The organism is Echinicola soli, from assembly GCF_006575665.1.
In the GTDB taxonomy this organism is placed as follows: Bacteria; Bacteroidota; Bacteroidia; order Cytophagales; family Cyclobacteriaceae; genus Echinicola; species Echinicola soli.
Genome location: NZ_CP041253.1, coordinates 3,067,742 through 3,298,427 on the forward strand (window position 1 = coordinate 3,067,742; position 230,686 = coordinate 3,298,427).

At 43.4% G+C, this 230,686-nt stretch carries 165 protein-coding genes, 4 tRNA genes, 3 pseudogenes and 1 riboswitch (2 of these 173 cut by a window edge); of the genes and pseudogenes, 125 read left to right on the top strand and 47 right to left on the bottom strand.

The window, feature by feature from the left end:
• The 5 genes from FKX85_RS12225 to FKX85_RS21570 all read left to right on the top strand — a co-directional run.
• Positions 1-972, top strand: partial view of a SusC/RagA family TonB-linked outer membrane protein gene (locus FKX85_RS12225; protein WP_229239608.1) — the 3' end only. 2,175 nt of this gene lie to the left of the window's left edge; the window shows 972 of its 3,147 coding nt (coding positions 2,176-3,147); its start codon lies off the left edge, out of view; it ends in the stop codon at positions 970-972.
• Between the two features lie 13 nt (positions 973-985).
• A complete protein-coding gene (locus FKX85_RS12230) occupies positions 986-2,581 on the top strand; it encodes a RagB/SusD family nutrient uptake outer membrane protein (RefSeq protein ID WP_229239609.1) in 1,596 nt (531 codons plus the stop codon).
• Between the two features lie 368 nt (positions 2,582-2,949).
• The gene (locus tag FKX85_RS12235; RefSeq protein ID WP_210416849.1) at positions 2,950-3,276 is read left to right on the top strand and encodes a hypothetical protein; all 327 of its coding nucleotides are present in this window, start codon (positions 2,950-2,952) and stop codon (positions 3,274-3,276) included.
• Between the two features lie 458 nt (positions 3,277-3,734).
• Complete coding sequence (locus FKX85_RS21565) at positions 3,735-4,280, top strand: phospholipase D-like domain-containing protein (RefSeq protein WP_210416850.1); 546 nt, start codon at positions 3,735-3,737, stop codon at positions 4,278-4,280.
• Positions 4,240-4,584: a hypothetical protein gene (locus FKX85_RS21570; protein WP_210416851.1), complete on the top strand. Its 345-nt coding sequence runs from the start codon at positions 4,240-4,242 to the stop codon at positions 4,582-4,584. Before FKX85_RS21565 ends, FKX85_RS21570 begins: the two co-directional genes overlap by 41 nt.
• A 192-nt stretch (positions 4,585-4,776) precedes the next feature.
• Here the strand turns inward: FKX85_RS21570 and FKX85_RS12250 are convergent, their stop codons facing one another.
• Positions 4,777-5,085, bottom strand: coding sequence for a hypothetical protein (locus FKX85_RS12250; protein ID WP_141615003.1), 309 nt, complete (start codon positions 5,083-5,085; stop codon positions 4,777-4,779).
• A gap of 294 nt (positions 5,086-5,379) precedes the next feature.
• Between FKX85_RS12250 and istA (FKX85_RS12255) the strand changes: the two genes are divergently transcribed.
• A complete protein-coding gene (gene istA / locus FKX85_RS12255) occupies positions 5,380-6,939 on the top strand; it encodes an IS21 family transposase (RefSeq protein WP_229239610.1) in 1,560 nt (519 codons plus the stop codon).
• Positions 6,940-6,951: 12 nt separating this feature from the next.
• Positions 6,952-7,671: an IS21-like element helper ATPase IstB gene (gene istB, locus FKX85_RS12260; RefSeq protein WP_141613449.1), complete on the top strand. Its 720-nt coding sequence runs from the start codon at positions 6,952-6,954 to the stop codon at positions 7,669-7,671.
• 218 nt (positions 7,672-7,889) lie between these two features.
• Here istB (FKX85_RS12260) and FKX85_RS12265 read toward each other — a convergent pair whose 3' ends face one another.
• The 3 genes from FKX85_RS12265 to FKX85_RS12275 all read right to left on the bottom strand — a co-directional run bounded on the left by FKX85_RS12265 (position 7,890) and on the right by FKX85_RS12275 (position 12,038).
• On the bottom strand, positions 7,890-9,122 hold the full coding sequence (locus FKX85_RS12265) for an IS4 family transposase (protein WP_141614201.1): 1,233 nt from the start codon (positions 9,120-9,122) through the stop codon (positions 7,890-7,892).
• A gap of 508 nt (positions 9,123-9,630) precedes the next feature.
• Positions 9,631-9,704, bottom strand: a tRNA-Pro gene (locus tag FKX85_RS12270).
• A gap of 1,371 nt (positions 9,705-11,075) precedes the next feature.
• Positions 11,076-12,038, bottom strand: a complete 963-nt coding sequence (locus FKX85_RS12275; RefSeq protein ID WP_141615005.1) for an aldo/keto reductase — start codon at positions 12,036-12,038, stop codon at positions 11,076-11,078.
• A gap of 288 nt (positions 12,039-12,326) precedes the next feature.
• A riboswitch (cobalamin riboswitch) is annotated at positions 12,327-12,523 on the top strand.
• A 205-nt stretch (positions 12,524-12,728) separates the two neighbouring features.
• Between FKX85_RS12275 and metE the strand changes: the two genes are divergently transcribed.
• Genes metE through FKX85_RS12290 form a run of 3 tightly spaced genes read left to right on the top strand, consistent with a single transcriptional unit; the run spans position 12,729 to position 15,988 of the window.
• Positions 12,729-15,056, top strand: coding sequence for a 5-methyltetrahydropteroyltriglutamate--homocysteine S-methyltransferase (gene metE / locus FKX85_RS12280; protein WP_141615006.1), 2,328 nt, complete (start codon positions 12,729-12,731; stop codon positions 15,054-15,056).
• A 54-nt stretch (positions 15,057-15,110) separates the two neighbouring features.
• Positions 15,111-15,599, top strand: a complete 489-nt coding sequence (locus FKX85_RS12285; protein WP_141615007.1) for a PAS domain-containing protein — start codon at positions 15,111-15,113, stop codon at positions 15,597-15,599.
• Positions 15,596-15,988, top strand: coding sequence for an acyl-CoA thioesterase (locus tag FKX85_RS12290; RefSeq protein ID WP_141615008.1), 393 nt, complete (start codon positions 15,596-15,598; stop codon positions 15,986-15,988). Before FKX85_RS12285 ends, FKX85_RS12290 begins: the two co-directional genes overlap by 4 nt.
• Positions 15,989-16,139: 151 nt before the next feature.
• On the opposite strand, the gene FKX85_RS12295 is transcribed toward FKX85_RS12290, so the two are convergent.
• From FKX85_RS12295 to FKX85_RS12305, 3 genes are all read right to left on the bottom strand, one after another.
• Positions 16,140-17,549, bottom strand: coding sequence for an alkaline phosphatase PhoX (locus FKX85_RS12295; protein WP_141615009.1), 1,410 nt, complete (start codon positions 17,547-17,549; stop codon positions 16,140-16,142).
• 197 nt (positions 17,550-17,746) lie between these two features.
• Positions 17,747-18,544, bottom strand: a complete 798-nt coding sequence (locus tag FKX85_RS12300; RefSeq protein ID WP_229239611.1) for a hypothetical protein — start codon at positions 18,542-18,544, stop codon at positions 17,747-17,749.
• A gap of 876 nt (positions 18,545-19,420) precedes the next feature.
• Positions 19,421-20,791: an exonuclease domain-containing protein gene (locus tag FKX85_RS12305; protein WP_141615010.1), complete on the bottom strand. Its 1,371-nt coding sequence runs from the start codon at positions 20,789-20,791 to the stop codon at positions 19,421-19,423.
• 200 nt (positions 20,792-20,991) lie between these two features.
• Here FKX85_RS12305 and FKX85_RS12310 point away from each other — a divergent pair, with 200 nt between their 5' ends.
• Together FKX85_RS12310 and bioB are read left to right on the top strand one after the other, a co-directional pair.
• Positions 20,992-21,537, top strand: a complete 546-nt coding sequence (locus FKX85_RS12310; RefSeq protein ID WP_141615011.1) for a DinB family protein — start codon at positions 20,992-20,994, stop codon at positions 21,535-21,537.
• Between the two features lie 137 nt (positions 21,538-21,674).
• Entirely contained in the window at positions 21,675-22,652 is a 978-nt protein-coding gene (bioB, locus tag FKX85_RS12315; protein WP_141615012.1) for a biotin synthase BioB, read from the top strand.
• Between the two features lie 151 nt (positions 22,653-22,803).
• Here bioB and FKX85_RS12320 read toward each other — a convergent pair whose 3' ends face one another.
• On the bottom strand, positions 22,804-24,483 hold the full coding sequence (locus FKX85_RS12320) for an AMP-binding protein (protein ID WP_141616786.1): 1,680 nt from the start codon (positions 24,481-24,483) through the stop codon (positions 22,804-22,806).
• Between the two features lie 434 nt (positions 24,484-24,917).
• Between FKX85_RS12320 and FKX85_RS12325 the strand changes: the two genes are divergently transcribed.
• Positions 24,918-26,120, top strand: a complete 1,203-nt coding sequence (locus tag FKX85_RS12325; protein ID WP_141615013.1) for a hypothetical protein — start codon at positions 24,918-24,920, stop codon at positions 26,118-26,120.
• Positions 26,121-26,245: 125 nt separating this feature from the next.
• Here FKX85_RS12325 and FKX85_RS12330 read toward each other — a convergent pair whose 3' ends face one another.
• Complete coding sequence (locus FKX85_RS12330; RefSeq protein WP_141615014.1) at positions 26,246-26,764, bottom strand: acyl-CoA thioesterase; 519 nt, start codon at positions 26,762-26,764, stop codon at positions 26,246-26,248.
• Positions 26,765-26,820: 56 nt separating this feature from the next.
• A complete protein-coding gene (locus tag FKX85_RS12335) occupies positions 26,821-27,336 on the bottom strand; it encodes a DinB family protein (RefSeq protein ID WP_141615015.1) in 516 nt (171 codons plus the stop codon).
• Positions 27,337-27,405: 69 nt separating this feature from the next.
• Between FKX85_RS12335 and FKX85_RS12340 the strand changes: the two genes are divergently transcribed.
• The 10 genes from FKX85_RS12340 (at position 27,406) to FKX85_RS12385 (ending at position 40,687) form a co-directional block, all read left to right on the top strand.
• Positions 27,406-28,752 carry a M28 family metallopeptidase gene (locus tag FKX85_RS12340; protein WP_141615016.1) on the top strand — a complete coding sequence of 449 codons (1,347 nt, stop codon included), beginning with the start codon at positions 27,406-27,408 and terminating at the stop codon, positions 28,750-28,752.
• Positions 28,753-28,936: 184 nt separating this feature from the next.
• Positions 28,937-30,970, top strand: coding sequence for a M3 family metallopeptidase (locus FKX85_RS12345; RefSeq protein WP_141615017.1), 2,034 nt, complete (start codon positions 28,937-28,939; stop codon positions 30,968-30,970).
• A gap of 1,388 nt (positions 30,971-32,358) precedes the next feature.
• On the top strand, positions 32,359-33,243 hold the full coding sequence (locus tag FKX85_RS12350) for an AraC family transcriptional regulator (RefSeq protein ID WP_141615018.1): 885 nt from the start codon (positions 32,359-32,361) through the stop codon (positions 33,241-33,243).
• Between the two features lie 855 nt (positions 33,244-34,098).
• Complete coding sequence (locus FKX85_RS12355) at positions 34,099-34,674, top strand: DUF4136 domain-containing protein (protein ID WP_141615019.1); 576 nt, start codon at positions 34,099-34,101, stop codon at positions 34,672-34,674.
• Positions 34,675-34,900: 226 nt separating this feature from the next.
• Positions 34,901-36,058 carry a BamA/TamA family outer membrane protein gene (locus FKX85_RS12360; RefSeq protein WP_141615020.1) on the top strand — a complete coding sequence of 386 codons (1,158 nt, stop codon included), beginning with the start codon at positions 34,901-34,903 and terminating at the stop codon, positions 36,056-36,058.
• A 116-nt stretch (positions 36,059-36,174) separates the two neighbouring features.
• Positions 36,175-37,236, top strand: a complete 1,062-nt coding sequence (locus tag FKX85_RS12365; RefSeq protein ID WP_141615021.1) for an HAD family hydrolase — start codon at positions 36,175-36,177, stop codon at positions 37,234-37,236.
• Positions 37,237-37,274: 38 nt separating this feature from the next.
• Complete coding sequence (locus FKX85_RS12370) at positions 37,275-38,090, top strand: hypothetical protein (protein WP_141615022.1); 816 nt, start codon at positions 37,275-37,277, stop codon at positions 38,088-38,090.
• Between the two features lie 233 nt (positions 38,091-38,323).
• Positions 38,324-38,956, top strand: a complete 633-nt coding sequence (locus tag FKX85_RS12375; protein WP_141615023.1) for a DUF4136 domain-containing protein — start codon at positions 38,324-38,326, stop codon at positions 38,954-38,956.
• A gap of 11 nt (positions 38,957-38,967) precedes the next feature.
• Positions 38,968-39,558: an outer membrane beta-barrel protein gene (locus FKX85_RS12380; protein WP_141615024.1), complete on the top strand. Its 591-nt coding sequence runs from the start codon at positions 38,968-38,970 to the stop codon at positions 39,556-39,558.
• A 325-nt stretch (positions 39,559-39,883) separates the two neighbouring features.
• Positions 39,884-40,687, top strand: a complete 804-nt coding sequence (locus FKX85_RS12385; protein ID WP_141615025.1) for a hypothetical protein — start codon at positions 39,884-39,886, stop codon at positions 40,685-40,687.
• Positions 40,688-40,787: 100 nt separating this feature from the next.
• On the opposite strand, the gene FKX85_RS12390 is transcribed toward FKX85_RS12385, so the two are convergent.
• Positions 40,788-41,282, bottom strand: coding sequence for an SRPBCC domain-containing protein (locus FKX85_RS12390; RefSeq protein ID WP_141615026.1), 495 nt, complete (start codon positions 41,280-41,282; stop codon positions 40,788-40,790).
• Positions 41,283-41,500: 218 nt separating this feature from the next.
• Between FKX85_RS12390 and FKX85_RS12395 the strand changes: the two genes are divergently transcribed.
• The 30 genes and pseudogenes from FKX85_RS12395 to FKX85_RS12540 all read left to right on the top strand — a co-directional run bounded on the left by FKX85_RS12395 (position 41,501) and on the right by FKX85_RS12540 (position 74,856).
• Complete coding sequence (locus FKX85_RS12395; protein ID WP_141615027.1) at positions 41,501-42,019, top strand: lipocalin family protein; 519 nt, start codon at positions 41,501-41,503, stop codon at positions 42,017-42,019.
• Positions 42,020-42,116: 97 nt separating this feature from the next.
• Positions 42,117-42,404 carry a SelT/SelW/SelH family protein gene (locus FKX85_RS12400; RefSeq protein ID WP_141615028.1) on the top strand — a complete coding sequence of 96 codons (288 nt, stop codon included), beginning with the start codon at positions 42,117-42,119 and terminating at the stop codon, positions 42,402-42,404.
• Positions 42,405-42,527: 123 nt separating this feature from the next.
• On the top strand, positions 42,528-43,070 hold the full coding sequence (locus FKX85_RS12405; RefSeq protein ID WP_141615029.1) for a sigma-70 family RNA polymerase sigma factor: 543 nt from the start codon (positions 42,528-42,530) through the stop codon (positions 43,068-43,070).
• A gap of 114 nt (positions 43,071-43,184) precedes the next feature.
• Complete coding sequence (locus FKX85_RS12410; protein ID WP_141615030.1) at positions 43,185-44,201, top strand: FecR family protein; 1,017 nt, start codon at positions 43,185-43,187, stop codon at positions 44,199-44,201.
• A 127-nt stretch (positions 44,202-44,328) separates the two neighbouring features.
• Positions 44,329-47,859 carry a SusC/RagA family TonB-linked outer membrane protein gene (locus tag FKX85_RS12415; protein WP_141615031.1) on the top strand — a complete coding sequence of 1,177 codons (3,531 nt, stop codon included), beginning with the start codon at positions 44,329-44,331 and terminating at the stop codon, positions 47,857-47,859.
• Between the two features lie 21 nt (positions 47,860-47,880).
• Complete coding sequence (locus tag FKX85_RS12420; protein ID WP_141615032.1) at positions 47,881-49,632, top strand: RagB/SusD family nutrient uptake outer membrane protein; 1,752 nt, start codon at positions 47,881-47,883, stop codon at positions 49,630-49,632.
• A gap of 103 nt (positions 49,633-49,735) precedes the next feature.
• Positions 49,736-50,896, top strand: coding sequence for an Sb-PDE family phosphodiesterase (locus tag FKX85_RS12425; protein ID WP_229239612.1), 1,161 nt, complete (start codon positions 49,736-49,738; stop codon positions 50,894-50,896).
• Between the two features lie 82 nt (positions 50,897-50,978).
• Positions 50,979-51,710, top strand: coding sequence for an endonuclease/exonuclease/phosphatase family protein (locus tag FKX85_RS12430; protein ID WP_229239613.1), 732 nt, complete (start codon positions 50,979-50,981; stop codon positions 51,708-51,710).
• Between the two features lie 422 nt (positions 51,711-52,132).
• Complete coding sequence (locus FKX85_RS12435) at positions 52,133-52,948, top strand: ABC transporter permease (RefSeq protein ID WP_141615034.1); 816 nt, start codon at positions 52,133-52,135, stop codon at positions 52,946-52,948.
• A 236-nt stretch (positions 52,949-53,184) separates the two neighbouring features.
• A pseudogene (gene cysC, locus FKX85_RS12440) lies at positions 53,185-53,807 on the top strand (adenylyl-sulfate kinase).
• Positions 53,808-53,809: 2 nt separating this feature from the next.
• Positions 53,810-54,691 (top strand): glycosyltransferase family 2 protein, encoded by an 882-nt coding sequence (locus FKX85_RS12445; protein WP_141615035.1) that lies wholly within the window; start codon positions 53,810-53,812, stop codon positions 54,689-54,691.
• 17 nt (positions 54,692-54,708) lie between these two features.
• The gene (locus tag FKX85_RS12450) at positions 54,709-55,980 is read left to right on the top strand and encodes an ABC transporter ATP-binding protein (protein WP_141615036.1); all 1,272 of its coding nucleotides are present in this window, start codon (positions 54,709-54,711) and stop codon (positions 55,978-55,980) included.
• Entirely contained in the window at positions 55,977-56,699 is a 723-nt protein-coding gene (locus FKX85_RS12455; RefSeq protein ID WP_141615037.1) for a hypothetical protein, read from the top strand. Before FKX85_RS12450 ends, FKX85_RS12455 begins: the two co-directional genes overlap by 4 nt.
• Entirely contained in the window at positions 56,696-57,724 is a 1,029-nt protein-coding gene (locus FKX85_RS12460) for a glycosyltransferase family 2 protein (RefSeq protein ID WP_141615038.1), read from the top strand. Before FKX85_RS12455 ends, FKX85_RS12460 begins: the two co-directional genes overlap by 4 nt.
• Complete coding sequence (locus FKX85_RS12465; RefSeq protein ID WP_141615039.1) at positions 57,721-58,548, top strand: alpha-1,2-fucosyltransferase; 828 nt, start codon at positions 57,721-57,723, stop codon at positions 58,546-58,548. The genes FKX85_RS12460 and FKX85_RS12465 overlap by 4 nt, the downstream gene beginning before the upstream one ends.
• Complete coding sequence (locus FKX85_RS12470) at positions 58,539-59,288, top strand: class I SAM-dependent methyltransferase (protein ID WP_141615040.1); 750 nt, start codon at positions 58,539-58,541, stop codon at positions 59,286-59,288. Before FKX85_RS12465 ends, FKX85_RS12470 begins: the two co-directional genes overlap by 10 nt.
• On the top strand, positions 59,269-60,282 hold the full coding sequence (locus FKX85_RS12475; protein WP_141615041.1) for a glycosyltransferase family 2 protein: 1,014 nt from the start codon (positions 59,269-59,271) through the stop codon (positions 60,280-60,282). Before FKX85_RS12470 ends, FKX85_RS12475 begins: the two co-directional genes overlap by 20 nt.
• Entirely contained in the window at positions 60,279-61,205 is a 927-nt protein-coding gene (locus FKX85_RS12480; protein ID WP_141615042.1) for an NAD-dependent epimerase/dehydratase family protein, read from the top strand. Before FKX85_RS12475 ends, FKX85_RS12480 begins: the two co-directional genes overlap by 4 nt.
• Complete coding sequence (locus FKX85_RS12485; protein ID WP_168196257.1) at positions 61,192-62,112, top strand: glycosyltransferase family 2 protein; 921 nt, start codon at positions 61,192-61,194, stop codon at positions 62,110-62,112. Before FKX85_RS12480 ends, FKX85_RS12485 begins: the two co-directional genes overlap by 14 nt.
• Positions 62,099-62,959: a glycosyltransferase family 2 protein gene (locus FKX85_RS12490; protein WP_141615044.1), complete on the top strand. Its 861-nt coding sequence runs from the start codon at positions 62,099-62,101 to the stop codon at positions 62,957-62,959. Before FKX85_RS12485 ends, FKX85_RS12490 begins: the two co-directional genes overlap by 14 nt.
• A 6-nt stretch (positions 62,960-62,965) precedes the next feature.
• Positions 62,966-63,622 carry a class I SAM-dependent methyltransferase gene (locus FKX85_RS12495; protein ID WP_141615045.1) on the top strand — a complete coding sequence of 219 codons (657 nt, stop codon included), beginning with the start codon at positions 62,966-62,968 and terminating at the stop codon, positions 63,620-63,622.
• Position 63,623: 1 nt separating this feature from the next.
• Complete coding sequence (locus tag FKX85_RS12500) at positions 63,624-64,436, top strand: glycosyltransferase family 2 protein (protein ID WP_141615046.1); 813 nt, start codon at positions 63,624-63,626, stop codon at positions 64,434-64,436.
• Positions 64,429-66,084 carry an asparagine synthase-related protein gene (locus FKX85_RS12505; RefSeq protein WP_141615047.1) on the top strand — a complete coding sequence of 552 codons (1,656 nt, stop codon included), beginning with the start codon at positions 64,429-64,431 and terminating at the stop codon, positions 66,082-66,084. The genes FKX85_RS12500 and FKX85_RS12505 overlap by 8 nt, the downstream gene beginning before the upstream one ends.
• A 50-nt stretch (positions 66,085-66,134) precedes the next feature.
• Positions 66,135-67,331 (top strand): glycosyltransferase family 4 protein, encoded by a 1,197-nt coding sequence (locus tag FKX85_RS12510; RefSeq protein WP_141615048.1) that lies wholly within the window; start codon positions 66,135-66,137, stop codon positions 67,329-67,331.
• A 746-nt stretch (positions 67,332-68,077) separates the two neighbouring features.
• Positions 68,078-68,446 carry an endonuclease domain-containing protein gene (locus tag FKX85_RS12515; RefSeq protein WP_141615049.1) on the top strand — a complete coding sequence of 123 codons (369 nt, stop codon included), beginning with the start codon at positions 68,078-68,080 and terminating at the stop codon, positions 68,444-68,446.
• Positions 68,447-69,089: 643 nt separating this feature from the next.
• A complete protein-coding gene (locus FKX85_RS12520; RefSeq protein WP_141615050.1) occupies positions 69,090-70,223 on the top strand; it encodes a glycosyltransferase family 4 protein in 1,134 nt (377 codons plus the stop codon).
• Positions 70,220-71,344, top strand: a complete 1,125-nt coding sequence (locus tag FKX85_RS12525; protein ID WP_141615051.1) for a glycosyltransferase — start codon at positions 70,220-70,222, stop codon at positions 71,342-71,344. Before FKX85_RS12520 ends, FKX85_RS12525 begins: the two co-directional genes overlap by 4 nt.
• 323 nt (positions 71,345-71,667) lie before the next feature.
• Positions 71,668-72,900, top strand: a complete 1,233-nt coding sequence (locus FKX85_RS12530) for a hypothetical protein (protein ID WP_141615052.1) — start codon at positions 71,668-71,670, stop codon at positions 72,898-72,900.
• Positions 72,901-72,911: 11 nt separating this feature from the next.
• On the top strand, positions 72,912-73,883 hold the full coding sequence (locus FKX85_RS12535; RefSeq protein WP_141615053.1) for a polysaccharide deacetylase family protein: 972 nt from the start codon (positions 72,912-72,914) through the stop codon (positions 73,881-73,883).
• 136 nt (positions 73,884-74,019) lie between these two features.
• Positions 74,020-74,856, top strand: coding sequence for an alpha/beta hydrolase (locus FKX85_RS12540; protein ID WP_141615054.1), 837 nt, complete (start codon positions 74,020-74,022; stop codon positions 74,854-74,856).
• 106 nt (positions 74,857-74,962) lie between these two features.
• On the opposite strand, the gene FKX85_RS12545 is transcribed toward FKX85_RS12540, so the two are convergent.
• The 6 genes from FKX85_RS12545 to FKX85_RS12570 all read right to left on the bottom strand — a co-directional run bounded on the left by FKX85_RS12545 (position 74,963) and on the right by FKX85_RS12570 (position 86,050).
• Entirely contained in the window at positions 74,963-75,856 is an 894-nt protein-coding gene (locus FKX85_RS12545) for a DUF6528 family protein (protein WP_141615055.1), read from the bottom strand.
• Between the two features lie 156 nt (positions 75,857-76,012).
• On the bottom strand, positions 76,013-77,491 hold the full coding sequence (locus FKX85_RS12550; RefSeq protein WP_141615056.1) for an arylsulfatase: 1,479 nt from the start codon (positions 77,489-77,491) through the stop codon (positions 76,013-76,015).
• Between the two features lie 947 nt (positions 77,492-78,438).
• Positions 78,439-79,722 carry a TolB-like translocation protein gene (locus tag FKX85_RS12555; protein ID WP_141615057.1) on the bottom strand — a complete coding sequence of 428 codons (1,284 nt, stop codon included), beginning with the start codon at positions 79,720-79,722 and terminating at the stop codon, positions 78,439-78,441.
• On the bottom strand, positions 79,719-81,293 hold the full coding sequence (locus FKX85_RS12560; protein ID WP_141615058.1) for a RagB/SusD family nutrient uptake outer membrane protein: 1,575 nt from the start codon (positions 81,291-81,293) through the stop codon (positions 79,719-79,721). Before FKX85_RS12560 ends, FKX85_RS12555 begins: the two co-directional genes overlap by 4 nt.
• 46 nt (positions 81,294-81,339) lie before the next feature.
• The gene (locus FKX85_RS12565; RefSeq protein ID WP_141615059.1) at positions 81,340-84,405 is read right to left on the bottom strand and encodes a SusC/RagA family TonB-linked outer membrane protein; all 3,066 of its coding nucleotides are present in this window, start codon (positions 84,403-84,405) and stop codon (positions 81,340-81,342) included.
• A 508-nt stretch (positions 84,406-84,913) separates the two neighbouring features.
• On the bottom strand, positions 84,914-86,050 hold the full coding sequence (locus FKX85_RS12570) for a hypothetical protein (protein ID WP_141615060.1): 1,137 nt from the start codon (positions 86,048-86,050) through the stop codon (positions 84,914-84,916).
• 104 nt (positions 86,051-86,154) lie between these two features.
• Here FKX85_RS12570 and FKX85_RS12575 point away from each other — a divergent pair, with 104 nt between their 5' ends.
• The 5 genes from FKX85_RS12575 to FKX85_RS12595 all read left to right on the top strand — a co-directional run bounded on the left by FKX85_RS12575 (position 86,155) and on the right by FKX85_RS12595 (position 94,250).
• Complete coding sequence (locus tag FKX85_RS12575) at positions 86,155-87,111, top strand: GNAT family N-acetyltransferase (RefSeq protein ID WP_168196259.1); 957 nt, start codon at positions 86,155-86,157, stop codon at positions 87,109-87,111.
• 397 nt (positions 87,112-87,508) lie between these two features.
• Complete coding sequence (locus tag FKX85_RS12580; protein ID WP_141615062.1) at positions 87,509-88,153, top strand: RNA polymerase sigma factor; 645 nt, start codon at positions 87,509-87,511, stop codon at positions 88,151-88,153.
• A gap of 37 nt (positions 88,154-88,190) precedes the next feature.
• A complete protein-coding gene (locus FKX85_RS12585) occupies positions 88,191-89,195 on the top strand; it encodes a FecR family protein (protein WP_141615063.1) in 1,005 nt (334 codons plus the stop codon).
• 154 nt (positions 89,196-89,349) lie between these two features.
• Entirely contained in the window at positions 89,350-92,820 is a 3,471-nt protein-coding gene (locus tag FKX85_RS12590; RefSeq protein WP_229239614.1) for a SusC/RagA family TonB-linked outer membrane protein, read from the top strand.
• Between the two features lie 20 nt (positions 92,821-92,840).
• Positions 92,841-94,250, top strand: coding sequence for a RagB/SusD family nutrient uptake outer membrane protein (locus FKX85_RS12595; RefSeq protein WP_141615064.1), 1,410 nt, complete (start codon positions 92,841-92,843; stop codon positions 94,248-94,250).
• A 340-nt stretch (positions 94,251-94,590) separates the two neighbouring features.
• Here the strand turns inward: FKX85_RS12595 and FKX85_RS21455 are convergent, their stop codons facing one another.
• Genes FKX85_RS21455 through FKX85_RS12600 form a run of 4 tightly spaced genes read right to left on the bottom strand, consistent with a single transcriptional unit; the run spans position 94,591 to position 96,206 of the window.
• Positions 94,591-94,761: a hypothetical protein gene (locus FKX85_RS21455; RefSeq protein WP_168196260.1), complete on the bottom strand. Its 171-nt coding sequence runs from the start codon at positions 94,759-94,761 to the stop codon at positions 94,591-94,593.
• The gene (locus FKX85_RS21905) at positions 94,721-94,849 is read right to left on the bottom strand and encodes a hypothetical protein (RefSeq protein WP_394344986.1); all 129 of its coding nucleotides are present in this window, start codon (positions 94,847-94,849) and stop codon (positions 94,721-94,723) included. The genes FKX85_RS21455 and FKX85_RS21905 overlap by 41 nt, the downstream gene beginning before the upstream one ends.
• A 20-nt stretch (positions 94,850-94,869) precedes the next feature.
• On the bottom strand, positions 94,870-95,037 hold the full coding sequence (locus FKX85_RS21460) for a DUF6922 domain-containing protein (protein WP_168196261.1): 168 nt from the start codon (positions 95,035-95,037) through the stop codon (positions 94,870-94,872).
• Positions 95,034-96,206, bottom strand: coding sequence for a redoxin domain-containing protein (locus tag FKX85_RS12600; RefSeq protein WP_141615065.1), 1,173 nt, complete (start codon positions 96,204-96,206; stop codon positions 95,034-95,036). Before FKX85_RS12600 ends, FKX85_RS21460 begins: the two co-directional genes overlap by 4 nt.
• Positions 96,207-96,480: 274 nt before the next feature.
• Between FKX85_RS12600 and FKX85_RS12605 the strand changes: the two genes are divergently transcribed.
• The 5 genes from FKX85_RS12605 to FKX85_RS12625 all read left to right on the top strand — a co-directional run bounded on the left by FKX85_RS12605 (position 96,481) and on the right by FKX85_RS12625 (position 100,867).
• Complete coding sequence (locus FKX85_RS12605; protein ID WP_141615066.1) at positions 96,481-97,176, top strand: response regulator transcription factor; 696 nt, start codon at positions 96,481-96,483, stop codon at positions 97,174-97,176.
• Positions 97,173-98,624: a sensor histidine kinase gene (locus FKX85_RS12610; RefSeq protein ID WP_141615067.1), complete on the top strand. Its 1,452-nt coding sequence runs from the start codon at positions 97,173-97,175 to the stop codon at positions 98,622-98,624. The genes FKX85_RS12605 and FKX85_RS12610 overlap by 4 nt, the downstream gene beginning before the upstream one ends.
• A 458-nt stretch (positions 98,625-99,082) precedes the next feature.
• Entirely contained in the window at positions 99,083-99,586 is a 504-nt protein-coding gene (locus FKX85_RS12615) for a hypothetical protein (protein ID WP_141615068.1), read from the top strand.
• Between the two features lie 13 nt (positions 99,587-99,599).
• Positions 99,600-100,067 carry a hypothetical protein gene (locus FKX85_RS12620; RefSeq protein ID WP_141615069.1) on the top strand — a complete coding sequence of 156 codons (468 nt, stop codon included), beginning with the start codon at positions 99,600-99,602 and terminating at the stop codon, positions 100,065-100,067.
• A 5-nt stretch (positions 100,068-100,072) separates the two neighbouring features.
• Entirely contained in the window at positions 100,073-100,867 is a 795-nt protein-coding gene (locus tag FKX85_RS12625; protein WP_141615070.1) for a YoaK family protein, read from the top strand.
• Positions 100,868-101,420: 553 nt separating this feature from the next.
• Here the strand turns inward: FKX85_RS12625 and FKX85_RS12630 are convergent.
• Positions 101,421-102,884, bottom strand: a complete 1,464-nt coding sequence (locus FKX85_RS12630; protein ID WP_141615071.1) for a potassium/proton antiporter — start codon at positions 102,882-102,884, stop codon at positions 101,421-101,423.
• 452 nt (positions 102,885-103,336) lie between these two features.
• Here FKX85_RS12630 and FKX85_RS12635 point away from each other — a divergent pair, with 452 nt between their 5' ends.
• Together FKX85_RS12635 and FKX85_RS12640 are read left to right on the top strand one after the other, a co-directional pair.
• Positions 103,337-103,783: a hypothetical protein gene (locus FKX85_RS12635; RefSeq protein ID WP_141615072.1), complete on the top strand. Its 447-nt coding sequence runs from the start codon at positions 103,337-103,339 to the stop codon at positions 103,781-103,783.
• Positions 103,784-104,397: 614 nt separating this feature from the next.
• Positions 104,398-106,224 (top strand): alkaline phosphatase, encoded by a 1,827-nt coding sequence (locus FKX85_RS12640; protein WP_141615073.1) that lies wholly within the window; start codon positions 104,398-104,400, stop codon positions 106,222-106,224.
• 19 nt (positions 106,225-106,243) lie between these two features.
• Here FKX85_RS12640 and FKX85_RS12645 read toward each other — a convergent pair whose 3' ends face one another.
• From FKX85_RS12645 to proC, 5 genes are all read right to left on the bottom strand, one after another.
• Positions 106,244-106,666, bottom strand: a complete 423-nt coding sequence (locus FKX85_RS12645; RefSeq protein ID WP_141615074.1) for a hypothetical protein — start codon at positions 106,664-106,666, stop codon at positions 106,244-106,246.
• A gap of 49 nt (positions 106,667-106,715) precedes the next feature.
• The gene (bla, locus tag FKX85_RS12650; protein WP_141615075.1) at positions 106,716-107,489 is read right to left on the bottom strand and encodes a subclass B1 metallo-beta-lactamase; all 774 of its coding nucleotides are present in this window, start codon (positions 107,487-107,489) and stop codon (positions 106,716-106,718) included.
• A gap of 132 nt (positions 107,490-107,621) precedes the next feature.
• Complete coding sequence (locus tag FKX85_RS12655) at positions 107,622-108,821, bottom strand: glutamate-5-semialdehyde dehydrogenase (RefSeq protein WP_141615076.1); 1,200 nt, start codon at positions 108,819-108,821, stop codon at positions 107,622-107,624.
• Between the two features lie 79 nt (positions 108,822-108,900).
• Entirely contained in the window at positions 108,901-109,689 is a 789-nt protein-coding gene (gene proB / locus FKX85_RS12660; protein WP_141615077.1) for a glutamate 5-kinase, read from the bottom strand.
• Positions 109,682-110,497 carry a pyrroline-5-carboxylate reductase gene (gene proC / locus FKX85_RS12665; protein WP_141615078.1) on the bottom strand — a complete coding sequence of 272 codons (816 nt, stop codon included), beginning with the start codon at positions 110,495-110,497 and terminating at the stop codon, positions 109,682-109,684. The genes proB and proC overlap by 8 nt, the downstream gene beginning before the upstream one ends.
• Before the next feature lie 517 nt (positions 110,498-111,014).
• Between proC and FKX85_RS12670 the strand changes: the two genes are divergently transcribed.
• Entirely contained in the window at positions 111,015-113,339 is a 2,325-nt protein-coding gene (locus FKX85_RS12670; protein ID WP_229239615.1) for a patatin-like phospholipase family protein, read from the top strand.
• A gap of 43 nt (positions 113,340-113,382) precedes the next feature.
• Here the strand turns inward: FKX85_RS12670 and FKX85_RS12675 are convergent, their stop codons facing one another.
• The 3 genes from FKX85_RS12675 to FKX85_RS12685 all read right to left on the bottom strand — a co-directional run bounded on the left by FKX85_RS12675 (position 113,383) and on the right by FKX85_RS12685 (position 116,369).
• Entirely contained in the window at positions 113,383-114,411 is a 1,029-nt protein-coding gene (locus FKX85_RS12675) for a hypothetical protein (protein ID WP_141615080.1), read from the bottom strand.
• A 229-nt stretch (positions 114,412-114,640) separates the two neighbouring features.
• On the bottom strand, positions 114,641-115,747 hold the full coding sequence (locus tag FKX85_RS12680) for a site-2 protease family protein (RefSeq protein ID WP_141615081.1): 1,107 nt from the start codon (positions 115,745-115,747) through the stop codon (positions 114,641-114,643).
• On the bottom strand, positions 115,737-116,369 hold the full coding sequence (locus FKX85_RS12685; protein ID WP_141615082.1) for an HAD family hydrolase: 633 nt from the start codon (positions 116,367-116,369) through the stop codon (positions 115,737-115,739). Before FKX85_RS12685 ends, FKX85_RS12680 begins: the two co-directional genes overlap by 11 nt.
• A 135-nt stretch (positions 116,370-116,504) precedes the next feature.
• Between FKX85_RS12685 and FKX85_RS12690 the strand changes: the two genes are divergently transcribed.
• The 15 genes and pseudogenes from FKX85_RS12690 (at position 116,505) to FKX85_RS12765 (ending at position 132,954) form a co-directional block, all read left to right on the top strand.
• Positions 116,505-116,578 (top strand) — tRNA-Ile (locus FKX85_RS12690).
• A gap of 33 nt (positions 116,579-116,611) precedes the next feature.
• Positions 116,612-116,686 (top strand) — tRNA-Val (locus tag FKX85_RS12695).
• A gap of 1,104 nt (positions 116,687-117,790) precedes the next feature.
• The gene (locus tag FKX85_RS12705) at positions 117,791-118,339 is read left to right on the top strand and encodes an RNA polymerase sigma-70 factor (RefSeq protein WP_141615083.1); all 549 of its coding nucleotides are present in this window, start codon (positions 117,791-117,793) and stop codon (positions 118,337-118,339) included.
• 102 nt (positions 118,340-118,441) lie between these two features.
• Entirely contained in the window at positions 118,442-119,581 is a 1,140-nt protein-coding gene (locus tag FKX85_RS12710) for a FecR domain-containing protein (protein ID WP_141615084.1), read from the top strand.
• 241 nt (positions 119,582-119,822) lie between these two features.
• The gene (locus tag FKX85_RS12715; RefSeq protein WP_210416854.1) at positions 119,823-123,188 is read left to right on the top strand and encodes a TonB-dependent receptor; all 3,366 of its coding nucleotides are present in this window, start codon (positions 119,823-119,825) and stop codon (positions 123,186-123,188) included.
• Between the two features lie 17 nt (positions 123,189-123,205).
• A complete protein-coding gene (locus tag FKX85_RS12720) occupies positions 123,206-125,038 on the top strand; it encodes a RagB/SusD family nutrient uptake outer membrane protein (RefSeq protein ID WP_141615086.1) in 1,833 nt (610 codons plus the stop codon).
• Between the two features lie 103 nt (positions 125,039-125,141).
• Positions 125,142-126,101 (top strand): BT_3987 domain-containing protein, encoded by a 960-nt coding sequence (locus tag FKX85_RS12725; protein WP_141615087.1) that lies wholly within the window; start codon positions 125,142-125,144, stop codon positions 126,099-126,101.
• A gap of 300 nt (positions 126,102-126,401) precedes the next feature.
• Positions 126,402-127,217, top strand: coding sequence for a glycoside hydrolase family 16 protein (locus FKX85_RS12730; protein ID WP_141615088.1), 816 nt, complete (start codon positions 126,402-126,404; stop codon positions 127,215-127,217).
• Positions 127,218-127,323: 106 nt separating this feature from the next.
• Positions 127,324-127,398: transfer RNA gene (locus FKX85_RS12735), tRNA-Val, on the top strand.
• A 311-nt stretch (positions 127,399-127,709) separates the two neighbouring features.
• Positions 127,710-127,907 (top strand): annotated as a pseudogene (locus FKX85_RS12740) (tyrosine-type recombinase/integrase); the annotation flags it as partial.
• 68 nt (positions 127,908-127,975) lie between these two features.
• Positions 127,976-128,701 carry a hypothetical protein gene (locus tag FKX85_RS12745; RefSeq protein ID WP_141615090.1) on the top strand — a complete coding sequence of 242 codons (726 nt, stop codon included), beginning with the start codon at positions 127,976-127,978 and terminating at the stop codon, positions 128,699-128,701.
• 373 nt (positions 128,702-129,074) lie between these two features.
• Positions 129,075-130,529: a hypothetical protein gene (locus FKX85_RS12750; RefSeq protein WP_141615091.1), complete on the top strand. Its 1,455-nt coding sequence runs from the start codon at positions 129,075-129,077 to the stop codon at positions 130,527-130,529.
• Between the two features lie 204 nt (positions 130,530-130,733).
• Positions 130,734-131,270: a ClbS/DfsB family four-helix bundle protein gene (locus FKX85_RS12755; protein WP_141615092.1), complete on the top strand. Its 537-nt coding sequence runs from the start codon at positions 130,734-130,736 to the stop codon at positions 131,268-131,270.
• A 365-nt stretch (positions 131,271-131,635) separates the two neighbouring features.
• On the top strand, positions 131,636-132,109 hold the full coding sequence (locus FKX85_RS12760; protein WP_141615093.1) for a hypothetical protein: 474 nt from the start codon (positions 131,636-131,638) through the stop codon (positions 132,107-132,109).
• 62 nt (positions 132,110-132,171) lie between these two features.
• On the top strand, positions 132,172-132,954 hold the full coding sequence (locus FKX85_RS12765) for an aminoglycoside 6-adenylyltransferase (RefSeq protein WP_141615094.1): 783 nt from the start codon (positions 132,172-132,174) through the stop codon (positions 132,952-132,954).
• Between the two features lie 290 nt (positions 132,955-133,244).
• On the opposite strand, the pseudogene FKX85_RS21960 reads toward FKX85_RS12765, so the two are convergent.
• A pseudogene (locus FKX85_RS21960) lies at positions 133,245-133,493 on the bottom strand (IS91 family transposase); the annotation flags it as partial.
• Positions 133,494-134,435: 942 nt separating this feature from the next.
• On the opposite strand from FKX85_RS21960, the gene tnpA reads away from it, so the two are divergent.
• The 23 genes from tnpA to FKX85_RS12880 all read left to right on the top strand — a co-directional run bounded on the left by tnpA (position 134,436) and on the right by FKX85_RS12880 (position 167,080).
• Positions 134,436-134,723 carry an IS66 family insertion sequence element accessory protein TnpA gene (gene tnpA, locus FKX85_RS12770; RefSeq protein ID WP_141615095.1) on the top strand — a complete coding sequence of 96 codons (288 nt, stop codon included), beginning with the start codon at positions 134,436-134,438 and terminating at the stop codon, positions 134,721-134,723.
• Positions 134,723-135,064 carry an IS66 family insertion sequence element accessory protein TnpB gene (gene tnpB, locus FKX85_RS12775; RefSeq protein WP_141613661.1) on the top strand — a complete coding sequence of 114 codons (342 nt, stop codon included), beginning with the start codon at positions 134,723-134,725 and terminating at the stop codon, positions 135,062-135,064. The genes tnpA and tnpB overlap by 1 nt, the downstream gene beginning before the upstream one ends.
• Before the next feature lie 168 nt (positions 135,065-135,232).
• Positions 135,233-136,783 carry an IS66 family transposase gene (gene tnpC, locus FKX85_RS12780; protein WP_141614247.1) on the top strand — a complete coding sequence of 517 codons (1,551 nt, stop codon included), beginning with the start codon at positions 135,233-135,235 and terminating at the stop codon, positions 136,781-136,783.
• A gap of 230 nt (positions 136,784-137,013) precedes the next feature.
• Positions 137,014-138,573: an IS21 family transposase gene (gene istA / locus FKX85_RS12785; protein WP_229239616.1), complete on the top strand. Its 1,560-nt coding sequence runs from the start codon at positions 137,014-137,016 to the stop codon at positions 138,571-138,573.
• A gap of 12 nt (positions 138,574-138,585) precedes the next feature.
• Positions 138,586-139,305, top strand: coding sequence for an IS21-like element helper ATPase IstB (gene istB / locus FKX85_RS12790; RefSeq protein WP_141615097.1), 720 nt, complete (start codon positions 138,586-138,588; stop codon positions 139,303-139,305).
• A 153-nt stretch (positions 139,306-139,458) separates the two neighbouring features.
• The gene (locus tag FKX85_RS12795; RefSeq protein ID WP_141615098.1) at positions 139,459-140,151 is read left to right on the top strand and encodes a response regulator transcription factor; all 693 of its coding nucleotides are present in this window, start codon (positions 139,459-139,461) and stop codon (positions 140,149-140,151) included.
• A gap of 1 nt (position 140,152) precedes the next feature.
• Entirely contained in the window at positions 140,153-141,517 is a 1,365-nt protein-coding gene (locus tag FKX85_RS12800) for a sensor histidine kinase (RefSeq protein ID WP_141615099.1), read from the top strand.
• A gap of 65 nt (positions 141,518-141,582) precedes the next feature.
• On the top strand, positions 141,583-142,917 hold the full coding sequence (locus FKX85_RS12805) for a TolC family protein (RefSeq protein ID WP_141615100.1): 1,335 nt from the start codon (positions 141,583-141,585) through the stop codon (positions 142,915-142,917).
• Between the two features lie 13 nt (positions 142,918-142,930).
• Positions 142,931-144,049: an efflux RND transporter periplasmic adaptor subunit gene (locus FKX85_RS12810; RefSeq protein ID WP_141615101.1), complete on the top strand. Its 1,119-nt coding sequence runs from the start codon at positions 142,931-142,933 to the stop codon at positions 144,047-144,049.
• Positions 144,050-144,054: 5 nt separating this feature from the next.
• Positions 144,055-147,168 (top strand): efflux RND transporter permease subunit, encoded by a 3,114-nt coding sequence (locus tag FKX85_RS12815; RefSeq protein ID WP_141615102.1) that lies wholly within the window; start codon positions 144,055-144,057, stop codon positions 147,166-147,168.
• Between the two features lie 7 nt (positions 147,169-147,175).
• Positions 147,176-148,189: a bile acid:sodium symporter family protein gene (locus FKX85_RS12820; RefSeq protein ID WP_141615103.1), complete on the top strand. Its 1,014-nt coding sequence runs from the start codon at positions 147,176-147,178 to the stop codon at positions 148,187-148,189.
• Between the two features lie 812 nt (positions 148,190-149,001).
• The gene (locus tag FKX85_RS12825; RefSeq protein WP_141615104.1) at positions 149,002-150,330 is read left to right on the top strand and encodes a serine hydrolase domain-containing protein; all 1,329 of its coding nucleotides are present in this window, start codon (positions 149,002-149,004) and stop codon (positions 150,328-150,330) included.
• A gap of 77 nt (positions 150,331-150,407) precedes the next feature.
• Positions 150,408-151,343, top strand: a complete 936-nt coding sequence (locus FKX85_RS12830; RefSeq protein ID WP_229239617.1) for a poly(ethylene terephthalate) hydrolase family protein — start codon at positions 150,408-150,410, stop codon at positions 151,341-151,343.
• Between the two features lie 137 nt (positions 151,344-151,480).
• Positions 151,481-153,457, top strand: a complete 1,977-nt coding sequence (locus FKX85_RS12835) for a glycoside hydrolase family 53 protein (RefSeq protein WP_141615105.1) — start codon at positions 151,481-151,483, stop codon at positions 153,455-153,457.
• Positions 153,458-153,775: 318 nt separating this feature from the next.
• On the top strand, positions 153,776-154,462 hold the full coding sequence (locus FKX85_RS12840; protein WP_141615106.1) for an RNA polymerase sigma factor: 687 nt from the start codon (positions 153,776-153,778) through the stop codon (positions 154,460-154,462).
• Positions 154,463-154,650: 188 nt separating this feature from the next.
• Entirely contained in the window at positions 154,651-155,694 is a 1,044-nt protein-coding gene (locus FKX85_RS12845) for a FecR family protein (protein WP_141615107.1), read from the top strand.
• Between the two features lie 57 nt (positions 155,695-155,751).
• Positions 155,752-159,219 (top strand): SusC/RagA family TonB-linked outer membrane protein, encoded by a 3,468-nt coding sequence (locus FKX85_RS12850; RefSeq protein ID WP_210416855.1) that lies wholly within the window; start codon positions 155,752-155,754, stop codon positions 159,217-159,219.
• A 12-nt stretch (positions 159,220-159,231) separates the two neighbouring features.
• Positions 159,232-161,145 (top strand): RagB/SusD family nutrient uptake outer membrane protein, encoded by a 1,914-nt coding sequence (locus FKX85_RS12855; protein WP_141615108.1) that lies wholly within the window; start codon positions 159,232-159,234, stop codon positions 161,143-161,145.
• 24 nt (positions 161,146-161,169) lie between these two features.
• Complete coding sequence (locus tag FKX85_RS12860; RefSeq protein ID WP_141615109.1) at positions 161,170-162,369, top strand: DUF5000 domain-containing lipoprotein; 1,200 nt, start codon at positions 161,170-161,172, stop codon at positions 162,367-162,369.
• 26 nt (positions 162,370-162,395) lie between these two features.
• Positions 162,396-163,589 (top strand): DUF4998 domain-containing protein, encoded by a 1,194-nt coding sequence (locus FKX85_RS12865; protein ID WP_141615110.1) that lies wholly within the window; start codon positions 162,396-162,398, stop codon positions 163,587-163,589.
• A gap of 43 nt (positions 163,590-163,632) precedes the next feature.
• Positions 163,633-164,088 carry a hypothetical protein gene (locus tag FKX85_RS12870; protein ID WP_141615111.1) on the top strand — a complete coding sequence of 152 codons (456 nt, stop codon included), beginning with the start codon at positions 163,633-163,635 and terminating at the stop codon, positions 164,086-164,088.
• Positions 164,089-164,640: 552 nt separating this feature from the next.
• Positions 164,641-165,510 (top strand): alpha/beta hydrolase, encoded by an 870-nt coding sequence (locus FKX85_RS12875; RefSeq protein ID WP_141615112.1) that lies wholly within the window; start codon positions 164,641-164,643, stop codon positions 165,508-165,510.
• Positions 165,511-165,514: 4 nt separating this feature from the next.
• Entirely contained in the window at positions 165,515-167,080 is a 1,566-nt protein-coding gene (locus FKX85_RS12880; RefSeq protein ID WP_141615113.1) for a carboxylesterase/lipase family protein, read from the top strand.
• Between the two features lie 132 nt (positions 167,081-167,212).
• Here FKX85_RS12880 and FKX85_RS12885 read toward each other — a convergent pair whose 3' ends face one another.
• The gene (locus FKX85_RS12885) at positions 167,213-168,850 is read right to left on the bottom strand and encodes a family 43 glycosylhydrolase (protein WP_141615114.1); all 1,638 of its coding nucleotides are present in this window, start codon (positions 168,848-168,850) and stop codon (positions 167,213-167,215) included.
• A gap of 2,510 nt (positions 168,851-171,360) precedes the next feature.
• Between FKX85_RS12885 and FKX85_RS12890 the strand changes: the two genes are divergently transcribed.
• A complete protein-coding gene (locus FKX85_RS12890; protein WP_141615115.1) occupies positions 171,361-172,893 on the top strand; it encodes a polysaccharide lyase in 1,533 nt (510 codons plus the stop codon).
• Positions 172,894-173,262: 369 nt separating this feature from the next.
• Here FKX85_RS12890 and FKX85_RS12895 read toward each other — a convergent pair whose 3' ends face one another.
• Positions 173,263-174,459, bottom strand: coding sequence for a GTP-binding protein (locus tag FKX85_RS12895; RefSeq protein WP_141615116.1), 1,197 nt, complete (start codon positions 174,457-174,459; stop codon positions 173,263-173,265).
• Between the two features lie 7 nt (positions 174,460-174,466).
• Positions 174,467-174,850: a MerC domain-containing protein gene (locus tag FKX85_RS12900; RefSeq protein ID WP_141615117.1), complete on the bottom strand. Its 384-nt coding sequence runs from the start codon at positions 174,848-174,850 to the stop codon at positions 174,467-174,469.
• A 334-nt stretch (positions 174,851-175,184) separates the two neighbouring features.
• On the opposite strand from FKX85_RS12900, the gene FKX85_RS12905 reads away from it, so the two are divergent.
• From FKX85_RS12905 to FKX85_RS12915, 3 genes are all read left to right on the top strand, one after another.
• Positions 175,185-176,660, top strand: a complete 1,476-nt coding sequence (locus FKX85_RS12905) for a sulfatase family protein (RefSeq protein WP_141615118.1) — start codon at positions 175,185-175,187, stop codon at positions 176,658-176,660.
• 244 nt (positions 176,661-176,904) lie between these two features.
• A complete protein-coding gene (locus tag FKX85_RS12910) occupies positions 176,905-179,025 on the top strand; it encodes a beta-L-arabinofuranosidase domain-containing protein (protein WP_141615119.1) in 2,121 nt (706 codons plus the stop codon).
• 222 nt (positions 179,026-179,247) lie between these two features.
• The gene (locus tag FKX85_RS12915) at positions 179,248-181,518 is read left to right on the top strand and encodes a glycoside hydrolase family 2 protein (RefSeq protein WP_141615120.1); all 2,271 of its coding nucleotides are present in this window, start codon (positions 179,248-179,250) and stop codon (positions 181,516-181,518) included.
• Positions 181,519-181,672: 154 nt separating this feature from the next.
• Here the strand turns inward: FKX85_RS12915 and FKX85_RS12920 are convergent, their stop codons facing one another.
• Complete coding sequence (locus FKX85_RS12920) at positions 181,673-184,450, bottom strand: alpha-L-rhamnosidase (RefSeq protein WP_141615121.1); 2,778 nt, start codon at positions 184,448-184,450, stop codon at positions 181,673-181,675.
• Between the two features lie 161 nt (positions 184,451-184,611).
• Entirely contained in the window at positions 184,612-186,702 is a 2,091-nt protein-coding gene (locus FKX85_RS12925; protein ID WP_141615122.1) for an amino acid carrier protein, read from the bottom strand.
• Between the two features lie 788 nt (positions 186,703-187,490).
• On the opposite strand from FKX85_RS12925, the gene FKX85_RS12930 reads away from it, so the two are divergent.
• From FKX85_RS12930 to FKX85_RS12970, 9 genes are all read left to right on the top strand, one after another.
• Positions 187,491-190,202 carry a DUF5695 domain-containing protein gene (locus FKX85_RS12930; RefSeq protein ID WP_141615123.1) on the top strand — a complete coding sequence of 904 codons (2,712 nt, stop codon included), beginning with the start codon at positions 187,491-187,493 and terminating at the stop codon, positions 190,200-190,202.
• Between the two features lie 960 nt (positions 190,203-191,162).
• Positions 191,163-192,185, top strand: coding sequence for a FecR family protein (locus FKX85_RS12935; protein WP_141615124.1), 1,023 nt, complete (start codon positions 191,163-191,165; stop codon positions 192,183-192,185).
• A gap of 153 nt (positions 192,186-192,338) precedes the next feature.
• Positions 192,339-195,767 carry a SusC/RagA family TonB-linked outer membrane protein gene (locus FKX85_RS12940; protein ID WP_229239618.1) on the top strand — a complete coding sequence of 1,143 codons (3,429 nt, stop codon included), beginning with the start codon at positions 192,339-192,341 and terminating at the stop codon, positions 195,765-195,767.
• Between the two features lie 11 nt (positions 195,768-195,778).
• Positions 195,779-197,836: a RagB/SusD family nutrient uptake outer membrane protein gene (locus FKX85_RS12945; RefSeq protein ID WP_141615125.1), complete on the top strand. Its 2,058-nt coding sequence runs from the start codon at positions 195,779-195,781 to the stop codon at positions 197,834-197,836.
• A 12-nt stretch (positions 197,837-197,848) separates the two neighbouring features.
• Positions 197,849-198,832, top strand: coding sequence for a DUF4973 domain-containing protein (locus FKX85_RS12950; protein WP_141615126.1), 984 nt, complete (start codon positions 197,849-197,851; stop codon positions 198,830-198,832).
• A gap of 73 nt (positions 198,833-198,905) precedes the next feature.
• On the top strand, positions 198,906-200,384 hold the full coding sequence (locus FKX85_RS12955; RefSeq protein WP_141615127.1) for an IPT/TIG domain-containing protein: 1,479 nt from the start codon (positions 198,906-198,908) through the stop codon (positions 200,382-200,384).
• A 69-nt stretch (positions 200,385-200,453) separates the two neighbouring features.
• Entirely contained in the window at positions 200,454-202,892 is a 2,439-nt protein-coding gene (locus FKX85_RS12960; protein WP_229239619.1) for a glutaminase family protein, read from the top strand.
• 281 nt (positions 202,893-203,173) lie between these two features.
• Positions 203,174-203,854 (top strand): basic secretory protein-like protein, encoded by a 681-nt coding sequence (locus FKX85_RS12965; RefSeq protein WP_141615129.1) that lies wholly within the window; start codon positions 203,174-203,176, stop codon positions 203,852-203,854.
• A 326-nt stretch (positions 203,855-204,180) separates the two neighbouring features.
• A complete protein-coding gene (locus FKX85_RS12970; RefSeq protein ID WP_141615130.1) occupies positions 204,181-205,344 on the top strand; it encodes a glycosyltransferase family 4 protein in 1,164 nt (387 codons plus the stop codon).
• 966 nt (positions 205,345-206,310) lie between these two features.
• On the opposite strand, the gene FKX85_RS12975 is transcribed toward FKX85_RS12970, so the two are convergent.
• Complete coding sequence (locus tag FKX85_RS12975) at positions 206,311-207,093, bottom strand: WecB/TagA/CpsF family glycosyltransferase (RefSeq protein WP_141615131.1); 783 nt, start codon at positions 207,091-207,093, stop codon at positions 206,311-206,313.
• Entirely contained in the window at positions 207,080-208,165 is a 1,086-nt protein-coding gene (locus FKX85_RS12980; RefSeq protein ID WP_141615132.1) for a glycosyltransferase, read from the bottom strand. Before FKX85_RS12980 ends, FKX85_RS12975 begins: the two co-directional genes overlap by 14 nt.
• Before the next feature lie 356 nt (positions 208,166-208,521).
• Between FKX85_RS12980 and FKX85_RS12985 the strand changes: the two genes are divergently transcribed.
• Positions 208,522-209,547 carry a thiol-activated cytolysin family protein gene (locus FKX85_RS12985; protein ID WP_168196262.1) on the top strand — a complete coding sequence of 342 codons (1,026 nt, stop codon included), beginning with the start codon at positions 208,522-208,524 and terminating at the stop codon, positions 209,545-209,547.
• A gap of 79 nt (positions 209,548-209,626) precedes the next feature.
• Here the strand turns inward: FKX85_RS12985 and FKX85_RS12990 are convergent, their stop codons facing one another.
• The 8 genes from FKX85_RS12990 to FKX85_RS13025 form a co-directional block, all read right to left on the bottom strand.
• Positions 209,627-210,139: a hypothetical protein gene (locus FKX85_RS12990; protein ID WP_141615134.1), complete on the bottom strand. Its 513-nt coding sequence runs from the start codon at positions 210,137-210,139 to the stop codon at positions 209,627-209,629.
• A gap of 390 nt (positions 210,140-210,529) precedes the next feature.
• Positions 210,530-211,318, bottom strand: a complete 789-nt coding sequence (locus FKX85_RS12995) for a glycosyltransferase domain-containing protein (protein ID WP_141615135.1) — start codon at positions 211,316-211,318, stop codon at positions 210,530-210,532.
• A 3-nt stretch (positions 211,319-211,321) separates the two neighbouring features.
• Positions 211,322-213,592, bottom strand: a complete 2,271-nt coding sequence (locus FKX85_RS13000) for a glycosyltransferase (RefSeq protein ID WP_141615136.1) — start codon at positions 213,590-213,592, stop codon at positions 211,322-211,324.
• A 34-nt stretch (positions 213,593-213,626) separates the two neighbouring features.
• Positions 213,627-215,174, bottom strand: a complete 1,548-nt coding sequence (locus FKX85_RS13005; protein WP_168196263.1) for a glycosyltransferase family 4 protein — start codon at positions 215,172-215,174, stop codon at positions 213,627-213,629.
• A 699-nt stretch (positions 215,175-215,873) separates the two neighbouring features.
• Positions 215,874-217,700 (bottom strand): ABC transporter ATP-binding protein, encoded by a 1,827-nt coding sequence (locus FKX85_RS13010; protein ID WP_141615138.1) that lies wholly within the window; start codon positions 217,698-217,700, stop codon positions 215,874-215,876.
• Between the two features lie 306 nt (positions 217,701-218,006).
• Positions 218,007-219,002, bottom strand: coding sequence for a glycosyltransferase family 2 protein (locus FKX85_RS13015; RefSeq protein ID WP_141615139.1), 996 nt, complete (start codon positions 219,000-219,002; stop codon positions 218,007-218,009).
• A 621-nt stretch (positions 219,003-219,623) separates the two neighbouring features.
• Entirely contained in the window at positions 219,624-220,190 is a 567-nt protein-coding gene (locus tag FKX85_RS13020) for an NADPH-dependent FMN reductase (RefSeq protein ID WP_141615140.1), read from the bottom strand.
• 106 nt (positions 220,191-220,296) lie between these two features.
• Positions 220,297-221,211 carry a LuxR C-terminal-related transcriptional regulator gene (locus FKX85_RS13025; protein WP_141615141.1) on the bottom strand — a complete coding sequence of 305 codons (915 nt, stop codon included), beginning with the start codon at positions 221,209-221,211 and terminating at the stop codon, positions 220,297-220,299.
• Between the two features lie 322 nt (positions 221,212-221,533).
• On the opposite strand from FKX85_RS13025, the gene FKX85_RS13030 reads away from it, so the two are divergent.
• The 6 genes from FKX85_RS13030 (at position 221,534) to FKX85_RS13055 (ending at position 228,722) form a co-directional block, all read left to right on the top strand.
• Positions 221,534-222,532 (top strand): family 43 glycosylhydrolase, encoded by a 999-nt coding sequence (locus tag FKX85_RS13030; protein ID WP_229239620.1) that lies wholly within the window; start codon positions 221,534-221,536, stop codon positions 222,530-222,532.
• A 629-nt stretch (positions 222,533-223,161) separates the two neighbouring features.
• On the top strand, positions 223,162-223,311 hold the full coding sequence (locus tag FKX85_RS13035; protein WP_210416856.1) for a hypothetical protein: 150 nt from the start codon (positions 223,162-223,164) through the stop codon (positions 223,309-223,311).
• A gap of 56 nt (positions 223,312-223,367) precedes the next feature.
• Positions 223,368-224,948 carry a family 43 glycosylhydrolase gene (locus FKX85_RS13040; RefSeq protein WP_141615143.1) on the top strand — a complete coding sequence of 527 codons (1,581 nt, stop codon included), beginning with the start codon at positions 223,368-223,370 and terminating at the stop codon, positions 224,946-224,948.
• 295 nt (positions 224,949-225,243) lie between these two features.
• A complete protein-coding gene (locus FKX85_RS13045; protein ID WP_141615144.1) occupies positions 225,244-226,257 on the top strand; it encodes a glycoside hydrolase family 43 protein in 1,014 nt (337 codons plus the stop codon).
• A 177-nt stretch (positions 226,258-226,434) separates the two neighbouring features.
• On the top strand, positions 226,435-227,601 hold the full coding sequence (locus FKX85_RS13050; protein ID WP_394345018.1) for a cellulase family glycosylhydrolase: 1,167 nt from the start codon (positions 226,435-226,437) through the stop codon (positions 227,599-227,601).
• Between the two features lie 35 nt (positions 227,602-227,636).
• On the top strand, positions 227,637-228,722 hold the full coding sequence (locus FKX85_RS13055) for a sialidase family protein (RefSeq protein ID WP_168196264.1): 1,086 nt from the start codon (positions 227,637-227,639) through the stop codon (positions 228,720-228,722).
• A 506-nt stretch (positions 228,723-229,228) separates the two neighbouring features.
• Here the strand turns inward: FKX85_RS13055 and FKX85_RS13060 are convergent.
• Complete coding sequence (locus FKX85_RS13060; RefSeq protein ID WP_229239621.1) at positions 229,229-229,804, bottom strand: hypothetical protein; 576 nt, start codon at positions 229,802-229,804, stop codon at positions 229,229-229,231.
• Between the two features lie 394 nt (positions 229,805-230,198).
• On the opposite strand from FKX85_RS13060, the gene FKX85_RS13065 reads away from it, so the two are divergent.
• On the top strand, positions 230,199-230,686 hold the 5' portion of the coding sequence (locus FKX85_RS13065) for an RNA polymerase sigma factor (RefSeq protein WP_141615147.1). The gene runs 109 nt beyond the window's last position; the window shows 488 of its 597 coding nt (coding positions 1-488); its start codon is at positions 230,199-230,201; its stop codon lies beyond the right edge, outside the window.

The window sequence follows — 230,686 nt, forward strand, 5'->3', positions numbered from 1 at the left end:
GATTTGGCCATGTTTGACAATCGCTTCAGGTTTACTGCCGAAGTATATAAGAAACATTCCTTTGACCTGATCTATTCTGAGTTTCCTGTACCACCGTTGACCGGATCGCATAGTCTGGAATCCGCTGTCAACATTGGGGAGGTGGAAAACAAAGGCTGGGAGCTGTCAGGATCATGGAGTGATAAGATTGGGGAACTGTCCTATACCGTTGGCGGAATATTGTTTGATAACAATAACAAAGTCCTCAAGGCAGGGTACAATGAATCCGATACGTTGATTTTTAAGGATAACAATGAAAAAATCTGGTACAGGGGAATTGCCTTGGACAATTATTACGGTTTTGAAAGCAACGGCTATTTTCAGAACCAGCAGGAGGTGGACGAAACATCTGCGAAACTTCCCAATACCCTGCCAGGCGATATCCGCTATGTCGACCAAAACGGGGACGGGGTCATCAACGACAAGGACCGTGTGGACCTGGGAGATCCTTTTCCGCACATGAACTATTCCATTACCTTGGACCTGCGTTTCAGGAGGTGGGATTTTAGCTTTTTGGGCCACGGAGTGGGGCGACGGACCGGCAGGCTTGGTGGCCAGGAAGGATTTCCAGTATATATGGATGGGGAAAACAACGACCTAGGTGCACCTCGACAATATTACATGGACAACAGGTGGACTCCAGAAACCCCAAACAGCCGATTCCCACGCATGTGGACCGGAACCACCCCAAATTCCGAGCTCAGTGATGTGTGGTTAGGGGATGCCTCCTTTTTTAGGATCAAGACCCTTCAATTGGGATATACATTCCCCCGAATTGCCAAAGGCGTTAAAAATATGCGCGTTTACCTCAATGCCCAGGATGCCTTTACCTTTACTAATTGGGAAGGGCTGGAGCCTGAAAGGAACGGTGGTACAGGCAATTACCCGAGAATGGCCAGTTATAGTTTGGGCGTAAAATTCACAATTCTCTAATCAAGACATGACCATGAAAAAAATAGTTTGCTTACTCGTTTTAATAATCACCTTTACAGGATGCGAAAGTTTTCTGGACAGGACGGATCCGACTGCTACTTCTTTCACAGAGTTCTTTAACGATGAAGATGACCTTAGGAGGGTTACCTACAGTAGTTTTTATGATGTTTTTACCCACCATAGCAATAGGAGAAGCCTGCTGTACATGCTGGACGGCCGCTCGGACAATGCCTATGCCCGAGATTTCAGCGATCACCATCAAGCGATCGCCAATGGTACCCTGAACGCCAGCAGTCTGGGGATAGAGTATTATTATTCGATTTATATGAAGCATGTAGGCCGGCTGAATACCTATATCGCCAGTATTGATGAGCCATATGTGGAGGATGAGGACATCAGGACCCGATATGAAAATATTTTGAAAGGTTTGCGGATGTGGCACTATCTACGGCTTACCTTCTATTGGGGAGATGTGCCCTTTATGCTCGAACCTGCAGATCTGGACGACGCCAGACAGCCGGCAATGCCCAAGGAGGAAATCCTTGAGACCATATTTCCGATGGCCGAGGAAATCGCCGATCAACTGCCCGTGGATGAATATACTTCCAACAAGTACATGTTCAACCAGATGTCTTTGAAAGCCGTGATCATGCGCTATGCGCTCTATCATGAACGTTTCGAATTGGCCGCCCGGTTGGCCAAGGAAATTATGGACAGTGGAAACTATAGCCTTCACCCAAATTATGGTGATCTCTTCCAGTATGATGCATCTTCCAACAACAGTGAATTTATTGTCCATTTGGACGAAGAAAGCCATAGTGGCAGCACAACCTATTCGTTTAGGGATCTGGGGCCTCATTTCCGCACTGGAAATGGCCAATCCTATTGTGTCCCATTGAAGTCATTGGTGGACAGCTACTGGACCTTGCAGGGCCGGCCTATCGAAAACTGTCCGCTTCACACCAAAGAAGAATATGAACTGGATCCTGCTCTAAACAGGGATCCGCGGTACCAAGCATCTATCATGGGACATGGTGATGAATTCTATGGAGAATCCATTGATATTTACAACCGCAATAATCCCATGTACTATGAGAATCAAAGGGCCAGTAAATCCGGATACTGGTTCAAAAAGTTTGTCTCCGAAAACGATGCTTTCAGAAACGGGAACATGGAATACGGTTTGCTCAGGTATGCAGAAGTACTTTTGACCTATGCAGAGGCAAGGATCATGATGGGTGATGTGGATGCGCTGGCCAAAGATTGCATCAATCAGGTCAGAGAAAGGGCTGGCCTGGACATGAGTGAAGCAGATGTGACCCTGCCAGCCTTCAGCAGCTATGGGCAAGAGGAATGGACCGGCCTGATCAGAAATGAAAGGAGAGTGGAATTTGCCGGGGAAGGTTTGAGATATGCAGATATCATTCGTTGGAGAATAGCCGAGGAAGTATTAAACCAACCTGCCCTGGGACATACCAGGGAAGAGAACGGCCAGATGACCAGTCTAAAGATTGAAGACAGGACCTTTGGCCCCCACCAATATAAATGGCCTTTTCCTGAAAGTAGTTTAAAGGTGAATCCTGGTCTTAAACAAAACGCAGGGTATTAATAGTATCCTTTTGGATTTAGATCCCAGCCATTTTTGCAATGGCTGGGATCATATTAAAGGTTACCCCAACAAAAAGGGTGGTCGGTGGATCATCGGAATGGAGTAGGCTATGGATAATGGAATCCAGGACCGTCAAACCGCTTTTTTGGTAACCATCAATGATATAATCAATCTTTTACACACCGGATAGGATAACCGTTTTCGGCATTGGCTACTAATTTGCCACGAGAAATTCCATTGTTGTCACCCCATATTGCCCTATAAATTTTCATTCCATCGATGGAATCGTTGAAGTTCGGTGACCCAAAAAAGGCTTCTTTGCTTTGTATTTCATTTGGCCATTGAAAAGTCAGATATCCTTCCTCTGTATGCATGGAAATAGAAGGCAAGAAAATGGACTTTTCCCTGCACTTCAGAAAATCCAATACCTCAGAGCCTTTGAAAAGGGCAGTGTCTATCCGGTGACCATGGAAAAGGGCGGCAAAGAAGAGATCATGTACGTTTCGGCCAATCCCAAGTTCAAATCGGTCAATGTCTATGATGTCGAAATGAAGATGGTCAAGACCAATGACCTTAAATTGGGCAAGGATCAGGGAAAGGAGGTAAAGCAGGACCAGCAGGAAGAAAAGCAACAGACTCCAAAGGTGAAGAACACCCTTAAGGAACCCAAAAAGGGGAAAGGGGCAAGGATGTAGGAATTTCGTGGTTTTTAAATGATAAGCACCTTCAAGATGATTGGAGGTGTTTTTCCTATTTCTGCAACCTTAGTTTTTGAAATTGGTAAAAATTACTATATTTGATTTGGCGATAGCCGTTTTTTGACAAATAACACTACTACACTTATGCAATCACACAATCCCCAAGATGCGGGCCATATATCACGTTTTTCGGATAAGATAATACTTGGCCATTCCAACTGTCAATTTAAGATGTATACCCATTACCATTGGGAAAATACCTTAATTAGGGTATTTTTTGATAATGCGGGATGATGTAATTTTGTGGATAAACAGACTATAGACGTAAGTAAACGTTTATAGCATTCAACAAACCGAAGTTGAAATAGACGTAATCGGACTACATTTATACAGGCGTTGCGAATAATGCTGATAAACAAATCTGAATTGAAAAACTTAACATAGGAAATAAAAAAATGAGTAAATTTTTAACAGGCAAAGAATTAGAAGATACCGTTTATGACATTATTTGGGAAACAGAAAATACATTAATGATTGTTTCCCCCTTTATCAAACTTGATGACTATTTCAAAAAACTATTTGACAAACATGAAAACAACCCAAGAATTCACCTGCTTTTAGTCTTTGGAAAAAACGAGAAATCGGTTAAAAAAAGTATGAGTAAAGCCGACTTTGACTATTTTAAAAAATTTCTTAATGTAAGTATTGTTTACGTTCCAAATTTACACGCAAAATATTATGGCAACGAGAAAAAAGGAATAATTACATCAATAAATCTTTATGATTATTCATTTAAAAACAATATTGAATTTGGTGTTTTTAGTCAACAAAGCCTTTTGGGTAGGTTCAAACAATCAGCAGACAATGATGCTTGGAATGAATGTATGGAAATTGCAGAAAACAATGAAGTAGTTTTTATTAAAAGACCTGTTTTTGAAAGTAAAAAAATCATAATTAGTCTTGGCAAAAGCTACATCAAATCCAATATTTTATTCAACTGAGAAGTTTTACGGTTTTACAAAAAACAGAAAGACTGACGAAAAAAGGTTATTGGATTTTCCTGAAGAATTGGAATTGAATTCAGCCAATACAGAACGACCTGAACGAGAAATTGAAGAAATCCAAACCCAAGGGTTTTGTATTAGGTCTGGCAAAAAAATAAAATTCAACCCAAAACAGCCAATGTCAAGAGAATCTTGGAAAATTTGGAATGAATATGGAAATGAGGATTTCCCTGAAAAGTATTGCCATAAAACAGGCAAACCATCGAATGGGAAAACATCAATGAAAAAACCAATTATGTAAAAAGACCACCCTAGTGGACGAAATTACAAGTAGATTGAAGATAGCTTTACCTGATCCTAGATTTGTATCTCTCTTTTAGCCTGTTGAGTAGCTGGATTGGCCGAAATGGAAGGGTTTTTGGACTTTATCTATCCTCCGTTTTTCCCTCCATCAACTTCCTTACATTTTCGTAATCATAAAACATAAGCCCGCCTATTTTGGTGAAAGGCAGGGTTCCGTTTCAATCTCACTCAAGAAGATATCTGCAGTCCTAAGCCATTCCTTTAAATACCGCTTCAGGTATTTTTCAGTAGTTCTATAATTCTTTAAGGAGCCATTTGAAAGGGTATTGGCATAGGCGACCTTGTGATAATCCACCAGCTTCATCAGGGTAAAATCTTCCTCCCCTCCAGTTAAGAAGTAATTTTTTAACTCGTCTATATGGAATCGCCTTTTTTTTGAAGAGAACTCATGATAAGCACCGAGTACATCGGCCCTCACTTCTTCTAAATAAAAAATCAAATCGGAATTGGATTTTCGTTGGGATTTGGGATACCTGGATATTCCGGAGCATGTTGACCCCATGATCCGGGAATGAACCGGAGGTTGAAAAGTAGCTTAAGCGGCTGTTTTCAACTGCCATTCCGGCGGATGCTGACCCCCTAAAGTAATATTTCAGCAATAATTCCGGAGCATATTGCCCCCTCTGTTGTCAGATTCCGGAGCATATTGCCCCCTCATAATGCTGGTTTTGGTTTTTTAGCGGATGATTTATATACCACTAACCGTGATCCAATGGCAGGAAAACCAAAACCAATGAGTCAGATAAAACAATTGATCATTCTCAACAAGCAGGGCAAAGGGATCAAGACCATTTCCCGAATGCTTGGCATGAGCAAGAATACCGTAAAAGCCTACCTGGTCAAGCTGGAAAAGCTGCTGGGGCAGACAGGTACGAGCCTAACCATAGATGATCTGCTCGCCCTTGAAGAGCCGGAGATCCATTCCCGTTTCCATCCTGGCAACCCTTCCTATAAGGATCCCCGGTACGATCATTTTAAAATGCGTCTTGAATATTTTCGTAAAGAGCTGAAGCGTACCGGGGTTACCAGGGCACTTTTGTGGGAGGAATACAGACAGTCCCATCCGGATGGTTACAGCTACTCACAGTTCTGCCACCACCTTGACCAGCATGACCTTGCCCGGTCAAAACCAACCATGGTACTTGACCATCCGCCCGGGGAAAAGCTTTATATTGATTTTGCCGGCAAGACGATTGACTACATAGACCGGGAAACTGGAGAGGTCATTTCCTGCCAGTTTTTTGTGGCCTGCCTGCCCTGTTCGGACTATGCTTTTGCCATGGCCGTGCCCAGCCAGCGTATAGCCGATTTTCTCCATGCCCTGGCCTGCTGCCTGGAACATTTGGGCGGGGTCCCTTCCCTGCTGGTCCCCGACAACCTGAAGTCGGCAGTGGACAAGGCCGACAAGTACGAACCGGATATCAACCGGGCACTGGAAGACTTTGCCAACCATTACGGTACGGCCGTCCTGCCTGCAAGGGCCCGAAAGCCCCAGGACAAGGCCCTGGTCGAGAACCAGGTCAACATGCTCTACTCCAGGGTATATGCCAAGCTGAGGAACATGCAGTTCTTTGATCTTTATGCGCTCAACCAGGCCATTAAAATCCGGATCAGGGCCCATAACCAGACACGGATGCAGCGCAGGCCCTACTGCCGGGAAGAAAAGTTTTTGGCCGATGAAAAAAACCTGTTGGGAAAACTTCCCGAGGACCGGTTTGAGCTACGCTACCATGCCCTGCTGACCGTGGCAAAAAACAACCATGTTTACCTGGCAAGGGACAAGCAATATTACAGTGTCCCGTATACCCTTATTGGCAAGAAAGTGAAGGTAGTCTACACCAGGTCCATGTTCTATGTCTACCATGAAGGCAAAAAGGTAGCCGTCCATGCCAGAAGCACCAAGGGCGGCTATTCTACCGTTGAAGACCATCTGTGTTCCCAGCACAGGCATTACAGGGACAGGAGCCCTGAATACTACAGGGAGCTTGCCCGTAAAAAATCGGAGGTCCTTTACCGGTATGTGTCCCTGCTGTTTGAGCAGAACCGGTATCCCGAGCAGCTTTACAGGACCTGTGACGGGCTGCTGGCCCTGAGCAGGAAGTCCGACCCGGACACCTTTGACAGGGCCTGCAAAATAGCCATGGACCACCAGGTCTATTCTTATGGGTTTATCAGGAACATCCTTGAAAACAACATGGCCCATGAACAGCCTGATACTACACAAAAAGCCCTGCCCAAACACGACAATGTCCGGGGCAAGGAATATTACGACCAACAGAAACTCCAATTTTAACACCTAATGAATATGAACCAGATCGAAGCACAAATGACCAGGCTTAAACTGCACGGTATGTCCAAAACATGGACAGCCCTGAAGGAAACCCGCAAAACCCAAAACCTCACGCTGACAGAAGGCCTTGAGATGATGCTCCAGGCCGAGGAGCAGGAAAGGGACAACAGGAGGTTCAGAAGGCTGGAGTCCAATGCCGGATTCAGGTATAAGGCCTCCCTGGAAGAACTCAAGCTTGATAAAACCAGGGGGTTGGACGATATGGTGCTGGCATCCCTGTCCACCGGAGACTACATCACCAAAGGGGAATCGGTGCTGATAACAGGGGCCACCGGCTGTGGTAAAAGTTACCTGGCATCCGCACTGGGACACCAGGCCTGTATCCAAGGGTTCAAGGCCGCCTATTTTAATACCCAGAAACTGATGCTCAAAACCAAGATGGTAAGGCTGGAAGGCACCGCTATCAAGTTCTTTGACAAGTTGGCAAAAGCCGACCTGCTCATCATGGATGATTTTGGGCTCACACATCTGGAAAAACAGCATCAGATGGACTTTATGGAGCTCATTGAGGACCGGCACGGGAAGAAATCCACCATCATCGCAAGCCAGTTGCCCATATCCAGCTGGTATGAGGTGATCGGTGAAGAAACGATAGCCGACGCCATTCTTGACAGATTGGTACACTCATCATACAGAATCGAACTTAAAGGTGATAGTCTAAGAAAAAAAATGTAAAATTGTCATACCATTGGATTCACATGACCAAACCAACTTTTAGAGGGGTCAATATCCCCGGAGAGGGGTCAGTATCATCCAGAATATCCAGGATACCCTTTTCTTTTATCCCAATCGGCCTCCTTTACATATTTTTTTACATTGTTGTCCGGTAAACCCGGATATTAGTTAAATTCAATTTTCAACTTCCTGATTATAAAGTGGTTATTTGGTTTTCGTCAGGGGCAAGCCCCCCTCATCTCAGGGAACAGTGTGTTTTGATTTTTCAAAATATCTTCTTGTATGATGGCTCTCCAGCTTCCTTCCGGATCCTCCAGGAACCTATACAAGCTGATATAATTCATTAATTGCTGTCTGACCAGGGATACCAAGTTGGAGAAAGCCCATTTCCTTTTGACCTGGCTTTTGATCAAGGTCAAAAGGAGATTGGCCAACATGGCCGACCATATCTGTATTTCTATGGCATTTTCATTGTCGCCCAAGAAGTACTTTAAAGGGAAGTTCTGCTTAAGCTGTTTGAATAATAGCTCTATCTGCCAGCGTCTTTTATAGATGAGTGCTATCTTCTCTGCTGCCATCTCAAAATTATTGGTAATCAACTCAAACAGGCGTTCACTTTTGCTGTCCCAATAGGCTATTCTCCTGGAACGGTGCTCCTGTTGCTTGTTCTTGCCATATCGTAAGATGATTTCTTCATCCTTGAGTACTCCGGAATCTGCCTGATCAGGAATATTAAACTCCTTTCGGGCCTGATAGACAGCATTGTCTTTTAACCTGGTCACATACCATATCCCGCTTTCGGTCAGGACCTCATATTTTCCATAATCCACATATCCCTTATCAAAAGTGATGATAGAGCCCCCGGGCAGGTTGAAAACCTCATCCAGGAAGGTATGGTCATGTCGGACAGCCGCACTGTAACGGACAAGATAAGGAACATGGTCACTCGCCCTGATGATGGTGTGCGCCTTAATACCTCCTTTCTTTTTGCCCGTTTTCGGGTTCCTGCCTACTCCCTTGAGAATATCCTTGAACAGACTAATGGTGGTAGAATCCATAATATAGAGCCTCTTCATATCAGCATCCTTCAACCGGCTGTCCGTTAAACTGTCACCATGCCTTTGGTACACACTCATGTATATATCGGCGAACACATCGCTCACACGTCGTTTGTTGGCTTCTGATAACGTACTCCGCCTTACCACATAGTTCAGACCCAAATGGGCCAATTTATGGGCATTGGCCAACAAACCGACAAGTGTCTCACGAATGGAATGATAGCCCTCAAATGCTACAAACAGCATTACTATCAAGTGGTTATAAGTCGTGAACTTCTTCACATAACGCTCCGCATTATGCCTGCGGGCTATCTCTCTTACCTCCCCCTTGTCAATGAACTTTATTAACTGATTGAATATCGGCTGTCCGCTAAAATTACTACTTTTGCCCATGGCTTAACTTTTTTGTGTCGTAACTCAAAAGTAGCCACAATGGGCTGGTTCAGCAATGGACTGGCCCTCTTTCATTTATTTTTTACCGGACACCAATGATTTTTTTAATGATATTTCCCTTTTAGATCCATTTAGGGATACCTTAGATAAACCTGAAACAATCCTGATTTTACTCTTTCCTTGCGAATGATGAAATGGATTCAGATAGTGTTCCTAACCTTCATAATGTTACGATTTGTAGTGTTTTGGGTAATTTTCACATTTGAATACCCATTTTGACGATCAAATCGAATCAAAAGGGTTCGAAATATATTCCTACAAATAACTTTTAAATAATTGATTAAAAGTTAATTAACTCAATTATAGGAAAAATCAGGTTAGCAAAAAATGTCACCTAATTACTCTCATAAACCTTGATTAACATTGGTTTATTTTGCATTGAAAAAAACAAAAAAGCCTGTAAACCATATGATTTACAGGCTTTTACAATCGAAAGGCTTCGAAAGAGTCGGAGTGGCGGGATTCGAACCCACGACCCCTTGCACCCCATGCAAGTACGCTACCGGGCTGCGCTACACTCCGATTATCTTTGGCCAGTTTAGAGAGCAAGGCCACGCTCTATCTATATCAACGAACCCACTACCTCTCCCGACCCCGTCGGGATACGCTACCGGGCTGCGCTACACTCCGATTATCTTTGGCCAGTTTAGGGAGCAAGGCCACGCTCTATCTATATCAACGAACCCACTACCTCTCCCGACCCCGTCGGGATACGCTACCGAGCTGCGCTACACTCCGATTATCTTTGGCCAGTTTAGAGAGCAAGGCCACGCTCTATCTATATCAACGAACCCCACAACCTCTCCCGACCCCAGTCGGGATACGCTACCGGGCTGCGCTACACTCCGATTATCTTTGGCCAGTTTAGAGAGCAAGGCCACGCTCTATCTATATCAACGAACCCCACAACCTCTCCCGACCCCAGTCGGGATACGCTACCGGGCTGCGCTACACTCCGATTATCTTTGGCCAGTTTAGAGAGCAAGGCCACGCTCTATCTATATCAACGAACCCCACAACCTCTCCCGACCCCAGTCGGGATACGCTACCGGGCTGCGCTACACTCCGATTATCTTTGGCCAGTTTAGAGAGCAAGGCCACGCTCTATCTATATCAACGAACCCCACAACCTCTCCCGACCCCAGTCGGGATACGCTACCGGGCTGCGCTACACTCCGATTATCTTTGGCCAGTTTAGAGAGCAAGGCCACGCTCTATCTATATCAACGAACCCCACAACCTCTCCCGACCCCAGTCGGGATACGCTACCGGGCTGCGCTACACTCCGATTATCTTTGGCCAGTTTAGAGAGCAAGGCCACGCTCTATCTATATCAACGAACCCACTACCTCTCCCGACCCCAGTCGGGATACGCTACCGGGCTGCGCTACACTCCGATTATCTTTGGCCAGTTTAGAGAGCAAGGCCACGCTCTATCTATATCAACGAACCCCACAACCTCTCCCGACCCCGTCGGGATACGCTACCGGGCTGCGCTACACTCCGATTATCTTTGGCCAGTTTAGAGAGCAAGGCCATGCTCTATCTATATCAACGAACCCACTACCTCTCCCGACCCCAGTCGGGATACGCTACCGGGCTGCGCTACACTCCGATTATCTTTGGCCAGTTTAGAGAGCAAGGCCACGCTCTATCTATATCAACGAACCCCACAACCTCTCCCGACCCCGTCGGGATACGCTACCGGGCTGCGCTACACTCCGATTATCTTTGGCCAGTTTTTAAGAGGATATCCTCACTCTAAATGTTTCATTTGCCCGAATTCTTCCGGTCTGGAATATGTCAGGATTACCATAAAAGCCGTTTTAGCGATTATGGTGGTGCAAAGAAAACAGAATTTTTAACTATATCAAAAAAATAGCAAAGGCTTTTCTAACTCCATTTGAGTTGTGATCGCTCGTGCCAGTAGTCTTCAGGTGCTACTGCCAGTTTGGAGAGGCTGTCCAGCTCGGCCTGGGTAAGCTGGAAAGTACTCGCTTTAAGGTTTGCTGTCAATTGTGGAATGGTGCTGGCTCCGCTTAGGACGTAGGCAGGGTTGATTTTGTCCATACAGAAGCGAAGCGCAATGGCATCGATGCCTACCTGGTATTTGTCTGCTAATCTTGAAAGGTAAGTGTAGGTTTTTTCGTAATAAGGATATGCATTGTTCGGAAATATTCTGCCATTGGCCATTGCTTCTTTTATGAGGATTTTTACGCCGTTTGTTTTGGCGTTTTGTAGGGTGGAGAATGTGGTTTGTTCGAGGATGTTAAAAGTCACCTGAAAAGTGTCGAATAATGGTGTGTCGTCGACAGCGATATTCATGGCCTGTTCCAGTACTTCCTGCTGCTCTGTGCCGCTGGAACTGAGCCCGATCAATACCCCAGTGGATCGCTTGATCGCAGCTAATTTCTCTAAGACATCCTCATCCTCATTCTCCAAGACGCCAGATGCTAATGTTGCCGAATGGATATGGTAAATCCCGAGAGCAGGACACAATTTCTGGGAATAACCCCACTGTTCCTCCAGTTTTTGCAAGCTGTGTTCCTTGATTTCATGCTTGCCTTCATAGCCCAGTTGCCAGTCAGCAGTATAGGTATAGCCCCATTTAGACCCGAACATCACATCTGGGTGATTTCGGCTTTGGTGCCATTCCAATAGAAACGATTCTCCCTTTCCGTAGGATGCCGCGGTATCAAAATACCTTACGCCAGATTTGTAGGCTTCATCCAGGACTTTTAGGCTGTGGTCGAAAAATGCCTCTTCAGACTTTTCTCGTTGATCTGATGGGTTGATATTGATGTATTCAGGTCTGCCAAGAGCGGCCATTCCTAGTCCGATTTGGGTAGAAGTCATTTAATAGAATTTAAACGGTGAAATTTCCAATTTACAAAAAATCATGTACCAAAACTAAGGTGAAATGGATTGTTGTAAATGAAGCAGTTTAGGGCGTTTGGAGTGGGCGATTTACAAAAAAACAGTAAGATTACAGCGATATTTAGCACTCCAGGTAATCTAAGAGATGCTGAAACTTTCTTTTGTATCACCAATAAAGTAAATGGTGTTTCTTCAAGTCATAAAATTATTTCTACACCAAATTCAATTCTTATCCCTATATTTGCAGCCAAAGTTCTTTTCATATTTACTTCAATAACCAATATAGGTCTCCGACTACGGTCGGAGATAATAGGGAACCGTGTGAAAATCACGGGCTGTCGCGCAACTGTAAGTGACCAAAATAATTCTTGCCCTTGGTTGTCCACTGTTCTGATCGTTTTCAGGATGGGAAGGACGGCAAGAATGTCATGAGCCAGGAGACCTGCCTGTATTGACCTATTCGCAACTTGTGGATAGGAGTGACAATGCTTTCGCGATTTGAAGCTGCTGTCAGGTACACACGCTTTTCCTTTCTTCTCCGGGATCATTGTGCCCAAGGGAAAAGTATGTCTATTTTTCAGTCTCTTCTTACCGTATCATTCCATAAGCATTGTGAAGTGTGGCGAAGGGCTTTTGACGAATTATTTATCACGTTAAAAGTTTTAAACGATGCTAACGCAAAATCTTGGCTACCCGCGAATTGGTAGCAAAAGACAATTGAAAAAAGCCTGTGAGGCTTACTGGGCGGGGAAGATCCCGCTAAATGACCTTCAGGAAACTGCTGCGGAAATCCGGGAAAACAACTGGAAACTACAACAGGAAGCCGGATTGGGCCTGATTCCTTCCAATGATTTCTCCTTTTATGATCAGGTATTGGACATGGCGTTCACGGTGGGAGCCATTCCCGAGCGCTATCATGAGATACTGACGGAACTGAAAAAGCCGGAGCTTGACCTGTATTTTGCAATGGCCAGGGGCTATCAAAAGGATGGACTTGATATCATTGCAATGGAAATGACCAAATGGTTTGATACCAATTATCACTACATTGTTCCTGAATTTACCAAAGGCCAACAGTTTAAGCTGTTTTCTACCAAGGTGCTGGACGAATTCAAAGAGGCCAAGCGCCTAGGCATCCTTACCAAACCAGTATTGATAGGGCCCGTTTCCTTTTTGCTTTTGGGCAAGGAAAAAGAAGAGGGCTTCCACCGCCTTGATCTGCTGAAGCAACTGTTGCCGGTGTATATCGATGTGTTGAAAAAACTGGAAGCCGTGCATGCTGATTGGGTGCAGATTGACGAGCCTTTTTTGGCAATGGACCTTGATGGTGCAGAGCAGTCAGCGATAAAGTGGGCTTATCAAGAAATAAAAAAAGCAGTTCCCGGGCTAAAAATACTCTTGACTACCTATTTTGGTGCACTTGATGATAACTTGGAGTTGGCTGCCGGACTGCCGGTTTGTGGTCTTCACGTGGACTTGGTGAGGAATCCTGATCAGTTGGAAGCGGTATTGGAGAAAGTACCTTCTAATATGAGCCTATCCCTTGGTGTGGTAGATGGGAGAAATATCTGGAAAAATGATTATCAGGCTTCTTTGGAGCTGATCAGGAAGGCTCGACACAAGAAGGAAGATGATCGCCTAATGATCAGCCCGAGCTGTTCATTGCTCCACAGCCCCTGTGACCTGGACGAAGAAACCAAGGAGGAATCGCTAAGTGCTGAACTTAAAAATTGGCTGGCTTTTGCCCGTCAAAAAGTAAATGAGATCGCTGTATTAAGAGCAATTGCCCTCGATGATGGCGTAGCTCGGCACAATGCATTGTTGGAGGAAAATAAGACAGCATTACGCAGCAAGGCAACGTCCATCCAGATACATAAACCCAATATCCAAAAAGCCGTGGCCAGACTTAGTCCTGAGCATGGCCGACGGAAAAGTGCTTTCCCAAGCCGCAAAGCACTACAGTGTGAACAACTTGATTTGCCACATTTTGCCACTACCACCATTGGTTCTTTTCCCCAGACCAGGGAAGTGCGCCAATGGCGCTCTCAATTGAAAAAGGGGATATTGACTGAAAATCAATATAACGCCAATATCAAAGAGGCTACCGAAAAAGCAATCCGTTGGCAGGAAGAAGTGGGCTTGGACGTTTTGGTCCATGGAGAGTTTGAGCGCAACGATATGGTGGAGTATTTTGGTGAAAAACTAGAAGGCTTCGCATTTACCCAGAATGGATGGGTGCAGAGTTATGGTTCGCGGTGCGTAAAACCCCCAATCATCTATGGTGACGTGTCACGACCAGAGCCAATGACATTATTTTGGACAAAATTTGCCCAATCAATGACAGATAAGCCCGTAAAAGGGATGCTTACAGGGCCGGTTACCATTTTGCAATGGTCTTTTGTTCGAAATGACCAACCCAGAAAAGTTACCTGCCAGCAAATTGCCTTGGCAATTCGCGAAGAAGTGAAGGATTTGGAAAAAGCGGGGATTCACATCATCCAAATTGACGAGCCCGCTTTACGGGAAGGGCTTCCTCTTCGACATGCGGATTGGGACAGCTACCTGCAATGGGCTGTGGAATGTTTCCGGATTTCTGCATCGGCAGTGGAAGATTCTACACAAATCCATACCCATATGTGCTATTCTGAATTTAATGATATTATCGAACATATTGCTGCCATGGATGCGGATGTGATTACCATCGAATGTTCTCGTTCACAGATGGAATTGCTGGATGCCTTTGCACAGTTTAACTATCCCAATGACATTGGACCAGGCGTGTATGATATCCATTCTCCAAGGGTGCCTTCCACAGCAGAGATGGTAACGTTGATAGAGAAGGCCACAGCGGTGGTGCCTTATCAGCAGTTATGGGTAAATCCAGACTGTGGCCTTAAGACCAGAGGATGGGATGAAACCGAGGAAGCACTGAAGCGAATGGTGGATGCTGCCAAAAAACTGAGGGCAGAGATTGCTACAGATGTGACCATATCATAAACAATTCATTAATCCGGACAGTTTTATCATTGTCCGGATTAATTTGTCCTTCATATGAAACATTCCAAAAAGCAACCTTTACCGTTTAGGGCTCCCTTGAGAAGCTGGGATATTTATGCAAGTAGTTTTTTACTGGATAAAAGTCCGGAAAAGGAAGTCAACGATCATCGAGTATTGGCTTACTACAAGAGGAAATTTGGCTGGAAGTCATTCCCTGACCTTAAAGCACACGCCTATCAAGCCATTGTCTTGACTGAACTAAGCAAAAAGATTCTATGGGTAAATGCTGGTTTTAGGAAGATGACAGGCTATGCAGCACATTATGCTATTGGTAAAGACCCTAAGTTTTTACAAGGGCCTTTAACCTCTGTATTGGCCAGAAAGCAAATTAGGGAAAAACTAAAGGAAGAAAAGCCCTTCAAGGCCAGGCTTCTAAACTACAAAAAGGACCAAACTACCTATATTTGTGCCATTCATGTGTTTCCTTTGCAAGACAATAAGGGAAATACAACACATCTATTGGCGCTTGAAAAAGAAGAATGAACATACTGGAAGAGAAAATAAAAAAAGCAGAAACAAGGATTTTTAAGGCTGTATTCCCCAATACGGTAAACCATTATGATACACTTTTTGGTGGCACCGCCATGCATATGATGGATGAAGTGGCCTTTATCGCAGCCACAAGATTTAGCCGTCAGCGCATGGTGACCGTAAGCAGTGACAAAATAGATTTTACGGTACCCATTCCAGCCGGGACGATTGTCGAACTAGTGGGACATATTGTGCATATTGGCAATACGAGCCTGAAGGTGCAGGTGGACATTTTTATCGAGCAGATGTATGAAGAGGGGAGGGAAAAGGCCATCAGTGGTACATTTACCCTTGTGGCCATTGATGATCAAAAAAAGCCAACAAAAATCCTTAAAAATTGAAAGAGCCATCCCCTAGAAGGAAATGGCTCAGCAGGTAAAGTAAACCCTTAAGGTTAATTTTGACCTGATTTATAACATATCCGGTCCTCAACGCCTTGCAGTGACGGTTTATAAACTCAGGTTAATATATTGGCTAATACCTGTTTCGGGTTTAAGCTCGTTGCCCCCAAGGGCCAGTGATGGCGAGGGTTAGGCCTGCTCCTTGGATATTGACGAAATAGGTGGATCCGTCAGGGGAAAATACTCCTCCGGCAAATTCCGTCCTGTAACCCACGTTTTCAGCAAGTTTATAATATTCTCCCTTTGGTGTGATGCCCACGACAAAGGGATGCTTATCGTCTTCGCATAGTAATAAATCTCCCCAAGGAGCGATGGCTACATTATCGCAGCTTTTAAGGATTTCCTTGTCATTTGGCTCTGCGAAGAGTTCCAGGGTGCCAGGAGAAGTGCTTTCATTGGCTTTGCCTTCACTGACACCAGGGGTATAGCGGAATACCTGTCCTGCGGCAATTTCACCACCATTGGTACAGGCAAAATAGAGCTCACCATCACCAAACCAGATGCCTTCACCTCTAGCAAAACAAGCAGCTCCCTGCTCAAATCCCCGATGTCTCAAATCATCTTCAGGAGCATCTATGTCTTCCAGATCAATCCAGGTAACCTTATAGGGTTGGTTTTTTTTGAATTTTGGGGTGTCCAAGTCACTCCAGTTTCTGGTATCACGGCTTTTTTCTCCAGTGATGGCGAGTGCTTGCAGTTTTCCGCCGTTGTAAAGCTTGCCTGGTTCGTTGGGTATAAATCGGTAAAATAGCCCATCACCCCGGTCTTCTGTGAGGTAAACGATGCTGGTCTTGGGATCCACAGCCACGGCTTCGTGGTTAAAACGCCCCATTTCTTTGATGGGAATGGCTTTGTTCAGCTTTTTGTCGGCAGCAGCATTGACTTCAAAAACATAGCCGTGATTAAGGTCCAACCTTCCATCATACGAACCTGTCTTCACCGTCGATTCTTCACAGGTCAACCAGCTGTTCCAAGGGGTGATCCCTCCAGCACAGTTTCTGATCGTACCTGCCAAGCTTAGGAATTCATCCTCTACTTCCCCTGTTTGGGGATTATAGACCAAGGTGGTGGTGCCTCCAAGGCCGGGCAGCTGTCCTTTTCCGGTTTCATAGAGCAGGTCAGCAGATACATTTTTAAAGCGCTCATTCTTTTTGCCAAATGCCCCTTTTTCCAAATCATCAGGGCTGATCTCATGGTTTCTGACGATGAGTACCTTGCCGTTCTCACCTTTAAATGTTCCCATGCCATCGGGGCTGCCTGGGGTAAGTAGTCCATCGCTCATCTCGAGCCCCATTTTGGAGATGATCTTGTACGAAAATCCTTTGGGCAGGTTTAGGATGCCTTCAGGGTCGGGAAGGAGAGCACCATATCCAGCTTTTGCATTTATGGTATTGGCCAGGGCATTGGGCTGTACAAACTGGTATAAGCCCATAAAGCCAACAGTGGCAATGCCGGATTTTTTTAAAAAGCTCCTTCTTGATGTTTTTGATAATTGTCTCATATACTTGTTTTAAAATTTCAATGTAAGGCTTTCCTTTGATCGGGGTATTAAGGGTGTGTTGTCTTATAGTTACCCTTTTTAACATACTTGACAAACCTGCTGAGTATTACATTAAATACTACATCTGTCGTTTTTAGGCTATAAAAAAAAACCTGACTTTTGGGAAGTCAGGTTTTGCTTTTTTGCTGGAAGTTAAATTATCGAATGGCTTTGATCAATGTCGCCATGTAGACCCATTTCTGATCCCTTGAGCTGAGCCCTTCTTCCATGGCTACCAATTGCTCTTCGGTGGCTTCCATGTCCTCGTATTCCATGGAGTTGAAGAATTGCATGTAGTTGTTGTAGAAATTGAGCGTCATGTGGGTGTATTCGGCCTCGCTGCCCATGGGGACGGCTGTGCGAAGGAATTTCCAGCTGCCCATCATATCTGCTTCTACTTTCTTCTGGTGAAATGGCTGGTACAGGTCTTCTTCGACATGCTCATACTCGTTAAACTGACCTTCTGTGGCTTTCATAAGGTCAAATGAAGCGAGCACTCCCGGTTTCATATCGAAGTTATCCTCTGTTTGTGCCACTACGGTCATATAGGCCCGCATGGCCAGGTCGCGGTTATCTTTGACCTTTTCGACCTCCTTGGCAATTTCCATTTCATTCATGTCACCCGAATAGGCCCGTTTGGCATAGTTGAGAAAATTGTCATCTGTCATGCCGTTCATCATTTTTACAGGGTCATCATAGTAGGTGATGGTGACATACTGGAATCCGCCTTGATCCGGTCCAGATTGCAGTGACCATAAGTCCCAGCCTTGAATATCGCCTTGTTTGACAGCTTGCTCATGGATTTTCTCTAAAAAATTCTTGTTCTCTGAATAGTCAACCATTTGGCTTGAAGATACCTTGATGAATTCAATCACCAGGTACTGGTGGCTTTCCTGTGCTTCTGCACCCCGGTACATGAATACGAAAACCAGAACGAAATAAAACAACTTTTTCATATTGAAGATATTTTGGGTTCACAAAATAATTTCTTTAATCTCTTACTATTAAGATAATCATTTATTTGGTGTTTGAGAAAAATGTCAACTTTTTTTGTGTTAAAATTTTATTAGGAAGTGTTTGGTGTTGGAAATATTCTGATTTGTTAAAATTTATTCGGGTTTGTTACGTTATTTAAAATAAACCTTTCATAAAAAGCACGATGTGGCAAGTCATTTTTGCGGATCAAGCCATATTTCTAGGGAAGGGGTAAGGTTTTCATTCGTTTGGTATGTCGCCACGAAGTCGTCAAGACACGAAGTGTTTTGTAGGAGGGACCCAAATTTCGTGCATAACAAACGGCTCTATATGGAGTACTGTAGGTAAATATGCAGGGCAGTATTTTGGATCGAGCAAAATTTATGAAGGCAGCTGAAATTCACAATACTTTTAAGAATGCCCTATGCCTGCTGAGTTTGGAATTATGCCCTACCTGTATAAAATGGGTTTTAGCGTGAATTTATGGGCATTGACCAGGTGATTTCAGCTAAACAAAACAGTAATCATTTTATTCGGCTATTTACCATGGGCGTTGCCCATGTCTATGAATGTGACGCTCTATCTGGTGCTAGACAGGCTTTTCGGGGCTTGGTCAGTGTCCACTTTGCATTTACAAATCCCCCTAAAATCTGCCCAATCAGCGTTGCCCGCGTTCCATATAAAACAGCTTCAGCCCTAACTGACGCTTAGAGAGGTATGTCCAGCGCCCAAACTTTTCCGTTTGATCCATTTTTACCCGGATCTCATGTTTGGACGGTGAGGGATGTATAAGGGATCATGGTCCAGGAAGAAAGGAGGCGGTGGTGCTGGCAAGATGATTTCTAGTAGTAGGGGAGTTAGGTGAGTACTTTCACTTTTTTTATCAGGTTTTTGCTGAGATATTGGCTGAGAATAGATGAGGTGTCTCCTACGGGTTTTACTAATTCCAAATGCTCGACGACCTCTTCATCCGTCTCAAATTCGGTATCACTGTCTATAAAACCGTAGGCTTTTAATACGCCTTCTTCAAAATAGATGGCTGCTTGTTCATGTGGATAGCGTCCCTTTTCCCGGATAAGCAGCCGGCTTTTTTCAGGGTTGATTTCCTCTAGCCACTCTTGGATTCGAAGGTTGTAGTGTGTAGGAGACTCTTTTCCGCAGCAAGCGCCTAGACAGACACCAGCTTGATGGTCAAAACACGCCGAAGCTGATTTTTGTACCCCGCAAAGTTTAGCACAAAGCTGGTGCTTTTCTATTTTTTCCAGTAGGTATGACCATGCATCATGATGGGTATGGAAGGCCAGTAGCGGTTTGGCAAATCGGTTGATCTTGGCTACCTGAAAACGTTCGTAGCCAGCTCCATCTTGGTACCTGTAAATCCCCCAAGGAGAGGCTTTTGCTTTTTGGGCACGGTTATATTTTGGCCAATGCCGCTTTATTTCGAGCGCTTCCACAAGAAGGGCCAGGAATTCGCTTCCGGTCAACTGGAAACTAACATCATGAATCGCTGTTTTCATGCCCTGTTTACCTTTGCCAGCCCCAGAAAAATGTCCCTTGAAGCGGCTTCGGATATTGAGCGCTTTGCCCACGTAAATCACCTTTCCGTTGGCATCGTGGAAGTAATAGACACCAATACGCTCGGGCAGGGACAGAAATTGCTCTTTGGTGATATTTGGGGGTAAAAAAGCCTCTCCCGAATTCCTCTTTAGCAGCTGCTCCATGATGCCTTCCTGGTCTGCATGGACCAGTTTGGAGAAAAGTTCCGCAGTGGCCTCTGCATCGCCGAAGGCACGGTGGCGGGATTTGATCTCAATGTTTTTATGTTCGCATATGCTGCCGAGACTATAGGACCTCAGTCCTGGGAAAATTCTCCTGCTTAGCCTCACCGTGCACAACTTGGGACGGTCAAATGGTTTGCCGATACGTTCAAATTCAGATCGGATAAATTGATAGTCAAAATTGACATTATGTGCTACGAAAATTTTATCCTCCAAAAAGGCGTATAATTCTTCCGCAATGTCTTCAAAATAAGGAGCTCCTTCCACCATAGACTGGTCGATGCCTGTCAAGCCTGTGATGTAACCCGGGATTTCACAATTAGGATTGACCAAGGTTTGGAAAGAGTCAAGGACCTGGGTGCCATCGTGGGCTACTGCGGCCACTTCTGTGATACGGTGTCTTTTTCCATATCCTCCAGTCGTCTCGATATCTACAATTGCGTATTTCATTTATATTGGTGAAGAAATATGGCGTTGGACAAAGTGTAGCCGAATCGGCCATTTTGCTCCAAATGGTCTTTTTTCCGGTACCTTAAATTTACGGTTCAATTTTAATGAATTGTCAATCATTATAACGAATTTTGACTGTAAATGTCCCAAAATATTAACTGGGCTTGAGCCGAAAGGTTTTTTTAGTCCCTTTTACCAAGATGACAAATAAAATAGATTACTGGCAAAAAAGCCTGGCGACCACTACGCAGGATTTTCAAAGTGCTTTCCAGCACCTTGATAAGGAACAACTTTACAACAAACCCAATGCTGATACCTGGAGCATTGCTGAAAACATCCAGCATCTTATGGTGATCAACAGGAGTTATTTTCCAATTTTCGAGCAGATTGTGGAGGGAAGGTACCAAAAGCCATTTATTGGGAACATCGGGTTTTTAAACAAAGCGATTGGGAATATGATTCTCAAATCAGTAGCACCTGATAATGCAAAAAAAATAAAAACCATTCCGATTTGGAAGCCTGAAAAACTTGAAACACATGAACAAGAAGACTTGCTCCAGGTGTTTGAAGCGCATCAGAAAGAGCTTTCGGACTGGTTCACACGACTAAAACCAGCATTGGAAAAGCAGCAAGTCATCCATTCGCCAGCAAACAGGTTGATCGCCTATCCACTGGAGATGGCATTGGATATCATCACCACCCACGAGAGACGGCATCTAAAACAAGCAAAGCGGGTTTTGGAGTAAACGGCAGCTGAAGGGAAATGGCTGTCCATCAGCCGGGTAGGTCAGATTGCTGTGTTTAAACTATGGAAAAATACGGTATCCTTGCTAAATTATTATAATTTTAACGCTTATTAAGCTTTCAATCAAATCATAATTTGATGACTGAAATTAGAAACAACTGGACAAGAGAAGAAATCAAGGAGATCTTTGATACCCCTATCATGGAGCTCATGTATAAAGCAGCCACTGTACACCGGGAATTTCATGATCCACAGGAAGTACAAGTCTGCACCTTACTTTCTGTAAAAACAGGCGGTTGCCCTGAGGATTGTGCCTATTGCCCCCAAGCTGCACGATACCATACCAATGTAAAAGTGCATAAGCTTCTTGATGTAGAGGAGGTAATCAATAGGGCCGCAGATGCAAAAGCAGCTGGAAGTACCCGTTTTTGCATGGGAGCAGCATGGCGCGAAGTGCGTGACAACAGGGACTTTGATAAGGTGCTGGACATGGTGAAAGGGGTGAATAATATGGGAATGGAAGTATGCTGTACCCTGGGCATGCTATCAGAAGAGCAGGCCAAAAAGCTGAAGGATGCAGGGCTGTATGCTTATAACCATAACCTGGACACCAGTGAGGATCACTACAATGAGATCATCACCACTAGAAATTACGATGATAGACTGGATACTTTGGACAATGTTCGGAAAGCTGACATTTCTGTGTGTTCCGGAGGGATTATTGGCCTTGGTGAAAACCTCGATGACCGAGTAGGGATGCTGCACACGCTGGCGACGCTTCCGTCACATCCTGAATCTGTCCCTGTCAATGCACTGGTTCCGGTGGAAGGAACACCGTTGGAAAAGCAAGAACGGGTTTCTGTTTGGGAAATGGTCAGAATGATTGCCACTGCCAGAATTATCATGCCAAAATCCATGGTGAGATTGTCTGCGGGGCGCGTAAGGATGAATACCGAGGAGCAGGCACTTTGCTTTATGGCTGGGGCCAATTCTATCTTTGCAGGTGAAAAACTGCTGACTACTCCGAATCCGGAAGAAGATATGGATAAAAAACTCTTCCAGACGCTAAACCTCAAGCCAAGACAGGCTTTTAAGGATCAGGAAGTAAGTGTTTGATAAAAAAATATGTAGGTGTCCCTTTGGGATAAATTGTCATTTCGACGATAGGAAAAATCTCACACTCTTTTAATTTCACTTAAAGGTGTATTTGGGATTCTTCCTTTCGTCAGAATGAAGGTCAATTTGACTTATGAGATAGTGATTTTTTTTAGGCGGATTTTTTAATGTGGTCTTCTTTAATGATCCGCCGTAAAATCTTGCCCACATTTGACTTGGGCAATTCGTCGACAAAATAGATTTCCTTAGGGACCTTATAATTGGTCAGGCTTTCCCGGCAGTGTTTGATGATTTCTTCAGAAGTCACCGAGGGATCATTGGCGACCACGTATGCAATGACTTTTTCGGTGGAGTGTTCGTCTGGCATTCCGATAACTCCGACTTCCGTGACTTTATCATGGGTGGCGATAGCGTCTTCTACCTCATTGGGATAGACGTTGAAACCGGATACCAAGATCATTTCCTTTTTACGGTCGACAATTTTAATAAATCCATCATCGGTTATGACGCCGATGTCCCCGGTTTTGAGCCAATCACCGAGCATGACATCTTCGGTTTCTTTTGGTCTGTTCCAATAGCCCTTCATCACTTGGGGACCTTTGATACAGAGTTCCCCTTTTTCACCGTTGGCCAGTTCATTTCCATCGTCATCCACTACTTTCACATCCGTATTGGGAAGAGGAAGGCCGATGGTGCCAATACGTTGTGTTCCGTCGATGGGGTTGCAGCAGGCTACTGGGGAGGTCTCGGTGAGTCCATAACCTTCTGCCAAGGGCGTTCCGGTGACGGTTGCCCATTTTTCAGCTACATATTTCTGGACAGCCATGCCACCGCCAACTGATATTTTCAGGTAACTAAAATCCAGGTTTCGAAAGGATTCTTGGTTCAGAAGGCCATTGAATAGCGTGTTTACTCCAGTGATCACACTGAATTTGTGCTTACGAAGGTCTTTGCAGAAGGCTTTCATGTCCCTGGGATTGGTGATCAGCAGGTTGTGCGCTCCGATCTTGAGCATTGCCAGGCAGTTTACCGTCAGGGCAAAGATATGGTACATCGGAAGTGCTGTGATGACCAGCTCTTCACCTTCTATCAGCTTAGGTTTCATCCAGGCAGAAATCTGCTGCATATTGGCGATGATGTTTCCATGGGTGAGCTCGGCACCTTTGGAGACGCCCGTAGTGCCGCCGGTATATTGAAGGTAGGCCGTGTCATCCAGGCTGAGGGCGACGGGTTTCAGGTTATGGTGGCTGCCTATGTCCAGGGCATCATTGAATTTAATAACATGGGGCAGGTTATAAGCGGGTACCATCTTTTTGATGTATTTGACCACAAGGTTTACGATGCCCCCTTTTAGGCCACCCAAGAGGTCGCCGATTTCAGTGAGAATGATGTGCTTTACATCCAGCCTGGGGAGTATTTCCTCAAGGTTGCTGGCAAAGTTGGCCACGATGACCACCGCTGAAATGCCAGCATCCTTAAACTGGTGTTCCATTTCATGGGGAGTGTAGAGTGGGTTGGTATTGACGACTACCAATCCAGCCCTCAATGCGCCAAACATGGCTATTGGGTATTGTAGCAAGTTGGGCATCTGGATGGCTATTCGGTCTCCCTTTTTGAGCTTAAGCTCATTTTGAAGATAAGATGCAAAGTCCTTGGATAGCTGATCGACTTCTTGGAAACTGATTTTTTTGCCCATGCATTCATAGGCTACGGCATTTCCATATTTCTGCACGCACTCTTCAAATAATCCCGCTACACTGGAGTAGGCTTTTACATCTACTTCCTGTGGGACTGATTTGGGATAAAAATTAAACCAAGGGAAATCTTTCATCATTATCTATTTTGGGTTCTTCTTGATCGTTTGCCTTTCTGCCTTTAATTTATGATTAATATAGTCCATTTCAACATTTTTTAAAAAGACTTTCACTGTTCTGAAATTCCCCATGGAAATCTGCTTAGTAAAAATATCATTTACCGTCTTCTGGGACAATGAAATGGCAAATTAAAATGTACATTTCCTTAAATGTGACATGGCAAGGAGGAAACAGTTCTGTGGGCTGGCAGGGAAGGTGATTTAAAAATAATTGTTATCTGTTGTGGTTCAGTGTTTTGAGGAGGTTTGGTGAAAATCTTCCTTTGTACAATAAAATTTTTATATCTTTTTCATCTTTAGTATTATTTTTGAGAACAATTAATTTATGCAATTCACCATAATCCTTCCAACTATGGCACAAAATTGGTTTGCTGGGAAGAAAATAGCGATTTATGAAACGTAATATTTACCTATTGACAATTGTGATCCTGCTTAGCGGGGTCAAAGCCTTTGGTCAGACAGACAGTATGAAGGTGTCCTTGGAGCAATCTCTTAAACAAAGTCTCCTTAAAAGTATCGAGGTGAAGACCGATTCCCTGGATGATCAGCTTGGAACTAAGCTCACTGATCTGGACGAACGCATTCAGCTGCTCGACAAATCACTGAGCCAAACGAGCAGTGAAGCACAGAAAATCGAAAAGCTGATCGAGCGTGTAAAACTTATTGAGGATTTTCAGCAGGCAGAAAAAGATGCTGAGCTGAACATCTATCAAGGGAATTACCAGTCGGCGATCATTAATTTGGTGTCCATGGAACGGGAGCTACGGCCATTGATCCTCTTCAGTGCAGCGAGAAATTTTTTTCAGACCCTAAATGCCATTGGCAATCCCACCCAGTATCCAGGTTTCAATAATTGGTACAATGGTTTTAAAACTTATGTAGAAGAAAACAAGAAAGAAAATCCATCGCTCTCAGTTGTGTCCAACTTGGTAAGTCTTACAGGAGATTTATCGGCAGGTACGCCCATCTTCGGGACGTTTAGCCAAGCATTGTTTATGGGGATGTCCAATTATATCGACAATTTGGGTAAAAGGGACAAAAAACTGAAAGAGCAAAGTCAGCAGATGTTTGAACTAGTGGCCGAGCTAGGGGCCTACACCAATGATAAAAACCTGATTGAGACCGAATGGGAAGCCATAGATACTGAACTCGAGGAATTGAAGGAATTATATGCCCAGAATTTGGACAAAAACCTAAAAATCCTAGGTATCGATAAGAAGGAATTTGAGCGAAGTTACAGCAATGAAAATGACGCCAACCAGCGTTATGAATACCTGAACGAACTTACCAATATCATCGCCAAAAGGGTGAAGACAGAAAGGGAAGTAAATGCTAAAAATTGGAAGAATACCTTCTATAATGAAATGGCAGAAATCCAATCGCTAAAAATACGCTTTGGAGGAATAACTTTCCGCATCAGTGAAAATATCAGTAAATACAACGGGCTGATCGAAAAATATAAAGAAGCCAAGCACATCGGTCCCAGGATGAATGATTTGGAAACCAAACTGAATAATCTAAAAAGTGCCTTTGATACGGCATTTAACCCATTGGAATATATCAATGCCGCCAATAAAATGTATAAGGTGGATTGATAAAATGGGTTTTTATGGGTTGAATGTTCAAGGTGGTAATGTGAGCATTTTTGAACCTGAATTTTGGTAAGATATAAATTGTACAAAAATCCAAGGGGCGAGGAAATTTCCTCGCCCCTTGGATTTTACTCCTCAGCTTTCAAGCGTTGTTTGAGCAATTTTACACGCTCTACAATGGAATGTTCACGGATGTCAAAATTATCAGAAGTGGCTTTTAGGAAATCGTTGATCGCGCCTTTATGAGGCCGGATCTTGCCATCTTCCAGTCCGACATATTTTAAAGTGCTCCACAGGACATTCTTCAATTCTTTTTTGCTGTCATCGGTCATATAATACTCTACGACCACGGTATTTTCATCATGCCATAAAATACGGCTCATAATACGAACCCATTCACCTACCATGGCAGGTTTTACATATGAAATATTGTGGTTATACACGACCCATGCCGCCTGGTACTTTTTGATCATATCGAACATTTCGACACCATAAAGCTTCGGCACTTGATCCTCACGGGCATTGAAATAGTAGTCAAAATATTTGGCATTGTTCAGGTGTCTCAATGGGTCACAATCCTGAAAACGAACCAATGAGCGGTTTTCAGTCTCTTTGGGATAGTGTTTATCTGGGTTATATTCAAACATAATGTGTCTAGGGAAAATAGTTAAAGTTTTTTCGTGCTTCCTGTGGTGCTTTTCACTCAGTATCGTTCACGCAAAATCTGCATGTGGTGCCTAAAATGGCCTGGAATAATATGCAAGAAAGAACGGACGCTCATGACATAGTCATTGGCAGTGCCTGTGTAGGTGTAGGCTTCTTCTGGCAGAGACCTGAAGAAGCTGCGAATGACGTATCGTGTCAGTTCAAATTCCTCCAAAAGTTCGGCAAGGGGCCTGTCATTGAACTTGGCGGCTTTTACATAGGCTTCCTGATCCATGCCGGGCAGCTCTTGTTCATCTTTCCTGGCGATGCACAGTGCCCTGAACAGCATGACCTTTTCAGTGTCATTGATATGGCCAATGAGCTCTTTTAGGCTCCATTTTCCATCTTCATAACTTTTGGTGGCATCATCATCTGAAATTCCTTCAAAATATTTCCTCAATTCCTCTACCTGGGAAAGCAATAGTTCCTCTACATTTTCTCCACGGACTTTTGAGACATAGGTATCATAGAACGGCCCATACTCGTCCACTTCTGGAATTAGTTTTTCGTTCATATAATTATTTTTTTATTTCAGCATCAATAGTATAAATTTAAGGTAAACTAACACTTTAGCCCCCATATCATGAAGAAAATTTTATTGGTATTCACTTTTCTCCTTCCTTTTTCGACCATTGCACAGCTGCAAAGTATTCATCGTAACACGGAAATCGAGGCCATGGTTCAGGAAATTTCCCCAGTCCAGTTGGAAGAATATATCCAAGGACTGGTGAGTTTTGGTACGCGGCACTCCCAAAGTGAGGATGAAGAAGGCAGGGGCATTGAAGCCGCCAGGAAATATGTGCTGTCACAGTTTAAATCGTTCGAAGCTGCTTCAGAGGGGAGGCTCAGTTCAGAGATAGATTATTTTATCGTAGAAGCAGATGGGAGGAGGATTCCGGAGGATGTACGCATGGGCAATGTCATAGCCACACTAAAAGGAACAGATCCAAATGACGACCGGGTGTTTATTGTCAGCGGTCATCTGGACAGCCGTGTTTCGGATGTGATGAATGCAGAAAGTGATGCCCCCGGTGCCAATGACGATGGCTCAGGAGTGGCAGCACTTATGGAAATGGCCCGCATCATGAGCAAAAGGTCTTTTCCGGCCACTATTGTTTTCGTGGCAGTTTCTGGTGAAGAGCAAGGACTCAAAGGTGCCGCACATCTGGCCAAGAAAGCCAAAGAGGAAAATTGGAACTTGGCGGCAATGATCAATAATGATATGATCGGTAACAGTGCTTCCAGCGGCACCAAGTTGCGGGACAATACACGAGTAAGGGTGTTTAGTGAAGGTGTTCCGCTCTATGAAACCGACGAAATGGCAAAACTCCGCCAATACACCAATGGTGAAAATGACAGCAAATCCAGGCAATTTGCCCGCTATATAAAGGAAGTGGGAGAGCGCTATGTGGATCAGCTGGAAGTGAAGTTGGTGTATCGTAATGATCGCTTTTTGCGTGGAGGGGATCATACACCTTTTTCGAGAGAAGGCTTTACAGCAGTGAGGATTTGTGAATACAATGAAAATTATACCCAGCAGCACCAAGACCTTCGCACTGAGGATGGTGTGGAATATGGGGATTTACCTGAGCATATTGATTATGAATATTTAAGAAAAAATACAGGTGTAAACCTGGCCGTATTGGCGAGTCTGGCCTCAGCACCTTCGGTACCGCTGGAAGTGGGGATCGACGTAAGCCAGCTGACCAATAGCACTACGCTCAGATGGCAAGCACCTCATAACGGTGAGGCAAAAGGATATTATGTCTTGATGAGAGAGACCAGTTCTCCCGTTTGGGAAAAGAAGTTTTTTACTGAGAATACTTCACTGACGCTTCCCTACAGTAAGGACAACTATTTCTTTGCAGTACAAGCTGTCGGGGAGGACCTGGTCGAAAGTAGAGCGGTATTCCCAATGCCGGTACGTTGACAGTGGAGGTGTAAAAGTAGGGCTTGCCTGTCCCAAGCAGGTTCTCAGCTAAATTGGGCCATTTATTAAAAGCGAATTCCTTGATCAGCCTCCGTCTTTCCCTTGTATCTCTAAGGGAGAATCTTAACTTTACCCCTGCATTTCCGTAAATGCCCAGGATACTATAAAAACACGAAGAAAACATATGAATCCATTATTGGAAAAATTCAATACGCCATTTGATACGGCACCTTTTGATAAAATCAAGAGTGAGGACTTTTTGCCGGCCATCGAAGAGGCGATTAGGCAGGCCAAAGCAGAGATAGAGGAGATAAAAGCTGCCGATAAGCCCGGTTTTGCCACTGTCATTGAGGCATTGGACCGTTCAGGGGAGCGGCTGGATATTGTTTCCAGTATTTTCTTTAATCTCAACGCTGCGGAAACCAACGATGAAATCCAAAAACTAGCGAGGGAAATTTCACCCATGCTCACAGCTTATTCCAATGATATCCTCCTGGATCAAGAGCTTTTTGCATTGGTAAATGATGTCTATCTGCAGAAAGAAGCACTTGGGTTGGATGAAGAGCAGGAGACATTACTGGATAAAACCTACAAGTCATTCGTCCGGAATGGAGCCAATTTGTCCGAAGAGGACAAGCTAACGCTAAGGGAAATCGATAGGGAGCTGTCCCAGAAGAGCCTTGCCTTTGGTGAAAACGTTTTAGCAGAGACCAATAAGTACGAATTAGTAGTAGAAAATGAGCCGGATCTTTCTGGTTTGCCGGCGGGTATAAAAGAAGCGGCTGCTCAGACGGCAATCGAAAAGGGGAAGGAAGGAAAATGGGTGTTTACCCTTGCATTTCCCAGTTATGTGCCGTTCATGACGTATGCGGACAACAGGGAACTCCGAAAAGAGCTCTTCTTGGCCTATAATACCAAGTCCTGCAAAGGAGATGACCTGGACAACCAGCAAATCGTAAAAGAGATATTGGAACTAAAAAACCAGCGTGTCAACTTGCTGGGATATCCGCGTTATGCCGATTTTGTATTGGAGGAGCGGATGGCCAAAAGTGCCCCTGAAGTGACCAGTTTTCTAAACGATATGCTTGAAAAAGCACGGCCAAAGGCGGAGGAAGAACTGAAAGAGTTGACAGAGTTTGCCAAAAAGCAGGGAGGGCCAGAGGTGCTCCAAAAATGGGATTTTGGTTATTATTCCGAAAAACTCAAGAAGGCAAAGTTTGAAGTGGATGATGAGCTGACTAAGCCTTATTTCGAGTTGGAAAACACCATCCAGGGGGTGTTCAAGACCGCCGCAAAGCTTTACGATTTGGAATTTGTCAAAAATGAATCCATTCCTGTTTACCAGGAAGAAGTAGTGGCTTATGAGGTGAAAGATGCGAAGAGTGGCAAGCACTTGGCCGTCTTTTATGCCGATTTCTTCCCGAGGGCAGGCAAGCGTAATGGTGCTTGGATGACCGTATATCGCGGCCAATCCAAAATAGACGGAGTGGATAAGCGACCCCATATTTCCATTGTCTGTAATTTTTCAAGGCCTACCAAGAGCACACCGTCCCTGCTGACCTTTAATGAAGTGACCACGCTTTTCCATGAGTTTGGACATGCATTGCACGGAATGTTGGCCAATGGTACCTATAGTTCCCTCTCAGGTGCGAATGTGTACTGGGATTTTGTGGAGTTGCCTTCGCAGATCTTTGAGAACTGGTGTTATGAAAAAGAATGCTTGGACCTCTTTGCCAGCCATTATAAAACGGGAGAAAAGATCCCTGAGGAATTGGTAGAAAGGATTAAAAAAGCAGCCAACTTCCATCAAGGCTACCAGACCTTGCGTCAGGTGAGTTTTGGGCTGCTGGATATGGCCTATTACAGTGCAGATCCTGCGGATGTTGGATCGTTGTTTGAATTTGAGAAAAAAGCCATGGAGCCGACAGAGCTGCTACCATCGGTGGATGGTATTATGATGTCTACTTCATTTTCCCATATCTTCCAAGGTGGCTATGCGGCGGGATATTATAGCTATAAATGGGCGGAAGTGCTGGATGCAGATGCATTTGAGTTGTTTTTGGAAAATGGTATATTTGATACGGTTACGGCCCAGTCCTTTAAGGAGAATATCCTTTCAGCTGGTGGCAGGGTGCATCCTTCCGTTTTGTACAAGCGCTTCCGTGGAAGGGCTCCAAAACCCGATGCCTTGCTTAAGCGAGCAGGATTGATTAAGTAAAGAAACAAAATTTTATGATGAGTGAAGCTGTCTTCTTAGTGAAGATGGCTTCACTTTTTTGATTATAGATGGTTTAGGATCAACCGGAAATGGTGGGAGCTGGGCATACCTGTCTAAACGCCAGCTAGAGCCGAAGCTGTTTTATATGGAACGCAGATAGGACAGATTCTCGCTGATCCATACCCGGTTTTGTGAAATTTTCCAAAAAAAAATGTTTGATCAAAATAAAGTAGCTGTTTGGTTCTGGTGTGATGTGAAATTTCCATTGAAAATTTGGCAATGAAACCACTTGTTTTTGAGGCTTTGATTTATTGATTTGATATGTGTTACAATATTTTTTTGTTAAAAGTGTAATTTTTGAATATTTTTGTTAGAATATTTTGAATTAATTACTGCTGTTGTTAGCTTTGTAACATAAAGAAAAGACAAAAGGTCTTTCAATACTGTAGGGTGATGAAATTGGCAGACATGCCCCCCTGTCTCGGGGGTGGGGAGTTTGGGATAAAGCAGACATGGAGCTCGTGTTTTGCCTAACTGCCCCGTGGAGGTTCGAGTCCTTCTCCTACAGCAGGTTATTTTGGGTTTATTGTTAATTGACTAAAGCTATGAGATATTGTTTCATAGCTTTTTTGTTTTTAATGGGGTCGTATGTAAATGTTTTCGACCGGACGCTCATGAGTGTTTCTTTTTGGGATCAAGCAATATTTCTGGGTGCGGTGGAAGGTTTCCATTCATGTGGTATGTCGCCACGAAGTTGCCAAGACACGAAGTGTTTTGAAGGCGAATTCCAAAATTTCAAGGAAAACAAACAGCTTTGGGTCTTAGAATCTTTGAGGCAGAAAAAAAGCAAGCCACCAAGCCACTAAGTTATTTGTAAATAAAAGTGCCAATTGCACGACAAATCCCTATCAACCCCCTTTGTGTCTTCGAGCCTTTGTGTCTTCGAGCCTTTGTGTCTTCGAGCCTTTGTGGCAAAAAACAAAAAAGAAATCCTAATAAACTACCTTGAGGCTCTGCCTCGGGGAATTCTTTAGATTAAAATAAAGGGATTCATGCCCCCAACTTTTCAGCTTGCCCTACCTTTTGCCGACACCGTGGACTTGTAGTCAAATAAATCCATCCGGGTATCAGTAGACTGTTCAGGGGAGTACTCGAGGTTAGCTACCAATTGGGCATTAATTTATGTTTCTTCTTTTTCCTTAACAGTGGGTTTTCCTTCTTCGTTATATTGGATTTCAGTACTTGTGGATATGGTAGTTGTACCGTTTATAAAGATATAATTGACGTAAGTATATTGTTTGATAATGTAAATGAATTGCAGTATTTGAATCAATTTTATTTTCCCGATGGGAGATCGTAATTTGTGGTTTCAAAAGTAGATCGATGGTATGAAGCCCTTGCTGTTCAAAATAGCCAAGACGAATGAAGAAGCTGTACGGATTTTACAGGAGGACTATCCTTATTTTTATGACAAGCTGCATTATCATGTGGAGACGCAGATCATGGTGATTGTAGAAGGAGAGGGGACTTATTTTATTGGTGATGCCATTGGTAATTTCAAAGCAGGGGATGTATTTGTGCTTGGGCCGAATTTACCCCATTTTTTTAGAAGTGCCCAACAATACTATGATGCTCAGTCTACCTTGCATTCGAGGAATATTTCGGTGCTTTTTGCATTGGAATCGATGGGAGAGCGGATGCTTGAGCTTTCTGAATTTCATTCAGTGAGGAAGTTATTGGAGCGAAGCAAGCGGGGCTTGAAGCTAGAAGGAGGGATCAGAAAGAAGATGTTTGATGCTGCTTATAAGATGGCAGAGAAAGATGGATTGCAGCGCATTATTTACCTTTTTAAACAGCTGCACAGGCTGTCCATTAGTGATGAACTTACGCCACTGAGCCATATTAATTTTGAACCAGGGCCATTGCCTTCAGATACCAAAAAGATCAATGGAGTGATTCGCTTTATTATGGAAAATTTTTCAAGGGACATTTCCGTTTCCGATGCTGCCAATGTGGCCAATCTCAGCATCAACGCCTTTTGTCGATACTTTAAGATGCATACCAGAAAAACCTTCTCCCAATTTTTAAACCAAATCAGAATTGGACAAGCCTGTAAGCTCTTGATAGAAGAAGGACATAGTGTTAAGGAAGTGGCCTTCCAATGTGGTTATTATAACATTTCGTATTTCAATAGACAATTCAAGCAGATTACAAGCCTAACACCTTCCCAATATGCGAAGGCTCATCGGACCAGACATAATCAGGCAATTTAAAAGTGGCAGCATATGTTTTTAAGCCCGGATTCTATGCCATTTTAGCTAAGAGCAGGCCGTTACAAAGCTGTCATTCCGACGAATAGCCTGTCCCGTAGCTATCGGGAACGTGGCAGTCCCGTCTTAAGAATACGAGATTGCTTTCTCCCTCCGGTTGTCACAATGAGGGAATGAAATCGAATTCATAGTCGAGTTCAGGTTAATAGGAATGCGTGTTCCAGCATGAAAAATCAGCGCAAACCTTATTAATCTGCGCCATCTGCGTGCTATCGGAACCAACCTTAATCCTCCCAACCTTTTTACTTGACCCATGACTATCGGGGATATACATTAACTAAACAGTGTTTATTTTATATTAAATACATTTTTTGATTTGTGAAATACTGGTGTCCTACTAATTTTAAATATGATCAAAAACTTTCTTTAAATAGAAATTTGAGGGTTTTTATTCCAATCCCTAAAATGAGCCCCATCCCCTAAAGGGGAGCTTTAGAAAGTCCCCTTTAGGGGATTTAGTGGTGAAAACAGTTGATTTTTTTAATTTGACTATTATTTTTTCGGACTCCAGTAGTTTATGAAATAAGCGTTTTATGTGTTTTTTTGAACACCTGTCCAAATTCGGTATTGAGGTGAATTGAGTGCTTTATAGGGAGAAGTGGGTACTGCGGTCAAAAGCTAATTTTTTGGTGTTATTTTCTCTTTTTGAGTAATCCTATGCAAAAAATTATAATTCTTACCATCTTCTAACTATTTCTGCACACCTAAAGCATTCCTTTTATATAGCTTTACTTAGCAGCAGTACCAAAGGAATTCATGCTGCTTTTAGTTTTTGATCATCATTTATCAACTATTATCATGAAATATTCAAAAATACTTCCGGCATTTTTATCGGCATTGGTGATGCTGATGAGCAGCCATTTCTTGTCCGCACAGGTAAAAAGTGACTATGATAAGGAGACTGATTTCTCCGAGTACAAAACCTATTCGTTTGAGGGATGGCAAAAAAATAGTGACGAGCAGCTCAATGAATTTGATAAAAAAAGAGTGCTCCAATCCCTCCAATCGGAGTTTGAAGCAAGGGGAATGGTCCATGACGAGGACAATGCTGATGCCAAGATCGCACTGTTCGTAGTGTTGAACCAGAAGACAAGCACCACGGCATACACTGATTTTATGGGCGGATATGGCTATGGCCCAAGATGGGGCTGGGGAATGGGAGCCGGTAATGTGTCGGCAACCACCACGTACTCCAATGATGACTATACAGAAGGCACACTGGTAGTAGATATGTATGACAGTGACAACAATCAACTGATTTGGCAGGGGATTTTGACTTCAACAGTGACAGAGAAACCTGAGAAGAGGGAAAAGACTATTCCAAAGAACATCAAAAAATTGATGAAAAAATTTCCTGTAGATAAGGTGAAATAATCAAAGGGCGAATCAATATCATTAACAGAGCCATCACACCCATGGAAAGCGAACGATTAAGGTGGATGGTATCCTTTGGTTTTTAGGATACCTGACAAAAAACACCATTCACTTTTAAAGGAACTAAGCGTACAGGGGATGAGACAGGATATTTTGCAATTTAAAGTGGTTTTGGCCATTGATTAACCAATCACCTGAACAGAAGGGAATAAACAATTGCGATGAAATGAAAAGACTTTTGCCGATACTTTTATGTTTGCTGATTTGGTCTTTTCCTGGTTTAGCCCAGAAGCAAGAATCCAAGCAGAAATTCAGTATGAGTGTCTTGAAAGACTCACTGGACGGGAAATTGGATATGAGTGATTTTTTGATAAATTTTCACGGCTTTATCCCAGTTCCACAGTTGATTACTGAGCCGGCCCTGGGGAATATCGGAGGCGTTTTTACCCCTATATTCATCCAGCCAAATAAATACCAGGAAGAGGGAAGGTATATTCCGCCGGATATTACAGCCGGATTTGTGGGCTATACGGCAAATAAGTCCTGGGGATTTGGGGCGGTTAGGATGGCATCCCTTCCCAAGCATCATCTGAAATACCGGGTGGCAGCTTTCCATGGCGATATCAACATGGATTTTTACAGGACACTTCCCGTGGTGGGTGAGCGGGAGCTTGGTTTTAATCTCCAGACGAACGGGGTTTTTGTTTCGGTCCTGCGCCAAATAGCCAATACAGAACTGTATATGGGATTGGATTATTCCTTTGCCCACATTAATGCCAGTCCAGATTTTGGAATGAGTGAGTTGCCGGAATTTATCGAAGATAAAGAACTGAGCAGCAATTTGAGTACCATCAGTCCGGATATCCAGTTCGATAAACGGGACAATGTGTTTACACCCAATAAGGGAGTTTACTTGGTGTCTACCTACCGGATAAACGCCAAGTGGACGGGAAGTGATTACAACTACCAGAAGCTCAATGTGGCAGGATTTAAGTTTTTCCAGGCCAGTCCCAAGTGGGTGAGTGGTGTCCGGCTGGAAGGGGTGTGGCAGTTTGGTGACCCGCCTTTTTATGCCAAGCCTTTTGTAGATATGCGTGGGGTTCCTGCGGCCCGGTACCAGGGTGATCAGATATACATGTTGGAAACAGAACAGCGCTATGATTTTAGCCTGCGGTGGAGCGGGACGTTGATAGCAGGATTGGCCAAGTCACCTATGGAGGAGGTGTCTTTTGGATCAGCGGACTTGATCTATACCTACGGAGGTGGTTTTCGGTATTTGCTGGCGAGGAAGTTTGGCCTCCGTACGGGAGTAGACATTGCCTGGTCCAATGATGCCTTTGGATGGTACGTCGTATTTGGCCATGCCTGGAATAACCGGAATTAAGCCAATGGTCATGAGAGATTGACTGAATAGCATAACAATACAGGAATAATGACAAACAGGACTGCAAAAACCGGTTTGTATAGCCATTCTAAAGTTTACCTTAATAGCTTTTAATCATGAAAAGTTTACGTCCCCTATCACATTCATTTGCTATCCTGACATTACTGTTCGGGATGGTCTGTTGTGCTCCCAAGACGGAGAATGCTGTCGAGGATCCTACCAATTCAAGGGAAATAGCCGGAGCCAGTGAGCCACTGCCCTCTTGGAACGACGTGGCCTCCAAGCAGGCCATCATTGACTTTGTGGAAGATGTGACCAATCCCCAAAGTCCCAATTTTATTGAGGAACAGAGCCGTATTGCCACTTTTGACAATGACGGAACCCTGTGGTCAGAGCAGCCGGTGTATTTTCAGTTTTTCTTTGTCATAGACCGCATAAAATCCATGGCGGAAGATCATCCGGAGTGGAAAAACGAACAACCGTACAAGGCCATTTTAGAAAATGACATGCCAACATTGATGCAGCAGGGAATGCCTGGCTTGCTCAAAGTGGTGATGACTACCCATGCTGGGATCACCACGGACGAATTTGACAAAATCGTCAAAGACTGGATTGCTTCTGCCAAGCATCCTACTAAAAACAGGCCTTATACAGACCTGGTCTTTCAGCCTATGCTGGAATTGGTAAAATACCTCCAAGAGTATGATTTTAAGGTGTTTATTGTTTCGGGAGGAGGAATTGACTTTATGCGTCCCTGGGCCGAAGAGGTATATGGAATATCAAGGGACCGCATTGTAGGCAGTAGCATCAAGACCGAATACGATTATAATGAGGGTAATCCTGTGATCAAGCGGTTGCCAGAAATCGATTTGATCGACGATAAGGAAGGGAAGCCTATTGGCATTCATAGGTACATTGGGCGTAAGCCGGTATTTGCTGCAGGCAATTCAGATGGCGATCTCCAAATGCTTCGCTGGTCAGCGGCAAATGAGTTGAAAAATTTCCAGCTCTATGTTCACCACACCGATTCTTTACGAGAATGGGCCTATGACAGAGGGTCCCATATTGGAGGCTTTGACAAGGGCTGGGATGAGGCATCCGAAAAAGGATGGACGTTGGTCGATATGAAGAACGACTGGAAAGTCATTTATCCCTATGAACTGGATACGGTAAAGTGATTGGTATCAAACCAGATTGGTAAAGAAAATCAAAAAGGATGAAGTTGCTGTTTCAGAAAATACTGCCTTTATTTTTATTGTTGGCACTGTCATGGTCGGTCTCTGCCCAAGAAACAGAAGAGAAAACCTCCGTGGAGCTTTCCCAGCAAGTGATCAACCCGACCACGCTGGCTTGGCAGCTACAGTTGGAGGAATTTGGGATTTTCAAGACCCATGGCGCAGATGGTTTTGCCCAGAATTTCCGGTTGAGAGGGATCATTCCACTGGAAAAAGGAAAGCTTCTTCCTTTTCCTCAGCTGATTAGGGTGATTGCCTTTTTGAATACCGCACCAGGAGGGCCGACAGGCTTGGGGGATATCACGATCAACCAGTTTTTTATCTTGTCCAAAATGGATTGGGGGCAGTTCGGGGCTGGGTGGAACTTGCAGATCCCCACGGCCACTTCGCCGGAACTGGGTTCTCCCCAGTGGCAATTGGGGCCGGCTTTTACGGTGACTTTTACCAATCTGGGCAATTGGCAGATGTACTGGATCTGGCAAAACTTCTTTTCAATCAGCAAAAACAATGAATACGGAAACCGGAATGTGACGGCACTTCAGCCCAATATCTTTTACACTTGGAACAACGGCCTCTATGCAGGAATGGAGCCTCTGTGGCAGATGGATTATGAAACGGGAAAAATAGCCATTCCGCTGAATTTACGGCTTGGTTATGTATGGTCAGGCAAGCTGAAGTACAATGCCTATATCGAGCCGGAGTTTATGGCTTACCGTTCAGAGGGATTTCCCTATAATCTAAACGATTTTGGAATCAGACTGGGGTTCAGGTGGTACCTGCCGGTAAAGTCAAAATGAATAGTAGGGGCAGGCTTGTACCATCTTAAAGCTTAATGTTTTGCTCAATTTTAACCAACTATTATGATGAAACCATTAATCCAAACCAATGTGGGCAAACACCGGGGAAGGTTGCCGCCATTTTTACGATTTCAGCCTTTAGCCATGAGCAGAAAGGTTGCGTATGCCGAATATAGGTAGGCATCAGGCTTGACTTGAACAACAAAATATCTCTCATTAAAATTAATACAACGATGAAGCTATCAACTATTTTATCCTTTTTGGCCCTCGGCGTGGTCGGCGGACTTTTCTGGAGTTGTCTTCCTTCAGGTCCAGACTATGTAGAGGATATGGACATCGTCTACACTACGTATCAAGAAGACTATGATTTTCGGTCCAACAGCACTTATGCCATGCCCGAAGAAATCGTGACAAATGTAAAGGTGGACGATGGCGATACTACTTATGTTTATTTGGACGACAAGTTTGCTACGCCCATTCTTTCGGAAATTGCGCAGAATATGGAAAGTTATGGTTGGACTAGGGTGGATGTAGAAGATTCCCCGGATATGCTGATGATGCCAGCAGCTACGTCCACCACCAATTATTACTATGATTGGTGGTATGACTGGTGGTGGGGCTGGTATTATCCCGGTTGGTGGGGCTGGTACTATCCCTCTTATTACCCTGTGAGCAGTTATTCTACCGGATCCCTGATCTTAGTCCTTACCGATCCAAGTGCTGCTGAGAATAACCCTATCAATAAGTCCAATGCGGCCTGGTTGTCAGTAAGCAACGGGATCCTTACGTATTACAATGACATTGACAGGGTAACTGACGCTATTGATCAGGCTTTTGACCAATCTCCTTATCTGCAAACTCAATAATGATTAGCAAAATGAAAAGACTATTGATAATGCTTGTTTTAGGGATATTTGTGTCCCTGCAAGCTTCCGCACAAGACAACAAAGTGACTTTGTCCTATCCTGTTGGTTTTGCCATTGGTGAGCTGAGCGATTATGTCAAACCTAGCAGTTTTAGGGGAATAGCGATTGATTACCGGAAAATGGTGAATGATAATATAGGAGTTGGGATATCGTCCGGCTGGAATGTCTTTTACGAAGAATTGGCCTATGACACCTATGCGTTCGAAAACCAGGCCATTTCCGGTAAACAATATCGGTACAGTAACCATATGCCTATCTTGTTTAATAGTGCTTATTATTTCAAGCCCAGGTCTGCTGTCAATCCCTTTGCCAGTTTGGGCATAGGTACCATCTATACTCGGAGAAATACCGATATGGGGCAGTTTACGCTAGAGGAGGAAGCTTGGAATTTTGCGTTGGCACCTGAAGTGGGCATGCTGATAGAGTTTGCCAATGAATTTTCCACTTCTGTATCAATTCAGTATTACAACGGGTTTCAAGCAGGAAATGAGCTGGATGAGCCTCAGTCCTATTTTGCGTTAAAGCTGGGTTTTGAGCTTTGATGTACCCGCCTGAAATCCAAGATTACACAAAGGATTACAGTAGGAGATATCCTATGGATACTTCCCGCTGTGACCTGTTTGTTATGTTAACTGTGCTAATGGGCTAACAGCGTTTAAACCACCTTTTAACCTGAGTTTCTATAAAATTAGCGTTAAACCGTCATTGTGAGGAAGTATAGCCTGTCTATATAGTTATCGGGAATGAAACAATCTCGTTTTCAAAGGAAAGATTGCTTCACTCTGCTATCGCTACGTTCGTATGACGGTATTTTAAATCGAGTTCAGGTTTGTGGAATGAATGAAAACAATTAAAAGAACCATACCCATGAAAAAGTACTTGTTCATTTTATCAATGGCGACAGTGATGCTGTCTTCCCGGTTGTTTGCCCAAGACGGTAAGGAGGCGTCAAGTTCCACTCAGGCCAATAACCCATTGGCTAATATGACTGCCCTTAATTTTCATAATTATTATATCCCTCGATTGACGGACGCGCCTAAGGAGGCCTATTTGAACAATTCCTGGGTACGGTTTGCCAAGCCCATTTCCGAGGGGAAATGGCTGCTCAGGGTATCAGCTCCTCTCAATACGACCGGGATTCCAAATTCTGCCGATGGAACCGTGAATTCTATTAATGGATTGGGGGATGTCAATGCATTTATGTCCTATAACTTTATATCAAAGTCCACTGCTACAGTCGGGATAGGGCCTAACCTCACAGCCCCAACAGCTACTGAAACTGCCTTGGGGACGGGCAAGTGGCAAGGTGGTTTTGCGATGGTGGCGTTTATCGCTAAGTCAGCCATCTTCCAATTTGGTGGGCTCGTAACGTGGCAGGCCTCTTTTGCCGGTGATAGTGACCGTCCCGGAACCAATGTGGCAGCCATTCAGCCGTTTTATTTCTGGCAATTGGGCAAAGGAACATATCTTCGAGGATCTCCCATTTGGGCTTTTGATTTTAAGAATGATGCCTTCTCAGTGCCCTTGGGACTTGGTATCGGGAAAGTCGTTAAGGTGGAAAACACGATGTTCAATCTATTTATTGAGCCGCAATACTCTATGCTGCATGCCGGAACCCAACCACAATTTCAGTTATTTACAGGGATCAATTTACAGTTTATGGGGAAATAGAAGGAGGTTTGAGGTTAGAAACATGGACTTTTGGGACTAAATTATGGAAAGGGAAGACGTTAAGCCCAATTATTGACAATTAAGCTTCATGCTTTGTCTTTTATCCAAAAGTATTTGGTGAAGCGTTATACGATAGATTTATCATCGTGAGTTCAGCTTCCAGACGATCCAGGTTTTCTTCATTTTTTCCTGGTACAATTCCCCGGAGCTTTTTACATTCTTCTATAGTATGAAATTTCATTTTGTAAGTTACTTTCGTCTGGGATGGTGAAATTTCTTCAAAAATAACCTCTCCTTGGAATACAGGCGGTGACTCATGGTTCCAGACTACCAACTCGCGGGGCTTGATCCTAACAAAAACACATTCATTGTTGTAATTTCCTTGCGTAGGGCCATGCATGACAAAACTCCATTTTCCACCTTCCACAAAATCGTATCGGTTAAATGTATTTGAAAAGCCCTTTGGTCCCCACCATTTTTTTAGATGTTTTGGATCAGTCCAAACTGTATAGACGGCTTCTCGTGTAAAATTTAACAGCCGCTTAGTGACGATTTCACATTCGGGTTTAGCCTCCAAAATTATTAAAGTGCTCATAAGCGTTGGATTTATAGCTTGAAGGTATGACCCGAACCCAGCAGATCAAAGTAAGCAGTCCGATTTTTCAGGATAAACTTTTACTTTAAGGGATTAAGGTGTAGCGGTATGCTTTAGAAATCATAGTGAAATATTTTTATATATTTAAAAAAGTGTTTTATATACTTAAAAATGTATTATATATAAAAATATATTTTAACACTTGACCTTTTAATAAAATGAAACTACTCAAATTTACTGTAATTGTTTGTGTGATGATTTTCACCTTTTCATGTACAGAAGATGAATTGCCCATCGTACAGAGCGATGTAACCGGGCAGTGGAGACTGACTGATTTGGACTATTCCGGCATCACAGTTGTCGACTGGGACGGAGAAACTTTCGAATCCAATTTTGCTGGTAAGGGAGAAGATTTGGATTGCCTTTTGAAGATCAATGAATCGCCAAAAACCTTTGTAGCAGAAGGAGATTATGTCGTGGTGCTTACCTATGACTTCTTTGGCATTGAGCAAGAGATGCCGGTTCCTATGGAGGGATTTATGTCAAATGGTAATTGGTCTAGAAATGGCGATCAGCTTACTGTGGAAACGGAAGGGCAAGATCCCGCTACCTGTACGATTCTGGAATTGACCGGCGAAAAGATGGTTTTGGCCTACGCCGCTACAATTTCCCAATCCATGGATGGGGTGACCAATACTTCCACATTGGATGGAACCTATACCTTTGTGCGTGAGTAACTGACACTTTATACCTGCCAAGGAGCATGCAAAACCCTTGGCAGGTTTGCTGTATCAGCTAGTAGTTGTAAATTTGGGATAGATCAAATTTACAACCATGCATAATCACGTAAAAATCACCTATTGCACCCAATGCCGCTGGATGCTCAGGGCTGCGTGGATGGGGCAGGAGCTGCTGACCACTTTTGAAGAGGAATTGGAAGAGCTCAGCCTCTGTCCTGGTACGGGCGGGATCTTTGAAGTAGAGGCCAATGGTCAATTGATCTGGTCACGCAAAGAGAAAGGCAGGTTCCCAGAGATCACCGAACTGAAGCAATTGGTCAGAGATGTGATCGCCCCGGAGAAGCCCTTGGGACATGCGGATAGGAAAATACATGGTCAATAGGAAATTAGCACTATAAATAAGGAATTAGTTATGCTCTCTCGCTATTTCATAACGATTTGTTAAAATTAATTATTCAGATACTTTCTTAGGTCGCTTTATCTTTATGGTGAATAGAAAATATCCATGATAGCATGTCACCCCGATATTGAATTGCTGGAAAGTATTCGCAACGATGATCTACGTGCGTTTGATCAGTTGTATCATCAGTATTGGGAGACCATGTACCTAGCGGCTGTGGGGCGGCTCAAGTCCCAAGATCTAGCACAGGATGTGGTGCAGGATATTTTTATTGATTTTTGGAATCGTCGCAAGACCCTTGACATCAGTGTCAGCATGAAGGCTTATTTGCTGACGGCCGTTAAGTACAAAGTATTTAGGTGGGTGGACCATTTGCATCGATACGAGCAGCTCAGTGATGCTCATTTGGAAGGTTTAAGTACGGAAGGGGTCACTTTAGAGTTTGAGGAAGTTTTTAGTTTGATAGAAGTGAAGCTGGAAAAGCTAATACCCATCCACAGTAAGATTTTCAAGATGAATAAATTTGAGGGGCTTACTGTCCGTGAGATTAGTGACCAAGTGAATATGGCTCCCCAATCCGTTCACAATGTGCTCTCCAAAACCACCAAGTATCTTAAGAAAGAGCTAAAAGGCTATTATTTTTTATAGCTTATTGAATTTGCCTTGTAAATGTTATGTTAATATGATCAAGAAAATGCAAGGTTAATTTTTTCATAATCAAATTGGCAAGTAGGGAAGGGGAAGTAGTGATACTTACCTTTGATGGAACACAACAATGCCAATATTCCCGAAGAGATAAGTTCACTGCTAAGAAAGCTGCTAAGTGGTATTCCGCTTCACGAAGAGGAGCTTGCCAAGCTCAATCATTGGTACGACGAATTTTACGATGAGAAATGGGAAACAGTGGAGGACAATTTGGGTCCAGGGATGCTTGACCGAATCCATGATAAAATTGGAAAATTTAACACCAAACTGAAAAAAAATAATCACTCCTCCAGCCTATCTGAGCAAAAAGCCACCAAATGGGATACTCCCAATTGGGTAAGGGCGGCCATGGTGACTTTTTTACTGGCAGCTACGACACTGGCCGTATATTTCAGCGAGTATGGGGCTCAGGAAGACCTACAAAAAGCAGAGGAATGGATCACCTATTGTAATCCTGCTGGACAAAAATCCAAAGTACAGCTCCCTGATGGTAGCGTCATCTATATTAATGCCGCTACTGAAGTAAAATACCAGGAAGGCTTTGGCCAGATCCATCGCGAAGTATTTGTGGAAGGGGAATCCTTCTTTGAAGTGGCCAAGGACAGCATCCCTTTTCGGGTACACAGTGCCGGGCTGGTGACAGAGGCACTGGGCACCTCCTTCAATATCAGTACTTTTGATGCCTCGTCCATCCGGGTACAGCTTGTTACGGGGATTGTAAAAGTCTATCATGCCTTTGAGGTTAAACCATCGGCTCAGCTATCTCCGGGAGAGGAAGTGAGGCTTAAGAAAGGACAATTGTCTCCTGTGTTTTCTTTTGATATACATCAGGCTATTGCCTGGAAAGAAGGTACGATATGGCTAGATAGGACGCCCCTGACAGAAGCCATTTCAATGTTGGAACGCTGGTATGATGTCAATATCATTGTCACTAATCCGCCAAAAAATGATGTTTATTTTACTGGGGAATTCAAAAATGCCATGCTTACACACTTGTTGGAAAGTTTAGCCTATTCCTACCGGTTTGAATACAAGATCGACAAGAAAAATATTACCATAACCTTTAACTACTGATTGCCTATGAAAAAAGAAAGCCAGTTCACAAAAACTGGCCTCCCAGGTAACAATAGAAGAGTTTCTCAGGCCATTCTATTGACCTTGATTTCAATGATCTTACAATTCATCAAAACATGACAAATCTATGAAAAAAATATTACATGCTATCCGTATGATCAGCAAATACACCCTTATTGGTTTTGTTTTCCAGTTAGCATTCCTCAATTTTCTTTATGCAGGTCCCAGCAAGGCGCAGGAAAATCTGGATATGGAAAAGGTTACCGTGAATGTCAAGGCGAAGGAGGATCCCTTACCTACTGTCCTGGAGGACATCAAATCACAGACGGATTTTACCTTTATCTATGATGATAAGATCATCCCGTCCAATACGAAAATATCCATAGAAGCCCGAAATGAATCTTTGGAAAATGTACTGATCGAGCTCTCCAAGGAACATCGCTGGGCCTTTAAGCAGGTCAATGATCGGATCAGCATTAAGCCGATCAAGGGACTGCACTTTGGCAAATCCGTCACCAGGGAAGTAACGGTGAGCGGAACGGTCTTGGATGCCAATAACCTGCCTATTCCGGGGGTGACCGTTTTGGTAAAAGGCACTACCAATGGTACCACAACGGACCTGGATGGCCATTACCGCTTGAATGTTCCCGAAAACAGTGTCTTAGTATTTTCTTTTGTTGGCTTTATCACCCAGGAAGCGGCTGTCGGCAATAAGGATGTGATCGATATCCAGTTGAAAGAGAAAATATCAGCACTCAATGAAGTAGTAGTCGTGGGCTATGGTGAGCAAAAGAAAATCAACCTTACCGGTGCTGTGAACCAGGTGGGCAGCGAAGTAACCGAAAACCGACCGGCACCTAACCTTACCAGAATGCTCCAGGGAACCATGCCAAACCTAAACATCAAAATGGTGGATGGCAGTCCGACACGGTCTGCAGCATTTAATATCCGCGGGATGACTTCTATTGGTGCTGGTGGAGACGCCCTTGTCCTTATTGATGGAGTGGAAGGGGATCCTAACTTGGTTAACCCCAATGACGTGGAGAGCGTGACCATCCTCAAGGATGCTTCTTCTGCAGCAGTATATGGTTCCAGAGCGGCATTTGGCGTGGTACTGATTACCACCAAGTCAGCCAAAGCTGGCAAAAGCCAGCTCAATGTAAACCTCAACCATTCTGTTAACAAACGCACTGTTGTACCGGACTTGGTGACCAATGGCTACCAATGGGCAAAGAATTTTGATGAGGCATTTTATGGGTGGTATGACTATAAAACCCATCCCATATCAGTAAACAGTACCTTTCCTTTTTCCTTGGAGTACTTAGAAAGGCTTCGTCAGCATGATGAGGATCCCAGTTTGCCCAAGGTAGAGTATGTCGAGGAAGTAGGACGGTACGAATATTATGGAAATACCGACTGGTTTAAATACCACCATAAAGATAATATGCCCGCCACCGAGGCGTCTATTAGTGCTTCCGGTGGTAATGAAAATGCCCGATATTTTGTTTCTGGGATGTATTATCACCAAGATGGAATATTTAACTATTCTTCTGATAAGTTTGACAAATATAATTTACGGGCCAAGGGAGAAGTAAACTTGAACGATTGGCTGATCCTGGAAAACAACTTCGATCTCAGTACCTATACTTATGGCTATCCGCTGCTGGCGAATGGGGATATCAACATATGGAGATATTTGGCTGTGCAGAGTTACCCAATGTTGCTTATGAACAACCCTGACGACACCTATTCACAAAACGGTGTTTACGTAGGCGCTTCATTCTTGGAAGGCAACAGTCGCTCCGACCAAAGTAATTTTTTTGTAAGAAATACTCCAACGCTTACCGCTACTCCTTTCGGGGATCTCTTGACGCTGAAAGCCAACTTTACTTTCTCCAAGAAATTTATAAAGGACAAAAGGGTCAATAACTACGTTAACTACAGTAATGCCCCTGGAGATCTTAATCGTTTTGGGAACAGCTTGCTGCGACAGTATGAAAATGAAACCACCTACTGGGGATCCAATATTACGGGCCAATTTAACAAGACCCTGAATGAAGGACATGATCTGGGCCTACTCTTGGGGTATAATATCGAAAGTTCTCTTACCAAAAACTGGAATACCAGCCGTGACGGGTTATTGGTGCCCGAAAAGCCAGACTATAACTTGCTTGATGGACTGAACTACACCATCAGTGGAGGAGGTAGTGAATGGAAGTATTTGGGCGCTTTTTACCGGTTAAACTACAGCTATAAAGACAAATACCTGTTGGAATTCAATGGCCGTTATGACGGGTCTTCTAAGTTTCCGTCTGATGAGCGGTATGGTTTCTTCCCTTCCGTATCTGCCGGTTGGAATGTGTCCGAGGAGGGCTTTATGCAAAATACCCGAAATTGGTTGGATAATTTGAAAATCAGGACTTCCTATGGTTCGCTTGGCAATGGTAACGTGGCTCCTTACCGTTATTTGGAAACCATGTCTGTCAATAAGTCAACCGTGATCCTAGAAGGTATTCAGAAAGGCTATACCTATATGCCCGGTGTGATCCCCAATAGCTTGACTTGGGAGCGTGCCACTACTTTTAACATTGGGGTGGATGCTTCCTTCTTGGATGGTCGATTGGGTGTGAATTACGATTGGTATAATAGGATGACCACGGACATGTTTACCTTTGGCCAGCCACTTCCCAATGTGTTTGGCGCTACGGAACCATATGGCAACTATGCAGATCTTTCCACCAAAGGCTGGGAGTTTACCATTACTTGGAAAGATCAGGCAATTGTGGGCGGTAAGCCACTTGAATACGGTTTTAATGGATCCGTTTGGGACAATAGGTCCACCATCACGAAGTTTAACAACCCTGAAAAAGTATTGGGTTCTGGCTATTATGTAGGACAAGATGTGGGTGAAATTTGGGGCTATGTGACCGAAGGCTTATTTGCATCTGAAGAAGATGTCCTTAACCATGCCGATCAAGATTTCCTGCGCAATTCCAATGGAAACATCTGGCTTCCTGGTGACCTCAAATTCACGGATCTCAATGATGATGGTGTCATTAACCAAGGGGACAACACGGTGAACAATCCCGGTGACCGTAAGATTATCGGAAACAATGCCCCTCGTTATCAATTTGGGTTTACCCTTAATGCTAATTGGAATAATTTTGGGATATCGGCTTTCTTCCAAGGTATAGCCAAAAGAGACTGGTACTTTGCCCCGGAGGCGGATCTTTTCTGGGGTATCTACAACAGGCCATACAGTTTCCAACCTACCAAGATGATGAGCGATTATTGGACAGAGGAAAATCCTGACGCCTATTTCCCAAGGCTCAGGGGTTATACGGCTTTGGGAACCGGAAGATCATTGGGGGCAGCACAGACCCGGTACTTGCAGGATGCCAGCTATATCCGATTGAAAAACATTACCGTGGACTATTCCCTTCCTACACAATGGGTGAGTAAAATCGGCATGCAGCGGGCTAAGATTTTCTTTACCGGGCAAAATATTTGGACCCGTACCGGCTTGAGTAAGCATACGGATAATTTTGATCCAGAGATTATCGAGAACCCACTTGGGGATATGACCAATGGTTATGGCCAAGGGGATGCCTATCCAATGCTCAAGTCCTACACACTTGGCGTAAACCTTTCCTTCTAACCACCAAACTGGACAATGATCATGAAAAAGATATTTCATTTAATAATAGCATTAATCGGCTTGGTACCTGTTTTGATATCCTGTGAAGATTTCCTTGAATCCGAACCTGTAGACAAGCTGGTACCCAATTCCTTTTTCCAGTCAGAAAAGGATCTGGAGCTATATTCCAATTCCTTTTACCAGCGGCAGGTTCCAGGTGGACTGTCTGTGGTACAAAGCGATGAAATGGGAGAGTTTACCTCTAAAAACCAATCCAATAACTTCATAGCCGGAGCGTACTCTTCAGTAGATGAAGGGGCTTGGAACTGGTCTGATCTGAGGAACATCAATTACTTTCTGGAAAACTTCAACAACGAAGCTATACCACAAGAGGCAAGGGACCATTACGAGGGAATTGCCAGGTTTTTCAGGGCTTATTTTTACTTTGATATGGTGAAACGCTACGGAAATGTTCCGTGGTATTCCAAGACGTTGGCTACTGATGATCCCGATCTTTACAAGCCGAGGGATTCACGAGAGGCAGTTATCGACTCGATGTTGGTGGATCTGGATTTTGCGACATCCCATATTAGAGACACTAAAGACAATGCTTCTTCTATGGTTACCAGACAGGTGGCATATGCCTTTATGTCCAGGGTTTGCCTGTTTGAGGGAACTTACCGAAAGTACCATGATGAGCTGGGACTGCAAGGTACGGCTGAAGAGTTGCTTCGAAAGGCCGCTGATGCTGCAAAAACAGTCATGGATGCCAAGCAATTCCAAATTTACAACACGGGAAGCCCAGCGACGGATTACCGAGATATATTTACCAGCGAAAATCCCGTTTCTGAGGAAGTAATGTGGGCGGTGGTATACAATAATGCCTTGAAAAGATGGCACAATATCACCTGGAAGTTTAACAGTGCCACATATGGTAACCGATGGGGGCTGAACAAGCAGTTCGTCAATACCTACCTGATGACCGATGGCAGCAGGTTTACAGAACGCCAGGGCTATGACACGATTCAATTCGTGCGTGAGATGGAAAATCGGGACTTCCGTTTGGCGCAGACTGTGCGTTCGTTGGGTTACACCAGGCTGGACGGTACGCCTGCTCCACCAAATTTTGGCTACACTTATACAGGTTATCATATCTTGAAATTCAGCTTGGATGACAGTAGATTGGATGGGATTTCTGAATCTTATAATTCTATTCCTTTGATCCGTTATGCAGAGGTGTTGCTCAATTATGCTGAAGCTAAAGCGGAATTAGGTGAATTTGACAGGGGAATTTGGGAGCAAACCATTGCACCCCTTCGTGGACGCGCCGGGGTGGATCCAACGATCCCTGCTGCGACAGACAGTTACCTTCAATCTGTGTATTTCCCGAATATTGGCGATAAATTCCTTTTGGAAATCCGACGGGAAAGAGGTGTTGAGCTTTGCTACGAAGGCTTCCGATACGATGACCTGTTGCGATGGAAAAAAGGTGATTTGGTAGAAATGCCCTGGGAGGGGATCTATGTACCTGGGCTAAACCAACCGATGGATTTGGATGGAAATGGAAAGCCTGATGTAGCCTTTGTTGAATCGGTTCCGGACGAAAAGATTTCTGGTGTGATCTACTTTGTCGTTGATGGTTCAAACTCCATTTTGACAGAAGGTGACAAGGGACATATCGTCTGGAGGGCTAATGAGGAACGTCAATTCCCTGATAAGAAATACCTGCATCCGATTTCCAACAGCGACTTGGTACTCAATCCAGACCTAGGGCAAAATCCAGGCTGGGAATAAAGGCTTTTGTTGCAGGCCAATCCCTGATGAGGAATCAGGGATTGGTAATAACAAGGATATGTTATCTCTTGTTTAGTAAAATTTAATTTTAACGTTATTCGAAATGAAAAAATATATGGTTTTATTGTCCATGGTGCTATTAAGCACTTTGGGCAATGTTTTTGCCCAAAGGAGCAAGATAATTATCCCTGACATAGCCGGTTATCAAACCTTGAAAGGTGATTTTCATATGCACACGGTATTTTCGGATGGCCATGTTTGGCCCACCTTTCGGGTCAATGAGGCCCTGCGGGATGGAATGGATGTGATTGCCATTACCGAACACATGGATTATGAGGGGTTCCCGGAGGAAATCGAAAGAGATTATAACAAAAGTTATGAGATTGCTGCCGAGGCGGCCAAGGATAAAGGTTTGATGGTCATCAAAGGAGTGGAAATTTCCCCACGAGTGCCTCCTTATCACCATAATGCCATTTTTCTGGAAGATGCCAATAGTCTTCCGATGGAATACATGAAGAATACCCATAAGAAATTTATCATGAAAGACAGCATTACGAGGGAGCAACTGATGGAGCCTTTTTTGGAAGCGCAGCGACAAGGGGCATTTGTTTCTTATAATCACCCGAGCTATAATTGGTGGGACAAGAAAGATACGGTGCTGTTTACTGATTTTCATCAAGAGCTGCTAGATAAAGGAATCCTGGGAGGAGTGGAAGTGGTCAATTCCGGCAGGTACAATATCATCGCACATAGGATGGCCATGAAATATAACTTGACGATGCTTTGCAACACCGATGAGCATTATGATATGTATCCACGCTATGTCGACACCCATAGGCCCATGACCTTGGTTTTTGTGGAGGAGAAGACGCCGGAAGGAGTCGAGGAAGCGATGCGGGCCAAGCGAACTGCATTATATTTTGGTGATTATGTGGTGGCCAGACAACCTGAGGCAGAGGCCTTATTTAAGGCTGCAGTGGGGGTGGATGCAGAAAAAAAAGACAGAAAGGGTGAACCAATTATTGTAGTCACCCTAAAAAATACCAGTGATATCCCTTTCCACTTACAGCTCAAAAGTCGCTATAATATCGAATTGCTTCCCTTGGGACAGTTAATACTGGGAGCTCAAGAGGAGAAAGAGGTGGTGCTCAAAGAGGTCTGGGATACTCCTGATGAGACTAAACTGGAGGTAAAAGTAGAGAATATTTTGGTGACTCCGGATGAAGCAATGTTGACGCAATTTACGTTTTCTGATTTTGAATAGTATTGACAATAGACTGATGACAAATACCTCCTTACAGCCCTTTTTGCCTAAATGCTTATGGGCTGTTTTTACACTGTTTTGTTTGCCCATAACAGTAACAGGACAAAGCCTCAAGGTGATGAGCTATAACATCCATCATGGAGCTGACAGTGAAGAAGTCTTTACGCATGAGAAAATTGGACAGTTTATCAAGTCAAGCGGGGTGGAGATCGTTGGTCTTCAAGAAGTGGATAGTATCTGCGAGCGATCTGGGAAAAGTGATCAGATGAAAATCTTTGCTAAGATAACGGGCATGGAAGCGACCTTTGGACGGCACTTTGCTTATGATGGAGGCGCCTATGGATTGGGTATCCTATCCAGATATCCCATGAGAGATATACGGAATGATCGTATCACCAGTATTCGCTCCAATGGTGAAAAGGGGACATTGGCTTTACTCTCTGCCAAGCTGACCTTACCGAGTGGCCAGGATATTATTTTTGCTACGGTACATTTTGCCTTGGACCAGACCACCAGGATGCAGCAGGCCAAGGAGGTTTTGGGTTATTTGGACTGTGATCTTCCAGTGATTCTCACCGGTGACCTTAATGCAGAGCCACATTCCGAGGAAATAAAGTTGCTGAACACCAAACTGTTCAATACCCAATCAAAGGCAGATCACACTTTTCCATTTGATCAACCTATTAAAAAGATTGATTATATAATGGTGAGTAGAAAGGGATGTTCTGTAGTAATCAAAACGATGGTTGTGTCAGGAAATCACTTGTCGGACCATCTGCCGATTATTTCAGAGGTGAAGATTGGGGAGGAATAATGTTGGTTTAGGTTTTGGAAGGTACTCAGACTTTAGGATTAGTGGGCTAAGTCGGGAGGCTTAGACCACTATTTATTTTTTCTCCAATCGATAAGGAGGATTGCGGTTTACGATTTTAATGAGTAACATAAAATATAGGTCTATTGACATTTTTTTGATTTGGTAATCATATGTCCGAAATGCCTATACTTTTTATATTCCGAAACTTACCATTACTGACAGTAATTCACCATTTGTTTACTTGCAATTTTACCTTTTACGAGTAATTTTGTTACTCATGAGTAATTTTTTTACTCTTAAGGTTTTGTATACATCACTGGTTGTGATTGACCTGGCGAAGCTGCGTCTGGAGCTGAAGGTCCAAAGCAGGAAGCCAAAAGCCAATCAAAGACGTCATCAGTTAAACAATTCAACGACCTATATTGGAACCAAAGATCATAGAACCATCCAAGGGGTGGAAGCTGGTAGATTTCAAAGAGCTCTGGCGGTATAAGGACCTGCTTTACTTCCTGACTTTGCGAGGCATTAAGGCACGTTATGCGCAGAGTATTTTGGGTGTGACATGGGCGATTATTCAGCCTCTCTTTACGACATTGGTCTTTACGGTAGTATTTGGAAATCTGGCCAAAGTGGACTCTGACGGGATGCCTTACATTCTATTTTCCTATTTGGCATTGTGGCCGTGGAATTATTTTTCCGGCACCCTCACCGAGTCTGCCAATAGTCTTATTGCCAATTCCGGGATGATCACCAAGGTGTATTTTCCAAGGATGGTGCTGCCGCTTGCCTCGATATTTTCCAAGTTGTTGGACTTTATCATTGCATTTCTGGTGGTCTTGGGTTTTCTGATTTATTTTCAGGTCATGCCGGGCTGGGGACTGGTTTTTCTGCCGCTGTTGATTGTTCAGTTGCTGCTGACCTCCCTGGGCATTGGTATGATTCTGTCCGCCATGGCCGTACAATACCGCGATGTCAAACATGCCCTGACCTTTTTGGTACAGCTGCTGATGTACGCAGCGCCAGTAGTGTACAGCACGACTGCCGTCCCCGAAGAGTATCGGTCATTTTATATTCTGAATCCCATGGTCGGCGTGATCGAAGGCTTCCGTGCCGCCTTCCTGGACCGCCCCATACCCTGGGAATGGATCTGGCCAGGAGCAATGGTAGCTTTGGTGCTTTTTGTCTTTGGGATGTTTTATTTCAGGCGGATGGAGCGAGTGTTTGCGGATGTGGCGTAAGGGAAGTAGAAAGTATTGAGATGTGAGACTTGAGATCGATGTAGCTAGAAGCAAGTATCAAGTAGCGAGATTATAGTAACTAGACGTGAGTCTTGAGACATTTTGTAACAAAAAAATGTGGACAAGGAAGTTGACCAAGCAAAAAAAGAAAGCATCTCAGAAGGGTGTAAGCTTTGTAGCCATGGGTGAACCTCATGGAGAAAGGTCGATAGTATAATGCCTATTAGAAGTGTATAATGAACAAAGAAAATAATGTTTTCCCGACGGAATTTAAAATCCGTCAGTATGATCGGGTAAATCTATTGGAGCAGCAGCCTTTATTGATTTGGTTTACGGGGCTTTCAGGATCAGGAAAGTCCACCTTGGCCAATGCCACAGAGTATGCACTTCACCAAAATGGGCTGAAAACCTTTCTTTTGGATGGGGATAATTTGAGATCGGGGCTGAATAAGGATTTGGGATTTTCGTCGGAGGATCGGGTTGAAAATCTCCGCCGGGTAGGAGAAGTAAGCAAATTAATGCTAGATGCAGGGTTGGTTGTGATAGCCGCCTTTATTTCTCCTTTCAGGAAAGAGCGTGAAATGATCAAGGAGTTGGTAGGTAATGAGAACTTTATAGAGATCTATGTTAGCTGCCCCTCGAAGTGTGTGAAGAAAGGGATGTAAAAGGCCTCTACCAAAAAGCAAGAAAAGGGATCATCAAGGATTTTACAGGTATCGATTCTCCTTACGAATCCCCATTGGAAGCAGATTTGAAGATAGATACTTCTATGGAGGATGTTAAATCTTGTATGCATATCATTATCAATGAGATATTGACGAAAAAACAGAGGTTTTTAGTAAAAAAGAAAAACTTATAGAGATGATGGTTTCAGTTATTATTCCTACATATAATCGAGCAGAACTATTAGTAGAAACCATATTGTCTGTTTTTGCTCAAACCTATTCAAAATTAGAGATAATTGTTGTAGATGATGGGTCGACCGACCAGACAGAGACAGAGATGAATCGTTTGATTAAGATTGACAACAGGTTACGATTTTTTAAAAGATCTTTTTCTTTTCCAAAAGGAGCAAACTCATGTAGAAATTATGGTTTTTCACTTTCTAAAGGAGAATGTATAAAATGGATGGATTCAGATGACTTATTACATCCCAAAGCTTTGGAGAAGCAAGTTGAGAATCTATTAGATCAAAATTCAGACTTAAGTATATGCGAAGCTATGAGATTCTCGCAATCAAAGAATGGAAAACCTACACGGAATCTAAATGGTAGTTGGGGGAATGTTAAACAGTCGATTTCGTTAGATAATTATGTCGCTGGAAGGGTTCGTTGGGGAGTATGTACTGGACTATGGAGAAAATCGTTTTTTTATAAAAAAAATCATTCTATTTGGGATGAAGAATTAATGAATTCGCAAGAATGGTTGATGCATTTACAAAGTTTAATTAAGGGCGTTCGAGTTTCAGTCTTTTCAGAAGTTTTATGTTATATCAGAAGCCATGTTGGAAGTATGAGTAATGCAAGAAATAAAGGCTCTATGTATTACTACCATGAATGTTTGGCAAGGAAGAAGGCTTTTGATGCTCTAAGGAATAGTAAGGGTGTTAAGGTTTCTAGCAGGAATAGACTAATTAAGCAATTTATGTGGTATCAGTTATTTATTGCTTATAAAGGAGAAGTTTTATTAGGTCTAAGGGTTTTTGGATTTTATGGATCTGTTTTTCTTTTATTCAAGAAATAGGACTGATTAAATACTAAATGTCAAGAGCCATTATAAAAGTAGAAAACCTGTCCAAACGCTATCGTTTGGGCCTTAAAGAGAAGCGATCCAAAACCTTGGCCGGACAGGTGGGTAATATCATCAAGTCACCATGGGAAAACTTTCAACGACTTCGAAAGTTAAGCAAGTTTGGCGAGGAGGACGAATCGGTTTTTTGGGCCCTGAAGGATATCAATTTTGAGGTAAAAGAAGGAGAAGTGCTGGGCATTATAGGTAAAAACGGTGCGGGTAAATCCACCTTGCTCAAGATACTCTCCCAAATAACCGAACCTACTTCCGGGAAAATCACCTTGAATGGTCGTGTAGCTTCCCTACTAGAAGTAGGTACTGGCTTTCATCCTGAGCTGACCGGTAGGGAAAACATCTATATGAACGGAACCATCCTCGGGATGACCAGAAGGGAGATCGACCGGAAATTGGATGAAATCATTGACTTTTCGGGCATAGAAAAGTTTGTGGATACACCGGTGAAGTTTTATTCCTCGGGCATGAAAGTACGTTTGGGTTTTTCGGTGGCAGCCCATTTGGAGCCGGAGATTTTGATCATCGATGAAGTACTGGCCGTGGGTGATTATGAATTCCAGCAAAAGTGCCTGGGAAAGATGGAGGATGTAAGCAAGAACCAGGGACGGACGGTGCTCTTTGTGAGCCATAATATGGCGGCGGTGCAGAATTTGTGTAGTAGGGGTGTCTTGTTGACTAATGGTAAGTTACACTTTGAAGGAGTAACAGAAAAGGTATTGAAAAGCTATATTGGAGGCAATAGTAGCACGTATTTTTTGAATCTAGAAAATAACCATATTAAAGGGGAAGGGAACCAGAAAATAATATTAAGGACGATTAAAATTTCTGGTAGTTTGGATGAAGATATACCGGTATTTCCAAGGAAGGATGTGTTTGTTTCGCTGGATGTGGATTTTAAAGAAGGCTTTAAAAATCAAGGAGAGAGGATTGATATTAGGATAGATAACCGACTGGGACAACGACTTATTTGGTACAGCACAAAAGCTGAAAATATGCTGAAGTTGAGGACGGGAAAATTGACTTTCAAAATTCCCCAATGTCCGTTGGTTCCCGATGAATATGTGCTTACAGTATTTATCCACGATGGACATGACGTGGCCAATTGGTATCCCCAAGTGATGAATTTTAAGGTAGAAGAAGCTGCATATTTTGATTCTGGCATGACCATACCAAATGGACAAACCAGTTTTATTTATCCTTTTGAACTTATTAACACCTACAAATGATAAAAAAGATAAGAGATAAGCTGTTTGGAATAAGTAAAATAGGCTATTTGATCGCCGAGGAGGGAAAGCGGAACAGGGAGCTTTCCAGTTATAATATGAGAGAGCTCAAAGCGATTGAGTTCCTCAAAGGTTACTTTCCTGAAGGCTTCCTTTTTGAAACTGGTTTTTCGCTGTCTTTTCAGACAATTCAGCACATCATCAATGACCTTATCATTTATAAGCCCAAGGTTATTCTTGAGTTTGGTTCGGGACTTTCTACCCAAATACTCAGTAATTATATCAATAAGCATCAGCTCGGCAGCAAGCTTATAAGCATCGATGATGATCAAGAATGGCAGGATGCCTTAAAGCAGGTATGTAAAGGGGTGGATTTCCACACCTTTCCGTTGCAGGATGATCACCCCTACTCTTATGGGGGGGAAGGGAAATGGTTTGACATTCCGAAAAACCATTCCATCAACACAGTTGAATTTGACCTGATTATAGTAGATGCGCCTAAAGGGGGGCTATGTAGGCAATCCAGAATTGGTTTTATTCCTTTTGTCAAAGACAAGCTTTCAAGTGCTCCGATCATTTATTTGGATGATACCCATCGTCAGGATGAGCAGGAAATCGGGCATTTTTTGGTAAAAACCATTCCGGCGTTTGTGGGCAAGATTAATGGTTTCAATTACACAAGGTATTCTTTTGGAGATAAACTACATACTTCACCTTCATGAATAGAGATGCCCCTTTGATTTCCATCCTGATCCCAAATTATAATAAAGCGCCTTATATAAGGGAAACGCTGGACTCTGTGTTAAACCAGACTTATCAAAACTGGGAGTGCATTGTGGTGGATGACCATAGTACCGATGAATCATGGGGAATCCTAGAAGAATACTCTGCTAAGGATAATAGGTTTAGAATCTACCGAAGACCGGACCATTTGGCTAAGGGAGGGAATGTTTGTAGGAATTATGCTTTTGAGCTGTCCAAAGGAGAGTATATTAATTGGTTTGACAGTGATGATTTGATGATCTCATATTCACTTGAATGTAGAGTCAGTAGGATTGGAGATAATGATTTTGTGGTGCTACAAGGAGTGTTTTGGGACAAAAAGTCAGATTATGGTATGATTATAAACAAGGTAACTTTTGAAGAAGTGAGAGAAACCTTTTTGAACTTAACACCTGCATGGGTTACACCAAGTCTTTTAATAAAAAAAGAATTTTTAGTAGTAAATAATGTGAAATGGAATGAAGAACTTCCATTTTTTCAAGATGTTATTTATAATTTTAGAATAGCATGTTTAACTCGAAATTTCGAGACGTATTTTAATACGATTGATTGGATATGGGTGGATGTACTGGAAAGTGTAGGGAAAAAAGGGAGTCAGACAGTTGACCCTGAAGTACATTTGAAGTTTTTGGTGGCAATTTATTACGAGCTTTTTAACTTTCCTGATGGTTTAAAAAGAATTATTTTATTGAGGATCCATTATTTGTTTAAACAAGGATCTCAGAACGGGAATAAGACAGGAATAATTAAAATATATTGTTCTTTTTTAAAGGAAAAGAACCTAGTTACATTAACTGAGTATTACTTTTACAGCCTTCATATATTTTTTGGTATAACTGGAGAAAGGTATAATTCAAGACTATGCAAATCTATTTATTATAGGTTAAAAAAAATGATAGCCTCCCAAAACCGAATTAAGAATAGTTTTCTAGCTGAGAAAGTGAGCATAAAAGAAGTTACATGATCAAACTTAACCTAAAAGGCAGAATGGGAAACCAAATGTTTCAATTTGCCTATGCGTTTATACTATCTCGTAAAACAAATCAAAGGGTGGTAATAAAGCCTATTTCAAGTTTTGGTTATTGCTTAGATTTGTATACTCTTCCAGTTTTAGGGAGGCAATTACCTACTAAAGTATACCTTTTATTACACAGGTTTATTTTTGGTTTTTCTAATGAAACACAAAAAATTGATACGAATAAATGCTTAATAAAAAAAGGACTTCCTAAAGCTACGTCTAAAAATATCTTGTTGGATGGATATTTTCAAAATGCAGAGGTATTCAATGCCTATCGTCATGATTTAATCATGTGCTTTAAAATAAAAAAAAGATTTACTGAAATCTTTGAGAATAGTTATAGAGGTTTCTTTAAAGGAAAGACCCTAGTAATTAATTACAGGTTGAAAGAATATAAACGTTTTATTTTTCCAGAAATAGATTCTTCGGGTTATGTGGGAGAGGAATGGTATAATGAAGCTATTGCTAGAATTGATTTAAGGTTGTATACCAACGTACTTATTATTTCAGATGACATTAAGGAGGTGAGAAAATTAATTTCAAGTGAAATTATAGATCCTGTTTTTATAGAGGATGAGTGGTTTATTGATTTCCAATGCTTGCTGAATGGAGATTGTCTGATAATTCCAAACAGTTCTTTTTCATGGTGGGGAGCCTATTTAAATACTCGAAAGGACAAAATAGTATACGCTCCGAAAAACTGGGTTGGTTATCATGTTGGAATTGAATATCCGAAAGGGATAATGACAGATGATTTTACATGGATTTAGAAGACAAAAAATATATTCACTCAGAAACTGTTCATAATACCACAGCTGCTGAAATAATCACACCGATGGTTATCGAATTAATTAGCCCACAGTCGGTCTTGGACGTGGGCTGTGGCATTGGGACTTGGATGAAAGCTTTTTCTCAGAATGGAGTTGCGGAGGTTATAGGTGTAGATGGAGATTATGTAGACCGCCAACTTCTAAAAAAGTATATTCCTTTGGGAAATTTTATCCCTAGGAATTTAGAGCAGCCTTTTGATCTACATAGAAAGTTTGACTTAGTGATAAGTTTAGAGGTGGCCGAACACTTGAAGCCTTCTTCTGCCCAAGATTTTGTGGATAGTCTTACCCGGCATGGAGATACGATTCTTTTCTCGGCTGCTGTGCCAGGACAAGGAGGTCAGCGTCATATCAATGAACAATGGTTATCCTACTGGGCTGGGAAATTTGCTGACAAGGGATTTTATACCTATGACCCTTTTCGACCCCGGATTTGGAATGATAAGAGAATCGAAACCTGGTACAGACAAAACATGGTGGTATTTAGCTCCAAAAAGCTTAATTGTCCTAAAGTAGGGGTGATGGATAAGATATTACCGGATATGTGGGAAAATAAAATAGCCAGCATTCAACGTAAGGATCAGCAACTTTTCAGAATTCGTTCTGGAAAGGTTGGTGTTGGTTTTTATCTTAAGGGTTTGATGAAAAGTTTAAAGTATTTTGGAAGAAAGGAGTCTTGAGAAACCATTGGTTACAGTGGTAATGCCTGTCTATAATGGCGCGCGTTATTTAAATGAAGCCATTGACAGCATATTAATTCAGACATACGAGTCTTTTGAACTTATCATCGTAAATGATGGATCTTCGGATGATTCAGAGGCTATTATTCTTCGTTATGAAGATTCCAGGATCAATTATGTTAGGAATGAGCAGAATGTAGGGCTGATAAGAAGCTTAAACAAAGGAATTGATTTAGCAAAGGGGAAATACATTGCTAGAATGGATCAGGATGACATTTCTGTTTCCAGTAGATTTGAGCGGCAGGTAGCGTTTTTGGAAAGTCATTCCGATGTAGCAATATGTGGAATGCAAGGACAAATACTTCAAACAGGTGAGCAATATAAGGTCCCTACACAGGATGGAGAGATTAGAGGATTACTTTTTTTTGGAAGTCCTTTTATACATCCTGTGGTAATGATAAGGACTGAGACCTTGGTAAATAATGACCTCCGATACGATTTTAAATATAACCATGCTGAGGACTTCGGGCTATGGGTAAACTTGTCTTTTGTAGGCAAGTTATCTAATTTAAATGAGGTTGGTATCCATTACCGTCAGCACGAGCTTCAGTATACGAAAGTATTTAAAGAAGATAACTTTGACGCCTCCTTCTCCGCTAAACTGGAATATCTTGAACGATTGGGGATGCAGTTAGGTGAATTTCAGTTGGCATTATATGAAAGGATCAACAGAAAGGCGATTGATCCATGCGACAAGAAAGGTTTATCGGTTTTAGCAGGGTTTTATAAACAGTTTAGGAAGTTGAATTTTCCTAATAATGTTGAAGTGGAATACTTAGAGAAATTGATTTATAAAAAGTGGAAGGTCACCTGCGCAGATGGCATAAAACAGCGTGTTAACACCTACTTTTTATTTCTTTCAAACGGATTGGTATATAAATACTTTGAACCAAAAGTTCATCTTTGGTTTTTAAAAAAACTAATGATTAAGTGAATCAAAGAATTTTGATTTTAGGGGGGACAGGTTTTATTGGTTCTAGCTTGAGTCAGTACTTAAAGGCCGGAAATGAAACCCGTATTTATTCTCCATCAGCGCAGCAAATCGATCCTATTTCCGGAGTATCTGGTTATGATGGTTTTATTGAAGATTTCTCTAGCTTGGAGCCCCATTTGGAGTGGGCGACCATTATTATCCATTTAGTTTCCACTTCTAATCCCAAAAGCTCTCTTAAGAACCCATTCAATGATGCCAAGTCCAATTTACTTCCATTGATTTCCATATTGGAATATTTAAAAAATCACACAGATAAAAAGTTGGTGTTTTGTAGTTCAGGAGGAGCGGTTTATGGGATGGGAAATGGGAGAGTTTTTAGCGAAAGTGATCCCAAGGCACCTATATCCTCATATGGGATCGTGAAATCAACCATGGAAGAATATATTGATTATTATCAGCGACTCTATGGTGTAAATGCATTGGTTATTCGGCCTTCTAATATATATGGAGCCAAAAGCAGATCATTAGGGAAACAGGGACTAATAAGCACTTTGGTGGAGCACACTCTTGTAGGAAAAACGACAGCGTTATGGGTTCCATTGACCACTAGCAAAGATTATCTGTATATAGTAGATTTTGTGAAGGCTGTCAAAATGCTGATCGAATCAGATGCTATCGGGATGTTTAATATAGCAAGTGGTCATAATTGTACGATCGCTGATCTTCTCCAAGTGGTCGAAAAAGTCCTTCGGATAAAGCCGAAGATAAGAACAGAAATTGGAGATTTTTCAAAAATCGATTCACCCGTAAAGCTGGACATCCAAAAATTACAAATGTTAACCAATTGGAAGCCAGAAACCTCCTTGTTAGAAGGGGTTGAAATGGTAGCAAATGAATTTAAAATCCAACATGGGGACATTTAGAGTTTCAGTGATCATCCCCGTGTTCAATTTGGCTAAATTTCTCAGTAAAGCTGTTATTTCAGCGGCAGATCTTAATGAGGTGGGAGAAGTTATTATAGTGGAGGATGGCTCCGAGGATGATAGCCTTCAGATTGGTGTTCAATTGGAGAGAAAAATTTCAAAGGTCAAACTTCTACAGCATCCCGGTGGGGAAAATAGAGGCGTATCTGCAAGCAGGAATTTGGGTATAAAAGAAGCTGAATATCCGTGGATAGCTTTTTTAGATGCAGATGATTGGTATTTTTCCCACCGGTTTGCTAAAGAACACCAACTACTTAAAGAGGATTCCCGCATTGATGCCGTGTATTCTTGTACTATTTTAGAAAATTATCAGGAAGATTTGAGTATGAGGTACGGAGTTAAGAAAGATCCTTTGGAGATGATTGGGCACCCCGTTTCGGATATCGGGTTTTATGAGGTTAAATTGAAAAGAAAATGGGTGCTTTTCCATACGAATTCCATAACGATTAATCGGTCTTTTTTAATGAAAGATAAACAGTTTGACACCCGATTGGCCCTTCACGAAGATTCGGAATTATGGAACAGGCTTTTAAGACGAGGACATTTCGTGGCCGGAGAAGTTAACTTGCCTGTTGCACTTATTAGAAGGCACGATAATAATACCATAACCAGAAGAAGTTTGGCCACCTTAAAGAAAATGCATTGGGTATTTATCGATAATGTAGGGATAGATAGTTTTTATCATTTTGAGATCAATTATCTTTTTAATGCAATTCTTCGAATGGAAAGCAAGCATTTTCAAAATACATGGACAAGAAGAGGGTACTTTTACTTCCTCTATTACAGAAACTCATTGAATAAAAGGCAATATATCAAAAAATTTTATCAAGAAAATGCCCTTAATTAGTGTAATCATTCCCACTTACAATCGTGCCAATGTATTGCCAAGAGCGATTAAAAGTGTAGTGGATCAAACCTATACTGATTGGGAACTGATCATCGTGGACGATGGGAGTAACGATGAAACAAAGTCGGTTGTGGATCAGTTTCTATTCGATGAGAGGATCAATTATGTGTATCAAGAAAATAAAGGTGTTTCCGCTGCGAGAAATTATGGAGCAGAAAAAGCTTCAGGGGAATATTTGATTTTTTTGGATAGTGATGATGAGCTGTTACCGTATTCTCTGTTAAAGTATGCTGAAAAAATTAGTAAGGGTTTTCCATTAATCGTGTTTTCAAAATATTTTAAAGGAAAAGAGGTTAGAGGAATAAAGTCTTCGTCTATGTTTTTTAAAAATATTGGTGTGAGTAACATTCCAGGAGCATTTTGCTTAAGAAAAAATCTCTTTTTTGATATTGGAGGATATAATGTGAAATTACTGCATAGTGAAAATTGGGAATTAATGATTAGGGCTTGCCACTACTTTTCATTAGGTAATGATGATATATCGTACGTTAAATATCCATTGTTACAGTACAATGATTGGTGTACATTGGAGAAATTAATGCAAAACAAAAAAAATAAAATTAAATCTTATAAAGTACTTTATGAGGAGTACCGTCAAAACAACACATTTGATAATTCGCTTTATTTGTACTTCGCTCATGTTGTGGCAATGAATTATGGGGGATTGGGAAAGATTAAACTAACTATGCTTTGGACTTTTAAGAGTGTCAATATGAAGTCTTTACGAATCCGGTATATGTTTAAACCACTTTTAATTTTCATGAAAAGAAGGATTATTCCCTATTGATCTAATATGAAAAAGAAAGTTGTAAATTTAATTAGGGCACTTTTCCCCAAGCTATATTCTAGATTTAATCTATATAATAGGTTGATACATCAAAAGAATTCATTTATTTATGAAACCGGATGGGTTTATTCAATTCAAATAAGGGGTGTAATTAATGATTTAGGCGATCCAATTCCCTGGATGAATTATTCATTTATTGAATTTATTAAAAATAGATTAAGTCCTTCAATGGATGTTTTTGAATATGGTAGTGGATATTCAACGATTTTTTTTTCAAAATATGTCAAATCGATTATATCTGTAGAGTATGATAAAGAGTGGTATGATAGAATTAAGCCTTTGGTTCCTTTAAATTCAACTGTGATTTATAGATCACTTGATACAAATTATGTTAGTAGTATCAGAATATTTAAAAAGAGTTTTAATATTATTATTATTGACGGACGTCGTAGAAATGACTGTCTTATAACTTGTTTGGAAAGTTTGAATGAAAACGGAGTTGTCATATTTGATGATTCTTTCAGATCTAGGTATCAAGAGTCCTTTGCATTAATGAATAAAATGGGGTTTAGATGGCTTGATTTTTATGGTTTTAAGCCCGGAGCTTATAAAATGGCTCAGACGACTGTTTTCTACAGAGATAACAATTGTTTAGAAATTTAAATTGAGTCCTTTTTTTTCAATAATAATTCCCACATTTAATAGGGCAACAGTTTTGAAGCAATCAGTTGATTCTGTTTTGTTTCAAACGTTTACTGATTTTGAACTAATAATTGTGGATGATGGGTCAGTAGACAACACAGATAAAATAGTCACAAGTATAAAAGATTCACGAGTTGTCTATATTAAGAATACAAGGACAAAGGGTGCATGTGGAGCTAGAAATACAGGTGCAATTAAAGCAAAAGGAAAATGGTTGGCTTTTTTAGATTCTGATGATACTTGGGAGTGTGATAAATTGAAGAAGATGCACGAAAGATTGAGGTATATGGAGAAAGGAGCATGTTATTCCGGTTACTTTAGATTTAGAAATGGGATCAAGGAGAGTATAGTTGATGGGGTTTCAGGAGATCACCTAAAAGACTTATATTACTCTAATATTGTAAGGGGCTTGTCATTATTTGTGGTGGATAAATTTAGTTTTTGGAAAATAAGTGGATTTGATGAATCATTTAGATCTAAGCAAGATTTAGATTTGTATATTCGTCTTGCAAAACTTTTTCCTTTCGAATATATAAAAGAACCTCTAGTTACTTTTAATCCCTATTCCAACAATAGAATAACACTTGATTTATCTGCTAGACTTGAAGGGTATTTGGCGTTCCATGATAAATACTGGAAAGAAGTGCCATATGAGGCAAAAGAAAGACATTTGAAACTATTAATTCATTATAGTTTTCAAAAGAAGAATTATAGTAGGGCTATTAAGTTCTTTATGGAATGGTTAAAAATAAAATTCTTCAAATATAGTGGCTAAAATTACCGCCATTTACTTTACCTCCTCTACTAAAAAGGGAGTATACCATTCTGCGCTTGTACGTTTGTCAAAATGGACAGAAAGAGAGTTTTCTAATGCCCATAAGGTAAAAAGCTTCGAACAAGAAGACTCCTTCCATCAGGTAATAGGTTATGATGATTCACTAAGTGTTTCCTCTGAGTTTGGATTATTGGGTTTCGCAGAGAAAAAATGGAGGGAGGAAGGAAGCATTCCAGATGGGAATTATTTTATTTATCGCAAAAAACCAAGAGATCTAGAACTTTTATCCGACTTTTCAGCCTCAAGAACGATATGGTATGTTGCTCATTCAGACTTTTTTATATTCTCTTCAAGTCAGTTTGCTATTGTTCAATTTTTGGGGGACTTTAGCTTTAATAACTCCTTAGTCCCTTGGATGCTTAGTAGTGGAACGCTTGGCCCCTCCAATAGCTGGGATCGACGGTTGAAAATTTTACCTAGAAACACTTTGTTAAAGGTTGATTTTGAAAGTGGTCTAGTAAAGCTTAGGAAACTTGAAAAGCAATACAAATATGGCAAAGATCAATTACCTTCAGTAGAGAAGGTGTTGAGAGATAGTTTTACCAAAGTGGAAATAGGAAGTAAAAAAGTTGGACTTCTTCTATCAGGAGGATTGGAGAGTCGAATTTTACTTTATTTCATAGCCCTTCAGAAAAAGTTGAAAGCATATACTTGGACACTTAAAAAGTACTTAAGTGATCCTGAAAGTGATGTAAGTATTGCTAAAATGCTTTGCAAAATATTTGGGGTGGACCATGCTATTTTTTTGTTGGAAAACGGAGAAGTATCAAGCAATGATATTTTGGATCTCTTTATAAAATATGGAGAAGGTAGAATCGATCACTTGTCAGGGTATACAGACGGATTTAAGCTTTGGTTTGATTTTCAGCAAGCCGATGTAAAAGCAATTATTCGGGGTGATCATAATTTTGGCAGGTATAAATCCTATTCAGCAAGTATGAGTCGAAAGATTTTAGGATGTGAAGTGGTAGATGATTTTGAAAACATTCGCCAATTCTTGTTGAAAGAAGAAGGATTTGAAAATGAATTCGTCACTAAAAAAGAGAAAGAATCAATTTCCGATTACTCCATCCGCTTAGGAGTGGATTTTAGGCATCAATATGTAAACAGTGCGTTGACTGATTTTAAATTAGCCTTTGTAGAAATCCACAATCCACTGTTGAATAATAGTGTGTTGGAATATTCGATGGAAATTCCTTCCAAAGAAATGGAAGGAAAGCGAATCACCAAAGCCTTAATGAAACGTAAAATACCGGATGTTCCCTTTGCCAAAAAAACATCCATAGGAAACCTTGATTCCCTTTTGAAAGATCGATTTGAAAATGACATTAGAATTTTTCTTTCAAAGGTATCTGATGAAGATTGGGCAAAAGTAGGGTTGAAGGAAAGGGAGGTGAAAAAGGTGTTGAATGGAGTAGAAAACAGAAATAAAGTCGATTTTAAAAAATGGAGTTTAGACATTAAGCAGCTTTTACCAAAGAAAATAAAGAAAATTCTTTCGCCTCTAAAGAGGGAAAAGGTTTCAACAATTCGCTTACTTTTTAGACTATACATAATCATGACTGTTTTTCAACGGTTTGAAAAATGAAAACACGACATGCTGAATAATAGTAAGCCAATCTATTCTTTCAATAATAAATGAAAATCCTCTTCGTCTTCGACAGCTTGACCAATGCCGGAACAGAAAATAGCTATCTGCAGCTTTTGCCTAGGTTTTCTAATAATGTCGAAGTTACGGTAGCCTATTTTTACGCAGACCATTGTTTGGCTGGGGAGTTTGAAGATGCAAATATACAAGTCCGATTTTTAGCTAACAGTGGGCGGTATGGTTTTGGTACGGGTGTTAAAAAACTCTTCAAACTGGTAAAGGAAGAAAAACCCGACTTGCTGGTCTCTTCACTTCTGCGTTCAAACCTGATAAGTAGAGTGGTTTCAAAAATATCAGGAGTTCCATTGGTGGGGACTTTAGTCAGTGACAGCTACGGCAAAGTACGCTTGGACGACTTTCAGGGGAGACGACTTCTGAAATTTAAGTTGTTTTGGCAATTGGACAGGTGGACGGCAGGAATACCGATACAGTGGATTGCCAATTCCTCTTTCATTGCGGATGCCCATTGTAAAGCACTTGGGTTGGAACGAAATAAAATAGAGGTCATCTACAGAGGAAGGGAAGTCCCCCATCTTACATGGAGGGAATCCAATTCATCCAAGAATAATAGGATATCTTATGATTTTGTGAGCGTAGGCAGATTATTTAAAACCAAAGGCTGGACCGAACTCCTCGATGCATTTCACTTGGTTCTCCGAAAATATCCTAACTGCACCTTGACTATTTTTGGAGAAGGGCCGTTGCGTGCCAGTCTGGAAGAGAAGGTTATCGGGCTTGGGATAGGAGAGAAGGTTTTTTTGCCCGGTAATGTTCCGCAGGTTCAGGACAGGCTTTTTGACTATGACTGCTTTGTCTTCCCCTCTTGGTACGAGGGATTTTCAGGTGCATTAGTGGAGGCGATGATGGTGGGTATTCCCGTCATTGCATCAGATATTCCGATGAACCTAGAGGCAGTAACTCCTCATATAAATGCCCTGACTTTTCCTGTAAAGGATGCCGAGATGTTAGCAGCACAAATGAATTATGCCATGAACCATCCAGAAAAGATGGCAGAACTGGGCAGGAATGCCCGCAAGGAAGCTATTGAGCGATTTGATATCGAGAAAATTGCGGAGGAGTATGAGGAAGTGTTGAAGCGGGTGTTAAAGACCTCACCCAGCCTCTCCAAAAGGGAGAGGAATAAAGATGGCTGGAGGAAGTCGTCAGTTCCCCCTTTTAGGGGCTAGGGGGTAAATAAGACCTCAGCCAACCGTCTACCACCGCGGAAAGAGGATTCAAAGATGGTCGGGGTATAATATTGATTCTCCCTTATAGGGGGCAGAAGTACCTCACCCAGCCTCTCCAAAAGGGAGAGGGGTAAAGATGGCTGGAGGAAGTCGTCAGTTCCCCCTTTTAGGGGGCCAGGGGGTAAATAAGACCTCAGCCAACCGTCTACCACCGCGGAAAGAGGATTCAAAGATGGTCGGGGTATAATATTGATTCTCCCTTATAGGGGGCAGAAGTACCTCACCCAGCCTCTCCAAAAGGGAGAGGAGTAAAGATGGCTGGAGGAAGTCGTCAGTTCCCCCTTTTAGGGGGCTAGGGGGTAAATAAGACCTCAGCCAATCGTCTACCACCGCGGAGAGATGAGCCAAAGATGGTCGGGGTATATTGATTCTCCCTTATAGGGGGCAGAAGTACCTCACCCAGCCTCTCCTAAAAGGAGAGGGGTAAAGATGGCTGGGGGAGGGCGTTAGTTCCCCCTTTTAGGGGGCTAGGGGGTAAATAAGACCTCAGCCAATCGTCTACCACCGCGGAGAGATGAGGCGAAGATGGTCGGGGTATAATATTGATTCTCCCTTATAGGGGGCAGAAGTACCTCATCCAGCCTCTCCAAAAGGGAGAGGGGTAAAGATGGCTGAAGGAAGTCGTCAGTTCCCCCTTTTAGGGGGCTAGGGGGTGAAAAGAGACTTGAGGGTATAATAAGATTGTTATGCACGAGATGTATTTTGGAGCAAGTACTGAAATTAAACAACGGGCTAAGGAGTTGAGGGAAATGCTGACGCCTGCTGAGAAGGTTTTGTGGGAAGCACTGCAGAATAGAAAGCTCAATGGATTGAAATTTAGAAGGCAGCATCCTATAAGCAAGTTTATTGCAGATTTCTATTGCCATGAATATCAGTTGGTAGTTGAGGTAGATGGTGAGGTGCATTTGGAGTTAGAACAGGTAGAAAGGGATGAGGGACGGACGTTTGAATTGGAAGAATTGGGCTTGAAAGTGATCAGGTTTACGAACAAGGAGGTTTTTTGTGACCTTGAGAACGTTTTGAAGAAGATCGTATCTGCTTGTGGCAATAAATGACTCACCCAGCCTCTCCAAAAGGGAGAGGAGTAAAAATGGCTGGAGGAAGTCGTCAGTTCCCCCTTTTAGGGGGCTAGGGGGTAAATAAGACCTCAGCCAATCGTCTGCCACCGCGGAGAGATGAGCCAAAGATGGTCGGGGTATAATATTGATTCTCCCTTATAGGGGGCAGAAGTACCTCACCCAGCCTCTCCAAAAAGGAGAGGAATAAAGATGGCTGGAGGAAGTCGTCAGTTCCCCCTTTTAGGGGGCTAGGGGGTAAATAAGACCTCAGCCAATCGTCTACCACCGCGGAGAGATGAGGCGAAGATGGTCGGGGTATAATATTGATTCTCCCTTTTAGGGGGCAGAAGTACCTCACCCAGCCTCTCCAAAAGGGAGAGGGTAAAGATGGCTGGAGGAGGGCGTTAGTTCCCCCTTTTAGGGGGCTAGGGGGTAAATAAGACCTCAGCCAATCGTCTGCCACCGCGGAGAGATGAGCCAAAGATGGTCGGGGTATAATATTGATTCTCCCTTTTAGGGGGCAGAAGTACCTCACCCAGCCTCTCCAAAAAGGAGAGAAGTAAAGATGGCTGGAGGAAGTTGTCAGTTCCCCCTTTTAGGGGGTTAGGGGGTAGAGAGGGCTAGCAGAAAATAACACTAAATGAAAATACTGATCCTAGATACTTCACCGATCCGGAGGGGGGCGCAGGTTTTTGCGGCTGACTTGGGTGTGCGATGGAGGGAGATGGGGAATGATGTTCGGAAGGCGTACATGTACGAAGGCGAAAGGAATGCCAAACGAGTTCCTTTGTTTAGTGAGGACAGGGTCATGCCGTTTTCGCCTCATAGTTTTTTTGAGAAGTTTCCTACGGTACAGCCTGGACTTTTGAGGCAGTTGAGAAAAATGGTGAATGAGTTTCAGCCTGATGTATTGCTGCTGAATGGCTCCAGAACATTGAAGTATGGAGCTTTTTTGAAGCGGAGTGATAAGACTGATTTTGTCATGATCAGCAGGATAATCGATAACCCAGAATATTGGAATCCTAAAAGCATCATCAAGTCCTACTACAAAAATTGGGTAATTCCCGCTTTGGATGGCGCAGTGGGGGTGAGTGAGGCAAGCCTCGCAGCGATGAAAAGGCATTATGGATTTACCAAGCCGACCGGAGTGATCCATCGCTGCTTTGATGAAAGAAAATTTATAGATGCACCAGTAAAGATAGCTGCAAGAAAGCAGTTGGGATTGGAAGAGGAGGATGAAATTATCCTGTTTCTGGGAAGCTTTTCTGCCCAAAAGAGACCAGATCGGTTTTTAGAGATTGTCCATCATCTCAGCAAATCCCGCCCAAGGTTAAAAGCACTGATGGTAGGGGATGGAGAGCTTTTTCCAGGCTACCAAAAGCAGCTGGAGGAGCACCCGTCTATTCGCCATTTTGGTTACCAAATTGATGTATCCCCTTTTTTGGCTGCCGCTGATATTTTGGTACTGACCAGTGATACGGAAGGATTGCCTGGTGTGGTGCTTGAGGCCGCTTATTTCGGAGTGCCCACGGTCAGCGCATTGGTAGGGGGGATTGAAGAATGCTTGCAGGATGGAGAATCAGGCTTCTTGGTGTACGAAGATCATATCAACCAATTTTGTGAGAAAATAGACCATCTTTTTGAATACCCGGAGAAACGAAAATTGATGGGAACCCGGGCAAAAGAAATCGTTAGTAAAAAGTTTGTTTTGCAAAGGGCATCGGAACAATTTATAGACTTTTTTACCACAGTTATTAAAAAGTCCCGTCAGTGAGTAATTCCCAAACCCGCATTCTCCACCTGATAAAATCCCTAGGAAGGGGAGGTGCTGAAAAGCTGATCCCTGAAACGGCAGGTTTGCACGATAAGGATAAGTATGCTTTTTATTGCCTTTATTTCCATCATCGCCCGAATAGCCTTATCGATGAGCTGGAAGGGGTTGGTGTGAAAGTAAATTACCTTCCATCTTCCAATTTTGGATTCCCCTGGCTGATCAACAAAGTTGCTGATTATGTCAAAAACCATCAAATTGACATCATCCACTGTCATTTGCCTTGGGCAGGAGTGTTAGGGAGATGTGTAGGTAGAATGACCGGAGTCAAGGTCGTTTATACTGAGCATAATATGTGGGAAAGGTACCATCCACTTTCCAGATGGCTAAATAAGCGGACCTTTGGATGGCAACAGGGTGTGATTGCCGTTTCAGAAGAAGTTAGGGGAAGTGTTTTAAGACATTATAAACCGATCCTTAAAAGCCCTCTGATCAAGACCATACCAAATGCGGTCAATACGGGGAAATTCCAGAAAGATTTGGGAGGAAGAGATAGGGTCCGCAATAGGTTTGGAATTCCTTACGATGCTCCCGTAATTGGTCAAGTGGCTGTCTTTAGGACCCAAAAAAGGCTGGACCGCTGGATAGCAGTGGCAAAGGAAATTGCCCAAATCCATCGCGATGTCCATTTTATTCTGGTTGGAGATGGGCCGGAAAGGGAGTTGGTTGAAAAGAGCATTGGAAGAGGTGCTTTTGCCTCGAAGGTACATTTGTCAGGTGCACAGGAAAAGGTTGTTCCCTATCTTTCAGCCATGGATGTTTATATGATGACATCGGAATTTGAGGGATTGCCCGTGGGGATGCTGGAGGCCATGTCCTGTGAGCTGCCTGTGCTGAGTACCAGGGTCGGAGGCATAGGGGAGGTGATAAACGATGGAGTGGAGGGCATGCTGTGCCCAAAAGACTATACAGAAAAGTTGGCTTTTGCCGCTTCAGCACTGCTGACTGATCGGCTAAGGCGTCAAGAAATGGGCAAGATGGCCCGCAAACGTGCGGCATCCCAATTTAGCCTAAAGCGGATGGTAAGTGCCTTGGAGGAATTCTATATGGAAGTGCAAAACTGAGTTAGGCCTTCAGCCTGCTTGGGAATAGGGCAATGCTCATTCCCCAAGGTGCTGCCTTGGGTTGGGACGAAGTAAGGCTTTCAGCCTTTGGTTTATGTCAGGTTTGGTGTCGATGAACTAAGATGTAGTTTTGTGCTGCCATAATATTTGGCATTAAAGCTAATATAAATGCCCCTGAAAGGGGAATTCAATTCAGCCCGGATCCTCCATTGGGCTATCATGTAGGTAGAATTTTCAGCGCCCTGTAAGGGCAGCTTAATCCTTGGAATTGAACAACTAGCAATTATGGGACAAAACCAAAACATATAGAACATTAGCATAAGATGATTGGAGGGGTAGTATTAATCGGGATACTTTATGCCGTGAGCCTATCGCTGTTGCGGCGGCTGAAGCGGAAGTACAGGGTCTTGAGCATCCGTACAATGACCAACCTGTATTGGTACCATATGCTTTTTGGTATTATTTATTATACCTATGCCATTTTCAGAAATTCAGATTCCCACGCTTATTTTCACGATGCCGCCACAGTAGAAAGTTGGTCGACACTCTTTTCCCACGGCACTCATTTTATCGAATGGATAGCCTGGCCCTTTGTGCAGTACCTCCATTTCAGCTATGAGATGATGATGGTGCTTTTTGCCTGGATCGGATATACAGGGTTTGTCTTTTTCTATTTGTTTTTCAGGGAAAACCTTCGGCTGAACATCAAGTTTAGAGGTTATGATGTGGTTAATTTATTGATGTTTTTGCCCAATATGCACTTTTGGACATCTTCACTGGGGAAGGGGAGCCTGATTTTCTGTGGAATTAGCCTTTTGGTTTTTGGGCTTTCATTACCGGGCAAAAGAAAAGTATACATTGTCCTGGGGGGATTTTTGACCTACTTTGTGCGTCCCCATATCTTTTTTGCCATTATGATCGGGATGGGGATGTCGTTTATGTTGGGAAGGGAAAAAATGCCCTTGTACCAAAAGATTTTGATTGCCATCGGCGGGATCGGGATATCGATCTTTATCTACGATGATCTGTTGGTATTTTTGAGATTGGATGAAGACAATGTGCTGGAGAGCTTTATGAACAATACCGCATTTATCGGTGGACAATTACAGCATGCGGGTTCAGCGGTGGATATGCAAGGCTATAGCCTGCCCGTAAAGTTGTTTACCTTTTGGTTTAGGCCGCTGTTTTTTGATGCCCCTAATTTTCTTGGGATTTTTGTGTCACTGGAAAACCTTCTGTACCTGGTGTTCTTTGCCAAGCTTTTTCAAAAAGGATTTCTTAAGTTCATCAAACAAGCTTCCGCTATGGTCAAAATGTCGGCCGTGGTGTTTTTGAGCATTTCATTTTCCATGACCTTTATTATGTCCAATTTGGGCATCATTATCCGTCAAAAAAGCATGATCATGTACTTTATGTTTTTTGTGATTGTCGCGTTCCTGGATTGGAAAAAAACCGAGACAATTAAAAGAAAAGTAAAACTGATGAAGCATCAGAAAGAGAAGGCGCAGTTAAAGGAGGAAAGAAGGAAGGCCTTTATTGATCATCCAACTCACTAGCAAGCAGCATTATGTCATTTTTGGTAATATCACTGGATTTTGAACTGCACTGGGGGATTTTTGACAAGGTCTCTGTGGCGGAGAAAAAGGATTATTTTAAAAAGACGATTGCTGTCATCCCGCAGGTCTTGGAGGTGTTTGAACGTTATGAAGTGGCCGCTACCTGGGCTACTGTTGGAATGCTGCTGACCGAAAGTAGGGAGGAATGGGAGCATTATCGTCCCGAAACTATACCTACCTACCGAAACCAGCAGCTATCTCCTTATCAATGGATTGCACAAAATGCTTACGATCCAGCGGTTCACAGCGGCTTTTCGTTGGTAAAGCAATTATTACAAACCCCAAATCAGGAACTGGGAAGCCATACCTTTTCGCACTATTATACCTGTGAGCCAGGGCAGCAATTGGAGCAGTTCAGGTCCGACTTGAAGGTAGCCAGAAGAATTGCGGAAGAAAAATGTGGGGTGGACCTTCAGTCATTGGTGTTTCCGCGAAATCAGTTTGACCAGGAAAGCCTAAAAATCTGCAAAGATGAAGGATTCAGCGTGGTCAGGGTGAATCCTTCCAATTGGTTTTGGAAAGCTCCTCAGCATGCCGGACTCGTGGAAAGGGTCTTCAGGACTGTAGATACATTGCTGCCGCTTGGTAAAAGAACATCTTTTCCTTTGGAAGCAGTATTGCCTGGGGAAGATTTTCCAGTCCAGTTGCCTGCATCGCGTCTTTTAAGACCTTTTAGTAAGACACGCAAACCATTAAATGTAGTACGAATGAACCGTGTCATCAGTGAGATGACATATGCGGCCAAGCACAATTTGGTTTATCATTTATGGTGGCATCCTCATAATTTTGGCCATGCCCCTGAAGAAAGTATGCTGGAGCTTTGCCAGCTGCTGGACACGTTTATAAAACTAAAGGGTCAATATGGAATGTGCTCTGTAAATATGGGGCAGTTGGCAGGGGAGCTTAACGTCCTAAGAAATTAAGCTGATAAATTTAGTTTTACATCTGTGGGAGGTTAATAATTTAAGCCTTAATTTGTGCGCTGATCAATAGTGTCTGTAGGTTAAAATATCCTTTTCTGCTGTGATAGGCTTACCATCAATCCAAAAAAAATATAAAATGAAGAGAACTTTCTTAACCATCTTTTTTATAGCGTTATGCTTTTCGGGATTTGCGCAAGAGACTCCTTATACTACCAAAAAGAATATTCCCTACTACGATGCCGCTGTTCGTGAGATGGACGATTATATCCAAGAGCGTTGTATGTTGGACCTCTATTTTCCTACTGATAAAGAAGGATTTCCCACCGTGGTGTGGTTTCATGGAGGCGGGTTGAGTGCAGGGCAGAAGGAAATTCCAGAAGCATTAAAGGAAAAGGGAATCGCTGTGGTAGGGGTGAATTATAGGTTATATCCCAAAATAGGTGCTCCAGCGTACATTGAGGATGCGGCGGCGGCCATTGCATGGACGATGAAGCATATTGAAGCTTATGGAGGCGATCCTTCATTGGTTTTTCTGTCTGGACACTCGGCGGGAGGTTATCTAGCGGCCATGGTGGGCATGGATAAAGCATGGCTGGCCAAGTACGATCTGGATGCCAATGATCTGGCGGGATTGATTCCTTTTAGTGGCCATATGATCACCCATTTTACCGTAAGGGAGGAACGGGAGATTGCTGGAACACAACCCATCATCGATGAATTGGCACCGCTCTATCATGTACGATCGGATGCCCCGCCGCTGCTGCTGATCACTGGCGACAGGGAGATGGAAATGCTGGGAAGATATGAGGAAAACGCTTACATGATGCGCATGATGAAAGTGGCCGGTCATCAGGAAACCACCCTTTATGAAATGGAAGGCTATGGTCATAATATGACCCATCCTGCATTTCCGTTGCTGCTGAATGAAGTGGATAGGATCGTAAAGAAATTGGAAGATAAAAAATCCGACTGAATGAGCGGCTAACCGGCATGTGGAATGCGAATTAATCGAGCAGGACATTTCAAATGCTCTGCTCGATTAATTTAACCTCCGCTACATATACCCTATCACCTACAGATCAATTCATCCATCTGGCTTTGTATACTTTCATATCAGGAAAGGCCAGCTTTTGCTCGGGCAAGTGAAAGCTTACATGATGCGTCCACCAGCTTTTTTCTGGAACGGTAAAGATAAATTGACCTGAGGCATCCTTTCCGATACTTTTGATGTTTTCTGCTTGTGGAAAATCTGCTATTTTTTCAAATTTTTCTTCCTCAATATCAAAGGTCCACGCACCGGTATGCTCCGTCATGAGGAAGTGTCTGCCATCAGGGACCAGCTGCAAATCATGCCCGCCTTCACCTGGTATTTTCCATTCTTTTTCCAGTACCAGCTTATCCGCTGAAGGCATTTTGTAAGCCCTCAATACATCGTACCCCAAAGCATAAAGCCGTTCATTCTCCTTATGCCAGACCACTCCATGGGCCGAGTACAAGCTGTCCTCAAAAATCACCTTTTCGGGCCGATGGATATCAAATAGCATGATTTTATTTCCGGTGCTGCTGGTAGATGCAGCCGCCACAAGTCGATCCTTAGGTAGGATTTCTACGGAATGGGCATTGGGAACGGTGGCGTAAAATTGGACTTTGCTGTCTTTGGTATCGATGAGCGCCACGCCGCCCGAAGATGACGAAACCAATAGCTGCTCACCACCATTGATGGCTTTACAATCGTCCATGGTGTTGAATCTTTTGGAGCGGTATTTTTCTGGAAGATCCTTTGCCTCATGTGCATCCCAGGTCCAAGCAATGGAAGGCGCTCCTGATTCCACTGATTTATGATAGTCCACCATCAGTACTTTGCTGTCACCACATACCAAGAGCATCTTTTCAGATTCCTTAGGCTGACAAAAGGATAGGCCAAAAGCCAAAACGATAAGCAGAAAAGGGATATAAAGCCGGTTTAGTTTCAACGGTATCTTAGATTTTGGTTTCCTTTTGCAATTAAACATTTTGATTGCAAAAGGAAAGATAAATCATTGAAAGTTTATCCGAAAGTGTATGAAGGTTACTGGTGAGCTAACTTTTCTTGGACGATTAGATTTGTTAAAAACCTTTCTGATCCTACATCATTCATCCAAATACCCAAGCTTAAAGGTTGGGTTGGTGTCATGCGCTGCCCTTAGAATTGAATCCATTTTTTGAACAATTTCGGGATGTTGGCCGGCCACATCGGTAGTCTCTCCCAAATCATTTTCCAGATCGTACAATTCGATGGTTTGATTGCCCTCCCGAATATTCCTTCTCACCGCTTTCCACTTGTCCATGCGGACCGCTTGCTTTCCTGCTTCACCATGGTATTCCCAATAGAGATGAGGATGCTTTTGCTGCTGATTATCATTGCCCAGTATAGTTGGGAGCATGGAGATGCCATCTCCGTTTTCAGGAGCATTGGTGCCGGCCAGATCTGCAAAGGTGGCCATGAAGTCCCAAAAGGCAGAGGGATGGTCATTGGTGCTGTTTGCCTGGATTCTTCCTGGCCATCTCATGATCAGTGGCACCCTGATTCCTCCTTCATACAAATCCCTTTTGATGCCTTTTAGCGGGCCATTGCTGTCAAAAAACTCCGGATCTCCACCGCCTTCGATATGAGGGCCATTGTCGGAAGTAAAGATGATCAGTGTATTATTGGCCATGCCAAGCGAATCCACTGTTTTCATGATTTCACCCACTTGGTCATCGAGTATTTTTACCATTGCCGCAAAAGCAGCATGGGGCTTTTCTTGCGAACCCAATCGCCCTTTCCGAAAACCTGGCCCCTCATCTGTACCCGCATAAGGTTCTCCTTCTTCTAGTTTACCCTCAAAAATAGCCATTTCTTTTGCTGGTGCAAGCAATTCAGCATGGGGAAGTGGGGTAGGGAGAAAGAGAAAAAATGGTTTTTTTTGGTTAGCCTCAATAAACTTTAATGCTTCCTGCTGCATCAATTCGGGGGAGTACGCACCAAACTCCCCAGCATCATTACCGTGGAGCATGATTTTCTCCTGATTGTCCCAAAGGTGGTCGGGATAATAATTATGGGCGAGCGATTGACAGACATAACCATAAAATTCATCAAATCCTTGGTTATTGGGTTCTCCTTCGGTAGCAGGGCCTCCAAGTCCCCATTTGCCAAAGGCACCGGTGACATAACCGGCTTTTTGTAACATTTCAGGCATGGTTACGATAGAGTCAGCAAGTGGAAACTGGCCTTCTCGTTCTCGGAAACCGTAGGGCGAAGGATCCAGGCTTCTGTTATCGCGGATGGCCACATGTCCCGTGTGCTGTCCTGTCATTAAAGTGGCTCGCGAAGGGGAGCATACGGCAGTACCTGCATAGTGATCGGTAAACAGCATGCCCTGTGACGCCAAGCGGTCAATATTGGGTGTGTTGAATTTTTGCTGGCCGTAGCAACTTACATCCCCGTATCCTAAATCATCAGCAAGGATAAAGATGATATTGGGAGGTGTTTCAGTTTGTTGTTTTTCGCGGGAAGCATTCTTGCTTTGGCACGCCAGCAGTGTAACTACCGACAAGCACATATAAAAGAGGCTATTTTTAGACTTCATAATTGGGTATTTTACTGGTGTCCGAGAAAACAATCGTCAAATTGAGAAAAATCAACTGTTTTCACCCCTAAATCCCCTAAAGCTCCCCTTTAGGGATGGGGGCCATTTTAGGGATTGGAATAAAAACCCTCAAATTTCGATTTAAAGACAGTTTTTGATCATATTTGAAATTTAATCGGACGCCAGTAGTTATTTCAATCATTCAATTTAGGTTTTACCGTTTATTTGATTGTCCTGTACTGTGATGAGATTTGTGGAATTGGAAAATTCTAAAATTCAAATATTCCATAACATATGGAAAATCATTGGTTTGTACTGCTTACATCTGTAGTATTCGCCAGAATCATATTTTATAAAATGACTATCGGTAATTTTACCCGTAGTGGTACCATTCCAAAATGTGATTTGGAAAGTTAAGAATTCCCTTGGTGAGACCGGTTTAAGAAAAATGAGCAGGCCGTTAAGAAAATGAATTAGCTCGTGTCGTGGAACAGCGAGATCCATTCATTTTCAGGCCGGAGCAGTTTTCTTAAATTAAATTGGGTAACGTATTGTCCTCACAGGAAAATTTGTTTTTCCCAATAGAAAGGTATCACCACAGGACTGTATTTTTGGCCCTTTTCATCAATGGAAATGCATAGCATTCATGAAGACCTATTGAAAGCTATTTCACACCTGAATAAAAGGACGGAAACACTATTTATTCAATTATGCTTGGCTACGTGTATGATTGCGCAGGCTCATAATTTTGATAATGGTTTTCATAACTCCAAAAATGAGTTATTCCTTCGTTCACCCCTCGGTTCCTAATCGATGCTAAATAAGTTAAGGAATAAATTAGCTATAGCTGGAAGGGTAAACACAGTTTTGGGTTTGAGGAATGGCCCCATCAGTGGTTAAACTACTTTCATCTTGATACCAGATACCAGCTACTTGATACTTTTCCCCTAGTCTTCTATCAATGGCATGATCATAATGTCACTTTCGGTCAGCAAACTGGAATTGAACAGCAGCCATTTGCCGTCAGGGCTGATAGAATGATGGGAATGTGCTTCGCTGGAAAAGGGGCTTTTGCTAGTGAGGCGATGTCCTGTGGTCAGTAGTGTTGTATTACTTGGGTTGCCATATTCGATGCGGTAAATATCGCCATTGAAGGTGTCTCCGACGATCCATTTTAGGTCAGTCGTTCCGGCAGTATGCCAATACCCTCCCCAGTCCTGCTGTCCGTGGAAGGTCAGTTTGTCCGTGCGGATATTCAATGAATAAATACCATTGTCCCCTTTTTGCAGCCTGTCCAAGTGGCCCATGATATTAAAACCAATGTGGTCTTTGTCAAGGAATACTTCATGGGTTACCCATGTTTCATCGGACTCATCATAAAGCGGGCGATTGGTTACCTGGCCATTTCTGTCGATGCTGGCCATCCAGATCCGCTGCGGTGCATCCCCGCCTGTTTCCCAGCAATACATCATTTCACCGGCTTTGTAGGGATTGGCTTGTAAATGACCGATTCTGAAAGGAACAGTGAGCATCTCAGAGATGTTTCCCGAAGCCAAGTCCACTTGATAAATAGAGGATTCACCGTCCATTACCCGGGTGGAAAAATAAAGACTTTCTTCATCATAATCCAAGGCCATACCGTTTGGATGCATGTTGGCATCTAATACGCAGATGACGTTTTCGTAGGAGGATTTATTGGCCACTCGGCCCGTACCACTGTCTTCCAGCAGTGTTTTCAGGTCAAGCCTTATTAGCGAATCATTGCGGAAATGATAGGCGAAATTTTCCTTCCAGCCAAGGTGAAAACCACTTCCATCATCTCCAGAAGCAATCTGAGTGATTTCATGGTTGTCCATTGATATGGCATAAGCCAGCCCTTTCCCCGAGCGATCCGATCGGAATACAATGTGTTTTCCATCAGGTGTCCATTGGGGATGGGTCTGGTAGATTTTGGAGTTTTGGTGCCTGGAAGTGGTCAGGGCAATGACCTTTTTCCCAGTCACTTCATCGTCAAAGGTGAAACTTTCGGCCGGAAAGTGCTGGCCAAAGGCATTGGCACCGACCATGTCAAAGGTCTTGTCCACGTTACTTCTGGGTGAGTAATCTTTCCCCGCTATGGTCTGCGAATGGCCAAAATGGGCCCCAAAGAGGCCCATGATGATACTGCCCGTCACCATGATTTTTTTCATGAACAGGGTAGAAAAGTTGGTGGTTAATGGTGTGATTTTCATTGGTATCCTTGGTTTTGTTGTAGATTAGGATTGGCATCGATTGCTGTACTTGGAATAGGGTAAAGTGTCCTGAAAGATTCGGAAGCTTTCTTAAATTCCCATGCGTCATTAAACTTGCCAAAGCGAATCAAATCCCTTCTTCTGGCCAGCTCAAAGGCCAATTCCCTGCCTCTTTCATTCAATATGTCTTCTAAGGTAACCGTGGTGAGCGTGGAAGCATTGCTTCGCTCTCGGACTTGGTTGACCAAGGTGGTTGCTTCTCCAAAATTCCCCTGCCTTGCCAGCGCTTCTGCTTTGATCAGCAGGACGTCTGCGTACCGGAAAAAGGCGATGTCATTACTGGCATTTCCGCCATTGGTATTAGGGTCGAGTCCCCATTTTATCCACTTGATGCCTGCATTCATAGGTTGGTTTCTGATGCCGGTGGCGGGGATGATTTCGTAAGGAACCGGGCCTTCTGACGAAGAGCCTTCACGATATAGGTTGCTGTTATTGTCTGGGACTACTCGCTCTACCATCACCACTTCCCCGTTACGAGGATCTTTCATCGGCCCGTGGCCCAGGAACATGTTTTTTCTGTCATCTTGGTCTTCATAAAGGTCAAAGATAGAGGGTCTGGTGCCAAAGCCATTTTGTGGGGTATAAGGCAATCCAAACAAGCCGCCACTGATCCCGGGAAGAACTTTCTGAACCAGTGGGTGGCCGATTCCCCCTGGAATATTGGGCGTATAGATGCCGCCGAAAATAAACTCTGCGTTTTCCTCATTGTCATGGACAAAATTGTCAAAGTAGTCCGGCAGCAACAGATAGGCTCCCGAGTTAATGACCATGTCGGCATATTCTATGGCTTTGTCCCACTGGGCGGTGCCGGTGTACACTTCAGCGTTAAGATAGAGGGTCGCCAAAAGGGTGTAACCAGCCTCTCTAGTAAACCGTCCGTAGTATTCGCTTCCCACTTCGGTTTGGGAAGGAAGGTTGGGAAGGGCGGTTTCGAGTTCAGCAATGATAAAATCTACTACTTCCGCTCTCGTATTTTGTGTCGGTAAGTCCAATGGGTCTACTTTTGGTGCGGTGAAAATCGGGACATTGCCGTATAGGTCCACCAAATAGAAGTAGGCAAAAGCCCTTAATGCCTGCAGTTCTGCCCTCGGCCCTTCGATGCCCTCCAGCCCAGAAGCGTCCAAGGCATCAATCAGCGCATTGGCTTGGCCTACGGTGCCAAAAAGGGTGTTCCAAGTGCCCGCAATATAGGCGTGAGTGGCATCCCATTCATGCTCCATCAGCTGTTCAAAATCACTGTTTGCCCACCAGCCTTGGATTTTACCATGGACGACCACTTGGTCAGCAGACAGTTCCAGTGTCCTGTATTCCGCGCCCATCCCGGTAATCTGGGCAAAGTTTCGATAGACTCCGGACAGAGAAGACAGTACTTCTTTTTCATTGGAGTAAAAAGTCTCCGGTGTGTAGATGGAGTACACTTCTTCGTCAAGGGAGCAGCTACCCAATGTGCCCAGCACTAATGCGGAAGCGAGGGTAAGCGTTTTTTTATAGCTATTGATAATATTTTTCATTGTGAGTTGATTTTAACGGTTTTAAGATCACTTTCCTTGGCAAGTATCAGAAGGCAAAGCTTCCTCCCAACATGAATACACGCGGGCGTGGATAAGCCAAGTAATCGATACCAATGGCAGCATTGCCACCACCGTTTGTATTGGTCCGTACTTCTGGATCGAAACCACTGTAACCGGTAATTACAAATAGGTTTTGGCTAGTGACGTACAGTCTTGCCCTTTTTAGAAAACCAACTGCCGAGACATCGAAGTTATAACCTATGTTAATATTGTCCAGTCTCAGGTAGCTGCCATCTTCAATCCATCTTGAGGAGAATTGAGCGGTTTGGTCCCTGCTTACTCCGGAATTCAGTGAGGATTCCAGGATATTGATACCGGGAGTGGAGTTGGTGTAGGAAAATTCCGCGGCTGTGTTGTTCAGTACATCATTGCCCACTACCCCCCGCAGGGTCAAGGAAGCATCAAAATTGTTCCAGGTGAAGCGATGTGTCATTCCGTAGATAAAGTCCGGGTTGGCGTTTCCGATCACAACAAGGTCAGCACCATCAACCCCATCTTCGTCGAGGTAAGTTTCCATGCCATTCTCGTCTATGCCCGTGTACTGGCGGCCATAAAAGGTGCCCAGTGGCAATCCCGGTTTGATGATTTGCGAAAAATCCTTCGGTGTGATCACACCAGACAAGGGGGAAGTTCTGATTTCGTCCCTCGAAAACTGCTCATTGGAGAGGGAGGTGACTTCATTGCGGTTACGGGAGAAGTTGACGTTCATGTTCCATGTAAATGAACGATCGATCATCAGGTCGGCATTTAGCGAGACCTCAAGCCCTTTGTTTTCCACTTCGCCTACATTGGCCCATTGAGTGTTGACCACCGATGGTGCTGCCGTAGAAAATTGGAGCAAAAGGTTGTTGGTGAACTTCTCGTAATAATCGATGGTACCGGTCAGACGATTTTCCCAAAAGCCGAAGTCAACACCAATGTTCAGCTGATTGGTCTGTTCCCATTGCAGGTCAGGATTGGCATAGTTGGTGGGAAGGACACTAGGGATCGCCTCACCTCCCAAAACGTACACGGCAGATCCGGCGATACCCAGTTGCTGACGATAAAGGTCATTGGGGATTTCCTGGTTACCGGTCACCCCATATCCCAAACGCAGTTTCAGCTGATCGAAAGCACTTGATTTCATGAAATTTTCCTCGGCCATGTTCCAGGCAAAGGCTCCGGAAGGAAAAAGTCCCCATCGGTTGTTTTCACCAAACCGGCTGGAACCGTCGTTTCTCAGGGTAAAGGTAAACAAGTAGCGGTCCTTTAGCCGGAGATTGGCACGACCAAAGACCGATGCCAGCCTGTTTGCAGACTTATATGAAGTATTGGAAAGAATATTTCCAGATTGGATCAAATTCCATTTTACCGAAGAAGAAACAAAATTGTTGGCCTCTGTAAATGTATATTCGGTCACAAAACGCTGAAAGGAATATCCTCCAAGTAGGTTTAGGTTGGTGTTATTGCCCAGGTCTTTGTTGTAGGTCAATGTCGCTTCCATAACCGAACTGTAATTTTTCAGCTTGTTGATGGAAGCTCTTCCTCCATCGGTTTCTCCTGAGGGATGCGTAGACGGCATATTGGTAAATCGTTCCACATATTGGTCGTTATGGCCCATGTTTATCCTGAAAGTAAGCTCGTCCATAATGTCAAAGGCCACATCCACATTTCCCAAAAAGAGGTTAGTGTTACGCTCATCGTCCACTTCTACCCACGAAACGGGGTTGATCCGGAGCTCACCGATTTGGTAATAAGAGCCATCGGGATTGGTAACAGGTAGGGTAGGCGCCCATCGGATGGCATCTTTCAGGATATTGCCGCCCTCGTTGTTGATATTCGAAGAAATGGGAGTGTTGTCCTCGGCGGTTTTACCATAAGTCATATTGATGCCCAGTCTCAACCTCCCTTCCAGGGCTTTGTGTGTACCGTTAAAGCGGGCGGTATATTTTTTTAGGCCAGAGGAAAGCAGGATCCCTTGCTGGTCAGTATAGCCCAGGGAAGCCCGGAATGTACTGGCTGCAGAACCACCGCCAAAAGCTACATTGTGGTTTTGGCTTACCGCCGTTCGGAAGATCTCGTCCTGCCAAAAGGTGTTGGCACCCTCGTCTGGATAATTTAGCCCATTTGATTCGGCATAATCCCGATATTGGTCAGCTGACAGTACGGGCAATGTTTTGCGGATGTTGGAAACTCCGACATAGGTGTCGTAGGTAAGTGTCTCACCACCGCTTTTGTTTTTAGTAGTGATGATGATGACACCATTAGCCCCTCTGGAACCATAGATGGCCGTGGCAGAGGCATCTTTTAGGATATCGATGGACTCGATATCGGACGGGTTGATGGAGTTTAGGGGATTGGTGCCTTCAGAAGAAAATGGAGAACTACCTTGCATGGAAGACACGAAATTATTGGCAGAATTAAACTGCATGGGTACTCCATCGATGACATACAGCGGTTCGTTGCCTGCCGAGATGGAATTGACCCCACGAATCCTGACCGTGGAGGCTGCTCCGGGCTGGCCACTGTTCTGGACGATGTTTACTCCAGCGACTTTTCCTTGCAGCAATTGTTCCGGAGCCACCGACATGCCGGTGTTGAAGTCTTTTTCTCCCACGGAGGAAACAGCTCCCGTGATGTCCTTCTTGCGTTGGGTACCATATCCTACCACGACTACCTCACCAAGCTGTTGAAGGTCGGCTTCCATCGTGATCGTTAACGTGGTCTTGTCACCTACAGCCACTTCTTGCCTGACAAAACCGATAGAACTGAAAATCAGCACTGCGCCTTCATCTGGAATTTCCAACGTGAATTTCCCATCAATATCGGTTACCGTGCCTGTTCCCGAGCCTTGCAGCAGTATACTTACACCAGGGAGTGGCTCGTTGTCTTCACTGGAAACCACCGTTCCGGTGATTACCTTCTCTGCCTCATTGATACCATTGACGGTGATCAAAGGCTTTTTGTTCATAGTGGTAGCATAGGCGTCTGAAATGCCCAAACTACACGCCGTGGATAGTAAAGCAAGCAAACTTTGCCTCCAGGGCAATCTTAGGGTAATTACTTTTTTCATCTGGTTAATTGGGTTTAATGATAATTGGTTAACCTTTAACTTTATGTATTTTCCAAGGTATTCAATGATTTTTAAGAATCCGTTCTGGACTGTGATGTATGAAAAATGAGTATAAGTGGTGTAAAATGACTTTTTTTGGCCTGATTAAGGTGATGAAGGGGAGAATGGGTGCTTGATACTAAAAATGCCTTTGCTCCAAAATGGCCCACCTAACCTTCCCCGCAGGGTGAGGAACTAATTTTTTCACTTTGACTTTGTCACGTTCTGAAATTACTTGACACTTTTTCTCTTACTTTTTTCTTCAAAACCGTCACTGCGATCTTGTCTGGAGCCAAGCAGGCTTGTCTGGAGCCATAGGCAGGCTTGTCTGGAGCCATAGGCAGGCTTGTCTGAAGCCAAGCAGGGAGGAACGACGGGGCAGTCTCATCTCAAGAGAAGGAGATTGCTTCACTCCGTTGCTCTGCGTTCGCAATGACGTTTCAATACTCATATCTCAATACTTGATACTTTATTCTCTCTTCACCATCCAAGCTCCCGCAAGAAGGGGAAATAGCATAAAGAGGCTTTTCATACGCATCATGATGCCCAAATTGCTGAGGATGTTCATGTAGACCAGTGAAGAGGCCAAGAACAGTATCAGGCCAAACTTTAAAAATAAGGGTAGGTCTTTCCAGTTACTTCTTTTGCTTTTAATGGCCATTGCCAAGAATCCCCCCATTAAAATAAGGTTTTCAAAGGAAGCCAAAAAGGAGGTGGTATTGTGTGCATCCAAAAACAAAGGTCTAAACCAAAAGGTGAATAGCCGCATAAAAAAAGAGTAGTTGGCCATGTCCACGGAGGAACCGACTCCTTTGCCTGAAAGCATGGAGAATTGGTGATGAACGATTTGTTGGATGGCTTCTAGGCTGAAATGCTCCATCCCCACGTACCAGAGCAACGCAGGGAAGGCTGCCAATGCCACAAGAATACAGGAAATGCCCCACCGGAATTTATATTTCTTGGAACTGCCAAACAGCAATGCGGCAAACCCAAAACTAATGAGGACAAGCCAGGCAAAATAAGTCCTGACCATAAAGATCAGCAATATTCCGATAAGGGCTCCCGTCCACTTTTTCTTGCTGATCCCCATTATGATCAAGACCAACGCAAAAAAGCACAACGCTTCCTTACCTATTCCCCCCGTCCAAAAGTGGAGGTTGGGAAGATAAAGGATGTACACTGGCCATGGCAAGCCGAGAAATGATTTCATACCTTGGTAGTCCCTGGTGAGCCGTATCAATAGCCACCTGAATCCAGTATAGCTGAGCATCGCGTAAAGGAAGAATCCAGAGAGCATATCCCAACCAAAATAGCGGGAGGGGATATAGTTTAGCCAATACATAAAAGGATACCCTATTCCGAAATAATCCCACCAACCATTGGCATCAGGGTTGGCCAGAGGGCCGTTAAGGTTCCAGTAAACAATGGCATCTCCGCCAAAAGCAGTCACATACCGATAAAAGAAATAGCTAAAGCCCAGGTGATAGACCAGTAAGATGTGCAAATGGGCGGTTTGCTGAAAAGTAAAGCCATTTTTCCGTCCCAAATAATGATTGGAATAAAACAGAAGAAAACTCAATGTAAGTAACAGTAAGGCCTGAATCATAGCGGTGGCAATAACATCCCGTACAAAAGTCAGGTATTGAAGTGAAAAAAAATAGCAGAGGCTGAAATATTCCCCTTGTTTCCCCCTATTTTAGTCCAATGCATTTGAGAGAAGCAACGCCGACAGACCATGCTGCGATAGTAGGTTTATTAAAATGTTCTCTGGGAGAAACCATGCTGCCGAAGAGCTTGGATTTATGGCAATGGAAGCATGTGGACAATCCTTTTGGCGCATCACCGGTCCTCGTGGCGGAAGAACAGGACGATATCGTTGGGGTGCGGGCTTTTATGCAGTGGGGATTCTCACAGAGCGGCCAATTTATCAAGGCCATAAGGGCAGTGGATACAGCGGTTCATCCTGATTATCAGGGTAAAGGGATTTTTAGAAAACTGACCCATACATTGACCCAAGCATGTCGCCAAGAGGAGTATCAATTTATTTTTAATACCCCAAATTCCAAAAGCATGCCGGGCTATCTCAAGATGGGATGGCAAAAGCGGGGGAATCTACCCATAAAAATGGCTGTGGTAAGACCTTTTGGATGGTTTTCAGGAAGAAAATCTGGAGAGTCCAAGGAAAACATTCAGCAGGATTGGCCTGCAAGCTTACTAGCAAAGGTGTCTTCTGCTGAGATAGATGGGCTGCAGACGTGTATTTCTCCCGAATTTATCCAATGGCGATATGTACAGAATCCGCTCTTTCGGTATGGCTGGTTTTCTGATGGGGAGAGTTACCTGTGCATTTTCAGGATAAAGCCACACCAGCGATTTCAGGAATTACGGATATGTGAATTGCTCCCGTTGGGCAATGCCAGGAAGTTCGATGCAAAAGATTTTAGTAAGCAATTAAGGCAGCAGGTCAGTGCCTATCGCGTCCCCGTCATTACATTTTCAGGTGAGTCACCGGTTTATTTTCGATCTTTTGGGGCGTATCGTTTTTTTTCTGTTTCCAAAGGTCCCATGGTCACACTCCGGAACTTGGGCCTGGAGGATCAGCAGTTTGATGAGCTGTTTGCTCCGCAGGGCCTGGCGTTCAGCTTAGGGGATCTTGAGCTTTTTTAGGGGGATTGAAAAAGATGCTATTTGGTTTTAGCAATAGCTAAGAACCTGAGTTCGACCATAAAATTGATACCAATCCGTCATACGACAACCGGAGGGAGGAAGCAATCTCGTATTCTTAAGACGGGACTACCGCGTTCCCGATATAGCTATCGGGACAGGCTATGCTTCCTCGCAGTGACGATTTTTAAATCGAATTGAGGTTAAGAAGCTATTACGGGTCAATGAATCTTTACACTATTGACTTTCGGTAGATTTTGTAAATTGGTGTTTTTAGAGATTAATAATGTGTGATTCTTTGATATTTTGAAATAAAACAATAAAAACTTCCATTTTAGTGAGGTTGTTTTGGTACTTTCCCCCCTCTTTCTAATAGAAGATGCCCAAAAACCGCACAACCATGAAACTAACCCAAAATAATACCGTGAACGTTACGGATAGTGCTTCCTCCCTCAGATCCGAAGATCATAACCAGGCAATGGTGATCTTTACGGACAAACCTGACAGTGAGGTCTGGCGTGCATTTAAGAAAGGAGATGAGCCTGCATTTAACTATATCTACAGAAAGTTTGTCCCAGTACTTTTTAATTACGGCTACCAAGTGTGCAAGGATGACGGAATGGTCAAGGATTGTATCCAAGGGCTTTTTATGGATCTGAGAAGAAAACGCTCCCGATTGGCGGAGGTAAGGAGCATTAAAGGATATCTTTTCACGATTTTTTACCGCGAACTGGTCAGGCAACTAAAGAGCAAGCAAAACCAGGTATTTGAGCCAATTGACTCGAATGAAGGCATCTTTCCGATCGAGGTGTCCCATGAAACCAAGCTGATCAGCAAGGAGTGGGATGATGAGATCAAAGCAGCACTTTACAAAGCTCTCAATAAACTTCCTTCCCGTCAGCGGCAGGCACTTTTGCTCCTTTATCGGGAAAACCTATCCTATGAAGAGATTGCTCAGGTCATGGAATTCAAAGAGGTCAAAACCGCCCGTACACTCGTATACCGTGCTATTTCCAGTATGAAATCTTTACTGAAAGTAGCATAAGGGAAAATAAAAAGCATAACCCCTATTATAATTGAATATGAAATACAAAGATTTTGATACTGAGGATTTTTTGCAAGATGAGTTCTTCATTACCTGGGTAATGAAACCGGGTGAGGAGACCAATCATTTTTGGAAAAAATGGCTGGAAAAGTACCCCGAGAAGAGAAGGGTGGTGGACAAGGCCAGTGCAATCATCAGGTCCATTGGCTATGAAGATGAGCGAGTGCTTTCGGATGATTTATACATGGAAATGTACGAAAACATCATCCAAAAAGAAGAGACAGAGGAGGTGAAAAGAGGAAAGGTCTTTACTTGGGATTTTTGGAAAAACCTAGCGGCAATCCTTTTTCTTGCGGGTTGCTTTTATTTAGGATATGAAGCAATCAATACCAAGCCTCCCAAGAAAGCCATTGAAACGGAAATGGTCAAGCGTAATAACCCAGCAGGGCAGAAGTCCACCATCACCCTACCGGACGGTAGCACAGTCCATCTCAATGCAGGAAGCGCTTTGGAATTTCCTGACCGTTTTTCTGATTCCCTGCGCTTGGTGAAACTGACGGGAGAAGCTTTTTTTGATGTGATAAAAGACAAAGACAGGCCTTTTGTGATCATATCAGGTGATAATCGTGTAAAGGTTCTGGGAACAACCTTTAATGTGAAACAGGAAAAGGATTTTTCAGTAGCCTTGGTGACAGGGAGTGTGGAAGTAGCCGATGACAAAGGCAACAAGGTTTTCCTAAAGCCCAAAGAGATGATGGTCAAAGAAGCCAATGGCATGATATTCAAAAAAGAGTTTGATCCATTGGAAGTAATTGGCTGGAAGGATAAGTACTTGGTGTTTAAAAATGACTCCTTCCAAGAGGTGAGAAGGAAGCTGGAAGCTTGGTATGGAGTGGAAGTCCACAATACCATTACATTGCCCAAAGACTGGTCGTATTCTGGGGTATATTATAAGGAGACCTTGGGAAATGTGATGGAGGGCATCAGCATTGCTTCTTCATTTCAGTACACTATCGAAAATAAAACAGTCACTATCCAATAACCCAAAATAACCATCTTATGAAAAAGCACTTCACAGATTCCAGTTAGAGAGAAGGCAGAAAGAACTGCCCTTCTGCCTTCCTGCCTTTGCGTCGATCGCCAAATCTGTCAAAGGCAAATTCCAAGTCATTTCAACTTAAAATCGCTAACAAAGTATGGAAAAAACACTACTTAGGCAAGTTATTATGCTGTCCAGATATTTTGTGTCAGGGTTCATATTGCAGCTGTTTTTCACAGCCGTATTGATGGCACACACCAGTAAAGCCCAAAAAGAAAGTATAGATCAGATCGCCGCTTCTGTAAATGTGGAGAACACCATGTTGGAGCAGGTGTTTGGGAGTTTAGAGAAGCAAACTTCCCTGCACTTCACGTATAATTCAAGTTTGGTAGATGTCAAAAGCCTCCGGGTCAGTTTGGACCGGTCCAACGCCATGATGTCAGAAGTATTGGCGGATATTGCGCAGCAAACCCAGCTGAAATTTGTGCGGATCAATGACAATATTCACGTCAGCAAACGAGACAAGGGTGAAGCAAGGCTCAACGAAATCATGGAAGAAAGTCCCATGGCCGAAATTCGCGGCAAAGTGGTCTCTGCGACAGACAACCAACCCATACCCGGTGTGACCGTAAGGATAAAGGATACCGATCGTGGCACCATTACGGACATAGACGGTGATTTCTCCATCCATGCTTCCGAAGGGGAAATATTGGTGTTTAGTTTTGTTGGTTTTTTGGCCCAGGAAATTGTTGTCGGAAATCAATCCAATATCATTGTCGAGCTGGAAGAGGATCTACAGTCCCTGGATGAGGTGATCGTGGTGGGATATGGTACCCAAAACAAGCGAGCGGTGACAGGGACTGTGGAATCTGTCAATTATAAGGAATTTGAGGACCGGAGCTATTCAGACGTTTCGCAGTCCTTGGCAGGGAAACTCCCGGGAGTCAACATCACCCAAGGCCAAGGTGCTCCAGGCTCTTCACCCATCATTAGGATCCGGGGGATCAACTCCATTACAGCCGGTACCAATCCACTGTATGTGGTGGATGGGATGCCGATGGAAAATTTTGACCTTAACCTGATTTCCCCTCAGGACATTGCTTCTGTGGAAGTACTGAAGGATGCCAGTGCTGCAGCCATTTACGGTTCCAGGGGCTCCAATGGGGTGATTTTGATCACGACCAAGCTAGGAGAGCCAGGCAAAACCAATATTTCCTTCACCCAGGAATTTGGTGTTCAGGAGGTGAAGAGAAGGGTAGACCTGATGAACGCTCAGCAATTTGTGGATTATTATATCGACGCACATAACAATGCTTGGGTAGCAGCGGGTGGTAATGCCAGTGATCCCAATAGCGTGCGGGACAAAGTGTACCAGATTCCTGCTGACTTTACCGATAACCCAGAGATTTTTGGCCAGGGAACCGATTGGCAGGATGTGATGTTCCGTACCGCTCCCATGACCAATACGGAGTTATCAGTGTCAGGAGGGAACGATAAAACGCAATACCTGTTTTCTGGAGGATATCGGGACCAAACAGCAGTGTTGGATGAAAATTACTATAAACGATTGACATTGCGGTCCAATATTCGCCAGCAGGTCAGTGAAAAGATAAGCCTTGGCTTAAACTTGACCATGGCTGGCATATATGATCGTACACAAGGTGTCCAAGGGAAAAGTGATGTGGTCAGCCTTGGCCTACAAAGTGATCCTATTTTTCCGGTTTATAATGAAAATGGCAATTTGGGCTTTAAGGACCCTAATTCAGAATGGTACCGGTTTACAGAGTATTCCGATTTGCAACTTTGGCACCCATATTCCCTTACCAGGGAAATTACCGGTCAGCGCAAGACATTCAATACCTTGGTCAATGCTTTTGGGGAATGGGAAATCATTGAGGGACTGAAATTTCGTTCCAGCGTGAATGCCAACCTGAACAACGGCAGAAGCCACAGTTACCGAAACGAGGGACAGAAATACGGTTACTCTTCCTATCTTAATGCGCAGGGCAATGAATCATCTATCTTTTCACTCAACTGGCTGACTGAAAATACGGTTCATTACGAAAGGACCGCTGGAGAACATTCCTTTAATGCGCTATTGGGATACATTGCCCAAAAGCAACGCGATGAATACAATGCTGTAGGAGCAGGCAACTACCCTAATGACCTGGTCCACACCCTTAATGCCGGCACGGTGAACAGTGGTACCTCTACCGCCTCTGAATGGTCCATGCTTTCCTATTTGGCCAGGGTTAATTATGACTACAATTACCGGTATTTCCTGACGGCCACCGTCCGTAGAGACGGAAGTTCTAGGTTTGGGAGCAACACCCAATGGGGCTACTTTCCATCTGTTTCTGCTGGCTGGATGATGTCGGAAGAATCCTTTATGCAGCCCATTTCATGGATCAACACCATGAAGCTAAGAGTAAGTTATGGGCTTACAGGCAATAACCAAATCCCTAATTATGGACCAGTTAGTCTGTTGGACGCTTCCAATTACACCAATAGCACTGATTTGCTCAATGGCCTAAGTGTATCAACGGTTTCCAACCCAAATTTAAAATGGGAAAAAACCCAGCAGTTTAACGTGGGCCTGGACCTTATGGCACTTAATGGGGCCCTGAATTTCACGGCCAATTTCTATAATTCCACCACAAATGACCTGTTGCTGAATGTACCGATTCCAGATATCACAGGGTTTTCGACACAGCTGACCAATGTGGGAAGTGTCAGAAACCGCGGTATCGAGTTGAGTGTGGGCGTCAATGAAGAGTTGGGGGCGATCCTTTGGAATACCAGCCTAAACTATTCCGTTAATCGAAATGAGGTACTTAAGCTGGGACCGGACAACAGTCCAATCATTTATACCGATTACGTGGCTACTGTGAAGACAGAAGTAGGCCAGCCTATTTCAAATTTTTACGGCTACATATTTGATGGCGTGTTCAATAACCAGGAAGAAATAGCGGATTACCCACACCATCCTTCCACCAGCCCTGGCGACCCTAAAGTCCGTGACGTCAATGGCGATGGAGAAATTACCGAAGATGACCGGACGATCATCGGTAATTACCAACCTGATTTTACCTTCGGGTTTACCAACTCTTTTGGATACAAAGGGTTTGAGTTTTCATTTATGCTTCAGGGAGCCTACGGTGGTGAAATCGTCAATCAACTGATCCGCTACAATGGTATCTGGAATGGTGGCCGGAACGCTTTTGCCGATGTGGCCAATTACTGGAGATCGGAAAATGACCCTGGAGATGGTGAGCATTTTAAGCCTACCATACAGCCACAGGGGCTTCAGGAGAAATTTTCAACCTATTGGGTGGAAGATGCTTCTTATCTAAGGGTACGCAATATCAGATTGTCCTACACCCTTCCGACTTCTTGGATTGCCAAAACCCCGATCAATACAGCAAGGGTGTATGTCAATGTCGACAATGCCTTCCTGTTTACCGATTATTCCAATTATGATCCTGAAAACACAACCTATACGCCGACCACTTATTCGGGCACATCCAGTAGCGGGGCCAGCTTGCCATCCGGAGCAATGATAGGAGTGGACTACGGTTCTTATCCGGTACCGAGGATCATCACTTTCGGAGCGAAAATAAACTTTTAATGACTCAAAAAATGAAGACCATGAAAAATATCATTTATATCGTCTTGGCAAGTGCAGTAATGTGGGGATGTGGGGAGTCATTCTTGGAGCTGGCTCCTGAGTCCAATGCCAACGCCAATAACTTCTATCAAACACAGGAAGATTTTGACATAGCAGTGAATGCCGCGTATGCGACATTGTATACCTTTTATGCACCAGATGGCCCAGTGTCCTATTGCGCAGAGCAAATGTCCGACAATGCTACCATGTACAATGTGCCGGGAATTCAAGCCGATCGGTGGGCATTTAAGGATTATACCTTGGTACCCTCCAATACCGAAGTCTATCGGCTTTGGAAGGAATCGTATAATTTGATTTTTAATTTGAATATCGTGTTGGCAAACATAGAGACCGCAGACGTACCGGCCGACTACAAAGCCCAAGTAAATGGTGAAATGAAGTTTCTGAGGGCTTTGTACTACTTCTATATGGTGCAGATGTGGGGTGATTTGCCATTGGTAACCACTCCAGTAGGGGCAGACGAAGCCTATGATATCCTCAGAAGTCCAGAAGAGGAAGTATATGGCCAAGTGGTGGCCGATCTCAACGAAGCTGTGGCCAATCTCCCCTCCCACACCTCGGTTTCAGTGCCCGGAAAAGCCAGCAAAGAGGCTGCCCAAGTCTTACTGGGAAAGGTTTACCTGACCCTTGGTGACAATGGCGCTGCCGAATCTATTTTAATGGAGGTTTACAATAAGGAATTCAGCTTGCTGAACAATTATGCAGATCTCTGGCAGGTAGAGAACAAAAATACAGTTGAATCCATATTTGAGGTGCAATATCTCGGAGGCTCTCCAAACTATCCCTATAGCCCTTATTGGTCAGCATTTACACCAACGGAGAATTTTTCCATCACGGCATATGGTGGCGGGATGAATATGGTGACCGATGACCTTTATGAGGAATATGAAGAGGGGGACCCCAGAAGGGATGCTTCCATTTACACAGGATATACCAATGAAACAGGTGACTTTATCGCCATTAAATTTCCAAAAAAATGGTCCGATCCGGATGCCGCCGTAGTCAATGGAAATGAACTTGCCAGCAACAATTTCATTGTTTTGCGCTATGCAGATGTGCTTTTGATGCTGTCAGAGGCCAGTGGTGATCCCAAATACCTTAATGAGGTGCGACAGAGAGCGGGCGTTCCTCTGTACGGAACTTCAGGATACCCTTCTGATCTTTACCCTACCTTGGATTTGGCCATTGAGCATGAGCGTAGATCTGAATTGGCACTGGAATTTCATCGATGGTTTGACCTCAAGAGAACGGATAGAGCCGTGCCTGTCCTTCAGTCGAAAGGGATACCTGTTACCGAATCAACGTTATTGCTGCCTATTCCGGAAGTAGTCATCCAGCAAAATCCGGAAATTTCCCAGAATGATTATTAAACCCACAATATGCTTTAGGAATCATTATAGCCTGTCCTCCCGACATCCGTCAGCCTGTTCCGAAGGATTTCGGGAGGACAGGCTGACGGATGTTTGAAACTGCAAATCAGTGTAGCGACTGATGTTGAAACGGTTTCAGGACGTAATGTCTGTGCGCTCCCGAAATAGTCCGGGGCAGGCTATGGCGTAGATCAGGCTAATGCATATTCTGGGTTAAATGCCGTGCAGTTAAGGGGATTTTCCAGCTCGAAGGGAGGTCATTGAGGGAATCATGATTTTTTTATGGTCGTTTAAAACTTGTATGAGATGTTCTGCCTTGCAGATATTTGGTATTAAGAAATTAAAAAGCGGATACCGTGTCGTAGATATCCTCTTTGACAAACGGCCAGTATTTGCCCATAAAGCAAACAGGGTCAAAGTCTTCATCCGCTCCAGAAAAATTCGTAGAGTTGTTGAGGATCAATTTCCTTTCATGGGTATAGGGGTAACGCCTTTCGTGCAGTTCCAGCATTTGCCCAAGGGAAATAGCGGTTAAGTAATTCGTGTAAATCCCAAAAATCCTTTTTGCGTCCCCTTCTTTGCACAACATCCATTTTCATGGCGATGATTTCATTTTTTTCTACCTCATTGCCCGTTCAAAAACCCTTCGGATTACCGCTTTACCCTTTTTCTGCCAATCTATAGTTTCGATATCGGTGTCCCAGAAAAGGGATTTCCGCAGGATAGACAGGTTGGGAGCCTTTTTGGGGGATACGTTCTTTTCTTTTTGGATATCAAAATAAGTCATGGCTCTTGACTTTCTTTTCGATCATGCTTACTGGCTATTTGTGTGATTTCTACTTCAAACCGTCCTTGGGTCAATGCAAGTCCATAATGGTCAAGCAGATAACTTCTAGCTACATCAAAGGTTTTGATGGGGAATTTTAGTTCAAAACATCCATTTAACTTGGTTTTATCAATTACGAAAATTTTGAACCTGTCCTCCAATTCTCCCACTAAATCTTGTGTTGGGACGCCATTTCCTTCCCAGTAGGTGCTGTTGGTGGAGATTCCCTTTGCAGAATAGACTTTTGTCGTGTCAATCGCATTTTTAATAAAGAGGCTATCATTTAATATCTTCAGGACATAACCTTCTACTTCTTTTTTCTCAATAGTCAATTGATAATCTAATTCATTCAATAATGATTTGGTTGCCGCTGTCCTTCTTTCATCATGGGGCAAATCCTCAGGGAATTTAAAGCGAACATCATAGCGGTTTTGATCGGTAATTGAAATTCTGCTTTTGCTTTTTTGGAGGAGGAAAGTTAATATTTCGTCGAGAGGTTGGTTGACGAGGCTCAATTCCCTGAGATTGAATTGCATGCCTGATCCGTTCATGTAATTATTTTTACTGACGGTGATGGGGTAGATATGGTCGGTGCTTAATTCTTTGTTCAGGACAGATACTGGATTCTGCTGATCTGTCATTACCTGCGGATAACGCTTTTTATGGAGCAATGCGTCTATCATATCACTTGTAAGAAGTGATGGATGTCCTCTCCATTTCAAAATCCCATTTTCATCAATTAAAAATGTCGTTGGATAAGCTTTAACTTCATACTTATTTATAGTTTGATAGGCTGTATCAGTTCCTACATGCGCCAAAATCTTCTTTTTGGATAGGAATTTTGATACATCGTCCTCATTTTCATAGGTTATGGAAATAAATGAAATGTTTTCATTTTTGTATTCCTCTGTAAGGTCATTTAGGTGGGGGATTGTATAGATGCATGGGCCGCAATTTGTAAACCAGAAGTCCAAAACGATCGCTTTACCTGCTGTGCTCGGCTCATCGTGATCGCTATTATTTATCCATTTATCAACGGAAATTGCAGGAGCTTTCTCGCCAATCTGTACTTGGGCATAAGCATTAACTGCTGCTAGCAATAATATATTGATTAATATTATTCTTTTCATAAAAGTTTATCAATTAAGCATAACCTATATTTGTATGAAACTCTAATACACCTACATTCATCTAGAAACAGATAAAACCGTCCATTTCTGTTATAGTCCGATATCTTCGAAAAATACTGAATCTTTATGTGTTAAAAAATACCCCAAATGGGGTATTTCCCTCCATTCGATTTATCCTCACATTAGAATTCGATTAGAAACGAACCATTTTTTGTCATTTACCGTCAATACTAGTTAATATTGATTGGAATTATATACCCTTTAATACAGATCAGTGAGAAAAATATTGCTTGTAGAAGATGACAGCCGTGTCAGTGCATTTATCATAAAAGGCCTAAAGGAAGAAGGCTATGATGTAGCCCTCGCCATGGATGGAAAGATGGGACTTCAAATGGCGCTTCAAGGCAACTATGACTTGATCATTTTGGATATTATGATTCCCGAAATGAATGGGATAGAAGTCTGCAAAGAGATCAGAAAACAACATGCCACTGTTCCTGTACTTTTTTTGACAGCCTTGGGAAGTACTGAAAATGTAGTGATGGGATTGGATAGCGGAGCTGATGACTACCTTTCCAAGCCGTTTAAGTTCATCGAACTGCTGGCCAGGGTGCGGACGTTGATGAGAAGATCTTCCTATGGTAATGGGAGTGAAAACAAATCGGAAAGCACCTATCAGTTTAGTGATTTGGAACTGGATGATGAGACCAAGACTGTGCTGAGAGATGGGATGGCCATTAGCCTTACCTCCACCGAATACAGGTTGTTGTTGATGTTTATTAAGAACCAACGACGTGTACTTTCGCGTATTGATATTTTAGAAGAAGTCTGGGGAATTGATTTTGACATGGGTACCAATGTGGTGGATGTTTATGTAAACTACCTAAGGAAAAAACTGGAAAAATATAATGGCTCCAGGCTTATCCAGACGGTCATAGGAATGGGGTACGTGCTAAAAGAAGCTGAATGAAAACGCAGAATAAAATCGTCTATGTCCTATTGATCGTTTTTTTTAGCTACACCTTGCTGTTCAGTGGGTTTATCTATTATTCTATTTCTAATTATGCCTTTACTGATTTTTATAAGCGACTTGAAATCAGGGCGATTACCACGGCCAAGTCCCAATTGGAGAATGAAAGTGAAGGGAATATTATAAGGGAGCTGAGACAAGAGTACTTGGAAGAGCTTCCGGACGAGGATATCAAGATGTACAAATTGCCAAAGGACGGTGAATGGCAAGGAATAAACGGGCTTGGGGAATTTGAAAACGGTTTTATTGACGAAATACTAGAGGACGGTACCAGTATGTACAATGACAGCCGTACCTTTTTTTATGGCACTACCTACACCACGGTGGGCAAGGCCACGTATTTGGTCATCATTTCTGCTGAAAACTATTTTATTACCCACCATGTCCATTATTTGCGAAATCTATTATTTACCTCATTGGCGATTGCTTTTGTGATTATTTTGGTAGTAGCATTTTTCTTTACAAGAAAATACATCCAACCCATCAATGATATCATCGAAAAGGTAAAGGAAATTAGTTCTGAAAATCTTCACCTTCGGCTAAACCAAAAATCCAAAAATGATGACACCATTTCCCAACTTGCACAGACCTTTAATGATATGCTGAACAGGCTGGAGACTTCTTTTGAGACACAAAAGAACTTTATCAGCAATGCCAGTCATGAATTGAATACTCCCTTGACCAGCATTATCGGTGAGGCAGATGTGACCCTAAGCAAGATAAGGAGGCCGGAGGAGTATATTATGTCGCTGCAGACCATCCTGGAGGAGGCGGAGAAGCTGGACAAAAAGACCAAGGCATTGCTCATGCTGGCACAGACGGGATTTGATGGGAAGCGGCAAAAATTCAATATGCTGCGGACAGATCAACTGATCATGGATGTCAAGGATACCGTGGAAAAAATCTACCCTGTCAGTAAGATCAGTATCGATTTTAGCCTTTTGCCAGAAAACCCGTACAGGTTGAAGATCAATGCCAATGAAGCACTTCTTCACCTGGCCCTTTCCAATATTATCCTCAATGGATGTAAGTACTCGGATTTCAGCCCTGTCCATGTGGCCTTGGGGGTCTCCGAGGGAAAAGTAATCATCCTTGTAAAAGATGAGGGCATTGGTATACCGGATTCAGAAATGAAGTACATCTACGATCCGTATTTTAGGGCTAGCAATACCAAAAACCATGAAGGCTATGGCATTGGGTTACCCCTGGCTCGCAATATCGTTCGGATGCACCGTGGAGAACTGGTGGTGAACTCGATAGAAGATGAAGGGACTACGGTCCAAATTACCCTCCCTTGTTTTTTTACATCCCAGGAAATCAACGAAGGAAAAGCTGAGGAAATCATGAAGGCATACCGGAAGGAGAAAGGTAGTTTGACAGAAAATTAAGGGCCTTTCGTTGGGTAGATTTCCTGCTTATTTGTGAACGGGCAGGTTTTGACGCCAACTATTATTTGAAGTGGTGTCATTTAGAATTGTTTGGACCAATTGTTTGCAAATTTTTCCATGCCCAGACCTTTATTTCTAAGGCATCACATTTTCTTAGGTGTCCCAAAAGGAGCTCATTGGGAAAAAGAAACGAAGTAATCCAGCCTGGCCGGTTAGAGAGGAGACGCAGCAATGCTCCTTCCCATGAAACTCATGCCGGTTCGCTCTTTCCTCCAGCCTGACCTCTTCTGCACGCGCTGAACCGTCAGTAGATCAGCCGTCCTAGGATACATTTTAACTCAGCCAATTGCTTAGGATTCGCACCCAATCTAAATTCTAATCTCATCTTAATCTTATTCTTACCCCCCTCTAATTGGTGGGGTATACTTTTGCTTTTGATAATTAAAACAATGTGATAGATGAGAAAAACAGTGCTAATACCAACTGATTTTACGGTGAAATCCTTAAATCTGGTTAAGTCAGCTTTGAATGCGAATGATGATTGTCAGCTGGAAATCATCCTTTTACATGGTTTGTATCTTCCGGACTCTATTTCTGAGATGCTTTTTTTTAGTAAAAAAGAGGCCATTAGGAAATTAGAGAATCCTGCATTTGAAGAATCTTGTCAGTTGCTGTTGAGTAAATATGGATCACGCATAGAAAGTTTAAGTGTGGACTTGTTTTCGGGTTATAATCGTGGAGCCTTCGAAAATTACCTGGAGGGAAACAGGGTAGATGAGATTTATGCTTTTACCGACCATGATTTCAGGCCATGTCATAAAAGGAGCTTTGACCTGATGCCATTGATAGAAAAGACAAGTGTTCATCTGACCAAAGTAAAGTGGGTCGATCACGGGAGAAGGCACGACTTGGATAGGAATCAATTGGCTGCGCTCTTTTTTGGGCATTTTAGTCCATCATAAATTTAAAACTACGATGAAGATAAAATTGATGTATTTCGGGGTGATTGTATTGCTGTTTGGGATTGTGATTACCCTGGTGGCCAATGATGTGAACCCCGAACGTAAGCTGATCGGAAAATGGGAAGAGGTGATGTGGAAGTACGAAAAACTCGACAGTTCTGAAGACAATGTATTTGATTCGTTTCGCATCAATGAGCAATTAAAACAAGAAATCAGCAGAGAACTGGTGATTCATAAAGCAGAAACTTGGGAGATTATGCCTGATGGTGCCGTTGTGCTTCATAAGAAGGATGGAAGTAGTGAGCAGTTGTACTGGAGATTGAAAGGCCGCGGTCATGTGCTGAAGCTGTTTGGACACGGGGACAGCCTGGAGCACTATCAGATCCAAAAGCTTACGGACGAAACCTTGGAAATCCATTTTAATTCAGATCTGCAAGCCAGGGGAATCATCAAGATGACCTTTGAAAAAGCTAAAAACTAAGACCAATGCTCAGAAAATTCAGCAATAGTAGGACATTAAGCGATAATATAAAACTGGGAAGCCTGACCGCTTTCTCTGCGGGAATGGTCAATGTGGTCTCGGTGATGTTGTTTTTTGCTTTTACTTCTAATGTGACCGGTCACTATGCGGTATTGGCAGAAGAGATTGCCAAGGGCAATTGGTATCAGGCCGGGGTGGTGGCTGCATGGATCATGCTGTTCTTCCTGGGCGGTTTTACTTCCAATTGTATCATTATCCATTTCAATAAGAATTATACCTACTTATCGCATGCTGTTCCTGTGATTTTGGAAATCCTATGCCTTTTGATAGTAGGTACGTACGTGCAGTTTTATTATGCGGAGACATTGCTCGAAACAGAATGGTTGGTGGGGTTAATGCTCTATGCCATGGGGATACAAAACGGTTTGACGGCAAGTATTTCCAACTCTGCGGTCAAAACGACTCACTTGACAGGCTTGACCACAGACCTGGGGATGCTCTTTTCCATGTTTACCAAGAAAGAATACCGTCAAAATCCCCAATTGAGAGGTAAGCTAAAGATACAGCTGTCGATAATGGTGAGCTATCTGTCTGGGGGCATCACAGCCGGTTATATTTACATGACCATTGCCTACAACGTGTTTTATATCGTTTGCCTGTTTCTTTTGATCGTTATTGGCTATGATTATTACAAACTGAAATACTATGAATTGGTCAATAGGCGTGAGCTGAAAAGCAAGAAGGATTATTACCGATATGTAGAAGTCAAGAATAAAAAGAAAATCCTCGAAAAAGCCTGAATGTATGATGGTGGTAGTCAAAAGACAGGCTTAGTTCAGACACCTGCGAGTCATGTTACTTGTGGGTGTTTTTTTATTTTCGAATGTAGGTGATTACAGCGTTTTGCAAAAGAAATTGTAAAACGGAGGAATGATTATAGGGTCAAGTGAAAAGTTGGGGGGACTGGGGTTGGTTCCGATAGCATGCAGATGGCACAGATTAATAAGATTTGCGCTGATTCTTTTATGCTGAAGCACGCATTCCTATTAACCTGAGCTCGACTATGAATTCGATGTCATTCCGTCATACGACAACCGGAGGTAGGAAGCAATCTCGTATTCTTAAGACGGGACTGCCTCGTTCCCGATAGCGAGACAGGCTATACTTCCTCGCAGTGACGGGAAAGGATTAGGAAAAGGGCGTGACGGTTTATTAACATAAAAACTCAGGTTATTAACTAAATTAAAGAGAAATATGCTTACCACAGCCACCTAGCAATCTCTCATCCCTCAGAAATATTGCTTGGTCCTGATTATATATATCCCTAAAAACACATCAATAAGTGATGAGTAGCTATTTTATCATCAATACTTCTTTGATCACTTTATCCTGCTCTGGATCATCGGCCATGATCATGAGCGTATCATTTTCCATCAGTTCGGTTTCTCCGTTTGGAGTGATGAATTTCCCGTTTCTACTGATCAGGACGACCAGACAGGAAGTTGGAAAACCAATTTCCAGGATTTTTTTTCCAACGACTTCCGCGCTAGCGGGAAGCTTCACCTCAATCAAAGCATTTTTGACATCTTCAGAGAGTTCAATGTCCAACAGGGACTTTTTCTTTAGCCCTTCAGGAAGTGCCAATCCAAGGAGCTTGGCAGCCAAGGAAAGTGTGGTGGCCTGGACCGCCACAGAAGTCAATACAATAAAGAAAACAATATGGAAGATGACATCTGACATTTGGACACCATGGATCATGGGAAAGGTGGCAAAAACAATAGGGACGGCTCCCCGAAGTCCCACCCATGATAAAAACAGCTTTTCCTTAACGGTATATTTGAAAGGCAGCAAGGTCAGGAAGACTCCCAGCGGTCTGGCAACAAGGATTAGAAATATGGCTGCTGCCAATGCGAATCCTATCACGGGAAGCATTTGGGAAGGGAATACCAATAGCCCCAGTGTGATAAACATCACCACCTGCATCAGCCAGGCAATTCCATCAAAGAATTTCATCATGCTCTTTTTATGTAGCATTTTTCCATTGCCTACCGTGAGAGCGCAGATATAGACCGCTAAGAAACCGTTACCGCCCAGAAGGTCCGTGAGGGTGTAGGTGAGCATCACCAGAGAAATCATCAACACCGGATAAAGCCCTTCCGTGTCCAATTTTATCTTGTTTACTGTGAGTACTATTCCTCTACCGATCAGCCAACCCAAAAGTGCTCCAACGGTCATCTGGATAAAAAACAAAGGGATGATTTTCCATATCGAAAAATTCTGAATGGTAAGTAAACTGGTCAAGGAAATGGTCAGGAAGTAGGCCATCGGATCATTACTTCCGCTTTCCAGCTCCAGTAGCGGACGAAGGTTGCCCTTAAGCCCAATGCTTTTACTTCTTAAAATGGAAAATACAGCTGCAGCATCAGTGGACGAAACAATCGATCCGAGGAGCAAACTTTCCAGCAAGGTCAAATCCGAAACCCAGTATACAAAAGCTCCCAAAGAGAAACTTGTCAGCAACACCCCAAGGGTAGACAGGGCAATACCTTGTCCCAGAATAGGCTTTACAGTGGGCCACTTGGTGTCAAGGCCACCTGAAAACAAAATAAAGGTCAAGGCAATGATGCCCAAAAATTGTGTCAGCGATGGATCATCGAAGACGATGCCCCCGATACCATCTGAACCAGCCAGCATCCCTACTCCCAAAAATATCAAAAGTGCAGGAATGCCTGTTTTGCCCGAAGTCTTGCTCGCAATCACACCAGCAAAGAGTAACAGTGAACTGATCAGAAGGATGTTTTCTGCAGTGAGAATCATAAATGGTTATCGTAGAATTAAGATAATGCTTGAATTTAGTAAACTGTTGGGGCAAAATGCTTTTAGTGGAATTGTTTTTTTTGAAATAGATGTTTTGGAATCATTGGGATCTGAGTAAAGACTTTGCTTTGGAAGGAAATTCGTTAAAATCTACCCCTAAATCTCCTAAAGGAGACTTTCTGATCACCCCTTCAGAGGACGGGGTAGTTTTAGAAAATCGAAAAAATCTTTTCTCTTTTCGTTTAAACCTACTTTTTCAGTGTAAGTAAAATTAAGTCGGAAGACAGTCTTTTGGAATCAATAATTTTTAGCAGCTCAAATTGATAAAGAATCAATCGTTTTAGCGCCATCTGAATGCCATTTGTTTACATGAAAACGTAGTTTTTGTCCTGTATGTAGTAAATAGTTGGCATCAGTTTTGGTTAAGGCCTACCGAACTAATACCAACTATTATGAAGAGTAAAGTAGTAATTTTCGTGTTATTGTTTGCTGCCTTTAGTATCAGTGCGAATGCGCAGGGCAGGGGGCATCGGGGAAAAGGAAAACATGGGAAAAAGCACCATAAGAAAGAAATGGAGCATAGAAAAGATTATCACAAGCGTGCTATGGAGCATCGCTGGGAGGATCGTAAGCGTGAGGAAGAATGGTACAGGGAAATGCGAAAGAGGGAAAGGGAACATAATTATAAAGTGGCCAAGATGGAGCGTAAATATTATAAATCGCTCCGGAAAAAGCACCTTCATCACCTAGAGCACTGCCATCATTGTGATGTAGCATTTTATCATAGTGATGACTATTATTATGTCGATGATGTGTATTATTCACGCAGAAGATATACACCGGTGCGTTTTGATGCTGAGTTGTTTTTCAGGAATGGTTCTGTAAGAATTATCCTTTAACCCGAAATATGCATTAGCCTATCTACGCCACGGCGCACAGGTATTACGACCTGAAACTGCTTCAAAATCAGCCGCTACGCTGCTATTTTCTTACAGTTTCAGCTCTTCCCGATATCCGTCAGCCTGTCCCGAAGGATTTCGGGAGGACAGGCTATAACGATTCAAATAATCCGGGTTTAAGTGAGTAGTACAAAGAGATAGGTGAACGCCGCAGAAAAAATACAAAGTACTTTTTCTGCGGCGTTTTTTGATGCAACTCCCATTGGCCTGCCGTTTCTGCCATAATGTTGTTAGAAGCGGTTTCTTTTGGCCTTGGTAATATTGTTTCAGATAACTGATTGTGGTTTTATTTGTTGCAACTATATTGCATTTGTTTTGGTTAGTTGAAATGGAAAATTCCGGTTTCGTCTGGAGCCGGTTTTTTTAATCATTTGTTAATGGCTTTTTCAAAAGTTAAGGCACATAGACAGATATCTTTGTATCTTTATTTTGCTGACGCATATCGATTGTTTTTCCTTGTAATGATGCACAAGTAAGTGGCTCCTTTGGGCCATTTTGATTTAGAGGACTAGCGAGAGGTTGGCAGTAGTTTGGGATTCCATATCAAAATTATAATGAATAAAATAACTATCATCTGTCTACTTATTTTTCTTATTCCTTTTTTTGTCAAGGGACAAGAGGAATACAAGTTCCACTCCCACAATGATTATTTACAGCCTGTTCCTTTTTGGACAGCATATGCGAATGATGCTGCATCCATAGAAGTTGACGTGATCCTTCAGGACGGTAAATTAATGGTGGCCCATGAAAAGGAAACAATAGCGGTGGAGAAAACACTTGAATCGCTTTACTTGTCTCCGATACGCCAAGCAAAGGAATTGGGAATCGGGGAGCCCACTTTTCAGCTGTTGATCGATATCAAGACGGAAGCCTATAAGAGTATGGAGATACTAGAGGCGGTTTTGGCGGATTACAGGGATATTTTGGCGGTACCTGGTGAACAAGAAGGGGTAAAAGTAGTAGTTTCCGGAAGTCGACCAGCGGTAGAGGACTATGATGATTATGCTTCATATATTCTCTTTGATTATCAGAATACAGAATTCCCAAGCAAATTGCCTTGGCATAAAATAGCTTTGGTAAGCCTTCCGTTCCAGAAATTTTCCGTGTGGAATGGTAAGGGGAGATTAGTACATGCCGAAAAACAACAACTGGAAGAACTGATCGCAAAGGTCCATGCAGTGGATCGTCCGATACGGTTTTGGGGAGCACCGGACAGCAAAACTGCCTGGAAAGCTTTTGCTGATTTGGGAATTGACTATATCAATACGGACATGCCCTTCGAGGCCAATGAATACCTGAATAGTCTAAACAGCAATGTGGTCAACAGTCAACATCAGCACGAAATATACCGTCCACAATACAAGGTAGATGGTGCCGCAGTACCTGTCAAACAAATCATTTTGATGATAGGTGATGGCAATGGTCTGGCGCATATTTCTGCAGGGATGTATGCTCATGGAAATCAACTTAACCTGACACAATTAAAGCATATTGGTTTGGTAAAAACCCAGTCCGCAGATGACTTTACGACGGATTCTGCAGCCGGTGCCACTGCCTTGGCTACGGGCAAAAAAGCCAATAATCGGGCCATTGGTTTTTCTCCTGATGGCCATCCTCTTCCCAATTTGCCAGAATTGTTGGAACGTTATTCGTTCAGTACGGGAATCGTGACCACAGATCATGTGACAGGTGCTACACCGGCATCCTTTTATGCTCATAGAGAAGATCGGAGTATGGTAACGGGAATTGCTGAAGATTTGTCAAAAAGCCCGCTGAACCTATTTATAGGTGGTGGAAAGAATGACTTTCTTGTGCAAGATCGAGATTTGATAGCACCACTTGATGCCGCTGGGTTTACAATAGTCAAGAGCCTGGAAGAACTAAAAGAGCCTGGCATTAAAAAAGCGGGGTATTTTGCCAGTAATCAGGGATTGCCTACGGTCATGAAAGGGAGGGAAGGATTTCTGAAGACTGCTACCACACGTTCCCTGGCCTTTTTGAGCCAAAAGGCACAACCATTTTTCTTAATGATAGAAGGGGCGATGATTGATAGTGGAGGCCACTGGAATAATGCAGAAGCTGTCGTGGAGGAAGAAATTGATTTTGATGAAGCAGTGGGAGCGGTGCTTGCTTATGCAGATGCGCATCCTGGGACATTGGTGTTGATTACAGCAGATCACGAGACTGGCGGAGTCACATTGCCCCAGGGAAATTTGGATAAAGGGGAGGTTGAGCTAAACTTTGACACCAAAGACCATACTGGTATTATGGTGCCTTTATTTGCTTACGGTGCACATGCAGATGAGTTTTTGGGCGTATATGAGAATACAGAAGTCTTTAAGAAAATAATGGGCCTTGTGAAACAATACCATAAGCAGTAAGCTGTTTGGAGGCCGATGGTCAATCTGTGGAACCCCATTTTACAGCCAATCTCCACCCAAGATAAGCAAAAGGCACATAGGCCAGACCAATGTCCAGAATGCCAAACCAAGAAGGAAGGGGAAGCAAGATGATAGTGATCATTCCACCCAACAGAAAACAAAAACCTACCATAAGAGCGAAGCTTATTTTGTGACTTACAGCAATAAGTGCAGCGACAAGGGCACCAGAAAGTGTACCCATAGCGTGAGCAATGAATGGGATCATAAAATGACCGATTTCAAATAATGGCAATGCCGTTTTGAGGCCTTCCATGGTCGTGAAATCCATTTCGGTAGGAAGTGGTACAAACATGCCGCTGATCATGATAAGTCCGATATTGACGGCACCACCGATGGTCAGGCCGGCCAATAAACTAATGATATTTCTAGGGACTATATTCATGGGAAGTGAGCATGGTCTCTGCAAAAGCGCAGGCTTATGGAAGTTGCTGTCATTGGAAAAGTGTTTCGGTGTACGTTAATAAGTTTTTATTGCCCCATTTTCCATGGCCTGGAATGACTAATTTAAGGTTAGGATAAGCAGCATTGATCTTATTTATGGTGGTAGACCAAGCCGTGATATTGGCATCTTCGAGGTTGCCTTTACCAGCACCATCTGCTTTGACCAGACAGCCGCCAAAAAGCACCTGGTCATCTGGGAAATAGCCGATTACATTGTCTGCGGTATGCCCCTCACCAAAATAGTGGACAAAAACGGATTTATTGCCGACTTTTAGGGCTAATTCGTCCGGAAATCCCATTTTTGGCTGCGGAAATCCATGCTGGGACGCAAGGGAAAGGGTGTGCTTATAGGCATAGGAGGGGATTTTTCTGGCGTGAAATGCTTCCAGGCCACCCAGGCAATCCAGGTGAAAGTGGGTAGCTACGACGGCCTTGATTTGCAGTTTTTCTCCCTCCAGAAAAGTGATGAGCTCATCGGCTTCGCTGGAAGTGCTCGGGGTGTCAAAGATGATCGCCTCACCATCACTGATTACGATCATGCCATTGCAGTCCACTTTACCGAAGTCTTCGGTATCTAGGAAGGAAATATGAACATAGGTATTGGGACTGACTTGTTTGATGACCAATTTGTCCGAAGCATAAATTTCTTTTTCCGTGAAGCTGGTATTTTGATCCTGAGATGGATGCTCATGGGATTTTTCACTTTTCCCACTGCAAGCGGAAAGGGTCAGCAATAAAGCTGCAATAACGAAGTGGTAGATCATTATAACTGTAGTTTAGTGGTTATAACCATAAAAATAGCACCTCGATCCAGTAGTTAATAGTACCTGGCAAAAAAAAGAAAAAAAACCATCCGCCACGGCGGATGGTTTTGCATTGCCTGGGACAGTTGACTACTATTCACGTATTTGGCCACTGCCAAATACATAATATTTATTAGTTACCAATTGCTCAAGTCCCAATGGGCCTCTGTGGTGCAGTTTGTCCGTACTGATGGCCAGTTCTGCGCCAACGCCCATCTGTCCACCATCCGTAAATCGGGTGGAAGCATTGTGGTAAACCGCGGCACTGTCCACTTGCTCCATGAACATAGCTGCTTTTTCCTTATTAGTGGTCAGTATAGTGGCAGAGTGCCCACCACTGTATTTATTGATCTTTGCGATGGCTTCATCCAGTCCATTGACCTTGCCGATGAGTGCTTTCAGGGCCAGGAATTCTTCATACCAAGTGTCCTCAGAGGGAACTTCCTTAGCACCATCCAGCGAACTTACCAGTTCTTTTTCGGCTACAAGTTCTACTTTATATTCTGCCAGGTTCTTGGCCAAATCAGCCAACTTGGATTCGAAATCAGGTAGTTTTTCATCAACCAAGATTTTATCCAAGGCATTACATCCGGAGATCTTATCGGTTTTCGCATTGATGATTACTTTCTTGGCTTGCTCCCAGTTGGCATCTTCGGCCACATAGGCAAAGTTGTTGCCTCGTCCACTTACCAGCACTGCACATTGGGCATGCTCTTTTACAAAAGCAATTAGCCTTTCTCCGCCTCTTGGGACGATGAGGTCAAGCTTTTCGGATGGGTTTTTCAGGAATTCCTGCGTTTGCTCCCTGTTCAGGGTAAACAGTTCGATCCAGTCCTTACTTAGCCCATTTTCTTCTAGCGCTTCATGCCAGCACTCCACCAAGACTTTATTGGAATGCACCGCCTCTTTACCTCCCTTGAGCAGGATTTTACTGTTTGCCTTAAAAGCCAACACTGCTGCTTCAATGGTAACGTCAGGACGGGATTCATAGATAATCATAATTGTGCCAAATGGCGCAGTACGATTAGTGATTTCCAGTCCATTGGCCAAGGTCCGTTTAGAGATTTCTTTTCCTACAGGATCTTCCTGGTCTTTTACCTCTTGGACGGCTTGGATCATGCCGTTTATTTTGGCGTCATTAACGACCAGCCTGTCATAGAGTGCTTGATCATCTCTCTGGAAAGCATCCAGATCAGCTTTATTGGCCGTCAGAATTTTCTCACGGTTTTTATCGATGATTTTTATCATCGAGGCCAACACGTCATTTTTTTTCTGTGTGCTTAATATTTTCATTTTAATGATTTCTTTTTTATGGTGTCTATGGTTTCTGATTCAGCAGTGACAATGGGCAATGGAAATGCCCCGTCCACCATTAATCGATAGAAACCTTGGTACCCACTTCTTTGCCATCGACGATGTCAAGGATCATATTGTCAATATTGCCATTGGCAATATAAGTAGGGATGTTTTTCCTAGCGGCTTCTTTGGCTACGTGTAGCTTTGATTTCATACCGCCTCTGCCTTCTGCTTCCCCCTTGGTGGATTCCTGTATGAAATGTTCTACTTTTTCATCTGTACCCACATGGGCGATTCTTTCGGTATTTTCGTCGTCCGGGTGTCCATTGTACAGTCCGTCTGTATCCGTGAGCAGGATCAGCATATCGGCATGGATGAGTTCTGCTACCAGACTGGCCAGTTCGTCATTGTCCGTAAAGGTGGACATGGAAAGGGAAACTGCATCATCCTCATTGGCAATAGGGATAATCCCTTCAGAAAGTAGCCCTTCGTAGCAATTGATCATGTTTTCTCTATGCTTACCCGGGTCAAAATCCCTTTTGGTAGCCAAGACCTGGGCGCATCGCATCCCATAGTCTTGGAAGATATTGTAATAATGCCTCATCATCCGCGGTTGTCCCACAGCGGAGAAAACCTGTCTTCTGATGATTTTGTCTTTGATACCTACTTTATTCCCCAGGACCTCTTTTCCTGCGATGACAGAGCCCGAAGACACAAGTACAGACATAATGCCTCGTTCGTAAAGAATGGCGATTTGATCGACCATTTTCCTCAAGACAGTATTGACGATACGGTTGTCCCTATTGGTCATCACATTGGTTCCCACCTTTATGACGATCCTTTTTGGTTCTTCGTTGTTATCCATTTTGGTATTCTTTTCCAAGTTCAACAGCTCTGTTAAATGCAGCGTAAGCAGCTTCTTTGATCATTTCTTTGACATTATTGTCTTCCATGGAATCAAGGGCAGCTCTGGTGGTACCGCCTTTGGAAGCTACCTTGTTCATCCAGGCTTCAGGGTCCATGTCAGAAGAGCCGAACAATTCCACTGCACCGGCAAAGGTTTGCTCCACCAATACCCTGGAATCGTGCTTGGAGAATCCCATTTTTAGAGCAGCTTCCAGCATGGATTGCATAAAGTAGAAAATGTAGGCCGGGCCACTGCCGGAAATTCCGGTAGAAGCATCGATGTCGTTTTCCGTATCCAATCTTACTGAACGTCCGGTAGTATCCAAAAGGTTCTCAATAGTGGATAGCTCCAGCCTGGAAACCTCGTCTGATGCTGTAAAGGAGGTCAGTCCTTTTCCTACTTGGGCGGGTAGGTTTGGCATGGCCCGAACTACCTTTTTCCTATTAAGTCCTTCCTGAATAGCTGCTATAGTCACTCCTGCCATTAAGGATATGAATATTTGGCCCTCAGAGGTCAAATCTTTCATACTTTCCATCAATGCGTTGGCGTGATACGGTTTTACAGCAATAAAAATCACATCAGCTGCTGGAACACACTCCTCGAGTTTTTCAAACACAGCAAAGTGACTTCTTTTTCTCAGCTCTTCAGTTTTTTCTTTAGAATTGTCAAGGATCATAAGATCCTTATCTTTTAAAAATTTAGATTTGGCGATAGCCTCTGCGTAGGTTAATCCCATGTTGCCACCACCGATTACAAGAACTTTCATATTTTTTAGAAAGGTTTTTTATTTAAGAACAGGGACTATCCCTGTCAGTCTTCTATGCCCTGTATGCCACAATCATCGTGCAGGGATCATAATTTACGAAAAAAGTTAATGACTACCGCTAAATAATTGTTAAATCAGCATGACAGGCATAGTTTTATTGAGAAAAAACTACAATTATAATTTCATTTTGTAATTATATCAAAAAGGTTTTGTACTGATAGGTGAAGTAAAAGTAACACTGCAAATAAGTCAGTTCAACAAGGAAGATGGCAGAAAAGGGAGTGGCTGTGTAGGACATTTTGTCACGTCGTGGCGTTTTATGAGGTTTTTTAAGCTTGGAAAATCGGTGTTTTCCCTCCATTATTTGTGAGGATTTTGAGCACGGCATACTTGATGAAGGCTTGCAGTTTCAAAAATGAACTCTTTTGATTAGCTTTAAGAAAGCTGACTTTTTATCAATATGCACCATAAGACTATACTTCTCAATTGTTTATTATTCATCCAGTGCCCGTTACTATTGCTGACACAGACTTCTGCACAGGCCCAAAATAGAGTGGAGGGACAAAATTATGCCAATGCTGACCGCCCTAAGATTGGCCTGGTCCTGAGTGGGGGCGGGGCCAAGGGGATAGCCCATGTAGGCGTGATCAAGGCGATGGAGGAGGCCGGTATCCGTCCCGATTATATAGTGGGTACGAGTATGGGAGCGGTGATTGGTGGCCTGTATGCCATAGGCTATAATGCCGATGAGCTTGAATCCATTGTATTGAATGTCGACTGGGATTTGGTTGTGTCCAACAGGGTGAATTTCAATACCATTGCTTTTGAAGAAAAGGAGTATTACAACAGGTATTTATTTGAACTGCCGATTGTAGATAGGAAAATCGCTGTTCCCGTGGGACTAATAGAGGGGCAGACATTATCCGAAACGTTACATTATTATACCTGGCCGTCTATTCAATACGCTGATTTCGATGATTTTCCTATTCCATTTCGGTGTGTGGCCACTGACCTTAGATCGGGAAAGGGAATTATACTGAAATCCGGTTATCTTCCGGATGCGCTCCGGTCTAGTATTGCGATTCCTACTGCATTTACCCCTTTTGATCTGGACAGTACAATGGTAGTGGACGGAGGAGTGGTCAATAATTTTCCAGTGGATGTGGCCAGGGACATGGGAGCTGATATTGTCATTGGGGTGAATGTGGGTGAAGAGGATTTTGTGGATCCTGAAAAGCTGAATTCCTTTTCGAACGTATTGATGCAAATTGCCATGTCTACTTCCTACAGTAAGTTGGTAGACCATATCGCAGATTGTGATGTCTATATCAAACCGGACCTCAAAGACTTTAATACTGCCAGCTTTAGCAGTTACAGGGATATTTTGGAGCTTGGCCACCAAGCAGGGAATAACAACAGGGCACTCTTCGAACACCTGGCAGATAGTCTTGGTATGCGTGAAAGCAGCCCGGGGATAGGATTTAGAGTTAAGCCTATTCGCATCAGTGATATCTCCATAAGGGGTAATCGGCTTTTTTCTGATGAACTGATCAGGTCAAAATTGGACATTTCGCCTATGGATACCGTCACCAGGGCGGAACTACAGGCGGGGATTGACAGGGCCTTTGGGGTCAACGGTTTCAGAAAGCTGGATTATAACCTGAGCCCTACCGCACTGGGAAATTATAAACTGCTCATTAAGGCAAAGGAAAAGCAAGAAACCATTCTCAGTGGCGCTTTTCATTATGATAACCTTTTTTCTGCCGGTATCCTTCTGAACCTTACTGTGCGGGACCTTTTCGGGAAACCTTCCCGGACATTGGCCATCGCCGATATATCCCAAAACCCAAAATTTCGACTTGATCATTATAAATATCTGGGGGATGAAAAGAAGTTTGCACTTCATCTTCGCTACAATTATCTTTTTCAGCAAATTCCGGTATATCTTGATGGCATCAAGCAGGACCTTTACATCAATAGAGAAGCCTTTCTGAGTGCTAATATTCTAACTACCCATTCACTAAAGCAGAGCTTTTGGCTGGGAGGCTTTTATGAACGCACCAAGTTTCGCTCCAGTTTTAATATCTCGGTGCCTTCTGAAGTTCGCGGGGCGTATTATACTTATATGGGTGGACGTTTTTTGCATACCCGAAATTCCCTTAATGACCGTAATTACCCCACTGCCGGAGCCGAAAGTATTTTTGAAGGGATTTTTATGGCATATAGTAAGTACAGGGTCAAATTAAAAAATGGTGTAGATACATTGACCTTTGATGCTGGTAATGGTGATATTTATAAGGTTCCCAAGGATGAGTTTGCTGAAACCCTTGACGAAGTTACGCCGAATGGGTTTATGACGCTATATTTTAATTATTTAAAGTATTTTCCATTTAATGAGCGCTTTCAGCTTATGCCGACAGTGGCTTTTGGCCTTACCTTGAGTGACCAGAAAGGTGGACACACCTTTAGTGAATTTAGTCTTGGGGGCTATCAACGGGTAGAAATGAATGATACGCAAGCCTGGGGGTTAAATTATAGGGAGCTTATAGCAGATAATTTTATGAAATTGGGCTTCAATGTCCAGTTTGTGCCCAGTGGTAACCTGTTTTTCCGTGCAGGTACTAATCTTATTGGCCATAATTTCCACACCCCGATAAGTGATATTGACGAATTTGATATCGATGGTTTTTTTACCGATAGACTGATCTGGGGATATGGAATTGATGTTACGTTGGACTCTTTTTTGGGGCCTATCACCGGTGGACTTTCATCCAATACCAAAGATGGTGTGATCAGACCTTACCTGTCCATTGGCTTTTCGTTTAACTACTCGGATAGGTAGCCACATGGTAATGACCTTCTTGGTATTAAAAGGACTGGGAATACTAGTGATTTGGTAATTCTGCAGGGTATAGTTTTACGGAAGTGTATTTTTGGTAATGTTTAATAAGGTTTCTGATCAGTGGATTAGCACAGCTGGATAAATCAAAATCAGTGGAAAAATGAATATTGATCTTCCGGAGTTGTTCCAAGCTTCTGATGGTGATGATGTCTTTTAGGTTTTGTGGAGCAAAATCCATAAGGGTAAGCTCTTCCAGCGTTTCCAATCGGAATGCCACTTGGTAGTCCTCAAACCGCTTGGCATGCTTGATGGTAAGTTGGCTGAGCTTCGGAAATTTCTTGATAAATAAATCCTCATTCGGCCACATACATTTTGGGCCTTTTCCAATTTTCAGTATCCTCAGGTGTGGCAGCGAGGCAAGTTCATTGAATTCATTTTCACACGCTATTTCCCCCACAATTTCCAAAATGGAAAGCTCTTTCAGAGCGTCTATGCCTTTCAGTCTGTTTGAATAAGCCTTGTCCGGCGCATCGAATTTCAAGGAAAGTTGCGTTACATTTCGTAAGTGGGAAGGGGAGTGGCCCTCTTGCTGTAGGCTTCGTTTTATAGGTGTCGAAAGATCGAGCCATTTCGGGTCAAATGCTTTAAACCCTGATTTTTTTAATATTAAAATGGTGATTTCAAGTTTGTTCAGTTGGCTGTCTGCTTCCATTACTTTTTTATGGAGCTCCATCAGAAAATCTTTTGTTGGAAGTAGACGGGCAGAAGAGGGAGCCAGGGATTTGATGTAGAAGCTTTGCTTACCTGACTGGGCGCTGAGGTAGCGGTCTAGTTCTAAGTGTACCGTTGAAACTTCAATGGCATATGGCTCATGATGATTTTTTTTTGGTATGCTTCGCAGTAGCCTTTCGGCCTTGTTTTTAAGAATCTTAGCCTTTGTTGCCGTCTCCAAGCCACCAGGGAGATCATAAAGCAAATCCGAAGTTTCTGAAGGTGAAAAAACTTCAGTGTCATTGGCAAGTTTTGATGCTAACCAATCAGTGAAAATTGTTCCAAAAACAGGTGTTTTCATAACCTATAGTTGTTAAGTTAAACGATGGCAATTCATGAAAAACTGATGAGGCTTCCCATTATCATCGCAATCGATGTTAAAAATATCTTCTAGTGATAAACTACATAAATCAGAATATCAATAATATAAAATTATGAATAAAATTGATTATAGATGTGGAATGATGCTTAAAAGTAATGAATAAGTGAATTTATGTTTTGTATTGTACGTAAAAAGTAATCGAGTTTTTTTAGGAGATCATAAATGGTTTTGGTGTAAAGCAAATCAGGAAAATAATGATCGCCAGCCAAGCAAGGATTTTTCTGCCTTTATTCAGCCGGGTGCCATCTTGTACAGGAGGATGCTCCAGTCCCAAGACCCTGCCCAAAATGAAAGCGTACAATAACCATCCTTCGTATCCTTTCAGATCAGGAAAAAAGTTTAATAATGTATATTGAACGGTGACAATGGTGACAGCGATGGCCAATTTTGTTTGTGTTTTGAATGCCGATTTTTGAAAGCAGATATATATAAAGCCGATATATACCGGTATTGCGATGAGCAGGTAGGTGGGATCCAGGTGAGGATTTACTACTCCCAATCCTGCAAAGAAAATAAAGGCGATATAAAACACGTGTGAGATCTGCTTATGGTGCTTTGGGAATAGGCCGAAAATAATATGCCCGCCATCCAGCTGACCAATGGGAAGGAGGTTTAGGGCAGTAAAGAACAAGGCAAGATAGCCTGCAAATAAATAGGGATAATGAATGACTTCCTTCATATTGGGCATTTTGTCCGGATCAGCGAGGGCTTTTTCCATGCCATAAAAAAGGAGGTTTTGGCCAAGTTCGATATTCAAAACACCTTCTTGGTCATGAGAGTAATCAGGATCCAAATACTCAGGATGGATTTCATAAATATAATCGGCCTCAGGAAGGTGGGTAAAGCCATAAAACAATACTGCTAGTGCCACCACAAATCCTGCCAGGGGACCAGCCACCCCAATGTCAAAAAACTTCCGTCTACTATTGACGAAAGCTTTCATTCTAATGACGGCACCCATCGTACCAATGGATGGTGCTCCTATAAAACCAAACCAGAAAGGTATAAAATAAGGCAATGAGGCCTTTACATTATGTCTGATGGAGGTAAACAGGTGTCCAAGCTCATGGATAAGCAGAATGCCGATAAATGGAATCGAGAAGGCCATGGATTGGACAAAGTACTCCCAGGTCAGCGGCATTTCACTGGAAATAACGCTTCTACCAAAGAGCCATTCCCCACCTGCCAATGTAGTGCAAATGAAGGTCAGGACGAATAATAAGGTATGTCGTAAGTACTCTTTTTTAGTGTACATCCCTAAAGTAATCCATTAACGCATTTGGGTGATTGATATGGACCGTGCGTAGCCCTACCTTTTCAGCGCCTACCAAGTTAGGGGCCGTATCATCGAAAAATACGCCTTTTTCTGCAGGCAAGCCTATTTTTTCCAATACTTTTTCATAAATAATGGCATCTGGTTTTCGACAGCCCATTTCGTGGCTTAAAAACAGGTGATCAAAAAGCCCTGAAAAGCCTTTCTCACCAGTATCTGCCAGTAGGATCTCCTCTACTTTTTTGAAATGGATGCTGTTGGTATTGGAGAGCATAAATACAGGATGTGTTTTTCTGAGTTCCTTGAGGAGTTTGATCTTCTGTTGCGGGATGCTGATAAGCATACCGTTCCAGATATCATCTATTTCCTGGTCAGACCACTCTTTCCTAAAAGTCTTTCTGATTTCATTCCTAAAGATAACATCGCTTATCTCACCCTTCTCAAAAGCATGATGGACAGGGTGTGCCATGAAGTCCATCGGAGGAGTGTTGTTATTCGTATTCAGTAACTTTCCTAATTGGTTGACGGTAAAGGGGATGTCCAAATCAATGATGACACCACCAAGGTCAAATACAAAAAAATCGACGTTTTTATCTATTTTCATAAGGGTAAATGTTGTTGTTTTGGAATCAAATATGTAACATTGCAGTCCCAAAAGCAAGGAAAATTGTTTGAAGCTTCTTTGAGGCATTAAACAGGGATTTTTGAAGGAAAATCCGAATAGATGAGTTGCTTTTACGGGCCTATAGCTCAGCTGGTTAGAGCACTTGACTCATAATCAAGGGGTCCCTGGTTCGAGCCCAGGTGGGCCCACAAACCCCGGGAAGCCGGGGTTTTTATTTTCAGGGGAAATTAGCTCAGTTGGTTTAGAGCACTACCTCGACAAGGTAGGGGTCACTGGTTCGAGCCCAGTATTTCCCACAACAATAATGAATGGGGAGAACAGTCCATCGTGACATCTCCCAGCAGAGTGAACGGGCTACGATAACGGATTACCAGATTTTCACAGAAGACAGTCCTTATGGTTATTTCGGTCAAAGCGTACCACTAAGAAAGAGCATTTAAAGTAGGTCATTTTTTATTCGTTTTTCAAGGTTCCCTTTCTCAAAAACTCCCCATTGAGGTCTATTCTATGGGAAGAGTTTAGCAGTCTGTCCAGAATTCATGATCCGAATGCTTGCCTTCACCGCCACCTCACTTCCCTGCACGGCAGAGAGCATCGCTACGGAAGCGATATTTCTGGTGATGAGAGATTTCTAGGTGGTTTTGGTAAGCATATTTCTCTTTAATCTAGCAATGGGAATACGTGCTCCAGCATAAAAAAACAGCGCAAATCTTATTGATCTGCGCTATCTGCATGTTATCGGAACTAACCCTAATCCCCCAACTTTTTCATTTGACCCTAAGAATGTTCATAAGTTCGTTCCTTTCCTTATATTTTATGTAAGAGGTAAGCACAATTCTGTCATTGGCCCGTGGTACCGAAAGCCACTTTTTTTCCACGGTAAGACCGTGCTTTTTAATGTCCAAGCTGCTTTTTACCTTGAATTTGAACTTGACCGGACAATGGGAGCAAAGCTGTTGTAAAACCTTGCTGATGAATTCTTCACCATGGGACTTTCCAGCCTGTACCCTATACTGGTTTTCCTCCAGTCATTTGCCAAGTTATTGATTATTACACATAAAAGTAGAAGTTATGATTTTAAGGTTAATTGCGTCGTATTGGCCAATATTAACACTATAAATTAACTAAAAAATACCTATGGTGAAGTTAAAATCAGTGATGTCCCATCAGGAAGGGTGAATAATATTCAAGTTGTTTTACAGCTTAAAAACCAATTAAATTATTGATATTATTCTATTTTATTGTTTTATTTTTCATAAATATTCTCTTTTTATAATGTTATTTTTGCTTTTGTGCTGGTTTGTTGTTTTTTTTCTTTAAGTTATATGTAAGGTCCTTTCGTGTATGGTAAATTATAAAGAGACCAAAATTAGAATAAAGCTTAGATTAACGGCGAGGATATGAATATCGTGGATATAAAAAAAGGGAGAAAGGAGGAACAGATATTTAAGAAATATTATGCCCGATTGTGTGCTTATGCCCATAGTTTTTTAAAGGATCCCCAGGACGCGGAAGATATCGTACAAGATGCTTTTCGGGTTTATTTGGAAAAATCAAGCGTGGTCTGTGATGACCAATATGCTGTTAAATCTTTTCTGTACACCGCAGTAAAAAATGCTTGTTTGAATAAATTTAGAAATAAGAAAATACAGGAAGAACACAAGAAATACCTTAAAGGAAATACCATCACCTCACCGCTAGGGCTGGAAAATATCATCCATGCAGAGGTTATGGGCAAATTACATGAAGCCATTAATACCTTGCCCCATGGCTGTAAAATGGTCATCCGTTTAGGGTATCTGGAAGGGTTAAAAAACAACCAGGTAGCTGAAGTACTGAATGTCTCTGTTAATACGGTAAAGACACAAAAAAAACGGGGATTAATGCTGTTAAAACAAAAAATGGGCAATCAGGCAATTTTGTTATTGCTACTATTGGGAGGGCAATAGAATCGTACGTTAAAAAAATATTTTAATTTTTTTTAAATTCTTTTTCACCCACTTTTCAGTTGAATGTTTCTTAGGTATATGAAACGGTAAAATTACCTAAGAATGGACAATGAAGTTTTTAAGATATCGGAATTAATATTCAAATTCCTGGAAAAAAATCTCACCAAAGACGAGGAAGATGAGTTAAGACGACTTTTGAAGAAAAAAAAGTATGCCGGCTTACTGGATCGGTATAATGATATAGATAAGATACGGGAGGAACTTGATTTTATGCAGCGTTTTGATGCCGACAAGATTTGGGAACAAATCAGAAAAAGCCGGCATGTGCCATGGTGGAAGAGCAAAGAAATATATAAATACGCCGCATTTTTTTTACTGCCCTTTTTAATTTTCGCCATCCTGTTCTCCTATTTGTCGAAAGACACTTTACCGGATGCCTCTGGTACAGACCAGGAATTAAAAAACCAGGTAGTCCTGACAGTGGCCGATGGAAGTCAGGTTTTATTGGGGGAAAAGGCTGTAGAGATGACCTTACAGGAAGGGGCTGGGCTGGAAGGCTACAGGGATTCGCTGGTTTACTGGTCCGATAAACCGTTTGATCAACAGGCCAATCATACGATTCAGGTTCCGGGAATGCGGACTGTCAAAATCACCTTGGCTGATGGTACCATTGCTTGGATCAATGCCCGCTCCAAACTGACCTATCCGGCTGTTTTTGGATCCGGAACGAGGGAGGTCAGCCTTGAAGGGGAAGCCTATTTTGACGTAAATCACGATCCAGACCGGCCTTTTATTGTCAGGACCGGGCAGGCATCCATGGAAGTACTGGGCACTTCATTTAACGTAAAGTCCTATGAAGGAAAAACCGTGACAACCCTGCTCAATGGCCGTGTGGAAATGGAAACCGACCAAGGAAACATCATGCTCGCACCCGGTGAAGGGGCACAGACCGAAGGTGGTTCCCTGAAAAAACTGCCCTTACATGATTCGGAAATGGCAGTTGCCTGGAAAAACGGATATTTTTTGTTTGATAAAAGTGATTTTGGCCAGGCACTGAAGGAAGTATGCCGCTGGTACGGACTGAAACTAATGCACCCAGTAGGCGACGGGTTTAGGGAAATTACCGTCTCTGGCAAGGTCAGCAGGAAGACCCCTGTTGATGAAATGCTGTTGATCATGGAAGATGTCAGTGGTGTAAGTCTTATACGATCAGGAGATAACCTGGAGATCATAAAAAACTGATTAATGGATGTTTAACCTAAAAATAAAATAAAGCAATGGCAAATGACACCTCCTAATGCTGTGGCGAAGCCAAAAACGGCCAGAAGTGCTCGAACACTCCTGGCCTGGTCAAGGTACGCTGTCCAGTAAACAAGTCTATATACGTCACCTTAAACAATGTAAAAATATGAATTTATTATACCATAACCTACCCTCTCTTATACAAAGGAGGAGGGGGATGCTATTAAAATTGTCCCGGATTATGAAGCTCCTCTTCTTTTTCTTGACTGTGATCCAGTTTAGTGTCTTCGGATTTACCGATGCACAACAGATTACGTTAAATGAGAAAAACACCCCCATAAAAACGGTGCTTGAAAAAGCCACAATGCAGAGCGGTTACAGTTTTCTTTTTAACGAAAAGGTATTCAATGCTGCCGAAAATGTAAATATCGAAGTCACCAATGCGGATATCGATACTTTTTTGACCCACCTGCTGAAAGGGAGAAATCTTGACTATCGCCGGAGGGGGGAGACCGTAACGATCGTTCTGGCAGATGAGGATGTCCGGACCAAAAAGGACATTGCCAGAACCGTAACTGGGGTGGTCAAGGATGCCAATGGAGTGACCATACCCGGAGCCAATGTGTTGGAAGTGGGAACCACCAATGGGGTTGCTACTGGTATTGACGGTAAGTTCAGTATAGAGCTGATTACCAGCCAGCCCAGCCTCCGGGTGACCTTTGTGGGCTATGTGGCACAGGAAGTGGATGTCACCAATAATGACTATTATGAAATCATCATGGAGGAGGATTCTGAAGCGCTGGAGGAAGTAGTGGTCGTGGGTTTTGGTACCCAGAAGAAGGAAAGCCTTGTCAGTTCGGTCAGTACAATTAAAGGAGAAGAGCTCAGGTTTCCGACAAGGAGTTTGTCCAATAACCTTGCGGGACAGGTTCCGGGGCTTATAGCTGTACAGCGCTCCGGGGAACCGGGCTATGACAATTCCGAGTTTTGGATCAGGGGGATCAGTTCATTTGCCGGTGGAACCAGTCCTTTGGTACTGGTCGATGGCATTCCCAGAGACATGAACGATATAGAGCCGGATGAGATAGAAACCTTTACACTGTTAAAGGATGCTGCGGCCACCGCGATTTATGGTGCAGAGGGTGCCAACGGCGTAGTGATCATCACGTCCAAACGTGGCAAGAACCAAAAGACACAGATCACTTACCGTGGGGAATACAGTGTGCTGCAACCTACCCGTTTGCCCGAGTTTTTGGGTTCGGTGGACGTTATGAGATTATACAATGAGGGCTTGACGAATGAAGGGCAGCAGCCTGACTACAGTGATGAACTTATCGCCCGGTACGCTTCCGGACAGGACCCCGACCTCTATCCGAATTCAAATTGGATGGATTTGTTGAGGAAGACCACGAACAATACCCGACACACCTTGAATTTCAGGGGTGGAGGAGAAAAGGCCAGGTATTTTGTCTCCGGAGCCTATTTTTCGGAAAGCGGTATTTTTAAGTCCAATCCCCTGGCCGATTACGACAACAATGTCGGCCTAAAGCGGTACAACCTGCGGAGCAATGTGGATATTGATGTAACCCCTAGTACTTTACTGACGGTGGACCTGAGCGGGCAGTACCTTGAAACACACTATCCCGGATATAAGTTAGCAATAAGTAATGGAAGTGGGGTTACCGAGCTGCTAAAGCGGATAACGATTTCTTCCCCCCACCTGGTTCCGATGATCTACAGCGATGGCACATTAGCCTCCCATCCCACTCCGTCTTCCAACAGGGTAAACCCCTACAATCTGCTAATGGAATCCGGTTATGAAAATGAGTGGAGGAGTAGTCTTCAGTCGAGGGTTACCCTGGAGCAAAAGCTGGATATTATCACCAAGGGACTGAAGATCAGGGGAGTGGTCAGTTACGATTCAGAGTCGAAATTCATTTCACGAAGGGCTAAAGTACCGGCACAGTACAGGGCGACGGGAAGGGATATCAACGGTGACCTGACCTTTGAGCAGCTCATCAACGAAGAGCCCTTTGCAGACCCGTACGAGAGCAACCTCGGCAGTAAGAATATCTACCTGGAGACGTCCCTGAACTATAGCCGTAATTTCAACGAAAAACATGCTGTGGGCGGTATGTTCTTGTATTATCAAAAAGAACGGCAAGTACATAACCAAGCCCTGGCCTACAGAAAGCAGGCCTACATCGGGAGAGGAACCTACATATTTGATAAAAGGTACTCTATAGAGGCCAATTTTGGGATTACCGGAAGTGAGACCTTCGCTAAAGGTTACCGCTATGGTTTTTTTCCAGCGGTAGGGGTTGCCTGGATTGTGGAAAATGAACCTTTTTTTACAGGGATGAGGGATATCGTCTCCGGACTTAAAATAAGAGCATCGATCGGAAGGACAGGAAATGATAATACGGGTGGTGATCGATTTTTATACAGAGGGACATTTACCGGTGGAGCTGGATACCCTTTGGGGATTGGCGGAACTGGTGCGCTGAATAACCTGGGTGGTTTTGTAGAGGGTCGGTTTGAGGCACCTGGACTGAGCTGGGAGATCGAAGAAAAACGGAATGTAGGAATAGATTTGGGGCTGTTTGAAGACCGCATTACATTTCAGGCAGATTACTTTGACAATTTTCGGTATAATATTCTTCTCCAGCGAAGGACCGTTGGAGGAGCTGTAGGATTCAGGGAGGCACCTTGGCAGAATTACGGAAAAGTCTCCAATAAAGGAATCGATGCCAGCTTGCAGGCCCGGGAGTATTTTGGAGAAGTTAGGGTAGGCATCCGTGCGAATTTCACCTTTGCCAAAAACAAGATACTCGAATACGATGAAGTGGAGCAGCCTCATCCCTGGATGAACATTACCGGAACCAGTTTGAGAACAAACAGACTGCCTATTGCCGAGCGGCTATATACCGAAGATGACTTTGATGTGACGATGGAAGGCGGCGAGGCTGTTTATACCTTAAAAGAAGGACTGGCCACATCAGCATGGAGCTCCAATTTGATGCCAGGGGATATCAAATTCATGGATTTAAACGGTGACGGGAGATTTGACAACCTTGACAAGAAACGCGGAAGTGGCTACCCTGAAGTGCCCGAAATCATCTATGGGGCGGGATTCAATGTGGAATATCAGAATTTTTATATCAACGTGTTTGTGCAGGGAGCAGCACGTGCAACTACCATATTGGGTGCAGACAACAATGAAGGCTTTTTCCCATTCACGTGGGGAGTAGATGAGTCCAACGTAAGGAAAGAGGCCTTGGACAGGTGGACAGTGGAAAATCCGTCCCAGGATGTCATGTTCCCACGGATGCACCCTTCTGCCTATTGGCATAACAATCAACCGAGTACTTGGTGGCAGAGGAGTGGTGCTTTTGTGAGACTGAAAAATGTGGAGCTTGGTTACCAGTTTAAGAAAAGCCTGCTTAACAAGATCGGGGTGACTACTGGTAGGGTGTACCTCATGGGCAACAATATCTATGTATGGGATGATATAAAGATGTGGGATCCCGAAATAGGCGATCAAAACGCTGGGCTGAACTATCCGGTGCCGAGAGCATTCACCTTTGGACTTGAATTCACACTTTAAAAAACGGAATTATGATAATGGCATATAAAAATATTACAAGAGCATTATTGGTACTTTCCCTGATTGTATGTTCATGTAACCCGGATTACCTGGATGTATCTGATGAACTTGCGGGAGAGCTGACCATGGAAGAGGTCTTCAGCAGCCCAGAGAACAGTAGAAAATTCCACAGAAATATATTTTCCGGGATACCCATAAGCTCCAGGATGATTGTCGAGACCGATGGTCTTGATAATCCTTGGCCAGGGTGGACGGATGAGCTAAAGTTTAGTTTTGGGTCTTTGTATAATGGCACCGTTAACGGATTTAGTGCGGAGAATATGCCAAACCATAGATGGCATGAGTTGTACAAGCTAATCAGGCAGGCGAATCTGTTTATGGAAAATGCCGTGGTCATTCCCAAAAGTGGGCAGGCGGATTTTATCAATAAGCAGGAAATGGCAGAAATGATGGCGCAGGCTCGTTTCCTGAGAGCATATTACCATTATTTGCTTTTTGAGCTATATGGCCCCATTCCCATTATGGATGCTTCGGTAGATCCTTTGTCTCCAGACTTGGATTTTGCCAGGAATTCCGTGGACGAGGTAGTAGACTATGTGGTCAGTGAAATGTCGGAAGTTGACGACCTGCTGAGTGATAGAGAAACAAACGAAAATTTTCTTTCCCTGCCCACCAAGGGGGTCGCTTTGGCGGTAAAGGCCAAGATTTTGGTCTATGCAGCCAGTCCTTTGTATAACGGGGGGTATGATGAAGCACTAGATCTGACCAATCCTGAAGATGGGAAAAGACTGTTTCCCGACCGGGATCCAGATAAATGGAACAGGGCATTGGATGCCATACAGGAATTTATAGACTTTGCCGAATCAGGTTATTATAGACTGTACAAGGAATATGACAGTAATGGCGAATATGATCCGCATAGCTCTCTTTATAATCTTTTCATGAAGTATAATGATGAGGTGATCTGGGCCACTCCAAATCAAGGGTACGGATCAGTTGATTACTATAAAGATTTTGAGAACCGGGTGACTCCCAGATCCGAAGGGGGGGCTTTTACGAGTAATGGTGTGACGCAGGAATTAGTGGATGATTTCTTTATGGTGGATGGACTGAGCATCGAAGAATCGCCATTGTATAGCGAGACTGGATTCTCAGCACCCGGAGAGGATATGAGTGGCCAGGCAACGCCCGGAACCTATAGGATGTGGATCAACAGGGAACCGAGGTTTTATCAGACGGTGTTTTACCAGGGAAGGAAATGGCATATCAGCAATAATGTCATAAAATTCCATAAAGGATCTGCAAATGACTTTACTTCACATCATTCACTTACAGGATACTTGTTGTATAAAAGAGCCAGCCGTTCAATCCATGCTGAAGGGAATAATCCAAAATCGGAATACAGGCCTTCGTTTATCTTCAGACTAGCCGAATTCTACCTACTGTATGCAGAGGTGCTGAATGAAGTGAATCCTTCGGATCCCCGGATCATTGAGTATATAGACAAAGTCCGGGAAAGGGCAGGTATTCCTTTATTGGCCGATATCAAACCGGAAATTGCGGGCGACCAGGAGGCTCAGCGAGCTGCCGTAAGACGGGAAATGCGCGTGGAGCTCTGTACAGAAGGGCAGCGGTATTTTGATGTAAGAAGGTGGATGATCGCCGAATCCCCTGGCTCCATGCAGGGTGGCCCTTCTCATGGAATGGACATGTATGCAGAAATAGAAGAAAATTTCTATACAAGGACGGCATATGAGAAACGGCATTGGGATAAAAATATGTATTTGCACCCGATTCCCCTTAATGAGATTCAAAAGAGTGAAAAACTCGTGCAAAATCCAGGCTGGTAAGAAACCCCGCAATAGATGTTCTAATGCATATTGCGGTTTTAATCCGCCTGATGCGGATTAAACATGTCGGTTTCATTATCCAATAACTAAAAATAATAAAGAGATGAATAAACGAAAATTAAATAGAATATATGCAGGATTGCTCGGACTGCTGGTGGTGTTGGGTTCAGGTTGTGGAAATGAAGAAGAGCAAAGGCCTGAACTCAATGGGGTATACATGACCCCCACTTCTCCGTCTATTGTAGAGAAAAAAGAAATTATCCTTGGGAAGGGTAATTTCGCTAAAGTCGACTTAGCTGTCGCACTGTACCAGATTGCTGATGAGGATGTTAAGGTGACCATAGCGCAGAATAATAGCTTGGTGAAAGCCTATAACGAAAAGCATGGTACTGATTATTTGGAAATACCGGAGGAATATATTCAGTTCAGCACCAAAAGTCCTGTGATCGAGAAAGGGAAAATGGCCTCGTCACCCATTGAGCTCAATATCAATTCCGAGTCATTGTTGTTCGCCACATCTTATATGCTTCCGCTGGAAATAATGTCAGTGGAAGGAGGAAACATACAAATGAACAAATCCATGAATATCAAATATTATAATATCCAAGGAGGACCGCCACCAAATATAGCCGTTGGCAAACCTACTTCCCAAAAGAGTACCGCACATGGAGGTATCAGCTCACGGGCTGTAGATGGTAATACCAATGGTTTTTGGGCTAATGGATCCATCACTCATACCGGTACTCGTGATCAAGATTGGTGGGAAGTGGACTTGGAAGAAATTTCACCCTTGATTACCACGATTAAACTGTATAATCGAATGGACGGTGGCCCTTCGACGAGGTTGAGCGATTTTCACGTATTTGTTTCCGATGTACCATTTGAATCGACTGTCTTGTCAGAGACCATGGCTCAGGAAGGAGTATTCGACTACTTTTTCGAAGGCCCAGCCGGTGAAGTGACTGAAATACCAGTTGACAGGACCGGAAGGTATATAAGGGTCCAGTTGGAAGGAAGGACTGAACCGCTTTCCCTGGCAGAGGTAGAAGTTTTGGCGCTTTAAGAAATTTAAGCGTCAAAATGGATCAAGAGACTGTCCTATGGCAATTGGCTTATGGGACAGTCTCTTTTCTAAAATATCAGAAGATAAAAGTCAAAAGTATATTTGTCTGATGGAAGAGTGATAATTCAATCAGTTGTCTTTAATTGTAGGAGGCAGTAAAACACTTTTCTGTCTACATCTTCTTATGAGCGAAATGTTATGTTTTGTAATTTTTTGTTTATTCAAAATGATATTTTGAATAAACGTTATTGTTAACTTAAAATTGATATTTTATGGGAGTTATGAATATACGGAATTAATATGGGTGTACTGTTCTTCCTTTTTTCACTTCTAGGCTGTAACCCGGATATCTCGAGTTTTGAGGAGGGGCTATTAAATGAACAGGAGTGGGAACTCATCTTTCAAGATGAATTCAACGACACTGAATATAATGAAGATTATTGGACCAGTTACCAGACACAGCCATGGTCTTCAGCTTGGAATATGTACGTGGTACCGGAAGATAGAAGCCTTGCGGAAGTCAAAGAAGGTAAACTTCACATTAGAACCAGGTGGAATGAGGAGACAGATTTACCCGAAACAGGTGCTATCCAAACAAAAAATAAGTTCAGTTTTACCTATGGTAAGCTTGAGGTTAGTGCAAAATTCAGCAGAATGGGGCAAGGGGCCTGGCCGGCCATTTGGATGTTGCCCCAAAACCCGGTTTATTCCGGTTGGCCGGGTGCAGGAGAGATCGATGTCATGGAACACTTGAATCGTGAAACAAAAGTCTATCAGGTAATTCACCAATCAAAATCAGAGGGGGTAAAGTTAAGTCCCACACCAGAAAAGACAACGTCGGTGAATGCACAGGATTATAATACCTACGGAATTATAAAATCACCTGATAAGATTGAATTTTATGTGAACGGAGTAAAAACGATGACCCATGAAAAAGGTGGAGACAATGCCGAAATGTGGCCTTTTGAAACTGATTTTTATATTATCCTTAATCATGCTTGTGCCGATAAGGGGCAGTCTGGGACGAATTTCTGGCCTGGTTTAGTTACCTCAACAGAAGATTTTCCTTATGAAATGACCATTGACTATGTAAAAGTATGGAAAAAAATTGAGTGAAACTTCTATTTGGGATAAATCGGCTTAAGTCAGTGAATTATAATACCGATTCGAGAAAAGTTTATGTCGGCCATAAACCCCAGGAAGCCGGGGTTTTTATTTTCAGGGGTAATTTGCTCAGTTGGTTTAGAGCACTACCTCGACAAGGTAGGGGTCACTGGTTTGAGCCCCGTATTTCCCACAACAAAATTGATTTGGTAGAACAGTCCATCGTGACATATCCCAGCAGAGTGAACGGCCTACTATTAACGAATTACCTGATTTTACAAAAGATAACGGGGATTTTTGGAGACCATTATCATCCCAAATAAATTTAATACATCCCGGATTTTGCTATAATTCCTATCGGTAATCAATGATCCAAACCTCCCTGTATTTTTGAAATTGGCGAAAATTACTATATTTGATTTGGCGATAGCCATTTTTTAAAAAATAACGCTACTACTCAATATGCAACCACACACTCACTACGCCGTGGCCATGGCGTTTCCAAGGCATTCATTTGCCACCCATTTATTGGACAGGGGGACGGATTTACGTTATATTCAACAATTGCTGGGGCATCACAGTCCCAACACAACGGCGATATACACGCACGTGTCCACCAAAAATTTGCAAAACATCAAAAGTCCTTTTGACCAACTGACAAATGATAATCAACTGGATATTAACTATTTAAAAAACAAATAACCAATGGCGTATATACTCCAATAGAGTATATTAAGACGTTAGGCTTTATTAAAAAAAAGAACAACTAAATGATTCCAACAACATTTATAAATTATGCAGCTGACACACTTGCCGAAACACAAGACGGATTAACAGGAAGTCGAATTGCCGAATACAGTGCTGCATATGCGATTGACTTTGACATCGAGATTCCTTATCCAGAATATCCATTTCCAGCAGATTTGCCCAATAAAAGAACCGCACTTCGAGAAAATTTAAAAGCCTTTAGTTCAGAACAACAATTTAAAATCATAAAAGAACTATCTGAACTTCCTCATTTTGAAAATAACGCAGGTGTAAAAGATTTAAGAATAAAATTAATCTCACGATATGGAGCATTAGGAGAAGGAAATGCAAAAGAAGAGATTAATGAATCTTTGGTTGAAGAGACACAGCATTGGCTCTCTGAATATCCTGAAGTTTTAAAACTTTACAATGACTGTTTAGAAAAGCACTCAAATGGAATCCATCAAAGAAATTTATTGGACGACTTGAGACTTTCATTGGAAACTTTGCTAAAAACTATTCTCGAAAATGGTAAATCGTTGGAAAATCAAATTGCGGAATTGGGCAAATTCATCAATGAACGAAACGGTTCTAAGGAATTGAATAATATGTTTCTGAAACTAATTGACTACTTTTCTAAGTATCAAAACACTTATGTAAAGCATAATGACAATGTAAATGAAAATGAAGTAGAAATCATCATTGAAATGGCAAGTTCATTTATGAAATTTATAGTAAGAATAAAATAACAAAGCCTAACAATGTATATAAAAAATAGGCGAAACAGCAGTAAAATCAAGGCTTTTGACTCGTATCAAAGTTCTTGCTTAACCGAAAGTTTGGTGCTTCCTAACCGCCTACTTTTCATATACTAACCATTGTCAGTTTATACCTCCCTCCGGTCGACATAAACTGACAATGGGCGGGCGGCTCCGCCGCATGTCGCCGTTTCTGCACTCCCTACGGTCGCTACAAAACGACAACATGCGGCTAAATGCCATATTATTTCAAGATACTATGTATCTTTTCACAATACGGCACTTAGCCGCCCGCCCGTTGGCAACAATTTGAAAAAAAATTACGTGCGTCTGTGTTAGTTTAAACTTGTATAAATAGTGTGCCGTGACATATTTAGAAAAACTCATTAAAGAAAAAGGACCTATTCTATCAAGTGAATTGCTCGAATCCCTTGCTATAAAAGAACCTAGCATTTCAAAAGAAGCTGCCCGAAAACGACTTTCGAGAATAAGTAAAGATGTTTATCGTATAAAAGGTTTATTCGCTGACGGACAAATTTTGTTTCACGATAAAGAAGATTATGGTACTGAAGATTATTATTCTGGTCTATCCAGAGCATTAAAAAAAGCTGGAAAACAATACCATATAATTTTACAATCATTAGACTTTCATTATGGACAAATTAAACTCAATCAATTACCTTCTTATTCTGTAAATCCAGTTTTAGACTTAAAAGGGCATATTACTTTTGGAACAGCATTGGAAAAATTAAAGCGACTAAATTTAATTCAAGTAGATGATGAGTTTGTAACGGTCTCAAGTTTAGTTACAGATAATAACCCAAACCATAATAGAGCAAAGGGAATTGAAGTAGCCAAAAACTTTTTATTAATTCAATTTAATGATTGGTCAAGAAAAATTGGATTAGTCTCTTACAACAGCTCTAAATTTCATAGCGAATTTGGTAAATACCAATTTAATTTTGTTTCACCTTCTTACATAGGTTCATTACCAAAAATAAATGGAAAAAATATTATTCCTGCTTTTGTTGTTGCAGATATACTTATTGGAAACACAGTAAATGAGAATCAAGTTGAGTTTTTTCTAAACAAAATCAAGGCATTAAAGTTTCAAAAGAATTTAGCCAAATTCATACCTTTTTTAATTGTTGAATCAGTCGACACCAAAGCACTTAACAATTTAAAAGCTCAAGGTGTTGTCGTTGGCTTTGTAAATGAATTATTCGGAGATAAATATAAGGACTTACTTAATTCTTTAATTTCTTTAGTCACTAATGCTGGTGCAATACTTAAAAAAAATCCAGAGGCCTATTTAGACTTAATTAGCAAGCTAAACAAGTTGGTAGATGGCAAAACTAATAACTTACGTGGCGACTTATTTGAATTAGCTGTAGGTTATTACCAAGGGAGAGTTTGTAAATCAATTGACATCGGCAAACTAATAAACCACGAAGGCTTACAAAGAGAAATAGATGTATTTGGCTTACAATCTGACAAAATTATTATTTCTGAATGTAAAGGATATAACCAAAAAGTAGGTTTGGAAGAAGTAAAAACTTGGTTAACCGAAAAAGTTCCAGTAATAAGAAAGTGGGTTCTTGACCAACCTTCAATATCTGACAAAGAGTTAGTGTTTGAATTTTGGTCAACAGGTGGTTTTAATGACGAAGCAATTACATTTTTAACCAAAAGAAAGGAAAACACTAGTAAATATAAAATTGACTTTTTCGACCTTGATGAAATGATTGAAAAATCAAAGGAAATAAAATCAAAAAAGTTTACTGAAATTTTGAGAGAATATTATATTAAAGAAATTTAAAAAAACTGTTGCCAACAATGGCTATAAGTAATTGCTTGTTCTCGCCTACTTCTGAAAATCCTCGCGGATTTTCAGCTTGGTGTGTACTTGCAAAGTTAAGTGCCAAACCACGCAACTACTCATAGCCGAGACCGTTGTCAGGTTATACCTCCCTCCGGTCGGCATAAACTGACAATGGGCGTCATATAAAACAGAGACTAATAAATGGCAGTTCCGACAAATAGACAAGAATTGATTTCTGAAATAGAAAAGAACTATTCCAAGTTAAAAAAGGACTTAGAAACTATTCCATCGGAATTGACCAAGGAAAAGGAACTCGAAGGGCACGCAAAAGGGACTGAAATGAGCGTTTCGGATTTGGTTGCCTATTTGATTGGTTGGGGAGAACTTGTCTTAAAATGGAATCGGAAAAAGAACAAAAACGAAAATGTTGATTTTCCAGAAACAGGTTATAAATGGAATGAATTGGGGAAACTTGCCCAGAAATTTTATTTGGACTACGAAAAACTTGACTATAAATCACTTTTGGACAAATTGGATAAAGTTGTCAACGAAATTTTGAATGTGATAAAAAGTACTAAAAATGTCGATTTGTACGAAAAGCCGTGGTACGAAAAGTGGACTATGGGAAAAATGGTACAATTAAACACTTCTTCACCGTATAAAAACGCAAGAAGTAGGGTGAGAAAATGGAAAAAGCTGAATGAAGAAAAAAATACGAACGCACAACAATGGCTATAAGTAATTGCTTGTTATCGTCTACTTCTGAAAATCCTCGCGGATTTTCAGTTCGATGTGTACTTGCAAAGTTAAGTGCTAACCCACGCAACTACTCATAGCCTAGACCGTTGTCAGTTTATACCTCCCTCCGGTCGGCATAAACTGACAATGGACGGTCGGATCCGCCGCATGTCGCCGTTTCTGCACTCCCTACGGTCGCTACAAAACGACAACATGCGGCTAAATGCCATATTATTTCAAGATACTATGTATCTTTTCACAATACGGCACTTAGCCGCCCGCCCATTCTACGCAATTTGAAAACAGAAACTGAAATACAAACGATAATCGAATTGGAGAAATGGTTGAAAGACAACTGTTATTCTATGAACAGTTATAGCATAAATGGTAATTTCATTTATGAAGGTTATATTCTGGAGAATAATGGCGGACTTTATCAATGGAATTATACTGAACGTGGAGAAAAAAGGATTCTTGATCATTTTGCTACTGAAAAAGATGCAGTTGAATATGCATTAAAAAAGATAAAATCTGACGAGCACGCAAATCGGAATTTTATTGGAATGTATAAAGAAAGTTTCGGAGTTGAAAAGATATTGTCTGAACTGAAAAATCGTGAAATTGAGTATTGGACTGACAGCATACCTTATGGCGGATTGAATGACTATCGAACAAGAATATTTATAATTGGTTGTGGAATTAAAAAGGCTACCGATTTAATTCAAAACGAGGAAAAACAGCGTAGAACAACGTATAAAAATAATGGCGGAAACTCTGCCAAAACGAGGAACAGTAATAAAAATAAACTTTGGTCTAAACTGAAAAGATTGTGGTCTTAAAACCCCACTATTCTTATACAACCCGTTATAGGCTACCTTAAAGACAGGCAGTAACTAACAAAATGATACAACGAGAATTCGCTGACAAAGCCAAGACAATTTTAGAGCCAGACGATAATGTAATCGGTTTGGCTGTTGCAGGTTCGTGGTTGACAAATGAAATAGATGAGTTTTCTGACCTTGACCTTATTCTTGTTACAAAGCAAAAGATTTCTAACGACAAAAATCTAATGCTTGACTATGCAAAAAGATTGGGGAATTTTCTATCAGGATTTACGGGAGATCACGTTGGAGAACCAAGACTTTTAATTTGTCTTTATGACAATCCGCTATTACACGTTGACATAAAATTCGTAACTCTTGACGAGTTTCACACACGCATTGAAACACCAACGCTACTAATTGACAAAAACGGACAACTCGAAAAAGCAATTAGTAATTCACAAGCAAAGTTTCCATATCCCGATTATCAATGGATTGAAGACCGTTTTTGGACTTGGACACATTATGTGTTATTAAAAATTGGACGTGGAGAATACCTTGAAGCATACGATTTTATGGGATTTTTCCGAATGGTTGTATTTGGACCTTTGCTTCATATCAAAAATGGCAATTTACCTCGTGGAGTTAGGAAGGTAGAAATAGACTTAGAAAGTGAAGATTTAGCTAAACTAAAACTCACAATTCCAGCATACGAACGACAATCATTATTAAACAGTCTAAGAAGCGCAGTATCATTATACAGACAACTGAGAATAGAACTGTTTGAGGAAAAGGTGAATTTACAAAAGACCACAGAGAATAAAGTGATGACTTATTTTGATAGTATTGAGAACAGGAAATAAAAAAGGCAGCCAATAACAACTAAGTTTTCGTGCGGCTTGTAAAGCCAAGCATGAAAACGCTGTTGCACTGCCTGCCCCGACTATTTCGGGGAACCGGTGAAATGCTTATGGGGATTGGGGCTGGATTTTGTGGGTGCCTGGCGGTCCTTTCCAGGCAAAAAGTTATGGGCCGGATTGAATTGTGTTTTAATAAATCTGTTTCAGGTATGATTTTCTGCGATTCCGGACCTGTTTTGGAGGGACCATTTTGCAGTATGGGCATACCTTTCCCGGCCAGATAAAGTCAGGGATTAATTTTTGGACGGGAGAAGAGCGGAAAATGCTGTCCTTGGAGGTCCCCGCTTAGGCAGGCGCTGAATGCTTACCATGGTTTCTTTTTGGCAGTATGGGCAGTACCGTGGGTTGTATTGTGCCAGGGCTCTGGGATCCACAGGCAACTGTGCCGCGCCAAGCACTTGGTGTACCAGGGGTATGGTTACCTGTTTGGCAGAACTGGACAGTATCCCAAAGTGCCGGATCCGGACCAGCCCCTTGGGAATTTAATAAACTTTGGTGGTGGCGGACAGAAAAGTGCTTCGAAACCGCCACAAGCCATATGTACAAACCGTGTGTGCAAGATTTTCCGGATGCTGATCCGGGATCAATCAATATTTCTGGGGGCTGGAGAAGATTTATATTCATTTGGTATGTCGCCACGAAGTTTTTTGTAGGCGGATTCCAAATTTCATGGAAAACAAACAGCTTTGGGTCTTAGAATCTTTGTGGCAAAAAAACAAAAAAGAAATCCTTTTAAAATAAAGGGATTCATGCCCTCAACTTTTTCGCTTGCCTCCTTTTTAGCACATTTTGAGGGCCAAACAATATTTCTGGAAGATGAGAGATTTCCAGGTGGTTTTGGTAAGCATATTTCTCTTTAATGTAGCAATAGTAATGTGTAGATTATAAAATCAGTATAAATCCGACATTGCGAATGCAGAGCAACGGAGTGAAGCAATCTCGTTTTCTTAATACGGGATTGCCACGTTCCCGATAGCTCGGGACAGGCTATACTTCCTCGCTATGACGGTATTTTAAATCGCGTTTATTATAAAAAATCAGCGTAAATCTTATTAATCTGCATCATCTGGGTGCAATCGAAACCAACCCTAATCCCCCAACTTTTCCGCTTGAGCTCCAATTCTTTCTACGTGTAAGATTAAGGATACTCATATTATTTCATACTGTTTTTCTTTCCAACCGATGTGTGGTCCGCAATGATAATCTCTTTATTGAAATACTAATTGGCATATCAAACGCTTATGGTCTAGAAACCCTTTAGGATTTTTTCTCGTTTTCAACTATTAATTTTCCAAATGTATGATTGGATATTCCGGAGCATGTTGACCCCATGATCCGGGAATGAACCGGAGGGTAACCACCTTATAAAGTACATGTTTCATAGTGAGTTTTGACCACCTAGCTTTGTGGAAAAACAAGAAGATATGAACCTACAAGAAGAAATGTCCTCCCTAGTCGAAGAATACAAGAGCAGCGGTTTGACACAGAAATCCTTCAGTGAGCAAAAAGGGATCGGCTTCCACAAATTCAATTATTGGTACCGGAAGCTGAGGGATGAACAGTCCCGGGGAGCGACCGGCTTTATGCCTGTCCGTACCCAGGGCAGCAGCCTTCCAGCAGAGACAGTGGAAGTGGTCTATCCGAACGGGGTAAAGCTGCGGGTGCCTGGCGGGGACCTATCGCTGTTGTCGAACCTGATCAAACTCTACTGATGTTTTCACTGGGCTCCCAGCACCAATATTTCCTGTACCGCAGCCCGGTGGACATGCGCAAAGGATTTAATGGGCTTTACGGGATGGTCATCAATGAACTGGACCGGGACCCGGTTTCCGGGGAGGTGTTCGTCTTTGTCAACCGCAACCGCAACCTGATCAAACTCCTGCACTGGGAGAAGGGCGGTTTCGTGGTCTATTATAAACGCCTGGAAAAAGGCACTTTCCTGCTCCCGGAGGAGCGGGACGACGGCGTGTTGGAATGGCCCGAACTGGTGCTGATGGTCGAGGGCATCCAGGTGGACGGCTACCGGCAGCGTCCCCGCTACACCCCCGGTTGATTTTTTTACTGACCGGTGTTCAGCTTTTTGGAGCCGTATGCGCTCCTATTCGCTCCATCAGGTGTTTTTTGAAGTGAAATGGCCGAAACCATCCCTTGAGGGCTTTTTCCACAGGGGATGTGGAAAAAAAGTTCATGGTTTTATAAGCGGGAGGCTTTATTTTCGGGCATGTCAAAGCCACTCGATCAGTTGACCAAAGCCGAACTGCTTGCCCTTTTGGAGCAAAGGGAGCAACAGGTGGCCGACCGTGAGCGGGTGATAGCCGAGAAGGAACGTATCCTGGCCGAGAAAGAAGCTTATGAGAAGCAGCTGTTGGCGATGATCGAGAAGTTCAAGCGCATGTCCTTTGCCCAGAAGCGGGAGCGCTTCGAGGGGAACAAAGACCAGATGGACCTGCCCTTTGAGCCTACCCAAGAGCAGGAGCGGCAACAGCAGGAGGAGTTCTCCCGCAAGGTGGAATACATCCGCAGGAAACGCCCCACCCATACGGGCAGACAACCCTTGCCCGACCATCTCCCTACAGAAGAGATCGAGATCCATCCGGAAGGCGATCTTACCGGCATGGAGTGTATCGGCAAAGAAGTGACCGAAGAGTTGGACTATATCCCTGCCCAATATATCCGCAGAAGGTATATCCGTTACAAATATGCACCAAAAGACAAGTACAGCAGTGCCGGGGTAAAGATCGGCCTGTTACCGGAAAGGGCCATCCCGAAGGGCATCCCGGGTTACGGACTGCTCACCGACATCCTTACAAGGAAATACCTGGAACATATGCCGCTGTACCGGCAGGCGCAGCGGTTCAAACGGGAAAAGATCCCCATAGCGCCCACCACACTTGAGGGATGGGTGAAACAGGGCCTGGAAAAACTCGAGCCCCTGTACGATTGCCTGGTGGCCGACACCAAGGCCATGGGCTATCTTATGGTGGACGAGAGTACCATACGGGTATTGGACGGCGACAAGAAGGGCGCCTGCCATACAGGCTACTATTGGGTGTACCATAATCCCCTGGAAAAAACCGTACTGTTCGATTACCGGCCTACCCGGGGAAAGGAAGCCCCCAGTGCCATCCTGGAAAATTTTAAGGGCTACCTGCAAAGTGACGGGTATGCCGTATATGAACACTACGCCGACAATAAGGAGGTCACCCACCTGGCCTGCTGGGCGCATGCCAGGCGGAAGTACTTTGAGGCCTTGGTGGAGAACAAAAAGCTGGCTTCCGAAGCCCTGGGCTTTATCGGCAAGCTCTACGATGTGGAAAGAAAGGCCAAGAAGCTGAACCTATCTGCCGAAGACCGTAAAAAGCTCCGTTTGGATGAGGCATTGCCGGTGATCAACAAAATGTCCGAATGGATCAAGAAGCAGCTGCCCAAGGCCCTGCCCAAAAGCGAGCTGAGAAAAGCCCTGTTCTACTCGGCAAACAGATGGGCCGAGCTGTCCAACTACCTGTATGACGGGGAACTGGAGATCGACAACAACCCCGTAGAGCGAGAAATCAGATCCATGGTGGTCGGCCGGAAGAACTACCTGTTTGCCGGTTCCCATAAAGCGGCCCAAAGGGCGGCCATGATCTATTCCTTCTTTGGGATATGCAAGCTACATGACGTGAATCCCCAGCAGTGGCTCGAACATGCGCTGAGAAATATCATGACCATCAACCATAAAAACATCCGGGACTTATACCCACAAAACTTCAACCACACAACACGGGGTTAATAGGGCGGTTACACCGGAGGTTGAAAAGTGGCTTAAGCGGCTGTTTTCAACTGCCATTCCGGCGGATGCTGACCCCCTAAAGTAATATTTCAGCAATAATTCCGGAGCATATTGACCCCTCTGTTGTCAGATTCCGGAACATATTGCCCCCTCATAATGCTGGTTTTGGTTTTTTAGCGGATGATTTATATACCACTAACCGTGATCCAATGGCAGGAAAACCAAAACCAATGAGTCAGATAAAACAATTGATCATTCTCAACAAGCAGGGCAAAGGGATCAAGACCATTGCCCGAATGCTTGGCATGAGCAAGAATACCGTAAAAGCCTACCTGGTCAAGCTGGAAAAGCTGCTGGGGCAGACAGGTACGAGCCTAACCATAGATGATCTGCTCGCCCTTGAAGAGCCGGAGATCCATTCCCGTTTCCATCCTGGCAACCCTTCCTATAAGGATCCCCGGTACGATCATTTTAAAATGCGTCTTGAATATTTTCGTAAAGAGCTGAAGCGTACCGGGGTTACCAGGGCACTTTTGTGGGAGGAATACAGACAGTCCCATCCGGATGGTTACAGCTACTCACAGTTCTGCCACCACCTTGACCAGCATGACCTTGCCCGGTCAAAACCAACCATGGTACTTGACCATCCGCCCGGGGAAAAGCTTTATATTGATTTTGCCGGCAAGACGATTGACTACATAGACCGGGAAACTGGAGAGGTCATTTCCTGCCAGTTTTTTGTGGCCTGCCTGCCCTGTTCGGACTATGCTTTTGCCATGGCCGTGCCCAGCCAGCGTATAGCCGATTTTCTCCATGCCCTGGCCTGCTGCCTGGAACATTTGGGCGGGGTCCCTTCCCTGCTGGTCCCCGACAACCTGAAGTCGGCAGTGGACAAGGCCGACAAGTACGAACCGGATATCAACCGGGCACTGGAAGACTTTGCCAACCATTACGGTACGGCCGTCCTGCCTGCAAGGGCCCGAAAGCCCCAGGACAAGGCCCTGGTCGAGAACCAGGTCAACATGCTCTACTCCAGGGCATATGCCAAGCTGAGGAACATGCAGTTCTTTGATCTTTATGCGCTCAACCAGGCCATTAAAATCCGGATCAGGGCCCATAACCAGACACGGATGCAGCGCAGGCCCTACTGCCGGGAAGAAAAGTTTTTGGCCGATGAAAAAAACCTGTTGGGAAAACTTCCCGAGGACCGGTTTGAGCTACGCTACCATGCCCTGCTGACCGTGGCAAAAAACAACCATGTTTACCTGGCAAGGGACAAGCAATATTACAGTGTCCCGTATACCCTTATTGGCAAGAAAGTGAAGGTAGTCTACACCAGGTCCATGTTCTATGTCTACCATGAAGGCAAAAAGGTAGCCGTCCATGCCAGAAGCACCAAGGGCGGCTATTCTACCGTTGAAGACCATCTGTGTTCCCAGCACAGGCATTACAGGGACAGGAGCCCTGAATACTACAGGGAGCTTGCCCGTAAAAAATCGGAGGTCCTTTACCGGTATGTGTCCCTGCTGTTTGAGCAGAACCGGTATCCCGAGCAGCTTTACAGGACCTGTGACGGGCTGCTGGCCCTGAGCAGGAAGTCCGACCCGGACACCTTTGACAGGGCCTGCAAAATAGCCATGGACCACCAGGTCTATTCTTATGGGTTTATCAGGAATATCCTTGAAAACAACATGGCCCATGAACAGCCTGATACTACACAAAAAGCCCTGCCCAAACACGACAATGTCCGGGGCAAGGAATATTACGACCAACAGAAACTCCAATTTTAACACCTAATGAATATGAACCAGATCGAAGCACAAATGACCAGGCTTAAACTGCACGGCATGTCCAAAACATGGACAGCCCTGAAGGAAACCCGCAAAACCCAAAACCTCACGTTGACAGAAGGCCTTGAGATGATGCTCCAGGCCGAGGAGCAGGAAAGGGACAACAGGAGGTTCAGAAGGCTGGAGTCCAATGCCGGATTCAGGTATAAGGCCTCCCTGGAAGAACTCAAGCTTGATAAAACCAGGGGGTTGGATGATATGGTGTTGGCATCCCTGTCCACCGGAGACTACATCACCAAAGGGGAATCGGTGTTGATAACAGGGGCCACCGGCTGTGGTAAAAGTTACCTGGCATCCGCACTGGGACACCAGGCCTGTATCCAAGGGTTCAAGGCCGCCTATTTTAATACCCAGAAATTGATGCTCAAAACCAAGATGGTAAGGCTGGAAGGCACCGCTATCAAGTTCTTTGACAAGTTGGCAAAAGCCGACCTGCTCATCATGGATGATTTTGGGCTCACACATCTGGAAAAACAGCATCAGATGGACTTTATGGAGCTCATTGAGGACCGGCACGGGAAGAAATCCACCATCATCGCAAGCCAGTTGCCCATATCCAGCTGGTATGAGGTGATCGGTGAAGAAACGATAGCCGACGCCATTCTTGACAGATTGGTACACTCATCATACAGAATCGAACTTAAAGGTGAAAGTCTAAGAAAAAAAATGTAAAATTGTCATACCATTGGATTCACAGGACCAAACCAACTTTTAGAGGGGTCAATATCCCCGGAGAGGGGTCAGTATCATCCAGAATATCCATGTATGATGAAGCCATTAAATGGTAACTTTGGAGCATTACAAATTTTTGATTTACCTTTTTAGATGAAAAAAATATTGATTGTCGAAGATGATGTGGACTTAAGTCGAAACATAGCAGATTCTTTGCGGGCAGAGGGGATTGAACCGATGGTGGTGTACGATGGGTTACTGGCAGCCAAGTTGCTGGAAAGAGAGCTGTTTCATGGGGTGATTATGGACATTAACCTACCGGGATGGAATGGGTTTGAGCTTTGTAGATATTTTAGAAAACGCAATCAACATACTCCAGTCCTCATGCTTACGGCCTTTAGCGAACTGGAGGACAAAGTGATCGGTTACGAAGCCGGGGCAGATGATTACCTGACCAAGCCATTTTTTATGAAGGAACTTTTGATGAAGGTTCAAGTTCTTCTCAAAAGGGGGCAACACCAGTTGGATCGAGCACCCAATGATCCTATAATTACAGTAGGAGCGCTTAAACTCAACAGGACAAGTAAGGAGGTGGAGCAAATGGGGCAAAAGATTGATTTGACCCCGAGGGAATTCCAAATCTTGGAAGCTTTACTGGAGGCCAATGGGAATCTTGTTTCCAAAAAGGAACTTGTTCAGAAAATATGGGGGACTACTTTGGATATTTCTTCCTCTACCAATACCATCGAAGTATATATTAATTTCCTGCGAAATAAACTGGACAAACCCTTTGGTAAACAATCAATTAGGACGAAGGTAGGCTTTGGTTATTACTATAAAGACTGATATGACCATACGAAATAAGATATTACGGTACTTTTCCATCAGCATTATCCCGCTGTTGGGCATTTGTCTATTAACGGTTTACCTGGTTTTTAAAGGCTACCGAAAAGAGGAGTTCCGTCAAAGGCAAAAAGAAAAAATAACGTCCACCTTGACCTACCTTTCCGCTTTTTCCGAGATGGATTCTGAAATGCTCAAGAGCTTTAACAGGACGGTGATAGATTCGATGCTCAACGAAAAGCTCTTGATTTTTGATGCTAAAAAAGAACTGGTCTACCGTTCACTTGACGATACGCAGGTGATATCACTGGAGAAAATCCTTGGAAGGCTATCTCCAAATAGCAGGGAGATAGGGCTTACAGAAGGCGATTACGATGTGGTAGGCCTATATCTTGAATCTGGCGGAAATGCGTATTATGGGATTTACAAATCCTTTGATGAATTCGGTTATACTAAATTGTATTTTTTAAGGAATATCCTGATCGGGACGTTCTTGGCAATTTCCGTATTATTGCTTGTCGTTACTTTTTTCCTTTCTAAGCATATCGCAGCCCCCATCCGACATGTGGCGCTGGCCATACAGCAATACAAGATAGGAGCAAAACGGTTTCGGCTGGATTTGAATGGTAAATCCAGTGAGGTGGACGCCTTGGTCAATAAGTTCAATGAACTCCTGGACAGAATTGACCTGGCCTTTATGTTCCAGAAAAATGCTACCCACCATATTTCCCATGAACTCAAGACCCCGCTGGCCGTACTGGTGTCCAATTTTGAGAAAATGGAAAGGATGGAAGACAACAAAGAACTGCGGGACCTGTTGGTCAAACAGAAACACATGACCATGGGGATTTCAGAAGTGATCAATGTCCTGCTGGAAATTTCCAAAAAGGATACGGGAACAGGTCTCGAGGAGAAAGAACTTAGGGTCGATGAACTGATATTTGATCTTTGTGATGAACTTTCGGCCATTTACCCCGACTTTATGTTTTCAGTAGACTTTGGAAGTGGGATAGAGGATCCAAAGAAGTTATTGTTCTTGGGAAGTGAATCACTGCTAAGGGCTGCGTTATCAAACCTACTTACCAATTGCATTAGATACGGGCATAGTGGCATGGCCAATGTGCTGATAAAGACAAAAAGTGAACAATTGTGCATCCAATTCACCAATAGAGGAGAAACCCTTTCCAAAAAGGAAGTCAAATCAATGTTCAAACCCTATTTCAGGGGACATAACAGCAAGGGCATATTGGGCAATGGCCTTGGACTTGCGTTGGTCAAAAAAATCATGGAGGTATATGACGGGGATATTGTTTACACCACCCCGGATAAGGATGTAAACAAGTTTACGATGTTGTTGCCTTTAAGGTAATCTTTATTTTCATTAAGGTTATTTTAAGGTGGTTTTGATGTCATTTGCCATTATAAAGATTGGCAATGATGCAAAAGAAACACCTATATTACCTATTATCCCTATCCTTGTTGATAGCGATTGGCCCATTGGACAGCTTGGGCCAATCGCTCCAAGACAACAGCTACCAAAGCGATACACTGAGGCTGGACAGGAGCTCTTGTGAAGCTTACCTGCTCCAAAACAGTGTTAGGATAGTGGCGGAAGAACTTGAGATTGACAAGGCCATGGCTGAAAAATGGCAGGCCAAGTTATGGCCAAACCCCAGCCTTGAAATCGATGAGGTAAACCTTTGGTCCACACCTTCCCAACTGGGATACTTCGGGGAGGAATTACCTCCAATAGCGGGGAACTTTGGAAGGAATCTTCAGGTCTCCATGGCCCTTGAACAACTGGTGCAGACAGCTGGGAAGCGAAAAAAACTCATAGCGATTGAAGAAGTCGCTGTCGAGCAATCGGAAGCCTACTTCAAGGATTTTTTAAGAGAACTCAAATTGTCTTTTAGGGAGCTGCTCAACCAACTGGAATACCTGGAAAATAATAAGACCTTATTAGCCAGCCAATTTGCATCCCTTTCTCAGCTAAAAAATGCCATGGGCAAGCAGGTGGAGCTGGGCAATACCGGAAAGGCAGAATATGTCCGGTTAATGGCTGCACAGCTGGAATTGAAAAAGGAACTTTTCGAAATAGAGGAAGAACTCATATCCCTGGAGCATGAGCTGGCACTTCTCATGAACCTGCCCCGTGGGACAGTGCTCAGATTAGAAGTAAGTGATGATTTTCCGGAACTGGAAAAAATTTCCACAATCAGCCTGGGCCAGCTGGAAAACGAGGCCTTTAAAAACAGGCCTGACCTTAAGGTGGCCATGTTGGAGGAGAAATATCAAAGTAATATGGTAGACTACGAGAAAGCCCAGCGCATTCCCGATGTGGCCTTGAAGGTAGGCTATGATAGGGGAGGTAACTTCATGTTGAATTTTATTGGATTTGGGGCCAGCATCGACCTTCCGTTTTTTGACCGTAATCAAGGAAATATCAAACGTGCTCAAATCAGCCAGCAACAGGCGCAACTGAAGGCACAGTATAAACAATCTTCGGTGTTGGGCGAAGTACGGACGGCCTACTTTTCCCTGATGAAGGAAATTGAATTCTATCGGGATATAGATCATCAGTATGATGCTGAACTTGATGGATTGTTGGAAAATTATACACGGAATTTTAGTGATCGTAACATCAGCTTGCTGGCCTATTTGGATTTTTTGGAGGCCTATCTGGAAAACAAGGAAATCCTGCTCGATACCAAAAGGTCCATCAGGGATAAATTGGAAACATTGCATTCAACCATCCACGGAGAAATTTAAACAAATAACTAAGATGAAAACATTGGGAAAAGTAAATTACAGTCACCTTTTGGTCCTTGTGCTTCTGCCCATGCTGGTCTCCTGTAGCCCTGAGGGGAAAAGACAACCTGCTGTGGAAAGCAGCAGGTTCTGCCTGGAAGGAAGCCTCAAGGAAGGGATGACGCTTGTAAAGGCGCAGCAGACGGCCATTAAGGAATCCTTGCCCCTTACCGGAAAGATTGAAACCAATCCCGACCATGTCATCCACTTTACCAGCTTGGTCAGTGGAGTGGTTACCAAAACCTATTTTTCTTTAGGGGATCCGGTTTCTTCAGGACAGCTGTTATTGGATATAGTCAGCCCTGAACTGAGCTCACTGCGAGCAGACAAGAAGCGTCTTGAGGGAGAAATCCTGGTAGCGCAGCGACAATTGAAAGCCATGGAGTCCATGTTTGAGGATAAATTGGCTTCTGAAAGGGACTTGCTGGAAGCCGAAAGTCAACAAAAATCTCTGGAGGCCGAGTTGGAAAAAGTCAATGCTAATCTATCTCTTTACCGAGCCAGCTCCGAAAGGGGTGTTTTTCAGGTCTTTGCCCCTGCTGCTGGCGTGGTTACTTCCAAAAATGTTACGGCAGGTATGCAAATCGTAGCTGACGATACTCCGCTGTTTACGTTGGCCAACCTGGATTCGGTATGGGCAATGCTCAATATTTATGCAGGCAATTTGGCCCAGATCAAGCAGGGAATGGAGGTGACGATTTCTTCATTGTCCTATCCGGAATTGGATTTCTCTGGGCAGATCAACCACCTTTCCGAAGTCTTTGAAAGTCAGGAGAAAGTGCTAAAAGGGAGGGTGGTACTCGAGAACAAAGACCATTTGTTGAAACCCGGAATGGTGGTGGATGTAACTGTAGCCAATGAGCGGAGCCAAAAAGCGATCAGCATTCCTTCCAATGTCCTTGTTTTTGACAACAATGCTTATCATGCCATCATAAGGAAGGACGATTGTGACCTTCAGTTAAGGAATATTGACCTGGTGATGATCAATGATGGAGTCGCCTATGTACAAAACGGCATTGCGGAAGGTGAGCAGGTGATTGCCTCCAACCAATTATTGATCTACGAACAATTGAAAAACCAGCCAAACCATTAACCGATATGCATAAACTGGTCCAAGAAATAGTAGCCTTTTCCTTGAGAAATACCGTGTTGGTTTTCTTTGCCATCCTCCTATTGGTGGTTGGAGGGATTGTGGCCTACACCAAAACGCCCATTGAGGCATTTCCTGACGTTACCAATACACGTGCACGCATCATTACCCAATGGCCAGGAAGAAGTGCAGAAGAAGTGGAGAAGTTCATTACCCTTCCTATATCCAAGGTGATGAATACGGTGCCTAAAAAGACTTCGGTCAGGTCCATTTCCTTGTTTGGACTTTCTGTGGTCACCATAGGGTTTGATGATGCCGATGACTTTTATGCCCAGCAATATGTTGCCAATAAACTACAAGGAGTGGATCTTCCTGACGGGGCGGACGCTGAAATAGAGCCTCCATCCGGGGCAACAGGTGAAATCTACCGTTATGTATTGCGAAGCAATCGGCCCATTAAGGATATAACGGCCATCCATGACTGGGTGGTAGAAAGAGAACTACTTGCCGTGCCGGGAATCGCTGATATTGTAAGTTTCGGTGGGGAAGAAAAAATCTATGAAATCAAGATCAATCCTACCGAACTGGCCAATTACGACCTTTCTCCTTTGGATGTCTTTGAGGCAGTAGGCAATAGTAATGTCAACGTGGGAGGTGACGTGGTGGAACGCGGTGACCAAGCCTATGTGGTAAGAGGAATCGGCCTTTTGGATCATATTGAGGATATCGGCAATATCATCATTGAGGAAAATGAGGGTACACCGGTACTGGTCAAACATGTCGCCACAGTAGAAATATCGGCAAAACCCCGACTTGGCCAGGTAGGCCTGCAGGATGAGGATGATTTGGTACAGGGGATTGTGATCATGCTCAGAGGAGAAAACCCCAATGAGGTGATCGGAAGGTTAAAGGAAAGAATCACGGAATTAAATTCCAGGATCCTTCCCAAGGATGTAAAAATAGAGCCCTTTGTGGACCGTACCGAACTAGTGGATGTCACGGTAAACACCGTAACCAAAAACCTAGTGGAGGGAATTGTTCTGGTGTCCTTGGTGGTATTCATTTTCCTAAACAATTGGCGGATGACGGTCATTGTAGCAAGTGTCATTCCTTTGGCTTTTCTATTTGCGATTATCATGCTAAGGATCCTTGGAATGCCTGCCAATTTGATATCCATGGGATCCCTTGATTTTGGATTGTTGTTGGAGGGGACTTTGGTGATTTCCGAAACCGTGTTTGTCAGTTTGGAGCGGAAAGCCCATCAACTTGGTATGGACAGGTTCAATAAAATCTCCAAATCAGGGATCATCAAAAGGAGTGCGGGCAGTGTGGCATCGTATATCTTCTTTGCCCTGATCATTTTGATCGTGGCATTGATGCCTATTTTCTCCTTTCAAAAGGTAGAAGGAAAAATGTTTACTCCACTTGCCTATACGTTGGGGTTTGCATTATTGGGATCATTGATCCTGAGCCTTACCTACGTACCTGCCATGTGTAAGGTGATGCTGACCAAGGATATTGTGGAGAAAGATAACAAGATAACCAGGGCTTGCCGAGACGGGCTATACCGGTTATATGAATGGAGTTCGAAAAACAAATGGGCAACCGTTACGGCTTTTATAGGCTTACTGGTGGCGAGTGCTATCGGATTTTCCATGCATGGATCGGAATTCCTCCCAAAATTAAACGAAGGGGCCATATATGCCAGGGCTACGCTGCCCAATAGTGTGAGCCTCACCGAATCGGTACGGCTTACCAAAGAAATGAAGGAAAAGGTCAGGGAGTTTGATGAGGTGAAGTTTGTGCTTACCCAGACGGGCAGACCTAACGATGGTACCGATCCCACGGGATTTTTCAATATAGAATTCCATATCCAGTTATATCCAGAAGATGATTGGGAAAGGAAAGTTTCCAAGGAACAGCTGATCAGTGAAATTCGTGGTAAGCTTACTGAATATCCAGGAGTGGTATTGGGCTTTAGCCAGCCGATTCAGGACAATGTCGAGGAATATGTAGCTGGGGTGAAAAGCTCATTGGTCGTCAAGATCTTTGGTCATGACCTGTTTGAGCTGGAAGATTATGCCCATCAAGTGGCCAAATCCCTGGAGAATGTAGAGGGGATTGAGGACCTGAATGTCTATAAGAATATCGGGCTGCCCGAATTGAGGATCCAACTCCATGACCATAAAATGGCCAGGTATGGGGTCAATGTGGCAGATGCCCAGGCGGTGGTGGCCATGGCAATCGGAGGACAGGCTGCTACCAATTTTTATGAAGGGGAGCGGATCTTTGATGTTCGGCTGCGATATGAGGAGAATTACCGGGACAATGAGGAAAAGATAAAGGAAATCCTGATCCCAGCAATGGATGGGGGCAAGGTTCCGCTCAAGGAAATTGCCACCGTGGACTTTCATACCGGACCGGCATTTATCTATCGTGAGGACAATAGCAGGTACATTGGCATAGGATTCAGTATAGAGGGCAGGGATCTAGGCAGTACCATTGATGAAGCCAAGCAAAAGGTAGCCGACTCCGTGGATTTTCCGGATCATCTTACTACGGTATGGGCGGGGGAATTTGAAAGCAAGGAACGCGCGACCAAGCAGTTGGCCATGATTGTCCCTGTATCCATCCTTTTGATCATGTTCTTACTGTACATGAATTTTCAAGGAAATATCAAGGATACACTGATTTCCTTCTTGACCATCCCATTTGCCTTTATTGGAGGATACCTGTCACTTTGGTTGACCGGGACTACTTTTGGGATTTCGGCTGGTATTGGTTTTATCATTTTGTTTGGAGTGGCGACTATTGATGGGATCGTCCTCATTGGGAATATCAAACAACAACTCATGGAACGTGTTTCTTTGAAAAAGGCCATATCAAATGGAGTCTATTCCAGGATCAGGCCTATTTTGATGATTGCTTTGATGGGAGCCATGGGACTGTTGCCTGCAGCACTTTCTACCGGAATGGGATCGGAAGTACAAAAACCCCTGGCCATCATGATTGTGGGAGGACTGATTGTATGCATGCTGCTTTCCCTGACCGTTCTTCCGCAAGTATATTACTTGGCCTACAGGAAAGACGCCCAATTTAATCGCCAAAATAGACGTAATTGATAAAATCATGAACAGTGTGCTTGGACGATTGAGAAAAGTAGGGTTAAACGGTTTTTTTATGACCCTGATTTTGGTAATTCTGTTGGCCTATTTAAGTCCGGCAATTGGCGCCGATCACAGTGGCATGCCCTGGAACGAACTGATCATCATTGGAAATGCCCTGATCTTTTTCTTCTATGGTATAAAGCTTGATCCGCACCAATTAAAGGTGGCGGTAGGCAACTGGAGATTGCATACTGTTGTACAATTGACCACTTTTCTGGTCTTCCCCATACTCGTTTGGTTGTTGTTTGTTTTCGCAGGGAAGCCAGGAGGAGAGATAGGGTTGGGGGTGATGTTCCTTGCAGCATTGCCTTCCACCGTGTCCTCCTCGGTGGTCATGGTAAATATAGCAAGGGGAAATGTGCCGGCAGCCATATTCAATGCCAGCTTTTCGAGTTTATTGGGGATATTTATCACTCCATTATGGATGAATTTATTTATGGACAATGGAGGAAGTGGAGTCCTTTTTGACTTTATGCCCACCATTACCAAATTGTCCATACAGATATTATTACCTTTTATATTGGGACTTTTGTTACATGCCAAATTAAAGAAATGGGCTGGGAAATTTGCAGAACCGCTAAAGCGATTTGATCAGGGAGTGATTTTGATGATTGTGTTCACTTCTTTTGCCAATGCTTTTTTTGACCATATGTTTGAAGGAATGTCCAATAGTTACCTGGGGATGTTGGGAGTGAGTATGGCTACATTGTTTGTATTGGTGGTCTTGGTCATGAACCTGTTGGCGAGTAAGTGGGACATGCCCATGCAGGATAGGATCACACTAATCTTCTGTGGATCAAAAAAGTCATTGGTACATGGTGCTATCATTGGTAGTGTACTCTTCCCAGATCCAGCCGTTCTGGGAGCCGTATTGCTGCCTGTGATGGTTTACCATGCTCTTCAGTTGCTAATGGGGAGTGCACTGGCAGGGTACTTCCAAGAGCGCGGGGGATATACCCAAAAGGGGATAAATTAGGGGCTGCTGAAAAACTCAGTTGATTACGTTATGTAAAACCAGTACGGAACACAACCCTTACTGGTTTTTTAATGGTTCAGGATAATATCCAGCCATTGGAACAGGTTATATTTGTTCATATTTTTTACTGGGGTCTGAGAAAACAATCGTCAAATTGAAAAACTCAACTGTTTTCACTCCTAAACCCCCTAAAGCTCCCCTTTAGGGGATGGGGGGTATTTTAGGGATTGGAATAAAAACCCTCCAATTTCTATTTAAAGACAGTTTTTGATCATATTTGAAATTTTGTTGGACGCCAGTAATTTTTTTACTGAAAAATACCTGCACAGGATTAGTTTACATCATAATAAGAAGAAAAATACAGCACTCCGAGATAAAAAAATCAATTATATCGATGGAATCTTCCAATCTCAAGTCTCTATAATATAAAGAGAGCATTTCACATCCCTGAAAAATATTACCGTACAAAAGATGGATTGGTCAAGAATACTCATCGCTGCATTGTTAATTTGGAAAGAGTAAAGTGCTGGTCACATAGAGAATAAATCTCTTTTGGGTCTTTAAGCCTTGGTGGCAGTAATACGAAACTGCTAAATCTACCCAATCAGCATCACCAGGGCACCCCTAAAATGACTGCACTTGGCCCCACTTTTTACCTTTACCTGATAAATGTGAAAAACACACTTTTTTATGTAAATTGTATCGTTTCCATTACCTAAAACCACTAATTATGGTCGAAAATACTTGTATGCCAACTAAGTCAAGATCAATTAACCATATTTTATTTTACTCAGTTAACAACCCAAACCACCATGAAACATACTTGTAAAATTTTAATGTTATGTATGTTGGCCATATCCAATAGTATTTGGTCGAGTGCACAACAAACAGTCTTTCCCGAGCATTTTAACCAAACTCCTGATTTGTCTACAATGGGGGTAGATCCAGCGCAGGTTGAGCGGGTTGACAGCTTGTTAATGGCCTTTGTAGCACAAAAAAACCTGAACTGTGTGGCTGCATATGTAGCAAAGGGTGGGGATGTGGTTTATAGAAGGGCTTTTGGAATGAAGGATATCGAACATCAAGTCCCCGCCACCATCGATGATTACTATGTGCTGTTTTCACAAACCAAAGCTATCACCACGGTAGCTTTTATGACCTTGGTAGAAAAAGGCTTGGTCCACGTAGATGATCCTGTATCCAAGTATTTTCCGGAAATCCCCAACGAAGTGGTCACCAAAGTGCATGAAGACGGAACCTATGAAACCAGACCAGTAAAAAGCCCTATGACATTTGCCCACCTGATGTCCCATTCATCAGGTTTAAACGCCGGACTGGTGAGGGAAATCCGCCGAAGTGAAGGCCAGAAAGGAGGAACCCCTCCCGGTTTTGGAGGAAGGAGTATCGATCATGTGCCAAATGGACAGCACAGTTTTGGAGGAGACTATCAGTCTAAATTCCTAGAGGATGAGATGCTTGCATTGGCAAAGTATCCGTTGGGCTTTGATCCGGGGTCGGAATGGAGCTATCATATCAGTACCAATATGTTAGGATATATGGTAGAGCGGATTGCTGGAAAACCATTACGGGAGTATGTGAAAGAGACCATATTGGATCCTTTGGGAATGGATCAGACAGACTGGTATTACCCCAAGGATAGGCTGGCCCGCTTTGTCAAACCCTATAGCGACGTGGACGGGAAGCTAGAGTCCGGATCCACGATATATGCGGAAGGGGCGGTGAGCAGTGAACAGACCTATTGTGAAGGAGCCATTGGCCTGAACGGGCCTATTGAGGATTATGCTAAATTTTGTCAGATGCTGTTGAACAAAGGGGAACTCAATGGCCACCGGATTCTAGCGCCCGAAACGATCGAGCTGATGACTACCAAAAACCAGCTTCCAACCGAAAATGCAGGAGGTGAGGGATTTCAGTTTGGCCTTGGTTTCGAACTCCATAATGATAAGAAAAAACCTGTTCCAGCAGTTTCCAACTCAGCATTTGCTTGGGGAGGAATGCTTGGGACTGCCTATATTATAGATCCGGAAAATGACCTAATAGCCTTGTTTTATATGAACATGTACAAAGCAGATCCCTTGTACCCATTGTTTTTGGAAAAGGCCTACGAGCTGTTCGACTAAATAAATTTTGGAACGGCATAAAGAAGCAACATTGATATAGCCCTATTGAAGGTGAACAAATTATAGAAAGCAAAATCATGATGAGAATTTTTAAAAATACCCAACCAAATTCCGACAACAGGAGACGTATCACCTATTGGCTGTTAGCTGTCGTTTTGTGTCATTTACTGCTTTTCAATCCGGTAATGGCACAGCAAAAATCCAGGATCATCGAGGATGGTGGGACCGGCCAATATCCTGCCATCATGGAAGCGGATCCATCTTTGCCTACCCACACGGTGTTTAGGCCAGAGGATTTAAGTGCTTTTGGTGAAGGGAATAAATTACCCATCATCGCTTGGGGCAATGGTGCCTGTGCCAACTCACCTTGGGAGCACGTGAATTTTCTGAGTGAAGTGGCTTCTCATGGCTTTTTGGTCGTCGCCATTGGGCCAATGCCTGCAGAAGGAGAAAAAAAGAAAGGTAAATCGTATTCTTCCCAGTTGATTGATGCCATTGATTGGGCCATCGGACAAAATGGTGATGGGGGCAGTAGATTTTTTGCCAAAGTAGATACCGCCAATATTGCGGTAAGCGGGATGTCCTGCGGTGGTTTACAGACCTTGGAAGCTGCTCCTGATCCAAGAGTGACTAGCGTTGTGGTCTGCAACAGTGGTATATTGCCCAATCCCGGTGACGGAATGCCTGGCATGCCACAGATTAGAAAAGATCAATTGAGCAAGCTTCATACACCAACCTTGTATTTGCTGGGTGGCGAAAGTGATATCGCCTATAATAATGGTATGGACGATTTCAAGCGTATTGGCCATGTACCGGTGTTCGTAGGAAATATGGATGTGGGACATGCAGGAACCTATGCTCAGCCCCACGGAGGGGAATTTGCCAGGGTAGCCACTGCTTGGTACCAATGGCAGTTGAAAGGAGATCAGGAGGCCGGAAAGCTTTTCAAGGGCAATCCAAGCGTTCTTTCCCGATCCATGAAATGGAAAGTGCAAAAAAAGAACATGCCATGAAGTAGGAAAACCGAAGGGTGAAGTAAGAAGTACTGGATACGAGGTACGAAGTAGGGAGTAAATAACTTAAGCAATAACGCCGACAGTGGACTATCGAAGGCGAGAAAAATTACTCAATAACCAATAACCAATCCAATATGAACCAAAATAACTTAACACTGCTCAATTTATTCGCGGTGATAGTTTTGGCAGTCTCCTGTTTTAGCTGTCAAAAGGAAATTGATTACCGCATCGGGGCGGACATTTCATTTTTGCCCCAAATGGAAGCAAAGGGAACGACCTACTTGAATGAAGATGGAGAAAAAGAGGATGCCATTGCGCTATTGGCGAAGCACCATTTCAATACTGTTCGTTTGCGCTTATTCGTAGATCCGACAGCTGAAAACGGGTATTCTAAAGAAGGGTTTTGTGGCCTTGAGCAAACACTTAAAATGGCCAAACGCATAAAAAAGGCAGGAATGGAATTCGTCTTGGATTTTCACTACAGTGACTATTGGGCAGATCCTGACAAACAATTTAAACCCTCCGCGTGGAATGGAGCTTCAGGAGATGTCCTGCAAGACAGTTTATACCGCTACACCCTAAAGGTGCTGAATACCTTTAAAGAGGAAGGAGTAGCCCCTGATGTCATCCAGATAGGAAATGAGATCAACCATGGTATGGTGTGGCCGGAAGGGAAGGTAATGGATGATGCTACCGATCAAGACTGGGAATCGCTGATGGAGCTCTACAAGTCCGGTCAAACAGCTGTACGGGAAGTTCTTCCCAATTCCAAGATCATGGTCCATCTGGCACTAGGTGGCCAGAACAAATTGTGCCATGAATTTCTGGATAAAATGAAGGAATATGGTGCCGTTTATGATATCATTGGGCTTTCCTATTATGAACAGTGGCATGGAACCTACAATGACCTCAAGGCCAATCTGTATGATCTGGCAAATGCCTATAAAAAGCCCATCGCTGTCTGTGAATATGGTGCCAGCTTGGACAATGTGAAGCGCATCAATGACATCGTTCGCTCCGTTCCTAATGGTTTGGGATATGGTACCATGGCTTGGGAACCTCTTCGTGCTCTTTTTGATAAAGAAGGCAAACCTGCCAATGACCTATTTGCAGTATATGACAATATGTACGAGCAATATGCTGATCCAGAGCGCCAGCCTGTGGTAGACCAGCCTCATATAAGAACTGTTAAGGCAGCAAGGCCAATTATCGGTGCTGATATTTCCTTTGTCCCTCAAATGGAATCACGCGGGGTAAGTTATTCGGATCAGGGTGAGGAAAAGGAAGTAGTGGAGATATTGAAAGACCATCGGTTCAATTGGATCAGGCTACGTCTTTTTGTAGACCCAACTTCAGAAAATGGTTATTCAAAGGAAGGGTATTGTGGGCTGGAAAAGACCTTGGAAATGGCCAAAAGAGTCAAAGCATCAGGGATGAAGTTCCTGCTTGATTTTCACTATAGCGACACGTGGGCAGATCCAGGAAAACAGTTCATGCCAGCATCGTGGGCGGAGTTGGAAGGTGCTGCATTGGAAAGAAGAATTTACAACTATACCCAAGAGGTCGTAAAGCGATTTATTGACGAAGATGTGGCACCAGAAATGGTACAAATCGGAAATGAAATCCACAATGGAATGCTATGGCCAGTAGGGAAAATAGAAGGTGATCAAGCCGAATCTTTTTGTGTATTGCTAAGGTGCGCCAGTGCAGCGGTACGTTCTGTGGATCCTGATATCGACGTCATGGTGCATATTGCCAAGGCCCATGATTTGAAGAATTCCATTAAGTTTTTTGATAAGATCATCAACAGGGACGTTGTTTTTGATATCATCGGCCAGTCGTATTATCCAGAATGGCATGGTGAGCTCGATAATATGGAAGCAAACCTGACCGAATTGGCCAACCGGTACGAAAAGCCGATCGTTGTTGTCGAGTACAAAGAATACAAAAAGGAAGTCAATGAGATCGTGAAAAACCTTCCCAATGGCCTGGGACTCGGCACCTTTATTTGGGAAGCCACTTCACCAGGTTGGGGAGACCTCTTTGACAGAAGCGGTGCAGCCAATGAAAATATTGAGATTTATCCAGCGTTTTATGAGGATTACCACTGATAGAATTATGATAGAACCAAAAAAACGGCTTTAACAGAGCCGTTTTTTTTGGTTTTAGAATTGGCCGTTACTGCGATGATGGATAAGAGGAGATTCAGTTAGTGTGTGATGTACTGTTGTTGGATGGTTTATGTGGTGATTATAAGGTATATAAGGGTAGAGGTTTGAATGAAATAATTGCAATAAAAATTGATCGAAGTTTTTAATTGTTATTTAAACACTTTAAATTGGGAGTTACCCAACCCTAGATTTATAACCCTAAGCAGAAGTTTTCTTTCATAGACATGGCAATCACCTTAAACCAAAACAATATCCCAAATGACCAAATTGAATCCAGTAGAATCAAACTACTCTCGGAGGGAGACGTCACTGCCTAAGTGGAAATTGAAGGATGCTACCACCGACGATGAAGCAAAAATATGGGCTGATTTTGTTGATGGGAGCGATCACGCATTAAAACAATTGTACAATAATTATGTGGACAAATTGTACAATTATGGAACTCAGCTGACCCATGATAGGGAAATGGTAAAAGATGTCGTCCACGACCTATTTATTTATCTTGTACAGAAACGTGACAAGATAAAGTCACCTCAATCCATCAAATTTTATTTGTTTTCCAGTTTCAGAAGAAGGCTATACAAGACTTTGGAGAGAAACAATAAGATTGCTTACCAAGAAAGTTATGATCGGCAGGATGGTTTCAAGTTGAAGGTGGACCCTGAAATGAAATCCATCCGTACCAATTTTACGATGGACACGAAAATCATGTTGGAAAATGCTTCCAAGAAACTACCTGTAAAACAGCGCGAAGTCATTATGCTTCATTTTTTTGAGGGGATGTCCATTAAGGAAATTGCGGAAATATTGGGGTATTCCAACCCAGAATCTGCCAGGAATTTGTTGTACAGGTCATTGAAGGGATTATCGGCTATGTTAAACAAACACCATGAGGACCTATTGATCAGTTCAATGCTATTATCAGGTGAATTTTTTATCAGTTGAAATATTCTATAAGGTGGAATTTATTTTTGAGTGATATTGCTGACATTTAGTGGTTTAGTAGGTTTTTAGAGGTGAATTTGGTAAGGGTAAATGTGAATTTTTGAAATTTTTTTAAGCTTTTCGATGGAACCTTGGCTTTTCAAGTCTCTATATATGTAAAAGGGACACGTAATAGAATTACAAGGTTAATGAAAGGGTTTTATCCAAATACCATTGAAGATTTTCTAAAATTTCCAGCATTTATTGAGTGGGTCAATGATCCCACGATGGAATCCAATGAACAATGGGAAAAATGGTGCCAAAAATACCCGGATAAAGTTCATCTTCTCCAACATGCCAAAGACCTTTTGCACAGTATGCAGCTCGAAGAGACCAATTCCATGGAGCTCAGGGAACGAGATAAATTGCTTGATACCCTTTTGGTGGAGAATAGTGCTTATAAGAAAAAGAGGATCCGTGACCACAGAGACAGGCTTAGAAAGAATACTACTTACTGGATCCGAGGTGTCGCTGCTTCCCTACTGTTGATAGGGGTGTTGGTACTGGGCAAGGTACTGGTGTTGGATGAAAAGGGAATAGATCAGCAAAAGATCACCTGGACGGAAAAAGCAGTACCTCGGGGAATGAAGAAAATGATCTATCTGCCTGATGGTACCAAGGTTACGTTAAACTCCGGTTCTGTCCTGTCCTATGCATCCAATTTTGAAAATAACAGGTCTGTGAAGCTTAAAGGTCAGGCATTTTTTGAAGTACAGCGTGACAAAGACCACCCTTTTCGGATCAAGAGCGGGGAGATTACCACCACCGTATTGGGCACCTCATTCGATGTAAAAGCTTATGACGACGAACAGGAATTACATGTAGCGGTAATGTCCGGAAAAGTGGAAGTGGAAAGTGAAAGAGGCCTTGTCAGTTATTTGGAAAAAGGAGAAGTGTCCTATTACCGGCCTGATTTACCTGCAATGAGGAAGTCAGGGTTCGATTATGAGGAGTTGATCGGCTGGAAACATAAGATTATCAAATTTAACCAAGCATCCTATCAGCAGGTGTTCAGCACATTGTCCAAATGGTATGATGTTGATTTTAAGGTGGACCCAGCCTTAAAAATACATGGGAAATATACTGCCAAATTTCAAAACCAAAGTCTCCCTAATGTATTGATCGGTTTGGAGCATTCGTCCAATCTGGATTTTAGGATAAAGGGAAAGACGGTTTTGGTCAGTTCCAAATAGGATAACGATGTAAGAGCTACCATCAAATATTAGTTTAACAAATAACCCAAAATAAATATGACAACAAGAATACCTTATTATCATGGATTGCTTGTTTGGAAAATGGGTTTGGCCATTGTAATGGCCTTACTCATGATCCAGACTGGATTAGCTGGAGAAATATACTCCCAGCAAAAAGACCTCAGTAAGATCTATTTGTCCGTAAATGTGGACAAGGTTCCCATTACCACAGTATTTAAGATCATCGAGGGCAAGACCCAGTTTAATTTTGCCTATGACGAGGAAAACCTATCAGACATTCCTAGTCAAAGTTTGGAAATGGAAAATGTTTCGCTGTTGAATATCCTAGAAAAGGTGTCCATAAAAACAGGACTTGAATTCAAAAGTGTCAATGATGTAATCCATGTCCATAAGGGAAGGACAGTGGCCCAATCAGTCCATAAAGATGAAAGGACCATTACCGGAACGGTGCTTTCCGCTGAGGATGGTACCAGTATTCCTGGTGCTACTATTAAAGTAAAAAATGCTTCTATCGGTACGGTTACGGACATTGATGGGAAATTCACGCTCAATGTACCGGAAGGGACAGAGGTGATACTGGTGGTTTCCTTTGTAGGGTATAAGACCGAGGAGGTCAGTATGGGCAATAAGACCCAGGTGGAAGTGCGGCTGGTAGAGGATCTTCAGCAATTGGAGGAGGCCGTCGTGGTAGGTTACGGAATGCAAAAAAAGGCGAGTTTGGTGAGTTCCATCACCTCTGTAAATCCCACAGAACTCAAGGGGCCTACCAGCAACCTGACCAATATGTTGGCAGGGCGTGTATCAGGGATGATCGCCTTCCAAAGATCCGGAGAGCCCGGGCTGGACAATTCCCAGTTTTTTATCCGCGGTTTGGGGTCTTTTGGGGCAGGAAAGGTAAATCCTCTTATTTTGATCGATGGAGTGGAGTCCACCAGCAGAGACATGGCCCGTCTCCAACCCGATGATATCGAATCGTTTTCTGTGCTGAAAGACGCTACAGCAGCAGCGGTATATGGAGCCAGGGGCGCAAATGGGGTGGTTTTGATCAACACGAAAACAGGTGTTAGAGGAGAAACTAAATTTCATTTTAGAGCAGAAACCAGGGTTTCTTCCAATACCGATAATTTCCAGTTTGCCGATAATATTACCTATATGAATTTGGCCAATGAGGCTGCACTCACCCGTGACCCTAATGCAGTATTGCCGTATTCACAGACCAAGATCGTCAATACCCAAGCAGGAGTAGATCCCTTGCTTTATCCCAATAATAATTGGATCGACCAGTTGATCAAGGATTATACCGTCAACCAAAGCTATAACATGAGTGCAAGTGGTGGGGGTGAAAAGGCCCGGTTTTATATTGCCGGTACCTATAACGTGGACAATGGCGTCCTGAAGGTGGACCCTATCAATAACTTCAACAGTAATATCCGACTGAACAACTATTCCCTAAGGACCAATGTGGACGTAACCCTTACACCGACCACAGAGCTTAATGTGAAAATGTACGGCCAGTTTGATGATTATAATGGGCCTATCGGGGGAGGATCAGGCACTTTTGAAAGAGCAATTTGGTCCAATCCAGTGATGTTTCCAGCGGTTTACCCCCAAGAAGTGATGCCCTATATCGAGCATCCCCTATTTGGTGGTGCCATTACCGGAAGGGGAAGCACGACGCTGCTGACTAATCCTTATGCAGAAATGGTGCGTGGCTACCAAATCTATAAGACTTCCATGATCCAGCCCCAGATGCAGATCAAGCAGGACCTTGATTTTCTAACGGAGGGGCTCAAGTTCAGGGCCATGGGCTATTTGAAGCGCTTCGCCCGGTATGATGTTTCGCGGTCTTATAGTCCGTTTTATTATAGCTCCAGGCTGGATATGATCAGTGGGGATATTTTATTGACAGCGCTCAATGACGGTGGCCCCAGCTCAGTAGGTGCTCCTGGTTCTGAATACCTTAGCTTTGATCCCGGAGACCGACAAGTAAACTTGCGGACGTATTTTGAAGGGGCGGTGGACTATGCCAGGACCTTCAATGAAAAACATTCGGTGTCAGGAATGTTGATCACTATTTTTAACAGTTATGAAGATGGGAGTAAATCTACCCTCCAGGAATCCCTTCCTTTTAGAAATACAGGGATCTCAGGTAGGTTTACCTACGGCTATGATGACCGTTATCTTGCCGAATTCAATTTTGGATATAATGGCTCAGAACGGTTTGCCGAAAACTATCGTTTTGGTTTTTTTCCATCTATCGGACTGGCCTACAGAATATCCAATGAGCAATTCTTTGAACCTGTGAAGTCGGTCATCGATCATTTAAAGCTTCGCGCTACAGTGGGATGGATCGGGAATGATGCCATCGGCCGTGATGAAGATCGGTTCTTTTATCTTTCTGAGGTAAACATGAACGATGATAATTATAGTTCTAATTTTGGTGAAGAGTTTGGATATTACCGCCCTGGTGTTTCGATTTCCAGGTATCCCAATACCAACGTAACCTGGGAAAGGTCCCGACAGGTGAATCTAGGCTTTGATATGACCTTGTTCAATGCCCTGGACATTACAGTGGATGTATTCGAACAAAAAAGGTACAATATCCTCCAACCCAGGGCCTATCTGGGCGCAACGATGGGACTGATGGCCGATGTGAGTGCCAATACCGGAGAGGCCATGAGCAAAGGTATCGACGCTACCTTGGTCTATAACAAATCCCTGGGCAGGGACATATGGGTGAATTTACGAGGTAATTTCACTTATGCCACCAGTGAAATCCTCAAAATCGATGAGAACACTTATCCAGATGATCTACAGTATCTTTCGCAAGTGGGGCAGCGGATCGGTCAACCCTATGGTTATATCGCAGAAAGGCTATTCGTAGATGATGCCGAAGTGGCCAATTCACCTGCCCAGTTTGGGACGTATATGGGAGGGGATATCAAATACCATGACATGAATGATGATGGGGTGATATCTACCTTGGACCGGGCACCTATCGGGCATCCCGAAACTCCTGAGATCATTTATGGTTTGGGAGGTACTCTGGGATACAAGAACTGGGACTTTAGTGCCTTTTTCCAAGGGGCGGCCCGGACATCCCTATTGATAAATTCCCAAAATATTTCTCCATTTGTACTGAACGGAGGAGCCCAGAACGGTTTATTGGATGTGGTGGCAAACAGTCATTGGTCTGAGGAAAACCGGGACCTGTTTGCTTTTTGGCCACGACTAAGTGATTTTTTTGTGGAAAATAACAACCAATCTTCTACTTGGTGGATGAGAAATGGGGCTTTTTTAAGGCTGAAAAATGTAGAGGTAGGTTATACTGTCCCCGCCCGTATCTCTGAGAAGTTCGATCTTGAATTTGTGCGGTTTTACGGCAGCGGATCCAACCTGGGCGTTTGGAGCAAATTTGATCTATGGGATCCCGAGATGGGAGGAGAAGGACTGGGGTATCCCGTACAGTCTGTATATAGCTTAGGAGTGGTCGTGGATTTTTAAATACCAATCAATATGAAAAAATATCAAAATAACTATAAATACTCAGTAGTAGGAATCATAATGCTCTGCATGATTGCAGGGACTTCCTGCGAAAGCTTTGTCGATGTGGTACCCGATAATGTGGCCACGATTGAAAATGCTTTCAAATTGCGAAACGAAGCCGAAAAATACCTGTTTACCCTGTATTCCTATATGCCTAGAAATGGGGAAACGAATGGTAATATTGGTTTTTTGGCCGGTGATGAAATGTGGATTCCCTATCAGACCAGTATCGGTAGTGCCCCGTTTGAAATTGCACGTGGAAATCAACGGAGGGCCAATCCCTATGTCGATGTATGGAACGGAGGTATTTTTGTCGGAATCCGACACTGCAATATCTTTTTGGAGGGACTGCAGACACCTGGAAGCGTCCCTGATCTAGGAGAAATAGAAAGGAGAAGATGGATTGGTGAAGCGGAATTCTTAAAAGCCTATTTTCACTTTTACCTGCTGAGAATGTACGGCCCCATTCCCATTATCGCTGAAAATTTACCTATTGATGCACCAGAGGAAGAGGTCAATGTAAAAAGGGAGCCGGTGGATGATGTTGTTGATTATATTGCCGGCCTTTTGGATCAAGCTGCCGAGAAGCTGCCAGAGTCCATAGCGGACCGGAATACGGAAATGGGCAGGATTACCCGACCCGCTGCCAAAGCACTGAAGGCAAAGTTGTTGTTGATGGCGGCAAGCCCATTGTTTAACGGTAATCCGGATATGGCTTCCCTGACCGGCCCTGATGGCCGGGCATTGTTTAACCTTGAGTACGATGCTGCCAAATGGCAATTGGCAGTGGACGCAGCTGCGGAAGCCATTCAGGTAGCCGAAGCAGCAGGACATAGATTATATGAGTTTAATGAGACAGGTCTTGATATAACCGATACGACCTCTACTGAGCTTAGCATCCGTCAGGCAGTTTGCGAAAGGTGGAACCCTGAACATATCTGGGGTAATTCAAATGGGACAGCAGGGGCCGAACTTCAAACAAATGCAATGGCTCCACTAACCCCGGAACACAACCATAATAATGCGCGGAAAATACTTTCTGCCCCTTTTAAAATAGCCAGGCAGTTTTATTCACAGAATGGGGTGCCGATTGATGAGGATAAGACCTTGGATTTTTCTGACCTTGAGCAATTGCGGACTTCCACTCATGACGAGCGATTTTATATCGAAGAGGGTTTTGAGACTGCCCGGATCAACTTCGATAGGGAACCGCGATTTTATGCCTCACTGTGTTTTGACGGAGGAAAGTGGTATAAATACGACAGTCCAACCAATTCTGATGAAGGAACCTACGTGCTCAGGTCAAAATTTGTGGATTATGCAGGAAGCAACCATGCCTTTCATGTCAATGTCACAGGCTATTTTATCAAAAAACTGGTAGATTGGAACCAGGCTATGAGTAGTTCTGGAGCTACTTATCGAACTTATGACTGGCCTGAGATTAGGCTGTCTGATTTATATTTGATGTATGCTGAGGCCTTGAACGAGGTGGATGGCCCGAATGCCACGGTGTTTGAGTACTTGGATAAGGTAAGAGAACGGGCAGGTCTACTGGGAGTACAGGAGAGCTGGGCACAATACTCCAAGCAACCTGATAAGTTTTCAACTAAGGATGGCCTGCGTGAAATTATCCATCAGGAGAGGCTTATCGAGTTGGCTTTTGAAGGGCACAGGCTGTGGGATTTGAAGCGCTGGAAAAAGGCCAATGAAATGCTCAACCAGCCTATCAAAGGTTGGAATATGAAAGGGGAGACCACCACTAGCTATTACCAGGTCAGCACCCTTTTTTCACAGCGGTTTATTGCACCAAGGGATTATTTTTGGCCCATTAATGAGGGCACATTGATCCAGAATCCCAATTTGGTTCAAAACGTAGGTTGGTAATTTTCTATTCAAACGACAAAAACAATGAAACGATCTTATAAAATAAACTGGATAGGCTCTCTTTTATTGGCATTGGTCATCGGTGCCTGTGAAGTGGAAGAAATACACAAACCGTATTCCAATGGCAATACACCTCCTGGGCCGGTTTTCGAAACTACTGTGGAAAACATGCCAGGGAAAGCAAAGATTTCTTATGCGATTCCCAATGATCCGGATTTGCTGTATGTAAAAGCTGTGTATGAGCGCAGCAATGGTGAAGAGGCCGAAATAAAATCCTCTTATTTTAACAATTCACTGATGGTGGAGGGATTTGCGGATACACTTGCCCATGAGGTAAAACTTTATTCGGTCAATAGAAGCGAAATGGAATCCGAACCGGTTACGGTGGTCATCCAGCCCAAAAAAGCGCCTGTTTGGGATGTGTTTGAATCACTGGATGTAAGGGCTTCTTTTGGAGGGATCAAGGTAGATGCCTTAAATCCAGAAAGGGAAGATGTGGCCATTATGATCATGGAAAAAAATGATCTGGGCGAATGGGAGGCCAATCCTAATAGTATCTATACCTCTACGGATACGATCGATTATGCCCTTAGGGGGATGGATACCTTAGTTCATGAATTTGGGTTTACCGTAAGGGACAGGTGGTTGAACTATACCGATACCATCTACTCGGACATTGCCCCGCTTTATGAGACTGCTTTGCCGAAGGCAAATTATAGGGGACTTACTCTACCGGGCGATTCCCCTCACCATCCCTCAACCAATTTGCCGATGATGTGGGACGGGAATATAATTGATTGGGGCAACATATACATGACTCAGTCTGTTATTTCTGGACCCCATACCCTTACGTTCGATACTGGTATAGAAGCGAAAATGAGCCGGATTGTGATCTGGGACTATCCAGAATATTATAACGGAAGAACTTATTATTACCTGGGCAACTTAAAGGAGTTTGAAGTATGGGGATCCAATGATCCCCCTGCGGATGGTAGTTATGAAAATTGGGTGAAACTGGGAACTTATTCAGCTACTAAGCCTTCGGGTTTACCTTTTGGACAACAAAGTGATGAGGATTATAGGGTAGCCAATGCCGGATTTAACTGGGAATTTGACATTGATGCTCCCAAAGTACGCTATTTACGGATCCGTTCGGTTAGGAATTGGGGAGGTAGTACTTATATGGCCATTGCAGAGGTACAAGTGTACGGAGATCCAAGATGATATTAACAGTTTAAACAAGCAATACAATGAAGAAAATAGATATATCAAAATTACTGTTGGTGATTTCTGTTGTTTACCTGGCTTTTTCGTGTAGCCAAATGGATGATTATCGGGAGTTTGTTCCCGATGGAGAAAAGACCTATAGTGGTAAGGTGGATTCCCTCCAAATAATCGGAGGAGATCATAAAGTGATGATCTGGGGATTACTTACCTCTGATCCCAAAATCGAACAAGCAAGAATATCATGGAATGCTGGATCTGAATCCATCGTGATCCCAGTCACCAAAACCTCAGGTGTGGATACACTCCAGCACGTGATCGGTGAATTGGAAGAAAACAATTACACCTTCGAAGTGGTGACCATAGATAATGAGGGAAATGAATCGGTTCCGGTGTATGCCACCGGAACTGCATATGGAGAAAGGTATTCGTCAGCATTGAACAATCGCCCGATTGAAAAGGCCGATTTGACCGTTTGGAACCAAAATACCATTGTCGAGTTTGGGCAGCTTGATCTAGCCACAGGTCCACTCTATTCGGAAATAGAATATGTCGATAATGAAGGTGAACGGCACTTTCTTGATGTGCCATTGGAGAGTACGGAGGTGGTTTTGGAGAATTATCAGGTAGGAACAGATTTTAAATTGAGGACCTACTATAAACCCGAACCTCATTCCATGGATACCTTTCCTACCGAGGCCGGAAGTGTCGCCCCTAAGGTCACCTATATGAGGAATATGCAGGTACCTTTTAGTACTAGCGAGAAAAGTGGCCGCTGGGGAAATTTAGAAGGGTGGATTACGAATGACAATGCTAAAATCCATGGCGGTTATGGAGGATGGGATGAAAGAAGTAGTGGTATTTTTAACTTGGAATCTGGCTGGGGCGCCCCGGGCATTTCCAATGGCAAGATTTACCAGACTTTCGAGGTACCTTCAGGTAGCTTCACTTTTAGAATTAAAGATTTGCTCAGTGGAAATTTGAGTGAGGATGACGATGTATACCTGGTAGTTGCTTATGGTGAAGAACTTCCTGATGTTGAAAATCTGGATGAGGCCATTGCTTATACCCAAGTGGTAGCTAGCAGTCCCATAGGGGAGCTTGCTGTGGATTTTGACATACAAGAAGGTTCCACACAAATTTCAGTGGGGTATTTAAGTACCCAGTCTGATGCTGGCAGGTATTGTAATATCCGGGCATTCGACTTTGTTCAGCATTAGATTGATTGCATCAAATTTATTTTAAATCAAACTTTATTTTAAGATGAAAAGGCTAACAATTTTATTGAGTTTATTGATTTCACTTTTAACTTCAGAGTTGGTTAACGGAACTGATTTGGTAAATAATGCTACTGTAAATAACATTAGTATGAATGTTGTGGACTATTACTACACTGGACAGATAAAAGGTGATATTACGGTTGACTGCTATGTACCCCTATCGGGGCCTACGACTGAGGGGGAAATTGAAGTTTTGGTTTATGGATCTGAGATGAATGACACCTATCAATTGACTGTAAATAGAGGACAAAGTAACTCTATCAATTTTGATGTTTACTTCAACAGTCCATCTTCTACAGATTACATTACTGTTTATGTTACTGGGGAAGGGCTTTGTGATTATCAGACCTTTATTTATTCAGTAGATAGTGTTGGTGACATGAATTATTTTGGTCAATATTATCAAAAGCCACCTTTTCATCCAGGTCCCTCATGTTAAAATATTATGGTAGGTAATTTTCTGCATTTTAACCCAGATTGAATTTTTGAATGTCTTCTTCCAACATTGTGATAGTTGGAAGAAGACTGCTTTTTCTTTTGATAATGAGTCTCCTGGGAAATATTGGTGAGTGCATTTGAGATTTAAAGAACATCAATTGTTTTCACAGATTATTAAAAATAATGACCGTTCAATTTTTAAGAAATTGGTAAAGGGATCTTTACTATTTGTTGGAAAGTTTAGGACAGCAGTCATCTGTCAAAAGGTCTAAACTCAGGATCAAGGTTCCTAATTGGTATCCAACTACAGGCCAAATGGTAAATCAAAAATTATTTAGGCCAGCATTGACTTTTTCTTTATGATTTATTTCTATTTAACACTTATATTAAGTGTTTAAATAACACTATATTTTAAGCTGCTGTTGATCCTGGCTTGATGATCCTAATTAGGTCCACTTTGGACAATGCTAATCTGGAAGTATGAAACAGTGGAGTTAGGTAACTGAAGAAAAGCAGCTTCATAAATTGAATCATAATGCTTAAAAAAACAATAATGAAAAATAACCTGTTATGCTTTATTGTCCTGTTGCTTTCCGCTAAGCTGGTATTTGCCCAAGTAGAAAAAGTCAAGGAAATCGACGGAGGGGGCAGTGGCCCATATCCTGCCATAGCCATTACAGAGCATGGGTTGACTGATTTTGTGGTTTACCGACCAGGAAATCTAGCTCAAGCTGTCAAAAAGGAAGGTAAATTGCCCCTAGTGGTCTGGGCGAATGGTGGCTGTATGAATTCGTCCATACACCACGAACGCTTACTGACAGAAGTAGCCTCCCATGGTTATGTGATCGTGGCCATCGGCACCCTGCAAATGACCGTTGAGGAAAGGGTGCATAAACCCACTCCTGACAAGGAGCTTAAAAGGGCAATTGATAAAATCACCGAACTATCCAAGGAACCAGATCGTGATTATTTTAATGAACTCAATCTGGACAAAATAGCCGCAGCTGGACAATCCTGCGGTGGGGCTCAGGTCATGGCCATTGCTGATGACCCTAGGGTAAAAACCTATATGATGTTCAATTCCGGTATGGGTGATATGACCATGGCCGGCGCCAGTAAAGCAGCGTTAAATTCCCTTCATGGAGAGATTATATACCTGGTAGGCGGAGTCTCCGATGTGGCTACCGAAAATGCCCTAATGGATTATGATCGTATTGATCAGGTGCCAGTGGTGTTTGCCGATTTGTTGGAAGGCGGCCATGGGGGCACTTTTGACCAAGAATATGGAGGGGCATTTGCCAGAATGACCTTGGATTGGCTGAATTGGCAATTTAAGGATGAGGATCATACCTCCTTATTCCTGCATCATGAGCTCGGAAATTACCCTGGCTGGGAAATGAAATCGAAGAACTTTAACCCATAAACCGATGAACAAAAAAACAGTAATCTTGGGAATTGTTTTAGCCACAGGTGTATTAATGTCCGCTGTATGGCCAAATAACGATCTATTACAGGTAGAGGTGGAGCAAGGCGTATTACAGGGAAAGCAAGAAAACGGCATTGCTGTGTTTAAAGGGGTGCCTTTTGCCGAACCGCCCATCGATGAACTTCGATGGAAGGCCCCTCAATCTCCCAGGGCATGGGAAGGTGTCAGAAAAGCCACTAGTTATGCACCTTCTCCTTATCAGCCGGGAAACCCAGCTTCTGGAAAAAGTGAGGATTGCCTTTACTTGAATATATGGACCCCTGCCAGCTCACCAAATGACAATCTCCCTGTGATGGTATGGATTTATGGAGGGGGCTTTAGTTTCGGTACCACTGCCGATCCGGTCACCACAGGGAAACACCTTGCCGAAAAAGGAGTAATTGTAGTAAGTATTGCCTATAGGGTAGGGCAGTTGGGCTTTTTGGCACATCCAGAACTGAGTGCAGAAAACCCCAATGGTGTTTCAGGAAATTATGGTCTTTTGGATCAAATTGCCGGCCTGCAATGGGTACAGAAAAACATCAAGGCCTTCGGTGGGAATCCGGATAAGGTGACGATTTTCGGAGAATCGGCAGGAGGAATATCAGTAAGCATGCTTTGTGCATCGCCTTTGGCAAAAGGTTTGTTTCAAGGTGCCATTTCACAGAGTGGGGGCTCCTTTGGTCCCACAAGAGCACGGACATTTCCGGGAGAAAACATGAAAACCTTGGCCCAAGCAGAAACTGATGGGAAGGCTTATGCCGAAAAGGCAGGAGCCTCTTCATTGAAAGAATTGCGTCAACTCCAAGCCGATGAATTGCCATTAGGAATGGGGCTGGGCGGTGCCTGGCCGATAGTAGATGGCCATGTGATTACCGCTGACCAGTTCCATAGTTACCGTAAGGGGAAGTATAATGATGTGCCTGTCCTCATAGGTTACAACTCCGATGAGGGGCTCAGCTTTACCCGTGAAAACAGTCCTGAGGAATTCATTAAGAATACAAAAGCCCGCTATGGTCAATTTGCTGATGATTTATTGGAGGTGTACCCGGTTGGAGAAAACCATATACCAAAGTCTGCCAGGGACCTTAATCGCGATGCTGCATTTGGTTGGCATACATGGACTTGGGCAAACCTCCAGTCAAAAAATGGAAATTCAGACGTTTATCTATATTACTTTGATCAGCATCCCGAATACCCTGAGGGGTCTCCTAGGCATGGCCATGGTTCACCGCATGGTCAGGATGTAGCCTATGTTTTTCAGACATTAGATGAAGTGGGTGCCGGAAATAATGAGTCGGATATTGCCATTTCCAATAAGATGGCTACTTACTGGACCAACTTCGCAAAGTATGGAGATCCCAATGGAACGGGGTTGGAAGAATGGCCAAGATTTGATCAATCAAATCCCATGGCCATGTATTTGACCGATCCCCTTCACCTTGGCCCTGTGCCGAGTGAACCTGCTCTCAGGGTGTTGGATGAGTATTTTAAATGGAGACTGTCCCCTGAAGGAGAGATGGAATGATTTAAGGCATTACTAGATCATTTACTTTTAATCCTGATAGGAAAAGTCACTGTTTTCTTATATTTCTAAAAAAGGCTTCCATGGACATCATTCCATGGAAGCCTTTACTGTTTTTTTAGGCAAAAAAAAACATCACTTTTGATAACCAGGGACATCGTTAGGTACGAATGCTACGTCGTCTATGTGACAGCTTGCTCCTGCTTCTCCATGGGCAATAAACCCTATTTCAACTTTTCCATTGATAACGGACACATTTTCGAGTGTTATACTGTTCCATTTATCGTTGTCATTCTCCAAAGGTATGCTTTTTTGATGATTTCCACTTTCGGCATAGGCCTCCAGCCGGTCGAAATGGCCCGTATTCTTGACTTTCAGTGACAGGGTATAGGTGCCGTCTTCCAAACTTACATACGGAGTGGAAGTGATCATCTGGTAAACCTTTCTTTTGAAGGTGACATTGTCAGAGATATTCAAGCTCCTTTCCCCGATGACGTGTATCCGGTCTTCTTTAGTATTGGCATGGTTTAGTACGGGGGATTGATCTGAATCAATTACGATGGTATTGCCCTGTTTGACATCGGAATACCAGCCCAAGAGCTGTTCTTGGATGGGTTTTACGGAGCTTGGTATGGCCTTTCGGTCAGCTTCAAAGCTGCTGTTCTTGACAAAATTATTATCCTCGGCAACACTCCATTCTCCGGTGGATTCATTCAGGTTCCAGGAATTAAGGGAGTTGAAGAAAGGCGTCTCGCCATCAAAGGAAAGTGGGCACCATTGGTTATACCCCAATCCGTTTCCAGCAAAGTCCGCCCAGCGGTCTCCACAGTAAATGACTGTTTCTTTTTTACTTCCCTTTACATTGACGAAAAAGCCTGTTTGGGTAATATGGGCATAATCATCATAACTCCCCGGGGTGATCAACATATTGTTTTCGGGTAAATACGGGCCTTTAACATCATCGGCAACCAGGTAAAAAGCATGGCTGGAATCCCAACCATAGAGATTAGAGGCAAAGACATAGTATTTTCCATTATATTTTACCATGCAGTTTCCTTCACGTCCTGCCCCCTTGAATATTTGGGTGATATCAAGTAAATCCACTTTTCCGTCCTTGACGCCTATTTCGGAAATGTAAATCTTATGTCTTCCCTTGCCGTAGGAATATACCAGATAGGAAGTGCCCGTGTCTGGATCAGTGAAGACCGTTTGGTCACCGGTGTTGGGAGTCCCGATCCTATCTGTCATGTCCAGTCGGTTATGGCATTTAAAAGGCCCCGAAGGACTGTCCGAAAGGGCAATGAGTACATTGCTGTTATGTTGGACAAATAGGGCATATTTATCCATTTCCTTTACATAGGCCACGCCCAATCTCCCCATCCAAAATACACGTTGGTAGCTTTCTTCCACTTCTGACTTTTCCAGTACATTGCCTTTGGATTTCCAGTTGACCAAATCGGTGGATGTATAACAGGTGACGGCTTTAAAATGGGTTCGTTGATAGTTGACAGATGGATCCGCCCGGTATTGTTCCGCTTCTTCATAATGTACCCCATACCAAAAGTACTTTTCTACCCCATCTTCAGGGTCGGTAAAAGTGAATATGCCACCTCCTTGGCTATAAATGGGGGCACCGTCTTCGGTGTCCCAGAAGGTGTCGTTCTTAATGTTATTGTCTTGAGCATATACACAAAGACAGTTTATTAGAAGTAGCATCAATATCATGGGGACTACCTTGACGAGGACATAAGGCTCTTTTTTTAATTGATTCATAGGCTTGTTGTTTTGGGTTATTCTTATGAAAAGATAGTTTTCCACGGATTTATAAAACGCTATTTCTACAATACCCAATTTCCCTTTTGACTTTTTCCCAATTACTGTCATTGAACATTGGGGCATCGGCATGCGCTGGATCACCGGTTGACACTTTCCATTTTGCAATGAAATGGTAGGTTGTCCTTTGGCCTAGGGTGGAATGAAAGAGGAGCATCTACCCGACTATTAGTAATAGTTTAAAGTTCAAGGTTATTATTGGATGTTAATTAATAGCATTAAATCTGTTTATAGACTACTCTTTGCCGTATATGATCCATATTTGTCAAAAAGTATAAATTAATGCGAAGAAAAGTGTGCTGTGTTGTACTGGGGAATGCCTTTGTAAAACTAATAACGGGGCAGGCTATTCCGACGAAGGAGGAATCTCCTAAAATAACCATAACATGACAAAGTAGGATTAATATGGTTTCTTTTTTGTTTTTTGCCACAAAGCCACTAAGTTTTTTTCGAGAAACAAAGGAGCTGACTGCACGACACTTCCCAACAAATCTACTTTGTGACTTCGAACCTTCGTGGCAAAAAAAGCACGCCACCTGTTGTTCCGACAGCTGTGCTACGGAACCTCGATCAGTGGGTTTTTAGCTCAACACTTGTTAAAGTGCGGGCGGCAATACAGGTAAGCCACAAAGTCACCAAGGCACTAAGTTTTTTTTGGGGGAAACAAAGGTGCAGGCTACACGACACTTCCCAACAAATCTACTTTGTGACTTCGAGCCTTCGTGGCAAAAAAAGCAGGCCACCTGTTGTGCCGACAGCTGTGCTGTGGAACCATGAGCATTGAGTTTTCAACTCAACACTTGTTAAAGTGCGGGCGGCAATACAGGTAAGCCACAAAGTCACCAAGGCACTAAGTTTTTTTTTGGGGAAACAAAGGTGCAGGCTACACGACACTTCCCAATAAATCTACTTTGTGACTTCGAGCCTTCGTGGCAAAAAAAAGCAGGCCACCTGTTGTGCCGACAGCTGTGCTACGGAACCTCGATCAGTGGGTTTTTAGCTCAACACTCGTTAAAGTGCGGGAGGGCAATACAGGTAAACCACAAAGCCACAAAGCCACTAAGTTTTTTTGGAAACAAAGGAGCTGACTGCACGACACTTCCCAACAAATCTACTTTGTGACTTCGAGCCTTCGTGGCAAAAAAAGCGGGCCACCTGTTGTTCCGACAGCTGTTCTGAGGACCCGTGGGCAGTGAGTTTTTAGCTCAACACTCGTTAAAGTGCGGGAGGCAATACAGGTAAACCACAAAGTCACCAAGGCACTAAGTTTTTTTTGGGGAAACAAAGGTGCAGGCTACACGACACTTCCCAACAAATCTACTTTGTGACTTCGAGCCTTCGTGGCAAAAAAAGCACGCCACCTGTTGTGCCGACAGCTGTGCTACGGAACCTCGATCAGTGGGTTTTTAGCTCAACACTCGTTAAAGTGCGGGAGGCAATACAGGTAAACCACAAAGCCACCAAGGCACTAAGTTTTTTTTTGGGGAAACAAAGGTGCAGGCTACACGACACTTCCCAACAAATCTACTTTGTGACTTCGAGCCTTCGTGGCAAAAAAAGCGGGCCACCTGTTGTTCCGACAGCTGTTCTGAGGACCCGTGGGCAGTGAGTTTTTAGCTCAACACTCGTTAAAGTGCGGGAGGCAATACAGGTAAGCCACAAAGTCACCAAGGCACTAAGTTTTTTTTGGGGGAAACAAAGGTGCAGGCTACACGACACTTCCCAACAAATCTACTTTGTGACTTCGAGCCTTCGTGGCAAAAAAAGCACGCCACCTGTTGTGCCGACAGCTGTTCTGAGGCCCCGTGGGCAGTGAGTTTTTAGCTCAACACTCGTTAAAGTGCGGGCGGCAATACAGGTAAGCCACAAAGTCACCAAGGCACTAAGTTTTTTTTTGGGGAAACAAAGGTGCAGGCTACACGACACTTCCCAACAAATCTACTTTGTGACTTCGAGTCTTCGTGGCAAAAAAAGCAGGCCACCTGTTGTTCCGACAGCTGTGCTGCGGAACCTCGATCAGTGGGTTTTTAGCTCAACACTCGTTAAAGTGCAGGAGGCAATACAGGTAAACCACAAAGCCACTAAGTTTTTTTGGAAACAAAGGTGCAGGCTACACGACACTTCCCAATAAATCTACTTTGTGACTTCGAGCCTTCGTGGCAAAAAAAAGCGGGCCACCTGTTGTTCCGACAGCGGTACTGCGGAACCGTGGGCAGTGAGTTTTTAGCTCAACACGTGTTAAAGTACGGGCAGCATAGAGCGTTTGATCTTTTCTATTAAGTGTTATAAGTGAAGAGTCGATATATTCAGGGTGACAAGTGCAGAAAAGAATTTACAAGATCGTTCACCGATGGAAATTAACAGTCTAAATGAACTAAAATATATTATTTTACAATCGTTGGCCATATTAGACAATAGGGGCCTAACAAAAGACACCTACTATACCATAAATGAACAAAAATATAGTAATCCGAATAGCCCAAAGCCTGTTTATTATTGCCCTTTTTAGTACATCGCTGAATACCTTGGCACAGGATACGAAACGTATTGGGGAGGCCTCATTGTCCGGACAGATTCCGCCACATCCTCCTCGCTTGCCCGAAGGAGAAATTCCCGCTTTTCCGGGAGCTTGGGGTGGAGGGATGTTTACCACCGGAGGCCGTGGAGGAAAGGTAATCGCCGTGACCAATCTCCATGACCGTGGGGAAGGCAGCTTACGTGCAGCCCTGGAGGCGGAAGGCCCCCGAATAGTAGTGTTCAGCGTGGCCGGTACGATCGATGTATCTGAAGATATCAATATTGACCATCCCCATATCACCATAGCGGGCCAGTCTGCTCCTGGAGATGGTATTTGCATAAAAGGAACCCTAAACATCAATACGCACAATGTGATTGTTCGCCATATACGGGTTCGTAGGGGAATACCTGAGGGAGGCCAAGGAGATGATAATATCGGCGGTAATCCTGAGCACCATATCATCATCGATCACTGCTCGACCAGTTGGGGAATGGATGAAAATATTTCGCTTTATAGACACATGAGGTCTTCGCTGGATGGAGAAACCAGGATAAAGGATCCAGCAAAACACATCACCATCCAATGGACCATTTCCAGTGAAGCACTGGATGCCAGGGGGCATGCCTTTGGAGGAACATGGGGAGGAAATCCATCCACTTTTCACCATAATCTTTTTGCCTGTAACACGGCCAGAAACCCTTCTATAGGGATGTCAGGAGACTTTGATTTCCGTAACAATGTGATTTTTAACTGGCAGCACCGTACCATGGACGGTGGGGACGAAACCTCGCAAATCAATGTGATCAACAATTACTACAAACCTGGCCCTGCGACCAATGAGAACATGAAGGCCGTGTTTGCCCGTATCGAGTCCCGCCACATGTATTCTCCAGGAAGTGCTTGGGCAGCGGGAGGGTGGTACCCTGAGGAGGATGACAGGCCGGGTAAATGGTATGTCGCCGGCAACATGATGTACGGTAACCAAACCATAAGTCTTGATAATTGGAAGGGAATGCGCGGGCCGACAGACGTTGCAAAGGTCAATACGCCTTTTGTCGGATGGCCGGTAGCTCCGCATCAGACCGCAAATGAAGCCTTTCAGGCAGTCCTAGAGAAAGCTGGGGCGACCTTGCCCAGGCGTGATGCAGTGGATCAGCGCGTCACCCAAATGGTACGTACTGGCCAGACCTTGACCCCAACAGGAATCTTAAAGGATATTTCAGAAGTGGGAGGATACCCTAACCTTGTATTTGAGGCAGATGAGGTTCCCGTGGACAGCGATGGTGATGGAATGCCGGATGAATGGGAAAAGAAATATGGTCTTGATCCCCATAACAGTGAGGATGGGCCAAAGGACAGTGATGGAGACGGATATACCAATGTGGAAGAATACCTCAATGGTACTGATCCCAATGAAAACATAAATTATAGAAACCTAGGCAATAACGTGGATAGGATCAGTTGACCCAGTGCTGATAGTCCTTTCAATGGAAACCTAATCCTTAACGTATCTTTATTTCCAGAGCAATCTGAAAAAGTGGAATTTGATCTTACTTGGCAAGTAATTGAGTTGTCAAGGGCATGAAAAGCTATGGTTTTAATCAGGATTATGTATTAGGAATCGTAGTAGTCTGTCCCGAAATCCTTCGGGACAGACTGACGAATATCGGGAAAGAGCTGAAAGTGCAATAAAATCAACTAGTTTGGAGGTGTGAGCGTAGCACCGCTACGGTGCATCCTGTCTGGCCGCCAGATAGACCCGAAAACTAAAGCGTAGCGGCTGATTTTGAAGAAATTTCGGGTCGTAAAAGATAGACTAATGCATATTTGGGGTTTAAGGAAAGGGATCCTCAAATGAGGCTGGGTCGAATTGGAGGGCTTCTTCATAGGAGCATAGGCAGTCTAGAAGTTCTTGTTGAATTCGGTTTTGTTCCAGCCCGGTGCCGATGATTACCAACTCATTAGTGCGATCTCCAAAGTCTGGGTGCCAGTTTGTATTGAGGGATTCCTTGATCTCGGAATAGTAGGGGTGATTTTGCCATTCTGCCTGTGGGATGGATGCCCACCAATTACCATAGGGCTCCGCTTGGACAGATTTTCCAGCTTGGTTCCATAGTAGTGCTTTGTCGGGTCTGGAGACTATCCAGAACAGTCCTTTACTTCTTAAAATAGTCGATGGCCAGTTCCGGGTGACAAAATCCCAAAGTCTTTTGGGATGAAAGGGCCTTTTCTCTCTAAATACAAACGAGCAAATGCCATATTCTTCCGTTTCAGGGCTGTGGTGGTTGTTCAGTTCTTGAATCCAGCCTGCGGATTGGGAGGCCTTGTCAAAATCAAATAGCCCTGTATTGATGATGAGATTGGGAGGTATCTTTCCTTGTGTTGCTTCGATCAGCTTGGCCACTGGATTGAGCTTTTTGATCAGCGCCCTCACCATTTCAAGCTGCGATTTGGTGATCAGGTCAATTTTGTTCAGGACAATTACGTCCGCAAATTCCACTTGATCTGTTAGGAGGTGAACGATGGATCTGTCATCTTCCTGCCCTTCTTCCATCTGCCGATCTGCCAGTTTATCTGCTGAAATAAAATCATCCAGAAAGTTTAACACATCCACCACGGTAACCATCGTGTCCAGCCGGGTGAGCTTATCAAGATCCAGTAAAGGTTCACCGGTTTCAAAGGTAAAGGTCTGTGCGACAGGAATCGGTTCAGAAATCCCCGTGCTTTCTATGATGAGGTAATCGAACTTACCCTGGATCGCAAGCTTTTGGACTTCCTCGATGAGATCTTCCCGCAGGGTGCAGCAGATGCAGCCATTGCTCATCTCTACGAGTTTTTCTTCTGTCCTTGATAGCTTGACCTGATTATCTATCACTTGGGCATCCACGTTGATTTCACTCATGTCATTGACGATCACGGCTACCTTCAGTCCTTCGCGGTTGTGGAGGATGTGGTTTAGAATGGTGGTTTTTCCTGCTCCCAAAAAACCGCTTAAGACAGTGACAGGGAGTTTTTTATGGTTTGTTTTCATTGTGAGATTAACCGTATATGTATTTCCAATTGATAAAATGGGAAAAGGCGATGAGGAAGGCTCCTATGCTTATGGTGATGTGGCTGATACGATGAGCTTGGTGGTCATGAAGAAGATGGCCGATACCAATAATCATAAAACCTGAAGTAGCAATGCATAACGGCAAAGGGCGACGATGATGTTTTCGAAACCCATGACCCAGCGAAATGGTGGCGATGATGGCACTGATGATCAGTACACTATATTCGATCCATGGTTCGGAAAGAAATTTAAGGCCAGCAAGTGGTGTCAGGACGAGAATAAATGGCATTGCAGCGCAATGAATGCCGCATAAAAGCGATGCGGAGATCCCGAAAAAATCCATTGGGCTGTCTTTGAATAGAGATTTCATGCCTTTTTAATTTTGTGCAACTTGAAGGCAAATATAGCTGAAAAAAACGTAAACGCAACTATGTTGCAAATACAAACATTTATAACATAACATAATCATTGCAAAAGGGTGGGGCTATTTTTTTGAAAAAAAGATTACCTTAGTAATGGAGCAGTGGCTCATCGGTTTGAAGGAAGGGGTTTTTGGCTTCTTTTAGTCTTGTTCACCTCCTTCATTGCCGTTTTGAGACTACTGCTTGGCAAACCTGTTTCTGTTGGTAGGTACATTACTGTGGAAATTTGGCAAGCTATTTATAATCATTCCATCCAGCCTTTAAATAACCATTAAATACCCTATGAAAGCACATGTTTTATTGCTACTTTTTTTAGGTGCGATCACTAGCTATGCCATTGGCCAGGTCGCAGAGAACAGACGACCAAATATTGTTTTTTGTCTTGCCGATGACTGGGGTTGGCCCCATGCAGGAGCTTATGGGGACAGCACGGTAAAAACCCCAAACTTCGACCGGCTTGCCAAAGAAGGTATTCTCTTTAATCAAGCGTATGTATCAAGCCCCTCGTGTACGCCAAGTAGAAATGCATTTATTACAGGAAAATACCATTGGGAACTTGGTCCTGGTGCAAATCTATGGAGTACCCTTCCCGTGGAGCACCAGAGTTTTATACATCTATTAGCTGATGAAGGCTATGTTACGGGAAGGACAGAAGCAAAAACCTGGGGGCCTGGAAACCTGGAAAGTTGGACTTCTCACCATGGCGCCCATCCCTCCCATACTGCTTATCAAACTTTCGGGGAATTTCTCGATAAGACGGAGGCAAAGGAGAAGCCATTCTTCTTTTGGCTAGGCTCAGCAGATCCTCATCGTCCCTATGGAAGAGGCACTGGTGAAGACAACGGAATAGATATTTCAACAGTCAACTTATTTAGACATTTCCCCGACGTAAAGACGGTGCGAAGTGATGTGGCTGACTATTATGTGGAAGTCCAGCGTTGGGACAGCCTTGTGGGATCGGTCATTGCCCAACTCGAAGCGATGGACATGCTGGACAACACCATTATTATCATGACCGGTGATCATGGGATGCCATTTCCCCGTGGCAAAGGTAATCTTTACGATTCGGGTGTTCGCGTACCTTTTGCGGTTTATTGGGGCAGCCAAGTGGCACAAGGGCGTAAAGTGGAGGACTTTATTTCCTTTGCAGATATTGCTCCCACATTACTTGAAGTGGCAGGAGTGCAGGTGCCTGATGATATGACTGGCGAGAGTTTTCTGAATATTTTAATGTCGGATAAATCAGGGAGGGTAGATCCTGAAAAACGTTCAGAAGTCGTGTTCGGTAGAGAGCGACATGTGCCGGCCCAGGAAAAACCTAATATGAGTGGGTATCCATCCCGTGGATACCGGAACGATGAATTTCTCTACATCCGTAATTACCAACCCGCCCTATGGCCCGCAGGAACCGGCCAATTAGGATCCACCAATTACCCCAGCCAATGGTATGCTGATTGTGATGGTGGGCCTACGAAGGATTATATCATTGCCAATAAGGACAAGGATTTAGAGCACATTTTTGCTTATCAACTTAGCTTTGCAAAAAGGCCTGCAGAGGAACTCTATGACCTGAGAAATGATCCAGACCAGTTGATCAATGTGGCTGCCCGGGCGGATTATGCGGAGGAGTTGGAAAACCTGAGGGAAAGGCTCTATCAAAAGCTACAAAAGCTAAACGACCCCCGCGCAGAAGATCCTGACTATGATGGGTTTGACCAACATCCCTATTTGGGTGGTGGTGGCGGAAAAAAGCCATAACGGGATGTTTCAAAAATGATGTGTTTGCAGTTAGAAGAGTATCTTGGGTCAGGTTTGAAGGTACCTTTGGGCGTAGGTTTCAACGAACCCAAATCAGTGCTGTAATTTTATAGGGATCAAGTAGACGGTTGTTTATGGTTGTGCTAAATCAAATTAGCATTCAAAATAATCTATACTGAAGCCTTGAGGAAATTAATTTGATGTGTAAATTAGAGGTCTTACGAACAGTAACTCCAATTAACCCATGAACTATCCTACCATAAGGGACTTATTCTGGTCCCTTTTTCTTTTGATAATTACAGGAAATCAGGTTTTCTCACAAGAGCATACATCAAGCAATAGTCTTTACCTCCAGAACAGGGCTCCTTTGACAACATCACCCTACTTGGAACTCCCCTTGGGGAGTATTTCACCGGAAGGTTGGCTAAAGGAGCAGTTGGTACGGATGAAAGATGGCTTGACGGGTAATTTGGATACCATTTATCCCACTGTCATGGGAGAGCGGAATGGCTGGCTGGGAGGAGACGGGGACGGTTGGGAGCGAGGTCCCTATTGGATCGACGGACTTTTGCCCTTGGCCTATATCTTAAAGGATGAGCAGTTGATCGCGAAAGTCCAGCCTTGGGTGGAGTGGACGCTCCAAAATCAAGCTGAAAACGGTTATATCGGACCAGTACCATTTACTGAAGACCCCGCATATGAAGCGGGATTACAAAGAGGCATGAGAAAAGATTGGTGGCCGAAGATGGTGATGCTAAAAGTCCTCAAGCAATATCATGACGCCACGGGTGATCAACGGGTCATCGACGTGCTGACCAAGTATTTTAAGCACCAATTAAAGGAGCTTCCCAATACTCCATTGGACAATTGGACCTTCTGGGCCAATCGACGTGGTGGAGATAACCTGCAAGTGGTCTATTGGCTTTATAATACTACAGGGGATGAGTTTTTACTGGAACTGGGAGACCTCATTGCTGAACAAACTTTCCCTTGGACCAATGTATTCTTAAATGATGAAAATAACGTAGATCCCCAGTCACCGTGGTATTTTTATCAGATGAAACGATACCCCTTTGATCAAGAAGAAATAGACCTCTTGACAGTCTCAAAAATAGGAGGGATTCACACGGTGAATTTGGCCCAGGGCTTGAAAATGCCTGCTGTAAGATATCTTCACGATAGGGACAAGCAGCACCTCGTAGCGACCAAAGAAGCGCTGGCTGATATTAGAAAGTATCATGGACAGCCACAGGGCATGTATGGTGGAGATGAGCCATTACATGGAAATGATCCTGTGCAGGGCGTAGAATTTTGTTCGATTGCAGAGGGGATGTTTTCACTGGAAACCATCCTAAAGATAAGCGGAGACATGTCCTATGCAGACCATCTTGAGAAGATCACCTATAATGCACTTCCTACACAGGCATCAGATGATTTTATGACCAGGCAATATTTTCAGGCCGCCAATCAGGTGAAGTTGACCGATGAGATGGAAGTTTCTTTTGAGACCAACCATCATAACGGGACCGATTTCGTGTTTGGAACACTTTCGGGATATCCCTGCTGTACTGCCAATATGCATCAGTCTTGGCCTAAATATGTGCAAAACCTTTGGTATGCCACTGCTGATGGAGGGGTAGCGGCTTTGCTATATGCGCCCAGTGAAGTGGAGCTAAAAGTAGGAAATGGGGCGGTTTTAAAAGTGAAGGAGGAAACAGGATATCCTTTTCGTGAGACGGTTAACTTCTCCATTTCGCTCAGTGAGCCTGCAGCATTTCCTTTTCATGTTAGAATCCCCAGCTGGACAAACGAGGCCCAAATTACCATTAATGGGAACCCTTGGGAAGGAACAATCAGTGACCAAGTAGCCATCATCGATCGAGCATGGAAAAGCGGGGATCAAGTAACCCTGCAGTTGCCCATGGAAATTAAGTCGTCCCGATGGTACCAGTTTTCTGCTGCCATTGAAAGGGGGCCGTTGGTTTATTCCTTGAAGGTTCAAGATAAAAAGGTGCCAAAGAACCGGCACGATGGATACGGTGAATTTTATGAAGTACATCCTGTGTCCGATTGGAACTATGGCCTATTGCAGCATGAGCTGGATAACTTGCAGGATCATGTGGAAGTGGTAGAGACAGATTGGGATGGTTCCTACCCGTGGAACCTTGAAAATGCCCCTATCCAACTGAAAATGGCTGGTGCCAAAGTACCGGATTGGAGGCTTCAAAATGATGTTCCAGTGATGCCAGGTTTTTGGAGCAAAACGATTGAAGACAAATCCTTGGTTGAAGAAATCATCCTGGTGCCTTATGGCTGTACGACATTAAGAATTACCGAATTTCCGGTTTATAATGTGCCTCACTAATTTCCGAAACTGTTTTCTTCTGCGTTTGAGGAAGAAAAATCCATTAAATACGGACTTGATGGGCGAAAAGAAGGATTTCTTTCACTTTTTTGAAGGATAAGTAATAGCCAGTCCGTCCATGGGCTTTCTACCTTTGGAATGTAAACTCAGTTCCTCAGCGGAATGGTTTTTTCACTTGTGGCAAAATAAGCCCAATAATATCTAACCTTAATAACAAAAAAAATGCGTAAAAAAAGACTTTTAGGAGTTGTTGCTATGTTTTGGCTGGTAATGACCGCCAGTGCCCAGCAATGGACTCCCAAGCAAGCTCCTCTAATGACCAAATTTGCAAAGGATGTGGATCCTGAAAATGTCCTTCCCGAGTACCCTCGTCCGCAAATGGTACGAAAGAATTGGAAAAACCTCAATGGCCTCTGGCAGTTTCAACCGGGCACTTGGGAAAATGAACCTTATCCCAAAGGGGAGCTTTCCAGGAATATTTTAGTGCCTTTTGCCGTTGAATCGGCATTGTCAGGGGTACAAGAAACCCATGAGCGGATATGGTACCGACGCGAATTTACGGTTCCAGCAGACTGGCAAGGTAAACGGATCCTGCTCCACTTTGGCGCGGTGGATTATGAAGCCACCGTGTTTATCAATGATCGTCCTGTAGGAAAGCACCAGGGTGGATATGATCCGTTTACCTTTGATATTACAGATCATCTTACCAAGGGTACGCAGACTATCACTGTGAAAGTTTGGGACCCTACTACCCGGGAAGGGTTCCCCAGGGGAAAGCAAGCACTCAATAATGAAGGGATCATGTACACTTCTGTGACGGGAATTTGGCAAACGGTATGGTTGGAGCCTGTGCCGGAAAAGCGAATAGTGGATTTTGAGATGGTGCCGGATATCGACCGTTCTGAGCTTAACCTGTCCGTGGAAACAGACGGGGGAAGATTCCTCTCCTACACTGCAGAAATCAAGGATGGGGACAAGGTAGTGGCCACAGTGGACAGCAAACCCATGAAACCAACCGCCATAGCTATTAAAAATCAAAAGCTCTGGTCACCAGACTCACCTTTCCTTTATGATATGACCATCACACTCAGGGACGGAGATCATGTAGTCGATGTGGTGGACACTTACTTCGGTATGCGAAAAATATCAGTAGAAAAAGAAGGCGAGTTCCAACGACTTTACTTGAATAATGAATTTGTGTTTCAGATGGGCCCCTTGGATCAAGGTTTCTGGCCTGATGGTTTATATACCGCCCCTACTGATGAGGCCTTGCGTTATGACCTGGAAAAGACCAAAGAGCTTGGCTTTAACATGACACGTAAGCATATCAAAGTGGAGCCGCAACGCTGGTATTACTGGGCAGACAAGCTGGGACTGATGGTTTGGCAGGATATGCCTTCACCCAATAGCTACACTTTTGCTACGCCTGAGCCGAACAAGGAGGCTTTTACAAGGGAATTAATGCGGATGGTAGAAACACACAAGAATTCCCCAAGTATCGTGATGTGGGTGATTTTTAATGAATCCCAAGCACAGCATGACACGGAGCGCTATGCGGCGTTGGTAAAAGGCCTGGATCCTTCCAGGGTGGTCAATGAAGCCAGTGGAGGAACCAATCACGGTGCAGCGGATGTGGCCGATGTCCATAGCTATCCACCACCAGCCTATGCCCAAAGTCCTTACCAAGCTACTGTTTGTGGTGAGTATGGAGGTATTGGTTATCAGCTGGATGACCATATCTGGAATCCCGATGACCTGATGCAATATGTCACGATTGACAATGAGGAAGAATACGTGGCCATGTATGATGATTTTGCAGATATGCTGGTGCAATTCAAGACCAATCAGGGCATGAGTGCAGCCGTCTATACCGAGATCACTGACGTGGAAATTGAGCTGAACGGCATTATGACCTATGATCGTGTCATGAAGGTGGATCCTAAAAAGATCGCCCGTATCAATCAAAAGATCATAGAAGAAAAAAGCCATATCTATCCACTTGTCTTGACCGCTAAGGAGCAAGACATCGATTGGCAGTATACCTTTTCCAAGCCCAAGGACGGTTGGGAGAAAATGGATTTTGAGGCTACTGGCTGGAAGATAGGCCAAGGTGGTTTTGGATCCAAAGGCACTCCAGGAGCAATCAATGGAACCACCTGGCAAAGTGAAGATATTTGGTTGAGAAGGAGCTTTGAATTAGGCAATATCGGTAAAATCAACTTGGATGACATTCGACTGAGAATTCACCACGATGACGAATGTGTCGTGTATATCAATGGGGTCAAAGCCGCAGAATTGGAGAAGTGGACTTCTAGCTACACCACTACCACCATTTCTGATGAAGCTAAAAATGCCTTGGTGGCCAATGGAACCAATGTAATCGCAATTCACTGTAAGCAGGATATAGGCGGTCAATACATCGATGCTGGCCTATCCATTGCTACGGGAGATAAGGCACTTTCTGCCAAAACATTGGAAAGCGTAATTAAATAGTGTAAGACCCGTTAGGATTATAAGTGAATCCAATAGAGGCTATTTTATAAGTCCCGTGACTACATGATACATGCAGTGACGGGACTTATAAAATAGCCTTTTTTGATGCGTTTTACTTTTCAGCAGTCTTGTTTTCTCCAAGTCACTCCTTCATTTATTCAATAGTAAAGGTGTATGTGCCTGAGCCAAGTGATACAACGGTAGTGTTTTTATTGGTCTCCACTATTTTGATGTCCTTTGCTTCACTTAGGGGAGTGCCATTTTCTTTAATGTTTTTTTCACTGTGTCCCGTAGGAAGATGGATTTCAGCGGAGGTGTTGACGGGAATGTTGACGGTGTAGGTGTATTGGCCTTGGAGAGCTTTTTGCCAATGGGAAACGATTGTTCCATAATATGTTTTTAGGCTGGCGTTTACTTCCGAAAGAAGTTTGTCGTTGTTTTGTTTGCTGATTTTTTCAGATTGGTATTCAAAGTACCAATGAGGCTTTAAGATCACCTTTTTATACCCCACTTCACCTGGTTTTTCAGAAGCATTGATTCCGGCCAATTCCCGGTACATCCAATCACCAATAGCCCCGTAAGCGTAATGGTTAAAGGAATTCATGCCAGGATTTTGGAAGGTTCCGTCAGGCTTTTGACCATCCCAGCGTTCCCAAATGGTGGTGGCTCCCTGTGTGACAGGATATAGCCAGGAAGGATAGGTCTGTTGCATAAGCAAGGTAAAAGCCAAGTCTTTATAGCCAAAACGTGAAAGGACATGACACAGGTAAGGAGTGCCCAAAAAGCCTGTAGTCAGGTGGTAGTCGTATTTGCGTACATTGTCTGCCAGGCGGTCAGCAGCCTGCTGCCTTAGCGACGCTGGTAGCATATCAAAATGCAATGCCAACACATAAGCGGTCTGGGATCCGGAAACCAAGCGTCCGTTTGGAGTCATATACTCTTTTACAAACGCTGCTTTGATGTCACCGAGTAATTGGCTGTATTGCTGTTGGTCATCAGGTTTTCCTAAAACTTCGGCGGCATTGATCAGTAACTGTGTGGAGTGGGCAAAGAAGCACTGCGCAATCAGGTATTTGTCGGTGATGGCCGACCTGCCATCGGTATCATCATCAGGCCGGTAAAAGAGCCAGTCACCAAAGTGAAAACCGGTATTCCAAAGGTTGTTTTTACTTTCGGCATTCATGAAATCCACCCAGGCTTTCATGCTTTCATATTGTTGCTCCAGGATTTTGGTGTCTCCATATAGCAAGTACATGTCCCAAGGGATGATGGTGGCAACATCTGCCCATCCAGCGGATCCAGCAGCGCTTTCCCCCAATACATTGGGGATCACATGGGGCACTGCACCATTGTCCAGCTGGTCAGCAGCGACGTCCTTCATCCATTTGGCGAAAAAGTTATTGACATTCATGTTATACGCTGCGGTGCGGAAAAATACCTGTGCATCTCCAGTCCAGCCCAATCGCTCATCGCGCTGGGGACAGTCGGTGGGAATATCCAGGAAATTGCCTTTTTGCCCCCACTGGATATTGTGTTGGAGCTGGTTTAGCAAAGTGTCCGATGTGGAGAATTCCCCAGTTTGGTGCATGTCTGAGTATAGTACAACGGCTTTAAAGTCATCCATTGAATACGCTGTGGCATTGCCACCAATACGTGCGTACCGAAATCCCTGCCAGGTGAATTGTGGTTCAAAATGATCTCGGTTTCCCGATAGAATGTATTTGTTTCGCTGCTTTGCCGCTCGGAGGTTAGTGGTGTAGAAGTTCCCTTCCCTGTCCAAAACTTCCGCATGCTCCAAAATTAGGCTGTCCCCCCTGTTTCCTGAGATGTCAACAGTCACAAAGCCCACCAGATTTTGACCAAAATCCAGTACTTTATCACCTTCAGGTGTGGTGATGATCTTAATCGGCTGGATAACTTCCTGTTTTTTTACAGGTTCGTTATCTGTGGCGACCAGATGATCATAGCCAAAATCACGGATTTCCACGCCATCCCAGTTGCTGTCATCGTAATTAGGTTTTAGCCAATCTGAGCTTTGTTTCCTGCCATCCACTGTTTCTCCATGGTAGATTTCTGAACTCAGGATAGCACTTTCCTTTGATTTCCAGTTTTCGTCCGTTCCTATGATTTCGATGGTGCCATCTTCAAATTCAACGACCACCTGTAGCAACAAAGCCAGTTCATTTCCAAAAAAATCATTGCGGGATTGCCATACCAGGTTGCCACGAAACCAGCCGCTTCCCAATGTGGCACCTAAGGTGTTTTCACCTTCTTGTAGCTGCTCAGAAATGTCGTATACTTGGTATTGCAGCCGTTTTTGATAGCTGGTCCATCCCGGCGTAAGATAATCATTACCGATCTTGGAACCATTTAGAAAGGCATGATAAAGGCCTTGGGAAGTGATGATTGCAGTAGCACTCTTGACGGGTTTCGAAAGGGAAAAAGTATGGCGCATATTGGCCGCTGGACGAGAAGATGGCTCTTCGTAGCCTACGGGGATCCATTGGGCTTTCCACGCATCATCTTCCAGTATCCCATTTTGCCAGAAAGCTGGTTGACTCCATGGTGATACTGTGCCATTTTCATCCCAAACACGGACCCTCCAGTGATATTTTCCCAAAGTTCTAAGGGCAGGACCTTGGTAGGGAATATGGATGGATTCTTGAGAGGTGATTTTTCCACTTTCCCAAAAGAGCTTCACGCCGGAAAATTCCTTGGTTTTGCTCACTTGGATTTCATACGCAGATTGGGATTGGTTCCTCCCTTCTCCGGCCAGGGTCCAGGTTAACCTTGGGTGAAGGTCTTCGATCCCAACAGGATTAGACCTGTTTTCACACCATAAATTGGCTACTGTGAGCTGGGCAAGTGACATAGAGGGCATGAAGAAAACAAGAAAAATCAAGAAAGGGCAAAGAAACATGGTTTTCAGCATTTCGGGTCGTTTTAGGTTTGTATGGCGAATGTATGTGAAAAATACCAAATTTAGTTTTGATATTCAATGTGGGGCGTAAACAAAAAGCCGCCTTCCTTTCAGTATTGTTTTTGAAGGAAGGCGGCTCGATGGGGTATTTTGCTTATTGCGATCGCTATTGATTAGGGTAATACCTCTTCTTTTTCAGCAGTTTCATCTTTCTGGAAGAGTTCTCCGTTTTTAAGCTTTTTGAGATAACTGTTCATGTCATTGCGGACTTCTCCGCTCATGATATAAAGGCCGATGATATTAGGAAAGGACATGGACAGGATCATCATATCCGAAAAGTCCAGCACAGCACCAAGGCTGATGGAAGCCCCGATCACTACGAAAATCACAAATACCAATTTATAGGCCAACTCTGATCTTTTGCTTTTTCCGAACAGATAAGTCCAGGAGCGCAGTCCATAATAAGACCAAGATACCATGGATGAAAAGGCAAACAGTAAAACGGCAATGGCCAATAAGTAAGGGAACCAAGAGATCACGCTGGCAAAAGCCTCGGAAGTCAATTCGACGCCTCCCATGCCTTGGGCTTCATGTTTTCCTGTAAAGATGATGACCAATGCAGTCAAGGTACATACCACAATGGTGTCCACAAAGGGCTCAAGAAGGCCCACAAATCCTTCGGATGGGGGATGGTTGGTCTTCACGGCACTGTGGGCAATGGCCGCCGAGCCGGTACCTGCTTCATTGGAAAATACCCCTCGCTGGAATCCTACCACCAGCACACCGATGAATCCACCTTTCATGGCAGTGGCATTAAATGCACCATCCCAGATGGCCGTGAAAGCCTGGCCGATATTGCCAATGTTTACAAAAATCACGACCAATGCCCCGAAAATATACAGTCCCGCCATGAATGGAACGATTTTTTCGGTCACTTTGGCGATACTTTCGATACCTCCGATGATCACCACTCCTACTAAAATAGCGAGAATGACACCAACCCAAAAACCAAATCCTTCCAATACAGGGAATTGTGTGGCAAGAATCTTATAAGATTGGTTGGCTTGGAACATATTTCCACCTCCAAACGAGAAGGCTACGCAGAAAATCGCAAAAACTGCAGCAAGCACCTTGCCTAAGTTCTTCATATTTCTTCTTTCCAGTCCATACTTCAGGTAGTTCATGGGACCGCCAAAGATCTTCCCGTCCTTTGCAATATGCCGGTATTTCAGTCCTAGCGTACATTCGGTAAACTTCGAAGACATGCCCAAAAATCCTGCAAGTATGATCCAGAAGGTAGCACCCGGTCCGCCAAGTGAAATGGCGATGGCTACTCCAGCGATATTTCCTAAACCTACCGTGGCGGAGGTGGCTGTGGCAAAGGCCTGAAAGTGGGAAATCTTACCTGGCGCATCGTCTTCATCAAATTTCCCTCTGGCCAACCCCAGGGCATGTTTGAAGCCCCGGATGTTGATAAAGCCCATTTTAAAGGTGAAAAATGTAGCTCCTACCACTAACCAAATCACGATAAAGGGAATCGGATGGGTTTGTGGGGCACCATTGGGGTGGGTGAGGACTACTGGTTCGTCATATTTGATTTGCCCAAAGACATGGGCGTTTGTCTCGATAAGGTCTTCTGGATTTTGGGCATCGTAAATGACCGTTCCTTCTTCCACGGAATGCTTGATGGTGCCGTTTTCCGGTGCTATCACTGCAATGGTCCCATCGTTTTGCGATTGGACGGTAGCGAGCGTGTCCCCCTTGTTGACATGTTGCTTGTCTTCTGTTTTCCATTCCTGAAGGGTGAATTTGTCCTTTACACCTGCCTTCCAACCGGGGATTTCGACATTTTTGCTTTCATTATGGACCACAGGATCATAGATGCCTATGGCAGCAAAGGGATCCCAGAAGAGAAAGTCCGTAAGTCCTTCCACTAGCGGGGTAAAAGCCCCGTTAAAAGTCTCTGTGACTGATTGGGATTTTACTTTGGCTTTGGCAGTGGCGGTCTTTCCATTACTGTCTTCCACTGTAAGTGTATAGCTAATACCCTCGATCAATCCAACGGCTTTGTTGGCATCCATGGGGGTGGAAGGATTGCTCCATCTATAAGTATAGGGAGGAGTGCCGCCTTTTACCTCAGCTTCGATGTAGCCGTCATTGATTAACGTTGTGGGGTTTCCCGGTTTGGTAATGATTTCCAAATCCTGGGCTTGGAGATTGATTAAATTAAAGGTAAGAATGATGGTAAATAAATATTTACACATGGATATAAACATGTTTAATGGTTTAAAATCGCAATAGTGTTGTCTTATTGCTTATTAACATTCCTAAACTGCTGTTGTTTTTAAAGGGCTAATCTCAAATGTGGTAAAGAAAAACTGGTTCGGTTCCAAGAATGATTACTTCGACAATTTATCCTTCGGATTGATGTAAACCTGCTTATGGTGAAAGCAGGTGGAAGAATGACCTATGCCTTCATTAAAAGGCAGAGGACTAAAGGCTTAGAAAATAGTAGAATTATGAATTTCCGAATGGAAATTTAGAATGTAATTCATGGATACTGCTTTCTTTTTATGTTGCCAATGTGTCGATAAGAGAACAGGCACATTAGTCAATGATAAGTAACTTTACGCACACTTTCGTGACAAAGGTAGTCAATATTAATGAAAATACGACGATAAGTAGTCCTAAATCACACCTGGTTAAACTGGTTTTTAGGTTAAATTATTCTGTAGAGCCAAATTTTATACCGTTTTATGCCTTTTTGATATAGTCATTCCGATTAATTCGTTGTCAGGTGCTGCCACGGGTAAATTGTCATAGTGATGTCTTATGAATAATAGTTCCTTAAAAATAAGGGCAGGAATCGCATCAATATAGATTTCCCTACTTTCTTTTCATGGAAACTATCCTTAAGAATCGGAATGACGTTATGTTATGCGAATTGCGGTGAAAATGGTATCATATCAGGCTAATAGTGTGGAATAAAGATGGTGTTAAATTATGTAAGTTTGAAGCAGTGTTTGAAACACCAGTTAAAAATTCCTAACCCATGTTCAAAAACATATCCATTCTCATCATTATAATCAGCACTTTCTCAGGAAGTTTATCGATCAATGCCCAGACCATTTGGGACCATATGGAAAAACAACCCCAAACGTTGGGGGTTGAAAATGGTATGGAAAGCTATGAAACAGATGAATTTAAGCTAAGGCTGATCAAGGACTCCCAGACCTTGGCCAGTCTCATCGCAAAGCAGGATTCCACGTTTGATTTTACTCCTTTTGAGCATTTAGAGAAAAGGGGAGGGGATAATTTTTATCAGCTGGGCGATCTTAATATTAGACTTAGAAAATCAGGCCAGCAGGATTGGCGGAAATATGCCAGTGCTGCGAAGAGAAAGCCGATTGAAGGATTGAAAGGCACAGGAGAGGTGCTGGCAGCGGCGGATATGTCCGCTACTTTTCCCGAAGATATGCCATTGGAGGTTTATAGGTTTTGGGACAGCAAGGACGGGGCCCTAGTGCTGCGATTTACCCTTACCAATACATCACCTGATGAAGTGGAAGTGGGGGGATTGGGCATACCGATGATCTTTGATAATATCCTGCACCATAAGAGCCTGGAAGAAGCCCACCACCAGAAGGTTTTTTTTGACCCGTATATTGGGATGGATGCAGGTTATCTGCAAGTGAATAGACTGGATGGAAATGGACCGGTGCTTTTGGTGACACCATATGGTGAGACCCCATTCGAGGCATATAATCCGCTATTGGACGATCCTACACCAAAGAGCGTGACATTTGAGGGATTTCATGAGTGGCAGGTTTATACAAAGGCATTGGCAGAAGAAGATTGGCAAGGGGTAAAACCCTGGAACAAGGCGGGTTCCAAAATACTGAAGCCAGGGGAATCGATGGATGTAGGACTGAAGTTTGTATTGACCGATGAGGTCAGGACAATAGAGGAAAAGCTCATTGAGGAGCAGCGTCCTGTGGCGGTGGGGATCCCGGGATATGTTTTGCCGATGGATGTGGAAGGAAAGCTTTTCCTGAAGTATACCAAAGAAATAGCCTCCATTGACGTATTTCCTGAAGGTGCGCTGTCACTGGAAAAGCACTTGGCCAAGGATGATAGTTGGGATGCCTTTATGGTAAAAGGTGAAAAGTGGGGCAGGGCAAGACTTACCGTAGAATACAAGGATGGCACTGTCCAGACCGTCCAATACAAAGTGATCAAAACTGAATCAGATGTACTGGACGATATGGGGAGTTTTTTGACCCATCAGCAATGGTATGATGATGAGGATGATTTATTTGGCAGGAGTCCTTCGGTTATTTCTTATGATTACGAAGACAAGAAAAAGGTCCTGCAGGACAGTAGGGCGTGGATAGCAGGGTTGAGTGACGAAGGTGGCGCAGGTTCATGGCTGGCGGCGATGATGAAACAGCTTGTAACGCCCAATCCGCAAGAAATTGCCCAATTGGAGGAATTCGTTCATCAGACGCTTTGGGGTGATATCCAGTATGCTTCCGGAGATCGAAAATACGGTGTAAGAAAGAGTCTGTTTTATTATGAGCCTGATAGCATGCCTGCAGGGACTTATCGAGATGACATCAATTATGATTCTTGGGCGGCTTGGAGCAAGAAAGATGCTTACACCACAGGAAGGTCATATAACTATCCCCATGTGACAGCAGCCTACTGGGTGATGTACCGTTTGGCAAAGGAATACGAAGGATTGGTGGATGAAGAAAAATGGGATTGGTATTTGGATCAGGCCTATGAAACCGCACTGGCCATGGTGGAGCAGGCACCACACTATGCCCAATTCGGTCAGATGGAAGGCAGTGTGTTCGTTTACCTGCTCAAAGATCTCCAAGTGGAAGGTTGGACAGCAAAAGCTGCTATGCTTGAGCAGGTGATGAGAAAACGGGCAGATATCTGGGAGTCCCTGGCCTATCCATTTGGAAGTGAGATGCCTTGGGATTCTACTGGGCAGGAAGAAGTGTACATGTGGTCAGATTATTTTGGTTTTGATAATAAAGCCAAGGTTACCTTAAATGCTATTTTGGCGTATATGCCAACAGTGCCTCACTGGGGATACAATGGTTCCGCCCGAAGGTATTGGGATTTTCTTTATGGCGGAAAAATCAGTCGTGTTGAGCGTCAATTGCACCATTATGGCTCAGCCCTAAATGCGATCCCCGTACTCAAAGCCTATCGTGATAACCCAGAAGATCTCTACCTGCTTCGTGTAGGCCATGCCGGCATGATGGGGGCGTTGTCCAATATCACCAAAGACGGATTTGGCCCTGCCGCCTTCCATTCTTTTCCCAATACACTAAAGATTGATCCTCTTTCGGGAGATTATGGTAGCGGGTTTTATGGCTATGCAGTGAATACGAGTGCTTATCTTTACGAAGATGAACGGTTTGGATGGCTTGGATTTGGGGGGAATGTGGAGGAAGACGGTAAAGTGGTCACGCTGAACCTCACCACGGGCGCAAGAAATGCAGTATTCATCGCTCCTGTAAAGGCTTGGATTACCACTAGGGCTGGGGAAATTACCAGTGTCAGCTATGATCAGGAAACCAAAGCGATCACTGTCGGCTTTACCGGTAACCAATTTACCCCAGTGGCAAAAATCAATGTAGAAGCGGCAGGATACCAGCTGGAGAATGAGCATTTACCGGCAGATGGTAGAATCACATTGCCTTTGGAAGGACAGTCGACAAGGCAGCTCGAGCTAGTAGTGGAATAAGACTGGATTATTAGGGGTTTATTTATTTGTTAAAAGGGGGAGAAGCTGTTTCTCTCCTTTTTTGTTCTTTAACTCGGAATCTAATGCCGTTTAGTTAAGAGCATTGCCCTCTTTTTACAGGTAAGGATCACCTTTTCTATTTTACTTTGGCCGCGGAACGTTGACCATTTTGGTAGGTTCCATCTTTTTTTTAGATAGGCTATTGATTAAAAAGAAAGGTTCTCTATGATCTACTATGGTTAAGTTGAGCGGTAGCGTGCTAGGGAGATCGAAGAAACAGGCGGCGGCTGATTTCAGTACTCATGCTCCTGATGCAGTCGATAATCCCATATTCTTTCCTTGTAGGTGGTCAGGGATCAAGCCATATTTCTGTGGGCGGGGAAAGGTTTATATTCATTTGGTATGTCGCCACGAAGTCGCCAAGACACGAAGTGTTTTGTAGGCGGATTCCAGATTTCATGGTAAACAAACAGCTTTGGGTCTTAGAATCATTGTGGCAAAAAATGAAATCATATTAAGATAAAGGGATTCATGCTCCCAACTTTTCAGCTTGTCCCGTGGTCAGTACCTACGGCACTGTTAGGATCCTGTATTCACTTTTGGTTACCAAGCTAATGCTCCTAGCGGAGCATCACTGCTGACACTTCTGTCCGCTAAAGTAGTGAGATGGGTGTACCGGCAAATGCTGCCAGGCATTAAAGCTTAGTAAAATCAAGCTGTCTCTGGGGTTCTTTGTGCCGTAGGCCTGTCTCGCTCAGGGCGTGTACAAAACCGTTTCCCTGATCTATCCGAAAAAGAGGGACAGGTCCAAAGATAATTTACACACAGTAAATCATATAGAGCCCAGGTTATTCATTAGTAATCGTTTTTTCAGGGAAAATTAATTTTTTTGAACTTTTTTTCATTGCGCATGAGTATTTGCCTCTGTTTGAGGGTATATCTGTTTGTAACGCCAAACAAATGGATAGAGAAAAACAACTTAAAGCATTTTATAATAGGACATTGCCCCAAGAGGAAGTTGAGGAATTTTTGGAATGGTATTACTCCAAGAAAGGGGAGGCCTTTTTAGCAGGGAGATTAGAAGCCCACTGGGAAGAAGGCATTTCAGACAGGGATAAAGGAGAAGCTTTTGACAAAGAAGCGAATTTCAGACAGATTTTGGAGAAACGGGGAAATCGTACTTTACCCTTTAAAAGAGAGGCCAAAAAGACCTCAGGCCAGCCAGGATTGGGATTTAAAATTGCCGCTGGATTGGTGATATTTTTATCATTGAGCCTCTTGGGGTATGAGTATTTCCGGGGAAATGGAGGAGGAAAGCTGAAGCAGGAAGCCGTGGTCATGGAAATCAAATCCAACCCGGCTGGGCAAAAGTCAAAAATCAAGCTGCCCGATGGTACTATCGTGTACCTCAATTCAGAAAGTTCACTGGAATATCCCGCGGATTTTGCGACTAACCGTCAATTAAAATTACGTGGTGAGGCATTTTTCGAAGTTTTCCCAGATAAGGAACACCCATTTTCAGTAGAAAGCAGAGGAATAAGGACGACAGCACTGGGGACAGCCTTTAACATTAAGGCATATGGAGATATGGCTGAGACCGAAGTGGCGCTTGCTCATGGGAAAGTGCTTGTAGAAGCAGCTAGTGATGATCATCTGGAACTGAAGCCCGGTGAAGCCGCGGTGAGCAATGAGCATAATGGCGCTTTTAAAAAGAAAAATGTAAACATCGAAGAGATTCTCTACTGGAAAGAGGGCATTCTTCATTTTGATGGAGTTTCATTCGATGAAGTAGTAAACACACTGGAACGGTGGTACAATGTCTCCATTTACATAAATGGGAAGTATGACGGTAAATTCCAGTGTTCTGGAACTTTTGATAAGAACGAATACCTGGATAATGTCCTGGATATCCTGGGACATTCAATAGGGTTTGACTTCCAGATAAACAAGAAAAAAGTAACCCTAACCTTTCACCCCAACTAACCTTGCCTATGGAAATAAAAAGTAGACAAAAAAAGTCCGGGAATGTATGGCAATACACGCCCGGACAAGCATCAATCTCATCGTGAATCCGGCAGCTTATGGACTGGAACTCCTGCTGCCCAAAAACCTATGTTCAATTGATATACCCAAAATATGAAACAAAATTTAACCCAGAAAATTATTATGGTCTCAAAATATGCAGGCTACTGCTTTATTTTCCTGACCTTGACCATGAGCGCTGTTCTGGCTGAAAACTCCTCTGCCCAGGTAAAGGGCATTGATGAAGTGTATATACAGCTTTCCAGTGGTCAAAAAGCCTTAGAACAGGCCTTGGATGAGATCGAGAAAACCACGGCCTTTCATTTCTTTTATACTGACAGGAACCTCGATAAGACACAGCTGGTCAATGTTTCCAATAAAAAGGCAACAGTAGCAGAACATCTAAAGGATATGGCGCTGAGCCTTAACCTGGAATTCAGACAGGTCAACAATAGCATCAGCGTCAAGAAGATTAAGGACAAAGGTGTGGTACTGCCCAGTCCAGCCATCGAGATATTTAAGGAAGTTACCGGTGTCGTCACCGACGAAGAAGGAGAACCCCTTCCGGGAGCATCTGTATTGATAGAAGGAGAACCAAACAGGGGTACTGTTACCGACATAGATGGGACCTACTCCATTGATGTGGCAGAAGGTACCACGTTGATCTTTAGCTATATCGGTTTTGAATCCCATAAGGTGGAAGTCGGTGCACAGTCTAAAATCGATGTGGTGCTTTTGGTCAATGCGGAATCATTGGAAGAGGTAGTGGTTGTAGGCTTTGGCGAGCAGAAAAAGATATCACTGACCGGTGCAGTGTCGACTGTGAATGTGGACGACATGAAATCCAACCCTACTTCGAGTTTGTCAAATGCCCTTGCTGGAAATGTCCCTGGAGTTATGGGCATGATGCAGTCGGGCCAACCCGGGAAGAACATCTCTGAATTTTGGATCCGTGGGATTTCCACTTTCGGTGGGGGAACTAGTCCCCTGGTGTTGGTGGATAATATTGAGCGTGATTTAAACGAACTTAATATTGAAGATATCCAATCGATTACGGTACTGAAGGATGCGGCTGAAACGGCCATGTATGGCTCTAGAGGTGCCAATGGTGTGATACTGATCACCACCAAAAGGGGCACTGCGGGCAAAATAGATGTGAATTTCAAGGATGAATTCATTTACAATACACGGACTATTACACCTGAGTTTGAAGATGGGGTAACCTATGCTAGGCTTTTAAACGAATCGCGGATTACCCGAAATGAAGGGCCGATTTACCAACCTGAGGAATTGGAGATTTTGAGGTTGGGATTGGATCCGGATCTATACCCGAATGTAGACTGGAAAAACCTACTGTTGAGAGATGGTGCGATGACCTACCGTGCCAATATAAACATGAGTGGAGGAGGGCCTACTTCGCGGTATTATGCCTCGGGCAGTTATATTAACGAAGGCGGTATGTATGAAATCGATGAATCACTCAAGAACGATTACAATACCAATGCAGATTATAAGCGCTGGAATTACCGTTTAAATGCTGATTTTAACCTTACTGAAACCACCGAGGTGAAAATTGGCGTTGCCGGTTCACTCAGTAAACGAAACAGCCCAGGATTAGGTGATGTTGATTTTTGGGGCTCCCTATTTGGTTATTCTCCCATCCGCACGCCGGTTCTCTATTCCAATGGCTATGTACCATCCATCGGAACAGGCAATCAGACCAATCCTTGGGTAATGGCCACACAAACCGGTTTTAACGAGAACTGGGTCAATAAGGTACAGACCAATATTACGGTGGAGCAGGATTTGGGTTTTCTCACAGAGGGCCTTCGTGTAAGGGGGATCGTGGGCTATGATATCCTAAACACCAATAACATCCAACGTCGAAAATGGCCAGAACAATGGCAAGCTGCCCGTGCACGTGATGTGAACGGGGATTTGGTATTTACGCATATTTCCGATCCAAGTGAAATGCAGCAGTCCAGTAGTTCCACTGGAAATAGACTGGAATTCTATGACCTGATGATCAATTATAACCGTGATATAGGAGATCATCACGTAGGAGGTGCTGCGCGATTTACCCGTGATTCATATGTGCAAACAGTTAATCTTGGTGATGACATCAAAAATGGCATCGCCAGGAGAAATCAAGCCCTGGCTGGACGACTGATCTATAACTGGAAATACCGCTACTTTGTCAACTTTAACTTCGGTTATACCGGTTCAGAGAACTTTGCTCCCGGAGAGCAATATGGTTTTTTCCCTGCTGTCTCTTTTGCATGGAATGTTGCTGAAGAGGATTTTGTGAAGGATAATATTGGCTGGCTGAACTTGTTCAAAATCCGCTATTCCTATGGAAAAGCCGGTAATGACCAGTTAATGGGAGGAGAGCGATTCCCTTATTTATACACCATTTCACCAATTACTGATGACGATGGAGGTCCTGCTGGTGGCTATCAGTGGGCAGATTATGGTTCTGATAGGTATTTTGGAGGAATGAGGTATTCGCAAGTAGCCTCTCCCTATGTAACCTGGGAAGTGGCCACAAAGCAAAACCTGGGCTTTGATATCGAGACCAATCATATTACGGCAAACATTGATTTCTTTGATGAAAAGCGTACGGGGATTTACATGGCAAGAGAGTTTTTGCCTGACATGGTGGGATTGGAAAGCACGCCAAGGGCCAATGTGGGCATCGTAAAGTCCCGTGGCTTGGATGGACGTTTTAAATTCATACAGCAAATCGGCCAAGTCACGCTTACTGCTAGAAGTAATATCACCTATAGCAAAAACGAGATTGTCGAAAAAGACGAAGAGAACAACGTTTACCCTTATCAGAACGAGGAAGGCTTCCGTGTAGGCCAGTCCAAAGGCCTGGTGGCTTTGGGACTTTTTAAGGACTACGATGATATCCGCAACAGTCCTACCCAGACCTTTGGAACTTACCAACCTGGCGATATAAAGTATAAAGATGTCAACGGTGATGGGGTCATTAACGATGGCGATCGCGTGGCCATTGGCGCGACCAGAAGACCAAACTTGATTTATGGATTGGGAGCTTCCGCCAATTGGCGTGGATTCAGCCTTGGGGTGCACTTACAAGGAGCCGGTAAATCGACTTTTTCTACCTATGGAAAGACCATTCACGCATTTAGTGAAGGAGAGTGGGGACAGGTCATGAAAGGTGTGATGGGCGATAACCGCTGGATCTCTGCTGATATATCAGAAGATCCTTCCACCGAGGATCCCAATGCTTCATATCCACGCTTAAGCTACGGTGAAAACCCCAATAACTTCAGGGAATCTACCTTTTGGCTGCGAGATGGCCGCTATCTCCGGCTGAAGACGGTGGATATTGGCTATAGTCTACCAAGGAGCATCACCAGGCTGATAAGAGCAGACAATATCCGCTTGTATGTGATCGGAACGAATTTGTTTACCTGGTCGAAATTTAAACTTTGGGATCCTGAGTTGGCCACGCCAAGAGGAGAAGATTATCCTCCTGCTAAATCTATTACACTTGGAATTAGTGTTAATCTGTAAACTGTAAAGCGATGAATAAGAAAATAATATATACTGTTCTATTGCTTGTGTGCGGCACAGGCCTGATTTCTTCTTGTAATGATGATTACCTGGATTCTAGCCAATACTTCAAGGACCGTCTCACGGAAGAAAAGGTGTTTCAGAGTAAGGTCTATTCTGAAGAATGGCTGGCCAATGTCTTCGAGGAACTAAGGGGTATCAATGCCGATGTGGCAAGCAAGGGGATTACACCTCACAATTTTGCCGATGGTATGTACTATGGTGACAGGGACAGTGATTATGACCCATCCAAAAATGAACTTTCCTATAATATGTTCAAGATGGGGGAATATACCGAAAACGATAAGCAGGGCACTTGGACCCAATGTTACCGCGGCATCCGTAATGCATCTACTTTCATTCATAATATCTATATGAACACGGAGATGTCTGCCGAAGAAATCGAAGATTACAGGGGACAAGCGCGGTTTGCAAGGGCGTACCTGTACTGGATACTGCTGCGTAAATACGGCCCCATTCCCCTTTTGCCCGATGAGGGACTGGATTACACCAAAAGTTACGATGACCTGGCCGTTCCGAGAAGTACTTATGAGGAGTGTGCGGAGTTTATTAGCAATGAAATGCTGCTTTCTGCCCAAGAGATGGCGGCGCACGGGATGACGCGTGGCCAGGAGAGTTCTGCCCGCCCTGCCCCCGGTGCAGCACTTGCTACCCGTGCCAAAGCTTTACTCTATGCTGCCAGTCCACTGGCGAATGGAAATACCTCAAGTTATGCGGCACGATTAGTGGATGATCAGGGAAACCGGCTGCTTTCTTCCGACTATCAAGAAGAAAAATGGGCCAAGGCCGCTGCAGCTGCCAGGGACGTGATCGAACTTGGGATATATGAGCTATATACGGTGCCACTTCAGGAAACAGGAGACAATGCCACGGTAATACCACCGGATGATCACAATTTTTCTGATAAAGCATGGCCAGGTGGATGGGCGGATATTGATCCGGCCAAATCATATGCACAGGTGTTTGACGGCACCTTGCCACCTTCAGGAAATCCAGAGTTGATTTTTACCAGAGGCAATAACCAGGATGGGGAAAGTATCAGAGCGATGGTTGCCCATCAATTGCCGCGGTCCGCTACCGGCTGGAACACCCATGGACTTACCCAAAAAGTAATAGACGCTTACTATATGAACGATGGCACGGATGTGCCGGGGAAGGATATGGAAATCGGCCGGGGGGATGGTTCTGAGCGTGTAAGTGGCTACGTAAGTGAAGCCGATTATGAAGCGGGCAAATACCGGCCGCTCATGCCCGGTGTGTCGCTCCAGTATGCCCACCGCGAACCCCGGTTTTATGCATCAGTGGCTTTCAATGGCAGCTTCTGGTCTTTGCTGAATGAATCCCAGGAACGTAACCGTAACCAGCAGGTATTCTACTATCGCGATAATCCTAAAGGTAACGGCTTTAACTCTTCCAATGCGTACTGGCTACGAACAGGTTTTGGCGTAAAGAAATATGTCCACCCCAATGACACCTATGAAGGTGGCGATATTGATAATATTGTCTATAAACCTGAGCCGGCCATTCGCTATGCTGATATTCTGCTGATGTACGCCGAAGCACTGAACGAACTCGACGGTTCGCATACCATTCCATCCTGGGATGGGGGCAACTACACCATTACAAGAAATATCGCGGAGATACAAAGAGGTGTTCACCCTGTGCGCATCCGTGCTGGTGTGCCAGATTATCCCGCCACAGTGTACAGTGATAAGGAGGCATTAAGAAAAAGACTGAAGCGTGAGCGTTTCATTGAGCTTTTGGCAGAAGGCCAGCGGTATTTTGACCTGCGCCGGTGGATGGATGCTCCTGTAGAAGAATCATTGCCTATGTATGGTTGCAATGTCCTGATGAATGAAGAGGAACGTGACCTTTTTCATCAACCGGTAGCCGTATGGGCGCTTGAAACCACTTTTGCGGATAAGATGTGGTTTTGGCCGATTAGCCATACCGAGCTCAAAAGGAACAACCGCCTTACACAGAATCCAGGATGGACTTATAACGACTAAACAGACATCATCATGAATAAATCACTTATACCGGTTCTTCTGCTCTCACTGCTCATCATTTGCGGCTCATGTAATGATGAGTGGACTGAAGAACAATTTGAAAATTTTGTTTCATTTAAGGCACCCGTGACGAGCGAAGGGGTCTGCGATATCTATATTCGATATAAGGAGGATGAAAAAACGACATTCCAACAACCTTTGATCGTCAGTGGGTCCAGAACCAATGCGCTGGATAGATCAGTGCACGTCGCCGTAGATTCCGATACATTGGAGGTATTGAACTATGAGCATTTCCAAAACCGTGAAGATTTTTATTACCGGGAATTGGATAGTAAATATTACGATATTCCTTCGACTGTGGACATTAAAGCTGGTGAGAATACTTCCTTAATGGCCATCGATTTTTCATTAAAGGATATCGATATGGTGGATAAGTGGGTGCTACCTTTGACGATCAAAGATGATCCATCCTACAATTACGTAGCAAATCCACGGAAATACTATCGCAAAGCACTCTTACGTATCCATCCCTTTAATGATTATTCGGGCACCTACAGCGGTACAGCTTTGAAGACAACCATGGAAGGTTATGAAGACGAAACACCAATAGTAAAAGAGGATATTCGGGCCTATGTGGTCGATGAAAATACCGTTTTCTTCTACGCCGGGAATATAGATGAAGATCGGCAGGACCGTCGTAATTACAAAGTCTATGCGACCTTCCACAGTACGGGGGCAGTCACTTTCTATGCCGATAATCCAGACATGAAGTTTCAGGTAAACAAGAGTGCCAGTTATACCATTAACGAGCAGATGGATGAAATCCGGCCTTATCTCTTGCACCGGTATTTGACCATTAATAATATCGATTATCAATTTTCAGATTATACGATGGTGCCCAATGTGGATATCAATTATAAGGTTTCAGGTTCGTTGATTCTGGAGCGTCAATTAAATACCCAGATTCCTGATGAAGATCAGGCGATAGAATGGTGAAAAATACAGTAACGATACAACTGAAATGGGGAGATACCCCCAGAAAGTATGGTGAATTTAAAATTTTAAAACTATGCGTTTAAATAAAATAAGAAATAAAAGGGGACTGTGTACACTTTATTTGCTATTGGCGATAGTGTGTGGACTCTTTTACGGTTGTCAGATGGACAATCAGGAAGAAATGGAATCTTCGCCTTTCGATCCTTCCAAGCCCGTGGTGGTGTCTGGTTTTACACCCAGTTCGGGTGGGGCAGGACAGCGTCTTGTGATCTATGGACAGAACTTCGGCACAGATCCTGATATCGTGTCGGTATTTATCGGAGGAAAAGAGGCAAAAGTCATCAATGTGAAAGGAGAGTCACTTTACTGCCTGGTGCCCAAGCAGGCATTTGATGGAGACATTGAAGTACGTGTAGGAGGAGCTGACATACAGGTAATCGCTGATTCAGACAAGTATTTTGACTATCAGCGTAAGATGGTGGTATCCACCCTGGTCGGGTATAAAAATGACCGCGGGGATGAACCTTGGAAGGATGGAAAGTTCAAAGCTGAAGACCAAAATGATATGGCGAGTGGTTTTTGGGAACCTTCTTTCATGAAATTTGATCCGCTTAATCCAAAGCACCTTTGGGTTACATTTGACTTTAATAATGGCCTCTATCTGATTGATTTGGAAGATAGCACGGTAACCAAAAAACGCTCGGATTTTGATCGGCCCCGGAGTATTGATTTTACCAATGATGGCCAATACATGATCATCGCAGAAGACCGTGGTGGTGAAAATGACCGTGCGACTTACCGTTTGTCACGGGACAAAGATTGGCAGGATCGGGAAATACTGACCAGATACAGGCAATGTAACGGTGCATCAGTCCACCCGGTGAATGGGGAATTGTACTTCAACAGTTATGAGAAAGGGCAGTTTTTCCGCTTTGATTTGAATAAATATTTCAGCGAAGGACTTGAAGACAAGGATTATGAAACCTTGTTCGTGGTGCATGATCCCCAGTGGGAATATAAAGTCTTTATCCATCCATCCGGAAACTACGCCTACATTTTGGTCATCAACCAGCATTACATCCTCCGTGTGGATTATAATTGGGAAAAGGAACAGTTTAACCAACCCTACCTGGTATGCGGGCAGCTAAGAAGCCCCGGGTATCAAGATGGTGTGGGCGCTGATGTTCGTATGAGAAATCCTTACCAGGGGGTATTTGTAAAAAATGAGGAATACGCAGGAGAAGGTAAGCCTGATGAATATGACTTTTATTTTACTGACCAGTATAACCACGCCATTCGAAAGCTTACTCCACAAGGAAGTGTGACGACCTTTGCGGGCAGGGGGAGTTCGAGTATCAACCCCGACCCGTACGGCTATGTAGATGGTGACTTAAGGGAGGAAGCGCGCTTTGACAGGCCTTCCGGAATTGCCTATAGCGATGGGGCGTTTTACATTGGAGACCAGATGAATCACCGGATTCGTAAAATAGCCCTTGAGGAAATGGATTCAGATGATGCGGAACCAGAAGAAGAGGATAAAATAGAGGAATAACATCAATTAATATTAAGTAACTAATCCTACTAAAGCGACAGAATGAACAGCATAAAAAGAGTTTTTGCAATGATTACTTTGGGTTTTGGATTGCACTCCGGTCAAGATGCCCTGGCGCAGGATGCGCTCAGGGCTCCTGCCTATCCATTGATCACCCATAATCCCAATTTCAGCATCTGGTCTATGGACGATCAGCTGAACAACTCATCTTCCAAGCACTGGACCACCGCAGATCATGGGATGCTCGGCCTTATCAAAGTGGATGGGAATACCTATCGCTTTATGGGTCAGGAGAAGAAGCAGTATTCCAGCATATTGCCTACCAGTGATGAAGCTGATTATCAGTTGGCCTATACCGAAAAGCGTCCTGAAAAGGACTGGTTTTTGCCAGGTTATGATGACGACGGCTGGCAGATGGGCAAGGCCCCCTTTACCGATCAGCGGGGAGAAGGCGGGACTTTTTGGGATACCGATGAGCTGTGGCTGAGACGGGAGTTTGACCTGAAAGACATGGCTGATTTAAACAAACTTGACCTTAAAATCCGTCATGATGACAATATTGAAGTTTATCTGAACGGAGAGCGGATTTACGAGCTGGAAGGTTGGATCCACCGATTTAAGTATGTGGAAATTCCTAAAACAGTGCAACAAAAACTCCAAAAAGGAAACAATGTGCTCGCGGTACACATCAAAAATACGGCAGGTGGAAGTTGGTTGGACTTGGGTTTGGCTACTGAAGTGGAAATTCCGGCACTCAAAACCATCCAGCCTGCAGTGCAAAAAGCCGTTGAGATGTCTGCTACGCAGACCAAATATACATTTGATTGTGGAGGAATAGCGCTACAAGTGAAGTTTACCTCGCCGTTACTGTTGGATGACCTGGACTTGACGGCCAGGCCTATTTCTTATATCACTACTTCAGCAAAATCCACCGATGGCAGTTCCCATCAAGTGGAGATTTATTTGGGAGTATCCAGTGATTTGGCAGTGCATCAGCCTTACCAGGAAGTAGAGGCTGCCCAGTATGGGTCGAAAGGACTCAATGTGATGAAAGTGGGCACTACTGAGCAGGATGTTTTGGGACGAAAAGGCGATGATGTCCGCATTGATTGGGGGCATGCCTATGTGGCTGTAGAAGAGCATCGAAAAGCCAAGCAGTGGGTCAGCACTTCGCAAAACGCCCTGGGATCCCTTACCGATCCAACTTCCCGAAAAGTGAACCTGGAGGGAAAAAGCCTGGTACTGAACAGTTTGGTAGATATTGGAAATGTTGGAGCAGAAAGTAAGGAGCAAGTATTTTTGATTGGTTACGATGAAGAGACTGCCATACAGTTTTTCGGAAAGAACCTTTTGCCATGGTGGAAAACCGCTTCCGGCGGTAAGTTTGAAGGGCAGTTGGTACAAGCTTCTGAGGATTATGCCGAAGTGATGGCTCGATGTGAAGCCTTTGACCAGAAGCTTCTTCTGGAGACCCAAAAAGCAGGTGGACAAAAGTACGCCGATATGTGTGTTCTGGCTTACCGGCAAGCTATTGCCGCGCATACTTTGGTGGAGGGACCCAAAGGAGAATTGCTGTTTATGTCCAAGGAAAACAACAGTAATGGATCTATTAATACCGTGGATGTGACCTATCCTTCAGCTCCATTGTTTCTGCGCTACAATCCTGATTTGATGAAAGGGATGCTCAATGGTATTTTCTACTATTCTGAAAGCGGCCGGTGGAAGAAGCCTTTTCCGGCGCATGACCTGGGTACTTATCCTGTTGCCAATGGTCAGACATATGGTGAAGATATGCCGGTGGAAGAAGCAGGAAATATGCTTTTGCTGACTGCCGCAATTGTAAACCAAGAAAATGACCCTGCCTATGCCAAGGAACATTGGGAAATATTGACCGTCTGGGCAGAATACCTTCGAAAAAGTGGGTTTGATCCTGCCAATCAGCTTTCTACCGATGACTTTGCAGGACATTTGGCCAGAAATGCCAACCTTTCCGTCAAAGCCATTTTGGCCTTGGCTGCTTATGGGAAAATGGCAGGCATGCAAGGCATGAAAGCGATCGAAAAGGATTATCTCACCGATGCGAGGGGAATGGCAAAGCAATGGATGAAACTGGCTGCTGATGGAGACCACTACACCTTGGCTTTTGAGCGTCCTGGAACCTGGAGCCAAAAATATAACCTGGTTTGGGATGAAATTCTTGACTTAGGGGTCTTTCCTGAGAAAGTGGCCGATAAGGAAATAGCTTATTACCTGACCAAGCAAGAAAAGTATGGTTTGCCGTTGGATAGCAGAAAGACCTATACCAAGTCAGATTGGGTATTTTGGAGCGCTTCGCTGGCTGACAGCCAGGCCGATTTTGAAAGCCTGATCGCTCCAATGTGGAAATACGCCGATGAAACAGCAAACAGGGTGCCTGTCAGCGATTGGCATGAAACCAAAGACGCCCGTGTGATGAACTTCCGTGCAAGGTCTGTCGTGGGAGGATATTTTATCAAGCTGCTTTATTGATGAGTAGTTAGTGTGACGTATTGGGTATGAGGAAAGAAGGTTGACTACGGTGGTTTGACAGGTCATTATGCTGTCATTTTTTAGAACTGATAGTGTAAAGACATAGCTGTCTGGAGTTTATGCCATAGGCATTCCTTTTGGATAATATCTAACTTTAATTATCAGCAATTTGTAATCCCTTTGGTAACTTTGGGGATTACAAATTGCTATTATATCTTGGTCCGGATTTTAAGTCCGGACCAATTTGAAGCGAATAACCATTAAACTATAACTAAACTACCATGATGAAATATTTTCCCTTACTACTACTGTTTTTTTTGGCAGTAGGAGGAGGTTTACAGGCCAAGACCGGTGAAGAGACAATCACCAAAGGAAAATACACCCTGACCTTTGTCAATCAAGATCCCGAACTGGATGAACAAGTAAAAGAAGGCCTTATCAAAACTTTCTTTAAAGTCTATCCAAAGATGTCAAAGGCATTCAACAAGGATGCTACCAAGAAAGTGACCGTGACCATAGACACCGCATATAATGGTGTGGCCTATGCGCATGATGGAAAGATCACCATTGCATCCAAATGGCTCGATAAGAAACCCGGAGACCTGGATGTGATCACGCATGAAGGGATGCACTTGATACAGGCCTATCCTGATGGCGCTGGCCCAGGCTGGTTGACAGAAGGGATAGCTGATTATGTGCGCTATGCCTATGGAGTGGACAATGAAGGAGCAGGCTGGTCACTGCCTGATGTTGCTCCGGAGCATTCCTATGAAAACAGCTATCGAATTACTGCTCGCTTTTTACTGTGGATTACCCAGGCATACGACAAGCGATTTGTTAAAGAAATGGATAAGCATATGCGCAGCAAGACCTATTCGGACAGCTTATGGAAGCAGTATACTGGTTTGACACTGGACGAGCTATGGGAGACCTATTCCAATAACCCTGTGGTAAAAAATTAGCGTTTATATTAGAGATTGTTTGATAGACGAAATCGGTCATCATGAGTACAGCAAAGTGATTTTGACGCAATTTAGGCACGCAATGGATTTTATAATGCATATTGCGGGCCTAATTACCTTTTGGAATGTCATTGAGGCTGCTTAATGGGGTGTTCTACTGATGAAGAAATAGCAACATATGGGACAGCCTGCTAAAAGAAAAAGTCCTGATAAATATTTTTTTATCAATATTTTGGTGATTTTTGTAGCAGAATCATTTTTTACTACGTCTAGTCGTTATAATTTAGAGACAGTACACTGGACCAACGAACTAAACTACTTGCTGTATGAGAATTGGGTTTGACGCGAAGAGGGCTTTCAAAAACTTCACAGGATTGGGTAATTACAGCCGATTTATCCTGAAGTCGCTTAGTGATAATTTTCCAGCCAATAACTATTACCTTTTTACGCCGGTCAGGGGCCGTAGAAGTGCTGAAGTGTCGATTGCGTGCGAAAACCCAAATCAGAAAATAGTGGTGCCTACCGATATGTGGAAACTTCCAGTGATGTCAAGTGCTTGGAGAAGTGTTTTCCAGGGGGTAAAGCATTATGACAGTGAGTTGGAAATCTTTCATGGGCTGAGCAATGAAATTCCCTATATCAAAAATAAATCCACTAAGTATGTGGTGACGGTGCATGATCTGTTGTTTTGCCGGTATCCTGAACTTTTTAATCCCATAGATGTCCAGATTTATAAAATAAAAATGCAGCGATCCTGCAAGGAAGCTGACCAGGTGATTGCTATTAGCCAGCAGACGAAGCAAGACCTGATAGATTTTTTAGGTATTGATGAAAACAAGATCAAAGTGGTTTACCAAGGGTACCACGAAAATTATAAAAAAGAAGTCTCATTAGAAGAGATTCAGCGTGTCAAAGCAAAATATCATCTTCCTGATCGGTACTTGTTCTTTGTGAGCACCATCGAAAAAAGAAAAAATGTACAGCTGATTTTAAAGGCCATGAAAACCCGCAAGGACTGGGATTTCCCCTTGGTGGTCGTGGGAAGGGCGACATCCTTTATCAATGATTTAAAAGCCATGGCAGAGGAGTATGGGCTTCAGGAAAAGGTGTTGTTTTTGCATAATGTGGCTTTTGATGATCTTCCTGCCATGTATAAAATGGCACATGTCTTTATTTACCCTTCCTACTTTGAAGGCTTTGGGATACCAATTATTGAAGCACAGAGCATGGGTACTCCCGTGATCACTTCCACAGGCTCATGTTTTCGTGAGGCAGGTGGAGATGCGGCACTATATGGCAATCCGGATGATCCCGAAGCACTGGTGGATCATATAGAAAGGATGGACAGGGAAGATGTAAGAGCGGAGTTTATCTCCAAGGGATATCAGAATATCAAGCGGTTTGATGAGTCTGTTATTTCCAGCGACTTGATGAATATTTATGAGGAAGTATTGGAAGTTTGCACTGCAAAACCCATTTTGGCTACATGAGCATAATTAGTCAGTAGCCTGTGATCTATGCCTGGCTTGACCCTGTCCCGTTTGTGCGGATAGATCAGATAAACAGGTTTGTACCTGCCTAGAGTGAGGCAGGCCGAAGGCACAAAGGGGCCTAGGGGTAACCTTGTTTTACCAAGCTTTAATGCCTAGCGGCATTCGCCAGGACACCCACCCAAGGAAATCGCTTTTAAACTATCAGTAAAGTGATGTCAGCCTGAGCGAACCTGTCTGTCCGCTCGGTCTGAAACCATATTGCTTGAATTAAATAACACTATTGCCTAAAGTGATCTCTCCAGACACCCACCTCACTATTTTTGCGGACAGAAGTGTCAGCAGTGATGCTCCGTTAGGAGCATTAGCTTGGTAATAGGAAGTGAATGCAGTATCCTAACAGTGCGGTAGGTACTGGCCACGGACAAGAAAAAAATGTATGATCATCGACTGCATCAGGAGCATGAGTACCAAATTTATCCGTCCACGCGTTTCTTCGATTCCGATGCTCCGCTACCGCTCAACTTACTCACAGTAAATCATATCGAACCTTATTTTCTTTGATTTTGGATTTAAAAAGATCCCTCCTTTGGGGTCAAGCGAAAAAGTTAGGGGGATTAGGGTTGGTTCCGATAGCACGCAGATGGCGCAGATTAATAAGATTTACACTGATTTTTTTATGCTGGAGCACGCATTCCTATTAACCTGTGCTCGACTATGAATTCGATGTCATTCCGTCCCCGATAGTATCGGGGCAGGCTATTGCGACAACCGGAGGGAGGAAGCAATCTCGTATTCTTAAGACGGGACTGCCACGTTCCCGATAGCTCGGGACAGGCTATACTTCCTCGCAGTGACGGGAAAGGATCCTTTCATTCACCACGACAAGACTATCGGGGACACAGGCTAACCAAACGGCATTGATTTCGGGTTTAACCAATATCCTGGTAACCCAATCTCCAAAAACTAGTTCATCCTTACTTCTTTGGATTTCTTCGTTTCGGCAATTTGCTTCATTACGAGCATAAAATACAAAGGCCCTTCGGAAAGATACCGTTTTCCTAATCTAGCAGGTTGGTCTAGCAGCCTATACAGCCAGCCAAAACCGGTTTTCTTTATCCATTCAGGAGCCATTTTCTGTACACCTGCGGCATAATCGATCGAAGAACCCAATCCTAAGCTTACCGGAATATTATAGGATTTGAGGTATTTGCTGATAAACCGTTCCTGCTTAGGAGCTCCCAAGCCTACGACAAGGACATCTGAGCGACTTTCTTGTAAAAGCTTTACGATTTTATCCAGTTCATTGGGGTTGTTTTCGAATCCAAAAGGTGGACTATATGTCCCACTGATGATCAGGCCAGGGTATTGTTTTTCTAGTTTTTGCTTGGCAATGTCACCTACTCCTGGTGCAGCACCAAGGAGAAATACACGCATGTTCTTCTGCGCAGATACCTCACACAGTTTGAAGAAAAGGGACGAACCACTTACTTTCTCTGTGAGGGGCTGTTTCAGCCATTTAGATGTCCAGACGAGGGGTTTTCCATCCGGTACCAGAAGCCCTGATGTGTTGAGTACATCTTTGTATTGTTGGTCTTTGTGCGCTGCGATCAACAAGTTAATGTTTGGCGTGAAGATGGAAGTTTTCTTTTTGTTTTTGACGGCATCTACGATGTAGTCAATGGTGTCTTCGAATGAAACGTCGGCTACTTGGACTCCAAGGATATCGACTTTATTAAACTTTTTCATAAATAGGCTCTTTGATGGACGTTTTCAATAAATTGTTCCAGGAGAGAGTAGCGTATTCATGAGAGTGGTAGTTTACAATAAGGTCCCTAGCAGACTGGGACAGTTTTTGGTATTCATCATCAGTGAGTGTCATGGCTTTTTGAATGGCCTCACTGATAAGTGTAGCGGCCGGCTTTTCGATCAGAAAACCCGTTTCTTTATTAACAATATCCGATATATCGGCAACATCTGTGCCGAGCGCTGGCAGTCCACAGGCCATGGATTCCATCATGGCGCAAGGAATGCCTTCCACTTTAGAGGTGAGGATAAAAAACCTGGATTGATGGATGAATTTCACCACATGCGGGCTGTGCCCTGCAAAGTGGACCTGATCTTCCAATTCCAACTGTTTTACTTGGGCTTGGAGGGGTTCCATCATAGGGCCTTTCCCGACAACTAAGAACTGCGGCTTCAGGCCTTTTTGTTTTAGCATGCCCAGTGCTTCAATGATCAAATTGACATTTTTTCGTTCTTCCAGCACACCGATGTAGATAAAATCAAATTCTTTTGGTGTTTTGGGAGAGGGGAGAAAGTCCTCCTTGGTATTGATGGTACTGTGCAGAATGGAGATTTTTTCTTCAGGAATACCCTGTTCCAGCCAATAATTTTTAGTGTTGTTGCCAGGTACATTGAGGTGCTTGGCCTCATGCATGGCACTGGAGATGACATTGCCTACAGGCCAAATTTTCATATAATCCTGGGTGAGGTTATCGATCTCACTGAAGATAAAGGGCGTAGAGGTGATTTTTGATAGGATGTAAGAGAAGAAGCCGTGAGGCTTGAAGTTATAGCTAAGGATAAGGTCGGGCTTGATCTTTCGGATTTTTGAGAGCATAAAGAACGGTGAAAGCATCAGGTAAAACGGTCTGATCCTTAACAGCTGGGGTAGAATAATGTACCTTAGTTTTGCGAATTGAGGGCCATTTTCTTTTCTGATCAAGAATATTTCATCGACCATATCGACCATAGACAAGGGTTTTAACTTGTAAATAACTTGGCTAGGCTTCAGGCCTGCAATAACAACGATTTTCATTCCTCAAAAATTTTGTGGTAATTATAATGTCTTAGGCTTTTTTGGGTGAGGAGTGAATTGACTTGATGTAAATATAGTTAAAAATGAATTTCGAAGTAATAAAAATGTATTTTTTTAAAATTAATTTAAAATTGAGCTTTTGAGGAGAGGATTATAGCTGTATGGGTTTGTGATTGGTATTCAGTTGTTTGTGGTTTTTTAATAATAATTCAGGAACGTTTCTTGAATACCATTCTCGCTATTTGATGTGAAATTTTGGTGGTTTGGCCTGGTTTTAACTGGGCCTATTCTTGATAGCTGGTATTCAGAAATGTCACTAAATGCTTACTTTTGTCACATTAAAATCAAATCAACAAATGCAAAAATTTTTAACAATTGGCTTTTTGGCCGTAGGGATGTATTCTTGTCAGGAAGAGGAGGCTGTGAATCCTGTTTTGCCTGAGGATAGTACAGAAAAGGAGATTGTTTGGGAGTCCCAGACCAAATCTACCAGTTATACAGTATATCCGTTTTTGAAAAGAGATAGTAATATGCAGTATCCGGGGGCATTGATTACCTTGGAGAGTGTCTCGAATCAGAAGTTCAGTTATGTGTTTAACTATACATACAATGAGGTTGCAGTCCATTCGAGTTTTCAAGGAGCAAGTCCAGCGACGCAATCTATGATTCCTGGTTACGGGGCATTTGCTAATTTCGAGAACCAGTCAATATATATTAATCCGACTCCTCCTGCCAAAGCAAACCGAGATACGATTTCCCATGAGCAGTGGATAAAGCCGATTTACTCTATGGATCAGTTGTATATGGAGTTGGGTGGAAATGCTCTTATTTTAAATGAAAGGATAGCTGATAAGATTCATTTCGGAGAAAAAGATGGGAAGAGTAGGGGAGTAGCCTTTATGGAAACTATCAATTATTCTTATGATACGGAAGTTTCTGAAGGTTCCTCATTGATCAAAGAAGCTGCCGATGATGAAGCTTTTGCCGGGATTACACCGGTTTATGTTTCGAAAATTAATATGGGGAGAATGGCTGTGGTCTTTTTTGAGACAGCGAATACTTATGAAGAAGTGGAAACAGGCTTGGCAAGATTGATGAATGGTGAAGCGATTACTGAGGAAGAGCAGCAACTATTGGAAGCAACTACCTTTGTCATCAGTATTTCCAGGGGATGGAATGGGCTTGAGATTCCCATATCCATGGAAGGAGTGAATGATTTCGAAGATTTTACATCAATGTTGGAATCGGGCTCAGAAGACCCTCTTTATGGAGAGGGTAAATATGGCGCGATTGTCAGTTATGAATTACGGCATATTGATACCAACGAATTAGCAGAGGTGACTTTTTCGGCAGCATATGAAGTGCCGAAGTTTGTAGAATAAATTGGTAACATTCATTCCATGACTCAAATTCATGGAATGAATGTTACCAGGCTTAATATTTATCAAAATCAGATAAGTCTTACCTGATTTTGTGTTCATAACCAATTGTAAATGCCCAGTACTGTCCATCATAGACGTGGTGATTACCATGGTAAGTTTGATCGTTGTATGTAATCTCGTCAAATTCCCTAGTGACTAACGGCTTTCCTGTATTGATTCCCCACATCGCATCCAGCGTAAGTCTTCCTTTATTGCCTATTTTATAAAATACTCCTGCTTCTGGGCGTAGGAAAATGCTGAATTGCCTTTCTATATGATGCCTCCCTGAAACATCGATTTCGACAAAGGCGTTACCGGTGTCGGCATTTAATAAGGTGTTAAAGGGATTTCCTGAATAGTCATAGCTTTCGCCATCAATATAGTTTAAGGGGATGGAAAATGAAGCCTGTGCACCAAACTTATCCGTTAGCAGGAAGTCTTTTCTTACAGTAGGCCCAATTGACCAAATAGGCATGGAGGATGAAGCACCGAACCGATGGTTATGGTCTGTTCCATACGCCCACAGTGTACCATTCCTAGTGGTAAATGACATGTCCATTCCCAAATAGAAATCAGGAGAAATCTCTTTTCTGGCGTATAACTGAAAAGTCCAGCTTTCCGGGGAGGAGGACGCTGACCATAAGTCCTGAAAGGAGCCTGTGTTTTGCCAATCGGAATAATACCTTCCTAATCTTCCACCAATGGATAGATCCTGACAAGATACCTCGTGGCCTATGATGAAAAAAAGGAAAATGGTTAAAAAATAGACTGATTCGTTTCATGCTTTTGTTTTTCTTATCTCCTGTTGTTGTTTAAATGAATCTAATAGTGACTTAAATTCCTTATATAATAATATTTTATTTTTGAAATAGTAAGTTTTAAGGAGAATATATATATAAGAGTCAGTATTTGTGTATCTATTTTGATAAGCCTATTTCCCGTATCACTTGGAAGGAGGATTCTTATGTTTCTTGGAATAGCCGAAAATCTTTCTGCGTAGTTTATGGAAGTTTTTCTTCAGTGGGCCGTATTCTTTGATAAAAGGCTCATGTTTTTTTAGTTGCCCAAAAGGATTTTTTTCCGGGTTCCAATCTAAGGTTTTGAGGGCTTTAAAGTCCAGCTTCCATACCGCATAATTAAAGGATAATTGATCTCTTCTGCTGCGTGTGGATACTTCGTGCCACCAAAAATTCAGCAATGAGGTTATTTTATCGTCAAACCTTCTGAACTGTAGTCCTCCTAAATTCAAACCTAAATGTTCGGGAAAGCCTTCTTTTCTATAAAATGCTTCTTGTGCATTAAATTTTTCTGGCTTGTCCATATTGTAGTGATGGCAGGCCTTGAATTCGTCATAGATGCAATCCCTTTCTGGGTGTTTTATAGAGGCTAAAGAGATTTCTGTATTGAGGTGCTCGGAGATTAACTGTTGGACACTTTTTGTGGTGATGAGGTAGTGTGCGTCCACATAGATATTGTACGCATAAGTTTTGTCCTTAAAAACGTTATGAGGTTGTAATTTATAGAAGCGATTTTCAAGTGTGGGGTCTTCGAATTTTCTTTTAACTTTCTTAATCTTAAATGATTTTGATTTAAGGTCTTTATTGTCTGTGAAACAGATCAGATCAACTTCTTTTGACAGTTCCTTTGGAAATAAAGGCTCTCGAAGGTGGTCATACCATCCAAAAATGGCTGTATATAGAACTATTTTTTTTCTCTTGCGAATCAGTTTCATTAGTTATATAATCTTTTGCAGGTTTTTTTTTACTGATGCTATAGAATATGGTTTCAAAGCTTCCAAACTATTTTTAGAAAGTTCTGACCAAGCTTGTTCGTTTTGGTACAAGTAAAGAATCTTTTTTATAAACTCGTCTTTAGTATTGGCAATCATAACATTTTTCCCCTCTACTAGTCCCATTCCCTCAGCACCGATATTGGAAGTAATAACAGGAAGTTTATATGCTAAACTTTGGCCGATTTTCCCTTTCATTCCAGCCCCATATCTTAAAGGAGCAACAAAAATTTTATGATTAACAAAATAACTAGACACATCTTGCACAAACCCTGGAATATTTACTTGATTACTTTTTAAAGTAAGTACTTCAATTGTAGGTTTACTTCCAAGAAGTGTGACCTTTATATTAGGCAGTTCTTTCCAAACTTCAGGCATTATTTCATTGACTAACCATTGGACAGCGTCTATATTGGGATGATGATCATAAGCTCCAATGAATAGAATGCCTTTTCTCTGATCAAATTTCCAATCTTTAGGTTTTTTAATAGGTTCATGGACATTCGGAATAACACAAACATTTTGGATACCTTCTTTTTCTAATATTATCTTTTCATCATTTGTAACTGTAATAGTGAAATTAGCTTGCTTTGCAAGACTTAATTCTTGTTCCTTTACTTTTTCCGCTTCTACTTCTAAATCTTTATCTTTTGTTTGGATTGCTTGTCTTTTTAATCGCAAATGATGGAGATCAACTGTGTCATATATCCATTTGGCTTTGGGGTATTTATTAAATAACCATGAAAATTCAATATTCATTTCAGGACGGCATATCCAGATAACATCTGCTTTTTCAAGTGTGGAACTTAATTCTCGAATCATTCCTGGTCTGTTGGGGTATCTAAATAAGACCTCAACCCCCATTTCAGTGAGTGCATTGAAATAGGGCTGTGTTTTGTTTGCATCATCAGGTACAAAGGTGATATGATATCCTAATTCTCGAATTAGTTTCAGAAGCTGAAAAGCCCTTAAAGATCCAGAGTTTTTATCGAAAGCAGGAATAATATTATCAATAAAAACCATTCTTTTATTTGGTAGAAGTCTCCTGCTACCATGATTTAAATCAGGTTCTTTGAGATGTTGTTTAAGTGAGTTATTCCATTTTTCAGCAAACTTTAGTTTGTTTACATTTTGATAATTTTTTATTGAACCTTTCTTTGCAATCTTACCAGAGGATATTCCTTCAAAATGAATAACTTCTGAAAGAGGAGAATAGATTACTTTTTTCCCAAGTTGATTTCTAACAGCAAAGCAGAGATCAGTATCTTCATAATAAGCGGGAGTGTAGCGTTCGTCAAATCCACCTAAAAAATCAAAATCTGCTTTTTTAATCATTAGGCTTGCTCCAGAACAATAATCAACTTCCCTAATATAGTTATATCGGGGTCTATCTGTTAAATCATTTCTTCCATAGTTTGCTCCAGAGGCATTACAAAATATTATTCCTCCGGCTTCTTGTAATAAACCATGTCCATAAACTAATTTGCTGCCTACACAACCAACATCTTCATTATTAAATAATTTTGTTAAATGGTCTAGCCATTCCATTGTAACTTGGGTATCATTATTTAAGAAATACAAAAAATTGCCTTTGGCTATTTTTGCTGCGGTATTGCAATTCAATAGAAAGCCTTGATTTTGAGAATTCCTTGTATATTTTATCCCAACAGTGTTGTGAGTGAAGAAATGCTCTGTTGAATCATTAGAGCAATCATCGATAACAAGAATTTCGAAAGTTACATTATGCGGCGGATGATTAAGTATAGATTGAAGGCAATTATAAGTATATGCTAGCTGATTGTATACAGGGATTATTATGGAAACCTCTGGGTTGGACACTTTATCAAAAGAAATTCGTTTAGTTAAGATTTCCTTTTCTTTAAGGAGGGGAAGGATTCCATTCGGTACGAAATATCTGTATCCAAATAAGGTCAGTATTATTTCTTGAACTCGTATAGATCCTTGTTTCCAATGATCTGGATTATAAAACGCAGACCTTTTGCGTGAAAAAGAGTCTATTATTTCAGATATTATGTTTTTCTTAAGAATTAAGAAACCAACAAAGATCGCTGTTATTCTCACTAAATAATAGAGATAAAATTTAGGGTGAAATCTGTATAAATTACTATATCCCCGATCCTTTCCCCGGTAAAATTTGCTATTAATCTTATAACAATACCTTTTATTATATTTATCAATCCACTTATGAAGCTTCATATTTACTCAATCAACAAGATTATTTTTATAGAAATCAAATATTACTTAGTAATGCTTTCAGTTCCCTTCTGATTATTTCAGGCCGATAAGGCCCCAATACCCTACTGGAATTTGTTGTTAAATGATTCCAAAGACTTTCATCATTATAGGTCTTAAGGATTTTCTCAGCAAACTGTTCTTTGGTTTCGGCAATCAGTACATTTTCACCATCCTGTAGGCCAATGCCCTCAGCCCCCACTTGGGAGGTGATGATGGGCAGTTGATAGCTCAGGCTTTGGCCTATTTTCCCTTTCATGCCAGCTCCATACCGAAGGGGGGCGACAAAGAGCTTGTGGTTTAGAAAATAGGGACTGACATCTTGGATAAAACCTGGTACTTTCACCAACCCCGAAGCCAATGATTTTACTTTCTCAGTGGGTTTGCTGCCCAATAGGGTCACCGGTATTTTTTCTTTCTGCCAAACTAAGGGCATGATTTCTTCTATTAGCCATACGACAGCATCAATGTTAGGAGGATGGTCGTATGAACCGATGAATAGCAGTCCTTTACGGGAATTAAATGCAGGAACTTCATGACTTTGAAGTGCTTCATGAACATTGGATACTACTTCGGTGCGCTTGGCTCCTTGCTCATGGAGTATTTGTGCTTCTTCCTCTGTGACGGTAATTGTTATATCGGCTTTTTTTGCTATTGACAATTCCAGGCTATGGAACTTATCAGCTTTTTTCTTGAGTTTTTTGCTTTCATATAAAATGGCTTCTCTTCCTAGCCGGATATAATGTAGGTCGATAGTGTCATAAACCCACTTGATTTTTGGATTAATCTTAAAGATCCACTCAAACTCTTTATTCAATTGAGGTCGACAAATCCAAGCTATATCTATTTCATATAGCAATTTTTTCAATTCTGCCTCCATTCCTTTACGGTCTGGATAGCCGTATAGAATTTCTATTCCCATCTTCAAAAATTCAGTATAGTAAGGCTCGAAAATCTCTCCCTTTCGTGGGACAAAAATAATATGATAGCCAAGCTGCTTTAGCATCTTTAATAAATGGTAAGCTCTCAAGGATCCGGAATCCTTGTCATATTCAGGGAGGAAGATATCGATAAACAATAACTTTTTTTCAGGAAGAAACCTCCTGGTATAAGTTTCCTCCGTTGTTCTTTCTTCGATAAGCTCTAATTTTGGATGGTGCTCACTTAATTTTTCAATATCTTTTGCGGAATCATGATCAACGTTATATTCCGACAACTTGACCAATTCGATCAGTGGATGATAAATACTATGATGACCAGACTTTTTGGTTTTGTGGGATAAATCTGCCAAAGCGTATGAAAGAGATTGATACTTTTCATTCAGACCGCCTACGTGATCGAATACCAGCCTTCTTAAAAAGGTAAAGGAATTGCTTAACGTTTCTATTTCCCTTATAAAGTGATACTTTGGCCTGTAAGGCAGTTGGTGTCTTCCATTGGGATGAATAGCATATTCTTTATCAAGATAGGTTCCTGCTTCCAAAAGGAGTCCGCTCTTTGAAAGGATTTTTCCGGTGATTGCTCCATAGGAAGCGTTGGTTTTCATTTCACTTACCAGTGTTTCAATGTTTCCTTTTCTGAAAACTACTCCAACCTCTTGAATTGCAAAAAACTCTCCGTTTAGTCCATTTACGGTTTTGTTGATGCAAGAGGTCAGTTCATTTATTGAGTGAAGCGTAATTATATTTACGCCGATAAAGTTCTGCCTGATTTGTGTAAGATGATCCGACTGAGGTGATATTAAAATAAGGGCTATCTTTTGAGTTTTGTTCCACTGATTTTTGTACAGTGCTGTCAAACTTTTGGCAATAAGTGAAAAGGTTGGCTTTGTAGCATACAAAACAATGTCAACAGTAGGTTTTTCTGATATAGAAAAATCTACTGTTTGACCTTGTTTTATCAGTAAGTCAAAGTTGGTAGATGAATGTTTTTGAGAAAAATAAGAATGGTTAAAATTGATTTGAGGAGAATACTGAGTTTTTCGAGTTTCTTGTTTTGCCAAAAACAGTTTCCCAAGACCAATAAGTTTTTTGATCGTAAATAGTCCAACCATTATAGCCGAGGAAGATGGGTTAAAAGTTTTTCCCAGCTGAGCAGCCTCAGCATATCTACTGTCTATTTTAAAACAGACTTTTCGATCAATTTTATCTAGCCAGGATTCTTTACCCATGATCAATATAAATATTAATTTGATTTATAGTAAGTATGGTTTGCCTTTTATGGAATGGACTGACCTTCGCAGAAGTTAATTGTCTATTTCACTAAATTGCTGCATATTCACCAGCTTACTGTACAGGCCTTCCCGGCTCATCAGTTCCTGGTGGTTGCCTTGCTCGATGATGCGGCCTTCTTCCAGGACCACGATGATATCGGCATTTTGGATGGTGCTCAGCCGGTGGGCGATGACCAGGGAAGTCCTGTTTTTCATCAGCTTGTTCAGGGCATCCTGCACCAGCTTTTCGGATTCGGTATCCAGGGCAGAGGTCGCTTCATCCAGCAGCATGATCGGTGGATTTTTTAAGACTGCCCGGGCGATGCAGATGCGTTGCTTTTGCCCTCCTGAGAGCTTCAGGCCTCTATCGCCCATATTGGATTGGTAGCCATCCTCGCTTTGCATGATAAATTCATGCGCATTGGCAATCCTGGCGGCTGCTTCTACTTCTTCAGCCGTGGCGTCCGGTGTGCCGAAAGCAATGTTGTTAAAGATGGTATCATTAAAGAGAATCGATTCTTGATTTACCAAGCCCATCATGTTACGAAGGGAATCCATCGTGACATGGGCGATATCTTTTCCATCGATCAGCACCTGTCCCTTGTCCGGTTCGATAAATCGCGGGATCAGGTCCATCATGGTGGACTTTCCTCCTCCCGAAGGCCCTACCAGGGCCACCATTTTTCCCTTTGGAATGGTGAGGTTGATGTCTTCTAGTACCGGGCGACCGGGATAGGAGAAGGAAAGGTCATTGATTTCGATTTTATCGGTAAAGTCAGCAATCGTTATCGCATCTTTTTTGTCAGCAATAGCGGGTTTTTCATCGATCAGGTCCAGTACCCTTTCGCCCGCAGCAAGGCCCGAATGGATGGAGCTAAAGGCATTGGTCAGGGCCTTGGCCGGACGCATGACCTGGCTGAAAAGCGCGATATAGGCGATAAAGTCCGAAGCGCTCAGCTCCGATTGGTTATTGATGATCAGGGAGCCACCATACAGCACAATGCCCGAAACCATCGTTACCCCGAGAAATTCAGATACCGGAGAGCTTAATTGTTGCCTCTTGGCCATTTTTTTGCCCAGTGAGGAATATTTTACATTCTCATCATGAAACCTGTCCTTGATCATTTCGGTGGCATTAAAGGCCTTGATGATCTTGATGCCTGAAAGGGCTTCATCCAGGTAACTGATCATGACGCCGTATAGATGCTGGGCCTGGCTGGCCTGAGACTTAAGCCGCTTGACGATCTGGGCGATGACAAATGCTGAAACCGGAATGACCAGCAGTGAAAAAACGGTCAGTTTGTATGAAATCGCAAACAGCATAAAGATATAAGCAATCAGCTGTAGCGGTTCTTTGAAGACCACTTGCAGTGTGCCGGTTACTGAAAACTGCACTACCTGCACATCCGAGGAAATTTTGGAGATAATATCCCCTTTACGCTGATTGCTGAAGTAACCGACGTGGAGGTTCATGACATTGTCGAAGACCCTTTTGCGAAGATTGAGCAGGGTGTGGATCCGGAGGTTTTCCATGACCAGCTGGCTGAAATACCGGAACAGGTTACCCAGCATGACCGAAAGGATGATGACACCGCAGACCATTTGCAGTGCACCCAGCCCCCCATATTCCAACTTCACCTCGTTGGCATAAAAATTCAGGTAACCAAAAACATCTGTCCAGCTTTCAGGTTTCACTACGGCTTCTGCCCCGTTCGTATTAAACAACGTGCTGAGCAGGGGAGCCAGTAAGGCCAGGTTCAGCGTATTGAAAATCACTCCCAACAAGGTGAAAATCAGATAGGGAATGGCAAATTTCTCTATCGGTTTGGCAAATGATAATAGTCTAAAATAGGTCTTCACTTGTTTTTATTCTACGTTTTTTCGGCTTTCCGCCGGATTCATACAGCTTTATTTCCCTGCAAAGGTACTGATTTTTTGCCATCGTCATTACGATGAAGTACGTCGGTTTTTCCTACGTCATAGCGAGGAGCCTGCGACGTGGCAATCCGGTATTAAGAAAACGGGATTGCTTCACTCCATTCACAATGGCGTTTAACTTAGCCGGGATTGCTTCACTCCGCTACCGCTGTGTTCGCAATGACGGATAAATTAAACGATTCAACCTTCCAACCTTCCAACCTTCCAGCCCTCTAACCTCCTAACCTTTCAATCCTCCCCGGTGGAGAAGCTCTCCCAATCTTTTACTGGATCAAAAAAGTCTTTTTTGATGTCAAAAAGGCTTTTTTGTCCTTGATGTTTTTGCATGAGTTTTTTCAATTTATTCTTGGAGCGTCTGATTTGAGGTTTCTTGTTTTTGTAGGCGACAAAAGCCCGAACGATCCACCATTTTCCGATCAGCACTCGCGGCAATATTTCCAATAGGATCAGCTGGAAACGCCACTTCCATAGGTTCATCCCATCCAAATGAATGGCCTGCAGGATAAACTTGTTTCTATAAAGAACGGGATAGAGCTTCTTTTTGGTATGATGTTTTTTGGTGGTGGAAGAAACTTCATGGTGACAGATGGCCCGATGGTCATAATAGCACTTCCAGCCCATGCGCCAAGCGCGAAGGCTGAGGTCCACATCTTCGACATAGAAAGGAGAGTAGATTTCATCGAAACCGCCCAACTCAAGCAGCTTTTTACGGTCGATCAACGCATTGGCACCGGAAAGGTAGGCTGTGGGCGTCCACTTTTCGGGATCCTTGCAGTAGTAGAAATGGGTAGCCTTGAATTTCACCCCTTGAAAGGCCATCATTCTGGCAGCATCTTCTGTTTTGCCTTGGTCATTGATGATCTGCCCCATCACCCCAAAGCTGTCCGGATGCTCAAAATACCTCCAAAGATGCTCAAAGTAATCATCTTCAAGCAACACGTCGGAATTGAGCAGCATGACCAACTCGTATTGAGAAGATTTGATCCCTTGGTTGCAAGTAAAAGAAAAACCCTGATTTATGGAATTTACCAATAATCCAACTTCTGGATAATGGCTACGGACAAATTCCACGGAGGTGTCAGAAGAAGCATCATCCACCACGATCACCTCAAAAGGCACAGTTGCTTTTTCCAATGCCCTGAATGCAGCGGGAAGGTACCTTTCCAGCAATTGCCGGCCATTGTAATTGGGGATTATAACAGAAATGCTCCTTTTTTGCGGCATTAAGTTCAGTTAATTTTCAAGCTAATGGTATCAGTACGAAAAGTTGTTATACAATGTGACAGCCACTTTCGTATTTTTCAGCTTTTGGCTGAATACCATAAAAAGCCAAAGATAATATTAATTGGAGGAAGTACGACAGGTGACAAGAGAAAAGAGTATCAAGTAGGAAGATGTTAGTATTGAGACTTGAGTATTGAGAATAAAGACACGAGTACATGTTCCTCTCCTTGCAAGGGAGGTTAGGTGGGGTAGATTGGAGCAAATAGCAATGTAAAAATGCAGATAGTAAAAACCTATAAGGTTGAGTAGGGAGACTCAGTCATTGTGCTCCCGTGTCAGAGACGACGGGACAACACTAAGACGCGGTTGTACCGGTTCTCTGCCCCGGTACTCAGAAACATTGAGTCCCTGCCTGGGCACCATAACCCACATCATAACCAATAATGAGCAAAGGCTTGGGAGGGTTTGAAAGGAATTGGTCAAAACTTTCATCTAGTTACCAGCTTCTTGATTGGGAAATTGTACCGAGGGCTGTGGCCCGGCACAGGATGAATTTTGGCTTCCTTCTCCACATTCAAAATGCCGGGACACAGTCTCTATAATTTTAGGTTTAAGCTGATTTCAAACAGGAAGGTTCTCTTTTTTTACCAGGGAAATTGCCTTAGAAAACCAAAGGAATTCCTGAATGAACTTTTCGGTATGCCGTTCCACATTGGGGTCTGCTAGTTTTCCCGTTTCGTCAAAAGCATGGTGTACTTCAGAAACCAAGAGCTTTAGGGGAAGAGGGTATCCTCCGAGGCTTAGGATGACATGTTGCAGTTGGGTGGAGGCATTAATGCCTGCCATTCTGCCGGCAGAAACTGCCACTACGCCAATTGGCTTTCGCTGGAATTCTTTCCAGTAATAATCCAGGGCATTTTTTAGCACTCCGGAGAAGCTGCCGTGATATTCTGGCGTAACGAAAATTATAGCGTCTGCTTCGTCCAGTTGGTTCCCAACTCCGTCAATGGTCCATTTGGTGCCTTCGTCATCAGGTTCAGCAGTGCCAAAAATGGGCAGATTGGATCGGGCTAAGTCTATAACCTCTACATCCACGTCTTTTTGCCCGAGTGTATTGGCTACATATTGGCCAACTTTTGAAGATTGTCTTCCGGCCCTCACGGCACCGAGTAAAATAGCGATTTTCATGATACAGTTGTTAAGTTTGATGTTGATACAAAATTCAACAGTATCAGGTCCTTTTAAAACAGACTTTTGTCCAGATTTTCACCTGTACGAAGGTACAGGGGGTAGGTCAGTCCAATAAAAATCCCCTCTTGATGGCAGTTTGGACAGCTTCGGTACGTGTTTTGGCAAAAAGCTTGGAAAAGACGGAGGTTAAATGAAACTTCACGGTACGTTCGCTTATGAATAATTGCTCGGCGATGCGCTTGTTGGTCAAGCCGGATTTTACCAAGGATAAAATTTCGAGTTCCCGATCAGTAAGAGGTGAAGTGGGATAGTGAAATTCACTGGGCGCGTTAGCTTCTTGTGGGTCATTTGGAAGATCAGCAAGGATCATCTGGAATTGCTCTTGAAGCGCTCTTAATTGATCTATAGGATTGTGATTGTTATGCAGTGATACTTCAAGACTGGATAATTGCGGAAGGAGAATCCTTTGAAGTATTTCTTTAAAACTGGCTCCCGAAGGTTTGGAGGATGGGGAACTGCCTTGTTCCCATGTCCGCAGGATAGCAGTGCTAATGAGTTCACTTATGGTATTTAAAATATAAAGTTGTTTGTCATTTAACCGCTGTGAGGTCCTGCTAACCAAATTGATAAGCCCGACTTTCTGTTTTTCTATCATGATAGGAATGGTAGCGTGAAATTTTAGTTCCCTAGTACCGCTAGCGATGTTTTTCAATCTGCTACAAGTGATTTCACTGATGTTTTGGGCAGTGGACAGTTCATCGGCAAGGTACCGTTGAATGCAAAAACACTGGCCAGAAAGTCGTTCTGGGTGCTGGGCCAGTGCAGGAGGGAGGTTATAACTTGCGGCCAGGTAAACATTCTGAGTCCCTGCTTGAACTAGCCATATCCATCCGGTATCCAAATGGAGCAGCTCTATGGTCTTTTTCAGGGATTGTGTTAGTACAGCATGTAATGAAAATTCCTTGTTCAGAAGCTTTGCGATTTCATAAAGATGAGAAAAATACTCTTTATCGTCCATGGTCAGTTTAGCGCTAATATTAATCCAAAAATAAAAATATTGAATTAGTATTGAGTATCAATTATCTAGTATTCTCCAAATCCACCAATCAAACGGTTTTATTGCTTCCAAGATGGATATTTACCAATAACTGACGTTTTTCTACTAATAAATTCATCGGGTTTGGGCTACTTTTGATCATTGGAAATCCGCCAATGATTTCCATGGTTATAATCGTTGACCCAAAATAAGTGAAATGCTGACCAGTTGTTTAGTGGCATCCAATCCGAGACGATGCATTTATAAAAATATTTTAGTCCATCTTTTTTTAGTGACTGGCCTGATGGCTTTCCTATTGGGCATTGGACAGGAGCTCTCGGCACAGCAGCAAGCCGGACAAGTACGTAAAGCTCCAGCCCCTATGTACAGGGATCCCATTTATGATGGTGCAGCAGATCCGGTGATGGTTTGGAACAGACAGGAAAGATCCTGGTGGATGCTTTATACCACCAGAAGGGCCAATATGCCCACCCAGGATGTTTCTGCCTATTACGGTACCAAGATTGGCATAGCTTCTACAAAGGATCACGGGCAGACTTGGGTGTTCAGGGGATATCTCAATCTGGAATTTGAACGGGGTTGGAATACCTTTTGGGCACCGGAAGTAATATACCATGATGGCCAATACCATATGTTTGTTTCCTATATCCAAGGTGTCCGTAGCCACTGGGGAGGGGCGAGCCATATTCACCATTATACCAGTGAAAACCTATGGGACTGGAGCCATCAAGGGCCATTGACACTTTCTTCTGATGAAATCATCGATGCGACCATCTTTAAAATGGACAATGGGAAATTCCGGATTTGGTATAAGGATGATAGCCTTGGAGGCATCACCATGGTTTCTGAATCGGATGATTTGATGGATTGGGAAACCAAAGAAGCGCCGGCTATCGGTGGAGATGCCCATGAAGGGCCGAAGGTTTTTGAATACCAAGGTTACTACTGGATGCTGACCGATGAATGGCACGGGATGCGGGTGTACCGCTCTGATGATCTGAAAGACTGGACCAAGCAAGGACTGGTGTTGGACAAGCCTTCCGAGAGGGAAGATGACACGCCAAGCGGAGCGCATGGAGATGTGTTGGTGTTTGGGGACAAAGCCTTTGTGTTCTATTTTACACATCCGGGCAGAAGTAGCCATTCGGTCACTGACCCAAATAAAACGTTTCACGAAAACCACCGGACCACTATCCAGGTAGCGCCACTGATCTTTGACGGTGAAACGCTTAAGGATGACCGCAGCAACCCATTTGACTTTTACCTGCCAGATGGTAAGTGAGGTAAGAACTATCAAGATGTAAGTATCAAGTAATGAGTATTGGGATGTGAGACTTGAGATATGAGACAACACTCCCTCCCCGCTGCGGCTCGGAGGATAGGTGGGGTAGATTGGAGAAAAGAGCAAAGAAAAAATGCAGATAGCAAAAATATAAAGTTGAGTCGGGAGATAAAGTCTTTGTGCTCCCGCGTCAGAGACGGCGGGACAACGCTAAGACGTGGTTGTACCGGTTCTCTGCCCCGGTACTAAGAAACATTGAGTCCCTGCCTGGGCACAGCCCCTGTCATAACCAAATAATGGGCAAAAGCTTGGGAAGGTTTTGAAGGAATTGGTTCAAAATTTTATCTAGGGGATTGCTTCACTCCGTTGCTCTGCGTTCGCAATGACGTACCGACAAGTCAGGAAACTTTGTCTTAAGTCTTATTACTCACTACTAGACTAGATAAAGGCCAATTATTACGATGTTTGACAATGAAAACCAATGATTAATCCGGTCAACTCTAATCAGGAAAGTACAAAAGCATAAACCTATAAACCTGTTGTAAGCCTAGCTTCGCAAACTGCTCCATCGGCAGTTTGTGGGGTGCAGGCACTTTAAAGTTACTCAACGAAATTCCGCAATATTTACCATGCAACTAACAAATATCCTGAAATTTGGCTTTGCCCCCCTGCTGGACAGTTCATCTATAGGGTTATTATGGGCGCAGCAAATGATGTTTGCCGATTCTAGCAGGTCGGGCAGGCCATTTTCCAAGGATGCTGAGGTAATGGCTTTATAATTACTTTATGGGCTTTTAACGGATCGAAAGTGGATTGTCAGAAAAAATAAATTGAAATGATAAAACTGAATACAAAGTGGATTGGGATTTTGTTGGCCTTTTTCCTAGCCTCAGCATGTCAATCTGCCAAGGAAGATCGTCAAAAAAATAAGGAAGCAGAGGATGTGGCCATAGTCAATCCCGTTTTGCCGGGAGACCATCCCGACCCCACGGTAGTAAAGGTGGGGGAGTATTTTTACGCCTCTGCCACCTCCAATGAATGGGCACCCCTTTTTCCAATCTTCAAATCAGCTGATTTGGTGAATTGGGAAATCGTGAATTACGTCTTTCCTGATGGAGCACCGGAATGGGCCAGAAATAATTTTTGGGCTCCTGAATTGGCCTATGATGAAAATCAAGGGAAATTTTACGCTTATTACACGGCCAGGGACAAAGAAAGCAACCGATTGAGTGTGGCGGTAGCCAGTGCGGATTCCCCTGAAGGGGAATTTACGGATCATGGTCCGCTGGTGGCCCAGGAGGCAGGCTCTATCGATGCCTATGAAGCCAGGGATGAAAATGGCAAACTGTTCTTGACCTGGAAGGAAGATGGAAATAGCAGGGGACTTCCTACTCCCATTTGGGCACAGGAAATCAATGAGGAAAGGACCAAACTGCTCGGAAAGCCCCAGGAATTGTTTCGCAATGACCAGGAGTGGGAAATGCACTTGATCGAAGGAATTAGCATTTTCCGGAAGAATGATTATTTCTATGCGACCTATTCGGCCGGAGCTTGCTGCGATGTAGCCTGTAATTACAGAGCAGGTGTGGCCAGGGCAAAAAAACTGTTGGGCCCTTGGGAAAAGTATGAAAAGAATCCAGTGCTGATGGACAATGAGGATTGGAAATGTGCAGGGCATGGAACCGTCGTCAAAAATGGTGGCGAACATTATTTGCTCTATCATGCTTACAGTACCGAGGGAAGTGTCTATGTGGGAAGGGAAGGAGTACTGGAAAAAATCAATTGGACAGCTGATGGTTGGCCTGTTTTTGAGAATAAGGCGACCTATGATCTGGAAAAATCCTCACTGTCATTTACGGATGATTTTAGCGCAAGTTTAAATCCTATTTGGCAGTGGCGGGTAACTCAGGATATCCAATATACGACTGGCGATCAAGGGCTCCTTTTGGCGGCCTCCGAGGAAAATGAGCAGCTGGGAACCCTGTTGGTACAGAAATCAACTTCTCCTGAGTATTCGATCGAAGTGACAATAGATCCTGCCAAAAGTGATGCCATGGGAGGGATTCTTTTGGTGGGGGGTGCCAATAACGGTTTTGGTGCGCCCGTGGCTGGAATGGGCCTGGCGGTGAAGGATGGAGAAGTACAGGTGATCGAAAACCGCGACCAAAAGCTGGAGGTGAAAGTTACGGAGAAATTGGCCAGCGAAGTGCCGGTGCAGTTGAAAATGGATGTGACCGAAGGGCATATATTGAAGTTTAGTTTCAGTCAGGATGGTGCGGAATGGACCACCATAGGAACGCAGTACGACGCAGCTCATTTGGTGCCTTGGGGTATGGGCTACCGATTGGGGATTTTTGCCAAAGGCAATGTAGATCAAAATGTGAATTATAAGCAGGTTACCATCACAGCAAATTGATAAGCCGAAGGAGCCCCTATCCACCATAGGCGGGGAGCTTGGGAGGCGGCAATCTTGTTTTCAACAACAGATTGCTTCGCTCTGCTGTTGCTTCGCTCGCAATAACAGTTTCCCTTACGTTGCGAGGAAGTATAGCCTGTCCCGAGCTATCGGGAACGTGGCAATCTCGTATTAAGAAAACGAGATTGCGTCATTCCATTCGCAACGTTTAACTAACCGGGATTGCTTTGCTCGCAATGATGATTTTATATAAGAAGAATAGTATTCAATAAATATCAATAAAACCCACTTCATAATGAAAACTACTTTAGCAATAACGGCATTGGCATTGGCCGGAACAGTGGCCTGCCAGTCCAAAACATCAAATGATAGCACTGCCACTTCCACAGAGAGTGAAGAGGTGAAACGTGCTGGAAACCCGATTGTAGAAGGTTGGTATGCCGATCCGGAAGGAATTATTTACGATGATACCTATTGGATATATCCTACCTATTCGGACGTATATGAAAAGCAAGTCTTTATGGATGCCTTTTCCTCCAAGGACTTGGTAAACTGGACTAAACATGAACGTATTATTGATACGGCAGAGGTGAAATGGGCGGAAAAAGCCATGTGGGCACCGGGAGTCATCAGCAAGGATGATAAATATTACCTGTTTTTTGCGGCCAACGATGTGCATGAAGGTGAAGTGGGCGGAATTGGCGTGGCTGTGGCAGATCAGCCACAAGGGCCGTTCAAGGATTTGCTTGGAGAACCCCTTATCAATGAGATCGTGAATGGTGCCCAGCCGATTGACCAGTATATTTTTAAGGATCAGGACGGTGCATATTACATGTATTACGGGGGATGGGGCCACTGCAATGTGGTAAAGCTAAACGATGACTTTACCGGTATTGTGCCATTTGAAGATGGTGAAATGTATAAAGAAGTGACACCGGATAGCTATGTGGAAGGCCCATTCATGTTTATCCGTGATGGTAAATATTATTTCATGTGGTCTGAAGGTGGCTGGGGTGGACCGGATTATTCGGTGGCCTATGCCATTGCAGATAGTCCGTTTGGACCGTTTAAGCGGGAAGGAAAAATACTCCAGCAAGATCCTGAAGTAGCCACTGGAGCAGGGCACCATTCTGTGTTGCATGCCCCGGGAGAGGAGGATTACTACATCGTTTACCACAGAAGGCCACTTACTGAGACCCACCATAATCACCGGGTAACCTGTATCGATAAGATGGAATTTGATGAAAACGGGAAGATCAAGCCAGTGAAAATCACTTTTGATGGAGTGGCTGCTGATCCGCTGAAATAGCCTCGATTTCAAACACCTAACGCCATTGCGAGGAAGTATAGCCTGTCAGGATAGCTATTGGGAACGAAGCAATCTTTTCTTCGATACACGAGATGGCTTTACTGTGCCTTCGTTTTGTTGGCAATGACGTTTATGGTTCGATAGGAAAATCCTTAGTCCAATTTAAAATTGAATATGATGAAAAAATCTATAAACCTTATCGCCTCGGTTGGTTTGGCAGCTTTGCTGCTGAGTTGTGGAGGCCAGAAACAAACAGAAGAAAAGGAAGAAATCGCTCAGGAAACTGTCTCGGAGGCTGAAGGGGAGAGATGGAGTAAGGAAAAAGCCAATGCTTGGTATGCAGCACAAGATTGGCTGGTTGGAGCCAATTTTAATCCAAGTAATTCCATCAATCAGTTGGAAATGTGGCAGGAGGATACTTTTTCGCCGGAATTGATCGATAAAGAACTGGGCTGGGCGGAAGAGATTGGCATGAACACCATGCGGGTGTATCTTCATGACTTGGCATATCAGCAAGACCCTGATGGCTTTTTGGACCGAATGGAAAAAATGCTGGAAATCATGGACAAACACGGGATGAAGCCATTGTTTGTATTCTTTGATTCCTGCTGGGATCCATTTGTGGAAGCAGGGGAGCAACGTGATCCCAAGCCGCATGTACACAACTCTGGGTGGGTGCAAAGTCCTGGCTATTATGCACTGGAAGACAGTACACAATACCCTAGACTGGAAAAATATGTCAAAGCGGTGGTCGGTAGGTTTGCTGATGATGACCGCATTTTGGGTTGGGATATCTGGAATGAGCCGGACAATGACACAGGCGTTTCCTACAGGGATAAAGAGCATCCAAACAAAGTGGATTATGTATTGCCTTTAATGAAGGATGCCTTCGCTTGGGCCAGGTCACAAAATCCTTCACAGCCCCTTACTTCTGGTGTTTGGCTAGGGGATTGGTCTTCGGAAGAAGTGATGACACCGATCCAGCTGGCACAGCTTCACCTTTCGGATATCATTTCATTTCACAATTACGATTCACCAGAAGAATTCCAAAAACGTATCGATTGGCTGAAGCGGTATGACCGTCCGATGCTCTGTACCGAATACATGGCCCGGCCAAATGGCAGTACCTTCGAAGGCTTTCTGCCTATTGCCAAAGAAGAAAATATTGCAATGTTCAATTGGGGATTGGTAGATGGAAAGACCCAGACCAAATATCCCTGGGACAGCTGGGAGAAGGAATATACTGCAGAGCCAGACCTTTGGTTTCATGAAGTGTTTCACACGGATGGTACACCCTATAAAAAATCCGAAACTGATTTGATCAAGTCTTTGACTGGAAGATGATAAGGGACATGTGGGTTTTGAGTATATTAATGTATATGACTTCCTGCTTTGGAGCAGGAAGTCCCCCATCCCCAAAAGATTATACGATTCGCTGGAATCAATCTACGTTAGAGAAAGTTTCAGGGGATGGCGATCACTATGCAGGCTATGCCCGATGCCGCGAATTAGCAGATGGAAGTCTGGGTTTTGCGTACGAGGCAGGCGGCAATATTTTTTTTAGAGTCCGTACCGGAAAAGGATGGCAAGAGCCAATACTCGTGGCAGCTGCAGCGCCTGAAGTAGGGATGGCGGTGCCTGATTTTACGGTTTTGGGGAATGGAGATGTGCTGCTGGGCTATAATCCGCGGCCAAGGAGAAATGCCAAGGACAAGCACTTTGGGATCCGGACGGTAAGAAGCACGGACAATGGAACTACATGGCAAGATGACCAGCTCGTATATGAAGCGGGGACTAGCTTTGGTGATGGCTGCTGGGAGCCTGTATTCCTTCAGCTTCCAGATGGCGATATACAGCTTTACTTTGCTGATGAAGGCATATTTACCCATTCCAATGAGCAGCGGATCGCTATGGTAAGTTCCACCGACAGTGGCACCACCTGGAGTAAAATACCCAAGACAGTGAGTTTTAGAAAGGGTGCCAGAGATGGTATGCCGGTACCTGTTTGGCTAGAAAAGGAGGAGCGTATCGCGGTGGCCATTGAGGATAATGGTCACGGACCTTTTAAGCCCTATATTCTTTTCAATGACGGAACGGAATGGGATGAGGAGATAGCAGGGAACTCATCAGCTCGAAGCTATGCCATGGCCGACAGCCTGCCTGAGAAGGACTATGCCGGAGCACCCTATCTGGCCAAAGCATCCAATGGCCTTACTTTCCTGTCTTTCCAATGGGGTGATCGATTGGAAGATGCACAGATGGCCGTTGCTATTGGAGATGAAGGCGCCCAAAACTTCACTAATGTCACTTGGCCCTTTGATTTGGCAAAAGGTAAAACCGGACACTGGAACAGCCTTACTGTCTTGGAGGATGGGAGGATCGTGGCACTGACCAGTACCAATGGATATTCTGAAACTGATCAGACGGAGGTATGGATGATTATGGGAGAAATGGTGAAAAAATGATAAGGCTTGATTTGACCTTGGTATAACTACGGATAAACAATTAATTCATCCTTGCTCATCCCGATCATCTGCGGTTAGAGTGATGTATTAACTTACCGAAAAGGATCAGGGATACTGTTTTTTTAACCTGATTTTCGATTTATACAATTCTATTAAAAACAGTTACTGGCGTCCGGGAAAACAATCATCAAATTGAAAAAACTCAACTGTTTACACCCCTAAATCCCCTAAAGCTCCCCTTTAGGGGATTTAGGGGCATTTTAGGGATTGGGATAAAAAACTTCAAATTTCTATTTACCTGAGTTCGACCATAAAATTGATACCAATCCGTCATAGCGAGGAGCCTGCGACGTGGCAATCCCGTATTAAGAAAACGAGATTGCTTCACTCGCTATCGCTACGTTCGCAATGACGTTTTTTCCTACGTCATAGCGAGACCTTTTGGAATGGAAAGGGCGTGGCAATTTCATATAGGCGGAGACTGCCGTGGCTCTTTCCCGCAAATCCTACCTTATGCCCTGTTTGGCACCAGACAAGTCTGCCTTTGCCTGTTTCCACCTGTTTGCCTTTACCCTGATGACAAAAGATTTTTGTTGCTGAACCAATGAGGACATGAGCCAAAAGGCCGCATAGGCCCGATCCATTATAAGCAGGTCTCCCTGCCCCAGACAGGGAAGGTGACTTTCACAGAGAGAAAGTTCACTTGTCCTGTAATGCTTGATTTTGGCATCTATGCTGATTTGATTGAGTACATCGTAGGCTTGGGAAACACGGGCCAGGACTACTTTTCTGCCGTTTTCAGTCCGGGTTTCGAACTGGCCAAAACCTTTTGCCAGTTCTTTACTGTAAGGAAGCTGCAGAGTACTGCCGTCAATACCTATAAGCCGAAAACCTTTCCATCTACGGACATGGCTGGCTTTATTATAATAAAAAGAACATTGTTTTTCATTCAGCCAGGTAAACACCTTGGGGTTTAGTTTGGATCGCTGCTGACTGAAAGCTCCTTTGGAATAGCTGACCAATTTATCCGAAAAAAAATCATCCAGCTCTTGCTGAACACTGGATTTACCTAAACCTAACATAAAGTAGATAAGATCAGTAAACCCCAAACACCGCTGGCGAACAAATGCTTTGTTAGTCGTACGGAACCTGTCTCGTGTCAATCCATTTTCTATATTGTTTTTTAATAGTTTTAAAAAGTCCTCCGAAAAGGAAAAGGACTTTCTCGTTGTCAGATTTCTTTCAAAAAAACTACGCTCCCTTTGCTTACCCAAAAATTAAAAAAAAATCCTTAACTAAACGACATTGATAATCCAGGTTAAATGTATTCCCTTGCATATTGTTTGGCTAGATTTAACAATCCTCAAAGGACTGAATTTTAAAAGGCATTTGCCCTGCGGATTGATCCCTGTTTTTGCGAATAACTGATTTTTTGTACACCTTTAGGAAGATTATCATCCTCACCCTATTGCATTTATGTCCTTTTCAAAACCTAATCAAAGTGAAAACATTACCCTTGGGCAGCTTGTCAACGGGAATGAGCAAGCCTTCTCAGTACTTTTCGAAGAGTATTCTCCCCAAGTGTATTACATAGGACTAAAGTACTTGAAGTCACAAGATTTGGCCAATGACGTGGTACAGGATACTTTCCTGAAACTCTGGAACTATAGGTCGTATATAGATAGTTCCCAGCCGATCAAACCGCTGATCGTAACTTTTGCCAAGCGGATTATTCTCAATTTGATCCGGGATGAAAAGCGCAAGATTTTCAAGCATCTTGAGATCTATGCTGCCTCTAGCACTTATTCCAATAAAACCGAAGAACAGGTTATTTTCAATGAAACCCATCAAGTTTACCAAGAGGCCGTGAAGGCCCTTCCAGAGCGTAGGAGGGAAGTTTTTTTGCTAAAGTCTGCCCAAGGGAAAAGCAATGAGGAAGTGGCTGAAGCCTTGGATTTATCTGT

Bases quoted from the DNA above. Each gene is read 5' to 3' on its own strand.
- FKX85_RS12300 (WP_229239611.1), bottom strand. From the start codon at position 18,544: ATGAAAAAGTTGTTTTATTTCGTTCTGGTTTTCGTATTCATGTACCGG.
- FKX85_RS12765 (WP_141615094.1), top strand. From the start codon at position 132,172: ATGATACAACGAGAATTCGCTGACAAAGCCAAGACAATTTTAGAGCCA.
- FKX85_RS12385 (WP_141615025.1), top strand. From the start codon at position 39,884: ATGAAAAAGTACTTGTTCATTTTATCAATGGCGACAGTGATGCTGTCT.
- FKX85_RS12640 (WP_141615073.1), top strand. From the start codon at position 104,398: ATGAATAAAATAACTATCATCTGTCTACTTATTTTTCTTATTCCTTTT.
- FKX85_RS12610 (WP_141615067.1), top strand. From the start codon at position 97,173: ATGAAAACGCAGAATAAAATCGTCTATGTCCTATTGATCGTTTTTTTT.
- FKX85_RS12945 (WP_141615125.1), top strand. From the start codon at position 195,779: ATGAATAAGAAAATAATATATACTGTTCTATTGCTTGTGTGCGGCACA.
- istA (WP_229239616.1), top strand. From the start codon at position 137,014: ATGAGTCAGATAAAACAATTGATCATTCTCAACAAGCAGGGCAAAGGG.
- FKX85_RS12635 (WP_141615072.1), top strand. From the start codon at position 103,337: ATGAAGAGTAAAGTAGTAATTTTCGTGTTATTGTTTGCTGCCTTTAGT.
- FKX85_RS13035 (WP_210416856.1), top strand. From the start codon at position 223,162: ATGCAACTAACAAATATCCTGAAATTTGGCTTTGCCCCCCTGCTGGAC.
- FKX85_RS12345 (WP_141615017.1), top strand. From the start codon at position 28,937: ATGAATCCATTATTGGAAAAATTCAATACGCCATTTGATACGGCACCT.
- FKX85_RS12420 (WP_141615032.1), top strand. From the start codon at position 47,881: ATGAAAAAGATATTTCATTTAATAATAGCATTAATCGGCTTGGTACCT.
- FKX85_RS12885 (WP_141615114.1), bottom strand. From the start codon at position 168,850: ATGAATCAATTAAAAAAAGAGCCTTATGTCCTCGTCAAGGTAGTCCCC.
- FKX85_RS12985 (WP_168196262.1), top strand. From the start codon at position 208,522: ATGCAAAAATTTTTAACAATTGGCTTTTTGGCCGTAGGGATGTATTCT.
- FKX85_RS13020 (WP_141615140.1), bottom strand. From the start codon at position 220,190: ATGAAAATCGCTATTTTACTCGGTGCCGTGAGGGCCGGAAGACAATCT.
- FKX85_RS12355 (WP_141615019.1), top strand. From the start codon at position 34,099: ATGAAATATTCAAAAATACTTCCGGCATTTTTATCGGCATTGGTGATG.
- FKX85_RS12400 (WP_141615028.1), top strand. From the start codon at position 42,117: ATGCATAATCACGTAAAAATCACCTATTGCACCCAATGCCGCTGGATG.
- FKX85_RS12495 (WP_141615045.1), top strand. From the start codon at position 62,966: ATGAAAAAGAAAGTTGTAAATTTAATTAGGGCACTTTTCCCCAAGCTA.
- FKX85_RS12875 (WP_141615112.1), top strand. From the start codon at position 164,641: ATGAAAAATAACCTGTTATGCTTTATTGTCCTGTTGCTTTCCGCTAAG.
- FKX85_RS12555 (WP_141615057.1), bottom strand. From the start codon at position 79,722: ATGAAAATCACACCATTAACCACCAACTTTTCTACCCTGTTCATGAAA.
- FKX85_RS13000 (WP_141615136.1), bottom strand. From the start codon at position 213,592: ATGAAGCTTCATAAGTGGATTGATAAATATAATAAAAGGTATTGTTAT.
- FKX85_RS12560 (WP_141615058.1), bottom strand. From the start codon at position 81,293: ATGAAAAATATTATCAATAGCTATAAAAAAACGCTTACCCTCGCTTCC.
- FKX85_RS12955 (WP_141615127.1), top strand. From the start codon at position 198,906: ATGCGTTTAAATAAAATAAGAAATAAAAGGGGACTGTGTACACTTTAT.
- FKX85_RS12450 (WP_141615036.1), top strand. From the start codon at position 54,709: ATGTCAAGAGCCATTATAAAAGTAGAAAACCTGTCCAAACGCTATCGT.
- FKX85_RS12960 (WP_229239619.1), top strand. From the start codon at position 200,454: ATGATTACTTTGGGTTTTGGATTGCACTCCGGTCAAGATGCCCTGGCG.
- istB (WP_141615097.1), top strand. From the start codon at position 138,586: ATGAACCAGATCGAAGCACAAATGACCAGGCTTAAACTGCACGGCATG.
- FKX85_RS21565 (WP_210416850.1), top strand. From the start codon at position 3,735: ATGAGTAAATTTTTAACAGGCAAAGAATTAGAAGATACCGTTTATGAC.
- FKX85_RS12350 (WP_141615018.1), top strand. From the start codon at position 32,359: ATGAAGCCCTTGCTGTTCAAAATAGCCAAGACGAATGAAGAAGCTGTA.
- FKX85_RS12720 (WP_141615086.1), top strand. From the start codon at position 123,206: ATGGCATATAAAAATATTACAAGAGCATTATTGGTACTTTCCCTGATT.
- FKX85_RS12550 (WP_141615056.1), bottom strand. From the start codon at position 77,491: ATGAAGTCTAAAAATAGCCTCTTTTATATGTGCTTGTCGGTAGTTACA.
- FKX85_RS12580 (WP_141615062.1), top strand. From the start codon at position 87,509: ATGAAACTAACCCAAAATAATACCGTGAACGTTACGGATAGTGCTTCC.
- FKX85_RS12950 (WP_141615126.1), top strand. From the start codon at position 197,849: ATGAATAAATCACTTATACCGGTTCTTCTGCTCTCACTGCTCATCATT.
- FKX85_RS12795 (WP_141615098.1), top strand. From the start codon at position 139,459: ATGAAAAAAATATTGATTGTCGAAGATGATGTGGACTTAAGTCGAAAC.
- FKX85_RS12840 (WP_141615106.1), top strand. From the start codon at position 153,776: ATGACCAAATTGAATCCAGTAGAATCAAACTACTCTCGGAGGGAGACG.
- metE (WP_141615006.1), top strand. From the start codon at position 12,729: ATGCTAACGCAAAATCTTGGCTACCCGCGAATTGGTAGCAAAAGACAA.
- FKX85_RS12890 (WP_141615115.1), top strand. From the start codon at position 171,361: ATGAACAAAAATATAGTAATCCGAATAGCCCAAAGCCTGTTTATTATT.
- FKX85_RS12230 (WP_229239609.1), top strand. From the start codon at position 986: ATGAAAAAAATAGTTTGCTTACTCGTTTTAATAATCACCTTTACAGGA.
- FKX85_RS12925 (WP_141615122.1), bottom strand. From the start codon at position 186,702: ATGTGTAAATATTTATTTACCATCATTCTTACCTTTAATTTAATCAAT.
- proC (WP_141615078.1), bottom strand. From the start codon at position 110,497: ATGAAAGTTCTTGTAATCGGTGGTGGCAACATGGGATTAACCTACGCA.
- FKX85_RS12865 (WP_141615110.1), top strand. From the start codon at position 162,396: ATGAAGAAAATAGATATATCAAAATTACTGTTGGTGATTTCTGTTGTT.
- FKX85_RS12590 (WP_229239614.1), top strand. From the start codon at position 89,350: ATGGAAAAAACACTACTTAGGCAAGTTATTATGCTGTCCAGATATTTT.
- FKX85_RS12530 (WP_141615052.1), top strand. From the start codon at position 71,668: ATGATTGGAGGGGTAGTATTAATCGGGATACTTTATGCCGTGAGCCTA.
- FKX85_RS12365 (WP_141615021.1), top strand. From the start codon at position 36,175: ATGAAAAGTTTACGTCCCCTATCACATTCATTTGCTATCCTGACATTA.
- FKX85_RS21905 (WP_394344986.1), bottom strand. From the start codon at position 94,849: ATGAAAATGGATGTTGTGCAAAGAAGGGGACGCAAAAAGGATTTTTGG.
- FKX85_RS12585 (WP_141615063.1), top strand. From the start codon at position 88,191: ATGAAATACAAAGATTTTGATACTGAGGATTTTTTGCAAGATGAGTTC.
- FKX85_RS12520 (WP_141615050.1), top strand. From the start codon at position 69,090: ATGAAAATACTGATCCTAGATACTTCACCGATCCGGAGGGGGGCGCAG.
- FKX85_RS12410 (WP_141615030.1), top strand. From the start codon at position 43,185: ATGGAACACAACAATGCCAATATTCCCGAAGAGATAAGTTCACTGCTA.
- FKX85_RS12995 (WP_141615135.1), bottom strand. From the start codon at position 211,318: ATGAAACTGATTCGCAAGAGAAAAAAAATAGTTCTATATACAGCCATT.
- FKX85_RS13045 (WP_141615144.1), top strand. From the start codon at position 225,244: ATGAAAACTACTTTAGCAATAACGGCATTGGCATTGGCCGGAACAGTG.
- FKX85_RS12760 (WP_141615093.1), top strand. From the start codon at position 131,636: ATGAACAGTTATAGCATAAATGGTAATTTCATTTATGAAGGTTATATT.
- FKX85_RS13055 (WP_168196264.1), top strand. From the start codon at position 227,637: ATGACTTCCTGCTTTGGAGCAGGAAGTCCCCCATCCCCAAAAGATTAT.
- FKX85_RS12745 (WP_141615090.1), top strand. From the start codon at position 127,976: ATGATTCCAACAACATTTATAAATTATGCAGCTGACACACTTGCCGAA.
- FKX85_RS12625 (WP_141615070.1), top strand. From the start codon at position 100,073: ATGCTCAGAAAATTCAGCAATAGTAGGACATTAAGCGATAATATAAAA.
- FKX85_RS12920 (WP_141615121.1), bottom strand. From the start codon at position 184,450: ATGCTGAAAACCATGTTTCTTTGCCCTTTCTTGATTTTTCTTGTTTTC.
- FKX85_RS13015 (WP_141615139.1), bottom strand. From the start codon at position 219,002: ATGCCGCAAAAAAGGAGCATTTCTGTTATAATCCCCAATTACAATGGC.
- tnpC (WP_141614247.1), top strand. From the start codon at position 135,233: ATGTCAAAGCCACTCGATCAGTTGACCAAAGCCGAACTGCTTGCCCTT.
- FKX85_RS12685 (WP_141615082.1), bottom strand. From the start codon at position 116,369: ATGAAAATAGATAAAAACGTCGATTTTTTTGTATTTGACCTTGGTGGT.
- FKX85_RS12800 (WP_141615099.1), top strand. From the start codon at position 140,153: ATGACCATACGAAATAAGATATTACGGTACTTTTCCATCAGCATTATC.
- FKX85_RS12275 (WP_141615005.1), bottom strand. From the start codon at position 12,038: ATGACTTCTACCCAAATCGGACTAGGAATGGCCGCTCTTGGCAGACCT.
- istA (WP_229239610.1), top strand. From the start codon at position 5,380: ATGAGTCAGATAAAACAATTGATCATTCTCAACAAGCAGGGCAAAGGG.
- FKX85_RS12465 (WP_141615039.1), top strand. From the start codon at position 57,721: ATGATCAAACTTAACCTAAAAGGCAGAATGGGAAACCAAATGTTTCAA.
- FKX85_RS12390 (WP_141615026.1), bottom strand. From the start codon at position 41,282: ATGAGCACTTTAATAATTTTGGAGGCTAAACCCGAATGTGAAATCGTC.
- FKX85_RS12940 (WP_229239618.1), top strand. From the start codon at position 192,339: ATGAAACAAAATTTAACCCAGAAAATTATTATGGTCTCAAAATATGCA.
- FKX85_RS12570 (WP_141615060.1), bottom strand. From the start codon at position 86,050: ATGATTCAGGCCTTACTGTTACTTACATTGAGTTTTCTTCTGTTTTAT.
- FKX85_RS12910 (WP_141615119.1), top strand. From the start codon at position 176,905: ATGAACTATCCTACCATAAGGGACTTATTCTGGTCCCTTTTTCTTTTG.
- FKX85_RS12895 (WP_141615116.1), bottom strand. From the start codon at position 174,459: ATGAAAACAAACCATAAAAAACTCCCTGTCACTGTCTTAAGCGGTTTT.
- proB (WP_141615077.1), bottom strand. From the start codon at position 109,689: ATGGATAACAACGAAGAACCAAAAAGGATCGTCATAAAGGTGGGAACC.
- FKX85_RS12395 (WP_141615027.1), top strand. From the start codon at position 41,501: ATGAAACTACTCAAATTTACTGTAATTGTTTGTGTGATGATTTTCACC.
- FKX85_RS12805 (WP_141615100.1), top strand. From the start codon at position 141,583: ATGATGCAAAAGAAACACCTATATTACCTATTATCCCTATCCTTGTTG.
- FKX85_RS12820 (WP_141615103.1), top strand. From the start codon at position 147,176: ATGAACAGTGTGCTTGGACGATTGAGAAAAGTAGGGTTAAACGGTTTT.
- tnpB (WP_141613661.1), top strand. From the start codon at position 134,723: ATGTTTTCACTGGGCTCCCAGCACCAATATTTCCTGTACCGCAGCCCG.
- FKX85_RS12835 (WP_141615105.1), top strand. From the start codon at position 151,481: ATGAACCAAAATAACTTAACACTGCTCAATTTATTCGCGGTGATAGTT.
- FKX85_RS12540 (WP_141615054.1), top strand. From the start codon at position 74,020: ATGAAGAGAACTTTCTTAACCATCTTTTTTATAGCGTTATGCTTTTCG.
- FKX85_RS12265 (WP_141614201.1), bottom strand. From the start codon at position 9,122: ATGGGCAAAAGTAGTAATTTTAGCGGACAGCCGATATTCAATCAGTTA.
- FKX85_RS12565 (WP_141615059.1), bottom strand. From the start codon at position 84,405: ATGAAAAAAGTAATTACCCTAAGATTGCCCTGGAGGCAAAGTTTGCTT.
- FKX85_RS12850 (WP_210416855.1), top strand. From the start codon at position 155,752: ATGACAACAAGAATACCTTATTATCATGGATTGCTTGTTTGGAAAATG.
- FKX85_RS12715 (WP_210416854.1), top strand. From the start codon at position 119,823: ATGAAGCTCCTCTTCTTTTTCTTGACTGTGATCCAGTTTAGTGTCTTC.
- FKX85_RS12425 (WP_229239612.1), top strand. From the start codon at position 49,736: ATGAAAAAATATATGGTTTTATTGTCCATGGTGCTATTAAGCACTTTG.
- FKX85_RS13025 (WP_141615141.1), bottom strand. From the start codon at position 221,211: ATGGACGATAAAGAGTATTTTTCTCATCTTTATGAAATCGCAAAGCTT.
- FKX85_RS12535 (WP_141615053.1), top strand. From the start codon at position 72,912: ATGTCATTTTTGGTAATATCACTGGATTTTGAACTGCACTGGGGGATT.
- FKX85_RS12460 (WP_141615038.1), top strand. From the start codon at position 56,696: ATGAATAGAGATGCCCCTTTGATTTCCATCCTGATCCCAAATTATAAT.
- FKX85_RS12600 (WP_141615065.1), bottom strand. From the start codon at position 96,206: ATGAAAAGAATAATATTAATCAATATATTATTGCTAGCAGCAGTTAAT.
- FKX85_RS12305 (WP_141615010.1), bottom strand. From the start codon at position 20,791: ATGAAATACGCAATTGTAGATATCGAGACGACTGGAGGATATGGAAAA.
- FKX85_RS12815 (WP_141615102.1), top strand. From the start codon at position 144,055: ATGCATAAACTGGTCCAAGAAATAGTAGCCTTTTCCTTGAGAAATACC.
- bioB (WP_141615012.1), top strand. From the start codon at position 21,675: ATGACTGAAATTAGAAACAACTGGACAAGAGAAGAAATCAAGGAGATC.
- FKX85_RS12235 (WP_210416849.1), top strand. From the start codon at position 2,950: ATGCATGGAAATAGAAGGCAAGAAAATGGACTTTTCCCTGCACTTCAG.
- FKX85_RS12855 (WP_141615108.1), top strand. From the start codon at position 159,232: ATGAAAAAATATCAAAATAACTATAAATACTCAGTAGTAGGAATCATA.
- FKX85_RS12830 (WP_229239617.1), top strand. From the start codon at position 150,408: ATGATGAGAATTTTTAAAAATACCCAACCAAATTCCGACAACAGGAGA.
- FKX85_RS12730 (WP_141615088.1), top strand. From the start codon at position 126,402: ATGGGTGTACTGTTCTTCCTTTTTTCACTTCTAGGCTGTAACCCGGAT.
- FKX85_RS12485 (WP_168196257.1), top strand. From the start codon at position 61,192: ATGGGGACATTTAGAGTTTCAGTGATCATCCCCGTGTTCAATTTGGCT.
- istB (WP_141613449.1), top strand. From the start codon at position 6,952: ATGAACCAGATCGAAGCACAAATGACCAGGCTTAAACTGCACGGTATG.
- FKX85_RS12725 (WP_141615087.1), top strand. From the start codon at position 125,142: ATGAATAAACGAAAATTAAATAGAATATATGCAGGATTGCTCGGACTG.
- FKX85_RS12340 (WP_141615016.1), top strand. From the start codon at position 27,406: ATGAAGAAAATTTTATTGGTATTCACTTTTCTCCTTCCTTTTTCGACC.
- FKX85_RS13040 (WP_141615143.1), top strand. From the start codon at position 223,368: ATGATAAAACTGAATACAAAGTGGATTGGGATTTTGTTGGCCTTTTTC.
- FKX85_RS12445 (WP_141615035.1), top strand. From the start codon at position 53,810: ATGATGGTTTCAGTTATTATTCCTACATATAATCGAGCAGAACTATTA.
- FKX85_RS12615 (WP_141615068.1), top strand. From the start codon at position 99,083: ATGAGAAAAACAGTGCTAATACCAACTGATTTTACGGTGAAATCCTTA.
- FKX85_RS12620 (WP_141615069.1), top strand. From the start codon at position 99,600: ATGAAGATAAAATTGATGTATTTCGGGGTGATTGTATTGCTGTTTGGG.
- FKX85_RS12470 (WP_141615040.1), top strand. From the start codon at position 58,539: ATGGATTTAGAAGACAAAAAATATATTCACTCAGAAACTGTTCATAAT.
- FKX85_RS12905 (WP_141615118.1), top strand. From the start codon at position 175,185: ATGAAAGCACATGTTTTATTGCTACTTTTTTTAGGTGCGATCACTAGC.
- FKX85_RS12680 (WP_141615081.1), bottom strand. From the start codon at position 115,747: ATGTACACTAAAAAAGAGTACTTACGACATACCTTATTATTCGTCCTG.
- FKX85_RS12675 (WP_141615080.1), bottom strand. From the start codon at position 114,411: ATGAAAACACCTGTTTTTGGAACAATTTTCACTGATTGGTTAGCATCA.
- FKX85_RS12415 (WP_141615031.1), top strand. From the start codon at position 44,329: ATGAAAAAAATATTACATGCTATCCGTATGATCAGCAAATACACCCTT.
- FKX85_RS12845 (WP_141615107.1), top strand. From the start codon at position 154,651: ATGAAAGGGTTTTATCCAAATACCATTGAAGATTTTCTAAAATTTCCA.
- FKX85_RS12825 (WP_141615104.1), top strand. From the start codon at position 149,002: ATGAAACATACTTGTAAAATTTTAATGTTATGTATGTTGGCCATATCC.
- FKX85_RS13050 (WP_394345018.1), top strand. From the start codon at position 226,435: ATGAAAAAATCTATAAACCTTATCGCCTCGGTTGGTTTGGCAGCTTTG.
- FKX85_RS12510 (WP_141615048.1), top strand. From the start codon at position 66,135: ATGAAAATCCTCTTCGTCTTCGACAGCTTGACCAATGCCGGAACAGAA.
- FKX85_RS12900 (WP_141615117.1), bottom strand. From the start codon at position 174,850: ATGAAATCTCTATTCAAAGACAGCCCAATGGATTTTTTCGGGATCTCC.
- FKX85_RS12335 (WP_141615015.1), bottom strand. From the start codon at position 27,336: ATGAACGAAAAACTAATTCCAGAAGTGGACGAGTATGGGCCGTTCTAT.
- FKX85_RS13005 (WP_168196263.1), bottom strand. From the start codon at position 215,174: ATGAAAACCAACGCTTCCTATGGAGCAATCACCGGAAAAATCCTTTCA.
- FKX85_RS12705 (WP_141615083.1), top strand. From the start codon at position 117,791: ATGAATATCGTGGATATAAAAAAAGGGAGAAAGGAGGAACAGATATTT.
- FKX85_RS12295 (WP_141615009.1), bottom strand. From the start codon at position 17,549: ATGAGACAATTATCAAAAACATCAAGAAGGAGCTTTTTAAAAAAATCC.
- FKX85_RS12360 (WP_141615020.1), top strand. From the start codon at position 34,901: ATGAAAAGACTTTTGCCGATACTTTTATGTTTGCTGATTTGGTCTTTT.
- FKX85_RS12970 (WP_141615130.1), top strand. From the start codon at position 204,181: ATGAGAATTGGGTTTGACGCGAAGAGGGCTTTCAAAAACTTCACAGGA.
- FKX85_RS12915 (WP_141615120.1), top strand. From the start codon at position 179,248: ATGCGTAAAAAAAGACTTTTAGGAGTTGTTGCTATGTTTTGGCTGGTA.
- FKX85_RS12655 (WP_141615076.1), bottom strand. From the start codon at position 108,821: ATGAAAATATTAAGCACACAGAAAAAAAATGACGTGTTGGCCTCGATG.
- FKX85_RS12380 (WP_141615024.1), top strand. From the start codon at position 38,968: ATGAAAAGACTATTGATAATGCTTGTTTTAGGGATATTTGTGTCCCTG.
- FKX85_RS12310 (WP_141615011.1), top strand. From the start codon at position 20,992: ATGACAAATAAAATAGATTACTGGCAAAAAAGCCTGGCGACCACTACG.
- FKX85_RS12880 (WP_141615113.1), top strand. From the start codon at position 165,515: ATGAACAAAAAAACAGTAATCTTGGGAATTGTTTTAGCCACAGGTGTA.
- FKX85_RS12935 (WP_141615124.1), top strand. From the start codon at position 191,163: ATGGATAGAGAAAAACAACTTAAAGCATTTTATAATAGGACATTGCCC.
- FKX85_RS12320 (WP_141616786.1), bottom strand. From the start codon at position 24,483: ATGAAAGATTTCCCTTGGTTTAATTTTTATCCCAAATCAGTCCCACAG.
- FKX85_RS12285 (WP_141615007.1), top strand. From the start codon at position 15,111: ATGAAACATTCCAAAAAGCAACCTTTACCGTTTAGGGCTCCCTTGAGA.
- FKX85_RS12455 (WP_141615037.1), top strand. From the start codon at position 55,977: ATGATAAAAAAGATAAGAGATAAGCTGTTTGGAATAAGTAAAATAGGC.
- FKX85_RS12330 (WP_141615014.1), bottom strand. From the start codon at position 26,764: ATGTTTGAATATAACCCAGATAAACACTATCCCAAAGAGACTGAAAAC.
- FKX85_RS12965 (WP_141615129.1), top strand. From the start codon at position 203,174: ATGATGAAATATTTTCCCTTACTACTACTGTTTTTTTTGGCAGTAGGA.
- FKX85_RS12515 (WP_141615049.1), top strand. From the start codon at position 68,078: ATGCACGAGATGTATTTTGGAGCAAGTACTGAAATTAAACAACGGGCT.
- FKX85_RS12810 (WP_141615101.1), top strand. From the start codon at position 142,931: ATGAAAACATTGGGAAAAGTAAATTACAGTCACCTTTTGGTCCTTGTG.
- FKX85_RS12405 (WP_141615029.1), top strand. From the start codon at position 42,528: ATGATAGCATGTCACCCCGATATTGAATTGCTGGAAAGTATTCGCAAC.
- FKX85_RS21455 (WP_168196260.1), bottom strand. From the start codon at position 94,761: ATGCTGGAACTGCACGAAAGGCGTTACCCCTATACCCATGAAAGGAAA.
- FKX85_RS12990 (WP_141615134.1), bottom strand. From the start codon at position 210,139: ATGTCATTTACCACTAGGAATGGTACACTGTGGGCGTATGGAACAGAC.
- FKX85_RS12755 (WP_141615092.1), top strand. From the start codon at position 130,734: ATGGCAGTTCCGACAAATAGACAAGAATTGATTTCTGAAATAGAAAAG.
- FKX85_RS13030 (WP_229239620.1), top strand. From the start codon at position 221,534: ATGGCTTTCCTATTGGGCATTGGACAGGAGCTCTCGGCACAGCAGCAA.
- tnpA (WP_141615095.1), top strand. From the start codon at position 134,436: ATGAACCTACAAGAAGAAATGTCCTCCCTAGTCGAAGAATACAAGAGC.
- FKX85_RS12490 (WP_141615044.1), top strand. From the start codon at position 62,099: ATGCCCTTAATTAGTGTAATCATTCCCACTTACAATCGTGCCAATGTA.
- FKX85_RS12860 (WP_141615109.1), top strand. From the start codon at position 161,170: ATGAAACGATCTTATAAAATAAACTGGATAGGCTCTCTTTTATTGGCA.
- FKX85_RS12930 (WP_141615123.1), top strand. From the start codon at position 187,491: ATGTTCAAAAACATATCCATTCTCATCATTATAATCAGCACTTTCTCA.
- FKX85_RS12975 (WP_141615131.1), bottom strand. From the start codon at position 207,093: ATGAAAAAGTTTAATAAAGTCGATATCCTTGGAGTCCAAGTAGCCGAC.
- FKX85_RS12630 (WP_141615071.1), bottom strand. From the start codon at position 102,884: ATGATTCTCACTGCAGAAAACATCCTTCTGATCAGTTCACTGTTACTC.
- FKX85_RS12710 (WP_141615084.1), top strand. From the start codon at position 118,442: ATGGACAATGAAGTTTTTAAGATATCGGAATTAATATTCAAATTCCTG.
- FKX85_RS12290 (WP_141615008.1), top strand. From the start codon at position 15,596: ATGAACATACTGGAAGAGAAAATAAAAAAAGCAGAAACAAGGATTTTT.
- FKX85_RS12325 (WP_141615013.1), top strand. From the start codon at position 24,918: ATGAAACGTAATATTTACCTATTGACAATTGTGATCCTGCTTAGCGGG.
- FKX85_RS12870 (WP_141615111.1), top strand. From the start codon at position 163,633: ATGAAAAGGCTAACAATTTTATTGAGTTTATTGATTTCACTTTTAACT.
- FKX85_RS12375 (WP_141615023.1), top strand. From the start codon at position 38,324: ATGAAGCTATCAACTATTTTATCCTTTTTGGCCCTCGGCGTGGTCGGC.
- FKX85_RS21460 (WP_168196261.1), bottom strand. From the start codon at position 95,037: ATGACTTATTTTGATATCCAAAAAGAAAAGAACGTATCCCCCAAAAAG.
- FKX85_RS12645 (WP_141615074.1), bottom strand. From the start codon at position 106,666: ATGAATATAGTCCCTAGAAATATCATTAGTTTATTGGCCGGCCTGACC.
- FKX85_RS12980 (WP_141615132.1), bottom strand. From the start codon at position 208,165: ATGAAAATCGTTGTTATTGCAGGCCTGAAGCCTAGCCAAGTTATTTAC.
- FKX85_RS12370 (WP_141615022.1), top strand. From the start codon at position 37,275: ATGAAGTTGCTGTTTCAGAAAATACTGCCTTTATTTTTATTGTTGGCA.
- FKX85_RS13060 (WP_229239621.1), bottom strand. From the start codon at position 229,804: ATGTTAGGTTTAGGTAAATCCAGTGTTCAGCAAGAGCTGGATGATTTT.
- FKX85_RS12595 (WP_141615064.1), top strand. From the start codon at position 92,841: ATGAAAAATATCATTTATATCGTCTTGGCAAGTGCAGTAATGTGGGGA.
- bla (WP_141615075.1), bottom strand. From the start codon at position 107,489: ATGATCTACCACTTCGTTATTGCAGCTTTATTGCTGACCCTTTCCGCT.